A 230,686-nucleotide genomic window follows, 5' to 3' on the forward strand; every position below is an offset into this window, starting at 1 on the left:
GGTCCGGGCTTCCATTTCCTTGCAGCTGATGCACCAGTCGGCGTAAAAGTCGAGCATGATCGGCTCGCCTTTGGCCAGTTCGGTTTCCAGTTCCTGCAACGAGCCGATTTTCTTGAAAGTAAGTCCTTGTTGTTGCGACTGCGCCGTGCCGCCGCCGGAAAGACCTTTCAGAGGTTGCATCAGGTTGCTGCCACCGCTGGCCAGACCAATGAACAGAACCACACCGTAAACCAGTGAGATCACGCCAATGGACTTGAACAGTTTGTGCCAGCCGGATTTTTCGCCAATCGGTTCCAGTGCACCCAGATAGACTCCGGAACCAATCAGCAGCATGCCGGAAAGCATCAGTGTGGCCCAGTCCGGGATGATCCGTTCGGCCATCCAGATGGCCAGAGCCAGCATCAGAACCCCGAAAACGGCTTTGACATTGTCCATCCAGGCACCGGCTCGAGGCAGCAGTTTGCCTGCGGAAGTACCAAGCAACAGCAATGGCACGCCCATGCCCAGACTCATGGCAAAGAGGGCGGTGCCGCCAAGCAACGCATCGCCGGTCTGACCGATGTAAATCAGTGCGCCAGCCAGAGGCGGCGCCACGCAGGGACCGACGATCAGTGCGGACAAAAAGCCCATGATGGCAACGCCCGTCAGTGTGCCGCCTTTCTGCTTGTTGGAAACCTGTGTGATTTTGTTCTGCACCGAAGACGGTAACTGAAGTTCGTAAAAACCGAACATGGAAAACGCCAGTGCCACAAACACCAGGGCAAAGGTCCCGATGATCCAGGGGTTCTGGAACATGACCTGCAGGTTTTCACCGAAGACGCCTGCCAGTACGCCCGCCACCGTGTAGGTCACCGACATGGCCAGAACGTACACCAGAGACATCACAAAAGCCCGGCGTGTGGTGATCTGTTCGCCCTGTCCGACAATGATGCTCGACAGAATTGGAATCATCGGGAAAACACAGGGCGTCAGCGACAGCAGCAGACCAAACAGGAAGAAGGTGCCGATCACCAGCCAGACCGAACTGTCCTGAAGGGTCTGGGTGATGCGGTCGGATTCCGACAGGTCGTTGGCACCGGTTGCCTGAGACGCGGCTTGCGATTCGCTGGTCGTGCTGTCAGGCAAAGGCCCGCCAAAGTCCTGTTCGGATACCGACAGGGTTTTTCTGGTGGGCGGGTAGCAAACGCCCGAATCCACCGAGCAGCCCTGGTAGGTCAGTTCAATCTGGGCGCTGTCGAGCACATTGCCGACCGGCAGTCTGGCGCTGAAGTCGTCGTGAAACACGGCCACGCGCCCGAACACCGGGTCGTCGGTCATGGTCGCGTCAGGCAACTGCAGAGTGCCCAGAGTGGCTTCGCCGTTTTTGACCGTGACTTTGAATTTGTCCTGATACAGGTGGTAGCCCTCAGCCACCGCAAACGTCAGCATCAGATGACCGGCGTTGTCGCCGGTTCCTGCCTGATAATCAAACTGAAACGCCTCTTCTTCCGGCAGCAGGTCGGTGCCGCTGTCGGGGACAATCAGATCGTTCAGGGCCTGCAGGTTTTCAGCACTGGCGATGGCACCGGGAGAAGCAGCCTGGTCATTGTCGGGCAGAGAAACCAGCGTTTTCTTGGTCTGAGGCGGGTAGCAGACCCCCTGTTCCTCCGCGCAGCCCTGGTAGCCGATTTCCAGCTTCAGGCGTTTGGCATCGGTTTGCGGGATGGAAAGCGTGACGGTCAGGTCGTCTTCAAAGACTTTGGATTCGCCGAAAGCGGGATCGTTTTTGATCACGGCCTTGGGAAAGTTGATCGGTCCCAGTTCCGCATCGGGTGAGGAGACTTTGATGCGCTTCTGATAGAGGTAGTAGCCGTCGGCAATGGTCCAGCTGATTTTGATCTGACCGTTTTCCGCCTTGACCGGTTGCAGCACAAACGCGTCATCCACCGGCAGCAGATCGTCGGCAGACAGGGCCCAAGGGGTAAACAGCAGAGACCAGGCCGTGATCAGCGTGATCAGGCCTTTTTTGGCTGACAAGGCAGCGGAATCTAAAAAACGGCGCAACATAAAGGTGTCCTTACCGGTTGAATTCTGTTGTTATGAAGCCATGATTGATATGATGGCAAGCATTGATTCGATGATGATCGACGATTTTAACGTAAATGCATGGTTCCATGGTGTGCAAAGTTTGTGTAAGGCTGGAATGTTGTCATAAGCCTGAGCAGACGAACAAGAACTTTCACGAGGCTGTATGTTTAATTTGACCGTATTACTGTTTATTCTGGTGCCGCTGATTGAGCTGTATGTGCTGATCGAAGTCGGTGGCATCATCGGCGCGCTGCCCACCATTCTGCTGACCGTTTTCACCGCCGTCGCCGGTGTGGCGTTGATGCGCCAACAGGGCGTCAGCACCATGCAGCGGGCGCAGGCGAATATGGCGCAGGGGCAGCCACCGGCGGCAGAAATGATGGAAGAGGTTCTGTTGTTTCTGGGCGGCTTGTTCCTGCTGATACCGGGGTTGATCACCGATTTTCTCGGGTTTGTTCTGTTGGTGCCGCCTTTGCGGGCGGCGATGGCCAGAAAGATCATCGACCAACGTCGCAGCCATTACGCTCGCCAGCGAGGCGGTGTCTATGAAACCGAATGGACCCAGAAATCGGAAAACGGCTCGGAAATCCTGCACGTTCGGACCCTTCGCGGCCATCGGCCGGAACAGGATAACGATGTGATTGACGGCGAAGTCACCAGCGAAAAGCCCGACCAAAACACCGAACCCAAAGATCGCTGAAACATCGCTGAGACGATCGCCCTTTCCGGCCAGATTTCATGCTGGCAGGTTTGAAACCGGGCATTTCGAGTCCGACAGGCTGCTGGAATCCGTTCACATCAGTCAATCAGATGACCGTCCGTGTCTTCGTTGACTTCTTCCAGCAGTGCCGTATAACCTTCCCTGAAACTCGGGTATTTGAATTCGTAGCCGCTGGCACGGATTCTGGCGTTGGACAGACGCTTGTTGCCGCGCTGGGCGCGACTGTTTTCGGTGGGTTCGTTGTGTTCGACCACCGAAGCGGACAGTTGTTCCGCCAGCCATTCATACACATCACAGATCAGCGTGGGTTCGTTGTCCACACCGATGTAAACCGGCTCCAGAGGTTTGACCGTCAGCAGGTGTGCCAGCACGCCCACCGCATCGTCGGTATGGATGCGGTTGCTGTAGACGTCTTCCATGCAGTGGGCCTGGCCTTTGAGCACCATGTCAATCAAGTAGGTGCGTCCCGGACCGTAAATGCCGCCAAACCGAACCACTGTGCCCGGAAAAGGGGCGTTCAATGCCAAGTCTTCGGCTTCCAGCAAGCGACGGCTGGCGAAGTTTTTGCCTTCGGTTGGACTGTCCTCGGTGACCGTTTCCCCGTTGTTCTGGGTGAAGACCGACGAACTGGAAATGAAAAACAGACGCCGAATGCCTTCGCTGAAACCCTGTTCATCCAATGCCTTGATCACATTGCGCAGCCCCAGCACATAAGCGCGGTAGTAGCCAATGTCGTTAAAGGCGCTGGCAGAGACAATGTAATAGACGTAATCAAATGGCCCGGGCAGTTCCGGCAAAGGCGCGAACAGGTCGGCTTTGATCGGATTGATGGAAGTGGGCATTTTGTCGTCAGAGCGGCGGATGCCGAAAACCTCGTGACCCTGTTTGGTCAGTTGTTTGCCCAGACGACAGCCAATGTCGCCGCAACCGGCGATAAGAATACGTGCCATAGACCCAGTTACTCCTCAAATCGGTCAGTTTATTCGCATCCTATCACAAACAAATTGCACGGATTAAGAAAATATTGGATAGTAAGTGTACAAGGTATGAAAATGTTATGAATAGGGGAGGGTAAAGTGGTTTTTGACCAGGCCTGGTCAAAAAGGCATAAAAAAACCGCCAGCCGCATAAGCGGATGACGGTTTGTCTTTGGCGTTCTAAGTTAAAGCTTAGAAGTTCATGCGCAGAGACACGGTGTACCCGATTTGAGAGTGGGTGACTTCGTGTTCGGTTCCGGCATCGGCTGTACTAGCAAAGCTGGAACCCAATGCAGAGCTAACTACACCAGTGTCGACTGTTTTACTTCTTTCTGGGGCGTATACAATTGCACCGTCAAGTGCTAAGTTTTTAGTAAGCTGATAACCGCCACCAAAAGTGAAATGTTGTTCAACCATTGCTGGGAAAAAATGGTTGTTGAACAAGTCAACGGCTTGGGCTTGATACCCCGCCATTCCGCCGGTAGCTGGAGTATCACCGGTTGAACCTGTTCCGGCTTTGTCAATTGGGTCTTCACCGTAATTGTAGCCAACGCCTACCCAGTAGTTGCTGCGAGTGTATTTGGCACCAATGCCGAAGACGTTCTGATCATCCCAGTTAAAGTCTTTGTAGCCGTTTGCTTGCCCCCATCTTATTTGTTTAGCATCGGCAGTAAGCATCAAATTACCAATAGTATAAGCGGCACCTACTTTGATTTCTGCGGGTTGTTCCAGGTTGTCATCAAAGTTCAAGCCAAAGCCTCCTGCTGCAACACTAATTTGATCTTTATATTCCATGTCAATGGCAGATTGATAAGCCAAGGCAACCGTGAAATCTGGGGTAATGTCGAAATGGCCACCTAGGTTAAATCCGAAGCCGATGTCTGAAGACATGCCGTTACCGACATTGCTTACGTCTGTTGTGGCTGCACTATAGGATTTGTAGTTTATATCAAGGGCACCGTACTGAATTACGGGCGCAAAACCAACGCCCCAACGATCATTGTTATAAGCCAGTGAAGGTGCAAATTTCATTAATTGAAGATTACTGTACCCATTAAAAAGCGCTGAACCATTACCGTTTACGCCGGCAGAGGCATCTACGTCGTCATAACCAGCATTGTCACGGTAGTCAGTCCCCATACCAGCGGAACCGAAAATACCAAGGCCAAATGTCCAGTGATCGCTTAAGCGGGTTGATAGAGAGACTTCAGGGATGATATTGGTGTCTGCATCACTTGTCTGTGAAAAGTAAGTTCTTTGTCCGGTCATGTCTGAAACATTGGTATCTGCCTTAACATCCGGCTTGAACAAAGTGCCGCCAATAACAAATTCCGTGCCTTGACCTTTGCCGATCAGTGATGGGTTGATCAGGGCGTTTTCTGAGCCGAAGTAGGCGGCGGTGCCGGTGCCGCCCAGTGCGCGGGATTGTGCGCCCAGACCGATCAGATTGTCGCCATTGGTAGCGAGGACGGGAGTGGAAACCATGGCGGTGGCCGCCACTGCGAGTGCGATTTTGGTTAGTTTCATGCGTTCGTTCTCTCTTGTTGTTGTGATCAAAGTTTACAGTCCTGGGTTGCGGGTGTGACGCCCGAGATCAACCGTGTCAGAAACACTATGCATAAGCGTTTTCTGATTTAATAATCAAAAAAATTTTATGTTTGATTAGTGTGATTAATTCGTACCAGTTGAAAGGGCGCTTGAAAACTTGATCTGAGTCAAAATGCACACTAAGTCATTGAAAAACAATATTATAAGAATTGTCTAATATAAGTGTTTTCTTAAATAAGGGATTATGGAAGCGCATCTCAAATTTTTTTTATAACCAAACAGGCAATTTTTATTAAGACATTCTAATATTATGAAATTCTGTAGTGATGTGTGCTTGGTGTGGTGTCTGAATAGGTCAAAATTGACTAGGCCTAGCCCGGAAATTTCATAAATGATGCAGCATCTCGCTTGCCCCTTGATTCCACAAGAAATATTTCTTCAGTCGGCCGTAATCGTTGATACGACACTCCTTCAGAAATTTCCTTGTGAAAACAAGTTCCTGCGCGATATTGGCGCAAATTCATGAAATTTCCGGGCTAGTTTAAAACCTTTGTCATGAACGTTGACTTGTTCCCATAGCTCTCAGTAGGAACGAGGTCAAAACAAGCGTTTTGTCACCCTGAGCGAAGCCGAAGGGTCTTTTGAAGGTGTGCAGGGTTGAAAAGATCCCTCCGCTTCGGTCGGGATGACAGAATGGGTTCAAGGCGTTTTAAGGCAACGTTATGAGATCAAAGAAGATGATGATGTTCGGATAAGAAAAAACCCGCGCTGAGGCGGGTTCCAGTCGGAGGATAATGTGCCATCCCCGGCCAAGCCGAGGATTTTGGTACAGGTTTACCAGGCGCCGGAGGCCCCTTTCTCCATCATGGTCCAGACGGTATCACGAACGTGCATGGTTTCTTTTTTCAGTTCTTCTGGCATCTTTTTGCCCATTTTGACCATCATGTCCATGTTCATGCTGTACAGGTGCAGGCCGTCTTCTTCTTCAATGATGGTGATTCGACAGGGCAGGAAGCCGCCCATTGCAGGAGAGAAGTCGATCATTTTGCGCGCCGTTTCCGGGTTACAGAATGACATTACGTGAATGCGCTTGGATTCGATGCCACGAGCTTTCAGCTCTTCCGACAGCGGCAATTCGCCCACGTTCATCAGGCCGGTGCCCATGGCGGCATTTTCGATGGCGTCGGTTACGTCTTGAAATTCAACGCCTTCTTCGACTTTCATCTCCCACATGGTGGCGTCGGCGATGTCACCTTCGGCTTCCACCCACTTGTCCCAGACGTCCATAAAGGTGCCGCCCGCGCCTTCTTCCAGGTTGCCCATGGCGTTGATGGTGCCACACCCGGAAAGCAGGGCGATGCTGCCGGCGACAAAAGCGGTTTTGAAAAGGGTCATCAGTTTCATTCGGTCAATCTCCATTGGTTGCGTTCGTTCCTGCCTTTGGCTGTCAGGCGCACTGAGTGGCTGATGCCGTGGAAGGTTTATTGATGTATGTCAATTTTCAGAAACAAGATTACTCGGCTGCACAACCGGGTGAAAATCAATTTTTTTGTCGGCAAAATAACTTTCTTTTATGGACATTACGAGACGCTAATATTAAAAGATAACGAAACCCTGAAATAAGCATCCTCTAAACTAATTGGAATCCTAATTGAATCAACAGGTTGTTGAGTTTCTGGTCGGGCGTTTTTTGCACGCGGTGTTGCGACCATTCGCGCCGAACCGGGTAGTGTCTACGGTAATATTCATATTTTTTATGGGTGCCCTGAATATCCTTGGCTCGGATGGCAGCATCGTCCTCTTGCGGGTCATAACACGACTGCAACAGCGACCAGAGGGTGTCGGCGAGCAGGGCTTTGGCGGTGACAGCCATCGGTTGGGGCGAGGTCGGCAACTGTTGACGCCAGTCGTCTTGTGTGGGGATTTGCCATTGTTGGCAGAGTTGTTCGTACACCATCAGGCTGCCTTTGATTTTGGCATCCAGTGCGTGCCCGGCTATGTGCGGTGTGGCCAGGGTGGCTTTGCGGTAAAGGTCGGCGCGAATGTTGGGTTCGTTTTCCCAGCAGTCGATCAGGTTGAACTGAGGCGGGGCATCAACCCAGGCGCTTTCGTCGACAATGCCGCCGCGCGCGGCGTTGATCAGGACCTGTTCTGGGCGCAAACCTGCCAGTCGCTGCCGGTCAAGCAGATGTCGGGTGGGCCAGTCACCGTCGTCGGTCAAAGGCGTGTGCAGAGAAATGATGTCGGCTTGTAGCGCGGTGTCCAGGTCGCAGAAGTTCTCTGTCCCTTCGGATTTTTCGGCTTCTGCACGAGGCGGGTCATTCAACAGACAGGTGAGACCGACGGCTTCAGCCAGTGTCTGCAGCCGGCTGCCCACATGGCCGACGCCGACAATGCCCAGACTGAGATCCGACAGACGCCATTGGTTTTGCGATGCCAGCCGCACAATATTGGTGATCACGTATTCGGCAACGGAGTTGGCATTGCAGCCCTGGGCAGAATAAAAGTGGATGCCCTGTGTTTTTAACCAGGCCTGGTCAATATGGTCCAGACCCACCACGGTGGAGCCGACAAAGCTCACCTGGCTGTCGGCCAGCAGGTCGGCATTGACCTGGGTGCGTGATCGCACAATCAATGCGTCGGCTTTGGCCACGTCTTTGGGGCTGATCGCTTTGCCGGGCAGCCGTTTTATTTGGCCCAGATGGCTGAAAAGCGCATCGGCATAGGGAATGGCGTCGTCAATTACCAGCGTGCGTTGGGGCATTCGGTTCTCCTTGTTGCAAAATCTGATGAAATTATTGTAGCCGCACAAGCGCGCAGTTGCGGGTTTGATTGGGTAGAATGAGCGCACAAATGTCATAACCATGAAAAAACCATGTCCGCATCCCAGCAAAACAAGCCACGCACCCAGAGCCTGCTGATTCCCGGCGAAGTCGGTCAACTGCAGGCCCGTCTGACCCGGCCCGGCGCTTCCCGCTTGAACCGGGCGGATGATCCGGTGCATGAAACTGCCTGGGTGGTACTGAGCCATCCGCATCCGCAATACGGCGGTACCATGGACAACAAGGTGGTGACCACGCTGGAACGGACGTTTCAGCAACTGGGGTATGGCACGCTGGCCTACAATTTTCGCGGCGTGCAGGAGTCCACTGGCGATTACGATGAGGGCATGGGCGAACAATACGATCTGAAAGCGGTTGTGGACTGGTTAAGGCGCGAGCAGTCGGTTGAAGAACTGACGCTGGCCGGGTTTTCGTTCGGCAGTTATGTCAGCCTGGCCCAGGCCGATGAACTGGGCGCAAAACGGCTTTGCACGGTGGCCCCACCGGTCAGTCTGTACGATTTGAGTGGTTTGCACCCACAGGCCGACTGGCTGTTGATTCAAGGTGGTCGGGATGAGGTGGTGGAGCCCAAAGAGGTTTTGGATTGGGCCCTGACGCGCGAAACGGTGCCGGATCTACTCTGGCGGGCGCAGGCCGGTCATTTTTTTCATCGCCAGCTGGTGTGGCTCAAACAGATTCTGCTGGGGCACTATGGCCAGCCCTGATTTTATATGGCCAGTGACTGGTATATTAGAAAAAACTTATTTATAATTCCGCTCTATTAGAAAATGCTTATATGCTAATGTGTTTGTCATTTCCGGATCGGATCAACTAATGTTTCTGTTATGTGTGATTGGAAATGTGGCGAACCAGGCAAAAAGGACAGGGTCATGACAGCACCGATTGGATTACATCGATATATGCGCCGTTTGTCACCGCTGGCAATGGCGTTGGGATTGCTGGGCACACAGAGTATTGCCTCTGCCAGCGCGGTCACACTGGATTTCAAAGCTTGTGTGGAAACCGCACTGGGTCAGAATCCGGAGATGACGGTCAGTGAACAGCGAATTGTCCAGGCCGAAGCCGCTCTGTCGGAAGCCGAAGCCAGCCGCATGCCCCAGATCACCGCGTCGCTGACCGGTACCCGTTCCAATGATGCGATGAATGTGTTTGGGATGAAACTGGGGCAGCGTCAGGCGACCTTTGGTGATTTTGGTTTTGCTGACATTGGTAAAACAGGCTTTGGTGATCCCAGCGCCACATCTACTAATTTTGGTGTTGAACCTCGTGATCTCAACCATCCCGGCGCGCATAATAATTTCAACAGCCGTCTGGAAGTCAAGGTGCCGGTCTGGAACGGCGGTCGGATCGGCAGCTACGAAGATCAGGCTCAGGCGATGATTGCGGCGGCGCGTCAGGGCGATGAAGCCACTCAGCAGTACCTGACTTTTAATGTGTATCAGGCTTATGAGGGCGTTCACACAGCGCGGGCGTTTATTGAGGTGGCGCAACAGGCGGTGGAAGCGGCTCAGGCTTATGTCGAAACCACGGAAAACCTGGTGGCACAAGGCGTGGTGGTGCGTTCGGAACTGCTGAGTGCCAATGTGCATCTGTCGGAAGCGCAGACCCAATACGAGCAAGCCCTGATGGAAGAGCAGATCGCTTTGGACAACTTGAAAATGTTGATGGCCATGGACGAAGACGCCGAAATTGAAATCGGGGCGCGTCAGGACATTACCCTGCCCGAACATACGGCGGCTTCAATGAGTCAGGAAGCCATCAGCGTCAATCCGCAACTGGAAGCGTTGCGTGCGCAGACCAAAGCCAAACAGGCCGCCATTGCAGCCAGTAAGGCCGACAAGTATCCCAGTTTCAATCTGATGGCTCGCGGCGATGCCAACGATGAAAATCTGGGCTTTGACAGCACCTCCTATACCATTGCCGGAGTTTTTTCCTGGAAATTGACCGATTTTGGGGTCACCAATAATCGCATCAGTCGGGCACGGGCAGAAGCGTCCGAGGCCAAGGCATCGCTGCAGTCCAAAATGAACCAGACCCGTCTGGCGGTCAAAAAAGCCTGGCGTATGTTGCAGGTCGCAGAAAAGCGCGTGGTCTCCAATGAATTAGCCGTGGCCCAGGCCGAAGAAGCGCAACGACTGATCATGAAACGCTATAAGGGTGGCATTGCCACCATGACCGAGGTGCTGGCCAATCAGGCCCAGTTGGATAAGGCCCGTGCGGATCTGGTCAAATCCCAATACGAAAAAAACATTCAAAAGGCGACACTGCGATTGGAAACCGGGGCCATGACACTGGCCCGGATGTGACATACCCCGCAGACCCAACCCCATTAATTTAACGGAACAAATCAGGTGAGTCGGATGAAAACCCATGCTTATTCTTTGAAAACCCCTTTGCTGGTTGCATTATTGACACTGGGACTGGCAGGTTGCGGCGGTGAATCAGCCTCTGAGACCGCAAACGAAACCGTTCAGACCATTCAGGCGCCCGTGGCCACGGTGAAACTGGGTTCGATTCCTTTGCAGTCGGTGGTGCCTGGGTCGGTGGTGCCGGACCAGAAAGGTCGGATATCTTCCCGTTTGATGGGCTACATCAAGGATTTGGAAGTGAAGGTCGGAGATCGTGTTGATGCCGGGGATCTGTTGTTCTCGATTGATTCCAATGACGTGAGTGCACAGATTACTCAGGCCGAGTCCGGTTATCAGCAGGCTCAGGCCGCATTGGAAGACGCCAAACTGGATTACGACCGCTTCAAGAAACTGTATGCTCAGGATTCCGTGTCCAAGCAGCAGTTTGACAAAATCAGTCTGCAGTATCGGGTGGCACAGGAAAATCTGGCTGCGGCCCGTTCGGCCTACAATCAGGCGCAATCTCAGTTGAATTACGTTAATGTCAAAGCTCCGTTTGATGGGGTTGTGGTTGAAAAAATGGCCGTGGCGGGAGATATGGCGGCTCCGGGCAACCCGGTGTTGGTGCTGGAAAACCTTCAGTCGCTGAGTGTGCAGACTCAGGTGTCGGAGGATATTTTTGCGGTTCTGAGACAGGGGGACAAGGCGGAAATCAAGCTGGATGGTAAGGTCTCGCCTTTTTACGGTGAAGTCTACACCCTGGTGAGTGCGGCCGACCCCAGAACGCGTACCCACACGGTGAAGTTGAGCCTGCCGAAGAACATCGGCACCGTCAACAGCGGCACCTTCGCCCGGGTCGGTTTCACCCACGGTGATCGTCAGGCGATTATGGTGCCCCAGACCGCAGTGGTCAATCGCTCCGGGATCGAAGGGGTGTTTGTGGTATCTGAAGGCAAGGCCCGTTTTCACATGGTACGTCTCGGTGAAGAGATTGACGACAAGGTGGAAATCAAAGCCGGCCTGCAATTGGGCGATACCATCGTGGTGGACGACAATATGAGCATTCTCAATGGTGATCGCATTCAAACCGGTGCCGCACAAGGCGAGGGGGCGTAAATGACGTCGGAAAAGCTTAATTCAGCCGGGAAACTGGCCAAAGCCTTTATTCATTCCAAAATCACCATGATGATCATGATCGCCGTGACGCTGGCCGGTGTGCTGGCGCTGATGGTGACCCCGCGCGAATACAATCCACAGATCGTGGTGCCAGCGGCCAATATTATGGTGCCCAAGGCGGGTGCCAGTCCGGAAGAAGTCCAGAACATGGTGGTCAAGCCTCTGGAAAGCATTATGAATTCCGTGTCCGGGGTCAAGCACACCTTTGGTTATGCCAGTAACGACTTTGGCGTGGTCACGGTTCAGTTTGATGTTGGCGAAAATCAGGAAGACAGCCTGGTCAAACTCTACAACCAGCTGATGCAGAACATGGACCGGATGCCACCGGATACCCAGGATCCCATTGTCAAACCGGTGAATGTGGACGATGTGCCGATTATGACGCTGGCGCTGACTTCCACCGAACTGTCCGGGTTTGACCTGCGTGACGTGTCGCTCAAGGTGGTGGAAGAAATTCGAAAGGTACCGGGAGTCAGTTTTACCGAGGTGACCGGAGGAAAGCAGCGTGCTGTCAATGTGTGGCTGGATGCGCGCAAAATTTCTTCCGTGGGTCTGTCGCTGCAAACCATCAGCGACATGCTCAAGGGGAACAATGTCTCGTTGCCGGCTGGCAGCCTTGTGGAGCAAAACAAGCAGTATCCGGTGCGCTTGAACGGGTATCTTGGCAACGCCGAGGAAGTGGGTGAAATCATCATTGCGACCAATCAGGGGCGGCCGATTTACCTGAAAGACATCGCCCGGATTGAAGACGGGCCGATGGAAGAAGATGTGAGCACTCGCATTGGCTTCGGCGCGGCCTCAGGCCAGAGCATTCGCGGTGAACAGCCAGCGGTGACCATTTCTCTGGCCAAAAAACCCGGAACCAATGCGGTGACCGTGGCCAATGCGGTGCTGGACAAGATGGAAGGGCTCAAAAAGAGCGTGATCCCGGCCGATGTGGACGTGGTGGTCACGCGCGATGACGGCAAAAAAGCCAACGCCGCAGTCAATGTGCTGATGGAGCATCTGGGCATCGCCGTGGGCTCGGTGATTGTGATTCTGGTACTGTTTCTGGGGTGGCGTGAAGCCGGCATTGTGACCGTCACGGTGCCGTTGATTCTGTTTGTGGTGCTGTTTGTGGGGTATCTGTCCGGACAGAGCATCAACCGGATCACGCTGTTTGCCCTGATTCTGTCACTGGGGTTGTTGGTGGATGCCGCGATTGTGGTGATAGAGAACATACACAGGCACATTCATGACGGCTTTGACCCCAAAAACTTTGATGAGGTGCTGATCAAGGCCACCAATGAAATCGGCAATCCGACCAACGTGGCGACGTTTGCGGTCATTTTGGCGTTCATTCCGATGCTGTTTGTCACCGGGATGATGGGGCCGTTTATGGCTCCGATTCCGTTTAATGTGCCGGTGGCGATGATTGCCTCTCTGTTGATTGCGTACATTCTGGTGCCGTATCTGTCTTATCGTCTGCTGGGCAAAAAGGCGATCGCAGAAATGCAGGAACGCGAAAGCCTGGAAACGCATCAGGTGACCAAGCCGGACTGGATGCAGAAGCTGTATGAAAAATCGATTGTTCCGATGCTGGAAAGCCGGACCAAACGCAATGTGTTTCTGTTTGTGGTTTTGGTTGCGCTGTTTGCGGCGATGGTGCAACCGGCATTGCAGTTCATGCGCGACGATGGCATGAACAACCCGCTGCACCCGGCCGGGGTGGAAGTGAAGATGTTGCCGTATGACAACACCGGAAGCTTCCTGGTGCAGGTTGATATGCCGGAAGGCACGGCAATGGAAACCACCGACATTGTGGTGCGTCGGGTCAATGAAGTCATTGCCGACCTGCCGCATGTGACCGATTACAGTGTCTTTCTGGGCAAACCGGCACCGATCGATTTTGCGGCATTGGTGCGGGGCGATTTGATCAAGGAAGGGGTGAATTTTGCCCAGATCCGGGTCAATCTGACCGACAAGCACGACCGGGATCTGTCGTCGCACGAACTGGTGCAAATGCTGGACGAACGTCTGACGTCGGTGAAAAAGGTGTTCCCCGGGGCCAATGTCAAACTGTATGAAACCCCGCCGGGGCCGCCAGTGACCACGCAGATTCTGGCCGAACTCTATGGGCCGGATTACGACAAGTTGCGTGAGGCGGCGTTGGAAATCACCGACAAGATGCACAATGTGTACGGGCTGACCAACATTGATAACAGTGTCACCGCCGACAGTGTGAGTTATCAGATCAATATCGACCGGACCCAGGCCAACTTGCTGGGCGTGGTGCCGGCCGAAGTGGCCAAGATGTTGCGCGATTACATCAACGGCTATGAACTGGGCTACATGCACCTGGACAATGTGCGGGAACCGGTCAATATTGTGGTGCGTTTACCGCGTTCGGAACGGACAGTGCCCGAGCAGCTGATGACGCTGAATGTGCAGTCACGTTCCGGGGCCTCGGTGCCGGTGGCGTCGTTTGCCGACATCAAGGAAGTCGCCAAGGCCAAGCCGATGATTGGGCGCGATCAGCACCAGATGGTGATGGTCGGCGGTGAGCTGTTGCGCTCCAGCCCGGTGTATGCGGTGTTGACGCTGGATGGCATGCTCGACGGTGTGAAGCTGCCCGAATCCGAGGTGACCTTTCACACCGCCAACCTTGGCTTCGTCGAAGCCGAACCTCAGGACGTGATGGAATACTCACTGCTGTGGGGCGGCGAAATGCGCCTGACGCTGGACGTGTTCCGGGATATGGGCAGTGCGTTCATTGTCGCCATCATCTTTATCTATCTGGTGCTGGTGGGCTATTACCGCTCCTTTATGATGCCGTTGATAGTGATGGGGGCGATTCCGCTGACCATGATCGGGGTCTTCCCCGGTCACTGGCTGATGGGGCAGGCCTTTACTGCGACCTCCATGATCGGGGTGATTGCCTTGGCGGGGATCGTGGTGCGGAATTCCCTGTTGTTGATTGACTTTATTCTGGAGTACCGCGCTGAAGGCCGAACACTGAAAGATTCCGTGATCGAGGCAGGCAAGGTCCGTTTCCGGCCGATCCTGCTGACGGCGCTAGCGATCATGTTCGGTTCCATGATCATGATCACCGATCCGGTGTTCGGTGGCCTGGCCATTTCCCTGATCTTCGGGACTCTGTCGTCCACGGTGCTGACGTTGCTGGTGATTCCATTGCTCTACTTTATCTGGCAATGGCACAGTGGGGTCAAATACACCGAAGGCGGGCAGAGCAAGCCGACTGCCTAGGACAGTTTGGAAAGGGCTTGAAAAAAGCCTGTTCCATCCGAAATAGGAAAGCCATGCTGCGTGAACGCAGCATGGCTTTTTTTGTGTCCGAAAATACGGTTTTTCTAAAAAACACTGTCACCCTGAGCGAAGTCAGATGAAAACAGGTTGTCATGCTGAGCGCAGCCGAAGCATCTTTGTAAGGTAGTGCGAATCTTTGAAGATCCCTCCGCTTCGGTCGGGATGACATGGGGATGGTCGGGATGACAGGAACGTGGTAGGAATCACAGGGCGCAGGTTAGGATGACAAGGAGGATGGGCGTGGTGACAGCCATTTTTCACCAGGCCTGGTTAAAACAGGCGCGCGCGGCTTTATGACAGGTGTGTTACACTTTGCGCAAAAAAAGCATGAAAAGAGGAGTGCTGCATGATGCGCCAATGTCAGCCCTGTACCGCCTGCTGCGACGGTTGGGTACAAATTACGGTCAAAGGCTGTGAGGCTTATCCCGGTCATCCCTGTCCCCACAGTACGGGTCAGGGCTGTGATGATTATGAAAACCGACCGGTGAATCCCTGTCGCAATTTTGATTGCGCCTGGGTTCAGACCGGCAGTCGTCTGCCCGATGATTTTCGTCCGGATGAGTGCGGGGCGCTGGTGATTGACCACATTTTGACCTGGGAAGGTTTGGTGGTGGATCTGGCTGTGCCAGTAGGCCGGGAAATTCCTGAGGCAACCCTGCAATGGCTGATGCAAGCGGCCGAAAAGCACATGCGCCCGTTGATTTATCAGATGCAGGACCCGGAAGCCAAAGAGCTGGAGAAAAATCCGCTGACGCTGGCTTATGGCCCCCCGGCGTTTCAGCAATGGGTGATGCAGCAGCAGGCTGCTGGTCGCAAACTCTGGTAACAACCCTGCGCGGGGTAAAAACGCGGGGAAATAGGCCCTTGCGTCAAAGTTCAATAAAAAAGCCCGCTGACTCAGTTTGAGTCAGCGGGCTTTTTATTGGTCAGAAGGGCTGGGTGGTATCAGAATTCGCTCCACTCGTCCTCGTCTTTGGTGTGTGCCGGTTGCGGTGGCGGCGGCGTTTGGGTGCCGGCATCACGGGCAGGTGCGGCTCGGTGCGTCGTGGCCTTATGTGCCTGACCAGACTGTTGAGACGGGCTCTGGGATGAACGCTGTGGTGTCGAACGTTGTTGGTTCGACCCGGTCGAAGTCGCTCTGCCGCTCTGTTTTTGTTCGGCCGGCTTGGATGACAGGGCCTTGCGTTCTTCAGAGCGTTTGGCCTGTTGGCGTTCCTCGTTCTGGTGTTTGCGCGCCACGGCTTCTTCTGCCTGAGTCAGGCCGCTGATGACTTTTTCGCTGGCTTCGTCCAGCTTGTCAAACTCGCGCTTCACTGTCTCAATGTCTTCGTTTTCATGCGCTTCCAGAATGCGTTTGATGGTGGCATGAAGTTCGGTATGCCATTTTTCCACTTCCTGCATTTCCGGCATGCGCATGTATTCCTGGCCTTCTTCACCGTACATCCACTGACCCAGTGCGCACTTGGTGTGGTCGGTGGCTGTCTCGCGGTTAAACTCAGCATCAATGCCTTCAACATACGCCAGAACCAGGCCTTTCCACTGACGGTGAGCGCGACGGGCGTGGGCGAAGACAAACTTGCCGGTCTGCATCGCCGTTTCAAAGCCAATCTGTCTCAGATCGATTTTGAAGGTGCCGATGACTTTTTGCACTTCTTCGGCCAGACGGCTCATGTCCGCCGTACGGTCCGCGGTTTTTTCCACCAGTGCCGAGTTTTGCTGGGTGACCTGGTCAATGCTGCTGATGGCGGTATTGACCTGTTCCACGCCTTTGGCCTGCTCGGCCGTGGTATCGGAAATTTCCTTGACGTAATTGCCGATTTTTTCAATCGAGCCGTTGATCAGCTCCAGCGCCTTGCCGGATTCGTCGGCCAGCTTGGCCCCTTCCTGGACTTTTTCCACGGTGTTGTCAATCAGGCCGCGGATGTCCTTGGCGGCATCGCTGGATTTGCCGGCCAGAGAGCGTACTTCGCCGGCGACGACCGCAAAGCCGCGTCCGTGTTCACCCGCTCGGGCCGCTTCCACCGCCGCATTCAGAGCCAGCAGATTGGTCTGGAAGGCAATGCTGTCAATCAACGACGTGATCTCGGAAATCTTGGTGCTGGCTTCGTTGATTTCATTAATGGATTCGATGGTGCGGTGGACCACTTTGTTGGCATCCTGCGCCTCTTTCAGCGACAGGGTGGCCGCTTCATTGGCGTCACTGGCGTTGTTGGCGGTTTGTTGAATGGTGGAGGTAATCTGCTCCATGCTCGCGGCCGTTTCCTGTAGGGACGCCGCCTGCTGCTGAGTGCGGGATGACAGATCAATCACATCAGTGGATATGTCCATGGTGCCATTGGCCAGACGGTTGACGGAGTAGGTGGTTTGCGCCATCAGGCTGCTGACATTGCTGACTGAGTTGTTGATGCCTTCGCGCAGAACCGCCAGGGTCCCGTCCGTCTCCATGTTGATGCGTTGCTTCAGGTCGCCACTGCCCTGAGCCACCATTACCTTGGTGGCATTCTCAATGATGGCTTCCAGCGAATCCAACGATTCGTTGATGTTGTCTTTCAGCACCTGCATTTCGCCTTCGGCTTTGGCGGTGATGCGTTTGCCGAAGAAGCCCTGGGCCACCTGGCTCATCAGTTCGTTGACTTCGTAGAACACGCCTTTGAGCACCGACATGGAGGCCTGGGCGTCATGCAGTGCGTTCTTGAATTCGCCCAGAGCCGTGCCGGAGGTCTGGTAGCTGAAGTTACCGGCATGGATTTCCTGCAACACATGGCGGATTTCGTCAAAAGTGCCGGAAAGCTGCTCTGAGGCGGAGTTCAGGTTCCGCTTAAGCACTTCAAAATCCCCGGTCATCGGAATGACTGTCGAGGTTTTGAGGCGGCCTTCAGAAATGTCTTTCATCATTCGCCCGGCTTCACCCATCGCAACCTGGGTCATCTGCATCTGGCCGTTGTAGGCTTCGGCCAACATGCCCATTTCATTGGGGATGCGCGCATCCGCCCGTTCGCTCAGGTTGCCGGTGTCACGCGCGTGATCCATGGTTCTGGCAATGCGCTTGATTGGTTTGACCATGTTGCTGCGGATGATCAGCAAAAAGATCAGAATCAGCAGAATCATGGACACTGCGACTTTGATCACGGTGTCGACCGCGGCATCAAAGCTGTGGGCATTGAGAGTGTTGAGTTTCTGCAGGTTTTCATCCAACAGGTGATAACCGATCAGATCGTTGTTGGTGTCGGTGATCGGCAGGGCAACGATGAAACGGTCCTCTGTCACCAGATACCCTTGGTCGATCAAGCGATTGATGTCCACGTTTTGAATGCGGGACACGGTTTCCGGGTTGAACAGTTCGGTGCTCGACAGGGTGTAAGGTCCGACTTTGGGATTGCCTTGCGCTTTTTGCGCAATGTCGAGCGCGTCATCGGTCAGGATCGATGCATAATGAATGTCGCGGTCCTTGAAACGATTGCGGAGGTTGTCAATGCCGGTGACGACCTCGACCGAGCCCACAACCTCACCGTTATCAGAATGGTAAACGGGCGCCACACTGCGGATGGCAATGCCGGCGCGGCCAAGTTCCATGCCGCCGACGGTCTGCTTCTGTTCACGCACCTGATTGACGGTATAGCGGAAAGTGGAAATGTCGTCACCGGTTTTGTCGGTCCAGGAACGATAGAAAGAGTGCCCTCTGGCATCGTGGACATGCACTTTGGGCTTGATGCCATGCGCGCTTTCCACGGTCTGGATCTTCTGATCCACGGTCTGTTTGGCCAGGTAGCCGTAGTCGGATTCCAGTGCGGCCTGAATGTCAGGATGGTTGGCAAACCCAAGCGCCATGCTGATGTCTCCGGCTCTGACATTGGCCACCAGCGCGTCCATGCGCTCATTGATCTGGTCAAACCGTTCTTCACTGTTGGTTTCAACGACCTTTTGGTAATTCATTTGTGACAACAGTGCCGTGATCGCAATGCCGATGACGACCAGCGTGGTGCCAATGGCCGCCAGTTTGGGCATGATTTTGAGGCGGTAAAACGGGTTGAGCCGGTTCCGTCTCTCTCTTCCCGGGGTGTCAATGTGCCCGTGGTGAATGATTTTTTTGCCGGCACTGATGTCTTTGTAGGCCTGTGCAGCGGCGGTTTTGTCGCTTTCTGGTGGCGGGGTGCGCACGGAAATGTAGCCAGTGACCTGACCGTTTTCCACTACGGGGGCGGCATTGGCAATCACCCAGTAATAGCGCCCGTCCTTGGCGCGGTTCTTGACAAGTTGGGTCCAGCCTTGACCCGCCTGCAAAGTGTCCCAGAAATCCTTGAACACGGCTTTGGGCACATCGGGGTGACGCAGAATGTTGTGCGGCTGGCCAATGATTTCATCGTGCTCATATCCACTCACTTCGATGAATTCGGAGTTGGCTTCGAGTATGGTTCCCTTCAGATCCGTCCGGGAGATCAAACGATAATGATCGGGAACGCGGATTTCTTCATTGATTAACGGGCGGTCATTTGGGTTCATAAGTCCGTGCCTTTTGATGATTTTTTGCAAGGGTCACTTCAGTTTGATTGCTAAAAATGTAACCCTGATACGCTTTTTTTTCAACAAATCTTTGATGTCAAAGGGTTTTAATGCTTGAAATGTGACTCCTGTGTCACAAACTGGCGGCGTTTTTTGCCTGCTCGGTTCTGTCTGAGTGCTCATAAGCACAGACCGTGCCTGTTTTGTTGGTTTTAGGATTCAGGCGTGATCGGTTTTTTTCAGGTCCTTGGGGCGAACATAATGCAGCAATCGGGCCGAAGCCTGAGGCGCTTGGAGAGCCTTTTCCGGCAATAACAAGTGCGCCAGTGTGGCGGTTGGAAAAGGTTTGTTGTGCCCCAAAGCCGCTGCGTCAGACCCGATCAGGCGGGCCAGAAACTGCTCAAAACCGGGGTTGTGCCCCACCCACAACAGGCGCTGTGTCTGGGCAGGAAAGTTGGCCAGCAGGCTTTCCAGCCTTTCGGTGTCAGCCAGATACAGCGCGTCCACCGTCTCAACCGGAATGGTTTTGGGCAGTTGCAGGCGTTTTAATGTCTGTTGCGCGCGTTTGGCTGACGACACCCAGACCGCATCGGGCCATAATTGCTGCTGATCCAGCCAGGCCGCGATTTTGCAGACCGATTTTTTGCCCTTGTCGGAGATGGGTCTTTCCCGGTCCGGCAGTTCCGGGTCTTTCCAGTCCGATTTGGCATGACGCAGCAGTAGCAGTTCTTTGAACGGATCGGCCATGGCGTTGAATCCTCCGTTGGTATCAAATACCGTATTGGGCCTGATAAGTCTGCATGGCCTTGAGAATCGCGGTCTGATCCAGACCCAGTTCCGCAGGCAGCGTTTGTTCGGTCAGGTAATCGATCAGATCCTGCAGACAGATCAGCCGGATCACCGGCAGATTGAAGGTGGTTTCCACTTCTTCGATGGCCGATTGTTCGCTTTGGCCTTTTTCCATGCGATCCAGAGCAATGACCACGCCAGCCGGTTGGGCGTTCTGGGCCTGAATCAGGTCAATCGCTTCGCGAATGGCGGTGCCGGCGGTGATCACGTCATCAATGATCAGAACCCGCCCCTGCAGAGGGTGGCCCACAATGTTTCCGCCCTCACCATGATCCTTGGCTTCCTTGCGGTTGAAGGCGTAAGGCACATCCATGTCGTGGCGAGTGGCCAGCGCGGTACTGGTGGCCGCGGCCAGGGGGATGCCTTTGTAAGCGGGACCGAACAGGACATCGAAATCCAGTGCGCTTTTGGCAATCGCCTGGGCATAGATGTCAGACAGTTTCGCCAACTGGCCACCGGTGTTGAACAGACCGGCATTGAAAAAGTAAGGGCTTTGGCGACCCGATTTGAGGGTGAATTGCCCCAGCTTGAGCACGCCCGTCTGCAGAACCAGTTCGATGAAGGCGGTTTTTTGTGAGGGGGTCAGCGGGCTTTTGTTGAGCGAAGTGTTGTCAGTCATACAATCTTGGTTTGTGATCAAAGAAAACCATTTTACCATTTTCGGAATTTTATGGGGTGCGAATGGAGTTGGCACGCTTCTCGCGTTATGTTCGTCAAAGCAGGCACGACTGACAATAAATTGACAGTATCAACATTTGCGAGGCACCCGTTATGTCCATTGATTTACGCCAGGTAGAACCCTTGGGATCCAAAAGCCTTTTGCTGGAACAGGCCTTGCGCCGCCAGCGGAGTCGTCAGGAAATTGACTACGACGATTACGACATGTCCGACATGGTCGCGCCCGACTACGAATGGTTGAAAGAAGACAAAACCGCCATTCAGGGGCTGGTCAAACAAATGGATGCGTCCATCGGTCAGTTGTCGAAACAAATGCACGAATTGGAAAACCGCACTGAGCGCAGCCGGTCCAAGTTGGAAAAAGAACAGCAGTTGCTCTATAAACAGATTCGTACTTTGAACGGTTTGATGAAACGTCAGGTGGACATTTTCAGTTCGGTGGAACACCAGGCCGAAGAGATCGAAATCAAAAACAACAATCTGATCCCGCAGGTGGGTATTGGTTTGATTGCCGGTCTGATGTCGGCGGTGACCATTCTGGTGACCGCGCCCTGGCTGACGGTCCTGATTGATATGGTGCGTGCGGCCTGATCATCTGCTCAGAATGCTTTGGCAGACTCGATTTTCAGGCTTATAATTCTGGTTTGACCCGAATCAGGAGCCTGCGATGCAAGCCGAAGTGGTGTTTAACCGACTGCTGACCCCCGAGGCCGACAAGGCCATTTACCATTTGCGTTTGTCTTTGCCATCGCCGCTGAATTACCAGCCGGGCGACTGGCTGATGGTCACCCCTCATAACCCGCCCCAACTGGTGCAGGCCTGTCTGGAAGCACTGGGCTTGTCTGAACAGACCCTGATTGCCTTGCCAAAACACGATGAGATGCCGTTGGGCCAGGCGCTGCATGCGCATCTGGAACTGACCCAGTTGCAGCCGGCGGTTCTTAACAAGCTGCAGCGCCGGTTTGGCTGGTCGCTCTGGCCCGATCGTCAGGCGATGATGGCCTTTGCCGAAAACCGGGATCTGCTGGATCTGATCGAATTTCTGAAAACGGCACACCCGGAACTGACGCAACCGGAAAAGGCGCTGGCTTTCTGTCAGTTACTGGCCCCTTTATCGCCCCGGTTTTATTCCATTGCTTCCGCCCCGGATGCGCTGGGGGAGACGCAGGTGGATTTGCTTTACCGGCAGGTGGTGTATGAGCGGGCGCGTCGAATGCGTTATGGGGCCGCCAGCAATGTGCTCAGCGGCAGTCAGCCGGGGGACTTGCTGGACGTAGACCATAACCCCAATCCGCATTTCAAGTTGCCCGAAGATCAACCCGATTCCGAGGCCGATGCGCGCGCACCGCTCATTTTGATTGGTGCCGGAACCGGTTTGGCACCGTATTTCGGCTTTCTTCAGCGTCGTTTTGCCGAGCATGCAAGTCATCAGAACCACCAAAACAACCAGGCCTGGTTGTTTTTTGGGGAAGCCCATGCCGGGAAAACCGATTTGTTGCGTGCGGTCTTGCCGGAACCGATTTTAACGGCCTGGCAACAGCAGGGCTTGCAGGTCACCACCGCGTTTTCGCGCGATCAGGCAGAAAAAATTTACGTGCAGCAACGGCTGTGGCAAGCCCGCTCCGAGGTCATGGCCTGGCTTGACCAGGGCGCGTACCTGTATCTGTGCGGCGATCAGGCGCAAATGGCCACCCAGGTGGCGCAATGTCTGATCGAGATTTTGCAGCAGGAAGGCGGCCAGACGCCGGATCAGGCTCAGGCTACCTGGAAGCATTGGCGTCAGATCAAGCGGGTGCAATACGACGTTTATTGAAGGCTCACTCTCATCCTGAGCGAAGCCAAACGGGCCTTTGAAGGGAGAGTGCAGGATCGGAAAAGATCCCTCCACTTCGGTCGGGATGACAGTCACTTTTCTGCTTGGCCTGTTTAAAACAGGAAGTATGTCACCCTGAGCGAAGCCGAAGGGTCTTTTGACGGTGTGCAGGGTTGAAAAGGTTTCTCTCCGGTCGGGATGACCGCCTTTTTGAGCAGGCCTGGTCAAAAAGGGAACTGTGACATTTTAATGCGGTGGGTTTAAGGCACTGAGAAACACCTGTGCGGAATGCAAGGCGTTGCGCTGGGCGAAGTCGGCCATCTGGTGACGACAACTGGTGCCGGTGGCCACCACCCAGTCTTCGCTGTCAGCGCTTTCCAGCGCCGGAAGAATGGCCTGGTTGGCAATCTTGTGTGACACATCGTAGTGTTTGTAGCCAAACTCGCCTGACATGCCACAACAGCCGGATGCAATCACCTTCAGTTCCAGCTCGGGGATTAATGACAGCGCGGACTGAGCATCGGCGGCATCACTGATCGATTTCTGATGACAATGCACATGCAGCCAGACTTTGCGCGGCAAAGGTTGGAACGCAAACGGCCACTGCTGATGCAGATCCAGAACCAGCTCTTCAAACAATTGTACCTGTGAAAACGACCAGGCCTGGTCATTTGCCGGGGCAATCAGGTCTTTGGCTTCGTCGCGCCAGACCAACGTATCCGAAGGTTCCAGTCCCACAATTCGGTCTTCTTTTCGCACATCGGCCAGCGCCTGGCAGGTGTCTTTCAAAGCGGTTTTGGCCGCCGGAATCAGCCCCTGGCTTAACAGTGCTCTGGGCGAGTGCTTTAAAAAGACGGGTTTGACCTGATAGCCGGATTGGCTCAGAAAGCTCAGTGCGGCCTGGCCGATGGCCGGTTCCTGATAATGGCTGTAGAGGTCCACCAGTACCCAGATTACGGGGCGGTCATCGGAGGCGGTGCTCGTTTTCCGAGCCTGTTTCTGCCACCAGCGTGAGAGCGGCTGAGCCTGCAGACGGGGCAGGGGACGGCGTGTGTCCACACCCATCAGTTTTTTGACCAGAGAGCGATCCTGTACCCAGTTGTAAAGGCCCGGCAGCAACGCGCCCGCTTGCATCAACAAGCCGTAGTAACGGATCGACAGGCGGCTGAGGCTGAAAAGCCGGGTCTGATAGAGCATTTCGGATTTGAGTCGCGCCATGTCCACGCTGGCGGGGCATTCGGACTGACAGGCTTTGCAGCCCAGACACAGTTCCAGCGCATCACGCAGTTCGGGCGCTTTCAATGCCTGAATCGGGTTGGGTTCGGTCAGAGCGCGGCGCAGCAGATTGGCGCGGCCGCGGGTGGAATAATTTTCTTCGCGCGTGGCCTGATACGACGGACACATGGTGCCGCGCCCGGCGGATTTGCGACAGGCGCCCGCGCCATTGCACTTTTCCACTGCGTCCATCAGGCTCAAATCGGCCTGCCAGTCATAACCGGGCGTGAGGTCCACGATCGGCTGTCGGTCGGCGCGCAGATTCGCTGTGATCGGGGCTTCGCCAATGATGACGCCGGGATTGAACAAGAAGTTGGGGTCAAATATGGCCTTCAGGTCGACCAGGTGCTGATACACCGCGTCGCCGAGCTGTTCACGGATAAAGGGCGCACGAATGCGGCCATCGCCGTGTTCGCCCGAAATCGCCCCGCGGTATTTCTTGACCAGCTGGCTGCTGCGTTCGGCCACGGTCTGAAAGTGTTTACGGCCTTCTTCGGTCGCCAGGTCCATTTCCGGGCGCACATGAATCAGGCCCACCGACGCGTGACCGTAATAGACGCAACCCAGTCCCAGATCCGACATAATCGCCTGGGTTTCGCGGTAAAAGTCGGGCAGGGACGCCACCGGCACCGCGGCGTCTTCGATCACGGCCACGGCTTTTTTGCGGGTGGGTTTGCCCATCAGTAATCCCAGCCCGGCTTTGCGCAGATTCCAGACTTTGGCGGTATCAGCGGTTTCGATGATCGGACAGGCGTAAGCGCCCTGTTCGCGCATCCAGTCGGCCCCGTCGTGTAAACGCTGGCGCAACCGCTCGGGGTTGTCATCAAACAGTTCCACCACCAGAACGGCCTCGGGATCGCCCTGCACCCAGAAACGGTTGCGGGTCTGGTCGCGGTTGTTGCGGGTGCCGTCCAGCGTGGGTTTGTCGATCAGCTCAATCGCCGCCGGGTTGCGTGGCAAAAAGTCGGGCACCGAACGCATGGCGGTGTCCATGCAGTCGAAATGGGCGCAGAACACCTGGCTGTGCTGGGGCAGGTCCACCAGATTCAGGGTGGCCTGGGTGATGAATCCCAGTGTGCCCTCGCTGCCGCAGATCAGTGGGGTCAGGTTAAACGGTTTGCCATTGGGGTTGAAGGGCTGGTGATCACGGTAGAGCACGTCCAGCGCGTAGCCGGTGGTGCGGCGGATGATCGAGGCATCGGGAAAGGCATCGACAATGGCCGCGCCGTGTTGTGTCAGCAGCGCCAGCACCTCGCGGTAAATTTCGCCTTCAAGCGTGTCCAGCGCCTGTTTCTGCTGGAGTTCCTCGGCGGTCAGATCGCGAAAGGTGACCTCATGGCCATCGGCCAGAATCATGTTCACGCTTTTGACGTGATCGCGGGTGGTGCCGTAATAAACCGAATAGGCCCCACAGGAGTTGTTGCCGATCATGCCACCGATCATGGCGCGGTTGGACGTGGAGGTGTCGGGGGCAAAACGCAGGCCAGCGGATCGGACGTAGTCGTTCAGATCGTCCTGAATCACGCCCGGTTCCACCACCACTTCCCTGTCTTCGGGACGAAAATCGAGAATGCGGGTGAAGTGTTTGGAAATGTCCAGCAACAGGCCCGAACCAATGGCCTGACCACCCAGGGACGTACCGCCGGCGCGCGGGGTGATGGGTTGCTTTTCGCCCAGTGCCTGACGGACCCGGCTCAGCAAGTCGGCCTGGTTTTTGGGGTAGGTAAAGGCCGCTGGCTGGATTTCAAAAACGGACGCATCGGTGGTGATCATGCCGGACTTCCTCTGTGTTTTGGGGCCGAAAGGATCAATGCAGCACGCGCACGCGCAGGGTTTCTTTGATCGCCTTGAGTTCTTTCAGCGCGGTATCCCGGTCCTTGGCGTCGATGTCGATCACCACATAGCCAATGTCGTCCATGGTTTGCAGGTATTGCGCCAGAATGTTGACGCCCTGATGCGCAAACGCATTGTTGATCTGGGTCATGACCCCCGGGATGTTCTGGTGAATGTGCAACAGACGACTGCGGCCGACCTGTTCCGGCAGAGAGACTTCGGGGAAGTTCTTGGCCATGACGGTGGTGCCGGTGTCGGAGTATTTGACCAGCTTGCTGGCGACCTCTTCGCCGATGTTTTTCTGCGCTTCCAGGGTGCTGCCGCCAATGTGCGGGGTCAGAATCACGTTGCTCAAGCCCCGTAACGGGGAGTGAAAGGTTTCGTCATTGGTTTTGGGTTCCACCGGGAAGACGTCAATCGCCGCACCGGACAGATGACCGGACTCAATGGCTTCGGCCAGGGCGTCGATGTCGACCACGGTGCCGCGGGCGGCATTGATGAAAATCGCGCCCGGGCGCATCAACTGAAATTGTTCGGCCCCCATCATGTTCTGGGTGCTCTCGGTTTCGGGCACGTGCAACGACACCACGTCCGAGGTCTGAAGCAGTTCTTCCAGTGTGCCCACCTGTTCGGCATTGCTGAGTGAGAGCTTGGTTTCAATGTCATAGTATTTGACGGTCATGCCGATGTTTTCGGCCATGATGCCCAGCTGGATGCCGATGTGACCGTAGCCGACAATGCCCAGGGTTTTGCCGCGTGCTTCGACGGCACCGGTCGCAGATTTGTCCCAGATGCCCTGGTGGGCCTTGGTGTTTTTGGCCGGAATGTCGCGCAACAGCAGCAGAATCTCGCCCAGAACCAGCTCGGCCACGGAACGGGTGTTGGAAAAGGGGGCATTGAAAACCGGGATGCCACGGCGTCTGGCCGCATTCAGATCGACCTGATTGGTGCCGATGCAGAAACAGCCGACACCGACCAGTTTTTTGGCCGCTGCGAAGACGTCTTCGGTCAACTGGGTACGGGAACGAATGCCGATAAAATGCGCGTCCTGGATTTTATCCAGCAGGTCTTCTTCCGAAAGCGACCCTTTGTGGTACTCGATGTTGTGATAACCATTGGCATTCAGCACATCGACCGCGCTTTGATGCGGGCCTTCCAACAGAAGGATTTTGATTTTGTCTTTCGCCAGGGAATTTCTCATCAGGTCTCACTCGGGAACTCAATAAAAAGAAAACGACCGGCCTCTCGGTGTTAACCGATGCAGACCGGTCTGAAAGCGGGCAAGGATGTGCCCTTGGGTGTTTACGACTGCGATTGTGCGGCGTAATATTCTGCCAGTGCCTTGATTTCCTCATCCGTCAGCCCTTTGGCAAAGGGTTCCATGGTGGCGTTTTTGCGGTGGCCATCACGAAAGTCCTTCAAGGATTGTTCCAGATAGGCGGCATGCTGGCCGGCCAGTTTGGGATAAGTCGGAACCAGACTGTTGCCATTGGGGCCATGGCAGCCAACACACGTCTGCGCCTTTGCGGGTTTGTCAGCCGCCAGCGTCAGGGGGGCAAAACTGAATGCGGTCATCAGGCCGACCACAGCCGAGGCAGTTCGAAGATTCATAAACACAGATCCCTTAGGGTTACACAAGGTGGTTACAGGCTCCAGAGTCCTTTTTGCTGATCAGAAGCGGTGCATTCTGGCCATTTGTCGCCATTTTTAAAATGTTTGCACAGGACTCACGAAATTGGAGTTAATATTTAAGCGGATTCGGGTCCCCGGGTCAAGCGACAACGGGCATAAAAAAAGCCGCACTATGGCGGCTTTGATTTATTGCCTAGCTTAGCTCTAGAGCCAGCTGCAACGATTACAGCGATGCTGTGTAAGCAGCAATGTTTTCAATGTCGGCGTCAGACAGGTTAGCAGCCATTGGCGCCATCATGGACGTCATTGGACCAACTTGCTCACCGGCACGGTATTTTTTCAGCAGGTCAGCGATTTCCGCTGTGTCACGTCCGGCCAGAGCAGGACCGACTCCACCTTCACCGGCAGCACCGTGGCACCCAACACAGGTTGAATAAGCGGATTTGCCAGCTTCTGCGCTTGCTGCCTGTGCAGAACCCAGAGTCATCAAAGAAGTTGCTGTGATAGCCAATAATAGTTTTTTCATTTTTGTACTCTCCTAAGCACCATGTCACAATTCAGGTTTAAACCTGTGCTTATTACAATGCAAACGCCAGAATTAGTCAAGTTGGAACTTTGAAGGGAGTTTGACCAAAGTGTGACTCTGCCGTGTTCGCCCATGCGGGGAAGTGGAGTAGAATGGGCACAAACCGACAGGAGACGAGGCATGCTCACGATTATCAAGTTCTGGTTGTTGATTCTGTTGCTCACCGCGGGCAGCTGGTATCTGTTGAAACTGGCCGGCCGCCCATTGCACATCGGCTGGGTGTTTTTGTTCTGGGTGGCAACGTTGCTGGCCGCGGCGGCCGTTCTGTATGGCCTGTCTTTGATTGTCACCGCCTGAAAAAAGCGCTTGCCCTCGCACAAAGAACGCTATGAGAAGGACGCGAGCAGTCGCTGAAAGCTTTGGTAGCGGCTGAAAGCAATCTCGTCGTTTTCCACAGCGTCGCGAATGGCGCACTGAGGCTCGTGCTGGTGGGTGCAGTCATCAAATCGGCATTGGCCCAGAAATGGGAAGAAGTCCGGATAGGCCTGCTCCAGTTCGTGCAAAGGCATGGGTTCCGGGTCAAACTGGCGTACTCCGGGGGAGTCGATCAACTGACCGCTCTGGTCTGGCAGGTGGTAGAGCACGCTGTTGCTGGTGGTGTGTTTGCCCAGGCCAGTGGCATCGGAAAGGCTTTGAACGCGAATCGACAGGTCGGGAATCAGCGCCTTGATCAGCGAAGACTTGCCGGCGCCGGAAGGGCCGACAATGACGCTGGTGTGACCCGCCAGGTCGTCACGCAGCGCTTCGAGACCGGTGTTGTCCTCGGTGGACGTAAAGTGGATGCCCAGCAACCCTTGGATGCGGTCATGTTGAATCAGCGGCGGGTAAGGCGCCAGGCGTTCCAGAATCAGTTCCTGAAGTTCGGGGCTGTCGACCAGGTCCATTTTGTTGATCACCAGCAGGCAGGGCAGCTTCTGCTGCGAAGCGGCCACCAGATAGCGGTCAATCGCGTCCGGGTGCACGCCGGGTTCGACGCCCAGAGTGATGATCAGGCGGTCAATGTTGGCGGCAATCATGCGGGTCTGTCCGCGAAATCCGGGGCGGGTCATCAGGCTGGTGCGAGGTTGCAGCGCCGTGACCACGCCCGTCCCCGACTCGATCTCAGCTTGCCAGCAAACCCGGTCTCCGGCCACCAGTTTGCCCAGGTTCTGGCGCACGGCGCAGAGGATCAATTGCTGCCGGGCATTTTCAATCAGGACGCTCCGGCCGTGATGGGTGACCACCACGCCATTTTCTTCTTTCGCATCCGGATCGTCTTCCGGCCGGTTTTCAGACGTTTTGAGGCGTCGCTGGTCCAGACGCCGTTTCTGCTGTTTGCTGAGTTTGCGCTGGGTCATATCAGTCGAACAACGCCTCGATTTTGGCGGCCAGAACAAAGTCATTCTGACTCAGACCTTTGATCGCATGGGTGCTCAATTCGATTTTGCAGGTGTTGTAGCCAAAGCACAGGGTGGGGTGATGGTCTTCCTTTTGCGCAATCCAGGTGACCGCATTGACGAAATGCACGGTCTGCAGGTAGTTTTTGAAGCGAAAGGTTTTGTGCAGGCTTTTGTAGTTCAAAGGCGCTTCCCAGCCATCCATTTGTGACAGGTAGCTTTCGACGGTGGGAATGATCACGCCCTTGGTCTCAGGGGTGACGGGTTCGCAGTGGCTTTGGGCCAAAGTTTGAAACGTGCTCATGCGTCAGGCTCCTTGTGGGATGGGTCCGTTGTGTCGGCGGATTGAAAACGTTTGAGGTGATCAATGCGGATTTTGGCCGGTGGGTGGCTGTCGTGCCAGGCCGAATAAGCCGGGTCCGGCGTCAGGCTGCTGGCATTGTCGCGATAGAGTTTGACCAGTGCCTGGATCAAGGCGTTGGGCCCGACCTGTTCGGCGGCAAAGGCATCGGCTTCGAATTCGTGCTGGCGGCTTTTGAGCGCGCTCAGAGGGCCCAGGAAAAAGAACAGTACCGGCATTACTGTCGCAAACAACAGCAATGCCGTGGCCGGGGTCTGGCTGGTCATGCCCAGTCCGTGATAAAAATCCGGGGTTTGTGCCAGCCAGCCCAGCAATGCCAGCCCGATCAGACTCAGTCCGAACGACCAGATCATGCGCTTTTTGATGTGTCCGCGCTTGTAATGCCCCAGCTCGTGGGCCAGAACCGCTTCCACTTCCTCGGGCGTGAGTTTTTCCAGCAAGGTGTCAAAAAACACAATGCGTTTGTTTTTGCCGAAACCAGTGAAATAGGCGTTGCCGTGACCACTGCGCGAAGAGCCGTCCATGACAAAAATGCCGTTGGATTCAAAACCGGTGCGTTGCAACAGGGCTTCGATGCGTTGTTTCATTTCGCCGTCTTCCAGTGGTGAAAAGCGGTTGAAAAGCGGGGCGATCCACTTGGGATAGGCCCAGAGCAGAAACAGGTTGAATCCGATCCAGATCAGCCAGGTGTACAACCACCAGGCCTGGTCAAAATAGGCATGCATCACGCTGAGAATGGCCCAGAGTACCGGCAGGCCCAGGCCCAGGCCCAGCGCCCATTGTTTCAACAGGTCCGAAGCGAACTGGCCCAGGGTCATGCGGTTAAAGCCAAAGGCCTCTTCGATTTTGAAGGTGCGCAGATAGCTGAACGGCAGGTTGAGAAGCGACAGCAGCCAGAAGGTCGACAGCAAAAACCCGACCTCGCGCCAGATCATGGGCAGTTGCGTGCCTGCCCAGTAGTCGTAAAGTTGCTGAAATCCGCCACCCAGCGTCATGAACACCAGAATGGCCACATCGTAAAACAGCACATAGCGATTGAGTTGCAGTTTGGCGCGGGTGTAGTCCGCCGCCTTTTCATGGTCGGCCAGCGACACGGTCTGGGCAAAGTCGTCAGGTACAAGGTTGCGATGCTGACCGATGTGAAACTGGTTTTTGATGTTGAGCCAGACTTCGATCATCAGGTGCGCGGCCAGTGCCAGCAGAAACAAGGTGGTAAGCCAGTTGTGCAAATCCGGTTGAGCCATGTGTTGCTTCCCTTGAGGTGGTTGAGGGTCGTGTGAGGGTCAGAGTCCTTTGTGTCATTCAAAGGACTCATGGAACCACACGATTTTACGTGGGCGCTGGCGCAAACGCAATTGCTGGCCGTTAGTCGGCGCTGAAGTCTGTCAACGGCTGCCGGCCCCGTCCTGTTTGAGCCGTTTGCCGTATGCGGGTAAGATACCCCGAATATCATTTATGACAATCAGAGGAATGGCATGGATCAATCGTTGGCAGGGCGGGCGTTTAAGCCACTGGCGAAGTCGGACAATCATTTGATTTGGCTGGATTTGGAGATGACCGGGTTGGATCATCGGGCGGATCGGATCATTGAAATTGCGTCGGTGGTGACGGACGCTGACCTGACGGTACTGGCCGAAGGCCCGGTGCTGGCGATCCAGACGCCCAAAGCCGCGTTGGATGCGATGGGCGACTGGTGTACCCGTCATCACGGGGCTTCGGGCCTGACCCAACGCGTGCTTGACAGTGAGGTCACCCTGGCACAGGCCGAGCAGGCCACCCTGGCTTTTTTGCGCGATTGGGTGCCCAAAGGCAAGTCGCCGATGTGTGGCAACAGCATTTGTCAGGACCGGCGCTTTATGATTGAACAGATGCCGGCGCTGGAAGCGTTTTTTCATTATCGCAATCTGGATGTGTCCTCGCTCAAGGAACTGGCCAGGCGCTGGCAGCCTTCGGTGTATCAGTCGTTTGAAAAGAAGGGCGCCCATCTGGCGCTGGAAGACATTTACGAATCCATTGCCGAGCTCCGGCATTACCGTACCCATCTGTTCAAGCTTTGAACTTGCGTTTTCGACGCAAATTCCCTAGTATTTCACTCAGGAATTGCCGCAAGTCATGCGGTGGGTTCCCTGCGCGGCGTTATTTGGTTATAATTTCGCCTTTACGCTCAATATCTTGGGTTTGCCCGAAGCGGGCAGGCCTCTTTTTGTGGTCAAATCCAGCGATCAATTCATGGGTTTGATCGGTACACGATGACGGAGGACGTTGGTGTGGAATTAACCGGTGCCCAGATTCTGGTCCATTTTCTGGAAGACGAGGGCGTTGAGCTGGTCTGGGGTTATCCCGGCGGGGCGGCCCTGCCGATTTACGATGCTCTGGATACCGACGCCAAAAAACTCAAACACACCCTGGTTCGCCATGAGCAGGCGGCGGTGCATGCCGCCGACGGCTACGCCCGTGCGACCGGTCGGCCGGGTGTGTCCATGGTGACCTCCGGTCCGGGTGCAACCAATACGGTGACCGGGATTGCGACGGCCTATATGGATTCGATTCCTCTGGTGGTGATCACCGGTCAGGTGGCGTCAAACATGATCGGTCTGGACGCGTTTCAGGAAATCGATACGGTGGGCATCACCCGTCCGATCGTGAAGCACAATTTTCTGGTCAAGGACGTCAAGGATCTGACGATGACGCTGAAAAAGGCGTTTTACATTGCCACCACAGGGCGTCCCGGTCCGGTGGTGGTGGACATCCCAAAAGACATTCAGAATGCCAAAGCCGATTACCAGTACCCGGAGTCGGTCAGTTTGCGTTCCTATGAGCCGATTACCAAGGGCCACACCGGTCAGATCAAAAAAGCCATTGACATGATGGTGTCGGCCAAACGTCCGATTATTTATACCGGTGGCGGTGTGGTGCTGGGCGGTGCGTCCGAGGCCCTGACCGAGCTGGCACGCCTGCTGGGCTATCCGGTCACCAATACCCTGATGGGATTGGGTGGTTATCCGGCCGAAGACAAACAGTTTGTGGGCATGCTCGGCATGCATGGCACCTATGAAGCCAATCTGAGCATGCACAATTCGGATCTGATCATTGCCATCGGCGCGCGTTTTGATGACCGGGTGACCGGCAATCTGGAAAAGTTCTGTCCGGATGCGCAAGTGGTGCATGTGGACATCGATCCGGCCTCCATTTCCAAAAATGTGGTGGTGGACATTCCGATTGTCGGACCGGTCAAGCAGGTGCTGGAAAAAATGCTGTCGTTGCTGAAAAAGCACAAGATGACGCCGGACGCGGACGCTTTGGCCGATTGGTGGAAACAGATCGAAGACTGGCGCTCGACCAACTGCCTGCGCTATGAACAGATTGGGCACAAAATCAAGCCTCAGACGGCGATGGAAGCGGTCTGGCGCATCACCGAAGGCGATGCGTACGTGACCTCTGACGTGGGCCAGCATCAGATGTTCGCCGCTCAGTATTACAAGTTCAACAAGCCGCGGCGCTGGATCAATTCCGGTGGTCTGGGCACCATGGGCTTCGGTCTTCCGGCCGCCATGGGGGTTCAGGCGGCGTTTCCCGATGCGACGGTGGTGTGTGTGACCGGGGAAGGCTCAATCCAGATGAACATTCAGGAGCTTTCCACCTGTTTGCAGTATGGGCTGCCGATCAAGGTGCTGTGTCTGAATAACGGCTTTTTGGGCATGGTGCGTCAATGGCAGGAGTTTTTCTATGATCGCCGCTACTCCATGTCTTACATGGATTCATTGCCGGACTTTACCAAACTGGTCGAAGCTTATGGGCATGTGGGGATTCGCATTGACGACCCGGAAACCATGCAGGCACAGCTGGAAGAGGCGTTTTCAGACAAATACAAAGACCGTTTTGTGTTTATTGATGTGATCACCGATCAACAGGAAAACGTCTACCCGATGATTCCGGCGGGTGCCGGTATGGACGAAATGATTCTGGTCTGAGCGGATGGAAGCGCGCGAATCACGATCAAATGACTAAAGCAGGTAACTCATGCGACACATAATTTCCATGTTGATTGAAAATGAGTCTGGGGCTCTGTCCCGTGTCTCCGGTCTCTTTTCTGCCAGAGGCTACAACATTCATGCCCTGACCGTTGCCCCCACCGATGACGGCAGCATTTCGCGGTTGACGCTGGTGACCAGCGGCAACGAGCAGCAGGTTGAGCAGATCGTGAAACATCTGAACCGGCTGATTGATGTGATCAAGGTGGTGGACATCACCGAAGGCGACCACATTGAGCGTGAATTGATGATGGTCAAGTTGCGCGCCACCGGTGCCATGCGTGAAGAAATCAAGCGTTTGAGCGATATTTTCCGTGGCACGATTGTGGACGTCACCCAACAGGTCTATACCGTGCAGCTGGCGGGCGAAAGCCAGAAGTTGGACGCCTTTATCGAGGCCGTGGACAAGGGTCAGATTATTGAGATTGTCCGTTCCGGTGCCGTGGGCCTGATGCGTGGGGAAAAATCCCTGCATTTGTGATCCCATCGATTCACCAAACGGATGTCACTGTTTTTCAAAAATGAACCGGCAGGTTTGCCAATACAAAGGAAACGAGTATGCAAGTGTATTACGACAAGGATTGCGATCAGTCCATCATCAAAAGCAAAAAAGTGGCGATCATCGGATTTGGTTCGCAAGGCCATGCGCACGCCACCAACCTTCAGGATTCGGGTGTGGACGTGGTTGTGGGCCTTCGTCCCGGTTCGTCTTCGGTCAAGAAGGCGGAAGGCTATGGCCTGAAAACCGCCTCTGTGCCAGAAGCGGTCGCTGCCAGCGATGTGGTGATGATTCTGACCCCGGATGAGTTTCAATCCGATCTGTACAAGAACGACATCGAACCCAATATCAAGCAGGGTGCGGTGCTCGCGTTTGCACACGGCTTTGCCATCATCTACAACCAGATCGAACCACGCAAGGATCTGGATGTGATCATGATCGCGCCCAAGGCACCCGGGCACACGGTTCGCACCGAGTTTGTCCGTGGTGGCGGGATTCCGGATCTGATTGCGATTGAACAGGACGCTTCCGGCCAGGCCAAAGAGATTGCACTGTCGTATGCCTCGGCGATTGGCGGCGGTCGTACCGGCATCATTGAAACCACTTTCCGTGATGAGTGTGAAACCGATCTGTTCGGTGAGCAGGCGGTGTTGTGTGGCGGGGCGGTTGAACTGGTCAAGGCCGGGTTCGAAACGCTGACCGAAGCGGGTTATGAGCCGGAAATGGCGTACTTCGAATGTCTGCACGAATTGAAGTTGATCGTGGATCTGATGTACGAAGGCGGCATCGCCAATATGAACTACTCCATTTCCAACAATGCCGAGTATGGCGAGTATGTGACCGGCCCACGCGTGATCAATGACGAGTCCCGTCAGGCCATGCGCGAAGCGCTGAAAAACATCCAGACCGGCGAATACGCCAAGCGTTTCATTCTGGAAGGGCAGACCAACTATCCGTCCATGACCGCTCAGCGTCGCCTGAACGAAGAACACCCGATTGAGGTGGTCGGTCGCAAGTTGCGCGGCATGATGCCCTGGATCTCGGACAACAAGATCGTCGATCAGGAAAAGAACTGATCCGCGTCTGTCAGAGATGCCATCAAAAAACCTGCCTTGTGCAGGTTTTTTTTTGTCAAAAAAAAGCCTTTTTTACCAGGCCTGGTGGTTTTCCCTGTTTCAGATCAAGTTTTGAGATGAGTTTACGGAATTTTACAGGTAGAATGACAAAAATCGATTAAATCGTGATTGACACGTATATCAGGATGGGCAATGTATTTATCGCATTTTGGCTTGCACAAATGGCCTTTTAAGTTAACGCCGGATTTGAGTTTCTTTTTCCGTCAGGCCTCTCGTGAGGCGGTGGTGGAAGCGGTGCAATACGCCATTGCCCGCGGCGATGCCGTGGTCAAGGTTTCCGGTGCCGTGGGCGTGGGCAAAACCATGCTGTTGCGTCTGCTGACTCAGCGTTTGTCGGGCGATTACCAGATTGTCTATCTGTCGGCACCGAACCTGAGCCCCATCGATATTTTGCGGGTGATCTGTGCGGAACTTTCCGTGAATCTGATGGGCCAGGAAAACAAGGCCGACCTGTTGAGCCGGATTCAGAAAGCTCTGATTGAACGCTATCAGGACGGTCAGCGCGTGGTGATGTTGGTGGACGAAGCTCAGGCGCTGACTCCGGATGCCCTGGAAGAAATCCGCCTGTTGGGCAATCTGGAAACCGAATGGGACAAGTTGCTGCAAGTGGTGCTCTTCGGGCAGCCAGAGCTGGATAAAACACTGGAAGACCCTCGCATCCGGCCGCTTAAGGACCGATTGGCCTGCAACGTGACCTTGTCACCATTTACCCCCAAAGAAGTCAAAGAGTATCTGAATTACCGGATGCGCATTGCCGGGTATCTGGAGACGGATTTTTTCAGTGACCAGGCCGCAAGGAAAATTCACCGGGTTACGGGGGGGTTGCCCCGGTCGATTAATATTCTTGCAGACAAACTGTTGATGGCAGCGAGCGCCAATGGTGATAAGCGTCTGAAAAACAAACATTTCCGTCAGGCGGGAGCGCCGGTCAAACAGGGCGCAAAAGTCCTGGCGATCAGTTTGCTGGCCGGGCTGGGGGTGATGGCTTCTGCCTATTTTGTGACCACCGTTCCGGTGGCCGACTTACTGTACGGACAACAGGAGGAGGCCCCAGAGAAGGTTGCGGAAAGACCTTCTGAGATCACGGACACAGCGTCACCAGCCCACACACCGTCGTCGGTTTCAGACAAACCGGAAACGACCGGATCGCCCGTTTCTTCCCCCGCATCCACAGACAGAACCGAAACCGATGTGGCTGGCACAGGTGTGCCATCCCGTGGTGAAGAGCCGTCAGGCAATAAAGAGACGGAGGTGGCCGATGCCGGGAGTCGAGTCACTAACGCAACAGAATCCCCGGTTTCAGGGGTAGAGCCTGAACCGGAACTTCAGACTGAGGCGGAAGCCGAACTTGGGGCTGAAGCTGAAACGCCAAAACCGGCCGCCGAAAGGCAGGCGCGTGCCACAGAACGAACCGGTTCAGACACAGAAAAATCATCGGACTCCGATGCTTCAGGCGCTCCAGAGCCGTCCCTGTCGCCCAGCAATATGGGCGAAAACTACCAGGCCTGGTCAAAAACACTGGGCATCGAATCGTCAAAATTGCTGACCCTGTTGACGTTGCATGAGCGATTGCGCAATCACATTTCAATCGCGTCGGCTCAGACCCCGTTGATTTTGATTGCACCTGCGCCAGTGGCCGATTTTCCGGGGGTTTATGCGCGCATGATGGACCGCCTGAGCTGGGAGAACCGGGAGCATGTGTATGCTCTGATGAAAACGGACGACACGGATGGGACCGATGTGACCTACCAGTTGGTTTATGACCCCCGCACGAGCGGGAAGGCATCACTTCAACGCAAAGCCGCTCAGATAAAAGCGTTGAGCAATGCCCCTCAAGCGCAAACCGTTACGGTGCAAAGCTTGCGTGCTATAATCTCAGAAAAATAACATCTGCAGTCATACAAAACGGACTCGGGTAATGGCAGAGCGTGTCAAATATGGCTCTTCTGCCTGGCTTGAATGTTGCTTGAATCCATCGACATAAAGTCAGCGCCGGCTGGTTTTTGGACTGCACACAGCACTCTGTTTCAATGAGTTCTTCGTTTCGTGCAAAGGACTCTCAATCAATAAAAGACGCATTTTATGTTTCAACGCATGTTTCCGGCACTGGTGATCAGTGTTTTGTTAGGCTTTCAGGTTGGCTGTCAGAGCACAGCCGAGCGACCGAGTGACTCAGAAAAAGCCGAGCGTTTTCAGCCCAGTGGCCATTTGGAAAAAGCGCCGAAGTTGCCTGAAGCACCGTCTGCTCCGATCCCGTCCCTCTCCGATTTTGACCCCGTGAATCCGACCCCGGAAGCATTGGCCGTGAGCGATCGCTACAGTGTGTCGGCACTGAATGTGCCCGTTGACGAGCTTCTATTACAACTGGCGGAAGACGCAGGCAAAGAGTTTGACATTCACGAGGCCGTCGCGGGCAAGGTCAGTATCAATGCGATTGAGCAGCCACTGGATCGCATTTTGAAGCGGATCGTCTCACAGGTGGATGCGGTATATACCCTGCAGAACAACGCCATTGTGATTCGGCCCGACAAGCCCTACTGGCACAGTTATGATGTGGATTATGTCAATATCGTCAAAAACATTCGGGATACCACCGTCATGAATATGTCGGTGGGGAATGTGGCCGACAATGGCGGCGGTGGTGAGCAGAGCGGCAACAGCGAATTTCGTATGGAAACCTCGGCCAATCATGGCTTTTGGGAAAGCCTGGAGGCCAGTGTCCGTGCGATGGTGGCGCCGGAAGAGGCGGTGAGGCAAGCTCCTTCCCCGCCGTCGGATACCGATTCGGATGCCGGTCGGGAAAGCACTGGATCAAACGCTCAATCAGACAACTCTACTCAGGCATCCGCCCGGCAGCGGGTGGTGGTACACAAGGAAAGCGGCTTGATTAGTGCCTACGCAACGAACAAATCGCATCAGCAGGTGGCGGGGTTCCTGACCAACCTAGCGGAACGCACCAATCGTCAGGTATTGATTGAGGCCACGGTGGTTGAGGTTGAACTGAGCGATGAGTATCAGGCCGGGGTGGATTGGTCCGTGTTCAATGAGTCGTCCAATACCTCCTCTCTTGTCGGCAATTCGATTGTGGGCAATAACAATAGCGTGGATCCCAATCTGAATCTGAATTTCATGCGTTTCAACTGGGATTTTGATTTGGGAGTCCGGTTTCTGCAACGTTTTGGCGACGCCAAAGTACTCTCCAGCCCCAAAATCATGGCCATGAACAATCAAACCGCCTTGCTGAAAGTGGTGAAAAACGAGGTGTATTTCACCCTGGAAGTCAATCGCGAGGCGGCCACCACCAACAGTGCCGGGGTCACCACCTTTGAAACCAACCTGCACAGTGTGCCCGTGGGCTTTATGATGCACGTCACCCCGTTTGTGAATGAAGACCGGGTGACATTGAATGTGCGTCCAACGCTGACCAGCATCATTGACTTCAAGGATGATCCCAATCCCGAACTGGCCAATGCCGGGGTGGAAAGCAAAGTACCGATTATCCGAGAACGGGAAATGGATTCGGTTTTGCGTTTGTTGAATCAGCAGACAGCGGTGATCGGCGGTTTGATTCAGGACTCCATGAACGATGTCGATTCGGGGGTGCCGGGCCTGAAGGATTTGCCGTTTATCGGCCCGGCGTTTGATTATCAGGAAAAAGTGCAAAAGAAAACCGAGCTGATCATTTTTATCCGCCCCACCATTGTCAAAAACCCGGACATTGAAAACGGCGATTTGCAGGCTTTTCGTCCAATGATGCGCACGAATTCCGTTCGTGAAGCCAAACCCGAGGCTGCGGACAAGGAGTCAAGCCAATGAGTGTGCTGTTGGAAGCGCTCAAAAAAGCCGCCAACGAAAAAAAGCGAACCGATCCTGCCGTTTCGCAACATGAGCCTGAGGAAGCCCATACGTCCCGTCCGAGCCGTGAGGCCATGAATCAGACTCTTGCCAGGGATCGCAAACCGCCCAGAGTCCAGCCATCTTCCCGAAACCCAACTGAGAAACCATCAAACGAAGGGACCGTCAGTCAAAGCGAGGTTTCCGCCTCCGCATTGGACTCCGCTCCGGCTGAGTTGCTGGACGAAACCCCAGCGGAAGCCACGTCTGACCCTGAGCTAGCTTCTCCCCCAGAGCCTGAATCAGAATCTGGACCAGAACCGGCCGTTTCCCCGGGCGCCACTGAAGGAGCGTTGACCCTGCGTACCGAAGACGCAGCCCCGGAATCCCCATTGTCGGAGCCGTCCGGCGCAGACGAACCGGACGTGTCACAAGATTCACATCAACAGGCGGCTCTTGCCGCGACGGAAGACGAAGCGTCTGTGAAAAGCGCGCCTGCTGCGTCTGAAGAAACCGGTTTTACATTACGGGAGCAGAATGATTCGGCCTCACCGGGCGATGGGAGCTCGCAGGCGCTTGACCTGGAAACCCGGCTGGCCCTGGCCAGTGATGATGCGTCTTCCTTTGAAGCGGAGAGAGGCGCGTTTTCCGAGACAGGCGAGTCTGAATCTGAACCAGATTCCGGATCAGATCAGACACCGGAACCGGAGTCGTCTTCTGCGTTTTCCGACGAAACGGTGGAAGAAACCGGGGCCCAGAGGTCCGACAACCCACTTCCGGCGCAAGGGTCGGAAACCACGGAGGTTGACGAAGCGGACAAAGTCGACATGGCGACGGCGGATTCTTCGCAATCACGTGCGTCTGAGCCGGTTGAGAAAGCCGCGGATTCCGATGCCCAGAATGAGTGGAGCCTGTCCAAGATTCCCGGTTACGCCAATAACGAGGCGCCCAGAAAACCGGTCTCCGAGAAAAAAAGTCGGCAATGGCTGCAGGTGATGCAATCGGGGCAGCGCCAGCCGAGCCGACGTTATCGCTGGGTTTTGGGTCTGTTGATCGCCCTGCTGGTCGCCACAGGGTTGTTGGTTTTTGGCTTTCTCTATTTTTATCAATCTCAGTCGCAACTGGATCAGTCGCTGGCGCGTTACCAATTGCCACTGCCAGAAAATTCCAATCAAGCCGATCAACCGACTTCCGTCACTCTGCCGGAGGAGGTAGTGGATGCTTCACCGGACTCGGCGACCGATTCTGCAGAGCAAGCCAGGGAGGCGCGCCAGGAACCGGCGGCTGAGCCATCGACAGAACGATTGTCAGAGCGAACATCAGAGGCTTCGGAAGCAAACGGTGTCAGCGAAACAGCGGAGCAGAAGCAGACATCCGCTCCGACGGCGACAGAGGCCAAACCCTCGGCATCGCAAGAGATGGATGCCCCTTCAGAATCGACCGCTGAACCGCCTTCTCAAGCACCTGACTCGTCTTCCGAGCGCCCGTCCCGCACCGAGGAGACTCAAGATGCCGCCCGGCCGTCTCAACGCTTAAGCATTCGTTCGGACGGTGCGTCACAAACCCTGAAATCGGCCTATGCGGCCTATCAGCGAGGGCAGTGGCAAGAGGCCAAATCGCATTATCAGACGTTGTTGCGTCAAGAGCCGGAAAATCTGGCGGCGATGATGGGAATCGCTGCCGTTCATGTGAAAGAGCAGGCCTACTCCAAAGCCATGCAAAGCTATCAGAAAATTCTGCGGTTGCACCCTGGTAATGAAAACGCGCTGGCCGCACAAGCCGCTTTGGCAGGGGTGTTTGCTCAGAACCCGGACAATATCCGGCAACTGAAAAACTGGGCACAAAAATGGCCGGACCAGCCTCAGCTTCAGGCCGCTCTGGGACGATACTATGCGCAGAATCGGGACTGGCTTCAGGCCCAATCGCATTTTTTCAAGGCGTTTGAGTTGGTGCCGAAAAAAGCCGATTATGCGCATAATCTGGCGGTAAGCCTGGATCAGCTGGGGAAATACCGCCTCGCCAGAGACTATTACCGCAAGGCGTTGACGCTTTCCGAATCGGCGCTTTCAGCCCCCCAGCAGGCAAGCATTCGGGCACGGATCGACGTTCTGAATCAATTCTTGTCAGAGGAGTCCTGAGTGGCACAACCGGTTCGACTTGGCGACAAACTGGTCAATGAAGGCTACATCACGCCCGATCAACTGCGCATTGCGCTGACCGAACAGAAACTCTCCGGCAAAAAGCTGGGCGAGGTGCTGGTGCGTCTGGGTTTCCTGTCGGAAAATGCCTCGCGGGAAATGGTGGGCGATGCGGTCGGCTATACCTCCATGAGTCTGGAAGGCGTGGTCCCCGATTCGGAAGCCCTGAATCTGCTGACAGAGCCTTTTGCCCGCGCCAACATGGTCATGCCAGTCAGTTTGAGCGGCAAACGTCTGCAGGTGGCCATGGCCAATCCGGACGACATTCTGCTGCTCGACAAGATCAAACGCCACATCCGCGAAGAAGAGGTTCAACTGGAACCGGTTCTGGTTGTGGAAAACGAAATTCAGAGCGCCATTGATCACTTTTACGGTTACGAATTGTCCATCGACGGCATCATTCGTGAGCTGGAGACCGGTCAGGCTGATTTGACTTCGCTGGCCGAGGACGATGAATACTCTCAGCCCATGGTGCGCCTGATCGACAACATTCTGACCGATGCGGTCAAGAAAGAGGCTTCGGACATTCACTTTGAACCCGAAGCGTTTTTTATTCGCATCCGTTACCGCCTGGACGGGGTATTGCAACAGGTTCGCCTGTTACACAAAAGTTTCTGGTCGGCCATGGTGGTGCGACTGAAGGTCATGGCCGATCTGGATCTGACCGATCAGCGCTTGCCTCAGGATGGGCACATGGATCTGGTGGTGCACGGTCGTCAGATCGACTTTCGTGTCTCTTCCCTGCCGGGCACGCACGGCGAAAACTTTGTGTTGCGGATTCTGGATCGCCACCGTGGCATCATCCCTCTGGACGAGCTGGGGCTGGATCCGGACAGTTATCAGGAACTCAGAATCATGATGTCGCGCCCAACCGGTATTCTGCTGGTGACGGGGCCGACCGGTTCCGGGAAAACCACCACCCTGTATTCGGTGTTGCGGGAAATGGATCAGGAAGGGGTCAACATTATGACGCTGGAAGACCCGGTGGAATACCCGATGCAGCGGATTCGCCAGACCCAGGTCAATGAAGAAATCGGCATGACGTTCGCCGCCGGGATCCGTGCGCTGATGCGACAGGACCCTGACATCATTCTGGTAGGTGAGATCCGTGACGGTGAAACCGCCGAAATGGCCTTGCGTGCTTCCATGACCGGGCATCAGGTGTACGCCACCTTGCACACCAACTCGGCCATTGGCGCGATTCCGCGTCTTCTGGACATTGGCATGTCCCGTTCCATTCTTTCGGGCAATCTGATCGGGGTCGTGGCGCAACGTCTGGCCAGACGTCTGTGCTCTGAATGCAAAGAAGCCTATGAGCCGGAACCCTTTGAAAAAGAGGTGCTGGGATTCAAGCCCGAGGAGGAAATTATCCAGTATCGTGCAGTCGGTTGCGAAGCCTGCAATCATACCGGTTATCGAGGACGACTGGCGATTCTGGAAACCTTGCGATTCACCGATGAAATGGATGCGCTGCTGCTGGAGGGCGGATCGCAATATCAGATATTGCAGAAGGCGGTGGAGCAAGGGTTCTCGCCGATGCTGAACAACGCATTGAAGTGGGTGCGTCAGGGCGAAACCACGCTGGATGAAATCAGCCGGATTGTCGATCTGACGGAGCTGGTGTAGGCCTTATGCAGACTTATCGTTTTCAGGGGATTAACCGCTTTGGCAAACGCGTTCGTGGCGAAATGCTGGCCAGTAATGAAAAAGATCTGGAGCGACGTCTTCGTGATACACACATCGAGTTACTGACGGCCAAGGTCAAAACCAACGCTTGGTGGCAGTCACTGAGCCGCAGCCGTGTCACCCGCCGCGATGTGATTGTGATGACCAATCAGTTTCGTCAACTGCTCAAAGCCGGGGTGTCGCTGATGGAGATCATCGATGACCTCAGGCGAACCTATGAAAATGACCAGGTACGCGAAATGCTGACCGTGATTTACGAATCCATGGAAGGGGGCGAGACCTTCTCCAGTGCATTGCGGCCTTATGAGAGCACATTCGGACGGGTGTATCTGAGTCTGGTGGCGGTGGGTGAGCGGACCGGCCAGCTGGAGAACGTGCTTGAAAAGTTGGAATCGGCCCTGCAGTGGGAAGAATCCCTGGCCTCAAAAGCCAAAAAAGTGATGATTTACCCGAGCATTGTGGGGTTGGTGGTGTTGTCTGTGGTGATGCTGATGATGCTGTTTGTGGTGCCGGAATTGTTGACCTTTATTCAGCAGATGGGGGGAGAACTCGGGTTTGCCACCGCGTCCCTGATTGCGACCTCGGAATTCATCCAAAACAATATTTTGATTCTGATGGCGCTGCCGTTTGTGATCACCGCCTTGGTCAAGGCCTGGTTGAAGCGTTCGCAACAGTTTCGGCTCTGGTATGATCGCCATCTGTTCAAACTGCCCTTGATTGGCGGGGTGTTGTATAAGATCAAAGTCGCACGCCTCGCGGGAACCCTGGCGGTCATGTACGCCTCGGGGGTGAATTTTCGTGACAGTCTGGCGTTGTCGGGCGAAGTCACCAGCAATGCTTACATGGAACAGACGGTGCGCAATGCCATTCGCCTGATTGAAGAAGGGGAAATGATTTACCGGGCCTTTGAAGAATCGGACATTTTTCCGCCGATGGCGATTCGAATGGTTCGCATTGGCGAGCAAAGCGGTAATATGGACGATGCGTTGCATCACGTCAGCGAATATTATGACAACGCCGCCAAGGAAATGATTGAAAAAATCGAGCCGGCGGTCGAACCCATTCTGACTGTGGTGATGGCGGTGATCGTGGGCTGGGTGATGATGGCCGTGCTTGGACCGGTGTATGACACCATTTCTCAGGTGCAGTAGGAGTCGGGATGGACGCAGTAGGAGTCGGGATGGACGCAGTTTTATATCTCAGAGACAAAGCCATTACCGTGATCGAAACGACGGGCAAGCAGGGCTTTTTCGAGCAAAACATTGAGTGGGACGACACCGCTGCTCTGGATGAGGTACTGAAGCGTCTTGCCGGTGCGTCTGAAGTGGCACTGGTCATCGACTTTATTGATGAAACCCTGCATTTCGAGTGGGTGCCCAAATTACTGCCCTGGGAAAAACCGGGCTTGCAGAAACGTTTGACCGACAAGGCCAAGGGCGAAGGCGGTCTCTATGTGCATTTCAGCTGGTTGCCACTGACCCGAAAGACGGCGCAGGGACTGACCCAGCAATTGACCATGGTGGCCAGCATTCTGCAGTCGCCCATGCTGGAAACCTTTTTCAAACAGTTGCATGCGGCGCATTTGCCGCTCACGCATGTTTACTCCTTTGCGTTTCTGATTGAGACCCTGTTTTTTCAGAGGCTGGCCCGTCGGTTGCGTTTGTCGCGCAAACAGACCAAACAGCCTTTTATGCTGGTGTTTCGGGAAACCGAACACCAGTTTCGTCAGATTTTTTTTCAGCACGGTCATTTGCGGATTGCCCGGCAGGTGGATCTGGATCCGGAGCTGGAAGAGGATGCGATCAATCATGCCTTGATCGAGGAAACCCGGCGCGCGGTCAAATACGTTTACAATCAAAAACTGTTGGACCTCAACAGCGAAGTCGGGTTTGTGTATGTGAATGTGGCCCATCACGACGAAAGCGACATCGTGCAGCTTTACCAGGAAAATGTGGTCCAACGGAATTGGGATGCGTCCAAAACCTTTATGGTCGGGGGCGAGCTGGGGGAGTTGTTGAAGATTCCGACCAGACAAACCCAGGCCTCGACAGCCATTTTGGCTCTGTCACGTTTTATTGCTCAGGCCAAGCCGAAAACCTTTTATCAAAACCAGTACGTTCAGGCAGTGAAAGGGTATTGGCGGGGGCGCAAGGCCGCCTGGGCTCTGGGACTGATCCTTGCCATTGGTGGTCTGGTGCTGGGGCTGCAAGGGGCCATCGACGCTTGGCACCTAAACGCCCAAATCAAGGAAATGGCCCATCAGGAAACACGGTTGCAAGAGCAAAAGCAGACACTACAGTCGCGTCTGGACTTGCCTTATGACGCTCGTGACATTCAGACGACCGTCGAATTTGCCAAGGCGGTGGTCGGGCATCGGATGCAAGGCTCGTTTGAGCGTTTGTGGCAATCGTTGGGTCAGGTATTGAATCGGCATCGGCACATTGCGTTGCAGCGGCTGCGCTGGGATCAGGCTCTGCCGGTGAACCCCGATACACTCGAACTGACCATTGAGGGATGGGTTTACCCGTTTGCCCAGTCGTTTTCGCCGCCTACCGAATGGGTAAACGCGTTCACAGAAGATTTGGGCAAACGACCGGAGGTCAAAACGGTGACGCTGACTCAGCCGCCGTTGGCGGCTTCTCCGGAACAGGCTTTGAACTTGAATCAATCGGCTTTGCAAACTCAGGCGGCCCTGCCTTTTCAAATGCGAGTGGTGTTTGTTCTGACGCCTGAGGAGGGGACATGAAGCCATCGGTTTATCGGGGCCACTTGACCTCACAGGACCACAAAGCCTTCGCCAGACGGATGTTGTTGGTGCCGGGGCTGTTGCTGAGCGGGGTGCTGATACTGGTGCTGCTTGGCTGGCAAGCCGGTGGTGCCTGGTTGAGCGACGCTGAACAGACGGTGAAGACTCAGGAGCGGCAACTGACGGACGTGTTGAAATCGGTGCGTTTTCTGCAGGAACAGCAGCGTTTGGTTCAGCGGTATGGCCCCGCTTATCAGCAGTTGCTCAATGAGGGGCTGGTTCAGCGCCAGGACCGGGTGAATTGGACCGATGATCTGTTGCAGGTGCAAAAACGCTGGCAATTATCGCCTTTTGTGGTCCAGTATGAGCCGCGTCAGGCTCTGACAAAATCGTTGGCCGGGCCGTTTCCCTGGGAGAAGGATCTGTTTCGCTTTACCCGTGTGCACATTGAGGCTGGCGTGCACACTGAATCGGATTTGCAGGCCCTTTTTGATCAGGTGGCCAGCGCCTTGACCCCTTTGTTTCTGGTGGAAGGCTGCAACCTGTCTCAACGGGTATCGAAAGTTCTGACACCGGAACAGCCGGTTCGCTTTTCTCCCAACCGATCGGCTCTGATTGCGCAATGCACGCTGTTGCTTTTTGAAGCGGAATTGCCGCCTTTTGAAACAGGAGCGCTCAAATGATTCGACGCTGGCTGGCAGGCTGCATTGGCGGGATAGGGCTGTGTGTGATCCAACCGGTTTGGGCCGAGGCCCCGCGTCTGTTTTTGTCGCCCGAGCAGCGCGACAGCATTGAGCGGGGGCGTCAGACGGTGGATACGACGCCGGAAGCCGCCTCAACAGAGACAACCGATTCGGACGCCCCTTCGGCCCGGTCCAGGGCGGAGCCGGTGCGCATCAGCGCCATCATTATTACCCCGGATGGGCGTAAATGGGCACGTCGCAATGACACTTACCAACTGATGGATTCAAACGGTCAGTCAAAACGGCCCATGCAGGTAGAGCTGGCCCCGAATGTCCGTCTGAGAGTCGGCGAGGCTTATGACCCGGAATCGGGCCAAGTGGTCCCCTTGCACCGTCTTGCAGAGGAGGCGGCACAGATGGAAGGCACAGCCACGACGGATGAGGTGGATTTAACCCGGCAGATTCAGACCCAGCTTCCGGGGGCCAGCGATCTTTTGTTGCCAAAGGGCGCGCGAAAAACCGAGGAGACAGACTGAGCGATGATGAGTGATTGGTGGCAGACACCGCTGGCGAGCGGTTGGGCCTTTCTGGCCCTGTTGGGGGTGCTTCTGGCGCTGGTTTGGGGTTGGCGTTTGCAGCAGCGATTGACCCGGGTATTGCAAAATCCACCAGGCCTGGTGGATTTGCAGGCCGAAAACGCACGTTTGCAACAACAGCAGAGCGCCTGGCACCGACTGCAGGGGGAGCATGAGGCCCAGACTCGGCAGGTGGCACAGCTGGAAGCGGATTTGGCTCAGGCCCGTTCCGAATTGCACCGCATCACGGAGCAGTACCAGGCTGAGGCCACGCAAAAGGCCACACTTGAAACCAGAATGAAAAGCCAGGAGCAGGCCTACGAAGAAAAAATGGTTTTGCTGGAAGAAGCCAAACAGCGTATGACCGAGGCGTTTGAAGCCCTGTCGAACGACATTCTCAAGCGAAAGCAATCCGAGCTGGAAGCACAAAGTCAGAAAAGTCTGCGCCATCTTATGGAGCCGATGCATGCTTCGATGGAGCAATTCAAGGCGCGCATGGAGACGGTGCACAAGGAAAACCTGGAAGGTCGGGCCTCACTCAAAACCCAGTTGGAGCAATTGCAGTCGCTGAACCAGCAGATCAGCGAGGAAGCCCACAATCTGACCCATGCGCTCAAGGGCGATCAGAAGCTTCAGGGCAATTGGGGCGAACAGATTCTCAAGCGCTTGCTTGAACGGAGTGGATTGCGCGAAGGCCAGGAATTTGAATCGGAAAAAAGCTTTACTCAGGAGGATGGCTCACGCCTGCGACCGGATGTGATCGTCAATCTGCCGGATCGCAAGCATGTGATCATTGACGCCAAGGTGTCACTGCTGGAGTACGAAAAAGCCTTGAACGCGCCCACGCCCGCTGAAAGAGAACAGGCGATCAAGGCGCATCTGGGCAGTCTGAGAAAGCACATTCATGCCTTGTCGAAAAAACGCTATGACCACATTGAACGCTTGCACCCACCCGACTTTGTGCTGATGTTTGTGCCCATTGAAGGAGCGTACCTTCTGGCGGTTGAAAAGGATCCGGCGCTGTTTGAAGCCGCGTTTGAACAGAAAGTGGCCGTGGTCACCCCGACCACGCTCTTTACCACTTTGAAAACGATCGAACAGTTGTGGCGATACGAGCGTCAGTCCGAACACACCATGAAGCTGATCAAGCGCGCGGCGGATGTGCACGACAAGTTTGTCGGGTTTGTGACCCATTTTGAAAAAATCGGCAAGCAGCTGAATACGCTCAACAGCAGTTACGACACGGCCCGACGGCAGATGATGGCCGGACAGGGCAATCTGGTGCGTCAGGCAGAAATGCTCAAGGAACTGGCGGGCAAAACCCGCAAAGAAATGCCCGAACATTTGCTGGAGGAAGCGGAAGGCAGGGCTATATTAAATGAACCGAATCCTCGGTGATCAATTCCGGGTGTTCGGCTTTGAGGGTGGTTTGTGCGACTTTGATCAGGCTCTGTGGCTGAAAAGGTTTGTGCATCCAGCCGGTGACGTTCAGGCGTCTGGCCTGTTGCTTCAGGTCGTCTCCATTGTCCGCACTGAGCATGATGATCGGCAGGGTCGGTGAAGCCGGCGGCTGCAGTTGTTCGATCAGTTCCAGTCCGGTGGCGTCCGGCATATTGAAATCCACAATCAGCAGATCATAGTGTGCCTGCGTCCATTTTTCCTGAGCGCGGCCGGGCGATTCGGCTGTGTCCACCTGCCAGTGATCCTGCGACTCCAGTGTCATCTTGACCAGCTTCAGGATCATGGGCGAATCGTCCACGGCCAGCACGCGTATGGTTGCGTTGTCAGTCATATAAATTATTCATCAGTGCAATTGAAAGAGTCATTACAGTATAGTGGTTTTTGCGACCACCACCAAGCCCCAACTGGGCGGGGAAAGCAGGGAAAGGTCATGGCTGTGCTAAGTCACTGAAAGTGTTTGAAAAGCCCTGCGCGTTCGCGTATAATCTCATTTTTCTCAATGGTGGCCGTCGTCGCACAGTCGTGGTGCCCACCGGTTGCAGAGCAAAAACAAGTCCCAAAGGCCAGATGGCCGGACTTAGTAGAAGACATTGTTAGCAGGCTTGCCTGTTATCGCCGATCAAGACAAGGAGTATATCTAATGGTCGTAATTCGTCTTGCCCGTGGTGGCGCCAAAAAGAATCCGTTTTATCGTGTGGTTGTGGCCGATCAGCGCCAGGCACCCCGTGGACGCTTTATTGAACAGTTGGGCTTTTACAACCCGACGGCTCGTGGTCAGGAAGAAACCCTTCGTCTTGATTCGGCGCGTGTCGAACACTGGGTCAACAAGGGCGCACAAATGAGCCCTCGCGTGAAAAAATTGATGCAAACGGCTGAAGCCCCTTCAGCCTGATTGCCATGACTCAGGCCCAATCGGCGACGCAAACCGCGACCCAGGCGACGCCATTGGTGGTCGGTCGCATCCATGGTATCTATGGGGTCAAAGGCTGGGTCAAGGTGTTTTCACATACCGATCCACGGGAAAACATCCTGAGCTATACGCCCTGGCTGGTCCGGATAGAAGGACAATGGCGGGCCTGGACGGTTCAGGACCAGAAGGTGCTCGGTGGCGGTAAGTCGCTGGTGGCGCATCTGGAAGGCATCGACGATCGGGATCAGGCCCGTACCTTAATGGGCGCTGAGATTGCGGTGTACCCGCATCAACTGCCTGATCTGGAAAAAGGCTATTACTGGTGCGATCTGCTCGATTCGGTCGTGGTGGATCAGACGGGCACCGAGCTTGGACAGCTGGCGGAAATGATTGAAACCGGAGCGCATGATGTGATGCGCGTGGTGGATGCCAAAAAACAGACCGTGGCTCTGATTCCTTTTGTGGAAGGCCGGTTTGTCACCGAGGTGAATCCCGAAGCCGGGCGCATTGAGGTCAATTGGACGCAGGACGACGAAACCACCGATGCGCTTTGATGTGGTCTCGCTGTTTCCGGAGATGTTCCGGGCGTTGACCGAATCCGGCGTTTCCGGTCGGGCGTTTGATCGAGCGCTTTGCGCCTTGCATCACTGGAACCCTCGGACATATACCCAGGATCGCCACCGGACTGTCGATGATCGACCCTATGGTGGCGGACCGGGCATGGTGATGATGTATCCGCCACTCAAGGCCGCGTTTGAGGCCATTGCCGAGGCGCAACCCGAGAGCGGGGCAACGCCTTACACGGTGTATTTGTCGCCTCAGGGGCAGCCACTGACTCAGGCACGGTTGCAGGCTCTGGCCGAACGCCCTCAGTTGACATTGCTGTGCGGTCGTTACGAAGGCGTGGATGAGCGGGTATTGGAAGAATATGTGGATGAGGAAATCGCCATTGGCGATTTCGTTGTCAGCGGTGGGGAACTGCCGGCCATGATGCTGATGGATGGGTTGATACGGTTGTTGCCCGGTGCTCTGGGGCACAATCAGTCGGCCGAACAGGATTCATTCAGCGATGGGTTGCTGGACTGCCCACATTACACCCGACCTGCGGAAGTGGATGGGCAGACCGTGCCCCCGGTTTTGCAAAGCGGGGATCATGCCCGGATTGCGCAGTGGCGCCAACAACAAAAACTTGTCAGGACGCAGCAAAAGCGACCTGATTTATATGCGCGCTACCAGGCCGACCTGAAAGCGCGTGACAATTTGGATTCAACCTCTGGCAGTTAGTTTTGCGAATGTTGGGTAAAATTCATTTCAGTGACACACTGAAAACGATGGAGTGCTGAACGATGAGCGAAATCATCAAGCAGATTGAAGCAGAACAGATGACCAAGGAAATTCCGGAATTTGGTCCCGGTGACACAGTGGTGGTGCAGGTGCGCGTCAAGGAAGGATCTTCCGAGCGTCTGCAGGCCTTTGAAGGTGTGGTGATTGCCAAGCGCAATCGCGGTTTGAACAGCTCCTTTATTGTGCGCAAGGTTTCGCACGGTGTGGGCGTTGAGCGGACCTTCCAGTTGTACAGTCCGCTGGTCGATTCGATCGAAGTCAAGCGCCGCGGTGATGTACGCCGAGCCAAACTTTATTACTTGCGTGACCGTTCCGGCAAATCGGCCCGGATCAAAGAAAAGGTCAAGTAAGCTTTTTAAAAACGCCCCACCGGGGCGTTTTTTGTTTCTGGCTCTTATGATTGTTTTGTTCTCATGACCGATCCCGCCGCTCGCTTGCCTCAGGATTCGCCTGACACGGATCTGATCCGCCAGTTTCTGGACCGCCTTCGGTTTGAGGAAGGTTTGTCTGCGCACACCGTTTCGGCCTATCAACGCGATTTGATCAAGGTGGCACAAGCGCTTAGGCCAACGTCGTTGCAGCACGCCGGTGCCGATGATCTGGACGAAGTATTGCTGCGCCTTTCCTCTGTTTTGGGTGCCAGGTCGCTGGCCCGGTTGATTTCGGCGCTCAAGCGCTTTTACCGTTTCGCCTGTCTTGAAAAGAGGGTGCAGGAAAACCCCAGCCTGAGATTGGTGTCGCCAGTGTCCGCCCGCAGCTTGCCATCGATTCTGTCGGAAGCCCAGGTCACTCGGTTGCTGAATGCGCCGGACCTTCAGACCCCATTGGGCAAACGGGATGCGGCCATGCTGGAATTGATGTACGCCACCGGACTGCGTGTCAGTGAGATGGTGGCGTTGAATTTCATGCAGATCAATCTGAGTGCCGGATGGGTGCAGGTCGTGGGCAAAGGGCGCAAGGAACGACTGGTGCCGATGGGCGAGTGGGCCCAGGCCGCGCTGCAGAGGTATCTGGATCAGGCGCGCTCGGCGCTGGTGGGACAGAAACAGGTCGAGACGGTGTTTGTGTCCCGTTTGGGGCGGCCGATGACCCGGCAGACACTCTGGCACCGGATCAAGAATCTGGCCGCTCAGGCGGGGTTGCCCGGCAAATTGTCCCCCCACAGTCTGCGCCATGCCTTTGCCACTCATCTGATCAATCATGGCGCGGACCTGCGTTCGGTGCAGGCGTTTCTGGGACACTCGGATCTGTCAACCACGCAAATTTACACGCATGTGGCCCAGGCGCGTTTGCAGAATTTGCATCGCCAGCATCACCCGCGTGGCTGAAACTTTGGCTGAAAGGGCTGTCTGCGCCACCTGGCTGCAAATCCGGGTCACAATCGTGGATAATAAACCGATTTATGAACGTGAACAAAGGAATGAAAATGACGATGACTCCCTCTTTTTTTGGTCGCCGCTCACTGTCAATTTTGGGGCTGTGTCTGGGATTGGCTCTGCAGCCAGTCTCGGCTGAGACCGAGGCCGACACCAAGCAACGCATTCAACAGACTCTGGAGAAAATGGTCCCGGATGCGCCTCAGGCGGAGATTACGTCTACCCCGGTTGACGGGGTCTGGCAGGTGCTGATCGGTTCGCAGATCATTTATATGAGTGCGGACGCAGAGTATTTTTTTAATGGCAATCTGATTTCATTGGCGACCCGCGAAAATCTGACCGAAAAGGCATTGAATGCTCAACGCAAACAGGCGCTGACCCAGTTGGACGAAGCCTCCATGATTGTGTATCCGGCCGAAGGCGAATCCCAACAGACGGTCACGGTGTTTACCGATGTGGATTGCCCTTATTGCCGCAAACTGCATCGTGAAATTCCCGAGTTGAATGAGGCCGGTGTGACCGTGCGTTATCTGGCTTATGCCCGTGAAGGGGTTCAGTCCAAGGCGTTTGCCAAATCCGAAAAGATCTGGTGCGCCCAATCTTCTGCTGAGGTCATGGATCAGGCCATGAGCGGGGAAAGTCTGGAAAATGTGACCGCCAAGCCGGGTTGCCAGTCGCCTGTGCGCCAGCACATGCAGCAATCTCAGTCGTTTGGGGTGCAGGGCACACCGACGATCATTCTTGAAGACGGCCGTCGCCTTCCTGGCTATGTGCCCGCCGGGGAACTGTTGCCAATGCTGGGATTGTCCGCTTCGGAATAAACGGATTCAGCGCCTGGAAAGGTACTTTTGACCAGGCCTGGTGATTATTCTGACTGCCGATCCGGTGCGCTGTAGCGGTAAGGATCGGGTTTGGCGGCCAGTTTCTGGGTCAGGGCATCGAGTTTTTCCACTTTCTGTTCGATTTGCGACTGCTGCGTTTGCAGGGCATCCACGCTCTGACCCAGAGCGTCCAGCTGGTGGGTGATTTTGTTCAGTGCCGGTCCGGTTGTGGTATCGGGTGCCGAGGCGGACGGCGAGGCCGAAAGCTGCTGCATCAGCTCCTTCAGACTGGCTTCGATGTTTTTGAGCATTTTGCGCTCCTGGAACGCCGACCAGGCAATCGCCTTCAGGCGTTCGGCCTGCTCGTCCGTCAGGCTGGAAGCGGTGCTTGCGTCTGACTGTTCTGTGTTTTGACTGTCGTTGTTCGACGCTTGTGCGCTGGACTGTGACTGAGCTTTGTTGACCTTGGCCAGTTCGGCCAGGGTTTTGGCTTCCAGTTGTGACTGAAGGGTCAGAATTCGCCCGAGTTTTTCCTGAATCTGGGTCAGCGCTTGCTGTTGCTGATCGTTCTGACCGTCCAGCGACGCCAAGGCGTCCTGCAGAGGCGTCAGGTCCATTGCGGTGTTTGAGGCCGGTTGTGACGGAGTCATGTCAGTGGTTTCCGCCGATTCCGTTTCGGGCGCGGTCTTGGCTGGTTTGCTTGGTTCGGTGGATTCAGTGGAATTTGACGATTGGTCAAGACTCTCTTCTTCTGCCGGCGCTTCCTGTTCAGGCGCAGTCTGAGGGTTTGGGGCTTCCTGACCGTCGGCTGGTGCTGAACCCCCATTGGCGTCGGTCACAGGTTCGGCGGCATTGCTTTTTGTCAGGCGCTGGATGTCGGCGGACATGGATTCGATCAGGCTGGCCAGTTGGTCCACCTTCAGCGTCATGTCCTTTTGAAAGAGTCGGGTTTCGGTGGTCAGAATGTCGGCCACTTCGTTTTCAAAGGCTTCCTGTTGCTGGTTTTGGTGATACAGCATCCAACCGATGGCGCCGGCGGCCGATAGACTGACGGTGACTGAGACCCCCATCATAATCGAGACGGCGTTTTTGGAAGATTTCAGGTCACGCGAAGCGGTACGGAGCGCCTGGCGCCAGGCCACATTGGCATCGCCCAGCTCCATTAATTGCGCTTTCTGCTCATGCGACATCTTGACCGCCGCTTCCGCCGCTTTCTGACTTTGTTCGGCGGCCATTTGTGCGGTTTTGGAAGATTCCAGAGACAAGGCAGCGGCATCAAGCTCGCTGACGGTTTCCGCCGTCTTGAGTTCGTCTCGCTTGTCTTTGGCCTGTTGCACGTCGTCGGCCATCTTTTCAGAGGCGTGCTCCAGCTGTTCCAGTTCGTCCAATAGATCGTCTGCGTTATCGCTCATGGCGGACCCTTCGTCTTTCTCGGCTAGTCGGTGGATTGGCTCATTTGGGCTATTTTGTTTTTCAAAGCGTCGTTGGCGGCTTTGAGCTGCTGGTTCTTTTCACGAATTCGATCCAGTTCGGCACGCATTTCAGCGGGCTCCCGGGCGGCACTCAGTTCATGCGGTTCGATGTCGTAGCCGGCTTCCTTGGCCGCGGCAAATGCCCGCTCGGTGGCCTCAAAGGTGGATTCAATCGCTTTTTGTGCGGCATCGGTGGCGTCCTGCGCTTTCTGCGAAATGCTCAGTGCCAGGCGCGTGGCTTCGCGTGCGGTGTCGCCGACTTCTTCGTTCATCGCATCCGTATCCTGACTGGTGCGAATCGCGTTCTGCATTTCATCAATGGCCTCGCCTGCCAGCGCAACGACATTGTCGCCATCCGCCGTCGGTTCCGGCGCGGATTCGGCAGCCGGTTCCGCTTCGGAAGGCGCTTCCTGCTCTTCGGCTTCAGAGGCTTCTGTGTCCTCTGCAGGGGCGTCCTGTTCGGGCGCAGCTTCGGCTTCGGTTGCATCCAGCTCATCGGTGTCTTCGACCGATGGCGTTTCCTCGGCTGGCGTCTCAGCTGACTCGGAGGCCGTTTCCGCTTCCATTTCCGCTTCCTGGGGCAAGTCGTCACTGGCTTCGGTCGTAACCGTTTCCGCCGCTTCTTCCGGTTCTTCCTTGTCCACTGCCTCTTCGGAATCCTGATCGGCGTCGGCGGCAGCCTCGGTCTGTTCAGGTTCGTCTTCGACGTTTGTGGCTTCGTCGTTCTCGGCTGGGCTGTCTTCGAGTTCAACCGCCTCGTCAGCGCCGCTGCTTGTTTCGTCTTCCGACGCTGCTTCTGCGTCCTGATCCTGCGGCTCGGCGTCAGGCATGTCTGCCGGTTCGTCCGCTTGCGCTGGGTCCTCGGTCGATACGGTCTGATCGGTTTCGGCCGTGGTTTCAGGTTCGTCCGTTTCCACTTCGTCCAGCGCATCGAGCAGTTCGTCGGCCTGAGTGCTGCCGGTGCTTTCCGCGTCGGAATCGGTCGAGGTTTCGTTTTCGGCGTCTTCGCCCAGCATTTTCATCATTTCCTGGGTGGCTTGATCGTCTTTTTCGGCATCAATGGTCATCTTGGCGTCCCCTGTCGGTTTCAAGAACGGTCATGGTTATTGCGCTCACCCAAGCAGGTTTTGTGCCAGTCCGTGAGGGTCAAATCAAACTGCATGGACTGGCCGCTGTGCGGGTGGACAAATCCCAGGTAACGGGCATGCAGCATCAGTCGGGTGCTGAGGCCTTGAATCATGGCCGGGGCATAGAGGTTGTCGCCCAGTATCGGGTGTCCCAGAGAGGCCATTTGCAGGCGCAGTTGATGCGAGCGCCCGGTGATGGGGTTCAGGTCAACCTGAAACGCCTGATGGCGGGGGGAGAGGGGCGTTGGCTCTGTGGTTAGTTGCCACTGGGTCCGGGTCGGTTTGCCATGGCGCATGTCAATTTTCTGGCGGGGCCGATTGGGCCAGTCACAGATCTGGGGCAGGCACAGTGTGCCCTGTGACTGGCTGGGACGGCCAAAACACCAGGCTTGGTAGGTTTTATCCACATGACGCTGCTCAAAGGCCCGGCTGAGCTGGCGATGGGTGTCGGCATCCCTGGCCAGTACCATTAGTCCAGAGGTGTCCATGTCCAGTCGGTGAACAATGCGCGCACTTGGCCAGTGTCGCTGAACCTGTCCGATCAGGCTGTGTTCCGCCGGACGTTGACGTCCCGGTACCGACAGCAGCCCGGATGGTTTGTTGACCACCAGCAGCCAGGGATCGTCATGCACCAGCCAGTCAGGCGCGTAATGGTGCTGCGGGGGCAGCTGTGTGGACTGGATGGATGGAATGATGGCCTCGTGCCTCTTGTTTGCGCGAATTTGTTAGCCCGAATATTTCACAAATTTGCACCGACCTTGCTTGCCCCTTGATTCCACAAGAAATATTTCCTCAGTCGACCGTAATCCCTGATACGGTACTTCTTCGGAAATTTCCTTGTGAAAACAATGTGCGGCGCAATCTCAGCACAAATTCATGAAACATTCGGGTTAGAATATGCTCATTATTCTAAAGCAAACTTATTCCAAGGAAAAAAAGATGTCACACACCGTTTCCGTGATTTTTGTCTGTTTGGGCAATATTTGCCGTTCGCCCACGGCGCATGCCGTGTTTCGCAAGAAGGTCGCCGACCGCGGATGGCAAGACCGTGTCCGCATTGATTCGGCCGGCACCGGCGGCTGGCATGTGGGCAAACCGGCGGATCAGCGTGCCAGTGCCGTCGCCCATGATCGAGGCATTCCCATGGCCGATTTGCGGGCGCGTCAGGTGGATCTGGGCGATCTGATCGAGTTTGATTATGTGTTGGCCATGGATGACGCCAATTATCACGATTTGCTGGCCATGGCCTTGCCGGAACACCGGGAAAAGATTCACCGTTTTCTGGACTTTGCCCCGGAATTTGATGAAACCGAGGTGCCAGATCCCTATTACGGTGGCCCGGACGGTTTTGATCACGTGTTTGAACTGGTGGATGCGGCATCGGAAGGGCTGCTGAAGGATCTGGCGGCCCGATGGCAAAAATGACCAGGCCTGGTCATTTTATGATTGGAAACCGCGACATGATAAGCCACGCTCAATAAAAAAGGCCCGGTCTGAATATCTCAGGCCGGGCCTTTTTCATGCGTCAGCGTGTGGCTGAAGACGTGCGCGGTTTAACGATCCGCGCTTTTCTGTTCCGCCTCGGTATTGGCATGGGTCTCGGAATCCGTATTCGGCGCCTGTTCACGCTGATCCGGTTTCGGAGTGGCCTGCTCGGACGTGGTTTCAGCCTGAGGGGCGGCGTCGTTTTTCACCGGGTTGTCGGCGTTTGGACGCGTCTCTGCGTTGGCTGAAGCCGGCTTTGACGCAGGCTTGGAAGCCGTCGGCTGAGCCGTTGTTGACTCCGGGGCGTTGTCCGGGTTGACGGTGACCCCCGCCGTGTCCTGTGGAGGTACGGCATGGATCGACATGGTTTCCGCCCCAGCCGGTTTGCGTCGACGGCTGTTGTAGCTGCGACTGTTGTAGCGGCTGCGTCGACGCGGCGGTTTGTTCTGATCGTTTTTGTCTCCGCCTTTCTCCCCTCTGGGAGCCGGTTTGTCAGACGTTGAGGCTTTGGAGGCCGGCTTTTCAGACGCATTGGTCTGATTGGCGTTTTCCGCCTGAGGCGTTTGGTTGGCTTCCTTGTTCTGACGCGGGCTGCGACGGCGTTTGTTGCCGCCGTTGCTGTTTGGTCTGGACTCCGGGTTGCCTTCCTTGCCCTGGGCATCGGTCGTGGGTTTCTTGCCCGAAGCCTTTTTCTGAGGGGCCGAGTCCTTGGCCTTGCCTTCGTTTTTACCAGGTTTTTCCGACTTTTCTGAGCGTTTGCGGCCATTGTTGCCGTTTTGATTGCGCCCGCGCGGGTTTCTGTTGCCGCCATTGCGATTCTGGCGACCGGACTCAGAAGCCGTTTTGCGCGGTTTGTCTGTGGTTTCTGCCCGGTCTTCGTCGTCGGCGAACAGGGTTTGCCACAAGCGTTTGAACAGTCCCGGTTTTCTGGGTTGTTCCGGCGCTTTGGGGGTCGGAGCCGGAGTACCGGGCTGCATGTTTTTAATGGCCGGTTCTTCCTTGACCACCTTGGGCAGTGCGCGCTGCTCCGGGTTGTCTTTGTTCACCGTCTCTTTGATTTTGTAGCTGGAGTCACTGGGCACTTCTTCGCCGTGGCGGGTGCGCTCGATCAGGAAATCGGGCGTGTCCAGATGCTCATTGGGGATGATCATCAGGTGCAGTTTGTAGCGATCCTCGAGGTGCGAGATCTGGTGACGCTTTTCATTCAGCAGGAAGGTGGCCACATCCACCGGCAATTGCACCATCACCCGACGGGTGTTTTCCTTCATGGCTTCTTCTTCCAGCAGGCGCAGCGTGGACAGAGCCAGCGACTGAACCCCGCGGATCACGCCGACGCCTTTGCAGCGCGGGCAGACCATTTGCGTGGATTCTTCGATGGACGGGCGTAGGCGCTGGCGTGACATTTCCAGCAGGCCGAAACGGGAGATTCGTCCGATCTGAACTCTGGCCCGATCGGACTTGACCGCTTCGCGCATTTTGTTTTCCACGTCGCGCTGGTGGCGATTGGAGTGCATGTCGATGAAGTCGATCACGACCAGACCGCCAATGTCACGCAGTCTCAGCTGACGGGCAATTTCGTAGGCGGCTTCCAGGTTGGTGTGATAGGCCGTTTCTTCGATGTCGCCGCCTTTGGTGGAGCGGCTGGAGTTGATGTCGATGGACGTCAGTGCTTCGGTGTTGTCAATCACAATCGCGCCGCCGGAAGGCAGAATGACTTCGCGGCTGTAGGCGGTTTCGATTTGGGATTCGACTTGGAAGCGGGTAAACAGCGGCACTTTGTCCTGATAAGGTTTGACCTTGTAGACCTGGTGCGGCATGACGTGCTGAATGAAATCGCGTGCCTTGTGAAAGGTTTCCATGTCGTCAATGATGATTTCACCGATGTCCTGGCGCAGGTAGTCGCGAATGGCCAGGATGACAATGTCGGATTCCTGATGGATCAGGAAAGGTGCCTGCTTTGAGGTGGACGCTTCCTTGATCGCTTCCCAGAGCTGAACCAGGTAGTTGACGCCCCATTGCAGTTCTTCGGTGGATTTGCCCACTCCTGCGGTGCGGATGATCATGCCCATGCCTTCGGGCATGTCCAGATCCTGCAGAGCGGTGCGCGTTTCAGAACGGTCGTCGCCTTCGATGCGACGGGAAATGCCGCCCGCTTTGGGGTTGTTGGGCATCATGACCACGTAGGGACCGGCGAGGGTGATCTGAGTGGTCAGGGCCGCGCCTTTGTTGCCGCGTTCTTCTTTTTGGACCTGGACAATGATTTCCTGGCCTTCTTTGAGCACATCCTTGATCGAAAGGCGTCCGTCCTGTTTGTCCGGGTAGTATTCTTCGGCGACTTCCTTGAACGGCAAAAAGCCGTGACGCTCGGAGCCGTAGTCGACAAACGCCGCTTCCAGGCTGGGTTCGATACGGGTGACCGTGCCTTTGTAGATGTTGGCTTTTTTCTTCTGGTGATGGGGGGTTTCGACGTCAAGATCGTACAGTTTCTGCCCGTCGACCAGGGCGATGCGCACCTCTTCGGATTGGATGGCATTAATCAGCATTCGTTTCATGCGATTCTCTTTCGTTTTTCTGGGGCCGGGGATGGCTCAGTCAAAGAGAATAAGGCGAGAAGGCGTCTTTAAGACAGTCAGACGGTGTGTGCGTTCGTGTGATTCATCCGTTCGAACTGAAATCGATTCAGTTCGGCTTCCCTGTTTTGCAGGCAAAGACGTTGGGCACCGCTTCGAGTGGTTGTGACTGTAATGTTTTTGTCGAGCTTGGTGTTTTTGTGCAGTCCAAGCTCTTAGCCAATCAGATGTTCGCGTCAGTCTATAGGGCGGTAATCTAATTTATTTGTTTCACCAGGGTCGGTGAGGTCTCGTACCACGCCGCCAGCGTCTTATGTTCATCGCCTTTCGGGCCGTTGCGCTGCGGGGTGTTTATTCTCTTCCACTGGTCATTCGGCCAGGGTTAAAATTCATGCGTTCCACCCTGTCAGAATGCCTGACAAGATGAGATAAATGTTCTTTCTTAGAGCTGTATCAATATAGCACGCTGTTTGCGACCATGCAATTGAAATTCGTTGATTGGTCCACATTGGCGTTGCGATTTCAGTAAAATGCGCGCAATGAATGCAAAAACAACCACATCCGACAAAGTGCCCCAGCCTGGTTCCGGCACCCAGGTTCGCTGGATCGAAGTCAGTGCCGACGACGCCGGTCAGCGCCTGGACAATTTTCTGATGCGCTGTTACCGCAAGGTGCCCAAGACCCTGATTTACCGCGTGATTCGCAAAGGCGAGGTGCGGGTGGACAAAGGCCGGGTCAAGCCGCATCGCAAGCTGCAGGCCGGTGAGGTGGTGCGGGTGCCGCCGATCCGTCAGCCGGATTCGCCGGAGGCGGCTGTGATTGCCCAGGCTCAGCTGGACCGGATCGAACGCAGCATTGTGTATGAGGACGCCGATCTGCTGGTGCTCAACAAACCTTCCGGGGTGGCTGTGCATGGCGGCAGCGGACTGAGCTGGGGCGTGGTGGAAGTGCTGCGTCGCCTGCGACCCTATGCCAAGCGTATGGAGCTTGCGCACCGGCTGGACCGTGACACGTCCGGCTGTCTGCTGGTGGCCAAAAAAGCTTCCGTGCTGAAAGCGCTGCATGCGCAGATACGAGAAGATCAATTGCTGAAACAGTATTGGGCGTTGGTGGCGCCACACTGGCCGAAATCGGTGTCGCGCGTGGATTTGCCGTTGTTGAAAAACACGCTGCAATCGGGTGAGCGACTGGTCAAGGTGTCGGCCGAGGGCAAGCCTTCGGTCAGTGATTTCCGGTGTCTGGAAACGTTTGAAGATGCGGATTTGGTTGAAGTGACGCTCCGCACCGGTCGTACCCATCAGATCCGCGTACACGCCCAGGCAAGCGGGGCACCGGTGGTGGGCGATGAGAAGTACGGTGATCAGGCCGTGAATCAGCGTTTTCGAAAACAGGGTATGAAGCGCTTGGCGCTGCATGCACGACGATTGGGGTTTACCCATCCGGTGACCGGGCAGTGGTGCGAATTGGAAGCGCCATTGCATGACGATTTTTCCGCGTTGTTGGTGCGAATGCGAGGTGAACATTGAAACAGTATCAATGTGTGATTTTTGACTGGGACGGCACGCTGATGAATTCCGAGGCTCGGATTGTGCACGCGATTCAGGTGGCGGCCGAGCGGGCCGGCTTCCCAGTGTTGCCGGCCGAGGAAAGCAAGCAGATCATTGGCTTGAGTCTGGCCAATGCGGTCCAGACACTGTACCCGCAAGCGGATCAGGCCGGGATTGATGCGATTTCCCACGGCTATACCGAATGTTTTCTGAACGAATCGGATGTGCCGATGTTGCCGTTTGATGGGTTGGAACCGTTGCTTTCCGGGATTCGTCAGCAGGGAGCGAAAACCGTGATTGCCACCGGGAAAAGTCGTCGGGGGTTGGATCAGGTGCTGGCAGAAACCGGCCTGGGGCGGCATTTTGACTGGACCCGTACCCCGGTGGAATCGGCGTCGAAGCCCGATCCGATGATGCTGGAGCAAATTCTGGAAAAATACGCGTTGTCGCCGGATGAGGCGGTGATGGTGGGAGACACCGAGTTTGACATGCAGATGGCGCATGCACTGGGGATGGATCGGATCGCCATGAGTCATGGCGTGCATGAACTGGAAAGGTTGCTGGCCTATGAGCCGGTGGCCCATCATGATGATTTGCCATCCTTGCAGGCCTGGTTAAAAGACCGTCTCCGAGTGCACGCTTGATCGTTTTTGGTCTGTGACCAAGCTTTAGTCCGGATCAAGCGGCAGGGCGAGTCCGGCCTCTCTCAAAAAGCCGGTCAGCTGGATCAGCGGCAGGCCGATCAGGGCGTTCGGGTCGCTGGTCTGAATCGATTCAAACAGGGTAATGCCCAATCCCTCCGATTTGAAGCTGCCGGCACAGTCATAAGGTTCTTCCGATAACAGATAGGCACGCAGACTGCGATCATCCAGATGGCGAAACCGGACCTGAGTCTGGTCCAGTCCTTCCCAGCGGCCCTGAGGTGTGATCAGGGTCAGGGCGGTGAAAAACGTGACCGTTTGCCCGCTGAAGTGGCGCAACTGTTCCAGTGCCCGATCGTAGGTGTGCGGTTTGCCCAGGGGGGTACCCTGAAAGCTGGCGCTTTGATCGGAGCCGATGACCCAGGTCTGAGGGTGGCTCAGAGCGATGGCCTCAGCCTTTTGTGTGGCCAGGCGTCGGGTCATGGCTTCGACCGATTCGTCGGTCTGTGGGGTTTCATCGATGTCCGGGCTTTGGCAGGTAAAAGGCAGGCGCAGTTTTTGCAAGCACTCCCGTCGATAAGGTGAGCCGGAGGCCAGAATCAGTTGAGGCCGTTCCGGGCCTTGCGAATAGTGGGTGTGAGTCATGCTAGCCTCTTGTTTTCACTGGTTTTCGTCGGTCGGATTTGTTTTTGACATTGTCGGGGTTTGCGGTTATTATGCCCCGCTATGTCAGAAAAGCTACCCGAGTTGATTGATCCGGTTTATTGCGCGCAACATCATAAAGCGTATGCGGCCCAAGTCAAACAGACGTGTTACCCACGATTGACGGATCAATTGGTTCAGGCCGATGAATGGGTCAAAGTTTCAATCAAATTTTACCCTTATCCGGGTCTGGCGGCGTATGCGTTTGATCTGCATTTGCAAACCTGTTTGCGGTTGACGTGTCAGCGGTCATTACAGCCCTTTGGCTACCCCGTGGACGTTGAGCTGTCGGGCGCGTACGTCGAAAGTCTGGCGTTGGCCGACGATTTGCCGGAAGACATGGCGGTGTTTGAGCTGCCTGCTGAAAAAGTGTCTCTGAGTGCGCTGATCGAAGACGAATTGCTGTTGCAGGTGCCGTTGTCGCCGATGGACCCGGCGGCCTCGTTGCCGGACTACGAACCGGCCGTGCCGGAATGGGATCTGGCGCAGCAGCAAGCAGACAGCGATGGGGAAACCAACCCGTTTGCGGCCCTGAAAACACTGAAACCGAAACATTGAAACCGAAGAATCACTAAACCGCCAGACTGGTTTTTGACCAGGCCTGGTTGTCACGATGACCCGAGAGGGTCATGAATTTGCCACCACTGAATTCAGGAGATTGATTATGGCTGTTCAGAAAAGTAGAAAAACCCCTTCCCGTCGTGGTATGCGTCGTTCTCACGATGCGTTGACGCCAGCCGCCATCACTGTGGACGAAACCACTGGTGAACTGCACCGTCGTCATCATGTCACCGCCGACGGTTATTACAAAGGCAAAAAGGTGATTCAGGACAAGTAATTGTTCAGGAACCCTGCTCTCACGCCTGCACTTTTGCAGGCGTTTTTTGTGCTGAGCGCGCTTTTCTTTTTTCCGATTTAATGGAACAGGATCCTTGTTTTGAGTATGCGAATTGCAATTGATGCGATGGGTGGCGATTACGGCCTAGCGGTTACAGTGCCGGCCGCGCTCAAAGCGCTGAAAGCATTTGATGACATTTCGATCGTTCTGGTCGGTCGCCCGGATGAGATTGAGCAAGCCCTGGCAGGGACAGATTATGACCCTGAACGCTTGAGCATCGAACCGGCCGAACAGGTTGTGACCATGGACGACCTGCCTTCCAAGGCCTTGCGTCAGAAAAAACAGTCGTCCATGCGGCTGGCCCTGAATCTGGTCAAGGACGACCAGGCTCAGGCCTGTGTCAGTGCCGGCAACACCGGGGCCTTGATGGCGGTGTCCAAGTTTGTGCTCAAAACCCTGCCCGGTGTGGACCGACCGGCGATTTGCACCTCCATGCCCAGCATGACCGGGCATGTGCATGTGCTGGATCTGGGGGCCAACATCAATGCCGATGGCAACAGTCTGGCTCAGTTTGCGGTAATGGGCTCGGTGTTGGCCAGAGCTGTGGACAATAACCCCAAACCCAAAGTGGGGCTGCTCAATATTGGCGAAGAAGAAATCAAAGGGCATCAGCGGATCAAAGATGCCAATGAAATTCTGAAGCGCACCCAGATCAATTACATCGGATACGTCGAAGGCGATGAAATATACCAGGGCAACGTCGATGTGGTTTCTTGCGACGGCTTTGATGGCAATGTGGCCCTCAAATCCAGCGAAGGCGTGGCCAAAATGATTGCGTTTTACCTGCGTGAGGCATTCAATAAAAACTGGCTGACCCGTCTGGCCGGTCTGGTGGCCTGGCCGGTGTTGAAAGCGTTCAAGGCAAAAGTCGATCCGCGTCAATACAACGGTGCGTCCTTCCTCGGTTTGCGCAAAATCGTCATCAAAAGCCACGGTGGTGCGGACGTGTTTTCGTTTTATCACGCCATTGCCGAGGCCCGTCTGGAAGTGCAGAAAAACGTGCCCGATCTGATCGCGGAAGAAGTGCACCACCTGCTGGGCGCGACCAGCGACCAAGACGCCTGAATACATTCTGCCGACCTGAGTCGGCAACACAGTGACCAAAGAAGGTTTCATGACAGACGCACCTTACAGTCGAATTACCGGCACGGGCGGTTACCTGCCCGAGCGCATTATGACCAATGCCGAGCTTGAGGCCGTGGTCGACACCTCGGATGCCTGGATTCGTGAGCGCACCGGCATTGAACAGCGGCGCATTGCCGCAGACGGTGAAACCACGTGTGATCTGGCCGAGGTCGCCTCACGTCAGGCGATGGACGCGGCAGGCGTGACGCCCCAGGAGTTGGATCTGATACTGGTGGCCACCACCACGCCGGACAAAATCTTTCCCAGTACGGCCACATTGCTTCAGGCTCGCCTGGGCAACCACGGCGCACCGGCCTTTGATCTGCAAGCGGTCTGCACTGGCTTTGTCTATGCTTTGAGCGTGGCCGACCAGTTTATCAAAACCGGCATGGCCAAAACTGTGCTGGTCGTGGGAGCGGAAACACTGTCGCGGATCACCAACTGGGAAGATCGCAATACCTGTGTGCTGTTTGGTGACGGGGCCGGAGCGGTGGTGCTTCAGGCCAGTGAGTCCCCGGGCATTCTCTCAACCCGCATTCACGCCGACGGCCAGTATGAAACCCTTCTGCACGTGCCCTCCGGGCCATCCAGACTGCCTGCCACAGACGATGTGGCGGAGCGCACCATGTGTATGAAAGGCAATGAAGTGTTTAAGGTGGCCGTCAATACGCTCAGTCAGATTGCCGCCGACATTCTCAGTGACAACCGGATTTCACCCGATCAGTTGGACTGGCTGGTACCACACCAGGCCAATCTGCGCATCATCAATGCCACCGCACGCAAATTGAAACTGTCGCCCGATCAGACAGTGGTGACCGTGGATCGTCATGCCAATACCTCCAGTGCGTCGATTCCACTGGCTCTGAATGAAGCCGTGCGAGACGGGCGCATTCAGAAAGGCGAGTTGATTTTGCTGGAAGCCTTTGGTGGCGGGTTTACCTGGGGCGCGGCGCTGTTGCGTTTCTAGCTCGAGGTCAGTCGGAACAGACCCATCGATGAAAAAAGGAATTTGATCATGTCTTATGCTTTTGTCTTTCCCGGTCAGGGCTCTCAATCAGTCGGCATGCTGGCCGAACTGGCGGAAACGGCCCCCGTGATCGGCCAAACGTTCGACCAAGCCTCTGAAACGTTGGGCTACGATCTCTGGGCGCTGACCCAGGAAGGCCCGGAGGCCAGACTCAATCAAACCGAAGTGACGCAGCCCGCCATGCTGACGGCTGGCGTGGCCGTCTACCGGGCACTGGTCGAAGCCACTTCGCCCAGTCCGGCCTATATGGCCGGCCATTCTCTGGGTGAGTATACGGCGCTGGTCGCATCTGGTGCCTTGTCGCTGGCGCAGGGCGTCGAGTTGGTGGAAGCCCGCGGGCGTCTGATGCAGGACGCGGTCCCGGCCGGGACCGGCGCCATGGCCGCCGTGCTGGGGCTGGAAGACGAACAGATCACAGCGCTGTGTGCCGAGGCGGACGGCGTGCTGGAAGCGGTGAATTTCAATGCGCCGGGCCAGGTGGTCATTGCGGGCGAAAAAACCGCGGTGGATCAGGCTTTGCCAGCGTTTGAAGCGGCGGGTGCCAAGCGTGTGGTGCCGTTGCCGGTCAGTGTGCCATCCCATTGTGTGTTGATGAAACCGGCCGCCGAAGCGCTGGCGGAAAAGCTGGCGGGCATGTCTCTGCAGACGCCAACGGTACCCGTGGTCCACAATGCGTCGGTACAGACGTTTGCCGACCCGGATGCGATCAAGTCGGCACTGGTGGAACAACTCTACCGCCCGGTTCAGTGGGTCAGAACGATCGAATACCTGAAAGCCCAGGGCGTGAGCCAGTTGTATGAGCTGGGACCGGGCAAGGTATTGATGGGATTGAACCGTCGCATCGACCGGAAAATGGGGATGCAAGCCGTTTATGATTCGGCTACACTTAGCAAAGCATTGGAAACACTCTGAGGAACACTATGATGTTAGCGGGAAAAATTGCCCTGGTCACCGGTGCCAGTCGTGGAATCGGTCAGGCCATTGCTCTGGATCTGGCCAGGCAAGGTGCCATAGTCATCGGCACAGCCACCTCCGAAAAAGGGGCTCAGGCGATCACGGATTATCTGCAGGCGGCCGGCGTCAAAGGCGAAGGGATGTGTCTGAATGTGACCGACTCGGACCAGGTGTCCGAGGTGATCGCCCAGATCGGTCAGTCGCATGGCGCGCCCACCATTGTGGTGAACAATGCCGGCATTACCCGAGACAGTTTGTTGATGCGCATGAAAGACGAGCAATGGGACGACATCCTCGACACCAATCTGACGTCGGTGTATCGGGTCTCCAAAGCCTGCTTGCGCGGCATGATGAAAGCCAAATCCGGTGCCATCATCAACATTGCCTCCGTGGTGGGGGTGATGGGCAATGCCGGTCAGACCAATTATGCGGCCGCCAAAGCCGGTATGATCGGGTTTACCAAATCCCTGGCTCGTGAAGTCGGCACCAAAAACGTGACGGTGAACACGGTGGCGCCGGGCTTCATTGACACCGACATGACCCAGGCATTGCCGGATGCTCAGCGCGAAGCCTTGCTGGATCAGATTCCACTCAAACGGCTGGGTGCGCCGGAAGACATCGCCCGGGCTGTGACGTTTTTGGCCTCTGAAGGTGGGCAGTACATCACCGGTCAGACCCTGAATGTCAACGGTGGGATGGTAATGGTGTAAAAATGGCTTGAAAATTCGTCTGAATAGGGCGAAAATGGGCGAAATTTTACATTGATCTGGGTGGCCCTGTCTTTTGGCAAAAAACCTGTTTTTTATTTGTTAACGAAATTGGAGATTGTTCCATGAGCAGTATCGAAGAACGCGTCAAAAAAATTGTGGTAGAGCAATTGGGTGTGGAAGAAGATCAGGTCACACCTGATGCGTCTTTTATTGATGATTTGGGTGCCGATTCACTGGACACAGTGGAACTGGTAATGGCACTGGAAGAAGAATTCGACTGCGAAATTCCGGACGAAGAAGCCGAGAAAATCGCGACTTTGGCCCAGGCCACTGCTTACGTTGAAAACAATCTGGAATAATCGGTCCAACCGACGTTTCTGAATTGCTGAAAAAGCCGTGATCTCACGGCTTTTTTTGTTTTTGGCCGGGGCCGGAAAAGGCCGCGCAGCTTCTGATCGAGACATGTATGAAAACAAAACGAGTGGTTATTACGGGGGTGGGGTGTGTGACACCTCTGGGCAATTCGGTAGACACAACCTGGCAGGCACTGCTTGCGGGTGAGTCTGGCATTGCCCCCTTGCAGGGGTTCGATACCGACGCCTTTTCGGTGCGTTTCGGCGGCCAGATCAAAAACCTGGCGCTGAACGACTGGCTGTCGCCCAAAGAGGCCAGAAAAATGGATCCGTTTATCCATTATGGCATCATCGCCGGTTCCCAGGCGTTGTTGGATTCGGGACTTGAGGTCACCGAGGCCAACGCCGAACGGGTGGGGGTTTCCATCGGTTCCGGCATCGGCGGCATTCAAACCATTGAAACCCAGCATCAGACCCTTCAGGAAAAGGGGCCCAGACGGGTGTCTCCGTTTTTTGTGCCGGGATCGATCATCAATATGATTTCCGGTAATCTATCGATCATGCACGGCCTGAAGGGGCCGAACATGGCGATTGGCACGGCCTGTGCCAGCGGTACCCACAGCATTGGCGATGCCTATCGGATGATATTGCACGGCGATGCCGATGTGATGGTGGCCGGTGGGGCCGAGCATGCGACCACGCCATTGGGTGTGGCCGGGTTTGCGGCCGCCAAGGCTCTGTCGACCCGCAATGACGATCCACAGGCCGCTTCCCGTCCCTGGGATCAGGGTCGAGATGGCTTTGTGCTCAGTGACGGTGCCGGTGCGGTGGTCTTGGAGGATTACGATCTGGCGAAGGCGCGTGGTGCGACCATTTACTGCGAGGTGATTGGGTTCGGCATGAGCGGCGACGCTTACCACATGACCAAACCCGCCGAAGGGGGCGAGGGCGGAGCCCGCTGTCTCAAGCAGGCATTGAAAAACGCCGGTCTGAACCCGGATCAGGTGGACTACATCAATGCCCACGGCACCTCGACTCCGGCAGGCGATGTCTGCGAAGCCCAGGCGATCAAAACCGCTCTGGGGTCGGCGGCCTACGACACCCTGGTCAGTTCCACCAAGTCCATGACCGGGCATTCGCTGGGCGCGGCCGGAGCCATGGAAGCGGTCTTTACCGCCAAAATCATGCAGCAGCAAGTGGTCCCGCCGACCATCAATCTGGATCAACCGGCCGAAGGCTGTGATCTGGATTTTGTGCCGCATACGGCGCGCGATGTCAAGGTTCGTTATGCTTTGTCGAATTCACTCGGGTTTGGCGGCACCAATGCCTCCCTGGTGTTTGCCCGTGTTTGACCTTGCGTTTCTCTGATGAAGTCACGATCCGTTTATGACGCCACACTTACCTGACGCCATGCCTGCGCCCCAATGGGTGGCGCAGCCGGTGCCGGTCTGGGTCAGCGAGCTGCCTGACGTTCGCGACCTGAATCTGCTTGCTTTGTGCGAGCGTTGGCCGGAACGCTATCCGTTTCTGCTGGAAAGCGTGGCCTCGGGACAAAAACAGCCGGGTGTGGGGTTGGATGGTCAGCCTGTGGGCACGACGGCGGAATCGCTGGGCCGTTTTGATATTCTGATGGCGTTTCCTCAAACGTCCGATGCCTGCCTGACGCCCGAAGCGGGTCAGGATTTTGTGCGTGGCTTTGAGCAATCCCTGGTTGAAAACGGGTTGACGCCTTCCGACTCTGCATTGGCGGATGACACGGGGGTGGCGGAAACAAAAACCCTGTCTTTGCCTTTTACCGGCGGCTGGTTTGTGTATTTCGGTTACGAATTCGCGCAGGTGCTGGAACCCAGTTTGTCCTTGCCGGCATCCAACCTGCCCCTGGCTAAATGGGTACGGATTCCGTCCGCGATTCTGATCGACCATCAGACCGGGCACGGTTATCTGGTCGCTGAGCCGGGGTTTGAACACCGTTTGCACACCCTCTATCAGGATTTGCAGCAAGTTGGCCGCGTTGAGACGTCTGTCCCGGAAATCGCGGTGGCAGAGATTCACCAAGATCCGCCGCAGCGGTTTACCCAGGGCGTGGACCGGATCAAGGACTACATTCTGGCGGGGGATGTGTTTCAGGTGAACCTGTCGCGTCAGTGGGAAGTGGATGTGAAAAACGCCTCGGCCCCGAATGTCTATCGTGCACTCAGACAGGCCAATCCGGCGCCGTTTGCGGCCTACGCCGACTTCGGTGACTGGCAGGTGCTGAGTTCGTCCCCCGAGCGACTGGTGACTTCGGATGGGGAACATGTGGCCACCCGGCCCATCGCCGGGACCCGCCGACGCAGCTCGGACACGGAAAAGGATCTGGCGCTGATTCGGGAGCTGCAGGCGCACCCCAAGGAAGTGGCCGAACACATTATGCTGATCGATCTGGAGCGTAATGATCTGGGCCGTTTGTCCCAGCCCGGCAGCGTTGCGGTGGATGAACTGATGGCGATTGAGACCTATCAGTATGTGCATCACATTGTGTCCAATATTCAGGGACGCTTGCAGCCGGGCACGTCGCCTTTGGACATTTTTGCGGCCACCTTTCCGGGCGGGACCATCACCGGCTGCCCCAAAATCCGCTGCATGGAAATCATTGCCGAATTGGAACAAACGCCCAGAGAAGCCTATACCGGGTCTCTGGGCTACATCAATCGCGATGGCCGTCTGGACAGCAACATTCTGATTCGAACCTTTGTTCAGCAGGGTGAACGCCTGAGATTTCGTGCCGGGGCCGGGATTGTGGCGGACTCCGACCCGGAAAAGGAACTGGCCGAAACCCGGCACAAAGCCAAAGGCCTGTTGAAAGCCCTGCGTCGGGAAATGCGATGACGGCGGGGTCATTGCCTTACGTATGGTCATCGACCGAAGCGACGCAGGCATGGGAAGCCTGTTATTTCGACCGCGGCGGGTTGTATGGCGACGGGTTTTTTACCACTCTGCTGGTCTGGCAGGGCAAGGTGCTGAACTGGCCGGCGCATTGGCAGCGTCTGGCCGAGAGCGCCCGGCGTCTGGGTTTTCCGGCCCTGGATGAAGCCACGTTGCGCCGGGATCTGGTCCGCTGTTATCAGGCAGGCCCGTTGCCTCAAACGCGTGAAGTGGTGAAGATCGTGATCACGCGCGGTCAGGGCGGGCGCGGCTATGCGCCACCATCCGAGCCGACACCTTTCAGGCGGATTTACCGTTTGCCGTATCCAGAAGCGGTTTCCGGAGAATTTTCCGGGGAGGTGGACGCGCCCAGATGGGATTTGAGTTTGTCTGCCAGTCCGGTGCAATGGGGACGGCAGCCCTTGCTGGCCGGACTCAAACACCTGAATCGACTGGAGAATGTGCTGGCGCAACAGCACGTGTCCCAGCAGATGACGGCACGGCCGGGCACGCTGGCCGATGCGGTCATGACCGATGACCGGGAACAGGTGATTTCGACCACCCAGGCCAATCTGGTGCTGGTGAAGGGCGATCAGTTGCTGACCCCGAAACTGGATCACTGCGGCGTGGCCGGCACCTGTCTGAGTCAACTGCCTCAGGCGTTGGCCGCTGACCCGGTTACTGCCCATTTTGCCCTGAGCGCGACCCGACTGAGCTGGAACGATATGATCGAAGCCGAAGCGGTTTTTGCCACCAACGCCGTGCGCGGAGTGATGCCGGTACGCTTTGTGCGCACATCGGCGGCGGAGCACAAAAAAAGCCCGGCACCGGTCTTGCCGATTCACCAGGCCTGGTTAAAATGGCAGGCGGACACGGCGCTTTCGTTCGTCGAATTCGAAAACCCACATATTGAACACCCAAACATCGAGACCCCAAACGCATGAATACAAGCAAATGGAAACTGTTGACCCTGACGTTGGTTTCGAGCGGCCTGGTGATCTGGCTCTCGGTCGAAGGCTGGGCCTTTCGCCAGTTTCTGACCCAACCGATTTCATCGCTGTCCGAACCCAAAGTGGTCAGCATCCCTCAGGGCACCACCACCCGTCAGGCCGCCCAAAGACTGCATCAGGCGCAATTGCTGCGTCATCCCGAATGGTTTGTCTGGGTGATGAAATGGCAGGGGCTGGACGGACAGATCAAAGCCGGTGAAATGGAAATCCAGCCGCAATGGGACCTGACGACGCTGATGGATGCGCTGGTGCAGGGCAAAACCGTGACTTATCCCTTTACCCTGATTGCGGGCGAAACCCTGGCACAGGCGCTCGAGCGCGTCCAGAAACTGGACAAGGTCAGGCAAACGCTGACCCCGCTCAACGAGCAGACGCTGGCCGACGCGTTGGGTCAGGAACCCCCACTGGAAGGACAGTTTTTGCCTGAAACCTATTTTTATGCCGCCGAAGAGGCCGATGTGACCTTACTGAAACGGGCCTATCAAGCGCTGCAACGTCGACTTGACCAGGCCTGGTCACAGCGAGATGATAATCTGCCCTATCAGACGCCTTATGAGGCCTTGATTCTGGCTTCGATTGTGGAAAAAGAAAGCGGTTATGCGGCCGAACGCAGCAAAATCGCCGGGGTGTTTGTCAATCGGTTGCGTCTGGGCATGCGCCTGCAATCGGACCCGACCGTGATTTATGGGATGCAAGAACGGTACGATGGCAACATCCGCAAAAAAGACCTGCAGACCAAAACCCCCTGGAATACCTACCGGATCAACGGCCTGCCACCGACACCGATTGCGTTGCCCAGTGCCGATGCGATTGATGCGGTGATGCAACCGGAAGAAACCGAGGCGCTGTATTTCGTGTCCAAAGGCAATGGCGAGCATTATTTTTCCAAAACACTGGCCGAACACAACCGCGCAGTGCGAAAATACATTCTCAATATCGTACCCTGAATCCCGTGAGGCTCTCAGGCCCGAATGTTTCATGAAATATTCGGGTTAGAAAAAAGGCAACGCATGACAAACGCTACCAGGCCTGGTCAATTCATTACTTTGGAAGGCACCGAAGGGGCAGGCAAATCCACCAATCTGGCTTTCATCGAGCAGTGGCTGTCGCAGAGAGGTGTGCCTTTGCTGGTGACGCGGGAACCCGGTGGCACCGAACTCAGCGAAGCCATCCGCGGACTGCTGCTGGACAAACACTACAGCGACATGACCGATCTGACCGAACTGCTATTGATGTTTGCAGCCCGGCATCAGCACCTGCACCGCAAAATTCTGCCGGCACTGGAAGCGGGCACCTGGGTGGTGTGTGATCGCTTTACCGATGCCACCTATGCCTATCAGGGCGCCGGGCGCGGCATGAACCCGGAAGTGATCGCGCAACTCGAAACTCTGGTTCAAGATGATTTTCGTCCGGATCTGACGCTGATCATGGATCTGCCAGTCGCCACAGGTCAGGCGCGGGTGAACGCCCGCAGCGCGGCCGGAGGCCCGGAAGTCGACCGATTTGAGCAGGAACGCACAGCCTTTTTCGAAGCGGTGCGCGGTGCCTATCTGCTCCGGGCAGAAGCCGAACCCGACCGTTACGCCGTGATCGATGCCAGTCGGTCACTGGAATCGGTGCAAACCCAGACCCAGGCGGTTCTGGAAAAGGCACTGGAGGTCTGGCAAGGATGAGCACCACGGCGTTTATCAAGGTGTATCCCTGGCAGCAGACGGTCTGGGAGCAATGGCAGTCGCAACTGGGTCAGGTCGGGCAGGCGTATCTGCTGGCGGGTCAGGCCGGTACCGGGCTGGAAGGATTGGTGCACGGTCAGATGCAGAGTCTTTTGTGTCAGGCCACAGCGACACTGCCTCCTTGCGGCGAATGCCCGGCCTGCCGCTCGTTTGCCAACCAGACTCACCCGGATGCGCTGTTTTTGCGGCCGCCGGAAGACAAAACGGTGATCCCGATTGATGCGGTGCGGGCGTTCAATGAAAAGGTGTTTACCACCTCGCATCAGGGCGGACGCAAAGTCGGCCTGATTGCGCCCGCCGAAGCGCTGAGCGAATCGGCCTTCAATGCGCTGCTGAAAACCCTGGAAGAGCCGCCTGCGGGCACGGTGCTGATTCTGCTGACCCATGCCCCCAGCCGCTTGCCCGCCACCATCATCAGCCGCTGTCGGCTCTGGTCGGTGCCTTCGCCCACGCGTCAGCAGGCTCTGGAATGGTTGCAGTCGGCCTGTCCCGAGGCCGATGCACCCTTGCTGAAAAAAGCCCTGTCGGTCAATTGGGGCGCACCGCTGGAAGCCCGGCGCTGGATCGACGAGAAAGGCTTTGAGTTCGAAGCCCAATGGCAGGCCGATCTGAAAGCGCTGCAACAGAACCAGCAGACCGTGACTCAGCGGGTGGAAAACTGGCTGAAACAGGCCGAGCCACAAAGAGTGCTGGATTATTTTTACCTGTGGACGGTTCAGCGTATCCGCGCCGCGCTCTATCAACAGAAATTGCCGCTGGATCCTAACTGGCTGTCTTTTCAAAAATCGGTGCTTCAGGCCCGGACCTATTGGCACAGCAACGTCAACCAGACGTTGTTGCTGGAAGCCCTGACCCAGGAATGGCTGGCCCACCAGCAACCTGATTATGTGCCGTCGGCGGCCCTTCAAGGCCATTTGATTCGCGGTCGGGGCATTTAATTATTTTTCTGCAACGTTACGACCAACAGGAGTGTCTATGACCCTGATTGACTCGCACTGTCATTTGAATATTCTGCCCGAGGATTTCGGCGGCCCGGCCCAGGTGATTGCCAACGCGCATCAAACCGGCGTGGATCGGATGATGTGTGTGGCCATCGGCCCGGATGGCTGGTCGGAGATTCTGGAATTGTGCGACCAACATCCCGAAGTCTATGCCGCCATCGGCATTCATCCCTGTGAACCCAAAACGGTGACGGTGACCGATGCGCAACTGATCGAAGCGGCCAGTCATCCCAGGGTGCTGGCCATTGGCGAGACCGGACTGGATTACCATCATTTCGATGCCGAAGCCGAAGACATGACCTGGCAGGCCGACCGCTTTCGTCAGATGATCCGGGTGGCCAAACAATTGAAAAAGCCGATTGTGATTCACACCCGGCATTCCACGCCCGACTGTCTGCGGATTCTGAAAGAGGAAGGGGCGGACGAAGTCGGCGGGATCATGCATTGTTTTGTCGAGGATTGGGCCATCGCCAAAGCAGCGCTGGAGTTGAATTTTTACATTTCCTTTTCCGGCATCGTGACCTTCAAAAACGCCAAATCGGTCAAGGCCGTGGCGCAACAGGTGCCGCTGGATCGGATTCTGGTGGAGACGGACGCGCCTTATCTGGCGCCGGTACCCTATCGCGGCAAGCCCAATCAACCCGCTTACACCCGCTATGTGGCCGAAGAGATTGCCCAATTGCGTGGCCTGTCGCTGGACGAAGTGGCCGACGCCACCAGTGCCAATTTTGAACGGCTGATGGGCAAGCTGGATCCACGGTCCTTCTGATGACCGACCACGCCGCAGAGACCGCACAAGGCCGAGACGACAGGCCCAATGAGATCGTGACCCATCCCGGTGAATACACCTGGCGGCGTATTTTCGAGCGGGTGATCGAGCACAAACCGGCACTGATCAAGGCCCATCTGATCGCGCTGCTGGCGATGTTGGCCACCGTGCCTTTGCCGCTGCTGCTGCCGCTGATGGTGGATGAAGTGCTGCTGGCACAGCCAGGGGCGATTGTGGCGTTTCTGGACAGTTGGATGCCGCAAAACTGGCAGGGCGCGGTGGGTTACATTGTGACGATCACCGTCATCACCATGTTGCTGCGCGTCATCGGCACCGGCCTGGGCGTCTGGCAGGTGCAGCAATTCACCTACATCGCCAAGGACGTCACTTTCGGCATACGCCGTGATCTGCTGGCTCGGGTACAGGGTGTGGCCATGAGCCGGTACGAGTCCATGGGCAGCGGCAGTGTGACCGCCACCATGGTCAATGACGTGGACACGCTCGACACCTTTCTCGGTACCACCGTCGGCAAGCTGGTCCTGGCGTTGTTTTCGCTGGTGGGGGTCACCGCGGTCCTGTTGTGGCTGCACTGGCAATTGGCCCTGTTTATTCTGCTGATGAACCCGCTGGTGATTTACTTCACCCTGCGCATGGGGCGTCACGTCAAGACGTTGAAACGGGACGAGAACACGGCGGTGGACGCGTTTCAGCAATCGCTGGGTGAAACCCTGGATGCGTTGCAACAGGTGCGGGCCGCCAATCAGGACCGGGCGTTTTTTCAGCGCATCCGCACCTCGGCCCAATCGATCAAGGAACGCTCCCAGGCGTTTGGCTGGAAGTCCGAAGCCGCCAGTCGCGTGTCGTTTCTGATTTTCCTGCTGGGCTTTGACCTGTTTCGGGGCGTCAGTTTTCTGATGGTGGTGTTTTCCGACCTGAGCATCGGGCAGATGATGGCGGTGTTCGGTTACCTGTGGTTTATGATGGGCCCGGTGCAGGAAATTCTGGCGATTCAGTATGCCTACAATGCGGGCAGTGGTGCTCTGTCACGGATCAATCAGGTGCTGGATCTGGAGCAGGAACCGCAATACCCGGCCCTGCAAAACCCGTTTACCGCCGAGCGCGTCAGTGTGCAGGTCAAGGGGGTGAACTTTCACTATCCTGGTCATGAAAAGCCAGTGCTGCGCGATCTGACGTTTGAATTGCAGGCCGGGGAAAAGCTGGCCTTTGTCGGTGCCAGCGGTGGCGGCAAAACCACACTGGTGCAACTGCTGCTGGGGTTCTACCAGCCGGATGGCGGGCAGATCTGCTATCACCATGTCCCGATTGAACAGATCGGTCAGGCCCGCATTCGGGAACAGGTGGCGACGGTGTTGCAGCAGCCGGTGATGTTTCAGCAGAACGTGCGCTTCAATCTGACCCTGGGGCAGCCGATCGACGAAGATCGACTCTGGCAAGCACTGGAAATGGCGCAATTGAAGGACACCATCGTCGCCTTGCCCGATGGCCTGGAAACGGTGGTCGGGCGCAACGGAATCAAACTTTCCGGTGGTCAGCGCCAGCGATTGGCGATTGCGCGCATGATTCTGCAGGACCCCAAAGTGGTGATCATGGACGAGGCCACTTCCGCTCTGGACATGGCCACCGAACGGCATCTGTACGAAGCGCTGGCCCCGTTTCTGGCCGGGCGCACCACCTTGATTGTGGCCCATCGTTTGAGCTCGATCAAGCAGGCCGACCGGATTCTGGTGTTCGAAGACGGGCACATTATTGAGTCGGGCAGTCACGAAGACCTGGTCGAAGCCGGCGGCACCTACCAGCGTTTGTATCGTTAGCGCCTGTTGTTTTAACCCCTTTTTGACCAGGCCTGGTCAATAAACCCTTTTTAACGGTCATAAAAAACCTTGTTCATGATCCGGTTGTCTCTGGTTATAATAGCGTACTGATTTATCAATGGAATGGGGTGTGGTGTATGAAAGGTGTCTATCGTTTGGCCAGTCTGGTGTTGCTGTCGGGGTTGGCCTGGAATGCCCAGGCCAAAGAGGATTCGCCCAAAAACATTGATGGGGCCACGACCGTTCAGGCGGCGGATGTGAAAAAACTCTGGCGCCAGGGTGTGGCCATCATTGACACTCGCAAGGACGAGGATTGGGAAGCCGGGCGCATTCCCGGTGCCTACCACGTCAACATCAAGAAACCCGAATTCAACCCCGAGCGCATTGGCCGGTTTGTCGGCAAGAACGAACCGGTGGTGACCTACTGCAATGCCAAGAAATGCCATCGCGCCGCCAATGCGGCCAAAAAACTGGTGTCATTCGGCTACACCCAGGTGCATTATTTTCGCGGCGGTTTTCCGGCCTGGAAAAACGCCGGCTACCCTTATGAATGATATGAAGCAAAAACACCAATCACGGCTGGCAGGTTTTTTGCTGAACGCTTGACGCTCCCCCGATTCGATGCCCTCGGACCCTCTGAAAACAGGTTTTTGGGCCAAAAAAAACAGGAATAATGTTTATGTCTGTGGCCAAACATTCGTCACTTCGAAAAGAGCTGGAACTGTTTACCATTGCGGTGGTGGTTGTCACCATTGCCATTCTGATGACCATTTTTTATTTCAATCATGCTCAGTCCCAGAAGCATTTGCAGCAGGCGCTGTCGAGCAAAATGGCCTCGGTCTCGGACATGATGGTGACCTCGGCCCAGGAAAAGATGGAAAAGGCAATCTTCTCGTTTACCCGCGACAGCATTTTGCTCGATGGAGTGCGCGATAACGATCTGGACGCCATTGCCTCGCGCGCCAATACCACCGCCAATCTGTTGGAAGCCACGGGAATCATTTCCAATATTCGTGTGTTGTCGCCACAGGGGCAGGTGTTGTTCACCCGCAATGCCGAGGAGGTGGGCAAAAAACTGTCCTCCCGTCTGGTCGAGCAGGCCGCCACGGAACTGAATCTGGTCCGGGGGCTGGAAAAAATCGGTTCCGCGCCTCTGCAGGTGCATTTTGTGTTGCCGATTGCGCCCAAGGGTCAGTTGCTGGCGGTGGTGGACATGGCGCTGGATTATCAGTCGCTGGTCGGCCCTTCTGCTAAGGTGAGCGGGACGCCACTGGCCCTGTTTGACCATGCGGGTCAGCCGCTGACGGCTTCGGACAAATCCCTGCTGGCTCAAATTGAACAAAGTGCGTTTGAGGTGACGGGGCAGGCACTGGGTCAGGTGGAAACGGATCAGAGTGCCTTCACCCTGTCGTCTTTGCCTTTGACCACCGCGCAGGGCAAGACGGTGGCGTATCTGGTGGCGGCCGATGACACCACCGATCTGACCGCGGCACAGAATCTGGCCTTTTATGGCGGTCTGGCCGCGGTGATCCTGTGGGCTTTGGTGGCTTTTCTGGCGATCAAGTGGATTCTGGTTCGGGCGTTCAAACCGCTGGAAGCCATGCAGCAAACCGTGGCGATCATTCAGCAGAAGGGCGATTTGAGTACGCGGGTGCCAGTGGAAAATCAGAATGAGGTCGGTCAGGCCGCAGAGGCGATCAACCGTATGCTCGACACGCTGGATTCGGTGTTCTCCGACAGCAATCGGGTGATGCAGGCGGTGAGCGAAGGCGATTTCAGTCAATCGATTCGCACGGATCGGTTTGCCGGCGACTTTGCCCGACTGACCCAGAACATCAATGCCTCCACCCAGAGTCTGTCGTTTACCATGAGCGAACTGGAAAAAGTGGTAATCGGCCTGGAAAAAGGCGACCTGGGTCTGCGCATGGACGCTCAGGTGAAAGGTGAGATTCGACGCCATGTGGACACGGCCATGCAGAGCATGCAAAAAGTCATCGCCGACATTGTCATGGTGCTGGAACACATGGCGCAGGGCGACTTTACTCGTCAGGTGACGGTGGAAGCGCAGGGCGATTTCAAGCAGTTGGCCGGGCACGTGAATAACCGGGTCAAGCAGACCCACGACGCGCTGGAAGACATTGCCAAAGTAGTGGAAGCCATGTCCAATGGCGATTTGACGCAACGCGTTCAGGGCGATTACGCCGGCAAATTCGGCGAAGTGTCCGATCTGCTGGACCGTTCGGCCCAGAACCTGTCCGAACTGCTGGCGCGAACCCGCTCCACCGCGCAAACCCTGATCAGCAACGTCGGCCAGATTTATCAGGGCGCGCGCGATCTGAACGACCGGACGCAGCGACAGGCCGCGTCGCTGGAACAGACCACGTCGATGATGCAGAAGATCACCGATGCGGTCACCCAGACCACCGAACACGCCCAGTCGGCCAATCAGCAATCGACGTCGGCACGCAACCAGGCTGAAAACGGGGCCGAAGTGATGCGGGCCACGGTGCATTCCATGGGCGACATCCGTGAAGCGTCACACAAAATCGAAGAGATCATTACCCTGATTGACAGCATTGCCTTTCAGACCAACCTGCTGGCATTGAACGCCGCGGTGGAAGCGGCGCGGGCTGGTGAGCACGGGCGCGGATTTGCGGTGGTGGCGGGCGAAGTCCGGTCACTGGCCGGCAAATCGGCGGACGCGGCCAAAGACATCAAGGCCCTGATTGAAAACGCGGTTGCGGCCGTGGACGAAGGCACTCAGAAAGCCGAAGCCTCGGACAAGGCGCTTCAGGGCATTACCGATGTGATCCGCCAGGTCAGCGACAGTGTGGCCGAAATCAGTGCCGCATCCGATGAGCAGACCCGTTCGATTCAGCAGATCAGTCAGGCGGTTTCGGAGATCGACGAGGTGACTCAGCAAAACGCCGCGCTGGTGGAACAGACCTCGGCGGCCTCCGAAAGCATGAAAGAAGAAGCCGAAGCCCTGCAGGAGCAGGTCAGTCACTTCAAAACCTGATCGAAAGTCCGGTTGAACGGCACCGGCTTTTTGCTGGTTGCCGCAAAGCAAAAAACCACCAGGCCTGGTGGTTTTTGCCTTTCTGACATCCGCGTGGTGGCCGGATTAATGATTGGCCAGCGCCGTGACCCAGTCTTCCATGTTTTGTTGCGCCACCGGATTGGGGGCGTGCATAAAGTTGACCACAAAATCGTCCTGGCGTTCGGTGATGCCAATGGAACGCGGACGCACGGCCACCGGATCGGGCGAAGGCAGTTCCCAGCCAAAACAGAAAATCAGGTTTTTGACTGCGAGAATGTCTTCGGCAATGCTGCCGTCCACGCTTTCTGTGTGGGCATAATGATCAAAATGGGCGATTTCTGTGGCTTTGGGGTGGTCGGCGATGGCCTGACTCAATCTCTCCAGTATCTGATCCACGCTGTCAAAACGGGTCTGCGTTTTGGCCAGAGTCAGTTCGTAAATCGGATAGGTGTCTTTGAAGGTTTTGCGTTGCAGTGCGCTCATGAATCTCTCCTGAAAAAATCGTGATCTAGCCCGAATATTTCACACATTTGCACCGATCTCGCTTGCCCCTTGATTCCACAAGAAATATTTTCTCAGTTTATCGTAATCAAGGATACGACGCGCCTTCGAAAATTTCCTTGTGAAAACAAGTTCCTGCGCGACCTCAGCACAAATTCATGAAACATTCGGGCTAGGTTATTATCCATAAACTTCAGTAATTGGTAAATAAGTTTTATTTATCGCAAGGCATGAGGCGGTTTGGGCAACGCTACCAGCCGCCAAAAGCGTTGGGCAGCCATTGCGGCTGGGTCTGGTTGCCGACAAAGGTCAGCAGATCAAAACGCATGGGGCAGGATTGGTAGGCGGGGTGCTGCTGCAAAAACCATTGTGCGGCGTGGTAAAGCCGCTGTTGTTTTTTGGCGGTCAGGGCTTCGGCCGGGTGACCGTGAAACGTGGTCTGACGGTGCTTGACCTCAAAAAAGACCAGAAGGCCGTCGGAGGTTTGGCCGATCAGATCGATTTCACCGCCTTTGCAGCGGTAATTGCTCATCACCAGGGCGATACCCTGTTGTTTCAACCAGACAGCGGCCTGGTTTTCCTTGCGCTGACCGATTCGCTGGCTCAGCCAGCCCATCAGCGCGTTTCTTCAGAAGATTGGCCGGGTTGGTCAGGCGTGGCGGATGCTGCGGGCGTTTGAGCCGGTTGAATTAGCCCGGATGCGTCATAGCTGGCCCAGCGCAGATGCCGCTGGTAATGGTCATTGTCCCAGCCAATCCGGCCGGTAGCGGTCTGATGGAAACAGCGATCCGGTTGCAGCCAGTCACCATGATGCAGAAGCGTCAGCGCATCCCAGCCGTAGGCTTCAAAGGCGGTATGGGCGTCATGCTGGCCAAATGCTGCGGTCATGGCAGGAAAGCGCATGCCCGCCAGATCTGGAGCCGGTTCAAAAGGCTGGAACGGGCTGGGCATGGCTTCGGAGGTGCTGTAAACCGGCAGGGTCAGATCAAAAAAATCAAACTGAGGCAGAAAAACGGCCAGCTGGGTGCGATGGGTGACCAGCACGATGGCGTCCAGGTCCTGGCGTGGGCGCGGTGTGAAATCAATGGGCTGTTTCAGCAGCCAGCGCAGATTGTTTTTCCGGGCCTGACTTTCGGTTTCGTTGATGAGGGCCCCAAGGGCCTCACGCAGATTGGGATTGCGCTCCGGGAAGGTGCGCAGAACCGTTTTGGCGGGCGTTTCCGTGGCGTCCGCCGAAAGGTTCGAAAGAAGGTTCGGAGAATGGTGCGATCCGGTTTCTGCTGGCGTCCTGTCGTTGGCTGCGACCGTTTCGGTCAGATCGAGATAAGGCGAATCGAGGTTTTCGGCGGACGGCTCCGACGAGGTTCTGACTTCGGCTTCCGTGCTACCCTGAGAAGTGTGGGTTTCTGCGGAGACGCTGGCCTCTCTGCGTTCAGCCTGCAAGGCTTCCACGTTCTGGCGGGCCTGAACTTTGAAGGCACCGGCAATGGCCGAGGCTTTCTGTGCATAGCGATTTTCGGCATTGGTCAGAATGCCAATGCGCCGGTGCTGAGCGCTCAGCAAGCGCTTGGCCACCTGTTGGGCCTCGCTTTTTGTGGGAAACAAAAAGGGCTTGATGGCAAGAGGCACCTCAGAATCGTCAGAATCCGCCAGTGGTGAGTCTGTCGGCCATTCCACCGGCAATTCATTGAGTGCCAGTAACGGCCGTGCCAATTCGGGGTGCTGTTGCCAGTGGCTCAGCACGGCTTCAATCCGGTCCGATTGCACAGGTCCCAGAATCGCATCGACGTTTTGTTCGCTGGCGGCCTGTAACTGAGATGGCAGCGCCTGACGGTCACTGGTGTTGTAAAAACGCAACCGGATCGGCGGCTCGGCCTGAAACTGGTATTTGAGCAGACCGTTGCGGATTTGCTCGGCCACGCTCTGGTAGTCTCCTGACAAGGGCAGAAACACCGCATAATGCCGGGGGCGCTCAAGCTGTTCCTGCAGGTAGGGCAGCAATTGCGGGGCAAACCACTGGTCGGAATAAAACAGCGAAAAATCCTGCAGGCCCAGACGATGCAAGCTGCCGGAACCCTGACGCAAGTCCGCCAGTGCCAGCCAGGCCTGCAGGGATTCCGCTTCCGGGTGCTTGTCGGCCAGGGCGTTTCGGGTGGTTTCGGGCAGGGCTTCCAGCGTGCTGAGGGTGGCCTGCGCCGTTTCCAGACGTTTCTCTGTCTCTTCCTGATTTTGCCATACCGCCTTTTGGTAACGAAGGTATTTTAACCAGGCCTGGTTGTTTTTGGCCTGGGAAGCGGCTCTCTGATAGGTTTCCAGCGTGGAGAGTCCGCGCAGGGGTTCGTCGGCGGGGTCATCCGCCGGCGATTCGGTGTCGGACGGCGTTGGCGGGGTCGGACTGCAAGCCGTCAATAGCAGGGCCGTCAGCAGTGCTGTCAGTAACGCCGCCGCCAATCCCGGCAGGCGTCCCGGTTGAAAACGACGGCCAGTCAGGTGGAACAGAAACGATGGATGAGAAGGTGTCATAATCAATGCAGAAATTCTTTACAATACCGGCATTATAACGAATTTCAGCCAGCGCTTATCCCTGAATTCGCACTGCCACCTTGCGGTTCGTCGAGGCTCTGATCACAGTCCGTGAGTGAGGGTGTTGGGCGTGATCTCTTTTGGAGTTGTTTTATGTCATCCAACATTTTGTCCGACCCTGATCTGACGGTGTCATTGCGGGTCCAGGGGCCGGACAATCCGACCGAAAGCGGGTGTCTGTATGTGATTGCGACCCCCATCGGTCACCTGGAAGATTTGTCTGCGCGCGCGACCCGCTTGCTGGACGAGGTGGACTGGATTGCGGCCGAAGACACGCGTCACAGTCAGACCCTGTTGCAGGCTTTGGGCCTGAAAACGCCCTTGATCAGCCTGCATGAGCACAACGAAGCGGCACGCACCCAGACTCTGCTGCCGCGTTTGCAGGCGGGCGAGGTCGGCGCCCTGATTTCCGATGCCGGAACGCCTTTGATCAATGACCCGGGGTACACGCTGGTGCGCAGCCTGCGACAGGCCAATGTGCCGGTGGTACCGGTGCCGGGGCCGAGCGCGGTGATTGCGGCATTGAGCGCGGCCGGGCTGCCCACGGATCGCTTTGCTTACGAAGGCTTTTTGCCCGCCAAGGCTGGCAAGCGTCAGCAGGCACTGAAGGCTTTGCTTCGTGAGACTCGCACCTTGGTGTTTTACGAAAGCCCGCATCGGCTGCTGGCCAGCTTGCAGGCCATGGCCGAATGCTTTCCGGAGCGTGAACTGGTGGTGGCCAAAGAATTGACCAAACGCTTTGAAGCGTTTGTGTCCGGTTTGAGCCCGGAGGTTCATCAATGGTTCTGCGACCATCCGGAGACGGTACGGGGCGAATTTGTGCTGATGCTGAGCGGGGCCGACAGTAAGCGCTCGGAAGCCGAAGATGGCTGTGATCTGGAAGCCCTGATCGATGCGATGCTGGCCCAGGGATTGCCGGTCAAACAGATTGCGGAAATCCTGACGCTGGCCACGGAGCACAAGAAAAAAGCCTTGTATCAATGGGTTCAAACGCGCAAAGATCGGGCCTGAAACGGGGGCGATCCCGGCACTGGCCTGTTGGCGGAAATCGGTGCGAAAACCGACAAAAAATTTTGACAAAAAAAGTCTGATGTGACGACTTGATAGTTTCCATTATTTGCACTATATTTGGTCTATCTCATCGCCCGCTCATCAATATATTGTGTTTATGGGCGAATAAACCACGACAGCTGGTTTGTGGCTGGCGTCGGGTTTTAATGCGGTATACCCCTAGATTTTTCTAACTGTCTGATTGCGCAACAAGTTTCTTTTGCGGTTTCTTTTGCATTTGGACAGCCCCGAAAACGAATCGGAAAAGAAGCGACCTATGTCTACAGAAAACATGAACGTGACCAAACGCCATGGCAAAACCGAACCGCTGGATTTGGAAAAAATTCACCGGGTGATTTCCTGGGCGGCCGAAGGGCTGGAAAATGTGTCGGTCTCCGAAGTCGAATTGCGCTCTCACATCCAGTTTTACGATGGCATGAAGACCGCCGACATTCACGAGACGATCATCAAATCGGCGGCGGATCTGATTTCGGAAAACTCACCGGATTACCAGCATCTGGCGGCGCGTCTGGCGATTTTCCATTTGCGCAAAAAAGCGTTTGGGCGTTTTTCGCCCCCGGAACTGTTTGAACACGTCAATAAAATGGTGCGGGCCAAACTGTATGACCCGGAGTTGCTGGAAGCCTACAGCAAGATCGAATTCGAAGAACTGAACGATTACATCGACCATAATCGGGACATGAATTTCAGTTATGCGGCGGTCAAACAGCTGGAAGGCAAGTATCTGGTCCAGAACCGGGTGACCGGAAAGATCTATGAGAGTCCGCAGTTCATTTACATGCTGATTCCGATGGCGCTGTTTTCGCATTACCCCAATGAAGGTGCGCCTGGCACCACCCGGCTGGACACCATCAAGCGTTTTTACGATGCAGTGTCTCAGTTCAAATTGTCGCTGCCGACCCCGATCATGTCGGGCGTGCGCACGCCGACTCGTCAATTCAGTTCCTGTGTGCTGATCGAGTGTGGGGATTCACTGGATTCGATCAATGCCACCTCGTCTTCCATCGTCAAATACGTATCGCAACGTGCCGGGATCGGGGTCAATGTCGGGCGCATTCGGGCACAGGGGTCCGAGATTCGCGGGGGCGAGGCCTATCACACCGGGATGATTCCGTTTATCAAACATTTTCAGACCGCGGTCAAATCCTGCTCTCAGGGCGGGGTGCGCGGCGGGGCGGCTACCCTGTTTTTCCCGATCTGGCATCTGGAAGTGGAATCGCTGGTGGTGCTCAAAAACAACCGCGGCGTGGAAGAAAACCGGGCCCGTCATCTGGATTACGGCGTCCAGATCAACAAATTGATGTATCAGCGCATGATCGAAGGCGGCACCATTTCTCTGTTCAGCCCGTCCGATGTGCCGGGGCTGTATGACGCCTTTTTCGAAGATCAGGAAGAGTTTGAACGGCTGTACAAAATTTACGAAGCTGACGACAGCATTCGCAAGAAAACCCTCAAGGCCATTGATCTGTTTACCCAGATTGCGCAGGAACGTGCGCAGACGGGACGCATCTATGTACAGAATGTGGACCACTCCAACACCCACAGTTCGTTTGACCCCAAGCAGGCACCGATTCATCAGTCCAACCTGTGTCTGGAAATCACTCTGCCGACGCATTCGCTGGAAACGCTGGATGACCCGGACGGTGAAATCGCTTTGTGTACCCTCTCGGCGTTCAATCTGGGGGCGTTGGACAATCTGGACGAACTGGAAGACCTGTCCGATCTGATTGTGCGCGCACTGGACAGTCTGCTGGATTATCAGGACTATCCGGTCGAGGCCGCGCGACGGGCCAGCATGGGGCGACGCACTCTGGGCGTTGGTGTCACCAACCTGGCGTATTATCTGGCCAAAAACCACACAAAATATTCGGACGGTTCGGCCAATGGGCTGGTCCACCGAACTTTTGAAGCGATCCAGTATTACCTGCTCAAAGCGTCGGTCAATCTGGCCAAGGATCACGGAGCCTGTGAACTGTTCGATCAGACCAAATACGCTCAGGGCATTTTGCCGATCGACACCTACAAAAACGAACTGGATGACGTCTGTCAGGAGCCGTTGCACCTGGACTGGGAAACGCTGCGTTCCGAGATTCAGACGCACGGTCTGCGCAACTCGACCATGACCGCATTGATGCCATGCGAAACCTCATCGCAGATCACCAATTCGACCAACGGGATTGAGCCACCGCGTGGGTATGTGTCGGTGAAAGCCTCCAAGGATGGCATTCTCAAACAGGTGGTGCCCGGTTTCAAAGAACACAAAGACGACTATGAGTTGTTGTGGCAGATTCCGGACAACAAAGGCTATCTGCAGCTGGTGGGCATCATGCAGAAGTTTGTGGATCAGGCCATTTCAGCCAATACCAACTACGATCCCGCCAAGTTCGAAGACGGGCGTGTGCCGATCAAGCTGATTTTGCAGGATCTGCTTTATGCCTACAAAATGGGGCTCAAGACCCTTTATTACCACAATACCCGTGATGGGGCCTCGGACGGCAACGACGACGACGGCTGTGCCGGGGGTGCCTGTAAGTTGTAACCGCAGACAGGTCCTTGATTTTGTTTTAACAAAGCGCCTTTTCAGGCGCTTTTTTTGTGTCCACGCGAAAAAAAGAAGAAAATATGCAAAAAAAGATTAAAGTTCCATGAAGAAGGTCGTTAACATCTACGTAAAGCTCTATTTTTAAAGGTGGCGCAATAAAAACAATAACCGGGCGCGAACCGGGAGGTTAATGTTATGGCAATATCCAATATTCCCGCCGGGGCGGCGGCATACAGTAAGCACTCAGAAATGCCCGCTACACAGGTCTCGAATCAGACGCCTGCGGCCGACAAATCCGGGCAAGGTTCAAACCAGTCCGTAAACAGTTCTGAAGTGCGTCAACAGAACCAGGCCAGTCTGGTGTCGCACTTGTTTGGCGACGGCAAACGTGCGCTGGAAGGGGCCATGAAAATGACCTTTCAGGCGACCATGGAGCAGTTGAACCAGGCATTGGAACCGGACCTGGGGCCAGAGGCGATCAGTCAGGCACGTCTGCAGGAAACCGGGATCGAGTATTGGAACCCGGAAAACACCGCTGACCGGATTTTTCAGGGAGCGTCCGGTTTCCTGCCAGCGTTTCAGCGCGCCAACCCCGATCTGGAGGGCGAAGCGCTGATGGACAAGTACATGAATGTGGTGGGCGGAGGTCTGCAGAAAGGCTTTGACGAAGCCAAAGGCATTCTCGGCGAGATGAAATTGTTTGAAGGCAACATTGCCGATTCTTTTCAGGAAACCATGGACCGGGTGTTCAAGAGTATGGAAAACTTCCGTCGCGAGCAGTTGGGCCTGCCGCCACTGAAAGATGAAACAGCGCCGGCGCAGGATGCGTCCGCAGAAAATGCTGAAGCGGCTGCGCCAGAAGTGTCGTCCGGTGACAAGTCGTAAACCGCCTCTGGTGGATGTCAGCAGAGGCTGGAAAGGGGTTTTTGACCAGGCCTGGTCAGCGTCGAATTGAAATCTTCGATCTAGCAGCTTGTCGGCTTAAGCCAATCGGCTGCCAAGTCGGGTCAGTCACCATAAGCCGCTTTGAGCGTGTTTTGCAGCAGGGTGGCGATGGTCATGGGGCCGACGCCGCCCGGTACCGGCGTAATCCAGCTGGCGTTGGCTTTGGCGGTCTCAAACTCTACGTCACCGCAAAGCGACCCATCGTCCAGTCGGTTGATGCCGACATCGATGACAATCGCACCGGATTTGATCCAGTGCCCTGGAATCATATTCGGACGTCCGACGCCGACCACCACCAATTCCGCATCACGCACTTTCTGTTCCAGGTCCTTGGTGGCACTGTGGCAGACCGTGACTGTGGCGCGCGCGTTCAGAAGTTCCAGTGCCATGGGCACGCCGACAATGTTGGACGCGCCCACGATCACCGCATTCAACCCACGCAGCGGCAATCCGGTCTTTTCCAGCATGGTCATCACGCCGTGGGGCGTGCAGGGCGCCAGCACCGGCATACGGGTCGCCAGGCGGCCCATGTTGTAGGGGTGAAACCCATCCACGTCCTTGTGCGGGGCAATGCGCTCGATAATGGTTTCCGGGTCGATGTGATCCGGTACCGGCAGTTGCACAATGATGCCATGCACATCGTCCCGGGCATTGAGTTCATCGATGCGTGACAGCAAGGCTTCTTGGGTGGTGTCTTCCGCCAACACTTCCGAGACATCCAGAAAACCGGCTTTTTCACAGGCCAGTTTTTTGTTGCGCACATACACCGCCGAAGCCGGGTCTTCGCCCACCATGATCACCGCCAGTCCCGGCGGTCGTTGCCCTTCGGCGACTTTCTGTTCAACGGTTTGACGAATGGATTCGCGCAATGCCAGCGCAATGGCTTTGCCATCAAGAATCTGTGCGGACATGAATTGGGTTCCTTGGTGTTGAGAATCGGCGGGTCAGCGCAGACAAACCCGCATCGATGGCGTATCTGACTGGGTGACAACGCTCACAATGATACCGCATTTGGTCCATGCATCGCAAAGGATGGCGGGGGCGTGAAAATTATCAAAGGAACATATTGACAGTTTCCCCGGCGCTCTATACAATACGCCGCATCTTATTTCGGAGTATAGCGCAGTCTGGTAGCGCACCTGTTTTGGGTACAGGTGGTCGGGGGTTCAAATCCCTCTACTCCGACCAGTTTTCAGTATGAGTCCTTCGCATCGCGCAAGGGTTTGGTATGTTGAGCGCGCCTCAGCAGGCTATAAGAAGTTCGTAAGCGAGCGCCCATAGCTCAACTGGATAGAGCATCGCCCTTCTAAGGCGAGGGTTGCAGGTTCGAGTCCTGCTGGGCGCGCCATTTATTGGCACGCCCCTTTTCATCTATGGCGGATGTAGCTCAGTTGGTAGAGCCCAGGATTGTGATTCCTGTTGTCGCGGGTTCGATCCCCGTCATTCGCCCCATTTTCTTTCTGTTTCAATTCCTTTTGAGTTTGAGTCTGGCTTTTCGGCCCGCTCGTGCATTTTTTCCTTTCAAACGAATCAAACAAGCGCGGCTCTGTTTTTCTGATTTTGCCTTTCCGCCCGGTTGTGGCCGTTTGCCAAAATACCCTAAGTTTGTTATGGTTTATTCGGTCGGTTGCACTGAAATCATCCGAAACGGCGAGGGGTCACAGCATGGGAATCAACCTGAACGTTCACCATTGTTCCAGACTGACATCCAGTCACATCTGTCACCAGATCGGATCGGTCAATCTGTCACCCACACTCAACAACTGCCAATCCGCCTTCACAAACGATCAGTTGATTGCGTTTTCATGCAACGCTCACGCCCATCCCGGCGACCCGGATCAACCGGAACTCCAACAGCGCAGCGTCAATGACTGGGTTTGCCGTCTGTGCCGCGCCCCGATTCGGGTTGAAATCACCGATCAACAGGAAATCATCGCCATCGCTCTGGGTCAGGACGACGGTGTCTACTGGGATGCAGGGGAGGATGAAGAGAGTTTGCTTTTGGCTCAAAGCGAGGTCAAGCGCATTGCGGCCTTTGAATTCTACTTTCTCGACAGGGTGCCCACTGATTCGTGGGAACTCGGCGAGCAGTATGCCGGGCTTCATGCCTACACGCTGATCAAGCAACTCAGTCGTGAATACGCACGGGAACTCGGGTTCGATGACATCACAGAGGAAGCTCTGCCCATGATGGCTCTGGGGTCTGACAAACTGTCAAGTCAGGAAACCCAGGTCAAATTCAAGCGAACGGCTTGTCACTGTTGCTAGTCAGCGCCACCGAACGAACCTTTTTTGTGATGAATCGGGTTTTCAGGTCAGGAGAGGGTCAGTGCTTGTGTGCAATCAGTGCGAAATGGTGGGGACAGCTGGCGGAAATGTCGGGTTGTTCGATCTGGGCAAACCCGGCCCGATGGGCCCAGTGTTTGCATTCCTGCGGTTTGGGACGGATATCAAGCGACGGGCCTCTGGGCGTGGGTTGATCGCTGCGCCAGTGAAGCATCAGCAGTCGCCCGCCAGGGGTGAGCACCCGAAAGGCTTCGGCCAGCAATAGCACTGGATGGGGCAGGTGCAGCAGATTAAACACCACAACCAGTGATTGTGATGCACGTGGCAGCCCAAACCCCTGTTCCAGAAAATCACCGCAATGAACTCGCAAACGTGACAAATCGGACGTGCGTTTGAGCGTCCGCAGTTGCGTACACAGCGCCGATTCAATCTCCCAGGCATGAACGTTGCCAGTAACGGAGTCGTGAATGGCGGGTGTGAAGGTGCCATAGCCTGCACCCAGTTCGAGTGCATCGCCAGCAATTGGCGCGTCTGGCACCAGTGTTTCCAGCAACGTTTCCGGATCAAAAAAACTGGCCCAAAGTTCGGTTTCAGGCATGTCGCTTTCGGGTATTTTCATTCAACCGATCCCTGTTATTGCCAGTGTTTTTCCAGTTTGACGCCGACCCAGGCACCCGCAAGGATGGCGGCCAGCGCCATAAAGGATCCGAGTGCCAGTGTGGCTGTGCCGGTGAGGCCATGCCCGATGGAACAGCCCATGGCCAGTACGGCCCCAAATCCGACCATGACCGCGCCTACTGTCGAAAGCCATGCGTCTTTGATCGAGGCAAACCCTTTCCACTGGAATGTTCCCTGCATCAATGCGCTGATCAGGGAGCCGATGGCCAGCCCGAACACCGCAATCACGCCAAAGGTGACCAATGCCCATTGCGGGTCACTGAAATAATACACCACATCGCCCATGGGGGCGGCAAAGGTGAACGACTGGGTGGCCAGACCGTTTGGTGGGGTTTCCATAAACATGGCCTCTTCCTGCAGGTATTGGCCATAGTCACCACCGGTCAGGACAAAGGCCGCTGCGACCACGCCGCCGATGACCAGAGACGTGAGGACAGGACCGGGTCGGCGAAAGGCGGAAAAGCGCCACAGCAAAAACGCCAATAGAGCCAACCCGATCACGCTGCCCAGCCAGAGTCTGGCGGATTCGACGGAATCGCTGCTGGCCAGAAGTGTGCCCAGGTCCTGCTGTCCGGCAGACAGGGTGGTGGTCATGGGGGCGACCACAGGCAGGACCCAGCTGGCAAAAAATTCGGTGCGGGTCATGATGTAGGCGACCACGGACATGACGGCGACCAGCCACAGGGCTTTGAAACTGCCTTCGCCCACCCGGATCAGATTGCGCATACTGCAACCGGCAGCCAGTACCATGCCGAACCCAAAGACAAACCCGCCGATCAAATAACGGCCCCAGGCCAGGTCGCCACTGCGATAAGGCGGCGTGGTTGTGTTGAGACTGACCAGTCCGGCCGCTTCCAGCCAGGCGGTGATCGCAATGACCACACCGATGGCACCAAAATAGGTGGCCAGTCGCACCGGATTGCGCTCTTTCACCCACTCTCTGATGCCGCCGACGGGGCAGAAAGCGCTGCGCTGTGCGGCGAACCCAAAGATCAATGCCAGCGCCAGCACCATTAAAAAGTACGGCCAAAAAACCGAAAGCAATGATTCCATTTTTAAGACTCCTTTGTCTGCAAGGCCTTGCCCGCAAATCGGGCAAGGTCAATGGTCTGCTAGCTGGCCTTGGCCGGGTTGACGTTAAAGCCGATGATGTCCTGCATTTCAGGCGGTTGCGGCAGAATGGCGCCCAACACCTCTTTGACAAAATCGTCTTTGCTCATACTCAGGCTGGCATTGTGCTTTTTCTCAAAGCCGATGGTGGAAAACGGCTTGCCGCTGATGCCGGCCCCGCAGACGCTGCCAGCCTGGGCACCAGGAAGAATTTCCATGGTGTCGGGCAAAGGCAGCAGACGGTTGTGAATGGAGTCATACAGCTTGTTGGCCATTTCCTCCGCGCGGCCTTTCAGGTCGGGACGGCCGACGCTGCCGACAAACAGGGTGTGACCGGTGACCAGAAACCAGGGTTCGTCGGTACGGGAGCGGTCCGTGACCATCAGCGTGATGCTGTCTTCTGTGTGGCCCGGTGTGTAGAGCACTTCGACCGCCACATTGCCTGCGGTCAGTTCCTGATTGTCCTCCAATGGCAGGAACTCACAGGTCGCAGGCGAATCCTTGTGCAGTGCGTACTGTCCGCCTGAACGCTGAGCCAGCTCATAGCCGCCTGTGTAATGGTCGGCGTGAACGTGGGTGTCAATCACATAGGCGATTTTAATGCCCTTTTGTGCCGCAATCTTCATGTAAAGATCGACTTCGTCCTGATGCACGTCAACGACAATGCCCAGGCCCTGGCCGACGCAGCCCAGCAGGTAAGAAAGGGAGCCGGGTTCGGATTCTGGCGTGTGTTGAAACAAAAACATAACGTACTCCTGATCGTGATTGAGAAAAGTTCAACGTTTGGTCTGGAGAAGAACTCTATATTCAACCAGGTAGTTGAATGATGTCACTTTAGCGGTTTCCGCGATTATATTCAACGGATTAGTTGATTTAATTTTTTTAAAGCAGATAAAAAAATTTGGCACAGGAATGTTTGCAATTTGCGCGCGCCTCACTTAGTGTTCAACTAAATGGTTGAATAAGGGACGCAACGATGAGCGAGCAAATGCAACAGCAAACCGATCCGATCCAACATGGGATCAAAGCCAATCTGGATCAGATTATCCAGCAACTCATTCAGGTGTTTCTGGTGGGGTTGGCCATCGGGATGACCCGTACGGTGGTACCAGGCCTGGCAGAAACCGAGTTTGGGCTGGCCGAGCAGGCGTTTATGAGTCTGGCCCTGTTTGTGGTGGTGTTTGGGTTGGTGAAAGCCAGTATGAACCTGCTGGCGGGGCATCTGAGTGATCAGTTCGGGCGTCGGCGTCTGCTGGTTGCGGGCTGGTTGTTGGCGATTCCGGTGCCGTTTTTGATTTTCTATGCGCAAAACTGGTGGTGGATCATTGCGGCCATGGTGTTTTTGGGGCTGAACCAGGGGCTGTGCTGGTCAATGGCGCTCAATTCCAAGCTGGACCTGGCCAAGGCCAGTCAAAAAGGGTTGGTCAATGGCTTTAATGAGTTTTCAGGCTATGCCGCCGTGGGGCTGGCCGGCTGGATTACGGCTTGGATGGCCGAACAGATGGGCGCACGTGAGGCCTTGTTGGTGTTTGGTCTGGTGGTCATTGCGCTGGGGCTGTTTCTGGCGATTGTCAAAGTGATCGATACCCATCCCTGGTCGCAACTGCACCAGCAGAAGCATCAGGAAGCACAGGCCGAAAAGGCGGCGGAAAATGGTCAGGCGGTCGAGCCGACCCAAAAAGCCACTTTGGGTGCGATGATGGTGTACGCCACGTTCAAACAGCCGCAATTGATGGCGCTCAACCAGGCAGGCCTGGTCGAAAAGTTCATTGATGCACTGGTGTGGGTGTTTATGCCGGTGTTCCTGATTTCGCAGTCGCAAACGCTGGTGCAGGCCAGTGCGATCATTGCTATTTATGGCGTGGTCTGGGGCGGTTCCCAGTTGATCACCGGCCCTTTGTCCGACAAATGGGGACGTCGCGGGCTGATCGTCGGTGGCTTCTGGCTGTGTGCGATCACCAGTTTCGGCTTTGTGATGACCGACAGTGCCTGGGTCTGGTCTGTGCTGGCGGGCTTGATGGGCTTTGGCATGGCCATGCTTTATCCCACGCTGGGGGCGGCTGTGGCCGACGTCAGTGAACCACGGGTGCGTGCCAGTGTGCTGGGGATTTACCGTTTCTGGCGTGATTTCGGTTATGCGGCCGGGGCCTTTTTAATGGGGTTGCTGGCGTTTTATTCCGAATCTGTGGTCTGGCCGTTTTACTTTGTCGGGGGTATGATGTTCCTGTCCGGCCTTTGGGTGTGGGTGGCCTTGTCGCCCAAAGCCATGGAAGCCGGTAAAAAATAACAAGTACGATCAATAGCCCTTTGCACGGGATGCTAGGGACGCTTGAAGAGTTCTTTGACCTTGTGCAAAGGACGTTGATTCCTTAAGGAGGATTACGATGCAATCATTGAAATATACTCGACGTCTGGCCGCATTGGCGCTGGGCAGTGTTTTGTCTTTGTCGACCTGGGCGGTTCAGGCGGAAGAAAAAGAAGTGAAACAGACCCTGGACGGGCAGACGCTCAATGCCAATCTGACGCTTTCCGATGACGGCTATCAGGGCGATGTGGTGCTTTTGTTGCACGGCACCTTGACCCATAACGAACGTTCCACCTATGCGCAACTGCAGAATAATCTGAAGGCCTACGGCATGACGTCTCTGGCGATCAATCTGTCGCTGGGGGTGGACGACCGTCACGGCGAGTATGACTGTGCGACCACCCATACCCACAAACACACCGATGCTCTGAAAGAACTGGGCCTGTGGATGGGCTGGCTCGAAAACAAAGGCGCGGAGAACATTACGTTGATGGGCCATTCCCGCGGTGGCAACCAGGCCGCTTGGTATGCTTCGGAAGCGCAGCGCCCCAGTTTGAAACACCTGGTGTTGGTTGCTCCGGCCACCGGCGAGCAGCAGTCGCCTGCCGACTACAAAAAGAAATACGGTGTGGCGCTGGAATCCGTGCTGGACAAGGCCGAAGCGTTAGTGAAACAAGGCAAGGGCGACGAAGTGATGAAAGGCGAGGACTTCATTTATTGTGAAGACACCAATGTGACCGCAGAAGCCTTTGTGGATTACTACGCCCAGCGTCCACAGTTTGACACGCCGACGTTGCTGCAGAACCCGGTTGTGCCCACGCTGGTGATCATGGGTACGGAAGACAATGTCGTGGCGGATTTGCCCGAAAAAATCGCCCCCGTCGCCGAACAGCAGGATCTGGTGACCACTGTGACACTTGACGGCGCCGATCACTTCTTCCGGGATTTCTTCAACGAGGACATCGCGATTGAGACGGAGCAATTCATTGCCGACTAAATGCTGGCCGACTGAATGGTGGCAATCACTGGGACTGACAGTGCTGTGTGCGCTGGCACCGCCTGCCTTGGCACAGTCGGCATCACAGCAGGGAGTGTCGGTTGAGATCACGCCGCTGCCTTCGGAACAGGTGACGGCGTTTTATCTTAACCGCGGTTTCAGTGAATCGGAGATTGAGGCGTATCGGTCGGCCTGTGTGTTTTCTGTGATTCTGCGCAATACGCACGAAACGGCCCCGCTGACATTGGACCAGTCTGACTGGCAATGGCAGCAGGCCGATGGCCAGTCCGTCAAACCGAAACCCACCGATCAATGGCTGGCAGAGATGCGTGAAGCCGGTATTGCCAAAGGGCCAAGGGTGGCGTTTCGCTGGGCCCAGTTTCCGGCGGAACAGACCTATCATCCCAAGGACTGGAATCAGGGCATGCTGGCTCTGCCAGTGGCATCGGGCACCGAATTGTCGGTGACTCTGCGCTGGCAAAGGTCTGGACAGCCCCAGACTCTGACCCGCCATTCACTGACCTGTGCTCCCTGAACAGAGCCACAAAGGACGTTTGTATGATCGACGACAAAACCATTTTTGACCAGGCCTGGTTAAAATCCGATTTGACCAGCCGGCCATGGCTCAGTGCTTTCATCGGATTGTTTTTGCTGGCAGCGTTTGGCCATGCTCAGGCCGCCGGTAAGGACCATGACAAGCCAATGAATGCGGTGGCGAACCCCTGGCAAGCTCCGGACACGACCTTGCCGGATTTGGACGGCACCGCTCAGTCATTGAGCCAGTTGGTGGCCAAAGGCGGTGTGGTTGTGGTCAATTTCTGGGCCAGCTGGTGTCCGCCTTGTCGCGAAGAAATGGCGTCACTGGCACGGCTGGAGCAGACGTTACGCAAAGCCGGAGACCGTGATGGTCAGCCCCTGGCGCGCGTGGTGGCCATCAATGTGGGGGAGGACGAAAACACCGTGTTTTCGTTTTTGGGGGAAATCGATCCCATGCCGGATTTTGCGATTCTGCTTGATCAGAACAGTGAGGCCGTTGACGCCTGGCGGGTCAGAGGTCTGCCGACCACGTATGTGATGGATGGCGAAGGCAAGGTCCGTTATCGTGCCATTGGCGGTCGTGACTTTGACCAACCGCAAATCGCCCGCCAGATCAAGGACTTGATTCAATAAGCCTTTGGCACGAGCTCAGAAGCGACTGACGTCGCTGACATTCCGTTGTTCAGCATTGCGTCGTATGGCCATCGGTCATCGCCGTGTTGTCCGTCCGTCGGTTTGAACACCGACGGCTTTCCCCGATCCCTTTTCCAGCTATCCTCAAATTAACGCAAACGCATCGGCGACTCAAACGCACGGTGCCAGTGTGTGTTTTTCTGGAGCCGGGTGTTCTGGACGTTTGGAACAGGCACCGATTCGAGCGTTTCAGGTCAGGTTCTGAATCATGTCGTCGGCGGGTACCGGCTTGCTGTAGTAGAAGCCCTGATACGCGTGGCACCCGAGTTCGGCCAGCCGCTGTTGGTGGGCCTCGGTTTCCACGCCTTCGGCGATCACGTCCAGTTTCAGGGTTTTGGCCAGTGAAATCACCGTGGTGACAATGGCTTCGTCGTTTTCGTCGTCCAGCAGGTCGCGCACAAAGGTCTGGTCGATTTTCAGCTGGTCCAGCGGCAGGGATTTCAGGTACGACAGGGACGAATAACCCGTACCGAAATCGTCCAGCGCAAAGCGGATGCCCACGGCCTGCAACTCGGCCATTTTCTGGCCGATCAGGTCGGGCTGGGTGATGAACACGTTTTCGGTCAGTTCCAGTTCCAGCTGATGCGGATTGGCATTGGCCTGATGCAATGCCTTGAGTGTTTTGCTAACAAAACTGTCCTGCATGAACTGGTCGATGCTGACATTCACCGCAATAGTCAGATGCGCGGTTTCGGGCTGTTTTGACCAGGCCTGGAGCTGGCGGCAGGCCGATTGAATCACCCAGTCGCCGATGGCCACAATCTGCCCGGTTTCTTCGGCAAAGGGGATGAAGTCAAATGGTGGCACCATCCCGCGCTCAGGGTGGTGCCAGCGGATCAGGGCTTCGGCCCCGACCAGAGCGCTTTCCGGCCCGATTTGAGGTTGGTAGTAAAGCACAAACTGATCCTGTTCCAGCGCCAGATCGATGTCGCGTTGGAGTTGCTTTTTCTTCTGTACGGCCAGATCAATGTCGTCGGTATAGATCTGCAGTTGGTTTTTGCCCGAACGTTTGGCGTAATACATGGCCTGGTCGGCTTTCTTCATGATTTCGGTCACGTCCTCGGTCTCGGGCGTGATCACCACCATGCCAATGCTGGGACTGGAACGGTAGGTTTTGCCCTCCAGCTCCATCGGGCTGTTCAGGGCGCGGCGGATCGCCAGTCCCTGGGCCTGATAGGCTTGTTCCGGCAGGTCCTTGAGCGAGACGGCCACGAATTCGTCCCCACCCAGACGGGCCAGCAGGCGGTCTTCTTCCGGCATCACGGTACGCAACTGCTCGGCCACTTTGAACAGAAACAGATCGCCGATTTCATGCCCCCGGCTGTCGTTGAGGTCCTTGAAATCGTCCAGATCAATAAAGAAGACGGCCGCATGGCGGTTTTCGGCTTTCAGCTGCTTGAGCAGTGCGTCCAGCTGCGAAAACAACTTGCGCCGGTTGGCCAGATGGGTCAGGGGGTCGTAAAACGCCAGCTGGGTGATCTGTTCTTCGGCGGCCTTTTTGTCGGTAATGTCCTGAGCCGTTGCCAGATAATGGGTGGCCTCGCCCTGATCGTTTTTGACGGCGGTGATGGTCAGCCACTGAGGGTAAATGTCGCCGTTCTTGCGCCGGTTCCAGATTTCGCCCGACCAATGGCCATCCTGGGTCAGTTGCTGCCACATCTGCCGGTAAAAGGCCGCATCATGACGACCGGATTTGAACAGGTTGGGTTTTTGCCCAATCAGCTCCCGAACCGACCAGCCGGCCATGGCGGCATAGGCTTTGTTGGCTTGAATGATGATGTTGTGGGGGTCGGTGATCACCATGCCCACATTGGATTCAAACATTTTGGCCGAGATTTTCAGGTCTTCTTCCCGAGCCTGAATTTCATCGACCATGCTGTTGTAGGCATTGGCCAGCTGCCCCATTTCGTTTTTGCTGCGAACATCGATTTTGTGCCGGTAATCGCCTTGCTGGATTCGGCCAATGCCGCGCATGAGTTTGGACAGGGGGCGATGCAGCGTGTGGTGAAAGACCGCGTAGTTGAGCGGCAAAACCAGCAGAATCAATGCGATCAGCGACCACCACAGAGCCGAATAGGCCTGTTGCAGCTCCTGATTGAAAAGGTCGGTGGGGTACAGAAACACCGCTTCCAGCTGGCGCTGGCCGAATGCGGCTTCGAAATGCTGAATCAGGCCGTACTGGGTTTCGATCAGGCGACCGTCATGCGGCAATTTGGCCACCTCTTCCCACTGAAAGGGCAGTCTGGTGTCGGTGTGAACGATCGGCTGGCCGGTTTTCTGGTCAAAGACCGCCAGTTTCAGGTCGTCAAACAGCTTGTCATCGGTCAAAGGTGCCAGGGACGCCATCAGCACCAGTCGACCGGCGGGTTCACCCGACAGGGTTTGAATGCGGCTGACCGAAGCCATCAGCCAGTCATCCGGTTGAAAGGGCGATTCCGTCAGAAAAAAGGCCTGGCTGCTGGCGGGGGTTTGTGCGGAGATCAGGACGTCTTCCGATTGCGCCCAAATCCGTTCAGCGTCCTGGAACACCTCGGAAGTGGGGCGTTCATTCCGGCTTTTGAAGCGCAGCGTCTGCGTCTGATGGCCGCCGGGCTGATAGCCATACAGGGTTTGCGCCCTGTGGTTCTGAAAGAAACTGATCAGATCGCCATTGGGCTTGAACAGATAAGCCTGCTGGTAGCGCCCCAGTAAAAAGCCCTCATTCAGGTTTTGGGTCAGCTCTTCTTTTTCGTGGTCAAACAGATAGGCCTGTGCGTTTTGCGGGGTTTCGTATTCCTCAATCACGCGCACGCTGGGCAGAAAACTCTGGTGCTGGTAAAGCCCGGTCTTGGCCACGATCAGGTTGGCCTTGAGTTTGGACAGGGTTTCTTCAAACGCATAAAAACCGGAATTCATCTGCGCCTGTGCCTGATCATGGTGGTAGGTTTTCAGCGAGTGGTAAAACAACGCGCCGAGCCCCAGTAATGAAGCGAGGGTGATCAAAACCACGAACAGACTGAACTGTGTGCGAAGAGAGTGCAAAGGCATCAAAAGATCGGCTCCACTTGATTGGCCAGTTCGGGCGTGACCATTTGGTGTTCAATGGTCACCTGCTTGGGGACGGGCTGACCGTCGAGAATTTTTTCCACAATGGCCGCGCCCTGTTTGCCGCCGGTGGGATAAGTGTAGCTGACGCTCTGTTGCCCCGCAAGCAAGGCCTCTCTGGCGGGTTGAATGTAATCAATGCCCACGATCACCAGGTCGGCCGGATCAATGCCATGCTTTTGCAGGGCCAGACGTGCGCCAATCGCCATGCTGTCGCTGTGCGCGTAAATGGCGGCAAAGCGCTCACCGGATTCAAGCAACTGGTCAGTGGCCACCAATGCCCGGGAACGGATAAAATCGCCCCGACGCTCAATCACTTTGAAATCAGGGTTCAGCGTGTCCAGAAAAGCACGTGTGCGGGCGCGGGTGACCGAATTGCCTGCCACACCGGACAGCATGAATATTTTTGCGCCCTCTGGCAGGGTCTGGTTAAGGTAACCGGCGGCCTCTTTGGCAATGGCTTGGTTATCAGGGCTGATGAACGTGGTATAGGCGTCGTAGTCGATTTTGCGCCCCTGAAGCACCACCGGGATGCCGGCCTGATGGGCTTCTCTGATCACTTCGGAAAGGCCACGTGATTCACGGGGACTGGCAATCAGCACATCCACCTTGTCCGCAATCAATTGCTTGATCTGCTGCATTTGCACGGCGGTATTGCCGCCCGCATCGCGATGGATGAACTGGATGTCTTCACGGTGGGCCAGATGTTTGCGGACGTCCATCACCTGCTGATGGCGCCAGTCATTGGTCATGTCGTCCTGTGAGAAGGCCACGACCTTGACGGCTTCCGCCAAAACCGGCGAGGTCACGGTCAACAGCGCCAGCAAACCGATGGCGTGGACAAAACCTGAGTGGATGATTCGATGCATCATGCAATAATCGCGCCTTTTTTGGCGGTGAATGACTGGCAGTGACAGGCCGTTTGCCAGCCCTATCCAGAGGCACCAACCATACCGAAAAACGCGGCAAAAATAAAGGGATTTGCTTTGTATAAAGGTGTTTTAACCCGGATGTTTCATGAATTTGTGCTGAGGTCGCACAGGAACTTGTTTTCACAAGGAAATTTTCGAAGAAGCGTCGTATCCATGATTACGACCGACTGAGAAAATATTGCTTGTGGAATCAAGGGGCAAGCGAGGTCGGTGCAAATTCATGAAATATTCGGGTTAACCAGGCCTGGTCATTATTTGAACGGGAAAGGGATTGTATCGGAGTATGAAGGAAAAACCGGGAAAAGGAAATGGCGCGCCCAGGAGGATTTGAACCCCCGACCTTTGCCTCCGGAGGGCAACGCTCTATCCAGCTGAGCTATGGGCGCGTGACATCGACGCACATTATAAGGTTTTCCCTGCTCAATTAACAGGGCTAATTCCCGCTCAGTGCAACCGGAATGGTGACGTCGTTTCAGCCTGGCTTTGGTTATCGTATTTCCGGGATCTCAAACAGTTTCTGGAACTGGGCGATTTCCAGGGCATTCTGTACCGAGTCGGATAAGTGAACCAGTTGAATCCTGCCGCTCTGTCCGACCCGTTGCCGCAGCAACAAAAGCAGGCCCAAAGCGGCACTGTCCAGATGGTCGGTCATGGAAAAATCCAGTATGTAGAGCGCCGTGGACTCAATGTGATCCTTGTAGGCATCATTGAAATCATGATACGTCGTCATATTGAACGTTTTCGGCAGGTGGAGGGTGAGCGTATCGCCGGATTTGTCTGCTCGAACCTGTGTCATAAAGTTGTCTCTCTGAATCTGAAATAATGGTTTGACGGGGCTGACGCCAAACTCACGAAAACCAGGGCCGGGGTTCAATCCCGTTTCCGGTAGGTGAGTCCGGGCGCGGAAGTGGCATTGCCGGTCGTTTTGAAATAGGCCATGTCGTCAGACAAGATTTTAGCCTGTTCGCTCATGCTTTTGGAAGCGGCTGTGGTTTCGTCCACCAGTGCCGCGTTCTGCTGAGTAACCTGATCGATGTCGGTAATGGCATCGTGAACCTGATGAATGCCCGTGGCCTGTTCATTGGAGGCTTTGGCAATGTCTTTGATCATGGATGTGATTTCGTCCACCGAGCCGACAATGGTGTTCAGGAACTCGCCTGATCTGGACGCCAGTTTGGTGCCGTGATCAATGCGCTTGGTGCTTTCATCAATCAGCGCGGTGATGTCTTTGGCGGCCTCGGCCGATTTTTGCGACAGGGAACGGACTTCCCCCGCGACCACGGCAAAGCCGCGCCCGTGCTCACCGGCACGAGCGGCTTCGACCGCGGCGTTCAGAGCCAGCAGATTGGTCTGGAACGCGATGCTGTCAATCATGGTGACGATTTCCGAAATTTTGTGACTGGAGTCCTGAATCTGTCCCATGGCTTCAATGGTTTCGGTCATCACTTCCGAGCCTTCTCTGGCTTTGGATTGAACGTCTGTGGCCACGCTGGAAGCCTGATTGGCGTTGTCGGTGTTGTTTTTGATGGCCGCGTTCATCTCGTCCATGGTGGCCGAGGTCTGCTCAATCGCCGCCGCCTGCTGTTGCACTCGGTCGCTCAAGTCTGTGGAGCCCTGCGACACTTCGCGTGAAGCCGAATCCACCACTTTGGCCGCTTCCACGGCCACGGAGACAATGCCGTCCAGACGTGAAATGGAGCTGTTGACGGCTTCTTTCAGTTCGCCCAGTTCGCCTTCATAAGGTTTGTCGATCACCTGTGTCAGGTCGCCTTCTGCCATGCCGGTCGTCACCCGAACCACTTCGTTCATTGCATCCTGTATGGCGTCCAGCAGATCGTTGATGGAGTGGCTCAAATCGTGTGCGACCCCTTCGACATCGCTCAAGTCTATGCGTCTGCCCAGATGTCCCTTTTGAGCCTGGCCGACAACCTGATGCACACTGTCCAGCAGTTGGGCTTCCTGTGTGCGATCAATCCACTCCACCAACATGGCGGTGCGAACGCCTGAACGGTTGTGGATCGGGATCATATTCAGCTTCAAGTGAATGCCGGCAAGCGTTAAAGTAATGCTGTCCGGTTCTTTCATGGCATCCAGCATTTTTCGCTGGTGTGAGGGCGTCGAATGAAACAGATCAATGTTCGCGCCCTCTATGGTCGCCATATCGAACGCCGGGACCACTTCCTTGATTTTATCTTCACCCGCTGCAAAAAACGCTTTCATGCTATCGTTCAGGTACATGATGTTGTAATCATGGTCGACCATCATCACGTTGGTTTGCATCTTATCCATGGCCAGCTTGATCTGCTGCGCCTGATCCAGTTGATAGGCACTTTCTTCCCGGCTTTCCAGAAAGGCCAGGTTCAAAGACACTTCTGCATTGCGCAATTTTCCAAAGAAGGTGGTTGGGTCGTAGTTTTTTTCCGGCAAATTCTGCTTGCTGGCAATCCGGCGCAAATTGCCGATTGCGTTGTCGATTGTGTGGGTCACAAAACGGCCATATCCCACCATGGCCCCCAGCAGGATCAGCGACATCACCAGAGAGGCTTCGGCGGCAAAATTGACCAGGCCTGCTGTGGCCAGAGCGGTGGGGATCACCGAAAAGATCACGCCGATCACCGCCAGCAGCCAGACGGGCGACAAGCGGGTGAAAGGGTTCAGGTTTGGCATCGACGGCCCGGTGGTGATCTGACCATGGCGGATTCCGGCTTTGCCGGCGGCAATGGCCTGATACGCCTGAGCGGCGGCCTGTTTTTCCGCCTCGGTGGCGCAACTGCGAATCGACATATAGCCGGTGACCCGACCGTTTTCAAACAAAGGTGTGGCCTGGGCCTTGACCCAATAGTAGCCCCCGTCCTTGCGTCGGTTTTTCACAAACTGGGTCCAGGGACGACCGTGCTTCAGGTCCTGCCACATGTCGGCAAAAACGGCCGACGGCACATCCGGGTGGCGGATGATGTTGTGCGGTTGGCCGATTAATTCCGCCCGGGTAAAGCCACTGGCGGCCTCAAAGGCGTCGTTGCATTCCAGTATGGTGCCGGCCAGATCGGTTTTGGATACCAGTATCTGGCCTTCTTTGACCTGGTATTCGTGGTCGTTGACAGGTTGGTTGTTGCGCATAACATGATCGCCTTTGTGAAAAACTTATACAGACTGTGTTAGCCTGTATGAATTCTGTCTAGTTGGTAGTCTAGTTGAAAGCAGTGTTTATGCCAAGAAGTTAATGCATAAAATTATTTTAACTGGCATAAAAAACCTATTTAAGCAATTGATTCGTTTTGTTCGGTATTTTCTGTAAGATGGGTACTTAGTAGTCGGTTTGCGTTGTGCGTCATTTGAGCGAGCATGATTATTGGTTGACAGCTTCACAAAAGAACCCCTAGTATGCACCGGGTTGTTACAGTTGAGTTCTGTCTGTCAATGCAACGCCAAGCCCATCCAAATTTTAAGAAGCGTTTTGCCCGGTCTTGCCTATGAATTATTTTCCCAAGCTTGAGGCCATTGCCACCCGGCAAGTGGTCACCATCGACGCCAGTCGTACCATTCAGGATGCCGTGCATCAGATGTATGCGCACAATATCCGTGATGTGATTGTCATCGATGGCGATCGTCACACCATCATCACCCCGCGTGAACTGATCGACCTCAAGCTCAAGGGCATGGACTTCGCGACGCCACTGAACGAGATTTACCTGAATGATGTGCCGGTGATGTCGCCACAGGACCATGTCAACGATGCTCTGACCGTCCTGAAAAACCATCCGGATAAGCATGTGTGTCTGTTGGATGAGGCTGGGAAGCTGACGGGCATCGTCAGTTACTCGGATTTGCTGGCCAATCTGGACCCGGAAACACTGGCGCGAACCCGTACGATTGCGCAGTTTCTCCAGGCGCAATCTGCCGAATTCGTGCCTGTGGATCTGCCGATAGAAGAGGTGTTTGCGCGACTGCATCGACATCACGACTCTGCCGCGATTGTCGGCACGGCAAAGACGCCGCTGGGGATCATCACCCAAAGTGAAATTGTGGCACTGCTGGAAGAAGACACCCACTGGCGTCAGCCGGTGTCCGAGTTTATGACCCGGCCTTTGAAAACCCTGCCCGGTGACACGTCTGTCAAAGACGCGCTGAACTTTGCCCGTCAACATCGCATCAAACACCTGGTCGTGACGAATGGCGATAAGGTACAGGGCGTGCTGCATCAAAGCGACATTGTCAGTACCGTGTTTGAAAGCTGGCACGAACGCCTGCATCAGGAAGCACTGCGTCTGAGAACCGAAGTGGACATGTTTGCTGCCGGGCCGGTGGTGGTGTTTGTCTGGGCCGCCGAAGACGGTTGGCCGGTTCGCTTTGTGACGCCCAATGTGGAGGCCGTGCTGGGTTACTCTTCGAATGAACTGGTGTCTGAAAAACGGCCTTATTCCGAGCTGGTGCACCCTGACGATTATGCCGACGTGGAAACGGAGGTGATTCAGTTTCTGCAACAGCAAAAACCTCACTGGGAGCAGCATTACCGTTTGATCGACAAGACCGGACGCGCACGTTGGTTTTTTGATTACACGCGCCCTGTGTATGACCAGGCGGGTGAGGTCAAGGAAATTTATGGCTATTTGCTGGATCAGACAGATCTGATTGATGCACAATCGGATCTAAAAAACGCGGAAGCCCGTTGGCGGGCGGTTCTGGAAGGGACTCGTCAGGGCGTCTGGGATTGGGACGCTCGTACTGATCGGTTTTTTTTCTCACCCAGATGGAAACAGATGTTGGGGTATGAAGAAGACGAAATCGATTCCAGTCTGGAAGAATGGGACAAGCGCGTACACCCGGATGACAAGGCACAGGTTTACTCGGATCTGAATCGGCACTTTGCCGGTGAAACCGAATTTTACGAAAACACTCATCGCGTCCGGACCAAAAGCGGGCGCTATATCTGGGTATTGGACCGCGGTCGGGTCATGGAGCGCGATGCCGAAGGCAAGCCTCTCAGAGTCGTGGGCACGCACACAGACGTGGACCGTGAGCACGAAGCCGAAGAACGTCTGTTTCGTCTGGCCGAAAATGTCCCCGGCGTCCTGTATCAGTTTCGGCTGTATCCGGATGGTGGCAGCCACTTTCCGTTTGCAACCACTGGCATTGAGAGCATTTACGGCGTCACCGCCCAGCAGGCGAAAGAATCCGCAGATGCGGTATTTCAGGCCATTCATTCGGATGACCGAGGCAGTGTTGAACAAAGCATCCGTCATTCCGCAGAAACCCTGACCGAGTGGCAACAGGAATATCGAGTGCGCCTGCCGTCCGGTGACATCATTTGGGTAATCGGTCAGGCGGTGCCGCAAAAACTGGATGACGGTTCGATTTTGTGGCATGGCTATATTTTTGACATCACCGGGCGCAAGCGGGAGCAGTTGGCGCTGGAAGAAGCGCAGAATCGTTACCGATTGACCATGGAGGCCGCGCAGACCGGACTTTGGAGTTGGGATCTGCTGACCGACAACATTGTCTGGACCGACGAAATGTTCACCCAGCTGGGTTATGCGCCTCAGGCGTTTGCCGTGACTCTGGACCGTTTTGCCGGCATGGTGCATCCCGAAGACCGGGATCGGATGTTTGCTCAGGTACAGCAACAGATTGAGCAGCTTGGCAGTTTTACTCAGCAGTTTCGGGTACAGCATCAGTCTGGCGGTTGGGTCTGGATTGAAGGGCGCGGACGCAATACCGAGTTTGACGACAGTGGCCAGCCCATAAAAATGATGGGTACGCACACCCAGATTGATGAGCAAAAGCGGACACAGCAAGCGCTGGAAGAAAGCGAAGCCCATTTTCGGACCCTGTTTGAAATGTACCCGGATGCCACGGTGTTGTTTGACACCGAGACCCATCGCCCGGTCCGCTTCAATCGTCGTGCCTACGAGCAGTTGGGGTACAGTGCCGACGAATTTGAGCAGTTGACCATTTCGGATTTTGAGGTGATGGAAACGCCGGAAGAGGTGGCCGGGCACGTCAAAGCGATCAGAGAGAATGGCTACGATGATTTTGAGACCCAACACCGATGTAAAAATGGTGATCTATTGGACATACATGTCACCGTCAAGTTGATTGATATTCAAGGTGACGCCCACCTTTTGTCGGTGTTTCGGGACATCACTCAGATCAAAACCTATCAGGCCGAACTGGAAGCCGCCAAAAAAGCCGCTGAAAGCGCCAACCAGGCCAAGTCCGATTTTCTGGCCAATATGAGCCATGAAATCCGCACGCCCATGAACGGCATCATCGGCATGAGCGAACTGGGCGAGGCCACAGAGGATACCGGCAAGCTCAAAGGGTATCTGCACCAGGTCAATCATTCCGGGCGGCAGTTGCTGGGCATCATCAATGACATTCTGGATTTTTCCAAAATTGAGGCGGGCAAGCTGCTGATCGATCCCGCGCCTTTCTGCTTGAGAGAACTGGCAGCCAATCTGCGCAGTTTGTTTGCGCCCATGGCAATCGACAAAGGTCTGGAACTGGATGTTCGGGTCAGTGATCAGCTGGCAGGTGCCTACGATTCGGACTGCATGCGCCTGCGTCAGATTCTGACCAATCTGATTGGCAATGCGATCAAGTTTACGGCTTCGGGGCGGGTGACATTGACGATCGAACCCGAGACCCGTCAGGTGCCACAAACCGAAGAAACCCCGTTGGTCCGGTTTTGGATTGAAGACACCGGCATTGGCTTGACCGAAAGCCAGAAAGGCATCCTGTTCCAGCCATTCCAGCAGGCCGATGTCTCCACCACGCGTTCGCACGGTGGCACCGGTCTGGGGCTGGTGATCAGTCAGCGTCTGGTGCAGGCGCTGGGAGGGGAGGGCATAGAGGTGCACAGTGTGTATGGCGAGGGCTCACAGGTCGGGTTTTCGCTGCCGATGACCCCCTGTGGCGCGGATCTGCTGGAAGCCGAGCGCAGTCAGGATGCCCAGCATGTTACCACGCTGCAGGGGCATGTGCTTCTGGTGGAAGACAATGTCATCAATCAGCAGGTGGCGCAGGCCCAGTTGATGCGCTTGGGCCTGACCTGTGAGTTGGCTGAAAACGGACGCGAAGCCGTGGAAAAAGGACGATCGGGCCGCTTTGATCTGGTGCTGATGGACATTCAGATGCCGGAAATGGATGGCTATGAGGCCACACGACGTTTGCGGGAACTGGGCTTTGATGCCCAGACTCTGCCGATTGTGGCTCTGACCGCCGCGGCCATGGTAGAAGACCGCCAAAAGGCACTCAATCATGGCATGAACGATCATGTGGGCAAGCCGTTGCAGTTGAACAGCCTTTACGACAGTCTTTCGGCGTTTTTGCCCGCTACAGACGACCCGGATGCGGAAATGGCCACGGCATCAGACGAGAGCGAGAGAGACATGACGAAACCAGAGGAGGCCCCCACAATGGCACAGTCTGAATTCGACTCCATGCCGGTTGTGGACGAGGCCAGAGGTCTGGCGAATTTGAATGGCAATCGCCAGCTGTACGAGAAATTGCTGCAGGAAGTGGCTTTGCAGTTCCAGCAGAACTACCATACACTGGTGGCCGATTTGAAGGCGATGGCCCCCCAAGACCGCACGGCCATAGACGCTGCGCAGCAGTTGAACCACAGTCTCAAGGGCGTGGCGGGCAATCTGGCTTTGACAAGGTTGTTTGAAGCCAGCAAACCCGTGGACCAGAGACTGAAAAGCGCACAGGTACCAACGGCGCAGGAAATGGCATGGCTGGCCTCTGCGTTCGCAGCCACCGAGCAGGCGCTTCAGGATCGCGCGGTGTCGCATCCGGCGGAAGCAGAAACCGGAGAAGGTCAGAACGAGACATCGAAAGCCTCCGTCATATCAGAACCGTCAGAGACCTCTCCGTTTTTGAGTCAATCCGCGCGCCAGAAACTGCAAACCCTGTTGGCTCAGATTGAGCAAAATGAATTTCTGGAAGAGGCGGACATCGAAACGTTTTTTGAAGGGAGCTCCGGTCTCGAAGTCGAATCTCTGAAAGTGGATCTGGTGAGCTGGCTGGATGATTTGGATTTTGGGCGGGCTGCACGGGCACTCAAGGCTTTTCTGGAGGCCGAGAAGACCTCACAGGCGGAGACTTGACATAATGAAACGGTTTTACAATCTTTTGGCGGGCATCTGCCTGATTCTGGCGGCAAGCTCTCTTCACGCCGCTGTGCCCACGTTTGAGCGGGTGTTTGAAAACCATCCTTTGCCGATGCTGCTGATCGATCCCGGCAAAGGGCAGATTGTAGAGGTCAACGCCCAGGCGGTGGATTTTTATGGCTATTCCAATGATGTCCTGACCGAGATGACGATCCAGCAGATCAATACCTTTACGCCGGAACAGGTGGCGGTCGAGCGTCAGGCCGCAGCCGAAGAGAATCGTCATTTTTTCATCTTCCGTCATCGTCTAGCGTCAGGGGAAACGCGACGGGTGCAGGTGTATTCCTATCCTTATGAAATCGGTCAGCGGTCTCTGCTGCTGTCGATGATCATGCCTCTGAAAGAACTGGCGCTGGGCGACGACTCACTGGCCCGCTATCAGGCCAATCTGGAAGCACAGGTGGATGAGCAGATGCAGGCGTTGCAGCAAAGCAAAACTTACCAGGCCTGGTGGTTTTCGGCTTTGGCCGTCGTGCTGTTGCTTGCCTGGCTGGCGCAATCGGTGGCCTGGCGACGTGAAAAGCGGGAACGCCAGCACAATCAGGAACTGTTGCAGACGTATTTTGAACAATCCCCAGCCGCCATTATGGTGCATGACCCCAGTACGGGGGAGCTTTTGCGGGCCAATCAGCAGACTTTGCACTTTTATGGTTGTGAATCACTTCAGCATCTGAAGCAGGCCAAGTTGTTTGGTGATCCGCCGTTCTCGGAAACAGACGCACTCAACTGGATCCACCGGGCCGCGCATCGCGGTCCGCAACAATTCGAATGGAAGACGCGGACCGCCTCGGGCGAAGAACGGTGGGAGTGGGTGCAGTTGACCAAAGCCACCCTGGAAGGGCAGCCTCGCGTCGTTGCCACGGCGGTGGACATTACGGTGCTCAAACACGCTCAGACGCAATTGGACGAACTCAATAAAAAGTTTGTGGTGCTGCTGGAAAACACGTCCGACTTTATTTTCTTCAAAGACGCGCAGCATCGGTTTGAATTCAGTTCGCAGACGGTGGCCGACATCAATGGTTATGCGTCCTGGCGTGAACTGATTGGCAAAACCTCGCTGGAGGTGTTTCCGGAAGCCCTGGGATCACGTTACCACAGGGACGAACAATGGGTGTTAAGTCATGGTCGGCCATTGCTGGACAAGGAGGTCCCTTATCTGAACAAATATGGCGAAAAAGGCTGGGTTCAGGCCAGCAAGTGGCCGGTCTTTGCCGAAGACGGTCACACGGTGACGGGGTTGTTTGGCATTAACCGCGACATCACCGCCCGGATCGAAATGGAATCGGCGTTGAAACAGGCCAAGGACAAAGCCGAGGCCGCCAATAAGGCCAAATCGCAATTTCTGGCCAATATGAGCCACGAACTGCGCACGCCCATGAACGGCATCATCGGTCTGAGCGAGCTGGTGCCGCATGAAAACGATCCCGATCAGGTGGGGTCCATGGTCCGCCAGATCAATCATTCCGCCAGATTGCTGCTGCGTCAGTTGGACGATGTGCTGGATCTGGTCAGTCTGGACTCGGACGAACTGCCCATTCAGGCCAGACCGTTTTACCTGAGTCAGTTGCTGCAGAATCTGGAAAGTCTGTTTCAGCATCAGGCCAAAGCCCGGCATCTGCGTTTTCAGGTGGTCAATGACGGTTTGGGCCATGACTGTTACGTGGCCGATGCCGATCGGTTGGCACAGGTCCTGAGTCACCTGCTCAGCAATGCGCTCAAGTTTACGTTTCAGGGGCATATGGTACTGTCGGTGACGCATCAGGCCCACGCTGATTCACAAACGCTGGTGTTTGAGGTGGAAGACACTGGCACGGGCATCAGTGAGGCACAACAGGAACATTTGTTTGAAATGTTTGAAATGGGCGACGCCAGCAATACCCGCCATCAGTCGGGCATCGGCATCGGGTTGGTGATGTCGCAGAAACTGATTCGGCGTATGGGCGGTGACATTGACATCGAATCCAAAGAGGGACACGGCACCAGGGTTCGGGTTGTGTTGCCGGCCAAACCCTGTGACAAATCCGAGGAAGCGAGCCTGATTGAAACGACGAGCCAGCCGATGACCGGTGGCAGACAGCGCGTGCTGATTGTGGAGGACAATGCGGTCAACCAGAAGGTGGTGGCCGCCTTTGTGACCCGTATGGGACTGGATTATTTGACCGCCGACAATGGCGAGCAGGCGGTGGATTTGAGCCGGGTCAAGCATTTTGATCTGGTGTTGATGGACATTCAGATGCCGGGCATGGATGGGTATGAGGCCACCCGCAAAATTCGTCAGTACCAGCCGGATGTGCCCGTGATTGCGGTCACCGCCGCTGCCATGATCGAAGACCGGGAAAAGTCTCAGGCCGCAGGCATGAACGAACATTTAAGCAAACCTATTATGTGGGCGTCTTTTACCCGGGCCGTGAGCAAGTGGCTGGATTTGTCAGCCGAACAGGCTTCGGCCAATTCTCAATCCGATCTGTCTGAACAACCCGTTGACGCAGAAATCACGGTGCAGGCGCAGCAAAGTGACACCGAATCGAGACGTTCACGGATACTGGTGGTGGACGATGCAAAAACCAACCTCAAGGTACTGGCCAATGCGTTGAAACCCGATTATGCGGTGCAGGTTGCCGATTCGGGCGAAGCGGCGTTGAAGGTGGTGCATCATGGTCCTGCGCCGGATTTGATTCTGCTGGACATTATGATGCCTGAGATGGACGGTTTTGAGGTATGTCGCGTGCTGAAAAATGATCCGCAAACCCAAGATATTCCAGTGATTTTTGTGACTGCGTTGGATTCAGAAACGGACGAGTCCAAAGGGTTTGAGGCCGGTGGTGTGGACTTTATTGTGAAACCGTTCAAGGTGCCGGTGGTATTGGCTCGGGTGCGGAACCATCTGAAACTCAAGCAACGCACCGACATGCTGGAAATGATGTCGCACATCGATGGGCTGACCCAGGTGCCCAATCGTCGCCAGCTGGACGAGACACTGAAAAAGGAAATGGGCCGCCTGCATCGGGAACAGAGTCCGCTGGGCGTGATTATGATCGACATCGATCACTTCAAGCCCTACAACGACCATTACGGGCACGGTCGCGGCGATGAATGTCTGGAAAAGGTCGCCGGTCTGATGCAGAGCACGCTCAAGCGCCCTGGTGACTTTCTGGCCCGCTATGGCGGTGAGGAATTTGTGGTGCTCCTGCCCGAAACCGACGCCGAGGGCACCCGCAAAGTGGGCGAAGCCCTGCGGGCGGCGGTGGCAGCGGCCAATCTGCGTCACGATTATTCGTCCGTGGCCAATCACGTCACCATCAGTCTGGGCGGTTTCTGCGAAGTGGTGAACGGTCAACGCACCAGACAGGACTGGCTGGAGCAGGCGGATCGGGCACTCTACGAAGCCAAGCATCTCGGTCGTAACCGGATGGTCGTTTACACAGAGGAAAGTCAAAACGATGTTTAACGACAGACGCCATCATCGTCTGGGGCGAAAGCTGGGGCCAACCGCCGTGTTTTCCTCCATGCTCAGTGCCATACTGGTCAGTGTGGGGTTGCTTGCTATGCCGACGGCGTTTGCGGATGAAGACGTGTACCATATCGGCATTTTTCAGCATCAGGACAAGGCCATGCTGAAAGAAAAATACCGGCCTTTGATCGCACATCTGGAGCAGCAGCTGCCGGGCTATCGGCTGGAATACCGTCTGCTGACCGAGCCGGAAATGCTGGAAGCGATTCGCCTGAATCAGCTGGATCTGCTGTTTACCAACCCCAGTCTCTATCAGATCATTCGTCATCAGAATGCGTTGGCGTCCCCCATTGCAACGGTGGAGCGCCTTCATCAGGGCCAGAAGGTCAGCAGTCTGGGCGGGGTGATTTTTACCAGGCCTGGTGAAAATTACCAGAATCTGAGTGATCTGACCGACGCCACCATTGCGGTGCCTTCCAAACACCATGCGGGCGGCTTTCGGGTACCTGCTTATGAGTTTTTCAAAGCCGGGATCAATGTTGAACAATTGGCATTCAAAGAAGTAGGTGAGCATGAAGCAGTCGTAGAGGCGGTATTGAGTGGGCAGGCAGATGCCGGGTTTGTTCGCACCAGTATTCTGGAATATATGGTCGCTGAAAAAGGCCATCAGATGAGCGATTTTAAGGTGATTCATCTCCGTCCTTTGAGTGCTTACCCGTTTGTGGTGTCTTCAACGTTGGTGCCGGAATGGCCGTTTTTTGCGTTGGCGCATGTGGACACCGAGACAGTGAAAAAGATGACAGTGGCATTGTTTGGTTTGCAGGCATCGGACCCCGGCATGAAGGCTTTGAATTTTGCCGGGTTTGTGCCACCTCAGGACTACTTGGGGCTGGAACGCATGCTGCGAGACATGGGCTTGCCTCCGTTCGATCTCAAGCGACAGGTCAGTTGGACCGAAATCTGGCATCAATACCGCTGGACCCTGGTGTCGGTGGGCAGTTTGATCGGTTTGCTGCTGGTTGGGTATTTCATTCTGGGCTGGTTGAACCGGCGGTTGCGACAGAGTCAGGCTCAGATGCGGGCCGCGCAGGTGGAGGCCCAGAAAGCCAATCAGGCCAAGTCCGAGTTTCTGGCCAATATGAGCCATGAAATACGCACGCCGATGAACGCGATTCTGGGGATGAGCGAACTGGGACAAAATGACACCACCGTCAAAGCATTGCGAGTCCGTCTGAAAAAGATTGATCAGGCCGCCCGGCTGTTGCTGGGCATCATCAATGACATTCTGGATTTCTCCAAAATCGAAGCAGGCAAAATGGCTCTGGAGTCTCGCCTGTTTGACTTGCAGACCGACATTGACCAACTCAAGGACGTGTTTTTGCCTCTGGCTGAAGAAAAGGGGCTGGACTTCTCGGTTCAGCTTGACCCCGGAGCGGCGTCTTATTATCGCGGCGACAGCATGCGATTGCGCCAGATCCTGACCAATCTGCTGGGTAACGCCTTCAAGTTCACCCCTCAGGGGGCCGTTCGATTGACAATCACGGCCGGGCAAAGCGCTTCTGACCAGGCCTGGTTAATCTTCGAGGTTTCGGACACCGGAATTGGCATGGACGCACAACAGCAACAACGGCTGTTTCAGGCATTCAGTCAGGCCGACACCTCCATCAGCCGTGAATTCGGTGGTACCGGGTTGGGGCTGGTGATCAGTCAGCAACTGGTACAGGCGATGGGCGGGGAGTTGATCGAGCTGGAAAGCTCGCCGGGACAGGGTTCGACCTTCCGTTTCCGTCTGCCACTGGCACGTCCCCCGGCAGAAGCGATTCGGGACTGGAAGGCGCAACAGGACACGTCTTCTCAAGCGTTGGCGCATCTTTCGGGTCGGGTGCTACTGGTGGAAGACAACCCCATTAACCAGGAGGTGGTCGCCGAGCATCTTCAGCAGCTGGGGCTGGTCGTCGATGTGGCCGCACAAGGCGAACAGGGGCTGCAAATGGTGACTCAACAGGCGTATGATCTGGTTCTGATGGACATTCAAATGCCGGGTATGAACGGCTATGAGGCCACTCGTCACATTCGCGAGCAGGACAGCAATATCCCGGTCATTGCCTTGACAGCAGCGGCCATGGTTGAGGATCGTGAAAAAGCCTTGCAGGCAGGGATGAATGACCATTTGGGCAAACCGATTGACCAGTCTGCCTTGTCGCAGGCGCTGGCACGCTGGCTGCCAGTGTCAGGGACGTCGACATCGTCCGCATCGGGTCGGGAATGGGCGGTGTTTGCGTCCGCGCAACCGGAAGAGTTCAAAGATTGGATGAAACTGGCCAAGTCGGATTTTCGGGTCAAGGTGATTCGGGATGTGCCGACGCTGAAAACCTTTCTGAAGGAGGGGGGTGCCCCTCGGATGGTCGTGGTGTCGACCGATTTCTGTGACGCGCTCAAGCAGGAAACCGAGGCCATGCAGGGTGAATTCTGGGTGAAAGGCGAATGCGCCTGGCAGTCCCCAGAAACGGGGTCGATGGTGATTCGATCGATGGAGACGCAACAGGCGTTTGAGCAGGCACTAACCAGCATTAAGCGTGTTTCGTTTCGTGAAAAGGACTCATGAAGTCAAGACCATTCAGACAATGATGACGGAGTTTGCCTTTTTCGCTCTTTTAGTTCGTTTTTTAGCGAAAAGGTCGTTTTTTTGATAAACTGTTTTTTGATGGATAATAATGAGGTGAGGCATGCCCGAAATGGCGAAGGCATTGGAAGCGTCCAGCATTCTGGTGGTGGATGACAATGCGACCAATATTCAGGTGATTGAGGCGACGCTGAAGTCCGCCGGGTATGAACGTATTACCTCTGTGACCAAGCCGTTGGAACTGACGCAGCATTTTGTTCAGAGCCAATACGACTTGGTGCTGCTGGACATCAATATGCCGTTGATGGATGGGTTTGCGGTGTTGTCGCTGATGAGCCAGATGCTCGACAGGGATCGGTTTCCCCCTGTGGTCATGCTCACCGCCCAAGCCGACGAAGACAGTCGGATCAAAGCGCTGGACAACGGTGCCAGCGATTACATTACCAAACCTTTTAACCGCACCGAACTTTTGAAACGGGTGAACATTCATCTGGAAAACTGGCATTTCAAGCGTCGTTTGCGCGAAGAAAACCAGACGCTTGAAGTCAAGGTGCAGGAACGCACCCAGGCACTGGAAACCGCGCAGCTGGAAATGATTTATCGCCTGGGTCGCGCGGCGGAATACCGGGACAATGAAACCGGCAATCATGTCAAACGGGTCAGTCTGTTTGCTCAGGCCATTGCCGAAGAGTACGGCATGGACAAGCACTTCTGTGATCTGATCGGCATTGCTTCCCCCATGCACGATGTGGGCAAAATCGGCGTGTCGGACACCATTTTGCTGAAGCCGGGCAAGCTGACAGACGACGAGTATCTCGTGATGAAAGAGCATGTGACCATTGGCGGCGAAATTCTGTCAAATGGCCAATCCGAGCTTTTGCAGCTGGCCGCTGAAATTGCCTTGACCCACCATGAAAAATACAATGGCAAAGGCTATCCCCATGGCCTGAAAGGCGAGGCCATTCCCTTGTCTGGACGCATTGTCGCCATTGCGGACGTGTATGACGCGCTGACCTCCACCCGCCCCTACAAAGAAGCCTGGCCCAGTGAAAAAGCAGTGGGGTTGATTGAGCGAGAAAAAGGCGAGCACTTCGACCCACAGCTGGTGGACGCGTTTCTTCAGGTATTGCCTCGCATACGCGAGATCAGTGCCGATTATCAGGACTGATCATGCTAAAAACGTCCCTTTTGCGACATAATCGCCAGCTGATTATTTTCAGTCTGATTCTGCTGCTGCTTCTGGGGGCCTTGGCCACCTGGGGCGCTCACCAGCATTTTCTTGCCAAAACCCAATCCGATCATGTCGCCACCCAGACGGCTTTGCTCAAGGAACGCATCGACAAAAAAGAGAAAATTCTGCATGGGGTTATGCTGGCCCTGTCCCAGAATTCGGCGATTCAGAAGGCCCTGGCGTACGAAGACCGTGATGCGCTGGATCGGGAATTGGGGCACTTGCGTGATACCTTTTCGACCTGGACCGGGTTTGACAATTATGGTTTTCATGCCATTACTTTTGATGGCCGTTCGCTCTATCGTTCTTACGATCTGGATTCCTTCGGTCAGGATGTCAGCACCCATCCGATGCTTCAGCAAGCCATGACCGATCTGACAGAGGCGGTGACGCGACTGGAATTGAGCGGATTTGGTGACGCCTATCGAGTGGTTAGTATTCAGCCCGTGTTTGCCGTTGACGACCCGCAGGAACTGGTGGGGTTTATTACGGTTTCACAGGGGTTGAAACAGGTTCTGAATGAATTTTCCGATCAGGGACATGCGTACGCGGTGTTTCGAAAAGGGCGCGTGGCCGATTCTGACAGTGCATCAAGCTGGGGGGTGGATAACGCGGCTTATTTTTCCGGGCAGGCTGTGTCCGATTGGCGTTTGAATGCGCAATCCATGCGTGCCGGTGAGCTTCACGAAAAAGGTCAGTGGTTCTATTTTGTCCAGCCATTGAATTTTGATGCGTCCGGAGACGCGCCGGAGGCCTACCATCTGGTTGCCACGCCCAGGGAACGTTTGCTGGACCAGGCCTGGGAAAAAACCTTTCAGGTGATCTGGGTGCTGATTGCGGCACTGATCGCTCTGGTTCTGGGCGGGCTCATGCAGTTGGGCCTGTTGCATTTTAATGTGCTGAAACCTCTGCGCGGATTGACTCAGACCATGCGCAACATCGTCGATACCCAGCGTTATGACCAGCCGGTCTGGATCGACAAGGACGATGAAATCGGGGAGGTGTCGCAGGCGTTCAATCAGTTGTTGCAAAAAACCAATCGCGTGTTGTTCGATCTGAAATACCTGAAAATCGCGATCGACCAGACGCTGATCGTTTCCCGGGCGGCCCCCACCGGCACCATTACCGACGTGAACGACAATTTCTGTCAGATCAGTGGTTATGCGCGTGAAGAACTGATCGGACAGCCGCACAGTATTATTCGCCACCCCGACACGCCGTCGGAGACGTTTCGCGATTTGTGGGCCACCATTCAGCGTCATCGGATCTGGTCGGGTGAGATTCAGAATCGGCGCAAAGACGGCAGCAGCTACCATGTGATGTCGCACATTATCCCGATCCTGGACGCGGAAGGCCGATTGGTGGAATACCTGTCAATCCGCCAGGACATTTCATTGATTGTGTCGCTACGGGAAAGTCTGCAGGCTTCGGTCGAAGAAGCGCAGAAGGAAAAAGCCCTCGCTCAGGAAGCCAACCAAGCCAAATCCCAGTTTCTGTCGTCCATGAGCCACGAGTTGCGCACGCCTTTGAATGCGATCATCGGGTTTTCACAGTTGATGGAACTGTCGGAAATGGAGGCGCAGCAGACGCAGCAGCTTCAGACCATTCAGGCCAGCGGCAAACATCTGCTGCAGTTGATCAATGACATTCTGGAGTTTGCCAAACTGGAAGTGGGGCAGTTGCCGATGCAGTTTGCGGTGACCGACATGGTGGCACTGACCGATGAGGCCACCCAGCTGATCGCCGCCGACGCCAAAGCGCAGGGCATTCGGCTGGAAAGCGAGCATCAGTCCGGTGCAGCTTTCGCTTATGTGGATGCTTTGCGTGCGAGGCAGGTGATGATCAATCTGCTCAGCAACGCGATCAAGTACAACCGTCCAGAGGGTCGGGTATCGGTCACCTCCAGACAGGTTGACACAGTAGACGGCCAGGCCTGGCAATTGCAGGTGGCCGATACCGGCATTGGCATGTCACCGGAACAATTGTCGCAGCTGTTTGAGCCATTCAACCGTCTGGGCCAGGAATCTTCCGGGGTGGAGGGCACCGGCATTGGCCTGAGTATTACCCGCGATTTGATTGAACAGATGCATGGCCGAATCGAGGTGCGCAGCCAGCCGGATCAGGGCACAGCCTTTCTGGTTTACTTCCCATTGGTGGAAGCCGGGGAGAGCGTTGATCCTGACAGTGACAGGCCAGTGCCTGATCCGGCTGCAAGAAAAGCCAGCGGCCAGACGGTGATGGTGTTGTGTGTGGATTCCGATCCGGGGCGTATGGCGGCCCTGTCCGAGGCGGTGGAACCGTTTGACCGGGTGACCCTGACAATCGCGCCCACCTGGGACAATGCGCAGGACCAGTGGCGGCACAGTTGGCCTCATGTGGTGGTGTTGAATGCCTGTGACTCGGAGGTGCCAGAGCGGGTGGCGACCCTGAAGGCCGAATACGAGGAAGCCGGACACGCTCTGCAATTATACGGGATGGTGGAAAAAACCGATCAGGCCGTGGCGTTGTGTCATCAGACGCTGTTTGATGCCTTGCTGCCCCTGCCGATTGATCAGGCGCATCTGCACGCACGTCTGACCGCAGTGAGGTTGGGTCTGTGAATCAGTCAGTCAAACGGCCCGATCTGACTCTGGAGGGGCAGAAACTGTATTTGCTCAGCCCGGATTGTACCGGCTCGGATCTGTTGCACACAGAACGCTTGCGGTCTCTGTGTCATGCCTTGGCGGCCAGACAGATTGAACCGGTGGTGATCACGCGTTTTGATGAACTGGCGGCCATCTGGCACCAATCGGAGCCGCCGGCCATGCTGGTGTTTGATGCCTGCGAGGATACACGGTGGCGTTTGTATGACTGGTTGACTCAGGTTTCGGACACATTGTCTCAGCGTACCTCTCTGGTGTGGATGGAAACGATTGATCGACTTGATGCGCGTCTGGAACTGTACCAGCAGGGGGTGTGCGAGGTGCTCGACCCCGGTCAACCCGTGCAATGGCTGGTGGAAAAGCTGGCAGAAAGGCTGATGTTGCAACAGACGGACCCTTACCGGGCCTTGCTACTGGACGACAGTGATGTGGCGTTGCAGATTCAGACGGCGTTGTTGGAAGAGGCCGGGTTTGTGGTGGTGGGCCACAGCGATCCGCATCAGGCGTTTGCGGAACTGAGCGGGTTTGAACCGGATGTGCTGGTACTGGATTTGTACATGCCCGACGTTTCCGGTCAGGCGTTTGCCTGGGCGGTCAGGCAGGGTCGTACCGACGCCGAATTGCCCATTGTGTTTGTGTCTGGGGAAGACGCGTTTTCGCATCAGTTGTCCGCGTTACAGCAGGGTGGGGACGATTTTCTGGTCAAGCCGGTCAATCCGCACGCATTTGTGGAAACCGTGCGCCTGCGCGCGCATCGGGCCCGCCAGTATCGCTATCTGTCGGAAAACATTCGCCATCGGCTTTATGAACAGCAACGCCTCAATGATGCGCTGGACCATCATGCCATTGTCAGTGTGGCCGATCGGGCCGGACGCATCACCCAGGTCAATGACCGTTTCTGTCAGATCAGCGGTTATCGCCGTGAAGAATTGCTGGGGCATACCCATCGACTGATCAAATCCGACCGCCACCCGCCCGAATTTTTCAGGACACTCTGGCGCACCATCGCTTCGGGAAAAGTCTGGCAGGGCGAAGTCTGCAATCTGAGCAAAAGGGGGGAGGAATACTGGGTTTATTCTACCATCACCCCGTTTCTGGATGAGACGGGCAAAATTTATCAGTATGTGTCGATCCGAACCGACATGACCCATGTCAAGGCGATTGAGCAGGAGCTGCAAAACCGGGTCTGGGAATTGAACGAGCGGGTCAAAGAAAACCGTTGTCTGAACCAAGTGATGCAGACGTTGGCCGATGACACCCTGGAAGAATCGACGATGCTGCAGCAGGTTGTGGCGCAAATGCCAGCAGGATGGCGCTTTCCCGAGTTGACTCAGGTCAGGTTGACGCTTGGGGACCGCATCTGGCAGAGCCACGACTTTGTTGAAACCGACGGTTGCCGGGAGGCCACCTTGTCGGTGGGCGAACGCGAGGGCCATTTGCAGGTATGTGTGCAGGCTCAAGACGATGAAGCGTGCGATTCCAGTGCCCGTTTTTTGGCGGAAGAAGAAACGTTGTTGTCACAGATTGCGCTGCAGGTCAGTCTGGCTCTGGGACGGCGGGAGGATCAGATCCGGTTGCTGCAGACCAAATTGCAGGCGGAAGAGGCCAACCAGGCCAAGTCGGAATTTTTGTCGTCCATGAGCCATGAATTGCGCACGCCGCTGAATGCGATCATCGGGTTTGCCCAGTTGCTGGCCTCACAGAAGTTGCCTGCGCCAGTCCCGGCGCAGGTGCGGACGATTGAGCGCAGTGCCAACCATCTGCTGCAGTTGATCAATGATGTGCTAGCCTTTGCCAAACTGGAAAGCGGCAAGGCCGAATGCCAGCGGCAACCGGTTTCGGTGGCGCCAATTCTGTCGGAAATCATGGCCATTGTGGAATCGGATGCCATGCACCATGAGATTCGACTGGAGATGGCGGATATGGCCTCTGCGCCGGTCATTCTGGCCGACCCTCTCAGACTGAAACAGGTGCTGTTGAATCTGATGTCCAATGCGATCAAATACAACCGCCAGGGAGGCAGGGTGTCGTTGGACTGGCATCAAAGTCATCGCGAAGACATCCCTTGCTGGTGTCTGAACATCGCCGATACCGGCGTGGGCATGACCCAAAACCAGTTGGCACGATTGTTTGAACCCTTTGACCGGCTGGGGTATGAAACATCCGAGATTGAGGGCAGCGGCATTGGTCTGAGCATCAGCAAGGATCTGGTTGAGCTGATGGGAGGCTGGCTTGAGGTGGAAAGCGTGCCGGATGAAGGCAGTGAGTTTTGCCTGTGCCTGCCTCTGGCGGAAAACGATGCAACCCAGGCGTCAACGGGTATAAACACCGACATCGACGCTTCGGCGAAATCGAACCCGCTTGCCAGCCGCGAAATAAAACTGCTGGACATTGTGGACCGTCCCCAGGCCATGGCGCTGACCGCCTCTGTGGTGGAACCCATGCCGCAGGTGACGCTGAAAATTGCGCCGTCGCTGAAAAACGGTCTGGAGCAGATTTCCGCCTGGCTGCCCGATATGATTCTGCTGGATGTGCCCCTGGCCGAAAAGCAGGACGGCCAGGCGCTGACGGCGTTGCGGGATCAGCTGAAAGGCCGCCCCGTGCCGGTTTACGCCATGACCGAGGAGGTCACCGGACAACAGATTGAACAGCTTGAACAGGCCGGGTTTGATGGTGTTTTGACCAGGCCTGGTGACGCATCGGTTTTGCAGGCTCTGATTGAGCAACGACAACAACAATTGATTGAAAGTGAGAATGACAATGAAAGCTGATGCCATGATCCGCTGGGTAGAGCGGTTGTCGCCCTTGATTGCGGTGTTTCTGATTCTGGGGATTTCCGTGGTTTTCTGGCTGCATTATGTGCAGACGGAGCAACGTTCGCATCGCATTGCCGTGGAAGACGCGTCCAATTTTTCCCATTCGGTTGCTCAGTACCGCAATTTTTACGCCACCCAGATCATTCCGGCTCTGGATCAGTATGACGTGCCGGTCACGCACGATTATGCGATCGAAGACGGCAGCATTCCGCTGCCGGCCACCTTTGCCATTGATTTTGGTGACAAGCTGTCGGAAGAATCGCAGTACAGGGTCCGTCTCTACAGCGACCAACCTTTTGCCTGGCGGGAAAACGGGGGCATTCGGGATGCGTTTCAAAAAGACGCGATGGACTATCTGCGCGACCACCCGGCTGAAAGCTACAGCCGCTATGAAGTGATCGACGAGCAGAAGGTGCTGCGGTTTGCGGTGGCCGATGTGTTTAAAGACCAGGCCTGTGTCAGCTGTCACAACAGCTATCCGGGCACCCCCAGAACCGATTGGGTGCTGGGCGATGTGCGCGGGGTGCTGGAAGTGCAGCGTCCGGTGTCGTCTCTGCAGGCGGTGAGCAATCAGTCGGCCTGGGTCACCTTTGGGGCCATGTTGCTGATGGCGCTGACGGCCACACTGATTCTGTCTCTGGTGCTGCGACGGATGAAACAGGCCCTGGCCACATCGCGCCAGCAACAGAAAGCCTTGTCGCAAGCGCGGGATGAAGCCGAAAGGGCCAACCAGGCCAAATCCGATTTTCTTTCGGCCATGAGCCATGAGTTGCGCACCCCACTGAATTCGATCATCGGCTTTTCGCAGTTGCTGGAACTGGAAGATCTGAGCGCGGATCAGAAAAACCAGATCGGCATCATTCATGGCAGTGGCAAGCATTTGCTGCAACTGATTGACGATGTGCTGGCGTTCGCCAAACTGGAAAGCGGTCAGCTTCGAATCCAGATCGAAGAAGTCAACGTCAAGTCCGTGATTCAAGAGGTGCTGACCCTGACGCAGCAGGAGCGTGATGCGAGGGGGATCGAACTGGTATTTGAACCGGTCCGGTCCGAAGAATATCTGAATGTGGATCGCCTGCGATTGAAACAGGTGGTCCTGAACCTGATGAGCAACGCGATCAAATACAACCGCGAAGGCGGGCAGATTCGATTGAGTTGTCGAACGCTGACGCAAGAGGGTCGACCCTACTGGGCGATGACCATCGCGGATACGGGAGAAGGCATTGCGCCGGACAAACTGGAGCAGTTGTTTGAACCCTTCAACCGGCTGGGATATGAAAATTCGGACATTGAGGGCACCGGCATTGGGTTGAGCATTACCAAAGATCTGGTGGAAACCATGGAAGGCTCGATTGAGGTCGAAAGCCAAGTGGGCGTTGGGACGACATTTTCCATTGCGTTTCCACTGGCCCGGGAAACGGCCCGGACCGGGTCCTGTGATGCGTCCACTGAAGCCTCCGCTCAGGAGTCGATGGCCAGTTGTGTTTATGCCGCAACCGACCCTCAGGCTCTGCAGGCGGTGTCGCAATGGGCCGAAACCGCTGGCGCGCAGCTGGCGTTGCGCATTGCCCCGACCCGGAACAATCTTCTGGATCAGCTGGCTCAGCGTCCGCCTGATGCGGTGATGCTGGATGTGGCTTTTGTGCTGGCTCAGCCGGATGCTCAGCATTTTTTGACTCAGTTGAACGAGCGCTTGACGACGCAACCGGTGCTGTTTCTGTATCAAACCCGGGAACAGGCCGATTTTTGCCAGGCCTGGTTGTCGTATCAGCCCGCCTGGGCGTGTCGGGAGTTTGAAGCCGAGGCGGTGAGCGAATTCTGGCAGGCTCATTTGTTGAATGACATCTGATGGTGGAGTGAAAATCGTGCGTTGGATGATGGTTATAGGAATGGGGTGGCTTCTGGCCGGTCAGGTCTGGGCGCAAGACCGCCTGATACTGGGTGTGGTGCCGCAACAAAGCCCGTTAAAGCTTTATCAGAACTGGCAACCGGTCGCGGCGCATCTGTCAGGCGTGACCGGTCGGGAAGTGGTGTTTGAAACCGAAAAGTCGATTGCCGAGTTCGAAACCCAGTTGGCCAAGGGGCGCTACGATATGGCTTACATGAACCCTTATCATTATGTCGTGGCGCACCAACAACAGGGGTATCTGGCCAGGTTCCGCCGGGAAGGCGATATTCGGGGCATACTGGTGTCAACCCATTCCACGTTTGAACCGCAGAAACTTCTGGCCAGACCGGTGCTGTTTCCTTCGCCCAATGCGTTTGCCGCGACTCTGGTGATCAAATACGAAATGCTGGAAAACTTTGATCTGGCGATTGAGGCCAAAGGGCTGGTCCGTTATGTGAATTCGCATGACTCGGTTTACAAAGGCGTGGCCAGAGGCGTGGGCGACTATGGCGGGGGCGTGGAACGAACGTTTCGTGCTTTTGATGCGGACGAAGACAAAGGCAAACTGCAGGTGGTGTATCGCACGGCCCCTTATCCCAGCCATCCGATTGCGTTTCATCCCCGCCTGACGCCTGCCACGGCCAGCCAGTTGACGCAGGCCTGGCAAACCCTGCCGCAGAAGGTGATGGATCCATTGGGGTTTGCGCGTCTGATGCCAGTGGAGGATGACGATTATGCGCCGATTCGTGCCTTGCGGGCGCGTCTGTCGGTGAAACCTGTGAGCGAAGGAAAGTAATGTCGTTTCGTTACAAATTCCTGCTGACGTTCATTCTCGCCGAAGTGCTGTTTGTGTCCGCCATCGTGGCTTTGAATTTTGCGGCCCTGAAAGAGACCTCAGGCAAACTGGTTTCAGACCAGTTGACCTCTTCCGGTCAATTGATGGCCGAGTCGGCCAAGGTGCCGTTGCTGGTCAGGGATCTGGCCACATTGGACAACGCCCTTGAAACCTTCATCGGACTGAAAAACATTGTCGCCGCCGGGGTTTGGGATGAGGAAGGGCGACCGTTGTCGATAAAAGGCAACAAGGCATTGCTTGATCAGTTCTCCACCCTGATGCGTTCACACAACCTGAATCGGGAAAAAACCTGGCTGGCGCTGTCTGCGCCTGACATGCAGGCATCGCAATCGCTGCTGGGACACCAGGTGGATGTGACCATGGAAGAACACCGGTTGGGGCAGGTTCGCTTTGTGTACGATGCCTCCTCACTGGTGGCCATTACCGAACGCAACCGCAACTGGACGCTGAGTGTGTTTGCGATTGAAATGCTGTTGGCCACCATTGTGGCGTTGTGGCTTGGGTGGCGGATCACCCGTTCCCTGAGCACGTTGACCGGTACGGCGATGAAGGTGTCCCGGCATCACGATCTGAGCGAAAGCGATTTTCCCAGAAGCAATGATGAAATCGGACAGCTTTCCGAGGCCATGAAAATCATGGCCGACCAAATTGCCGAGCGCACGCAAAAGCTGCAGCAAGCGCAAAGTTCGGCGGAAGCGGCGAATCGGGCCAAATCCGAGTTTGTGGCCAATATGAGCCATGAAATCCGCACGCCATTGAACGGCATTATCGGCTTGAGCCAGTTGCCCAAACAATCGGTTTCAAGAGAGGAAATGGCCGGTCGACTGGAAAAGGTCTGTGCTTCCGGTCAGCTGCTGTTGACCATCATCAATGACATTCTGGATTTTTCCAAAATCGAAGCGGGCAAGATGACGGTGTCGCCGCAACCGACCGATTTGAAAGCGTTGGTAAAGGACTTGTCGGGTTTGTTTGAGACATTGGCGCAGAGCAAGGGGCTGGCGCTGAAAGTGGAGCTGGAAGAACCGCTTTCACCGTGTGTGACCCTGGACGCCATGCGTTTGAAGCAGGTGTTGAGCAATCTGATCAATAATGCGATTAAGTTTACCGAGCAGGGTGGCATTGCGATCACAGTGCGAGGGCACAAAGCCGATGATCACCAGGCCTGGTTGTTTTTTGAGGTCGCAGACACAGGCATCGGCATGACCGAAGCGCAACAGACACAGCTGTTTCAGGCGTTCAGTCAGGCGGATACGAGCATCACCCGTGAATATGGCGGCACGGGTCTGGGATTGGTGATCAGCCAGAAACTGGTGCGACTGATGGGGGGCGATGCGATTGCCCTGGACAGCCAGCCCGGAAAAGGCTCACGGTTTTCGTTTGCTCTGCCTTATGCGGCCTGTTCGGAATCCGAAACACTCGATACGGACTCAGACACATCGCCTTCGAAGAGCATTGAACCGGAACAACAGCGCTTTCAGGGGCAGGTGCTGCTGGTGGAGGACAATCTGATCAATCAGGAAGTGGCCAAAGCCATGCTCAAGGCGTTGGGATTGTCGCCAGTGGTGGTCAGTCGTGGGGCCGAAGCGGTTGAGGTGTGTCAGAAGCAGTCGTTTGATCTGATTTTAATGGACATTCAGATGCCGGGCATGGACGGCTATGAAACCACGCGCCGCATTCGTCAGAGACATCCGGCGGTCCCGATCATTGCGCTGACGGCAGCGGCACTGATCGAAGACCGCGACAAAGCACTGGAAGCCGGGATGAATGAGCATTTGCCCAAACCCATTGATTTTCCCAGTCTGTCGCACTGTCTGAGTCAGTACCTGCCTTGTCAGAACGAAGCGGGTCAGGTGGGTCAGAAAGGGTTGTTGCTCTGGGCCGCCGATCCGAACTGGCTCAAACCCTGGTTGCATCGGTTCAAAGCGCATTCGCGCGTGTATGTGGCCCCCGATCGCCAAAAGGTGAAAGCACTTCTCGACAAAGAAGCCAACATTCACCTGGTCGCGATCGTCGACCCGATACCGGAACAGGAGATTCTGCTGTTGCGAGAACGTCATCCCCGGATCGATTGGCTGATTCTGATGTCGGACAACGACGATGCCGAAGTGGACTGCGAACAAAACGGACTGAGCCGTCTGACCCCGAAAGCGCTTTTGGATGCCATGCGACAGTCATGACGAATAGGGTGATGGATGCGCTTTTTCTGTTACTTTTATGCGTTTGGTTTCTTTTGTTGCGTTCTTTTGTCGTAAAATAGACCAAAACGAATCATGGTAAATGGCCAAGGTGAATAAACGCATTATGACGGAAACAACCAGAATGACTTCGGACGACTTTATCACAACCACCAAAGCCTGCGAGCTACTGGGTGTGTCCAAAACCGTGATCAAACGGATGGTGGATCAGGGAGAGATTGATTCATGGCGAACCACAGGTGGCCACAGGCGTTTGAGCAAAGCGTCGGTGATGGCGCATCTGGAAGCCATCCGCGGGACTTCCAACACGGTGGTCCCGGCGGATCACACGGTTCGCGTGATGATTCTGGATGACGATCCCGTGACCCAGTCCATCATTGCCAACTATCTGGATCGGTTTTTTGCTGACGTGGATTACGAACAGGCCATGGATGGGTATGAAGGGCTGATCAAAGCCGGTCAGGGCAATTTTGATCTGATTCTGGTGGATCTGCACATGCCGAAAATGGACGGCTATGCCGCCATTGATGCACTGCAATCTCTGGACACCACTCAGCATACCACCATCGTGGTCATCACCGCCGATGAGCGCAAAGACGTGGATATGGATCGGTTGGGTGATGAAAAAGTGGTGCTGACCAAGCCGCTGGCGCTGGATGTCATCGGCCAGTTTGTGCGTTATGAAAAGGCGATTAAGTCAGTCTGACTGAGCCATCATTGCACGGGTTCCCTGGACGAAACGAAGCACTCGGAGCCGGGAAGCGAAATACTCGACGTCCGAAGAAGCACATCGAGAAAACAGGTTCCTGCGCGACCTCTGCACAAATTCATGAATCGAAGAAACGACAGTCAACATTCAGGTTAGGCGATTTGACGTCCCTTCCGTTCCAAAAAGCGACGGAACTGTCTGGTCGCGCGATCCGGCGTGGCCATATTGATGCGGCAGTGAGAACACTGCAGATAAAAGCAATCGGCTTCTGAGGGTTTCGGGATAAGCCTGCCGATTTTGCAGGCCTGGCAGAGGGGATGTTGGTTGATTTGTGACACGTGATCGGTTCCTTTTGTATTTGTCTCCGGGGCACCGATTCCCGAGAGCTATTTTTTGAGCGTTCTTCGTGTCATGAGCAAAGAACGCCTGCTTGATATGGCCCAATTGTAAGGAGTGCAACCCTGGGCTTTCGTTCGTTCTACCTTTTCGATACGAACTGAAGGGCATTATGTTCGATTGATTCAAAAAAACAAATCCGATCTTTTTTCCCTCCAATAAAAAAAATTCATTTTAGTGTTCACTGATGTTTGTGTCTTATCGAGTGAAGGGCGTACCAGACAGATGCATAACTCAGCCGGGCAGATCCGATTTTTCCATCCTTTCCTTTATCGGGATAATGAGTCAAAGAATTTGTATTTGCAGAACCTGAATGCCTGTTTTTTAAAAACAGGGTATTTAGCTTATGAGGTATCGCCTTTTTATGATTGACTTGTTGCGGTTATTGAGATTAAAATTTATTATGTATTTTCCTTGTTTTTTCAATTTTTGAATGACTGCCGATACCATGAGCATTATTACGAGAAGAGATTGTTCGTCCCAAAGTTGAACAAAATCTGTCTCAGGAAGACCTTTTCCGTTTTGATTTTTTCGTTTTGATAAAGCGCAAGGTTGTTCATACATTGCCGAATCTGAAAAATAGGTCCTGTCTGGTGAATACTTGTGTTTTTTGTTCATGGTTGTTTGGTGGATAATAGGGTATTTAAGAATATTAAAAGGATGGTTATGAAAAAAGCACTCGAAAAATGGATGCAGCAAAATCCGGAGAAATCCATGGGCCGTGGCCGAAAAAGCCGTTTTACCGAGTTTGAAGACGAATTGGTTGCGCTGTTGAAAGCCGGTTACACCACGCAAAAAGTGGCGCAGTATCTGAACGAGGTCGAAAAAGTGCCTTTCAAGAAAAAAGACGGCAAATATGTGGTCGCCGCTCTGTCAAACTATTTGCGCGATCTGTCGCAAAAACACGGCATTGTCCGCAAACGAGGTCGTGCTGCGATTTCCAGCTGATCCTTCTGCAAATAAGTCTGCAATAAAAGGGAACGAATGGACACGGCTGGCCGATGCCAGCCCATGATCCGTTTCCATTCAGCCTCTCAGAGAATTTCTTCTATGGCATTCTCTGAGAGGCTTTTTGCTTTCTATGAGTTGCACAACTCGTTTTGATTTAGGCAATTGTCCCGTTGTGTAATATGCTTATAATGGTTGCAAACCGTGATGAGCATACGAGTATGAAAGACAACGCTGTGTCCGATCCTTCCGGATTGCATCCTTGTGAAAAAGAAAAATTGCCTTGGTCAGGCCAGATTCAGCCATTCGGTGCCTTGATCGGGGTGGACAAAACCACCTTGAGCGTGACCCATGCCAGTGCCAATACGGCAGAGGTGTTGGGTCGGGCTCCCGAAACACTGTTTGGCCTGTCGGTGGAGGCCCTGTCATCCCAGCTGGCTGTGATTCTGGAGGAGATGGCATTTGAACCCACCGATCAGGTGTTTGAACGCCAGGTGGCCCTGGATGCCCATCCTTACTGGTTGCGGATCAGCCAGGATGCCCGTCATTACGTCATCGACATTCAATCCTACGACAAATCCGTTCAGGTGGCAGGCGCTTCGCCGGAACTCACACAAAAGCTGGCCTATTCTCCCGATACCGAAGAAGGCGCGCAATCCCTGTTCGATGCACTGGTAACGCTGGTTCGGCAATTGACCGGTTATGACCGGGTGATGTTGTATCAGTTTCAACCGGATTGGAGCGGTCAGGTGGTGGCGGAAATCCGACGCTCGCGGCTTGGCAGTTACCTGGATTTGCGCTTTCCAGCCTCGGACATCCCCAGAATTGCCCGGGATCTGTATGTGAAAAATGCCTCACGCACCATTTGCGATGCAAAAATGGACCCGGTTCCGATCTTGTCGGCCACGCAACAACCCATTGACCTGACCCATTCCGATACCCGCAGTGTGTCTCCTGTGCATTTGCAGTACCTTCAGAATATGGGGGTCTCGGCTTCCTTTTCCCTGCCGATTGTGATCCATCAATCCCTCTGGGGGCTGGTGGCCTGCCATCATTACACCCCCAAGCATCTGTTGCCCCAGGTCAAAAAACAGGCGGTCACCCAGGTAGACCGATTCCGCAGGGCACTGCACGGTTATCTGGCCAAACGCAAAATGCAGCATTATGATCAGCGTGAGGCGGTTCTCAATCAATTGGCCAATCGTCTGGGCCGTCTGTCCGACCGCCAGGCACTGCTTGACCAGTCGGCACCGGAAGTACTGGGGCTGTTGCATGCGCAGGGGTTTGCCTGGGTGGATGACGGTGCAATGCTGACAGCGGGCATTGTGCCCGACGCCTCGGCATTGAAAAAACTGGATGAATGGTTTCAGCAGGGCTGTGATGATTCGGATGTGTTTGTGAGCGACAGCCTGAAACGCGATGCTTTCGAAGACACAGGCCTTAAGGATGTGGCCGGGATGCTCGCAGTGCGGGTATGGAAGCAGCATCAATGGCAGCGTTGTTACTGGTTTAAGGAAGAAGTCGTGCGTGATCTGGTCTGGGCGGGAAATCCGGACAAACCGATCATGGAAAACGCAGACGTGGCCTCTTTGTCTCCCCGACGGTCATTTGACCGATGGGTGGAAACCCGCCGGGATCACAGTGCGCCTTTTGAGGATTTCGATGCGCTGACAGCCAGGCGGTTTATTCATGTGCTTTCCGAACGCGTGGGTTAAGGCGAGCTAAGGCGGGCCAAGGCGGGTAAAAAATTTGGTAGCGATTGAAAAAGACGTTACGATGGGGTTGTGTGTATGGCATTTGTACAGATGTTGTAATGATTGAAGGTTTGTCGGGATCGCCAGTGTGACTGGGATCGTTTGAAGGATTAGAAATGACAGAACAACCGTATTGGTTATTTTTGGGGGCGTCAGCCGGTGGGCTGGAAGCGCTCAAACAGTTTTTATTGCACTTTCGCGCGTATGACCGCTGTTGTGTGGTCATCGCCCAGCATCTGGACCCCAAGCACCCGACCATTCTCAAGGATCTGTTGGAGCGGGTGACCGAAACGCCGATTGAAATGGTCGACAAGCCGGTTCGTCCCCAGGCAGGGCGGGTGTATATCATTTCTCCCGGGTTCAATGCACAAGTACACGATCACACCATTGAACTGACCCCCGCCGCTGCTGTGGGCCCCAAACCTTCCATTGATGTGTTGTTGCACTCGGCCGCTGAAGCCTTGCAGGAGCAGGCCGTCGTGGGCATTCTGTCCGGCACTGGGTCGGATGGTGCACGTGGAGCCATGGCGATCAAATCCAATAACGGCCTGGTGTTTGCCCAGAATGAAAGCACGGCCAGATACGCCGGTATGCCTCTGGCGGCAGTGGAAGCCGGTGCTGTCGATAAAACCGGCTCCCCGCAGGAATTGGCGGAGGACATTGCCGCGTTTCTGGAAACGGGCCACAAGGATTATCAATCGGTACGTCCCGATCCGAAAACCGATCTGGAGAAGATTTTTCAGCGTATTTATGACGTCACCGGTCATGATTTCAGTGGCTACAAGCTCAAGACCATTCGCCGGAGGCTGGCCAGACGCATGGCGGTCAATCAATTGAGCGCGGTAAAGGAGTATGTGCACCTGATTGAAACGTCGGAAGACGAAGTGCAGCACCTGTTCAAAGACATGATGATTTCGGTGACTGCGTTTTTCCGGGACCGGGAGGCCTTCCAGGCATTGGAGACCCTGCTGGAAAACGCCATCCGTGAGCAGGAGGAAGACCGTCCCTGGCGAATCTGGGTGCCGGGGTGTGCCAATGGTGAAGAGCCGTATTCGATTGCGATTGTGATGCATCGGATCAAGACCCGCCTCAACCGCGATATCGAATACCAGATTTTTGCTTCCGACATTGACGAGTACGCCCTGTCTCAAGCCCGAAAAGGGGTGTTCTCCGAAGCACAGGTCATGGATATGGATCCGGAAGTTCTGGATAATTATTTTATTCGGCGCGACCGCACCTATCAGCTTTCCAAAAAAGTGCGGGATCGGGTGGTGTTTGCCCGGCAGAACCTGATTATGGAACCGCCTTTTTCCCGTCTCGACCTGATCAGTTGTCGCAATCTGATGATTTATTTTTCCACCGAATTGCAACGTCAGGTGCTGCAAACGTTTCATTTTGCTCTCAATCCGCAGGGATTGCTGTTTATGGGCAAATCCGAATCAGCGTCCAGCACGGCTCCGCAACTGTTTGAAACCCTGGACAAAAAAGCCCAGTTGTATCAGCGCAAAGCGACCAACCTTTCCCAGCGCAGTGACCGCATTCAGAGCGCCAATGCGATCAAGCGTCAGGAACGCCCCACGGCCGTGACCGATACCGACCCGGAGGAAAAACAGACCATTGCCCACAAACTGGAGCAGACCCTGCTCAATGACATGGTGCCGGTGGCAATTGTGGTGGACAAGTCGGGTCAGATTCTGCACATTCGGGGCGATGTGAACCGATATTTGAATTTTCCTCAGGGTCGGATCGATACCAATATGCTGACCCTGGCCCGGGATGACATCAAGGTGGATTTGCGTGCGCTGATGGAAAAAGCCAAAAAAGACGGTGAAGCCTCCTCACAAGCGTTGTTTTACAAGGATTCTGATCAGGACATGGTCTTGTTCCTGTCTATCAAGCGCATGCGTTTTTCCGAGTCGCACAACAATCTTTATGTGGTGGCGTTTATTCCTACCGAACTGAGTTTGCCCTTTGTGGAACCGGGTGGGGGGCTGACGTCGGAGCAACATGCTTCCAAAAAACAGTTGCAGAAAGAAGTGGCTGTGTTCAAGGAACGCTTGCAGGCTTCGGTGGAAGACCTGGAGACCACCAACGAAGAACTGCAGTCCACCAATGAAGAACTGCAATCCTCCAACGAAGAGCTCCAGTCTTCGAACGAGGAGTTGCAAACCGCGAACGAAGAATTGCAGTCGACCAACGAAGAGCTTTCCACGGTCAACGAAGAACTCGAAGTCAAAACCCACGAGCTTGAGCAGGTCAATACCGATCTGCAAAGCATGCTTGAGAATATGAGCGAACACATTCTGTTGCTTGACAGCCGTTTGCGTCTGTTGCGGTTCACCCGACCGGCGAGCGAACTGTTTTCGCTGGATTCGTCCCATCTGCATCAGACTGTGACCACATTGGGGCTGGAGTTGGATGTGCCCAATCTGCGTCAGGAGCTGCTGAGTGTGCTGGAAAACGACCGAACAAACCAGCTTCGAGTGCGCGTGCTGAGCGATGTGTTCTGTTTGCGTCTGGTGCCGCATCAGTCGCCGGAGCGAGGCACCAGAGGGGTACTGATGTTCTTTGACCGTCCCGGGCAGTCAATGGATCAGAATGGCGATCAGGCCGAACAGATGCTGCGGCTTTTGGGAGAACAGCTGGGGTGTGGTCTGGTGGTGATTGACCAGAATGGGGTCATGACCTATGCCAATCAACAGATCAGGACGTATCTGGGGTATGACTGGGACGACATGGCGCTTCAGAATGTGAAGATGCTGATGCCGGACCCCTATCGCAGTCACCATGACAGTTACCTGGAAGATTACCAGAAAGGCGAGAATCAGGGGCTGATTGGCCAGTGGCGGGATGTGACCGCCCAGAAAAAGGACGGTCGCCGCCGCTTGCTGAAACTGAGAACCGAAGAAATCCGCCTGCATAACGAGTGCTATTATCTCGGCTTTTTGAAACCGACGGAGGGCGCACATGAATGATTCCCGTCGTGTCAGCTGGATTCTGAATGACATCGAAGCCTTTCGTGATGAAAACACGCGTCTGGTGGATGCGCTCAATGCCTGTGAAAGCGAGCGCAGCCTGTTGGGGCAGCAGGTCAGTGAACTGGAAAACGAATTTGAATTGATCGAGCGCGAACACCGTGCTTCGCTGCACAACTCGGATCTGTATCAGAAGATGTTTGACATCAGTCCGGTGCCCAAACTCCTGCTCACGCCCAATATGGACATCATGGTGGCCAATCCCGCGGCGAGAAAGTTTCTGAACCGGGAAATCGACGAATCGGTCAAATCCTTTCGCAAATATTTGCTCAAGGACGACAGTGTGGCGTTCATCAAGGCGTTTCGCCATTGGCAGTTGTCTGAGCGCTTTCCGCCCGAGCAGGTGTTTACCCTCAAAAGCGGTCAGTCGTTTACCGTGGAAATTCAATCATTGGACAATGTGTTTGAGACCACGAAATCTCCTGTGTTCATGGTGTTGTATCCGGTGGATTTCACCCGCATTACCGACCAGACGATGCGCCTGTCGCAACTGGCATTGCAACAGTTGCGCGAAGCGGTGATGATCACCGACAGCCAAAGCCGCATCATCAGTGTCAATCAGGCCTTTTGTGAAATCACCGGTTATGAGAGTGAAGAGGTGCTGGGGCACAACCCGTCTGTTTTGAAATCCGGGCGTCAGTCAGACCATTTTTATCAGGATTTGTGGCAGCATCTGCAGGAGCACGGCTGGTGGCATGGTGAAATCTGGAACAAACGCAAAAACGGCGATGTGTTTCCCGAATGGCTGCAAATCACCAAGCTTTGGGACAGTTATTCCAACCAGACCTATTATGTGGCCACGTTTTCGGACATTTCACCCAGAGTGGAAACGCAGAAACGCCTGGACCGTCTGGCCTTTTTTGACAGCCTGACCAATCTGCCCAACCGTTATTCGCTGCACAATCATCTCGACAACCTTTTGCTGCGCAAGCGTCAGAAAGACTCCGAGCGGGCTTTTGCCGTGTTGTTTCTGGACCTGGACAAGTTCAAGGAGGTCAACGATGCCTATGGTCACAGCGAGGGCGACCGGGTTCTGATTGAGGCGACACAGCGGATCACCGTCAATTTACGGGACGACGATTACGCGGCGCGTATTGGCGGCGATGAGTTTGTGGTGGTATTGACCGATCTGGAAGGGGTCGATGTACCGGAGCTTTGTCAGCGGCTGATTACGGCTTTGAATGCGCCGTTCAACATCGGTCCACGACAGCACTTTCTGAGCGCTTCCATCGGCATTGCGTGTTACCCGGAACACGGCTTTGAAACCGAAGATCTGCTGCGCCGGGCCGATGCGGCCATGTATGGGGCCAAGTCCCTCGGGCGCAATCGCTATCATTGGTTTGATATGGCGCTGGAAGAAAAAACCGCGTCCAATCACGACATGCTTCAGTTGTTGCGTACGGCCATTGAACAGCCATTAAACGTGATCGAAATGCATTACCAGCCCATTTTCTGCAAAGGTCATCAGTGGCAGGAAGTGGAAGCATTGGTGCGTCTGAAAAACGAGCAGGGACTGGTGATGCCGGGGGCGTTCATTGAATTGGCCGAGCATCACGGTTTGATTCAGCCTCTGGGGCTGGCGCTGTTTGAACGCATCTGTGCCGATCTGGCCGAACACACTTTGCCGGATACGACCCGGGTCGCGGTCAATCTGTCGGTGATGCAGTTTGCCGACGGAGATCTGATTGACTGGCTGGAAGCCTGTTGTCAGAAGTATGGGGTCGACCTCAAGCGCTTTAATTTTGAGGTGACCGAAACCGCGACCATGGAAAATCTGTCTCTGGTGGCGTCGGGTCTGACCGAGTTGCGTCAGAAACAGTGTCAGGTGTTGTTGGACGATTTTGGAACCGGTTACGCGTCCCTGTCAATGTTGCGCAATCTGCCGGTGGACATTCTGAAAATCGACAAGAGTTTTGTTGACGACATCGGTCATTCCAAAGTCGATAACGGTCTGATTGTGGCCATGATTTCCATGGCCCGGGCACTGGGGATGAAAACCATCTGTGAGGGGGTTGAAACTCGTCAGCAGGCGGACTGGTTGATAGAACAGGGCACGGACTACATGCAAGGGTTTTATTTTCAGCGTCCGCAGCCGCTGTCGCAGTTGGTGGAGCTGAGATAACCAGGCCTGGTGAAAACCATAAAACGATGACCGCTCTGACCAGAATTTGGTATCATCGCGGTTTTGGAGAATGCTGGAGGCGCGGATGAGTCCTTTACCCGAACATTTGAAGTACGCCGAATCCCATGAATGGGTGTATCTGGATCAGGATGGTCAGGCCGTTGTGGGCATTACCGACTTTGCGCAGGGTTCGCTGGGCGATCTGATGGACGTCAGTCTGCCTGAAATCGGTGCGATCGTGGCGCAAGGCGATGACGTGATGTCGCTGGAATCGGTCAAGGTCGCTTCGGACATTTATGCGCCTCTGAGCGGTGAAATCACCGAGGTCAACGACGCGCTGGAAGACGAGCCCGAATTGATCAATGACGAACCCTATGACGGTGGTTGGCTGTTCAAGCTGACACCCAGTGACACCGAAGAATTGTCTGAACTGATGGACGCCAGTGAGTATGAGCGTATGATCGAACAGTGATTGCCCCGTCCATCGTCTGAGGTCAGAAGCGGCTGAAAACGGCTGAAACGAACGGTCTTTTTACCCCGCTTCCGTTTTGTGCCAGACCTCCCATTACCCCATTTTTATCGCCCCGATCATTGGGGCGTTTTTGATTGAAGGGTCCTTTGAAAGTGTGAAAACATGATCCCTGGGACTCAATACCGTTTAAGGAACATTATGACTGCAAACACCATGCCGCAACTGGTGCTGAAAAACCGGGAAGACAAACGTCTGAAACAGGGACATCTGTGGGTTTACAGCAATGAAATCGACATTGAAAAAAGCCCGCTGAAAAGCTTTGAACTTGGCCAGCTGGTCAAGGTGGTCACGCAGCAGGGTAAGGCGCTGGGCACGGCCTACATCAACCCCAATCAGTTGATCTGTGCGCGCATGCTGACGCGCAATGACAAGGTTCAGATCAATGAAACCTTTTTCAAAAAGCGGCTTCAAGCGGCGCAGGCCCTGCGCGATGCCATCTATGAGCAGCCGTTTTACCGTCTGGTGTTTGCCGAATCGGATTTTTTACCAGGCCTGGTGATTGACCGCTTTGATGACGCCCTGGTGGTGCAGATCACGACGGCCGGGATGGAAGCATTGAAACCCATGCTGATGCAGGTGCTGGAAAACCTGTACCACCCGCGGGTGATGCTGTTTCGCAATGATTTGGCGTCGCGCGAGCAGGAAGGCCTGGCTCTGGAAAACGATTGGGCGCCCGGTTCCGAGCGCCCGGACACGGTGCCAATGATCGAAAACGGCGCGAAATTTGAGGTGCCGATTGTGGCCGGACAGAAAACCGGCTGGTTTTACGATCACCGCAGTGCCCGCGCGCAATTGCAGCAGTGGGTCCGCGGCAAACGCGTGCTGGACGTGTTCAGCTATGCCGGTGCCTGGGGGATTGAAGCCGCGGTGGCCGGGGCCACGGAAGTGACCTGTGTGGACGCGTCAGCCAAGGCGCTGGATTGGGTCGACCAGCATGCGCAACTCAACCAGGTGGGCGAGCGCCTGACCGGGATTGAAGGCAATGCGTTTGAGGCGTTAAAATCGCTGGCCGCCGAAGGCCACAAATACGATGTGGTGGTGGTGGACCCGCCGGCCTTCATCAAGCGCAAAAAGGACATGCGTGAAGGCAGTCGTGCCTATCAGCGCCTGAATGAGCTGGCGATCCGTCTGGTGCAGCCGGGCGGTGTGCTGGTGTCGGCCAGTTGCTCTTTTCATCTTTCTGGCGATGCGTTGCTGAAGCTGACCCAGCAGGCGGCGCGTCAGCACGATCGTCAGTTGCAACTGCTGGTGCAGGGCCACCAGAGCCCGGATCACCCCGTGCATCCGGCCATTCGTGAAACCGATTACCTGAAAAGTTTCTTTTTTCGGGTGACCGCAACCACTTGATGCCCAAAATGACGCCGACCTTTACCCAGCCCACGACAACCACCGCCTGGCAGGTGACGCCACTGGAGCGTCATCTGGCCAGGCAGACCTATTGGGATGCGGCCACCCAGACCCTGTTGGTGGATGCGCGCGGCTGGCTCAAGGACCAGCCGGGGGTGGTGGACGGTGTGATCACCGTGCCCGGCTGGGATGCGATGATGCTGTCGAAAGCGCCGATCCCGCGCTACCCGGAACAGCTCAAGGTTCTGGCCTGGCCGGATCACGGCGCTCTGAAAGACTGGCGAAAACCGATTCCGGCCTGGGTGTGGCAGAGTTGCGCCATGTTTCCCAGTCATCAGCTGCGGTTGCTGCATTTTGTGGGCCGTTATCCGCAATTGCTGGAGCTGCTGGACCACAGCCCGGTTCTGGCCTGGCAACTGGTCGGCTCGGATTTGAGTGAAAGCGACGTGGTGGCACTGCTGCAGGGCAAACAGACCGACCTGATGGCCGAACTGGGCTGGCCGGGCAAACGCGAAGCGCTGGCCTTTTTGCGCAAGCTGCGTCTGCGGTTTGTCAATGACGAGCTGGCCAACAGTGTCGAAACCTGTCTGCTGGACGACAGTCGGTTGCAGGCCCTGCAGGCTCTGCCCAGGGTCAATTCCATGGCGCTGGCGCTGGCCGCGCGCTTTCCGCAGTGGATCGGTACCCGTCTGCACTTAAGCCTGGCACAACAGCCTTGTCGGCCCATGCAATGTCAGAGTTTGCTGGCCTTGCTGCAGGACATGACCGATTTGATGGCGGCGTTGGATCTGCCTGACTCGGAGCGAGAAAAAGTCACTCAGTGCCGTTATCTGGTGGAAGTCGAACAGCTGTATCGACTTTGGGCCGATTTGCCGCTTCTGGTCGACACCGAATTTGACCAAACCGTTTCGCAGTTGCAACTGACCGAGCGACCGCGTTTGCTGGAAACCAAATCCGAGTGGGAAGCGCTGGGTCGCCTGCAACAGCATGCATGGTGGGTGGATTGGGGTCAGGCCAGCGAGCAGGGCGACCAACTGTATGCGTTTGTGCAGCAGGGCGTGGTGCAGGCCGCGCGGATTGACCCGGAAAAGCGCCTGAGCGCGCCGGCCAAAGCGCTGAAAAAGCTGCGTCAGAACGACAATGCGCTGCCAGAGGCCCAGGCCTGGTCAAAATGGCATCTGTGGCTGGCGGGGCAATCACCGAAAGAAGACTGAATTTCAGTCTTCGGGCAGGCAGCGTTCGCGGCCCATCAGTTCTTCATACGTTTCTCTGGGCCGGATCACATGGGCCTGGTCGCCATCGACCATGATTTCCACCGCCCGTGGACGGGTGTTGTAATTGGAACTCATGGTAAAACCGTAAGCGCCCGCCGACATCACCGCCAGATAGTCATTGGCCTTGAGCGTCAGCGGACGTTGTTTGCCCAGAAAATCGCCGGTTTCGCATACCGGGCCTACCAGATCCCATTCGGCCTTGAGGCCGTCTTGGTGTTCCACCACCGGCAGAATCGCCTGCCAGGCGTCGTACAACGCCGGGCGAATCAGGTCGTTCATGGCCGCATCAATGATGGCGAAATGTTTGTGTTCGGTCGGCTTGAGGTAAGTGACCTGGGTCAGCAAGGCACCGGCATTGCCGGCAATGGCGCGTCCCGGCTCAATCAGCACTTCGCAGTCCGGGTCGTTGAGGGTCCGCAGCAGCGCGTCGATGTAGACACCGATTTCCGGTGGCTGTTCGTCGTGATAATGAATGCCCAGTCCGCCGCCCAGATCCAGATGCTGAATCACAATGCCCTGATCGGCCAATTGCGCTTTCAGGGCCAAGACCCGTTCCAGTGCGTCGACAAAGGGCGCGATTTCGGTCAGTTGGGAGCCGATGTGGCAATCGATGCCGGTCACTTTGATCTGTGACATCTCCGCAGCGCGTGCATAAAGCGCGGGGGCTTCGTTGATGTCGACTCCGAATTTGTTGTCTTTGAGTCCGGTGGAAATGTAAGGATGGGTTTTGGCGTCCACATCCGGGTTGACCCGAATGGAGATGGGGGCGATGCAGTCCATTTCCTGCGCCACCATCTGCAGACGTTCGAGTTCGCTGTGGGATTCAATGTTGAAACAGCGGATGCCCACTTCCAGCGCCCGGGCCATTTCGTTGGCGGTTTTGGCCACGCCCGAAAACACGATTTTTTTGGGGTCGCCCCCGGCCTTGAGCACCCGTTCCAGTTCGCCCTGAGAGACAATGTCAAAGCCGGAACCCAGTCGGGCCAGCTGGTTGAGCACCGCAATGTTGGAATTGGCCTTGACCGCATAACAGACCAGATGCGGCTGATGGCCGAAAGCGCGGTCAAAGCGTTGCCAGTTGGCGACCAGCGCCGACCTGGAATACACATACAATGGCGTGCCGTACTGATCGGCCAGTCTGGCCAGATCGACCTGTTCCACGCTCAGGCGCTGGTCGTGATAGGCAAAAGATTCAAAGGCGGTGGGTTGAACGCTCATAAGGCTCCTGTGGCGGATTATTCGGATGAGTGGCTGACGTCAGCCGGTTGCGTGTCCGCAGGCTTTGCGCTATTCTCAGGTGGCGGCTGAAGTGGGCCTTTGCGACCGCAGGCGCTCAGCCCCAGCATGACAATCAGGGCAATGGATATGGATTTCATGGCGTTTCCTGAAAAGCGTCGTGAAGCCCGTTATTTTATCGAAATTCGCTCAGAATGAAAGGAAATATGGATGCATAAAACGCAGACCCCAACCGCCGTGATTCTGGAACCGTCTTGTGAAGCCAGCGCCTGTGTGATCTGGTTGCACGGCCTGGGAGCCGACGGCCACGATTTTGAAGGGCTGGTGCCGCAGCTGGGATTGCCGGCAGCGCATTCGGTGCGTTTTGTGTTTCCGCATGCGCCGGTTCAGCCGGTGACCATCAACCTGGGCGAATCGATGCGGGCCTGGTACGACATTCGTTCCATGGATTTGCAGGCCGACGTGGACTGGCCGGGCGTGGACACCAGCGTGGCACGGGTTCAGCAACTCATGTCCGAGCAGGTTCAGGCGGGCATTCCCGCCGAACGTCTGCTGATCGCCGGGTTTTCGCAAGGCGGACTGGTGGCGTTGGAAGCGGCCATGTCGTTTGAGTCGTCGTTGGCCGGGATTCTGGCATTGTCCACCTATTGGCCGCAACGCCCGAATCCGCAGACTGGGGTGCAGCCGCTGACCACGCCCGTGATGATCGCGCATGGCCTCTATGATCCGATTTGCCCCTGCACTTTGTCCGAGCAAACCCGTCAGCGCTGCCTTGAGGCCGGGTTTGATCCGCTTTATCACACCTATCCGATGCAGCACGAAGTCTGTGCCGAAGAGGTCGGGGACATCCGCGCGTTTTTGAACAAGGCGCTGGGATAAATATCGCTGATTTTAAATCATGCCTCTTTTGCGTGCCATTCTCAAATACTCGTGCTGAACGCTTTCTACCTTCTTGAGCCAGTCATAGAAAAAAGGGTAATTCCGCTGGGTGAGACGCTTCATTTGCTGAAGATTGGTTTCGGGCTCCTCAAGCGCCCATCCAGCGATATCCAAAAGTTTTTTGATGTATTTGGGCGGCATGGACGTATCAATGACAAAGTAACTGACCTTCGTCAGAATCACCGCATCCAGAACCTGATTCCATTGACTGGGCGTGAGATCGAAATCTTCACTCATGCGCTTGTCCGGACCGAATTGGCGCATGTCCATCAATTGCCGCAAACGGTAAAACTGCAAAAGGCTGGCGGCTGCTTCACGGGTAACGGGAGGCAGTTCATCCAGAAAATTGGCTTCGAATTCATGGTTCATTCCCGGCATGGCTTCTCCCTGTTTTTATAATTGAAAATCCATGCATTCTTCGATTTCGTAGCGTTGGATCTGATTCTGTAGAAAGTCCTGCTTCTGACCGTTTGGAAAATCGAAGTTGATGGCCACGCGTTCTTCGTGATGGCTGTCAATGCTGCGGGTGTCTACCACCGTGCCTTCGAATTCCAGAACCTTGTCCTGGTCTGGAAAATACAGAAACACATCCACCTTCTCAAATTGGGTAAACCGCTTTTTGTAACGGATGGCAATGCCCGAAGCGCTGATGTTTACCTTCATCCGTGGCCACTCGTCCGGGTAATGGCGCAAGATGTTGTCATCGTTGAGTTGCCGGTAGGCATTCAGGTGTGCATTGACAAACTGAACCAGATGAACAATGGCCTGGATCAAGGGAATTTTGTCGAAATTGCTTTTGGATGTCAGCATTTCCAGCGTTTCATCGATTTTGTAGCCGAGGGGCAGATGGCGATTGGCCTCAAAGTAATCGGGTTTGGAATGCCTGGCCGAGTTGAACATCGATTTCAGGTACGCCAGAAATTTTTCTTCAAGCATTTTGAAGTAACGGTAGGTTTTGGGCGAGGAAGGCAGCAATTCCTCAATTGCGGAAAACCCTTCTATGTCGGATTGCAGGCGAAACAGATACTGTGGGTCTTTTGCCGGATTAAGGCCTTTGGCCATCATTTGTGTCGCATCACCAAAAAATTCAATGTAGTCAATGACCTCCTTGAACATCTTGGTGACCACGACCTTCTGATCCTGAACTTTGTTCACCCAGTAAAGGGTTTCGTTTTTTTCGTTTTCGATGTACCGACGCAGTGTTGGAGGGAAGTAATCCAGCCCGGAGGCGTAAATTTCACGATCACGGATCGGTGAAGCCGGTGTGACGAAGGTCTTGACCGGCATGTCGATCCGATAAAAACGTCGGGCATTGCCTTTTTGAAACCAGCGATTCACTGTGAGCTCCTAGATTTTCTCGGGCTTGCGTTGCACCTGATACAGCGCGATTTCCCCCAGCCAGTTGGGGGCAAACCGCATTGCAAAGGTCGGCTGATGCTTGCTGTTGACGACCGTGCGCGCCACCACTTCAATGTCTTTTTCCTCACACAGATTTTCAAAATCGGAAAAGGTGCACAGGTGGATATTGGGGGTGTTGTACCAGGGGTTGGGCAGGCTGGTGTTCTGCGGCATTTTGCCGCCAAAAAACAACTGCGCCCGATTGCGCCAGTGGGCAAAGTTGGGGAAGGTGATGATGCTCTGTTTGCCCACACTCAGCATTTCGTCCAGCATCCGGTCCGGTCGGCTGACCACCTGCAATGCCTGGGTCATGATCACATAGTCAAAGGAATCCTGGTCGAAGTAGTGGCAGATGTCGTGACTGTTGAGATTGCTCTGGATCACATTGATGCCGCGCTCAACCGCGCCCACCACTTTTTTGGGGTCCAGTTCCATACCGTAACCGGTGGTCTGGCGGGTGCGTTGCAGGTGCGCCAGCAACTTGCCGTCGCCACACCCCAGGTCCAGCACCCGTGCGTTCGGGGCAATCCAGTCGGCAATCAGTTCAAATTCCGGGGTGAGGTCGGACGTGAGGCGATCCATCAGGCGACCTCCTCATGTTCGGCGGCAATGCGCTGCATATAGGCCCGGAACACGCCTTCGTAGTGCGCGTTGGGCAGCAGAAAGGCATCGTGACCGTGTTTGGAGTTGATTTCGGCATAGGTGACGTCGGCGTCGTTGTCGAGCAGGGCTTTGACGATTTCCTGCGAACGTTTGGGCGAAAAGCGCCAGTCGGACGTGAACGAGATCACCAGAAATTTGGCGGTGGTCTGTGCCAGTGCCTTGGCCAGACTGTTATCAAACTCCGCGGCCGGGTCAAAATAATCCAGTGCTTTGGTCATCAGCAGATAGGTGTTGGCGTCGAAGTTCTGTTTGGTGGCGAATTTTTCACCCTGATAACGCAGATAGCTTTCCACCTGAAATTCCACATCAAAATTGTATTTCAGTTTGCCTTCGCGCAGTTCGCGCCCGAATTTGGACCCCATCATGTCATCCGACAAATAGGTCAGATGCCCCAGCATTCGAGCCAGTGCCAACCCGCGCTTGGGTGTGGTGCCCGCTTCGATGAAGCGCCCGTGGTGAAATTCGGGATCGGTCATGATCGCGCGGCGAGCGACTTCGTTGAAGGCGATGTTCTGGGCGGAAAGCTTGGGTGCGGCGGCGATGACCAACGCGTGGCGCAAGCGATCGGGGTAATCCATGGCCCATTGCATCACTTGCATCCCCCCCATGGAACCGCCAATCACCGCCGCCCAGGCATCGATGCCGAGGTAGTCGCGCAGCACATTCTGGCTGTTGACCCAGTCTTTGCAGGTCACAATCGGGAAATCGGGGCCGAAGACGTCGCCGGTTTCGGGGTTGATGCTGGCCGGGCCACTTGATCCGTGGCAGCCGCCCAAGTTGTTGGAACAGACCACAAAAAAGCGGTTGGTATCAATGGGTTTGCCCGGACCGATGTACTGGTCCCACCAGCCCTGGGATTTTTCCTCGTCGTAATGCCCGGCCACGTGGTGATTGCCGCTCAGTGCATGGCAGATCAGAACCGCATTGCTGGCATCGGCGTTCAACTGGCCATAGGTTTCGTATGTGAGGTCGTATTGGGGCAGGCGCGCCCCGCACACCATATCGAGCGGCGTGGTGACATGCAGTGTTTCTGGGGCGACGAGACCTATGGATTCAGACATGCAGACATTCTAACGGATAAGGGCGCACAATTCATGCCGACAGTGCCAGCTGGGTGCCGATCTGAGCAATGCTGCCCACCACCACGATCTGTGTCAGTTTGATCGCCAGAATGGCCACAATCGGTGACAGGTCCAGGCCACCCATGGGCGGGATCAGGCGTTGGAACGGTGCCAGAATCGGTTGGGTCAATTGGTCAAAAATCGCTGTATTGGGGTTGGTGCCCTGAGAAACCCAGCTCAGAATGACCTGAATGATGATCAGCCAGAACATCATGTCCAACAGTTGGTTCAGCACCTCTGTGATCGATGAAATGGCTATCACGCCCACGCCGAAATTTTTGCCAGCCAGATAGCCGATCAGCACCACCGTCAGCGCCTGAATGATCAGGGCGGTGACAATGGCCGGCCAGTCCCAACGGTTTGGGTGGGGCAGAAGCTTGTTGGCCGGAGCGCACAGCGGGTTGGTGACCTTGGCAATGAAATGCACAATCGGATTGTGCCAGTCCACACGGGTGGCCCGCATTAAAAACCGCAGCATCAGGGCAAAAATGACCAGGCCTGCGATAAACTGGATCAGAAACAGACCCCCTTGTCCGATTGGCGAATGCATGTGTTGTCCTTGTTCTTGTGAATGTTGGTGTTGTGGTTACTGGGAACCTCTATTGTTTACCCAGTTCGTCGGCCAGGGTTTTGGCCCGGTCGCGGGAGGCTTCCATGGCCTCGGTCACGATGGCTTCCAGATCGTGGCGGGCAAACACGTCCAGCGCTTTTTCCGTGGTGCCGTTGGGCGAGGTCACTTTTTCGCGCAGCGTCTGACAGTCATCATGGCTTTCCAGCGCCATTTTGGACGCGCCGAAAGCGGTTTGAATCGTGAGCAAACGGGCGGTTTTGGCATCCATTCCCATTTTTCGGGCCACGTTTTCCATGGTTTCCATCAACAGAAAATAATAGGCCGGACCACTGCCGGAAACCGCCGTGATCACGTCCAAATCGTCTTCATGATCGACCCAGACGGCCATGCCAGCGGCGCGCATCAGGTGTTCGGCTTCGTCTTTCTGGCCCTGGCTGACCCGGGCATTGGCAAAGAGCCCGGCGGCACCGCTTTGAATCAGCGACGGCGTGTTGGGCATGGTGCGCACGATCGCCGTGTGTCCGCCCAGCCAGCGGTCAATGTCGGTGGTGCGCACACCCGCCGCAATCGAGACCATCAGAGGGGCCGAGGCCTGGACCGATGACTGCAGTGACTGGCACACATCCGCCAGTTGCTGCGGTTTGACCGCCAGCACCACCACATCGGCCCGTTTGACCGCTTCGGCATTGTCGGTCAGGCATTCGATGCCGTAACGTTGCGACAGATCGCGGCAACGTGCCTCATCCCGGTCGGTGGCAATCAGTTTGGCTTTGTCATAGCCGCTGGCAATCAAACCGCCAATCAGGCTGATGCTCATATTGCCCGCGCCGATAAACGCCAGTGTCGCACTCATGGCCACTCCTTATATCTGGTTCAAAACAGTTGCTCACATTATAACCGATCCTGCCGGTTTCCCAACAGCCTGAGCCCGAATGCAAAGCAACACAGGGCGTAAAAAGGGCAGGAGACCCGGGCGATCGGATTCGGCGTTATTTTTTGAATAACTTGTGATTGCCGCGTTGGCCAATGGCACCGGCCAATCGCTCCACCCCGTGAATGTAAGCGCTGGTGCGCAGGCTGCAATCGAATTTTTCCGCCAGATCGTACACCAGATTGGCTTCGCGGCGCATGATCTTGGACAGGCGTTGCTGGACTTCGGCTTCTTCCCAGTAAAACCCGGCCCGGTTTTGCACCCATTCAAAATAACTCACGGTGACCCCGCCGGCATTGGCCAACACATCCGGGATCACGGCAATGCCATTGTGCTGCAGAATTTCATCGGCCTGGGGAGAAATCGGCCCGTTGGCGATTTCGAGTACCGTGTTCGCGTGAACGTCTTCGGCGTTTTCCTGAGTGATCTGGTTTTCCATGGCTGCAAGCACCAGCACATCCACGTCCAGAGACAGCAATTCCTGATTGCTGATGACCTCATGGACGACCTCGTTGCAGACGGTGCCATCGCAGTAAACCGAATGCAGGGTATTGGTCTCTTCCTTGTAGTATTTGACATGATCCACCTGCAGGCCGTTGGGGTCGTGTATGGCCCCCACCGAATCGGACACGGCGACCACTTTGTAGCCTTCGGCCTGCGCCAGCCGGGCAAAGTGGTAACCGGCGTTGCCGAACCCCTGGACCGCCAGAGTGGTCTTGTTCCGGTCCCAGCCGTTGCGACGTGCGTATTCGTCCAGACAGAACAAAGCGCCCTGACCCGTGGCCTGAGTACGGCCCTGGGAACCATTCAGATAGATGGGTTTGCCGGTGATGATGCCCGGCACCTGACGCCGTGACAACACCGAATATTCATCGGCCATCCAGCCCATAATGGTGGCGTTGGTGTACATGTCCGGTGCCGGAATGTCGCGGGTTTCACCGATGACGTCGGCAAACGCGCGAATATAGCCACGTGAGAGCCGTTCCAGTTCCAGCTGAGACAGATCTTTGGGGTGCACCGTGATCCCGCCTTTGGCCCCGCCGAAAGGCAGACCGGCGATGGCGCACTTGACCGTCATCCAGAAGCTCAGCGAGGTCACCTCATCCATGTTGACTCGCGGGTGATAGCGTATCCCGCCTTTGGTCGGTCCGCGTGTGTCGTCGTATTGCACCCGATAGCCGGTGAACATCTGCAAGGTGCCGTCGTCCATGCGCACGGGAATGCTGGCTTTGATCGAACGTTTGGGCACCGAAAGTCGGGTGATCACTTCCTCGTCGACGTCGATGTGTTTGAAGACTTCGCTGAGTCGCTGCTTTGCGATTTCGAACATACACGCTCCTGATCGTCTGGTGGTGGGGCTTACGCGATAAGGCCCATTATGCCGCCTTAAAAACCGATTGACCAGTTTAAGTTTCCCCGAATTTGGCCGTTAATTCTTACGAGAACAAAAATAATGTGTCGCAAAGACGATTCAAGCGCACTCTGACCAGAAAAAGGAACGATTATGGCCTCACCGATTCAATCCAATCATTCACCCTTGCAAAGCCTGCTCTCAAATCATCGGCGAGCGGATCAGGACGAGAAACTGACCGGGCAGGACCGTGCCAATCAGGTCCGCCCTCCTGCTGCTGAGGCACAGAATCCGGCGCGTTCACAGTCGCCGGGGTTTTCGCCCAGTGCTCAGGGTTTGCAGGCCATGGCCAAAAGCAGTTCCTTTGAGCAATCGCTGTCTTACAGCCATACCATGACCCTGAACCTGCAGACGCGTGAAGGCGACAGCGTTCAGGTCGATTTTCGTCAGCTTTATGCCCAGTATCAATCCTATCAGGCGAATCAGTCTGCCGAATCCGGCCCGCAAGGCGCGCGTCTGTTTGAAAGCCGCGAGGCCATGGAAGCCACCGCGTTCGAAGAACGGTTTGGCTTTTCGGTGCAGGGCGACCTCAATGACGACGAATTGGACGCCATTTTTGACGTGTTCGAACGGGTGGGCAAGTTGGCGGATGAGTTTTTCAACGGTGACGTCGAAAAAGCTTTCGAACAGGCCCAGAGCCTGGAGATCGATTTTGGTCAGCTCAAAAGCATGGATTTGAATCTGGAAAAAACCCAGACCATGGCCCAGCGTTACCAGCAAACCCAGGCCTATCAACAGGGCGAAGCCCCCAAAGCGAATGAAAAAGGCGAAGCCAGTGATGTGGGCAAACTGCCGGAATATCTGCAGGAGTGGCAGGGCGTGATTGAGCGCATGGACGAACACTTTGCCCAGGCCCGTGAAAGCGTGGACAAAATGATGGCGTCGATCATGGGCCAACGTGAAGAGGTCGCGACCGAAGAAGGCGAAGACGGCGCATCGAAGGCATCACCAGCCAACTGGCTGGAGCGGGTTCAGGGTTTTCACGACCGTCTGGCCGAAGCCTTTGGCTTGCGTGATCTGATGCGTCCACAGGCCGATGCACAGACAGACGCTGACACCAGTGCCAATGCAGAGGGTGAGACGGGTGAAAATGCGGAAACTTCGGCTCAAGAAACGACCGGATCCGCCGATAAACCATGATAACAGAGGCCAAAAAAGGCCCAACCTGACAGAGTGCATCCAGACACTCTGCAGGGCAAAAAGGAGAGAACCAAAACCGGAAGTGGTCACAGACCGCCTCCGGTTTTTCTATGCCTGACAGAAACCTGATAATGGTATTTTTGACCAGGCCTGGTAAATGATGATTGTGGTCAATCCATTATGGTCAGGTGTCACTGAGCAAAAACAACGGGCAAACGCATCACAAACTGGACCTTGTCCTGTTCCACCAGATTGGCCGCCAGAGACCCTTTGTGGGTTTCGGCGATCAATTTCACCAGTGACAGTCCCAGACCAGTGCTCTCCTGTTGTTTGGATGAAAGGGTGCAGTAGGTCTCCAGGCTGTCTTTCAGTCTTTCTTCTGTCATGGGTGTGTCAGGTTGATTGACCACGCCGAGGGCGAGGGTTTGATCCGAGACAATGGCCACCAAGGTGATTCGTGAAGCTTCCGGTGAATAACGACAGGCGTTGTCCACCAAGTTGAATAGACCAATTTGCACAAGCGTGGCATCCATTTTGACTCGGGTGGTGGGATTGACTTCAACATGAAATTCAAAATGACGATCCGAATGAATACTTTCGACCAGTTCGATGGCCTCCTGCAACCAGGGCTGTAATAAAACCGTTTTCACATCGGTCGAAAGCTGGCCACTGATCAGCTGATCGGTGGAAAGCCAGTGCTCAAACAGGGTTTTCAGGCGCTTGGCCTGGCCTTCAATCGAGGCCAGGCGTTTCTCTGAGTGGTCAATGCCATGCTGGCGTTCCATATTGAGCGTTTCAATCTGGTTGAGCATCGCGTTCAAAGGGTTCTTGAATTCATGCGAAATCATGGCACCAAAGCGCATATAGGTCTTGAACGCACTTTGCACTTTATACAGAGAGGCCTGAATATTCTGAGTCCGTTTGAACACCTTGCGCTCCAGTCTGGACTGGTTGCTGGTCAATATTTTTTGATTTTCCAGGCTGTCTTCAAGCGAGGCCTGTTGCAGGCGATCATGCTCAATGCGCTCAATGCGCATGGAATCGGCCAGAGCAATGGCAAGTAACAGCATTTCCAGTGCCGACCCAATCTGGATACTGTGCGCCGTCAACGGGCTTGTTTCGACCCACCCAAAATTACGAAGCGTTGCAATAATGGTAGCCACCAATAGGGTCGACCAGGCGATCAGAAAAAAACGGGCCTGTTTGTAACCGCGTATCAGGCAAATAAACGCAACGATCATGGCAATGATGGCCCCAATCGGTGCGCCCAGGCTCAACAGCCAGGAAGGTGTGGTGGATGCAGGCCAGATCAGTACGGTGACGATCGACCCGAAAAAAGTCAGAGAAGTCAGCAACAACAGATTGTCCCCGACCGGGCTGTACAGCGGGGTATTCAAAAACCTTCGCGCAAAAACAATGGCGAGCAGGGACGCCAGATTGAACAGCACCGTGCCGATGATGGTCGTGGTCTGGTCATAAGGCATGCCCAGCCATTGCTGAGGAAACCCATAGTAAAAAGCAAGCGCTGAAGCCAACGCCGTGGCAAACAACACATAGTAACCAAATCGCCCGTCTCGAAGAGAGAGGAACAAAAACAGATTGTACAGAATCAGACTGGCGACCCAGCCAAAATACAAAGCCTGGGTAAAGTAGAACCCCTGTTTTTCTTCAGCAAAGGTTTTATGGGAACTGATGGTCAAAGGCACGGTCAGAGAGGCGCTGGTTTCCATTTTGATCAGCACCTGGTTCAGGCCATTTGCCAAAGGCAGATCATAGGCCAGATAACGGCTGGGCCACTGGTTTTTGTCGGTGTCAATCCTGTGAAATGCCCCCTGGTGGTTTTTCAAGTACAGATCAAACGCCAGGGGCGGGTAATATCCAAACTCCAGAATCCACTGATCCAGCGCACTCTGGTTGTCAATGTCAAACTTCAGCCAAAGGGTCTGGTTGCTGTAGCCAAGATTGAGGACCGAAGACTTTTGATGAGGGTAAAATGCCTGTTCAGACGCCAACACTTCCTTCAATGACATCTCATTCGGCGTCAGTAAATAAGTCAGTTGTGCATTGAGCGTGTACACCTGATCGGTGTTTTTGATTTGCAAGGGTTGCGCCAGGCCAGGCGTCATCCACAAAATGAGCAAGCCGATCCAGCCAAAACGAATCAAAAAACGCCCCCCGCTATGCATCGGAAGAGACCTGTAAATCAGATTTGAATGCATAGCCCACGCCCCGCACAGTAATCAGAGGCAGGGACAATGCCCCCGTTTCGGTGCGCACTTTCTGTCGCAATCGACGCACCAGCGTTTCCAGCCGCCGTTCGTCATAACTGGCCGGATCAGCCTGCAACCCCAGAATAATCGTCTGCCTGGAAACCGGTTGGCCACACCAACGCGCCATCGTCTGCAACAACCGTATTTCCGACAGCGTCAAAGGAATTTGATCACCGACAGGGCTGATCAGTTGCCATTGAGGCAGATCCAAATGCCATCCACGACTGCGCGCTGAGTCACGTTCTGGATAAGGCCTGGCCTCTGGCAAACGAGCGGCCAGATTTTCCAGTTGCAGATACAGCTCTCTGGCCGCCAGCGGTTTGCGCAAAAACACATCTGCCCCCAGCGCCAGTCCTTTCAGACGGGTGGCTTCCTGATGATGCGCCGACACAATGATCAGCCCTAGGCGCTGGCAGGCACTGGCGTTGTGTTGCAGCCACTCCAGCCCACAGCCATCGGGCAACTCAATATCGAGCACCATAATCTCAACCGGGTTTGACTGCAAAAGACGGCTGGCCTCTTTCAGTGTGGTCGCCTCATACACCACCAGATTGTGCAAACGCAAATAACTGGCCAGTGCCTCCAGTGTCTCGGTTTCGTCTTCAATCAACAATACATGCATGGCAATACGGATTTTTTCAAAAAAACAAATGTATCAGAACTCGGCGAAAAACCCCAGCAATGTCAGGTTTTGTCAGAAAGTGTCGGTTTGTGTCAGCTATGACAGGGCGTTTTTTAATAAGATGCGAAAAAACCAGAACATAGCAATGAAACCTGAGGAGCAATCACATGAGCCGCCACGCAAGCCTGAACCGAGTGTACCGCGTCGTCTTTAACCGAAGCAAAGGCGTCTGGCAAGCCGTCGCCGAAATCGGCAAAAGCGCCTGCAAAACGGCCTCTCCCCGCCAAAAAGCACCAGGCCTGGTCAAAACCCTGGTCGCACTGGCACAACAACTGACCCCCAAAGCCCTGATCGGCTCCTTGTTTTTTGTCTCCGCCTCCGCACTCGCCGCCGAACTGCCGCAAAACGGCCAAGTCGTCGGCGGTCAAGCCCAGATTGACAGCAACGGCCAAGACATGACCGTTAAGCAATCCACCGACAAAGCCGCCATCGACTGGGACAGCTTCGACATCGGCAAACACAATTCCGTCACCTTTCAACAACCCGACGCCAGCGCCGTGGCGCTTAACCGCGTCACCGGCTCCGACCCCTCCAAAATCCAAGGCGCACTCAACGCCAACGGCCAAGTCTTTCTGGTCAACCCCAACGGCATCACCTTTACCCAGGACGCCCAAGTCAATGTCGGCGGCATCGTCGCCTCCACCCTCGACATCGACACCGACGACTTCCTAAATGGTAACTACACCTTCCAGGGCGACAGCAGCAGCGCCATCGTCAACCAAGGCAACATCCAAAGCCAGGATGGCTATGTCGCCATGATCGCCGCCCAAATTGAAAACAGCGGAAACATCCAGGCCAACAACGGCTCCGTCGTCATGGGTGCCGGACAAAAAGTCACCCTCGACATGGGCGGCCCCGTCAAAATCGAAATCCAAGAAAAAGCCCTCAACGCCCACATTCAAAACGGCGGCGCCATCAAAGCCGACGGCGGCCTGGTCTACCTCACCGCCCAGGCCGCAGGCGATCTCGCCAGCAGCGTCATCAACAACGACGGCATTATTGAAGCACAAACCTTAGAGAGTGGTGAAAGCGGCGAAATCTACCTAATGGGCGACATGGACAACGACCAGATCCAGGTCGGCGGCACCCTGGATGCCAGCGCACCCAATGGCGGCGATGGCGGTTTCATTGAAACCAGTGCGGCCAAAGTGGACATTCAACCCGATATTCAGGTCACCACTCAGGCCGATAATGGCCAGACTGGGGAGTGGCTGATTGATCCCATTGATGTGCAGATTATTGACGGCGCGGATGAATCCAACCTCACAGGATCAGACCCGGCAACGAATGCTGATGACGTCACCAAAATCCACAACGCCACCATTCAACAAGCCCTGACCAGTACTGATGTCACCATTCAAACACCAGATGAGGGAACTGGAAATGGCGATATCACCGTGGATGCCCCGATTACCTGGGCTGCCAACACCCTAACGCTGGATGCCGATCGAAATATCATCATCAATGACCATCTGGATGCCTCTGGCGGGGGTGAGGTTTTTTTGAAATACGCTCAAACCGTTTATAATCCTGAAAACGAAAATTGGGATGGTAACTATATCATTAATGCCCAAAACGGCTATAAGGACACCATTGATTCAAGTCGGGATTACAACGGCAAAATTTCACTTGGTGCCAACTCGAGCTTTTCTACTCAATCGAGAAATGTTTCATACAACAAGGTTGTTGAATGGACAATCATTACTTCCCTAGGCAGTGCAGGAGACGAAGTTAATGATGCTCTTACTCTTCAAGGCCTAGCCAATACAAGCAGAGATATCCCCCACCCAGAGCATGATGGCTTAACAGTCAAACTGGCGAAAGGAAACTTTGTTCTCGCCAATGATATAGATGCCAGCGATACGGCCAGCTGGAATAATGGTGAAGGATTTATTCCTATTGGAGATAAGAGTCGCACCATGTTCCAAGGGAAATTTGACGGATTGGGCCACACAATTTCCGGTTTAACGGTTAACTCCTCTCGCCGCGACAGTGGTATCGGGCTCTTTGGCGCTGTTGACGCAGAGTATACTCATACTCCCCCAGAGATTCGCCATACCATGCTGACCAACCTGTCCATTACTCCCACAATCAGCAGCAATAATCTTGTATCCAATGTAGGCGGTCTTGTGGGCTTTGCAAGAGATGCAAAGCTAGATGGCAACTACGTACAGGGGCAGATTGTTTTACCGGAAGACATAGAAAACTCTGAAAATATCGGTGGTCTGGTGGGAGATATTCGGGATTCAACAATTGAAGGGTTTTTTGATGGGGTTTTTGGCCAACAACCTAGCGGCGTTTCATTGGTAAGTCGCTCTAATGCCCAAGTCAACATCGAGGGTGGCACAAGAAATATTGGTGGCTTGGTCGGTGTCTCGCGTTCATCAGTGACGCACAGTATTGCCTCCGGTCAGGTGAATACGGTTGGAACAGATGTTGGTGGCTTGATCGGTAATATGCAGATGGGTGCAAAGGTCAGCCATGTTGCTGCTTTGGGAAATGTGACGGGTGTAAGTAACAGTATTGGTGGGCTTGTCGGAGCTGCTTACAACGAAGGACTGGCTATAGATCATGCTGTTGCTACGGGTAATGTGACCGCCAATGCAGGCGCTGATCCCGAAGTCGATATCTGGCTGGGTGGTTTGGTTGGCAATCTGTCCGGTGGGCGCGTCGCCAACTCGTATTCAACGGGGAGTGTTACGGTCAATGGTTCTACGGTATCACCTGATATTAATGTGGGTGGGCTGATCGGTTACTACAATGACGAAAGTTTGCCGGAAGACGGCAATGTCTTAACCAATGTTTACAGTAAAAGCGCCGTCAACATTAATACCACCAATGCCGTTGACCCAAACATCGGGGCTTTGGTTGGAACCATGTTTGAAAACAATGCAACCGCTGAAAACAGCTACTGGGATACTGACCTGACCGGACTGGATACAGCCGGGAATGTTGATGGCGCTGTCGGTAAAACCACCGAAGAGCTTCAGAATTCAGACCTCTACACCGCCTGGAGCGATGAATGGCAGCAGGATGAAAACATCAATGACGGTGCCCCCTACCTGCCGTTAGCGTTGGCTGAAGTGAGTGAGCCGGAACCAGCGACGCCACCCTGCACTGTCACTGCAGGCATGCCCTCATGTGGCACGGTAGTGAACGGCAATGGTTCCATTGGGGAGATTGTTGACAATAATCTGACCATCAACCAAACCGATGCCAAACTGACCATTGACTGGGAACACTTTGATATTGACGCAGGCAACACCGTTCATTTCGACCAACAAGGCAATGCGGATTGGAGCGCTCTGAACCGCGTCACCAGCTCTGACCCCAGCAATATCATGGGCAACCTCACAGCCGATGGCCATGTCTATTTGATTAACCCCAACGGCATTCTGTTTAGCCAGGGTGCTCAGGTTGATGTCGGTGGTTTGGTCGCTTCCAATCTAGATATCGCCAACACAGACTTTGAAGCAGGCAACATCAATTTTACAGCCCCTACTCAAGCCGCGCAGGTGTCGATTGAAGACACGGCAAACTGGACCCTGGGGGACGGGGGCGTCACCCTCGCCGCCGCATCTGACCTCTCCGTTTCAGACGCCGCACCAGCAGAAAACACGTCCGGCCTGTCTTCCAATGCACTGTCAAATATTTTGTCAGAAACCGATGCCTATCTGAAAGCCTCTGCCGCCGGGGATGACCAGGGTGACATCACTGTCAGCAAGGATGTCCAATGGTCTCCTGACACCACACTCACTTTGGAAGCGGAGAACAATATCAATGTCAATGCGCTCATCAGAAAAACAGTCGTTGACGGTAATGTTTACGGAGGCGGTGTTAAATTTGATGCAAAAAACAACCATGATGCGGTTGTTTTCGGTGAAGACGGATTGGTCGTTGCCATTAACTCTGACCAGCTTCAATGGATCAATACCGCTGTAAACGGGAATTACGCAATTTACAGACCCATAGACCTTGAAGGTGTTACCTGGACACCGATTGCAAACTTCAACGGTACGTTAGATGGAGGAACACAACCTGTAGAAAACCTTACCGTTGATGACGTAACCGCGAATGGTAATGCCGCTTTTTTTGAGAGCATTGGCCAAAACGGGGTGGTTAAGTATTTGCAATTTAAAAATGCCAGCATCCTTGCCCAGGATACCAGTGGCCTAAGTGAAGTGACTAATGTTGCGATACTGGCTGCTGAAAATGCAGGGAAGATTGAAAATGTCATTGTTGGCTCAGATTCCATCGTCGGCAATGGTTCGCTCGATGTCTATCGCATAGGTGGGCTGGTAGCACTGGATAATCACGGGGACATAGATAACAGTTCGTTAAACTCTTCAAAAGTTATTGCGAAAGAAGTGTTTGCTGCCGGAGCCCTTGTGGGTCAGCAAAGAGGAGGCACCCTAACGGGTGGCACCTCTCAACTGACCGATGTGACAGTTGAAACGTCTATTGCCCAAAGTGTTGATCAACCAACCCCTGGCGCCGTCGGCGGCCTGGTTGGGCATGTAGATAGCAATGCAGAGATATCAGGCAGTTGGGTTTGGGGTAACAAAGTAACCGTGACGAATGGGTCTAATGCTGGTGGCATGGTTGGACATATGGATGGTTCAACACTTAAAACCTCTTATGCCCAAGGTGGTCCAGGTTTTGTTGACGGAGAAAACTTTGTTGGTGGTCTGGTAGGCACAAGTGCCTTCTCCACCATTGAGCAAACGTATTCGACATATGAAGTTGAAGGGGATTGGTTTGTGGGCGGCCTGGTTGGGCTCGCTGAAAACTCACAGGGTCAGGCAGCGACTATACTTAACAGCTATGCAACAGGAAGTGTCAGCGGTACCAATCACGTAGGCGGATTAGTTGGTAAGACTTCGAATGATAGAATTATTCGGTCTTATTCGATAGGCCAAGTGATTGGGCTGGATGATGAAGAATTGGATAAAGTAGGCGGACTCATAGGAACTGTTTATAACTCTGACACAAATATCGTGCTGGTAGAAAATAGCTTGTGGGATACAGACACCAGTGGCAACAGCAGTGACCTGGGTCAAGGGAAAGGGTTTGGCCATCCTACCAGTGGCTCTGTTGGAATGGATACGCTTAAAACCTACGAAAACTATGGATGGGATATAGTCGAAGATCCAGACGTTCCTTCCGACTACAAATACCCTGTTTTGAGTTTTACAACACAAAACCCAGGAGATAGCGTTTGGAAAATCTACGGGGAAGCTGAACCGGCACCAACCCCGGCACCAACGCCGGAACCAACGCCAGAACCAACGCCAGAACCAACGCCAGAACCAACGCCAGAACCAACGCCAGAACCGACGCCAGAACCAACGCCAGAACCAACGCCGGAACCAGCACCGGAGCCAACGCCGGAACCAACGCCGGAACCGGAACCACAGGAAACGGCGACCGGTGATGCACAAAGGTCTGCAGCGCAAGCGGGGCAACTGGCGCAAACCGAGCCAGCAGTTGAAGTGGCCGCACCACAAATGCCACAGCCCCCTCAGGGCGGTGTGCCTGACGCCGCGCCCACACAGATTGGCGGTTTGCAGGTGGTCAGCGTCTCCAGTGGGGGCAATCAGGGCGGCGGAGATACCGGCAATGCGAATGCCGATGATTCCGCGCCTGAGACCTCTGGTTTGACACAAGCCCCTGCTGGCGGTGGTCAGGCCGGGACACAAACTGTGTTTGTGGTCGATGGCGGCATTCGCCTGCCTGGTGAAGCAGCAGCCGGGGCAGGAACATCAGCTGGCGCAGGTGCATCAGGTGGAACAGGAGTATCTGGTGGAACTGGCGCGCCCGCTGGGGCAGGTGGTCTACCGGGGCCAGGCGCAGAAGCAACCGCACCTGATGAAGCGGAAGGTGAAGCCGATCAAGCACCAGCGGAGGCGGCAGCACCAGCTGACCAGCCGTAGTGAACCGAGAGTGACTGTGACCTAAAGCGCCCCGATATCACATCGGGGCCTTTCCTCTTTAAATACATAGCACGCCTTTGAGCGTCATCACCCAAATTCAAATTTGAAGGATTTTTTATGCACGTTTGCACTCTGAAACCCATTCCTTTTGCCTGTGCGCTGCTGCTACTGACCAGTGTTACCGTTCAGGCTCAAACTGCTCCGGATGCAGGGCAAGTCATCCAGGACACCCAGCCCAGAGACATCGAACCGCAAAAGCCCTCGGCCGAGATCGAAGTGCCAGAGCAACCTTTATTGGAAACCCAGCCAGGCGGCGAAGCCATAGAACTCACACGCATCCAGTTTCAAGGCAACAGCGTTTTTGATCACGAGCAACTGCTCGCCCAACTCGACACCCCGTTCGACCAGCCCAAAGACCTCGCCGGATTGCGCTCTCTGGCCAACCAGATCAGCCAATACTACCGCAACAACGGCTACCCCTTTGCCCGGGCCTATCTGCCTCAACAAAAACTGAGCGACGGTCAACTGACCATCGGCATCCTCGAAGGGCGCTACGGCCAAGTCAAAGCCGACGGCCAACTGGCCCAAGGCATCCAACCCTTTCTTGATCACAGCCTGAGCCAAGGCGACCTGATCGAATCCGACCAACTGGAACGCACCACCCTGATCATCGGCGATCTGCCCGGGGTGCGCGTCAGCCCTGTCATGCGACCTGGGGACAACACTGGCGAAGGCAACCTCGACATGCAATCGGAGACCGATCAGCGTTATCAGGCCAACGTCAGTCTGGACAACCACGGCAACCGTTACACCGGCGCTTACCGTGCGATGGTCAATGTCAGCGCCAATCGACTGATCACCCTCGGTGACCAGGCCAGCCTGACGGCCATGCGCACCAATGAAGGCATGTGGTTCGGGTCTGCCCGCTATGACATGCCGTTGGGCTACAGTGGCCTGCGTGGGTTTGCCAGCTATGTGCGAACAGACTATGAACTGGGCACCAGCGAATTCGAAGACGCCGAGATCACAGGGCTGGTGGACATTGTTTCGGCGGGCGTGTCCTACCCGATCATTCGGTCACAGACCAGCAACCTGAAACTCAGTGCTCAACTGGATCATAAAAACATCACCGATGAAAACGGCCAGACAGACATCAAGAACACCAAAAACATCAAAGCCCTGCCGGTCAGTCTGCAGTTTGACCACCGCGATGGCCTGGGTGGCGGCGGTGTGACTTACGGTGCGCTGACCGCCACCGTCGGTGACCTGACGCTGGAAGACGACGACCAGAAAACACAGGACGCTGCCACCGCCGACACCCACGGCCGCTATGGCAAACTGCATTTGGATGCCGCCCGCATTCAAAACATCGGCCAGGGCTTCACGGCTTATATTCGTGGTGTGGGTCAGTGGGCCAACAGCAATCTGGACAGCTCCGAAGGCCTGTCACTGGGCGGCCCCCGAGGCGTACGCGCCTATCCGCAGGGCGAAGCCTCTGGCGACATGGGCTGGCTGGCGCAAATTGAGGTTCGTTATCGCTGGCAAAGTCTGACCCCTTACGTCTTTGCCGACAAAGGGCATGTGATCACCAATGTGGATCGCTGGGACGACAGTGACAACACCCGGGATCTGGCCGGAGCCGGTCTGGGCGTCAGAGTCAACCATAAGGCCTGGTCGGCGGACCTCTCAGCGGCCTGGCGCGGACAGGGTGGAGAGCCCCAGTCAGACACCGAAGACGACGCACCACGTATCTGGGGTCGGATCGGTTATCGGTTTTAACCAGGCCTGCTTCGGCCAACGGTCGTCTGCAGCGAATGGCTTTCAATCCATACGCTTTGTCTTTCATGGCTGACACACAAACCGGTTTGTGTGTCAGCTTTTGTGTTTTTGCTGATACACAAATGGTGTTTTTGACCAGACCTGGTCAGTTTCGGGCGCCGAACAGGTCGGTGCCGATTCGGACTTCGGTGCTGCCTTCAAGGACCGCAGCTTCCAGGTCGCCACTCATGCCCATGGACAGGGTGTCCAGTGGTGCCTCGGGCAGTTGTTGTTGCAGTTGTGTCAACAGTTCGCGCATTTTGGCCAGCGGCTGTCTTTGGGCGTCCAAGGTGTCGCTGGGGGCGGGAATGGTCATCAGGCCGCGCAGGCTCAGGTTGCGCAGTGTCTGCACTTCTTTGGCCGCTTCCAGTACTTCTTTTGGCGAGAAGCCGGCTTTGCTTTCCTGGTCGCTGATGTTCACTTCCAGCAGGATGTTCAAGGGGTCTTTTTCCGGCGGGCGTTGGCTGGACAGGCGGCGGGCGATTTTGAGGCGGTCCACGCTTTCGACCCAGTCAAACTGTTCGGCAATGGGCTTGGTTTTGTTGGACTGAATCGGGCCGATAAAGTGCCAGGTCAGATCCGGGCGCTGTTCGATTTTTTCCAGTGCTTCCTGCAGGTAGTTTTCGCCAAAACAGGTCTGGCCCTGTTCGGCGATGGCGTTGACGTATTCAATGGGTTTGGTCTTGCTCACGGCCAGCAGTTGAATGGCGTCCACAGAGCGTCCAGCCTGTTCGGCGGCGGCGTGTAAGCGCTGTCTGACAGTGTCAAAGTTTTGTTTCAGTGTGGCTTGTGTGTCTGCATCGGGCATGGCGTGGGTGGTCATGTTCAGCCTCTTGTTTACTTTTTGTTTGTTTATTTTGTCTGGTTCGGGGCGTAGAATGAATGCAATCATTATAAGAAGTTTTCATAACCGGGAGAACGCATGAAGAAAATCAAATCCAGTAACATCGCTTATCCGTATGATACGAAATTGAAGCGCAAGGAGTATGAAAAAACCAAAGAGAAATTGCAAATTGAGTTGCTGAAACTGCAGCGTTGGATCAAGGACAATGGCGAACGACTGGTGATCTTGTTTGAAGGGCGGGATGCGGCCGGAAAAGGCGGTACCATCAAACGCATGATGGAACACATGAACCCGCGTGGTGCGCGGGTGGTGGCGCTGGACAAGCCCACGGAAACCGAAAAAGGGCAGTGGTATTTTCAGCGTTATGTGCAGCACCTTCCCACGGAGGGAGAAATTACTTTGTTTGACCGTTCCTGGTACAACCGCGCTGGCGTGGAGCGGGTGATGGGATTCTGTACCCCTCAAGAGTACAATCAGTTCGTGCATCAGGCCCCGGAATTCGAGCGCATGTTGAGCGCCAGCGGGATTCATTTGATGAAATTCTGGTTTTCGGTGAGTCGCAATGAGCAGCTGCGCCGTTTCGATGCCCGCAAAAACGATCCCCTGAAACAATGGAAACTCAGCCCGATGGACATGGCCTCATTGGATTTGTGGGACGAATACACCAAAGCCAAAGAGGACATGTTTTTTTACACCAATACCTCGGAATGCCCCTGGACGGTGATCAAGTCCAATGACAAAAAACGGGCGCGACTGGAAGCGATGCGCTATGTGCTCAACAGCTTTCCGTATGACGACAAGGACCCGGACCTGCTGGAAAACGATCCGCTGATCATCAGCACCGGCGACGAAGTGTTCAAGGAAGATTAAACAACCCGAATGACGATGAGGAACCGATTATGATTATTCAGTTTGATAAGCACGCCAAGGAAGTGGTCAAGGAATTCAAAAGTCTGCTTTCTGACAAGGCTTTACGCGAGATCACAGATGAGCAGTTTTCAGAGCTGGAAACGCTGGTGCTGGCGTCGGTGGAAGTGGTGCATTCCAATATGGCGCACAAAGCCGCCAAGTCACTGGAATCCCTGGCGCACGACTTACGCAAGGAGGCGGGTCACGTCGAATAGCCGCGAGTGCGAAGGCGGGGTCCACTGGGTCATCAGTTCGTTCAGATTGCCTTCAAAGCAGCCAGGTTGGCCTTGTCGGGCGCAGAGACGGTTGGGGATGCCCCAGTCTTCGAGCAGGGTGGCGGCGCCCATGGCCTCGGGCGGAAAGCCCGGCAACAGAAAGCGCGCCGGTTTGACCGGAAACGGAAATCCCTGATCGCTGTGGGCAATCACGGTTAAGGCATAACGCGTTTTAAGCTGTTCGCACAGATGCAGGGCGGTGGCCAGACTCAAGCCGTCTGCCAGCAGGCAAAGCGGGTGGTCCCTACCATTCGGTCCCTCCCCCGATTCGCTCTCCGAGTCACCGCGTTGCCCCGCAGCGGGCACAATGTCCTGCAAAAACCACCAGGCCTGGTGGTTTTGATGGTTTGGATTCTTGTGAACACTCTGTCCGGCATCCGGTGCGTTTTCCTGACGGCTGAGAAACTGAATCCGTTGGCCCTGATCCTTGATGCTGAGCAGAAGGGTTTGATCATTCAGTTGCAGATTGACCGGCCAGCGGTCGGCTGGCATCGGTGGGTCACAGCGGTATTCGTGTACCCAATACTCCCCGATTTGCGGCAGGCTCTGCTGCCAGATCAGCGCGGGCCACATCGGCTCGGCGTTGTCAGACCGCATTGTTGCGATACACCGGCCGTCCCTGAAAGTAGGTGGCTTCCACCTGTCCCTGAAATTCCCAGCCGTGAAAAGGACTGTTGTCGCCCTGACTGATCAGTGCAAACCGATCCAGTTCCCAGTGTGCTTCGGGGTTGAACAGACAGAAATCGGCGGAAAGCCCTTGGCTGAGGCTGCCGTTCTGAATGCCGATGATTTCCGCCGGACGCTGACTGAGTGCGGCAATGGCCTGGTTGAGCGTCAGGGTGTTGTCCTCGACCAGACGCAGGGTCAGTGGCAGCAGGGTTTCCAGACCACTGATGCCGGGTGCGCTTTCGCCGTAAGGCAGGAGTTTGACGTCGCGGTCCAGCGGGGTATGGTCGCTGACAATGGCATCGATCACGCCGGTTTTGACGCCCATGCGCAGTGCGGCCTGATCGTTGTGGGTGCGCAATGGCGGAGTGACGTGAAACAGGCTGTTGAACTCCAGCAGATCGTAGTCGGTCAGATGCAGTTGGTGAATGGCCACATCGCAGGTTACCGGCAAACCGGCTTTTTTGGCCTGAGCGATCATTTCCACCGATTTGGCGCAGGATACCTGCGAAATATGCACCCGTACCCCGGCTTCTTCGGCCAGAATCAGGGTTTGCGCCAGCGCGGCGGTTTCGGCGCTGTAGGGAATCCCATTCAGGCCCAGTCGACTGCTGACCGCGCCACTGTGGGCCACGCCGCCGTTTTTCATGGTCTGATCTTCGCAACGCAGCATCAGCAGAATGTCGTTGCTGGCGGCGTAGCTCATGGCGTTGCGCAGCGTCAGCGGGTTTTGAATCGGTTGGTCGGCCTGGCTCAACGCAATGCAACCGGCGTTTTTGAGCGCGGCCATGTTGCTGAGCATTTTGCCGTCCAGATTCTGGGTCATGGCGCCAATGGGCAGCACAAACGCGGTGGCGGCCTGACGGGCGCGGCGTTGAATCAGTTCGGTCACCGCCTGGGTGTCGTTGACCGGCTGGGTGTCGGGTGGGCAGCAGATGGTGGTGATGCCGCTGGCCACGGCGGCTTTGGTTTCGGAGGCAATGCTGCCTTCGTAGTGGCTGCCGGGTTCGCCCAGACGCGCCTGCAAATCCACCAGGCCTGGTATCAGCCACTTGCCAGAACCGTCAATGGTCTGGTCGGGACTGAAGCCTTCCGGTGCGGTGTCGCTGATGGCCTGAATGCGGCCGCGGGCGATGTACAGATTGCTGACCCGGTCGAGATTCTGACTGGGGTCAATGATGCGGGCGTTTTCAATCAGCAATCTCATGCGCGGTCCTCCTGCATCGATTGGGTGGTCTCTTTCAGGGCCTGGGCGTTTTCGGTGATGATCGACATCACCGCCATCCGCACCGCAATGCCGTTGGTGACCTGATCCAGAATCACCGACTGTTCGCCATCGACCACTTCTGAATCGATTTCGACCCCGCGGTTGACCGGCCCCGGATGCATGACAATGGCATCGGGTTTGGCGAAGGCCAGGCGCGATTTGGTCAGGCCGTAGAGGTTGAAAAATTCTTTTTCACTGGGCAGGAGGGCGCTTTTCATGCGTTCGCTCTGCAGCCGCACATTGATGATCACATCCACGTCGTCCAGCCCGTCTTCGATGTTGTCAAACACATGCACGCCCAGCGCAGATGGGTCGGGCGGCATCAGGGTTTTGGGGCCAATCACCCGGATTTCGCGGGCTTCGAGCAGGCTCAGCGCCTGAATCTGTGAGCGCACCACCCGCGAATGCTGAATGTCGCCGATGATTGCGACCTTGAGGTCGTAAATGTCGCCTTTGTGGCGGCGGATGGTGAGCATGTCGAGCATGGCCTGCGTGGGGTGGGCATGCTGACCGTCGCCGGCATTGATCACATGAATGTGCGGGGCCACATGGCGGGCGATAAAATGCGCCGCGCCGCTTTCGCTGTGGCGCACCACAAAAATGTCGGCCAGCATCGCCTGCAGATTCCACAGGGTGTCGAGCAGGGTTTCGCCTTTTTTGGTGGAGGAGGTGGCGATGTTGAGGTTGACCACATCGGCCGAGAGCCGTTTTTCCGCAATTTCAAAGGTGGTCAGCGTCCGGGTGCTGGGCTCGAAAAACAGATTCATGATGGTCTTGCCATGCAGATTGGGCACCTTGCCGATCTCGCCATGCTCGTCAATAAAGCCGTCGGCAACATCCAGAATCTGGTTCAGATGGCGGGGCTTGAGGCCTTCCAGTGTCAGGAAATGACGCAGTTCACCCTGTTGGTTGAGCTGCAGATTGGGCGTGGTCAGTCGCATGCGGTTTCTTTTCCCATCAATCCGTCGTTTGAGTGACTATTCTATTGTTTGGCTGACACGGTGTCTAACCAATTCGTTAATATGATTTCCGCGGCCAGATGATCCGAGGGGGCGCCGCTGGTGGTCCGTTTTTCGGCTTCGATCGAGCTGAGTTGTTCTTCGATGAAATACACGGGGCGTTTGTAGCGCCCACTGAGACGCTGGCCGAATTTCCGGGCCGGTTGGGTCAGGGCCTGGGCATCGCCGTTGAGGCGCATTGGCAACCCCACCACGATGGCCACCGGCTGCCAGCTTTCGAACAGGGCGCTGATCGCGTCCCAGTCGGGGCGGCCATCGCGGCTGTCGACAATGGTTTCCGCGCTGGCGGTCGCGGTCAGGGTGTTGCCGATGGCGACGCCAATCCGGCGCAGGCCGAAATCAAAACCGATGACGCGGCCCTGAGGCACGGTCGGCGTTTCGCCTGAAGGCACGGCGGCGTCAGTCATGCCCGGCGTCCATGCTCAGAAATTCCGGGGAAATGCCCAGGGTGCGAATCGCGGTGTCCCATTTTTTTTCGGCGGGCACGTCGAACAGCAGGCTGGCGTTGTAGGGAATGGTCAGCCAGTGGTTGCCTTGAATTTCTTCATTGAGCTGGCCTTTTTCCCAACCGGCAAACCCCAGACACACCAGAAAATCCTGTGGGCCCTGCTGTTCGGAAAGGGCTTTGAGAAAGTCTTCGGAGACGGTCATGCCCAGATCGTCAGGCAGGGGCAGCGATTTCTGCCAGTCGCCGGTGGGCTGGTGCAGAATGAAACCGTGTTCCATGTCCACCGGGCCGCCCATCATCACGGTGTTGTCAAGGTAATCGGCGTCGGCCGGAATCGGCATGTCAAAGTGTTCCAGCAGTTGCGACACATCCAGTTGGTGCGGGTAATTGACCACCAGTCCCATGGAGCCATAGTCGTTGTCTTCGACAACATAGATCAGCGCCTTGTCAAACCAGCTGTTGGCCAGATTGGGCATGGCGATCAGAAAGTGGTGCTCTAGCGACTGGAGTGTTTGCATGCCACTCATTATACCGATTCGGGCGTTGATTTGGGTGGGCTTGGTTTTGAGTCAGGGTTACATGTTCAGGCTGGCATTGGACTCTGAATTGGGAGGCTGCAAATCGCATTGCACTCTGTGCAGGCGTTCGGCCATGGCCGGGGTGGCAAAACAGCGCCCATCCGGGGCCACAACGAACGCCTGTTTGATGCCCATTCTGTCGGCAATGCGCTGCCATTGGCTGGGCCCGGCCACCATCAACGCGGTGGCGGCACTGTCGGCGGTGGTGGCATCCGGGTGGGCGACGGTCACTGAGGCAAAATAGTCGGTGGGGGCGGCGGTATTGGGGTTGAGGATGTGGCTGAAGGTCTGGCCCTGCCATTGATAGGCGCGCTGATAGGTGCCGGACGTGACCAGACTTTCATCGCCCTCTACGGTAATGGACGCCAGTGCCTGAGCGGGATCGGCCGGGTCTTGAACCCCAATGGACCAGGCCTGGTAAGTTTTGGGGTCGCGCTGGCCCAGAATGCGCAAATCGCCGCCGATGTTGATCACCGCATTGTCAATCCCGGCGGCCTTAAAGCGTTCGGCAGCCAGGTCCAGTGCCAGGCCTTTGGCGTTGCCGCCGAAATCGAGTTGAACGGCCGGGTTACGGCTGTGGAGTGTCAGACCTTCAAACCAGAGGTCGGTGATTCTGGGACGGGTTTTTAACCAGGCCTGGCGCTCGGCTTTGGAAGGCGGCGGTCCTTCCCAGTGTTCACTGTGAAAGCCCCACAGCGCAATCAAACTGCCGATTGCCGGGTCAAACAGGGCATCGCTGGCTTTGGACAGCGCCTGGGTTTTCAGGATGAAACGCTTGAACAAAGGCGGCACCTCAATCGGTTCGCCCCGGGCAATGGCCTGATTGATGCGATGGAGCTGACCGCTCTGGTTCCAGGCATGCCAGTCTTTGTGCAGGGCGTGAAACCGTTGTTCGATTTGGGAAAACACCGACTGGGCTGTCTGCCGGTCTGTTTCGTTTGCGGTCAGGCTGACGACGGTCCCGAACACGGGAAAACGTGTCTGATGGGTTTGGGTCGGCGCCTGACAGGCAAAAAGCAGGCTGCCGGTCAGCGCGATCAGGAAAAATAGAAGTTTGGGGCGCATAAAAAGAATCTGTTCGACTGTAAACGCATAAATTTTATGGAAATAAGTTAATGTGCTAGTGTAGAACACTACACTAATACCAAAATGGTCATGGAACGTTTTCATCAAGCAAGTGTGGGAAAGCGGCTGCGACCGCTTGCCTTCGCTTCGAATCTTGCGTTAATAACGGTCCAATCATTGTATTCCAACAGGTCATGCATTGTATGAATTTATCGTCTGAGCAGGTGGTTCGGGTTCTGTCCCATTTTCCAGAAGGGGTGTTCACCCTGAACCATGAGTGGGTCATTACCTACGCCAATCAGGCGTTTTCCCAATTGCTGGGTTATGACCCGGAAGAATTGATTGGCTCGGCTGTCGGACAATATCTGAACGACATGTCGATCATGGAAGCCTGTCAGGCCCAAGTAGCAAAAACAGGCCATTGCGTTGAGCAACAATCCGATTTTGTCCACCGCCACGGCCATGCGGTGCGCATCACCAAGAGTGTCCAGCGCATTGAGGATGAGCAGGGTCTGTCGATGCTGATGGTTTGCGCGCGCGATGACGCATCGACGCAGCAGCTCGGCCAGGCATTGAAGGTGAACGCCACCGAATTGGAAGCCAGTAACGAAGCACTGGCCCAGCAAGTGAGCGAGGGGACGGAACGCCTGCAAAAACAAATGGCGTATCTGCGGGCATTCAAAAAAGCGGTGGATACCAGTGCTCTGACATGGATGCTGGATGGGGACATGAATGTGCTGGACGCCAACGGCCAGCTGTTGCGGCGAACCGGCTACGAGCTGAGAGAATTGCTGGACCGCGATTTTTTTGATTTGTGGGACGGCGAGTCAGACAACTTGAAATCCAGTCTGTTTGATACCCTGGCCAGGCACAGCGCCTGGAAAGGGGTGGTCAGTTATCACACCAAATCCGGTCAAACATTCTATCTGGATACCACGCTGGCCAAGATTTTTGATCAGGGGGCCTCTGAGGCAAAATACGTCTGCATCGGTTACGACGTGACCGCGTTGATTGAATCGACGCAGGCCATGGTCAGGCGGCTGCATTTTGATGGTTTGACCCATCTGCCCAATCGCCTGAGTCTGATGGAAGCTTTGCACGATGAGGGGCAATCCGACCGGATCGGGCTTGTGCTGTTCAATGTGGACTGCTTCAGCGAGCTCAATGCCTGTTTTGGCCACAATGCGGGAGATTCCTTGCTCAAAGCGCTGGGCCAGACGCTTCAGGAAGCGTTTTCATCCACCGAAGGCGTGGTCAGTCTCTACAAGCTGCCGGTGGACGAATTTGCGTTGTTGCTGGAGCTGGACGCCGTGGAGGCGGGGTTTGAAAGGCAAGTGGCGGGGTTTCTGCAACATTTGCCGCATCAGCGTTTTCAGCTGGACGGTCAGCAGGTCAATGTTTCGGTGACCGCAGGCTGGGCCACCACCGATACGGCTGGCCCCGAAGGCCGGGAAGTGCTTTCGGGAGCCGACATGGCCCTCAAGCGGGCCAAGGCCCGGCGTCAGACCTTTCTGGCGTTTGATCCGACGCTGAAAATCAAAAAAACCTACCAGCAGAATCTGAATTGGATTGAGCGCTTGAATCGAGGGCTGGAAGAAGGGCGATTTGTGCCGTTTTATCAGCCGATTGTCGATGCCAAAACCCATCAGGTGGTCAAATACGAATGCCTTTTGCGTTTGCGCGAAGGCGACGATTATGTGTCTCCGGGCGCTTTTCTGGACATTGCCAAGCGCTTACGACTGTACCACCGTCTGACCCAAACCATGATCGATCAGGTGTTTGCCAAAATCGCCACCACGCCGCATCATTATTCTGTCAACCTGTCGATTGAAGACATCGCCGATGAAACCATGCGTCAATGGCTGATCGACCGGATCAAAACCTGTGCCGACCCCGGGCGGTTGGTATTGGAGATTGTGGAGTCCGAAGGCATTCAGAATTACGGCACGGCGAGGGAATTCATTCGCGCTGTCAGAGCCCAGGGAGTGCAGGTGGCGCTGGACGATTTCGGTGCTGGCTATTCCAATTTTGCTTACATGGTGCAATTGGATGTGGATTACCTGAAAATCGACGGTTCGATCATTCGCGACATTTGCGACAATCCGGCCTCAGAGGTGATGACCGAAACCATTCTGGCGTTTGCGCACAAGCTGGAGGTCAAAACCATTGCCGAATTTGTTTCCGATGAAGCCGTTCTCGAATGTTTGACACCCTTTGCGATCGATGAGTTTCAGGGGTTTTACTTCGGCAAACCCTCACCCGAAGTGGCCTGAGCCGGCGGCAGATCGGCCAGTGCGTCCAGCAATTGCCCGGCAATATTCAGGTCAAACGCCGCATCCAGTTCGCGTACGCAGGTCGGACTGGTGACATTGATTTCGGTAATCACCTCCCCGATCACATCCAGCCCCACAAAATACAGGCCTTTGGCCTTGAGCGTCGGCCCGACCTGTTGGCACAGCCAGCGGTCGCGTTCCGTCAGCGGCTGACCCACGCCACGGCCACCGGCGGCCAGATTGCCCCGGGTTTCCCCTTTGGCCGGAATCCGCGCCAGCGCATAATCAATCGGCTCGCCGTTGATCATCAGGATCCGTTTGTCGCCGTCCTTTATTTCGGGCAAATACACCTGCGCCATAATGTGGTGCTGGCCGAAGTCGGTCAGGGTTTCCAGAATCACCGAGATATTGGGGTCGTCCTGGCGCACCCGAAAAATCGAGCTGCCGCCCATGGCGTCCAGCGGTTTCAGGATCACGTCTTTGTGCGTTTGAATGAAATCCCGAATCTGGTCGGGGTGCGCCGCCACGCGAGAGGGGGCCAACGCCTGAGGAAACCAGCTGGCAAAGAGTTTTTCGTTGGCATCGCGCAGTGCCTGAGGCCGGTTGATCACGCGTGCGCCTTCGGCTTCGGCCAGTTCCAGCATCTGAGTGCTGTAGAGGTAATCGTTGTTGAACGGCGGGTCCTGACGGATGAAAATCTGGTCCATCTCACCCAGCGGTCGCACCTGGGTGGGGCCAAAACCGTAATATTGCGAGGTGGTGTCGGCCTGGGCCCGATCCCAGACTTTCAGTTGGGTCATGCGCCCATAGGGGCGGCCGTTGTCCAGAAAAATGTCCTGCGGCGTCAGGTACCAGAGCGCGTGGCCGCGCCGCTGCGCTTCGAGCAGAATGGCAAAAGACGTGTCCTTCCAGGGTTTGATTCCCTCAATCGGGTCCATCACCATCGCCAGATTGAGCCTTGTGCCTGACTGGCTCATGAGTGCGGCTCCGTCAGTTTGCCCTGTTTGGCCTGGTCGATTTCACGTGCCGCCGCCAGCAGGGCTAGGCGCGCGATCACGCCATAGGCGTAGAAACGGTTGGGGCTGGCGTCCGGCGCCTGGTTCTGGTCCGGGGTGACGCAGGCGGTCTGGAAGGACAGCGACTGAAAGTGCATGCCGGGCGAGTTCAGGTTGTCGGTGGCGCTTTTGCCGGTATGGACCCGATAAAATCCGCCGACCACCTGATTGTGAATCATATAGACCACGGGTTCGGCCACGGCCTCTTCGATGCTTTCAAAGGTGTAGACGCCTTCCTGCACCAGCATCTGCTCGGCGACCCGACCTTCCTTGGCCGAGCTCATTTTGTTGCGCTGTTTGCGATTGAGACTGAGCACGTCTTCGGGGTTGTTGACCGACATGATCGCCATGCCGTAGGTGCCGCTGTCGGATTTGATGATCGCAAACGGCTGACAGTCAATGTCGTGGTTGTCGTAATAGGTCTGGGTTTGCTTGAGAACCTGATTGACCGAGTCGGCCAGGGTTTCCAGGCCGGTACGTTCCTTGAAGTTGACCGGTCCGCAGGGCAGAGACAAGGGGGTGATCAGCCAGGGATCGATGTCGATCAGCTGGGCGAATTCCTGGGTGATGTCCTGATAATGGCCGAAATGCTCGGTCTTGTAACGGTCGGCCCAGCCCAGATCCAGCGGCGGGAGCAAGGTCTGGTCAATGTTTTCCAGAATTTCGGGGCGTCCGCCGGACAGGTCGTTGTTCAACAACACCGCGCAGGGGAAAAAATCGTCCACGCCCACACGATCCTCCTGACGGGTCAAAGGCTCCAGCGTCAAGGTTTTTCCGGACGGCAGGGGCAGGTCCGTGGGTTCGGTGATGTCCGGATTGATACTGCCGATGCGGACTTCGTAACCGGCGGCCAGCAGAATTTCCTGCAGGACGGCGAGGTTCTCCAGATAAAACTGGTTGCGGGTGTGGTTTTCCGGGATGATCAGCACGCCATCGGCAATGGGGCAGGCGGCGGTCACCGCGTTTTGCGCCGCCTGAATCGCCAGCGGGCGCAGGTCGGTGTGCAGGTTGTTGAAACCGGCCGGAAACAGGTTGGTGTCCACCGGGGCCAGTTTGTAACCGGCATTGCGCAGGTCCACCGAGGCGTAGAACGGTGCCGGGGTCTGCTTGAATTGTTTGCGGAACCAGGCTTCGATCTGGGATTGCTGGTTGAGCAGGTGTTGTTCCAGTTCCAGCAACGGGCCGGTCAAAGCGGTTTGTAAATGCGGCACCTGATTGGTTGAAGGCATAATGGTCGTGTTCCGTTATTTGAATGGTCAGCGAGCAAAGTCGCCCCAAAGCGTTTGCATGGCGGCCAACAGGGCGACGCCAGCGGTTTCGGTTCTTAATACTCTAGGGCCAAGGGCAATGGCTTTCAAGCCTTTTTCCACGGCCTGGTCGATTTCGGCGGTGCTGAGCCCGCCTTCGGGACCGATCAGAAAGCACAGCGGCTGCTGCGGTGCCGGTGGGGTCAGGTCTGAGAGGGTGTGCGTGGCCCGCGGGTCCAGAACCAGGCCTGGCAGATTTGTGGTCTCGGCGTCTGCTGGCAGGGCGTTTAACCAGGCCTGGTAAGTTTTCAGGGGCCGCACTTCCGGCACATGGGCTCGGCCGCATTGTTCGCAGGCATGAATCACAATCGCCTGCCATTGGCGCCGACGCTTTTCGGCTTTGTCATCGCTCAACCGTACCATGGAATGCTCGGTCAGCACTGGCTGGATGGCCGTGACCCCAAGTTCCACCGCCTTTTGCAGGCTGTAATCCATGCGGTCGCCTTTGGAAACCGACTGCACCAGTGTGGTGGTAAGCGGCGATTCGCGGTCCACCGCCGACAGGGCTTCGATCCGGGCCGATGCCTGTTTTTTGGAAACGGGGATCAGGCGGGCACTGGCCTGCTGACCCTGGCCGTCGAAAATTTCCAGCGGATGCTCGGCCCGGAGGCGCAGCACGCGCATCAGGTAATGCGCCTGCTCCTCGCTCAGCTCAACCGACTGCTCAGGCTGGTAGTGGCCGGGCACGTATAGACGGGGGATGCGCATGGCCTAGTCCTGGCGGAAGGTCAGATTTTGCACAATGTCGATGGTCGGCTGTGGCTGGTTCATGCTGTAAAAATGCAATCCCGGCGCGCCGATGTCGAGCAGGCGTTGTGACAATTCCTGCACCACCTCTTTGCCAAACGCCTTGAGGCTTTCGGGGTCGTCTTCGTAGCTTTCCAGCCGGCACTTGAGCCACCGGGGGATTTCGGCCCCGCAGCCCTGGGAAAAGCGCACCAGATTTTCGTAATTGGTGATCGGCATCACGCCGGGCACAATCGGCAGATCAATCCCGGACTTTTCGCAGTTGTCGATGAAGTAGCGGTAGCTGTCGACGTTGTAGAAATACTGGGTGATGGCCGCGTCCGCGCCTTGATCGACCTTGTGCTTGAACCATTTGATTCCCACGTCGCAGTTGCGTGCCTGTGGGTGGGTTTCCGGATAAGCGGCGACTTCGATGGTGAAGGTGTCGCCAGTGGTTTCGCGGATAAACGCGACCAGGTCGCTGGCGTATTTGAATTCGCCCGGGTCCATCATGCCCGAGGGCAGATCGCCACGCAGGGCGACCAGTCGTCGGATGCCCATGGCGTGATATTGGGCCAGCAGCTCGCTGACGCTCTCACGCGTTGCCCCGACGCAGGTGATGTGCGGAGCGGCGGCGTGATCGGTCCGGGTCTGAATGTATTCAACCGTTTCCATGGTGCGGGCCTGGGTGGTGCCGCCGGCACCGTAGGTCACCGACATGTATTCCGGGTGAATGACATTGAGTTGTTCGATGGTGTGCTGCAGCTTTTCCACGCCGCGGTCGGTGCGCGGCGGGAAAAATTCCAGGCTGATTTTTTGGGGGTACTGGCGTTGTGATTGCATGAAATGGGTTTCCTTGTGTGGGCTTACAGACCGGCTTCCTGACGCAAGGCATCGGCCTTGTCGGTGCGCTCCCAGGTGAATTCCGGCCGTTCCCGTCCGAAATGGCCGTAGCTGGCGGTCTTCTGATAGATGGGGCGATACAGGTCCAGCATCGCAATCAGCCCTTTGGGGCGCAGGTCAAAGTGCTCGCGCACCAGTTGCACAATGCGCTCGGGCGCAATTTTGTGGGTGCCGAAGGTGTCGATGTTGATCGAGGTCGGCTCGGCCACCCCAATCGCATAGGAGATTTGGATTTCGCACTTGTCGGCCAGTCCGGCGGCGACAATGTTTTTGGCCACATAGCGTCCGGCATAGGCCGCCGAGCGATCCACTTTGGATGGGTCCTTGCCCGAAAACGCGCCACCGCCATGACGGGCCATGCCGCCATAGGTGTCGACAATGATTTTGCGGCCGGTCAAACCGGCGTCACCGACCGGGCCACCGATCACAAAGCGGCCAGTGGGGTTGATGTGATACCGGGTCTGGTCGTGCAGCCACTCGGCTGGCAGCACCGGGCGGATGATTTCTTCCATCACCGCTTCTTGCAGGGTCTGGTTGCTGACATCCGGGTCGTGCTGGGTGGAGAGTACCACCGCGTCCACGCCCACCGGCTGGCCGTTTTCATAGCGCAGCGTGATCTGGCTTTTGGCGTCCGGACGCAGCCAGTCAAGTGTCCCGTTTTTGCGGCATTCGGCCTGACGCTCCATCAAACGGTGCGCATAAAAAATCGGGGCGGGCATCAGCACTTCGGTTTCGTTGGACGCATAGCCAAACATCAGGCCCTGATCGCCAGCGCCCTGTTCGTGATCGTCGTACTCGTCCACGCCCTGAGCGATTTCGGGCGATTGCTTGCCAATGGAGCTCAGCACCGCACAGGTGTCGCCGTCAAAGCCCAGGTCGGCGTGTTGATAGCCAATCTCGTTGACCACCTTGCGCACCAGTTCTTCCTGGTCCACCCAGGCCGTGGTGGTGATTTCGCCGCCGAGCATTACCATGCCGGTTTTGATAAACGTCTCACAAGCCACACGGGCTTTCGGATCCTGCTTCAGGATCGCATCGAGCATGGCATCGGAAATCTGATCGGCGATTTTGTCCGGATGGCCTTCGGAGACCGACTCGGAAGTAAATACCTGGTTCATCATACTGTGTCCTCAATGTGGTGTTTGGTGCATTCAGCGCATGCACGAAATAATGGATTCTTTGCGCGGGTCCAACCAATGAACGCGTGCAAAAAGCTCTGATTGAGAATACGGTGCTGGCAGCCTATTGAGTTCCATCGGCTGCTAAGGCGGGGCTGTGACAGTCCTCGCTTTAGCCGTATTTATTCAACCCGAATGGCGAACCATTCGGGGTAAGCGCCCGCAAGCTGATGTTCAAATCGGCGCGGCATTATTGTGAAAAAAAACTGACTGAAATGCAAGGTCTTTTGTAAACCCGAAGCCAAACATTCGGGTTGGCAGAAATCGGGAAAAATGTCATCCCAGTGCAATCTTGAGCGGATAGGCTGGCCTGTCTGATTGCTATGGAGGGTGTGTGATGCGCCAGCAAGCCGCTTTCACGAACGAATTGCCCGCGTTTGACGGGTCTCTGCCGGACGATCTGAGCAGCTCGCAACTGGGGCGAGAGCTTCAGGACATTTTTGAGCACTCGCGACTGGCCACGTTTTTTCAGCCGATTGTGTCCCTGAAAAAAAGCGGGATCATCGGGTTTGAGGCGCTTTCGCGCGGCCCGGAGAATTCGCCGTTGTTTTCACCGGCCAATCTGTTCAGTGCGGCGATCAAGCACGATCTGCTGCTGGAAATGGATCTGATGGCGCGGCGTATCGCGATTGAGACCTTTCATCGTCAGGCCCACTTGCATCAGAACCTGCCGTTTCTGTTTCTGAATGTCTCGGTTAGCACCTTGTTGAACCAAAATCATCAGACCGGGTTGACCCTGCAGTATCTGCAGGCGTTTGATCTGGATGTCAGTCATGTGGTGATCGAAATCACCGAACTGCAACCAGTCGAAGACATGTCGCTGTTTCAGGAAGCGATCAGCCATTACCGGCGCATGGGGTTCAAGGTGGCGATCGATGACCTCGGGTCCGGTTACAACGGCCTCAAGCTCTGGTCGGAAGTAAAGCCGGACTTTGTCAAAGTGGACAAGCATTTTATTGCCGGCATTGACCGTCAGGCCGACAAATACCGTTTTATGGAAACCATACTGACCCTGGCCAAGGGGCTGGGCACCAAGGTGATTGCCGAAGGGGTCGAAACCGAATCCGAACTGCGGATGCTGGAAAAACTGGGCGTGGATCTGGTGCAGGGCTATCTGCTGAAGCGGCCAGCGGCCAGTGCGTCCATGGTGCTGGATTATGATCTGAAGCCTCAGGTTCAGAGCAGCGCGGGGCCAACCGAGGCGGTGAAAATTGTGATCAGCCCGGCCAAGGCCATGTCGCCCAATACCTCGGTTCAGGACATGACCGAATTGATGCTGAAGGATCAGCAACTGGAATTTGTGCCGATTGTGGAGCAGGGCATTGTGCGGGGCATGGTCTGGCGGCGGGAGCTGATGGACGTAATGGCCCGGCCTTTTGGTTACGACTTGCATACCCGCAAAAAGATCACCCGCTTTATGGACCCGGACCCGCTGGTGTTTGACGCCAACACGCCGCTGGTGGATGTGAGTCGCACCATCACCGAACAGGGCAATTATGAGCGGGGGCACTTTGTGATCACCGAAGACGGCTTTTATCAGGGCTGCGGTTCGTTTATGGAAGTGCTTCGGGTGATGACCGATCTTCAGGTGTCCAGTGCACGTTACGCCAATCCTTTGTCGGGATTGCCGGGCAATGTGCCGATCCAGAACTGCATTCAGGACCATCTGGATCAGGCCGTGTCGTTTACGGTGATGTATGTGGACGTGGACAATTTCAAGCCCTATAACGATTACTACAGTTTTGAACAGGGCGATCAGGTGATCAGCGAAGTGGCCAAGGTGCTGCATTCGGCTGTGGGGTTGAAGCAGGCCTTTATCGGGCATGTGGGCGGCGACGACTTTGTGGTGGTGACGCGTGATTCGGGCTATCAGGCCATATGTGACAACATACTGGAAGGCTTTTCTCAGGCGGTGGCGCAGTTTTACACCGAAACCGACCGGCAGCGTGGCGGCATTGTCGCCAAAAATCGGGAAGGCGAGGAACGCTTTTTTCCGATGATGAGTCTGTCGATCGGGGTTTTGCTGGTCGCGCCGGGGCAGTTTGATCACACTCAGAAGCTGTCGTCTTGCGCCACCCGCGCCAAAAAAGGCGCCAAGTCCGAAGGCGGTAATACCTATTTTGTGGCCGATGCCGGTCTGCTGGATCAGGCCGCTTCCTGAGCGGTGAGGGCGTGGCGTGCGGGTTTTTGCTTGCATTTGTGTGGTTGCGCGTTAAAATATACGGTTTTTCAACGAAAAGGTCCGTGTTATGACAGCGACAACGTCCACGTCGTCGGCGCTAAAAGTCGGCGTGATCATGGGGTCCAAATCGGACTGGCCCACCATGACACAGGCGGCAGAAATGCTGGAAACACTGGGGGTGGCCTATGAGGTCAAGGTGGTGTCTGCGCACCGCACTCCGGATTTGATGTTTGAGTACGCCGAGCAGGCCGAAGACCGCGGGCTGGAAGTGATCATTGCCGGTGCGGGCGGCGCGGCGCATCTGCCCGGCATGGTGGCGGCCAAAACCCTGATTCCTGTGCTGGGCGTGCCGGTGCAGTCCAAAGCCCTGAGCGGGCAGGACTCGCTGCTGTCGATTGCGCAAATGCCCGGCGGGATTCCGGTGGGCACCTTGGCCATTGGCGAAGCCGGGGCCAAAAACGCGGGCATACTGGCGGCGCAAATTGTGGCCAACCACGATCCGGTTGTGCGCGAGGCGTTGCGCGCGTTTCGTCAGGCCCAGACCCAAACGGTGCTGGATTGCCCGGACCCGCGCGAAGCGGGCTAACGCTTCCATATCAGGCTCCCATATCAAGGTGATTTTATGACCGCATCCGATCCTTCCAAACCATTTGATACCAAGACCGTCGGCGTGCTGGGCGCGGGTCAGTTGGGCCGCATGCTGGCGCTGGCCGGGTATCCGCTGGGTCAGCGTTTTGCGTTTCTGGGACAGTCGCAGCAGGAACCGGCGGCGCTGCTGGGCGATTTTTACAGCAGCGAACAGCAGCCGGAGGCCTGGCAGGTCATGGCGACCGAATGCGATGTGATCACCTATGAAAGCGAAAACACCTCGGTGGAATGGGTGCGCGAAATCGCCCGCACCACGCCGGTGTATCCGGGCGAACGCTCGCTGTATGTGACCCAGGATCGGGGGCGGGAAAAAGCCTTGTTTGAACAGCTTGAAATCCCCTGCGCGCCTTACCGTCTGGTCAACAGCGCAGACGATCTGCAACAGGCAGTGGCCGAGCTGGGATTGCCGGCGATTTTGAAAACCACCCAGGAAGGTTATGACGGCAAAGGCCAGAAACTGATCAAAACCGAAGACCAGATTGACCAGGCCTGGTCAGAATTGGGTCACAAGCCGCTGGTTCTGGAAGGGTTTGTCGATTTTCAGCGTGAACTGTCGCTGGTGGCGGTGCGCAATGCCGACAACGAACACGAATATTATCCGTTGGTGCAGAATGTGCATCACGACGGAATTTTGCGCTACACCATTGCCCCGGCACGACAGGTGTCGCCCGAGATTCAAAAACAGGCCGAGCAGTATCTGCAGGCCTTGCTGGACGAGCTGGATCACGTTGGGGTGCTGGCTCTGGAGCTGTTTGAAACCGCCGATGGCCTGGTGGCCAATGAAATGGCGCCGCGGGTGCACAATTCCGGGCACTGGACCCAGGATGGGGCCATCACCAGTCAGTTTGAAAACCATGTTCGGGCCATCACCGGTCTGCCGCTGGGACCCACCGCGCCGCGCGAACCCATCTGTGCCATGGTCAATCTCATTGGTGAGATCGGGCCGGTCGAGCGTGTGTTGACGCTGGATAATGCCAAACTGCATTTGTACGACAAAACCGAAAGACCTGGACGCAAGCTGGGGCACATCAACCTCTGGGCGAACACCGAGACCGAACTGTTCGCCACGCTGGAACAGCTCAAACCTTTCCTGCCATAGTTTCTGCCATAAGCCGCCGGATGCAGTCGGACAGCTCGGAGGGCAGAACGCCGCGCACGCCATAGCGTTGATACAACGCATCGCCGCCTTCGGCATGCAGCCATACCCCCAGACAGGCCGCGTCAAACGCGGCCATGCCTTGGGCCAGCCAGGCCGTAATCAGCCCGGTCAGCACGTCGCCCATGCCGCCGGTCGCCATGCCCGGATTGCCCGCCAGACACACTTCGCAGTGCTCGCCATCGTAAATCAAAGTGCCCCGACCTTTCAGTACCACCACGCCGCCGTACTGCTGTTGCAGCGCTTTGACCGCCGCCAGTCGGTCCTGTTGGATCTGCGCGCTGTCGGTGTTCAACAGCCGTGCCGCTTCGCCCGGGTGCGGGGTCAGCACCCAGTCGTCGCGGTGACGGGGAAACTGCGCCAGCCAGTTGAGGGCGTCGGCATCCAGCACTTTGGGTCTGTCCATCAGGCAGGCCTGGTCAAAAAGCCCTTTGGCCCAGTCGTCCTGACCCAGTCCCGGCCCGATGCCCAGCGCCGACGCGCTTTCGGCCAGTTGTGACAAGGCCCGTTCGTCGTAGAGCATCCATTCGGGTTGTTGTGCGGTCAAGGTCGGACTGTGTTCGCTGCGCGTGACCAGTTTGACCAGCCCGGTGCCGCTTTTCAGGCAGGCTGAGGCAGCCATTTGCAAGGCCCCACTCATGCTGTGATTGCCGCCGATCAGCAGGGCGGTTCCGGCTGTGCCTTTGTGGCTGGCAAGCGGTCGGGGCGGGCGTTGCTGCCACCAGTAATGCCCGTCGTGGGCCTGCGCCAGAGGAGGCGCTTCGCCCACGTTGGGCCAGGCGGTTTCCGGCAGGTTCAGGTCGGCATAATGGACCCGCCCGGCGGTATCGGGGCCCTGGTGCTGAGTGAGTCCGAGTTTGCGGGTAATGAAGGTCACGGTGGCGTCCGCGCGAATGGCATGCCCCATGATCGCGCCGGTATCGGCGTTGAGGCCGCTGGGCAGGTCCAGCGCCAGCACCGGCTTGCCTGATTGATTGATGGGGTCGAACAGGCTTGCCAGCGCCGGTTTGACTGCTTGGGTCAGACCGGTGCCGAGAATGGCGTCCACCAGCAGGTCGGCCTCACTCAGCAGATCCGGGTGAAACGGCACAGGCTGGATGCCCAGATCGGTCACTTCCTGCAGCACGGTGGCGGCATCGCCCTGATAGCGTTCCGGTTGAGCAAACAGCGCCACCGTGACCTCATAGCCCTGCAAAGCCGCAAACTGGGCCACCACAAAACCGTCGCCGCCATTGTTGCCACCGCCGCAGAGAATCAGTAGGCGACAGGGAGCTGGCCACTGTTGTTTCAGGTATTCGGTGGCGGCCATGCCCGCCCGTTTCATCAGCGTGATCCCGGGAAAAACGCCATTCTGGATCAGCTTCTGGTCCAGAGCGCGGCTTTGTTGGGCCGAATAAAACGCTTGCGCCATTGAGTTCTCCCTGTCTTACCGAGTCTTACAGAAAAATCCATAGTAGCACGCCGCCCAGCACAAAACGATACCAGGCAAACGGGGCCATGCCCAGGCGCTGAATCCATTTCAGAAACAGGGCGATCACCACCCAGGCGGTGATCGCGGAAATGACCAGGCCGCCCAGCAGCGCGTTCCATTGAATCGGGCCCTGATAGGCCAGCAGATCCGCCAGTTTGAGTGTCCCGGCTCCGGCAATGATCGGGATCGACAGCAGAAACGAAAACCGTGCCGCCGCCTCGCGCGTCAGCCCGACCAGCAGACCGGCGGTCATGGTGATGCCCGAGCGGGAGGTGCCGGGAATCAGCGCCAGCGCCTGGGCAAACCCCAGAATGGCGATGTCGCGGTAAGACAGGCTGTGTTCGTCGCGCGTCTGTTTGCCGCGACTGTCGGCCCACCAGAGCAGAGCGCCGAAACCGATGGTGGTCGCCGCAATCAGAATCGGATTGCGCAAAGAGGCTTCCAGCCCTTGATTGATGATCAGACCCAGTACCACGGCGGGGAGGGTCGCCCAGATTACCGCCCAGGCCAGACGGCTGTTGCTGGTGACCTCGCGGGTGATCAGCGAACGGGTCCAGTCATGGGTCATGGCGCGGACATCGCGCTGAAAATAGGTGATCACCGCCAGCAGGGTGCCCAGATGCACCGCCACATCAAACGCCAGTCCCTGATCCGGCCAGCCCAGCAACTGCGGCACCAGAATCAGATGGCCGGAGCTGGAAATGGGCAGGAATTCGGTCAGCCCCTGAATGAAGGCCAGAAAAGCGATTTGCAGCCAGTCGAGAATCGGGTCCATGAATGGGTGTGTCCTTTTTTAACCAGGCCTGGTCAATCGGCCCGGATCAGAGTTGATGGCGCAGATCGCGGAATTCGAACCCGATCAGTGACTGGTCCAGGTGCTTGCTCAGAGCCATCACTTTGAAGGTTTCGCCCATTTCGTCGGGCAGGGTCAGGGTTTTGATCTGTTGGGCCAGTTTGAGCTGTTCGGTGACGTCGTCATCGGGGCGATGGGCCATGTCCATCAGACCGCTGCTCATCAGAAAATGCGCCTGAGTGGTAAAGCCCGCAATCTTGAATCCGGCACTGAAGGCGTTTTCGGCCACCGCGGTGAAATCCACGTGGGCGGTGATGTCCTGCAGTCCCGGGTAAAAAAACGGATCGCTGTGCGCCAGATGTTGATAATGGCAGCGCAAGGTGCCCATGTGGCGGGCGCGCTGGTAGTATTCCTGACGGTTGTAGCCATAGTCGATCAGCAGCACCAGCCCCCGCTTCAGGCTGTCGTGCAGGCTTTGTAGCCAGGGATATAGATTCAGGTTGACCTCGGTGTCGTAACCGCGGTCACTGACCGATCCCAGTTGCTTGAGCAGCTGATTGCTGATGCGCTGCAGTTCCGGTTCGACAATGGGTTGATAGGCCCATTCCAGCGCATCTTGTTCGTCGTTGTACTGCACATAGGCGCGCAGGGCTTGTTCCGGTTCCAGTCGCAGGCGCTCAAACGGCATGGCATCGAGCACCTCGTTGGCCAGCACCACCGCTTCCATCGGGGTTTGTGGCAGTTCCGACAGCCACACCACCTTGTCGGCCAGGTGAGACGGCAGGTCTTTCAGCATCGCCTGCTGGCGCTGCTTGAGGTCGGCGCTGAGTTCCAGAATGCAATACTGTTGCAATCGCTCGGCCTGATCGGTTCGATCCAGCGCCAGCAACAGGTCTCTGGCCATGGTACCGCGTCCGGCTCCGAATTCGATGATGTTGGGCGCGTCCAGTTCGCTCAATCCCTGTGAGACCTGTTGCGCCAGACAGCGGGAGAACAAGGGGCTGATTTCGGGCGCGGTGATAAAATCGCCACCGCGCCCGATTTTGGCCAGACCACTGGTGTAATAGCCCAGACCGGGGGTGTAGAGAGCCATTTGCATGTAATCGCTGAATGGCAGTTGGCCATGGCGCTGCAATCGCTGGCGGATCTTTTTGACCAGTTCGGCGCTTTTCTGCTTGAGTTCGTCCGGCGGCTCCGGCAAACGGGCGCGCTGGCGGCTGGAATGTTTTAGCTGAAGTGTCATGCGGCCTCTTGCGTTTTTTTCTGGAAAGCGAAAAGATAAGATATTATAAAATGTTAGCCCGAATGTTACACAAACTTGTACTGATCTTGCTTGCTCCTTGGTCCCACAAGAAATATTTCTTCAGTCGGCCGTAATCGTGGATACGACGCTTCTTCAGAAATTTCCTTGTGAAACCAATGCCCTGCGCAATCTCAGCACAATTTTATGAAACATTCGGGTCAGTCGATTCTTTTGACGCGAATTGCGGAAGGAATTGGCAGGGAGCGAGAGCAAAGTGGGTTTTTGACCAGGCCTGGTGAGGTTTTTGCTAGGCGATGGCTGGAAAACGTCAAACAAGCGGTGAAACATGAAAGTCGGCATTAAAAAAATTCATGAAAACGAATGGCTGGTCCACATCGGATTTGCCAGCATGCATCTGGATCGTTTTTCGCTGGAATTGCTGGCGATTACTCTGGCGCATGTGCGGGCTCTGGAGCATGGTGAGGCGCATTCGATTCTGGACAGCTACGTTCAGCTGGCGATGCGAATCAAGGAGTTGGACGACAAAGGCCTGCAGCAGTTGACCCGGGCGGTGGAAAACCGGGATCTGTTGCACTTGATGGTGCTGGCCCAGGACGACGCCTTGAATGACTGCATTTTGAAAAATGTCGGTGGCATGGTCGCCAAGCAACTGAAATCGGATATGCAAAAGGCCGAAGCAGTGGATGAAACGACCGGCAAGGAAGCGGTCACGCGCGTGGTAAAGACCCTGTTCGAGCTGGAAACACAGGGCCAGGTCGAGTTTTACAACGAAGCCACGCAGTACATTTGATAACCGGGACGAATAAAGACGTGTTATGGAAGTGAATGCCAAACGATTGGAAAGCGGGGAATACACTCTGGACATGGGGCCGGTGTCGTTGACACTGGAGGAGCCCGTGCTGGAACAGTTGTATGAGGTCATTCATCAGCGCCTGCAACGCAGCGGTCAGCAGGAAGCCGTGGGGCTGAACAAGAAACTTCAGGCCTATCGGACCCTGGCGCAGAAACTGGTGACGGTGAATGACCGGATTCTGCAGGCGCTGTTGCCGCAACTGACGCCGGAGCAGATGGTGACCATGGTGCGTCTGTCGGGGCCGGAAATGTTTGACAAGATCAAGCGCAATCTGTCGCGGCAAAACGGCCAGCAGTTTGAAGAAGACCATCACGACCTCAACAAGATCACAGTGCATCAGGCCATTTTGTACATGGAGCAGATCATGCCTTTGATCAAGCGCGCCGCTCAGGAGCAGAAGCAGCGTCAATCAACCTGAATCAGTTTTTGTGATCTGATTGCGCCCGCTGGCGCTCAATGGTCAGGCCGACGTTGTCCACATAGGGCACGGCATGGGGCTTCATCAGGGTCAGGCGCACCGATTGGGCCAGCGGGTAGGTCTGCAACAGTTTGTCACACAGGCTTTCGGCCAGCGCTTCAATCAATTCAAACCGGCTGGCTTGCGCCCACGCCGTCACATCGTCCGCCATCGCTTTGTAATCCAGTGTCTGCTTCAGATCGTCTGTCTGTCCGGCAGGGCGAAGGTCGCACCCAATCGCCAGGTCCATGTCAATGGGCTGCGGGGCCTGTTTTTCCCAGTCAAACACGCCGATCAGGCAGTGCGCGCGAATGCCGCGGATGTGAATCGTGTCCATAGTCTCTCCTATCCGAATGTCCCGGTTTTATGCGCTGATTTTACAGGTTTTGCGTGCGAAAAGCGCGTTTCCGGGCGGCGGCGTTTTGGTTCCCCGCCACAAAGGGGTAAAATACCCATTTTACTTTGGATAGGAAGGCGTCAATGGATTTGACAATATGGCTGGTTGCCTGGGTGGTCGTTTGGGTGCTGGGCGCGTATTTGCTGGGCTCGATTTCCTCGGCGATTGTGGTCTGCCGGTTGATGGGGCTGGGCGACCCGCGTGAGGACGGTTCGGGCAATCCCGGTGCCACCAATGTCAAACGCCTGTACGGCAATCGCCCGGCGGCTCTGACGCTGGCGGGCGACCTGTTGAAAGGCTTTGTGCCGGTGAGCCTGGCCGTGTGGGCCGGTTTGTCGGGTGAGCTCATTGCGGCCGTTGCTCTGGCCGCATTTTTCGGTCATCTGTATCCCGTGTTTTTTCAGTTTCGTGGCGGCAAGGGCGTGGCGACCTTTCTGGGCGCAATGTTTGGGTTGCATGTTCTGTTGGGTGCGGGCGTGACGCTGGTGTGGCTGTTTGTGGCCAAAGTGCTGAAAGTGTCGTCGGTGTCGGCATTGGCCGCGGCGGCGCTGGCCCCTTTCATCGTTTATGCGGGTCTGAACTGGCTGGGCCGGGGCGATCAGGCATGGGTTCTGACGGCGATGACGGTGGTGATGGCGGTGGTGCTGTTCTGGCGGCATCGCAGCAATATCCAGCGTCTGCTTTCCGGCGAAGAGGGGCGCATTTGAGCGTTGATCTCCCTGCGTTGCCGTGACGAGCGATGCCCTCGCGACCTTCAGCGATGCCCTCGCGACCTTCTTTTTGACCAGGCCTGGTCAAAAAGAAGGTTAAATCTGGGTGAGGCTTTCCAGCTCCCAGCGCGGGCGGCAGGCGAAGTTGAGGTCGGAATGCTGACCGGCCAGAAGACGCTGGGCACCGGCGTAGGCGATCATGGCCCCGTTGTCGGTGCAGAAATCCAGCCTCGGGTAGTGGGCCTGACCGCCGCGCTTGGTCATTAACTGGGTCAGTTGCTCGCGGATGGCCTGATTGGCGCTGACGCCGCCCGAAACCACCAGCCGGTCCAGCCCTTCCTGATCCAGTGCGCGGCGGCATTTGATCCGCAGGGTATCGGCCACCGCCAGTTCAAAGGCGCGGCAGATGTCGGCGCGGGTCTGGTCATTGTCGTCACCGGCGTTTTTGGCCTTGTGCCAGGTATTGAGGCTGAAGGTTTTCAGGCCGCTGAAACTCATGTCCAATCCGGGGCGATCGATCATCGGGCGCGGAAAACGGTAGCGTTCGCTGTCGCCTTTCAGCGCCAGACGAGACACTTCCGGGCCGCCCGGATAGCCCATGCCCATCATTTTCGCGGTCTTGTCAAAGGCTTCGCCCACCGCGTCGTCCAGCGTGTCGCCCAGCAAACGATAGCGCCCGATGCCGTCCACGCGGATGATTTGTGTGTGCCCGCCGGAGATCAACAGACAGATAAACGGAAACGCCGGCGGGTCGGCTTCGAGCATGGGGGCGAGCAGATGGCCTTCCATGTGGTGAATGCCCAGAGCGGGAATCTGCCAGGCCAGTGCCAGGCTGCGTGCGACCGAGGCCCCGGTCAGCAACGCGCCCATCAGGCCGGGTCCGGCGGTGTAGGCAATGCCGTTGACGTCTTCGGCGCGGCATTCGGCCGCGGCCAGAGTTTCGTCGATCAGCGGGATCAGACGTCGGATGTGATCGCGCGAGGCCAGTTCCGGCACCACACCACCAAACTCGGCATGTTGCGCCACCTGGCTGTACAGCCGGTTGGCCAGCAAACCTTGCTGATTGTGGTACAGTGCCACTCCGGTTTCGTCGCAGGAGCTTTCAATCCCCAGCGTCAGAAAAGGGCGTTCGCGGTTGGACGGTGTGGACGATGTTTGGGGCGCGGCTGTCGCGGAATGGGTCATAGGCTGGCACTCTGGGCTAGAGTCGGTTTCTCGATTCAATGGATGACGGATTTTATCAGACTTTGCCCGGTTTTGCGCCACGCCGACCCCGGCCCGCGGCGGGGATTGTGGCCTGAGCCGCTGTCTGCCTGATCGGCAAAGTTTTGATTGCAAACTGTTTAGCCTGTCTTTATAATACTCGCTTTACGATTTTTGTATCGTTTTGCGTCCTGCTTTGCATGCCCGAGCGCATGAGTAGAAAACGGTCTGTTTTAATCATTAGTCAATCAACAAGATACTGAAATCTTTAAGAATTCAAGAAGGTGAATGATATATGCCAAGTGTAAAAGTAAGAGATACCGAACCGTTTGACGTGGCTTTGCGTCGTTTCAAGCGTGCCTGCGAAAAAGCCGGTGTGCTGACCGAATCCCGCAAGCGTGAGTTCTACGAAAAGCCAACCTGGGCGCGTAAGCGTCAGAAAGCGGCTGCGGTCAAGCGTCTGGCCAAGCGCCTGTCACGCGAAAACCGTCGCGTTAACCGTAAGTACTGAGGCGGTTACCCCAAATGGCAAGCGAACTGAAAGCCACGCTGACGGCAGAAATGAAAACGGCGATGAAAGCGAAAGACAAGCCTCGCTTGTCTGTGATTCGCTCGATCCAGGCGGCGATCAAGCAGGTCGAAATCGACAAGCAGATCACGCTGGACTCGGACGCCGATGTTCTGCCGGTGTTGGACAAAATGCTCAAGCAGCGCCGCGATTCGTATCAGCAGTATATGGATGCGGAGCGTCCGGAACTGGCGGAAACCGAAGCCTTTGAAATGGACGTGATCCAATCCTTTTTGCCACAGCCTTTGACCGACGACGAAGTGACGCAGTTGATTGACGAAGCCGTGGCCGAAACCGGAGCGGCTTCGATGCAGGACATGGGCAAGGTCATGGGACTGTTAAAACCCAAGATGCAGGGACGCGCCGATATGGGCGAAGTCAGCAAAAAGATCAAAGCCAAGTTAAACGGTTGATCTTTATTGGCCGGTTCGCAGCCAGAAACACGCCGCAAAACCCGTCGATGGCATAACGCCATGGCGGGTTTTTTGCATTTGGGGCCTTGTGCATAAACCTGTGAACAAGCTGTGAGTGAATCAGGCGGTCAAATTTCTGAGCGCCCAATCAACAAGGCAGACAGGATGGTCGGATCTACCGGAAAACCCAGCAGCGGAAGCATTCCGCGCACGTTCATAGACGATCTGCTCAACCGCACCGACATTGTGCAGTTGATCAATGCCCGTGTGCCCCTGAAAAAAGCCGGCAGCAGTTACAAGGCCTGTTGCCCGTTTCACGATGAAAAAACCCCGTCGTTCAATGTGAATGGGGTCAAGCAGTTTTATCACTGTTTTGGCTGTGGCGCCAGCGGCGATGCCATCCGTTTTCTGCAGGAATATGACGGCCTCAGTTTTGTGGAAGCGGTGGAAGCACTGGCCGCCTTCAACGGCGTGGAAGTGCCGCGCGAAAAACTCAGTCCGCAAGCACAGGCGCAACAGCAGAAAGCGCGAGACCTGTATGACCTGATGTTTCAGGTGGCACGGTTTTATCGCCAGCAGCTGAAATTGCACGCCCGCTCGGAAGAAGCCAAAAACTATCTGCGCCAGCGCGGCCTGACCTCGGACATCGCCAAAACCTTTGCCATTGGCTATGCGCCGCCGGGCTGGGAAACGCTGCTAACCGATTTTGCGCCTCAGTGGGGCGAGTCGTCCGACCTGGCCAAACATCTGGTTGATACCGGGATGCTGATCGAAAAAGAGGGCGGGCGTCGTTATGACCGCTTTCGCCATCGCATCATGTTCCCGATTCGGGACGGTCGTGGCCGGGTGGTCGCTTTTGGCGGTCGGGTGGTGTCGGACGAAGATCAGCCCAAGTACCTGAACTCCCCGGAAACGGCGCTGTTTCACAAAACCCAGACCCTGTACGGCATCTATGAAATGCGCCAGTCGCGCCAGCGCTTTGATCGGGTGCTGGTGGTGGAAGGCTATATGGACGTGGTGGCGCTGGCCCAGTTTGGGATTCGCAATGCGGTGGCCACGCTGGGCACAGCGGTCACGGCCGAGCATTTGCAAACCCTGTTTCGGGAACTGAACGAAGTGGTGTTTTGCTTCGACGGCGATCAGGCGGGCCAGAAAGCGGCCTGGAAAGCACTGGAACTGGCCTTGCCGCAAATGCAGGCCACCCGCTCGGTCAAGTTCCTGTTCTTGCCGGAAAAAGCCGATCCGGACTCCTGTGTGCGCGAAGAAGGGGTCGAAGGTTTTACCCGACGGGTGGATCAGGCGCTGACGCTGTCGGCGTTTCTGTTCAAAGGGCTGGAAGCCCGGTTGTCGCAGCCCTTGTCCACGCCGGAAGGACAGCAGCAGCTGATCTCTCTGGCCAAGCCTTACATTGCTCAGGCCCCCGAGGCCTTACCGGATGCGCTGACCCAGATGCTGTCGGACAAGGTTCAGGTGCCGGTGTGGCGATTGGGCAAAATCATGGGCATTCGGGTGGCCGGGCGTTATCGCCCCAAAAACGAGGTTGCCGAGCCTTTGCCGCGACTGAAAGTGCAATCCAAAGTGCTGCGGCTATTGAAAATCCTGACTTGTTACCCCATGTTAAGCAAAGGGGTAGAACCGGGCTTGTTTGAAAACCTGCAGCACAGTGCGCATCCGGAACACCGATTTCTGGTGGAGGCGATTCAGACTCTGCTGGAAAACAACTGTCTGGCCGAGGCGTTGCAGAACTGGTTGCAGGCGCCCAGACGCCAGCGCGCCGTGGCCCTGATGGATCAGATCACGCTGCCCGCCTCCAAAGAAGGGGTGGTGGACGACTTTCAGTTTCTGATTCAGCAGTTACAGAAAGACCTGTTGCAACCAGGCCTGGTCAAAAAGACCGACGACTGGTCCATGGAAGACATCGCCACCTGGCAGGCGCAACAGAAAGCACAGAAACTGAAAGAACCCTGACAAGCACACCCAGGCAAGTGCAAGAGATGGCCAATTTAATCATTCAAATTAATGGCCGATAAGCGTATAATATACGGTTCGTTTTTGAAGGACCGTCTTCTTCCCCAAATCATATTCGAGGCGAGCATGACAAGAGTAGAAAGAAAGCAGCAATTAATCGACTTGATTGAACGTGCCAAGGACCTGGGTTATCTGACCTTTTCCGATGTCAATGACGTTCTGCCCGATGATATTGAGGAAGACCAGCTGGGGCAAGTGCTGACCATTCTGCGCGATTTCGGGATTCAGTTGTTCGAATCGGCCCCGGATGCCGAAGAACTGCTGACCCAGGAAGGCGAAACCTTTGACGACGCGGCCGCCGAAGCCGCGATTCTGGCGCTGGCCGAAGTCGATGCCGAATTCGGGCGCACCACCGACCCCGTGCGCATGTACATGCGCGAAATGGGCTCGGTGGAACTGCTGACCCGTCAGGGCGAAGTCGAAATTGCCAAACGCATTGAATACGGCATCCGCGACATGCTGGGGCAAATGGCCCGTTACCCCAAAGTGGCCATTGACCTGCTCGAATCCTTCCGCAAAATCGAACACGGCGAAGGCAAAACCGCCGACCTGATTCAGGGCTTTGTGCGTCCGTCCGATCTGGTGGACATTCCGGTTGAAAAACTGTCGCCTGACAGTGACAACACCGAACCCAAAGAAGACGGCATCAACCCGGAAGAACTGAGTCAGTTCCTCAAGAATCTGCAGAAAGCCAGTGACGCCGCGCTCGCCGCCGAAGAAAAGCATGGCTACGATGACCCCAAAGCGGTGAAAAAACGCGACAAGGTGGTCGAACTGCTGGCTTCGGTCAAACTGGCCCCGGTGTTTGTCAATCGTTCGATCAAGTCGATCAAATTGCGTGTGGCCCACATCCGTGAGCAGGAACGCAACATCGTCGACGTGGTGATGCGCAACATCAAAGTGCCGCGTCCCAGCTTTCTGAAAACCTTTGTCGGCTCCGAAACCGACTACAGCATGATCGACCGCCTGAAAGAAGCGCATCCCGACAAGGCCGACAAACTGGAAGCCCGTCGCGCCGACGTCAAGCGCGCGCAAAAGCGTCTGGCCATGATCGAAAAAGCCGAGCGCATGCCGATCTCGATCTACAAAGAAACCTACAAGCAACTGAGCAAATCCGAAACCACCGCGCGTCTGGCCAAGCGTGAAATGATCGAAGCCAACCTGCGACTGGTGATTTCCATTGCCAAAAAATACACCAACCGTGGCCTGCAGTTCCTCGACCTGATTCAGGAAGGCAATATCGGCCTGATGAAAGCGGTGGAAAAATTCGAATACCGTCGCGGTTACAAGTTCTCGACCTATGCCACCTGGTGGATTCGTCAGGCCATTACCCGCTCGATTGCCGACCAGGCCCGCACCATCCGGATTCCGGTGCACATGATCGAAACCATCAACAAGCTCAACCGCATCCAGCGTCAGCTACTGCAGAAAATGGGACGTGAACCCACGCCGGAAGAGCTGGCCGAAGAAATGGAAATGCCGGAAGACAAGGTTCGCAAGGTGATGAAAATCGCCAAGGAGCCGATTTCCATGGAAACCCCGGTGGGCGACGACGAAGATTCGTCACTGGGCGATTTCATCGAAGACGGCAACATCCTGTCACCACAGGATTCGGCCGATCTGGAAGGCATGGGCGAAACCGTGCGCGAAATGCTGAGCACCCTGACCCCGCGCGAAGCCAAAGTGCTGCGCATGCGTTTTGGTCTGGACATGAACACCGACCACACGCTGGAAGAAGTGGGCAAGCAGTTTGACGTCACCCGCGAGCGGATACGTCAGATCGAAGCCAAGGCTTTGCGCAAGTTGCGTCACCCAAGCCGTGCCGAGCGTCTGAAGAGCTTTCTCGACCAGTAACGCGCCTTAAGCAGACGACCACAACCGTACGGTCGCGGAAAAACCCCCGCAAGCACCGTACGGTTCTTTATAATACTCAGCCGAAGCCAAACCAAAACCCGTCTTTTCACCAAGCCTGGTGAAACATTGCCTCCTTAGCTCAGTTGGTTAGAGCACCCGACTCATAATCGGTAGGTCCACAGTTCAAGTCTGTGAGGAGGCACCATTAATTTTCTGTTAAAACAAAAACCTACAGTCGCCAGCGTTTACTTTTTTCCGTCAAATTAAAAATGTACTACAGTGTAGGAAACATTCTACCCAGTAAATGGGTTAATTGTTTCTTGGGTGTTTGACGGTCCAGTTCAGTACATCCGGCGGGTCCTGTATACCACCAATCCGGAAACGGTCAAGCATCTTTAAACGCATCGCGATGAAACTCTTCGGCGTGCATCACCTCGCGTAATCCGCAGGCCATTAATTTTTCTGGCACTTCGCCGCCGGCGAGTACGCTCAGAATGCTATGAACGCCCCGGGTGAGGGAGGTGAGGTTATAGCCGCCTTCCAGTACAAAGGCCAGGCGGCCGTCGCAATGTTTGTCGGCAATTTCCTGCACGATGCTGGTCAGCACGGCAAAACCGTCGTAGGTCAGGTTCAGTGCCATGTCATTGTGGTGGGGGTCGCAACCGGCAGAGACCAAGACCAGGTCTGGATTAAAGTGCTCGGCGGCGGGGACCAGTATATCGCGAAAGGCTTTTTCAAGCGCGATATCGCCAGCGGTTTCGGGGAGGGGGACGTTAATGGTATAGCCTTCGCCCATGCCGGCGCCGATTTCTTCCAAATGGCCCGACCCCGGGTAAAACGGCGCGGCACAGTGGGTGTCAAAAAACAGCACGTCCGGATCGGCCCAAAATATGTCTTGTGTGCCATTACCGTGGTGGGCATCCCAGTCAATAATCAGGATGCGCTCGCAACCGAGTTTGGTCTGGGCGTGGGCGGCGGCGACCGCCACATTGTTAAAAAGGCAAAAGCCGCGAGCTCGAACCGCATCGGCATGGTGGCCAGGTGGCCGGACCAATGCAAAAGCACTTTGGGTGTCGCCCTTAACCACGCATTCGACCGCGGCGATCGCATTGCCGGCGGCAGCGGTCGCGGCCTGAATGCTATTGGGCGAGACGGCGGTGGTGTCTCTGTCCAGCCAGGCACGTTGGCCTTCGAGGGAGAGGATGTGATCCAGATGGGCGGTGGTGTGAACCCGGCTCAGTTGCTCGTAGGTGGCGTGTGCCCCCGCTTTGATTTGTACGCCGGGGATCGGGTATTCCTTGAGCCATTCCATGATGGCTGTCAGCCGGCCAGGGTGTTCTGGGTAACTCCATTTGAAGTTCAGCTCCCCCAGAATGTTGCTGACCCGTTTTTCTACCCGGCTGGGAAGAAATGGCAAATCAACTTTCGGATCATGGCCAAGCATGACCTCGTCATAAAACACGGTGACACTGCGAGACTCTGTCATCTTGAGCTCCTCATATTTCTGCCGGCTGTGGTTCAATCAGGGGCATTTTGCCAATTTCTTTTTGACGGTGGCGGTGCTTGCCGCCGCACGCACACCGGTGGTTTCAAAACCCAGTCGGGTCCAAGTTGCTTTCGCTTCTTTATTGCTGGCGGCGTATTCGAGTATCAGGTCCTGCAGGCCCCGGTCTTCAGCAAAACTGATCAACTTGCAAAGTATGGCGCCGAAAATCCCCTGTTGCCTGAAAGCAGGCTCCACCCATGTGTCGTCAATGACAGCGGTTTGCAGTTCCTGGTCACCGTCTTGTTCCCACAGCCCCTGGCTGCGCAAAATGTGAATATACCCCATGCCGACCACGCCCGATTTTGACAGTTCGGCCACGATCAGCAGCTTGTCGTCATTTACCAGCGCGTCGGCAAGATTGTCCTGCAGATGCTTTCGCTCTTCTTCCCGCAGGGTCAGCGGAGGGCTGTCGGCAACGTGAAGCGCCAGTTTCGCGAGGAAGTCGACCAAAATGGGAAAGTCGGCTTTGCGGGCTGGGCGTATGGTCAGTTTTTCGATCTGGGTATCCTTGGTCGTCATGGCAAAACTCTTTTGTTGAGCCCAACCCTATCAGGCTGTTTGTGCCGGTTTGTTTATGACACCAGACCACCGACGGGGAACGCAAGCTGGCTGCTCCGTTTATTTATGTTAGATGTTTAAATTAACACAGATTCGTGTCTTATGTGTGCTGAACAGACAATAGGGTCTGAGTTGGTGACGATGCCCGTTTGGCCTTTTATTTCACGGCTTTATCCACTGGCGACGCATCTGGATGGGTTTGTCACAGTTTGAAATCCGGGCACTTTTTAAACGCATTGGACTCAATTGTCAGTAGGGTATTTTCGTGTTAGGGCTGAAGGAAATGCTGACGTTGTTTTGAGACGGTTTATACGTTATTCCAGCCGTGTCATATCTGTGTTGGTTTGCGGTGAAATTGCGCCACAGCTCTTGTTCAACGATCTCTCATATCTACCCCTTAGGAGGCAATAAACAGGTGTCGCCGTTAGTGCGTTAAAAGGGCTTTTTTGCTCTCAGGTCGAAGGCGCGTTAAGCTTAATCTGAATGCCATAAGAAAATAAACATTCAGGAGGAGCCATGCCTTACAAAACGATTCAACAACTGCCGGATTCCGTCAAAGACAACCTGCCCAAAGAAGCGCAAACCATCTATAAAGAGGCGTTTAACAATGCCTGGGATGAGTACGCCGACCCCAAAGATCGACGAGATGATGCGTCGCAGGAAGAGGTGGCGCACAAGGTTGCCTGGAGTGCGGTGAAAAACGTGTACCACAAGCAAAACGGGGAATGGGTCAAGAAGTAGCGGCCTGACAAGAGGTAGCGTGGTGGGTCGTAAATGGCGCGCACTGCCTGCAGGACTTCGTTTATGGCTGCGCCCCCACCTCTTTTCTGACCAGGGTTTGAATCAGCGGTGTGAATTCGGTTCCGGTTTCCTGTGGGGTCAGCACCAGTTCAAATTGACAGTGTTCGCCAGTGGGGGTGATCACGCTCAGATCCTCGTTGTCGGCACGAGAAGCCATTTTATGGCGTTGGAAGAGTGAGCCGTATTTTCGCGGTGGTAAACGTTGTTCGATCAGGGCGGCGATCTCTGCGCGGCCTGTTACTTCGCCCAAAGGCGAGGCAGTATCCCAGCTGCCGTTTGGATGAAACAGTTCTGCCGCGGCCTGGCCGTCGCGACGATCCACACAATCGAGAAAACGCATCAGCATCAAGCGCTTGGAATGACGGGACGCATAGTGGGTGTGCAGCAACGCGTGTGCCTGCTCCGATCCGGGCTGAGTCAACTCGGTTTGATAGAGTGTTTGAATGTCCGGGTTTTCATATGAGCGGCGGCGAGGCGCATTTTGATCAATACTGTAAATGGCCTGCATGCGTTTTTCCAATACCTGTGGGTCCATGGATTTGGGTTCACCACCACCGCCCAGACAGCCGCCGACACAGGCCATGACTTCGATGGCGACAAATTCTTCGCGCCAAAGGTCGGTGGCCAGTAAGTCCTGTGCCGCCGCGATGCCATTGCAGATCGCCACTTTGCCCACCCCCGGAATCTCGGCGGTTTTGATGCCTTTCGCCACGCCGCGCAACTGATGCCATTCCAGCGGCATTTGATCTTCCTGACCGATCAAATGCGCGGCGGTGCGCACCACGGCTTCCATCACCCCGCCCGAGGCACCGAAGATTTGCGCCGCCCCGGTGCTTTCTCCCAGCGGATTGTCAAAAGTGCCGTCTTCGGGCAGGGCGTTAAAAGCAATGCCGCGGGCTTTGATCATGCGTGCCAGTTCGCGCGTGGTCAGGACCTGATCCACATCGCCCGAGACGCCGGGGCGCTGTGACTCGTCTTTTTTGGCGGTGCAGGGCATGATGCTGACCACATAGGGTTCGGCCTGACCTTGGGCGAAGTCATCGCCCAGCGAGCGGGCAAAGGCCCCGCGCTTGCTGAGCGCACCGTGCATTTGCTGGGGAGATTTGGTGGTGCTCAAATGCGGCAAAAGGTCGGGGCGATTGATTTCCACCCAATTGATCCAGCCCGGACAGCATGACGTGAACAAGGGCAGGTTTTTTTGCGCTTTCAGCCGGTTTAACAGCTCGGTGCCTTCTTCCATGATGGTCAGATCGGCGGCAAAGTTGGTGTCGAATACGTGATCGAACCCAAGTTGGCGCAAGGCATTGATCATTCGCCCGGTGCTGATGGTGCCGGGCTTCATGCCAAATTCTTCGCTGATCGCCACCCGCGTGGCGGGAGCAACCTGCACCGCCGAAACGCGACGGTGATGGTCCAGCGTGTGGATCACATCATGCCAGTTGGGCGTTTCAATCAATGCGCCAACCGGGCACACCAGGGTGCATTGGCCGCAGGAAATGCATTTGGTTTCGGCCAGAGATTGGTCGAATACCGTGACCGGAATGCGCCCGGAACCCGGTTCGGCAAAGCCGATGATGTGCTGTTGCTGACCGGGATCGCCGCAGGCTTCGGCACAAAGGCCGCATTCAATGCATTTGGACAAATCGCGCCAGATACTGGGCGAGGTGTGGTCGGTCAGCCGATGTTCCGGATGTGCTTGCGATCCGCGCGCAAGTTTGGGCCAGACATCTTCCAACTGGTATTCGCTGACCAGATTCTGAAACTGGCAATCCCCATTGGCTTCGCAACGGATGCAGTCGTTCGGATGGCGCGCCAACAGCCATTCAAGATTGGCTTTGCGAAATTCGGTCAGTTCAGGCGTGTCGGTGGTGACCTGATCGCCATCCTTGGCTGGCGCAATGCAGGCAGGCTGAGAGCGGTTTTCACTGCTGACGTCCACCAGGCACATCCGGCATACGCCATGACAGGGCAAACGCGGATAATAACAAAGCGTCGGAACGTGCACACCGGCGGCTTTGGTCGCATCCAGCAGCGTTGCGCCGCTTTCAACCTCCACCGACTTTCCATTGACCGTGACCTTAAGCATACTGACTCTCCCCTTGTCTATAATACTTAAGTTCCGACCTGAGTACGAAACGTTTTTGAGAAGGGGATGCGGGCTGAAATGAGGCGGTTAATCCATTTGAGGCTCGTACCAAGAGGGCACTTAGACTAGAATGGACTCAGTAAAATCAAGACTTAAATGGATATGAATTATGGCCGGATCATTATTTGATCAGTTAAAAAGCTCGGGTTTGGTAGACGAAAAAAAAGCCAAACAAGTGCAACGGGAAAAACACCAGCAAAACAAAAAAAGCAAAGCCAACAAGGCCAAAAAAGGCCAGAAGCAAACCAGCCAGTCCGCGCAACTGGCTCAGGAAGCGGCACAAAAACAAGCCGAACAGGCTCAGCTTCTTAACCAGCAAAGAGCGCAAGAGCAGGCACAAAAAGCCCTGCAGGCCGAGTTGAAACAAATCATTGAAAACAGCCAGATCAAAGGCTATGCGGGCGACATTCAGTACCACTTTGTGGACGATGGCCAGATGCAAACCCTGCAGGTCAATGCCAAAACACAACAACAGCTCAGCAAAGAATCATTAAGGATTGTGCGTTTCAAACAGGGCTATGCCCTGATTCCAAAAGAGACGGCCAACAAAATTGCCCAGCGCGATGCATCGTGTTTGGTGGCTGTGCCAAGCGATAAGGATGAGAACCTTTCGGCGGAAGACGAAGCCTATTACGCCAAGTTTAAAATTCCGGACGACTTAATCTGGTAAACGTATCAGTGTAAACAGAGACTTGGCGTAATAAGGGCCATAGAGTAGCCGGGCAGAATGTCAAAAATTTAGTAAACTAACTGTCGCCCGATAGTGAATTATGTGGCGAAGTTACACGGCTCTGCTCCAAATTTCCCCACACGGGTAAATTTCGGGCAATAAAAAAGCCAGACTTCAAAACCTAGTAAGGTGTTGAAAAATCTGGCTTTTGAATGTGGTAGCGGGGGCTGGATTTGAACCAACGACCTTCGGGTTATGAGCCCGACGAGCTACCAGACTGCTCCACCCCGCATCAATGTAAATGTTATCAAGTCCGCCGTGCGTCTTGATGTGGCGTATTATAGTGCGTTACAGATTTATTGCAAGGGGGGCTGGCGATTAAAGTTGGCTTTTCAGAGAAAAAGTTATTTATTTGGTTTTTTTAAGTTTTCTATTTGCCTTCATTCCGAAAACTGGTTTAAATGGGAATCGTGTTTTGAATCAAAGGAGTGTCAGGATGATGCGTTTTCAATTGAAACCTGTGTTGGCGGGTATTGGTCTGTCTTTGGCGTCGGTGATGCTGGTTGGGTGCGGCGATCAGGGAGAGGAATCCCAGCAGTCGTCACAGACTGATCCAGCCATGACGGCGCCCAACGGCGGTGAAAGCAGTACGGCGGATGTGAAGCAGAAAGTCGGCGAGACAGTGGAAGCGGTGAAAGAGAAAACGGCTGAGACCACGGACAAAGTGGTTGAGGAAACGAAGGAAATGGCTGATAAAGCGTCTGATGAAATCAAACAGGCGTCTGACACGGTATCCGAGAAAACGGCCAAGGTCACTCAGGATGTGAAGGAAGAAGCGTCTGAGCAAGTGCAGGAAGCGGAACAGGCCGTGGTGGAAGATGTGGCTTCTGGCGGTCAGTTGTATTCCACCTGTGTTGGTTGTCACGGTGCCAACGGTGAAGGCGGCGTTGGTCCGAAATTGGCCGGTCAGGCGAAAGACGACCTGGTAAGCAAAATGCTGAAGTACAAGGCCGGAGAAGAAATCGGTCCGATGAGTGCGATGATGATTCCGCAGGCGCAGCAGTTGTCTGAACCGGAAATCGAAGCGGTGGCGCAGTACATTACCACGTTTTAAACCAACCGCTCGCAGACATAAGCCCCATTGATTTGGGGCTTTTTTTTGCCCTGAATTTGGCCTTTTCAGTTAAAGGATGCCGCGTCACAGCTTGCAGTCCGGCTCGCAGCCCTGTAACCCGCCGGAGTGGTAAAGGATCACCCGAGCGCCGACCGGCAGGCGCTGGTTTTCCAGGTCTAGCAGAAACGCGGTGACCGTGCGGCTGGTGTAGATGGGGTCTAGCGGGATGTCGAAGTGCTGTTTTAACCAGGCCTGGTGCTTTTTGAGTTCCGGGTGGGCGCGTCCGTAGCCGCGAAATTCGGCTCCGTGATGCAAACGCCAGGAAATGGGTGCCAGCGGACTTGCCGCATAGGGATAAGGGCAGAGCGCTTGAATGACCGGGCGCAGGGAGTCGCCGCCTTTGAGGGTGTTGACCCCGATCAGGCGTTTGGGCTGGTGTGGACTGGCGTGACGGGCGGCATGCTGGGTCAATCCGGCGAGGGTGCCGCCTGTGCCCACCGCTGTGTAAAGGTGGGTCCAGTTCGGGCATTGGGTTTGCAGTTGATCGATCGGAACGTCAAACCCTTTCAGGGCCAGGCGCGTGGTGCCGCCTTCCGGCAGTACCGTCAGGTTGGGGTAGCGCTGCCGATAGGGTGCGAGCAGCGCCTGCAGGAACGCCGGGTCCGATTTTTGCCGGTATTCGCTTCGGGAAAGAAATTGCAGTTGCATGCCCTGTTGTTGGGCGGTGGTCAGTGTGTGGCTCCATGTTTCCGGTGTTTGCGCCAGCTCGTCGCCGCGCACCAGACCGATGGTGGGAAAGCCGAAAAAATGACCGGCGGCTGCGGTGGCGGCCAGGTGATTGGAATAGGCGCCGCCAAAGGTGAGCAGCGCCGGGTGAGATTGGTGGCTCAGTTGGGCCAGAACGCCGCGCAGCTTGTGCCATTTGTTGCCTTGAATGGCGGGGTGATTGAGATCGTCCCGCTTGACCCAGACTCGAACACCTTTTTGGGAAAAAAGCCTGTGTTGAAGGGGCTGAAGCGGCGTCATCGGCGGGTTGAAAAGAGTTTGAGCAGGGCGTGTCATACCCCGGTATAATACGGACCTTTAACGATGTGCGCAAACGCAATACAGAGATAAATCAGGGGAAAAAGGGGATGGCCATGGAGCAGCTAACGCAAAGTCTTGATGTGATGTTTGTTTTGATGGGGGCGATTCTGGTGCTGTTTATGCACGCCGGATTTGCGTTCCTGGAAGTCGGGACGGTTCAGCACAAAAATCAGGTCAACGCGCTGGTCAAAATCATGACAGACCTGGGCGTCTCCACGGTGGCCTATTTCTTTGTCGGCTATGGTGTGGCTTACGGGGTCTTTCTGGGCTTTAACCTGAATGGTGAACTGACGGCGGCGATGCTGGACAAGTCCGGTTATGAGCTGGTCAAATTCTTTTTCCTGATGACGTTTGCGGCAGCGATTCCGGCCATTGTTTCCGGCGGCATTGCGGAGAGGGCGCGTTTTTATCCGGTTCTGCTGGCCACGTTTTTAACGGTGGCGCTGGTTTATCCGTTGTTTGAAGGCATTGTCTGGAACGGCAATTTTGCGATTCAGCAAGCGTTTGAAACCTATCTGGGCGCGCCGTTCCACGATTTTGCCGGGTCGATTGTGGTGCACGGTGTCGGCGGCTGGATTGCTTTGGCCGCGATTTTGGTACTGGGTGCCCGCCATAACCGCTACAGCAAAGACGGCAAGATGCGTCACGTTTACCCGCCTTCCAGCATTCCGTTTCTGGCGCTGGGTGCGTGGATTTTGACCGTGGGCTGGTTTGGTTTCAATGTGATGTCGGCGCAAACCGTCGAAGGCATTCAGGGGTTGGTGGCAATGAATTCGCTGATGGCCATGGTCGGGGGCATTCTGGCCGCCACCGTGATCGGTGACAAAGATCCCGGCTTTATTCACAACGGGCCTTTGGCCGGTCTGGTGGCGATCTGTGCCGGTTCGGATGTGGTCAGCCCGCTGGGCGCGCTGGTGATCGGGCTGGTGGCTGGCGGCCTGTTCGTCAAGGCGTTTACCTGGACTCAGAAAACCTTGAAAATCGATGACGTCTTGGGCGTCTGGCCTTTGCATGGCCTTTGCGGTGTCTGGGGCGCGCTTGCGGTCGGCATTTTTGGGACCACCGCTTTGGGTGGTCTGGGCGGTGTGTCCATGGCGGCCCAAGTGGCCGGTGTGATTTTGGGCGTGTTGATCGCCTTTGTGGGCGGTTATCTGGTTTACTGGGTGATCAATCAATTCGCGCCGATTCGGATGACCGATGAAGACCAGTATGCCGGTGCGGATCTGTCGATTCACAAAATACACGCCAACCCGCCAAGAGATGAGTTTTAAGTTTGGCGGGACACCTAATAATGCGTTCTTTTTAAAGCGAACAAACAAGAGTGGTTATGGAAAAATTAGCACACGAGGATTTATACCGTTTTACCCGTCTGGACGAGCAGGCGTTTGCCGCCGAATCGTCGGATTCGCGCAGTTTTATGCAGCGTTTTCATCCCCGTGCGTATCAATCGCTGAATTTCGGGTTGCATTTAAAGCGTAACCAGAACCATATTTTCATTATGGGCGAGCCGGGCGTCGGGCGGATTGGCATGACCAAGGCCATGCTGCGTGAAGCGGCCCAGCGCAAACCCATTCCGGACGATGTGGTGCTGGTGTCGGATTTCAGCGAATCCAAAAAAACCCAATACCTGACTTTCAAAGCGGGCAATGGCCTGGGATTCAAACAGGCGGTGGAAGAGCTGGTCACTCAGTTGAAAAGCCAGTTGCCGGTGGTGTTTGATGGCCATGCCTATCAGTTGCGCAATCAACAGCTGGAAAACGAGTTGGCGCAGAAACAGGAAGAAGCGCTGACCCCGGCGCTGGATCTGGCCGATTCGCTCGACATCGAAGTGCAGCAGAACGAAAACAATTTTGTGCTGTATGCGTTGGTCGGAGACGAGCGTTTGCGCATGGCCGATCTGAAAAAGCTGGACAAGCCGCTGCGCGAACACTTTATGCAGGCGCTGGATCAGGTGGAAGAAGCGCTGAATCAGGGCTTGACCCATTTTCCGTATCTGCAGCACGAGTACATGGAAGCCGGGCGCAAGCTCAATACCGAGGTCGCCAACGACCACCTGACCCCGTTGATCGATACGATCAAGCTGGAGTTCGGCGAAAATCAGGCCATTCGCGATTATCTGGATGCGTTGCAGAAAACCGTGGTCTCCAAGCTGCATCTGTTCTGGGATCAGTCGTCCGATCAGGTCACCAACAACGCCCAGTCATCGATGGAAGAACTTCTGGCCGAGCAGTCGACCATGTCGGTGTTTGAGGTCAATCTGCTGGTGGATCACGACGGACTGACCCATGCGCCGGTGATCTATGAGCAGAACGCAACCCTGCCGAAGCTGTTTGGTTACACCATCAATTCGGCCACGGCCAATGCCATCGATACGCTGACGCTGGCAATGAACCATCAGGCCGGGTTGTTGCAGAAAGCCCACGGCGGCTTTCTGATGCTGAACATTACCTCGGTGCTGAAAGACCCGGAAATCTGGTCGCATCTGAAAGCGGCGTTGATGAGCAAGCGCCTGACCTTTGAAATCCCGTCTTCCAGCAGTGTGGTGCCATACCATCTGCCGGATTTTCCGTTGGATGTGACCTTGGTGCTGGTCGGTGAAGCCAAGCATTTTTATGCGCTGCAGGAAATCGATTCGCAGTTTGATCTGCTGTTCAAGGTGCAGGTGGAGTTCGAGACTGAGCTGGATCGCACCGAGCAACACGAGTTGGCGCTGGCCAAGCAGCTCAACGAAGAAGTGGCGGACTGGGAAGATTTGCCGGTGAGCCCCTGTGCGATGGCGCGGCTGGTGGAATATGCGGCGCGACTGGCCGAATCCCAGTATCGCATGGTCACCAACAAGGCGATCCTGCGCGATCTTCTGGCCGAAGCCAATGCCTATGCCCGGGCGCACGACAAGACCGAGGTCACACGCGAGATCATTGATCAGACGATTGAGCAGCGCGACTTTCATACCGGCATGGTGGAGGAATATTATCACCGTGCGATCAGCGAAGAGCAGGTGTTGATTCATGTCACCGGGCGTCATACCGGGATGGTCAATGGCCTGACCGTGCTGACGGTGGGACGTCAGTCGTTCGGGCAGCCGGTTCGGATCACCGCTCAGGCGTCCGCCGGGGACGAAGGCGTGGTGGACATAGAACGCGAAATTGAAATGGCGGGACCGATTCATTCCAAAGGCATGCTGATTCTGTCCGGGTATGTGCGTGGGCGTTACATGCGTCACAAATCCTGGGGCTTCAGCGCGTCGATTGTGATGGAGCAAACCTACGACGGCATCGAAGGCGACAGTGCGTCATCGCCCGAACTGTTGGCGCTGCTGTCGTCTCTGGCCCAGGTGCCATTGCGTCAGGATATTGCCGTGACCGGATCGGTCAACCAGTTTGGCGACATTCAGCCGGTGGGTGGCATCAATGAGAAAATCGAAGGGTTTTTCAAAATCTGTCAGGCACGCGGCCTGACCGGCCAGCAAGGGGTGTTGTTGCCTCGCGCCAACGCCAAGCACCTGATGCTGTCGGCTCCGGTGCGGGACGCGGTCAAAGCCGGTCGTTTTCATCTGTACACCATGGCGCACATTGATGAAGCGCTGGATGTGCTGACCGATCTGCCGGTGGGGCAGGAAAACACGCCCGGCCGTTTCTGCGAAGGCAGCGTCAATGACCGGGTGGTTAAGGCGCTGATGGAGATGAACCGAAAAGACGAGGACTAACCCGAATATTTCACAAATTTGCACGGATCTCGCTTGCCCCTTGATTCCACAAACAATATTTTCTCAGTCGGTCGTAATCATAGATACGACCCTTCTTCGAAAATTTGCTTGTGAAACAGAGAACTCGACGCCCGAAGGGGTAAGTCGAGAAAACAAGTTCCTGCGCAACCTCAGCACAAATTCATGAAACATTCGGGCTAATTTTTTTTGCTGCGGTCCTGTCGGCGCAGTTGAATCCGCTTTTCCCAGCTGCGGGTCACATGCCAGCGCCAGAACAGGTGAATGCTGACATAGCTGACCGCGGCCAGAAAGCTGCCGACGATCAGACTGCCCAGATACAGCGGCAGCCACAGATCGCCCAGCGTGGTGGTGATCCAGTGCCAGCTCAGCTCGAATTTGAGCTCGTCACGGGGTGGGTGGCTGACCAGTAAGCTGCCGATGCGGTAGTTGAAATAAAAAATCGGTGCCATGGTAAAGGGATTGCTGACCCAGACCAGCACAATGCTCAGTGGCAGATTGGCGCGCGTAAAAATCGAGACCACGGCCGCCGCCAGCATCTGTGACGGGATCGGAATCGCCATCCAGAACAACCCATTGGCAAAGGCTCTGGCCACACTGTGACGATGCAAGTGCCAGAGGCTGGGGTTGGCCAGCAGATGGGTCACCATGCCCAAGCCTTTGATCCGACGAATCCGCTCTGGATGGGGGGTGTATTTTTTGAAAAACTTTCTGGGCATATGTTTCGATTAGTCGTTATCGCTTTTCTGGCAACGGTTTATGGATTCTATCAGTTGTCGTGGCTGCCGCAACCATCGCAGGGGTGGGGCGTGTTGGCAGGGGCGGTCGGGTTGCTGCTGGCACGGTCGTTTGTCTGTCGTCGGCCCATCTGCGGGCGGTGGGCCAACCATCTGAGCGCCCTTATTATAGGCATTGTTCTGGGGTTTTTCTGGCCTTTTTTTCTGACCGACGTGCGCACTCTGCTGGCCCCGGAAATGCTGTTTGAGCCGATCGAGGTGCGTGGCGAAGTGGTGGGCCTGACCGAAGTGACGGTGCTGGATGCCGACAGCGGGTTTCAACGCGCCACCTTTCGTCTGTCGCTGCAGCAGGCCCGGCGTCCGAATACGGAATCGGATGCCGGTTCCCCCGGTTTTGACCAGGCCTGGTCGTTTTTCCCTCCCGAAATCGAAGTCCACTGGTATGGCCCCGATGCAATGCCCCGACCCGGAGAAATCTGGTCAATGTGGGTCAAGCTCAAACCGGCGTGGGGCAGCCGCAATCCGGGCGCGTTTGATTACGAAGCCTGGTTGCTGCAACAGGGCATTGTCGCGCGCGGTTATGTGCGCAAAGAGGGTCGGCCCGAGCGCCTGACGACCGACACGACCTGGCGCAGTCAGGTGGCCGAATCCCTGGCTCCGCTGCTGGATCGGGCCGAATTCGGGCACATTTATCGGGGCCTGATTTACGGCGACCGCAGCGGTCTTTCCGGCGAAGACTGGACGCTGCTGCGCGAGACCGGCACCATTCATCTGATGGCCATTTCCGGCCTGCACATCGGTCTGATGGCGGCCATCGGCTATGGGGTGTTTGCCTGGCTCTGGTCGCTGGCGGTGCGGGTGCGTCCTTATGCGCGGCTGGCGTTTGTGCCGCGGCCTTTGTTTGCGGCGCTGGGGGCGTTGATGCTGGCGGGCGTTTATGCGATGCTGGCCGGTTGGGCGATCCCCACGCAGCGGGCCTGGTTGATGCTGGCGGCGGGGCTGGCGTTTCTGTTTCTGCGGCGGCGTTTTCAGCCTGTGTCCGTTCTGGCGCTGGCGGCGTTTCTGGTGGTGTGGGTGGCACCGAGTTCGATTCTGTCACAGGGGTTCTGGCTGTCGTTTGCGGCGGTGGGGCTGATTTTTGCCTTGATGCGTCAGCCCTGGGCAAGGAACGCGCCCAAATGGCAGCAGTTGTTGTTGATTCAGGCGGTGCTGACTGTGGGGTTGATGCCGCTGCTGGCGGTGTTTTATCAGCAATGGGTGCCGGGCAGCTTTGTCGCCAATCTGGTGGCGGTGCCGTTTGTGACCCTGATCGGGTTGCCGCTGTTGGCGCTGGCCACGCTGTTGGGCACGGCTTGGGAGAGTGGCGCGGTTTGGGTGCTGAGCGTCAGCGATGCGCTCTGGCAGTGGTTGTGGACGTTTTTGCAGTGGCAGCAGCATTTGTGGCAAAGCTCGGTGACCAGTCCCTGGGCGCTTTGGCAGGCGCTGGGCGTTTACGCACTGGGGTTGGCGCTTTGGCATCTGTACCGGCGTTGGCAGACTTCGCAAACGCTTGGCGCGGGGTTGGTGGTTTCTCTGGTTTTGGCGGTGGTGGTGTTTTGGCCGCAGTCACCCGGGCGACCGGCACCGGGCGAGGTGACGATGACGGTGCTGGATGTGGGGCAGGCGCAGGCGCTGGTGTTTGAAACGGCGAACGAAGTGGTGGTGTATGACACAGGCGCAAAGTGGGGCGCCAGACTGGATGGGACCAAACTGGCGATTTCCCCTTATTTGCAGCGCCAGCAACGTAAAAAGGTGGGCCTGCTGCTGGTCAGTCATGCCGATCAGGATCACATGGGCGGGACGGCCAGTCTGTTGGCGCAATGGCCGGTGGCGGAGGCGTTTTCCGGTCAGCCGGACCGGTTGAATCAACGTTTGAACCACCCCGGCGCGTTTACGGCCTGTGATAATGACCAGGCCTGGTGGTTTTCCGGGGTGCGTTTTGAGGTGCTGGCACCGGGACCGGACCTGCCCGAACCCGGAAACGATAACGATGCGTCCTGTGTGTTGCGGGTTCAGGCGGGCGCGCATTCGGTGCTGGTGACCGGCGATGTGGGCAAAACCATGGAAACCGCTCTGGTCGATCATGGGGCTGCGCTCGACAGCGATGTGCTGGTGGCGGGGCATCATGGCAGTGATACGTCCAGTGGTCGGGCATTTTTGCAGGCGGTGTCGCCGCAGACGGTGGTGTTCAGCAGCGGTTTTGCCAATCGTTATGACTTTCCCAAGGCCGAAGTGGTCGAACGGGTGGAGGCGAGCGGTGCCCGCTGGCGCAACACCGCCTGCGAAGGCGCACTGCGTTTTCACCTGACCATTGATGGCGTGGTGGCCGAACCCGGATGGCGTCAGCAGTCAAAGCGGTGGTATCATAATGCCTGTGAAGATTATCCCTCGATTTCCTCTTTTGTTTCCCGTTGACCGCTTGCCGCGCAGAGGGTCGTGTCGTCTGCGCCGCCGATCTGGTTGCTCGAGCGCAAGGAACCGCGCATGAGCTGGCCGTCTTTCTGGCAGACCTCGTCGTTTTCCCTGTCTGGCTGGGCACTGCGTCCGCTGGGCGCTCTGGTGTGCCGGGTCGCGCGTCAGCGCCTGAAACGTTTCCGTCAGACGCCGCCAGTGTCACCGGCCCCTTGTCCGGTGTTGGTGGTGGGCAATCTGACGGTGGGTGGCAGTGGCAAAACCCCGTTTATTCAGTGGCTGGGACAGTCGCTGCAACAAAAAGGCTGGCGCATTGGTGTGATCAGTCGCGGCTATGGCGGCCAGGCTGAAATCTGGCCGCAATGGGTGACGCCGGAGTCCGACCCGGAACAGGTGGGGGACGAACCCGTTTTGCTGGCACAGACTCTGCGCTGCCCGGTGGCCGTGGCGCCGGATCGGCCGCAGGCGCTGCAGTGCCTGATCGACAGGGCCGGTGTGTTGGATCTGATCATCAGTGACGATGGTTTGCAGCATTTTGCGCTGGCGCGGGATCTGGAAGTGGTGGTGCTGGATGGCGCGCGCGGGCTGGGCAATGGCCGTTGCCTGCCGGCCGGGCCCTTGCGTGAACCGGCCAGCCGTCTGCAATCGGTGGATTGGGTGGTGAGCAACGGGACGCCGCAACCGGCGTTGCAGGCGGCCGTGAGATCGCATCGGTTCCATGATGACCGTGGGGCGGGTGGCGAAGTCGATGCGCAGTTGTCGTTGCAGCCCGCTTTTTTTTACCGGGTGCGCCGACCTCAGGAGCAGGTGTCGCTGGCGACCTTTGCCGAAGCGTCGGTGCAGGCGGTGGCGGGCATTGGCCATCCCGAGCGCTTTTTCCAGACCCTGCGTCCACTGGTCAAGGCGCTGGACGCGAGTGCGTTTGCCGATCACCATGCGTATCGCGCCGACGATTTCAAAGCGTTTGATCCACAAAAACCATTGATTATGACCGCCAAAGATGCGGTAAAATGTCAGACGTTTGCTGAAGACCATTGGTGGGCGCTGGCGGTGACGCCAAACTGCCCGCAGACCTTGCTCGATCAAATCGAACACCGCCTGAGCGATATCAAAAAGCAGAAGCGGTCGTCGTCAAAAAGAGAGACCTCATGAACCCCGAATTGCTGGACATCCTTGTCTGCCCCGTGACCAAGTCCGGGTTGCAGTACGACAAAGCCAATCAGGAACTGATTTCCACGGCCGCCACTTTGGCCTATCCGATCCGTGACGGCATCCCCGTGATGCTGGAAGACGAAGCCCGAACGCTGAGCGCCGAGGAAAAAGAACACTGGCTGAAGCAGAAGCGTCAGCAGGGTTGAGTGGGATGCATTTTGTTGTGGTCATTCCCGCCCGTTTTGAGTCCAGCCGTTTGCCGGGCAAGCCGCTGATGGACATCAACGGGCAGCCCATGATTCAGTGGACCTGGCAAAGAGCGGTGGCCGCCGGGGCCGATCAAGTGGTGATTGCCACCGAATCCGAAGCGGTACAGAACGCCTGCGAAGCGTTTGGCGCCAGAGTGTGTCTGACGTCCGACCGCCACCAGTCCGGCACCGAACGCATTGCCGAAGTGATCGATCAGTTGGCCTTGCCCGAAGACACCATTGTGGTCAATGTGCAGGGCGATGAGCCGATGCTGCCGCCGACCTTGATCCATCAGGTGGCGCAGGGGCTGGCCGAGCATCCGCAGATCCCGATGGCCACGCTCTGTGAGCCGATTGACGATGTGGAAACCGTGTTTGATCCGCATGCGGTCAAGGTGGTGCGTAATGGCGAAAACCTGGCCATGAGTTTTTCCCGTGCTCCGATTCCGTGGTCGCGTGAGACCTTTGTGGTGCATCGCTGGTTGCCGGATCATTGGCCCTACCGGCGTCACATCGGGTTGTATGCCTATCGCGCCGGGTTTGTGCAGCGTTATGTGGCCTGGCCACAGTGCGCGCTGGAGCAGGTGGAGTGCCTGGAGCAGTTGCGGGTGCTTTGGCACAATGAGCCGATTCTGGTGCTGGATGCGCTGGAAGAAGCCGGGATCGGGGTCGACACCGAAGCCGATCTGCAGAAGGTGCGCGAAAAACTGTTTGACGAATCTCTGCAAACTCCCTCGCACTCACTATGAGTAAGTTGCTGAATCTGCTTACCATTCTGGCGGTGTTGTATTTCATTTTCTGGGCGGTGCGTCGTCATTTCCGTCATCGGAAAATGGCCGCTCAGGGCTACGAAGTGCCCAGGCAACAGGGCATTCGGCCGATCACATTGCTGAGCATTGTGATGGTGGCCATGTACGGCGCCTACATGCTGTATTTTTTCTGGCCGTTCTGAATCGTTTCGCACAACTGAGGCAGGTGTTCGATAAAGCGCGCAGTGGGGCGTTGAAACACATCGGCTGACACACTGTGCAGACGGTCGTTACGCACCGCTTTCAATGTTCCATATTCCTGCCAGTCCTGTTTCCATTCGGCCGAAATGGTCGGCCCCCCGCCCAATAGAATCACGTCGGGATCGGCCTTGAGGACGGCTTCGTGGCTGATTTCCGGCACCAGTGGGGCAAGTCCGGCAAACACATTGCGCCCGCCACACAAACGAATCCCCTGACTGATAAAGTGCTTGCCATTGAGGGTCATCATCGGCGCGTGCCACAACTGGTAAAACACGGTGGTCAGCTGGTCGGTCCGGTATTGTCGGAACAGCCGCACCAATGTTTGCCGCAATTGGTCGGCGCTGCGTTCGGCTATTGCTTGCGTCCCGGCCAGACGACCGATGTGTTCGATCTGTTTGGGGATGTCGGTGAGGGTTTCGGGTTCGGTGGTGACGACTTTCAGCCCCAGTTGTTTCAGGCGTTGCACCAGCTGAGGCTGGTTGCCGCTGCGCCAGGCCAGAATCAGGTCCGGCCGCTGTGCCAGAATGGCTTCCACCTGAATGCCTTGATAATTGCCGACACGGGGCAGGGTTCTGGCTTCCATGGGATGGTCGCTGTGGGCCACGGTGGCGACCAGCGCTTCCCCCGCGCCGGCACTGTAGACCAGCTCGGTCAGATGCGGGGCCAGGGTGATGATGCGATCCGCGCCGGCCCAGACGGGCGTGATCAGAGCGATCCCAAGTGTCAGTAAGGCACTTTTGACCAGGCCTGGTAAAAAACCGGTTTTGGGGCTTTGATCCGGCTGAACAAAGCGGGCCGGATTAATAGTCCAGCCCCGGTTGTGCTTGAATCCCGGCATGAAAGGCGTGTTTTTCCTCTTTGATTTCCGACACGGTGTCGGCCAGTTCCCGCAAGGGCGCAATGGCCGAGCGGCCGGTGACAATCGCGTGTTGTTCCCTGGGGCGTTCGCTCAACGCATCCAGCACCCGGTCGGCCCGCAGATACCCCAGGCTCAGCAGGTAAGTCAGTTCGTCCAGTACCACCAGATCGTATTTTGCATCCGCAAGCATGGCTTCGGCAATGGCCCAGCCACGTTCGGCACTTTGAATGTCCGCGGTCCGGTCCTGGGTGTCCCAGGTGAACCCGTCGCCCAGAACGTGCCAGTCGCAGTTGGGGTGCTGGCGGAAAAACGCCTCTTCCCCCGTGTCGGTGCGCGCCTTGATAAACTGACACACGCCCACGTTCAAGTCATGCCCCAAAGCCCGGGCCACGGAGCCGAAGGCTGAGGTGGATTTGCCTTTGCCGTGGCCGGTCAGGACCAGCAACACGCCTTTTTTCTGATCGGCCCGCGCAATGGCGGCGTCCACCTGTGCCTTTTTGCGCTGCATGCGCACACGGTGGCGGGCCGCGGTGTCTGAATTGTGATCCGACATGGCAAGTCCTTTATAGGTCGGCACGCAGCCCGACAAAAAACTGTCGGCCGCCCTGGCTGTAAACATATTGGGGCGGAGTGCCGGTGGCGGGATAGTCCGCCACAGCGGTAATGTAATCGGCATTGGTGAGGTTTTCAATGCGCGCGTACATTTTCAGTGTCTGGCCGATCTGATATTGGGCGCGCAAATCGGTGACAACGTATTCGCCGATCTGTTTGCCCTGCCGATCCTGTGCCGGGTATTGGGTGCCGGTGTAATGGCTGTCCAATCCCAGCGACAGAGCGGTGGCAGCTTGGTAATCCAGCGACAGTTGCGCGGTCTGGTCGGGCACATAGGCCGGTGTTTCCCCTTGCTCGTTGGTCACGTCCTGCCAAGTGGCCGACGCATTCACGCGCAGGTTCCAGTCAGAGAAATGGGTGCCATAGTGCAGTTCGATGCCCCGGGAACGGGTTTCCTGATCGGCGTTCACATAAACGTTGTTCGGGTAGCTGCCCTGGGATTCGATTTTGTCGCGAATGTCGGCTTTGAACCAGGTCAGAGTCCAGTCTCCCAGACCGGCGGTGATGTCGATGGAGCGTGATTGTTCCGGTTTGAGTTCTTCCGGGTTATCGGCGCTCAGCTGTGACAGCAGGGGCGCTTTGTAACCGGAGCCGACATTCATGCTGAGGTAGGTGGTTGGGGCGAATGATTTTTTGACCCCGATTTTGCCGGTCAAGGCGTTTTCAAAACGGTCAAACGCATCAAAACGCAGGGATTCGGTCACGGCCCAGCCCCGATCAAACTGGTTGTGGTTGGTCAGGCTGACCCCATTTTGAGTGAAGTCCTCGCGCTCCGAAAAGCTGCTGACGCTGTCATAGGTTTTGCGGTTGGCGCTGACTTGCACAAAATCGACCTGACGATAGGCGCGGGTCAGTGAGAGTTTCTGCTCGGACAAGGTGCCTTCGTATTCGGTGGTGCCAAACCCGGTGTGAAAGGCCCGCTCAATCCGGTTGTGATGGAGTTGTGCCCGGCCTTGCCAGGGGCCTCGTTGGTATTGGTAGCGAATCGAACGGGTCAGTTGGTCGTATTCGTTCCAGTTGTCGGCTTCGGCGTCGCTGCCATCGTCATAGTCGGTGGTCGCGCTGGCGGTTCGAATCCGGGTTTCGATGCGATGATGCTCGTTGAGGTTCAGGCCCAACCGGAATCCAATGTCGGTTTGCTGGTGCCCGTCGTCCTCAAAGTCTTCGGCCTCCTGATTGTATGGCCGCACGGCGGAAAAGCCGTTTGTGTCCAGCGTGAAAAAATCCACGCCGAAATCGACCCGCTCATTGCTACGCCCCAGCCCGGCGTGCAATTGCTTGTGGCCATGACTGCCCACTTCCATGCTTGCCTGAGTGGTGTCACTTTTAGAGGTGATGATGTTGATTACGCCTGCGGCGGCATTGGCGCCCCAGACACCGGACTGGGCGCCTTTCAGGATTTCAATGCGCTCGACGTCGGCCAGCCGCAATCGATGCAGGTTGGCGCCGCTCAGGCCAGACGGGTCGGTCTGTTCCACACCATTGATCAGCACCAGCAGGTTGTCCTGAGAAAAACCGCGCACATAGGTGCTGCTTTGCTGGCCAGTGCCACCGGCGGGTTTGACGCTGAAGCCCGGCTGGGCTTTGAGGGCGTCGTTCAGGGTCTGATATTGCTTTTGTTCGATCTCGCTTCGGGTGATGACCGTGACATTGGCGGTGACGTCATCGGCTTTTTGTGGCTGGTCGGTGGCGGTGATCACCAGGCTGCCCAGTTCGGTGGGCGCGTTTTCTGCCAACGCGGGCTGGGTGGTGGTCAGTGCAAAAATGGCGGGTGCCAGTTGTGACAGTCGGTTCATGCTATGTTCCTTCATTTGAATTCAAATGAAGGCAAAACGGGGAGACTTAACCTGCGCCTGAATCCGTGACTTCATCCACGCTGAAATCACGGATTCAGGCTGCGCTTTTTTGGCAGGAATGTTTTACAAGTGTGCCGCATTGCCCTCCGCAATCGGTCAAACCCGGTTTTTGACCAGGCCTGGTTGTTTTCAGGCCGGTATCCGGGCTTAAGAGCGGTTTGCCGACGCCTTCTCAAGTGCCATGTTCGGGCACTCAATGGCTGGGTGTCATACCCTTGTCGACGCTTCTCTATCACCGTTGCGGGGGCAGCATGGGGGTTTCACCCATTTCCCGTTTAACCGAATGGCCTCTGAACACAGAAGGCCTCCGGCACCTGAAAAAACGCCATTATAGTGGTTTCAAAATAAATCAGGTTGATTTTGCTTCAAGCAAAGATGAATTTCATTCATGAAGCATCTGGGTTAAATAAACAGGCTTTGCTGGGAAGGGGAGCGGGCAAAGTAGGTGGCGGCACCGGCATAGTCGAGCCCTTCGATCAGATCGTCGCGGGTGTAGCCGAGCAGTTCCATGCTCATCTGACAGACGGTGAATTTGACGCCCATGTCCAGGCAGATGGCACGCAGTTCGTCAAAAGGCAACTGGTTGTGCCGGGCCAGGGTTTTGTGAAACAGCCGGGTGGACAGGCCGGTCATGCCGGGCAAGGACCAGACGATGTCGGGCAGGACGCGCCAGTTGACGTTTTGCAGCCATTTTGGCCCAAAGGGCAGTTTGAGAGGCATGGCCGGATTGCCCACAGGGGAGACGCGCAATCTGGACGTGTCTTTACGCAGGCATTCGATGCCGTAGAAGGTGAAAAAGATTTCCACTTCCTTGTCCATGGCGGCGGCGGTGCTGGCGAGAATCATGGGCGGATAGGCCCAATCCAATGTGCCTTTGGATTGAATCAGGCTGAGTTTGGCGGTTTCAGAGTTGTCAGGGGTCTCAAGCATCACGGTCACGACTCTGGTCAGTGGGTGTTGGCTCTGGGGCGGGTTGAACCAGTTTTTGGGTGAAGCGGTAGGACAGCCACAGCGCCGGGGCAATCACCACAAACGTAAACAGGCTGTTGATCAGGGTGGTCAGTGGGGTTTCGCCCTGAAACTGGGTGACCACGGCGACCACCAGCGCAATGATCAGGGCATTGCGCAGTGCGCGTTTGTGGGGAGCGGGACGGTCGGTCATGCATCGGTCCTTTTGTGATTTGGGTTCAGAATAAGCACCCGCTGTTGCAGGCATTGCAGATAGGCAATTTCGTCCGGCTGCCCCTGGGTTTGCTGGGCTTGCCACAGGGCTTCGCCCAGACATTCGAGCATTTCGTGTTCGGTGGCGTGAAAGTCGCGGGTTTTTTGGGTCATTTGTTCATACACCGCCTGAATGCCAGCGGGGCGGTCCAGTGACACCTGTTCTTCCAGCGCCAAATGCATCCCCATGTGCAGAAACGGGTTGGTTTCACCGTCTTCGGGGGCGTAGTCATTGCCCAGGTGTGCCTGGTTTTCCAGCATGCGATGGTATTCCGGGTGCTTTTCAATCACGCGGGCAACGCGCGTTTCCATGGCGTCCAGCGTTTGATTGCTGCGGGCTTTGCGCCAGGTGTCGGCGTAGAATTGACGCATTTTGTCGCGTTCGGTGGTATAAAACATGGCGGACCTGAATTTGGCAGGTTAAAAGGCTATTTTATCGGCTTTGCAGGACGAATGCGAGACGTCTGCGTGCATAGTCCTTTCACAAAGGTCGCTGATAAATACAATAGAATACGAGTACTGTCTTAAAAAGTGGGTAAGGTGTGATTTCTAAAATGCTGGGTGGGATGACGCTGCGGGTAAAATTTATCCTGCTGTTGGTGGCGTTTGGGACATTGATGCTGGGGGTGATGACGTGGAACCACCAGTATCTGTTGCATTCGACCATGATCAAGTATGTGGACAAGCGCGATCAATTGCGTCTGGAGCGGCTGAAAAACAACCTGGAAGTCTATATGGACGAAAAGGCGATTTTTGACAGCGCCAACATTTCTCAGGATGTGTGGCAGCGCCTGCTCACGGCCTCGCACCGGGTGGATCTGACGCATACCTACATTCCGCTGGACATTTTGCTGGAACGCCAATACCCCAAGCTGCTGAAAATTCACCCGGACGTGTTTGAGCGTCGGGTCAGTCTGGTCAGTCGCGATGGCGATGTGATTTATGGCCCCGAACCCACCGAAGGCGGCCTGATGGAGTGCATCTGGGTGGATCGGGATGAGGCCGGGCACCTGGCCTACAGCCATCGTCAGGTGCTGACCGATAAAAACGACATTGAGTTTGCGGCCAACCAATCGTTTGTGTTTACCGCCTGGGCGCTGGTGATTTCGTTGATGGCGGTGATTCTTCTGTGGCCGTTTGCGGAGCATTTCCTCAGGCCCATTACCACCATTGCACAGGGGATGCGGCGCTTGTCTCAGGGCAAGTTCGGAACCCGGTTGCCCAAAAACCGCAATGATGAGCTGGGTCAGTTGCAGCAGGATTTCAACCATCTGGCCGCCAGTCTGGAAAAAAGCCAGCAGAGCCGCAATCAGTGGATCGCCGACATTTCGCATGAACTGCGCACGCCGCTGACGGTGCTCAGAGGTCGGCTGGAAGCCATTAAGGATGGCATTTACCAGGCCGATGGCGACAAAATCCACGAGCTTTACGAAGAGGTGATGATCCTCAATCGCCTGGTGGAGGACCTGTATCAGGTTACCTTGAATGACATCGGTGGATTGAATTACAAGATGAACCAGGTAGAGTTGACGGCCTTGGTTGATCGTGCCATTGGACTGGTGGCCGAACCGATCCGACAGAAAGGTCTGGTTCTGAGCAGAGAGTTGGGCGATGAAAAACTGGTGTTGCAGGGCGACGAAGACCGTTTGCAGCAACTGTTTGTCAATCTGCTGGTCAACAGCCTGACCTATACCGACGCCGATCCCGAGGGTCAGATACGGGTTCGGTTGCAGCGTCAGGGAGCCCTGGCCCGCGTGACCATCGAAGATTCGGCGCCGGGGGTCAGTGATCAGGAATTGACGCACCTGTTCGAACGTCTGTATCGCACCGAAGTCTCGCGCAGTCGTCGTCATGGCGGTGCCGGGTTGGGGCTGTCGATCGTTCAACAGATCGTCAGCGCTCACGGGGGCGACATTCAGGCCGGGCATTCTGAGCTCGGAGGCATTAAAATGACGGTAACGCTCCCTTTGTAAAGGAAATAAGATGACAGACACCCATGGCTCGCCCCGGATTCTGATTGTGGAAGATGAGGCCAAAATTGCCGACATTGTTCAGGCGTATCTTGAGAAGGAAGGCTTTGCCACCCATCAGTTGAACCGGGGGGACGAAGTGGAACCCTGGCTGGAAGCCCATTCGGCGGATTTGATGATACTGGACCGGATGCTGCCGGGCAAAGATGGCATTGCGGTGTGTCAGGCGGTGCGCACCTTTTCCCGAATTCCGATTATGATGCTGACGGCCAAGGTCGAAGAGGTGGACCGGGTGCTGGGGCTGGAAACCGGTGCCGACGATTATTTGTGCAAACCGTTCAGCCCCAAGGAAGTGGTGGCACGGGTCAAGGCCTTGTTGCGTCGTCGTTATGAGTACGACCTGAAAACGCACGTGACCGACTGGGAAATGGACGAGGAACGGTATCAGGTTCATTATCAGGGCCAGCACGTGAGTTTGTCGGTGGTGGAATTTGCGATCTTAAAACTTTTGAGCCAGAGCCCCGGCCGGATTTTTTCCCGTGGACAGTTGATCAGTTCCATCTACCCGGACAACCGGGTGGTCTCCGACCGGACGGTGGACAGCCACATCAAGAAGCTGCGCCACAAGCTGTTCGATGCTCTGACCGAAGACGACATCATTCATTCGGTGTATGGGGTAGGGTACAAGTTTGAATTGCCGGACGCAGCAGCGGCGTCCACCGACTCTCAAAAAACCGACGATCAGAAAATCACAGAAAAGTCGTAAAAGGGCTTGCAAAGCCCGATTGGGATCAATACAATAAACCTGAATTAGAAAGAAAAAGCTAAATTCGTCGCGAGGCGGAGGCGGAAAACCACGGATCTCACTGAGATGGCCGGGTTACCTTTCTGGAAAGCATCGTTTACGATTCTCTCCGGTATGTCACTGTTTCCAGTGACACCTCTCTCCTCGCTACCAGTCGCTTTTTCCGGTTTTACAAGAACACTTTTTTCGATCGTTTAAAACGTCGATTTATGCGCATTTTGCATGGGCATTCAACGGCATTTCAATGGGTCGCTGTCCGACACCCGATCGGGTGTCGCATGGAATAAAAAGTTTTGTTGTAAAACCGAGGGCGGTTTCCGTCCTGTGTTTTACCGTGTTTCAGAGTGCAACTGAAAGCCCCCCTTCCCTGTCTGACAGGGTTACCACACTTGGGGGAATTTGGAGGGCCGTCCGGCCCTCACTTTTTTTTCTGCGTTTTTTTCTGCTTTTGTCTTTTTGCCGACGGCTTCTTTTTTCGTCCGCCCAATCGTTTATAATGCCCAATATTCTAGGACAGGTCAAGTTGTGTCCTTTGCATCAGACCCAAAGCGGATAAAAACAATCCTGTTTTGATTTCGATCTGACTGTTCGCTTTTCTTTTCGGCGGCGAACTCGGTGTCTGATGCCAAAGGCTCCGTTCGTGATCTGATTTCGTCTGAACGTTCATTTTATTAAAAGCGCCATCTCATTTATGTCTCACCATTTGGAAACGACCAAGCGTCGGACTTTTGCCATCATTTCCCACCCGGACGCCGGGAAAACCACGGTCACAGAAAAATTGCTGCTGTATGGGGGCGCGATACAGCTCGCCGGTTCGGTCAAGAGCCGCAAAACCGACCGGGCCGCCACCTCGGACTGGATGAAAATGGAGCAGGAACGCGGGATTTCCGTGGCCTCCTCGGTGATGCAGTTTCCTTATCGCGATGTGATGATCAACCTGCTGGACACGCCGGGGCATGAGGATTTCTCCGAGGACACCTATCGGACCCTGACCGCGGTCGATTCGGCCTTGATGGTGATCGATGTGGCCAAAGGGGTGGAAGATCGCACCATCAAGCTGATGGACGTGTGTCGTCTGCGCGATACCCCGATTCTGACCTTCATCAATAAGCTGGATCGGGAAGGCAAGGAGCCGATTGAACTGCTGGACGAAGTCGAGGAGGTGCTGAAAATCGATTGCGCGCCGGTAACCTGGCCAATTGGGATGGGCAAGCGCTTTAAAGGCATCTACCATTTGTATGATGACACCATCCGCCTGTTTGCGGTCGCGGACGGCTTGCACGCGTCGGAAGGCGAGGTGATCGAAGGGCTGGATAACCCACGTCTGGACGACTGCCTGGGCGACCAGGCCCAGGAGTTGCGTGACGAAGTCGAGCTGGTGCGGGGCGCCAGCCACGAATTTGATCTGGACGCGTTTTTGTCGGGCAAGCTGACGCCAGTGTATTTTGGCTCGGCGGTCAATAACTTCGGTCTGCAGGAGTTGCTGGATGGGTTTCACGACCATGCGCCCGCGCCGAAAGGACGCGAAACCGCCACCCGTTATGTTGAGTCAAGCGAAGACAAGCTCACTGGCTTCATTTTTAAAATTCAGGCCAATATGGACCCCAAGCACCGGGATCGGGTCGCCTTTATGCGGGTCGTGTCCGGCACCTATGAAAAAGGCATGAGTCTCAAGCACGTCCGTCTGGGGAAGAACGTCAAAATCGCCAAAGCCATCACCTTTCTGGCCAATCGGCGGGATCAGGCCGAGGTCGCCTATCCGGGCGACATCATTGGTCTGCACAATCACGGTACCATCAAAATCGGCGACACCTTTACCCAGGGCGAAGATCTGAAATTCACCGGCATTCCCAACTTTGCGCCCGAGCTGTTCCGTCGGGCCCAGCTCAAGGACCCGATGAAAATGAAAGCGCTGCAGAAAGGTCTGATCCAGCTTTCCGAAGAAGGGGCGACCCAGTTGTTCCGGCCAATTGCCAACAACGATCTGATTCTGGGGGCCGTTGGGATTTTGCAGTTTGAGGTGGTGGCGCAGCGACTGGTGGACGAATACAACGTCAACTGCTTTTTTGAACCGGTCAATGTGCAGACGGCGCGTTGGATCGAGGGCGACAAAGCCGAAATCGATAAATTTCTGGCCAAGGTCAAAGAGAATGTGGCTTACGACGCCGCCGATCAATTGGTGTACATTGCCCCGACCCGGGTCAACCTGAACCTCACCGAGGAGCGCTGGCCCAAGCTTCGCTTTGTCGCTACCCGGGAGCACTGAGCGTCGGTGTCCTTTGATTCCGGTGAAAGGACACCATAAGTCTCTCATTTGCAATGTTTTTTTTATGTGTTAAGGTTGGCCTATTGATTTTATGGTTTGGTTTTTACCAGGCCTGGTAAAAAACGGGTAACCACAGATGAAGCTGAAGCGTCGAGACAATATCTTTCGAACCCAAAAGAAATCGCACGGGAAGTCCTTCTTTTTGCTGTTGATCATAGTGTCTGCCGCCGGATTTTATTTTTTCGGGCAGATCAAATCGGTGTTGGCCGGTTTTTTATAACAGAAAACGCATCCCTTGCTGGCAGTGCAGAGCCTCCGCATCCCCTCGGGTGTTCGGGTTAAATCAGAATGACGGTGGCCAGTCCCAGAAACACAAAGAAGCCGAGTGAATCGGTCACTGTGGTCAGCATCAGCCCGGAAGCCAGGGCCGGATCAATTTTCATCTTCTGCAGCACCAATGGGATCATGGCACCGGCCAGAGACGCGGCGGTCAGATTGATCAGCATGGCGGCGGCAAAAATCATGCCCAGTGTCGGGTCCTGAAACCACAGGCCGGCGGCAATGCCGGTCAGGCTGGCCCAGAACAAACCGTTAAATCCTCCTACCGACGTTTCCTTCCACACCAGACTTCGACGATTTTTGCGCCCCAGTTTGCCGGTGGCCAAGGCCCGGATCACAATGGTCGCGGTCTGGGTGCCGGCAATGCCGCCCATGCTGGCGACAATCGGCATCAGAATTGCCAGGGCAACAATTTCTTCGATGGTGGCTTCAAACACGCCGATCACGATGGACGCAAAAATCGCGGTCAACAGGTTGATGCCCAGCCAGAAGGACCGTCGCCGTGCCGAAATCAGCGGCGGCGCAAACAGATCCTCTTCTTCGTCCAGACCGGCGCTGGCCATGGTCGCGCGATCGGCTTCTTCCCGGATGATGTCGACCACGTCATCAATGGTGATGCGTCCCAGAACATAGTCCCGCTGGTCGATGACCGCAATCGAAATCAGGTCGTTTTTCTCAAAAATGTTGGCCACGTCTGTGTCCGGCGTGAGTGCGTTGATGGCAAAACGGCTTTTGTCCACCAGATCGGCCACCAGTGTGTCTTCGTCATGGGTCAGCAGGTCGTTCAGTCTCAGGGTGCCTTCGTATTTGCCATGGCGGTCGCGTACGATCAGATCGACCATGTCGTTGGGCAGTTCGCCGATTTTGCGTAACAGTCGCAGCACCACTTCCAGGGTGACGTCCGAGCGGACCGATATGTAATCGGTCGACATCAGTCCGCCGGCTGTGTTTTCCGGGTAGGACAGGGCGGTGATGACCGCGTCTCTGGCCGGTCCGGGCAACGCATCAATCAGATCATGCTTATCCGATTCGGGCAGGGTTTGCAGAATGTCGGCGATGTCATCGGTTTCCAGCGACTTGGTCAGGGCAATGATTTCGTCACTGGATAGCAATTTGAGCAAACTGGCACGGACTTCGTCGTTGGTGTGGCCAAGCACCGGGCCGCGGACGTCGGCAGGCAGATATTGCCACAGACCGAGGCGGTCTTTGGGTGGCGTGGCCTCGAGCGTTTCGGCGATTTCTTCCGGAACCAGGCTGAGCAGCAGTTGTTCAATGTAGTCGTGGTTCTGCTCGCTGACGGCCTGTTGCAGCTGTTCGGCAATGGCCAGTTTGTCGTGGTGGTAGTGCACTTTGCTCATGATCGCCACAGAGTATCGATGGAATGAAGGTTTATTTTACCTGAAAGGCGTGACGAGGCCATGACAAGCGGGTAATTGGCCATAAAAAAAGCGCCGGAAGGCGCTTTTTTTATCATGCGATCACCATGATCACGCTTCTTCGGCTTGATCCGCTGACATTTGACGGGCACCACCGCTTTTTTTGTGGTGGCTGCTGATTTTTTCCTTGTGCTTGATGATCTGACGGTCGAGTTTGTCGACCAATGCATCAATGGAGGCATACATGTCGTCGGTGGTGTGCTCGGCGAACAAGTCTTTACCAGACACGTGCACTGTGGCTTCGGCCTTCTGGTTCTGCTTTTCCACCGTGAGAATCACGTGCGTATTGGTCACATGGTCAAAATGGCGGGTTAATTTCTGCATTTTTTCCGTGACATAGTCGCGCAGGGCATCGGTGATTTCAACGTGGTGGCCGGTCAGATTGATTTGCATACATGACTCCTTTTGGTCGGGGTGATACGCGTGGTTCCGCGTTTTTGATTTCATTATAGCATAGCCCCCGGCCGCCGATTCAAACACTCAAATCGCCTGAAAATCGTCGCCCAGATAGACGGCGCGGACCTGCGGGTCGGCCAGAATGGCTTCGGCTTCACCATGGGCGAGGATTTTGCCATCGTGCAAGATGTAGGCACGGTCACAGACGCCGAGTGTTTCGCGCACATTGTGGTCGGTGATCAACACGCCGATGCCGCGCTGTTTGAGCTGGCGGATGATGCCTTGAATGTCTTTGACCGAGATTGGGTCAACCCCGGCGAAGGGCTCGTCCAGCAGGATGAAAGCCGGCTCCATGGCCAGTGCCCGCGCGATTTCAACCCGGCGACGCTCTCCGCCGGAAAGGGATTGGCCCAGTTGTTCGGTAATGTGGGTGATGTGCAGGTCCTGGATCAGGGTTTGATACAGCGTTTGTCGCGCTTTCTTGTCCAGCTCGGGGCGCATTTCCAGAATGGCCATGATGTTGTCGTGCACCGTCAGGCGGCGAAAGATGGAGGCTTCCTGAGGCAGGTAACCAATGCCCAGCCGGGCGCGCTGATCGATACTCAGTTGGGTCAGTTCCCGGTCATCCAGCCAGATTTGACCAGCGTCATTGCGCACCAGTCCGGTCATCATGTAAAAGGTGGTGGTTTTTCCGGCGCCATTGGGTCCGAGCAGGCCGACGACTTCGGCGCTGTGCACGTCCATGTCCACGGAGGTGACCACCGGGCGTTTTCTGTAGCTTTTGGCCAGTTTTCGCGCGTAAAAATGTGCCATTACGGAGTCGGTTCGGATTGTGGTTGGTCGGGTTGATCAGAGTCAGGTGTTTGGGGCTGGTCGTTGGTTTTGGGATCAAAGATCACCTGCACCGGCTGTTTGTCAGAGCGATAGGCTTTCACTGTCTGGGCGTTGAGGTCGTAGAAAATTTCCTGGCCTTCGATGCTGTTTTTGTCGGCCTGTTTGACGTAGGCATTGCCCTGTAACAGCACGGTACGGTGCTCGGCGCTGTAGGTGATTTGATCGGCGTGGCCTTCCACCCATTGATCCTGCTCTGGCAGAAAACGGCGGAATTTGGCCGGCTGTCCCAAAACGATGGTTTTTTGCAGTTGGCGCTCGGGGTGGAACACGGTGGCCTTGTCGCCGGTGACCCAGGTTGAGCCCTGCTCCATGGTGACATGGCCGGTGTAGACGCTTTGCCCGGTTTGTTCTTCGCTGACCAGTTCGTCGGCCTGAATCGTGATTGGCTGGCGCTCATCCGGGATGGGTTCGGCCTGAAGAGTGGGGGCGCTGAGCCACAATGCACTGGTGACAATGATCAAAACGAGACGGTTCATAAGTGAGGCGCTCCGGATGAAGGGGACGGAAATCGGTCCCGGTGGGCGTCAGGTACCTGGTCGGGCTGCGGCCAGTGATGGGTGAACACCTGATCGTGCAGGTGCAGTAGCTCGGTTTGCAGATCGGCTTCAAACCATTCGGCGCGGGCCAGTGACTGAGGCGTGTATAAATGGGTGGTGACCGGGCTGTGCAGGCGCTGCTGGGAAGGCAGGTAATGCAGGGTTTCGGTTTCCAGTTGCCGCCATTTTGACCAGGCCTGGTCAGAACCGGGTCGGAACTGGGCCAGACGGACATCGCCGGTCAGTGTCAGGCGGTTGTCGTCAAAGGTTTGTCCCTGCAGGCTCTGAATCAGTCTCAGGCTCTGGTCGGACTGTTGCAATGAGATGGGTTTGCGCATTCGGCTTTGTTGATCCGTATCGCGATAGGTGATGCGTTCGGCATACAGGACGGTTTGGGTTGTCTCGGTCGGGTCAGCCTGGTTGTGCCAGAGTTGGCTGCCAAAGGCCTGCCACTGATAGCTTTGATCCAGGGTGATTTCCGCCTGAGAGCGCGGCTCGGAACCGGGTTTCTGCCAGAGTACCCAGGCCAGAAACGGTAACGCAAGCAGTAGTGTCAGAGTCAAACGACGCAGCATTCAATGGTCCCGGTTGGTGATTGGCCGGGACACCTGGAACGCGGCCACCGGCACTGTAAGGGTTATGGTAACAGAGTTTTCAGCGCAGGTAGAAGTCCAACTGGACTTGCCAGCGTCCCTGGGCTTTCATCAGCAGTTCGCACACCTCGCGGACACAACCTTGCCCGCCTGGATAGCGGGAAATGTAGTCAACCCTTTGCAGCACTTCCGTATCGGCGTCGGCCGGAGCAATGGCCAGGCCCACCCGGGTCAGGAGTGGCAGGTCGAGAATGTCATCGCCCACATAGGCGATCTGACTCATGTCCAGATTCAGCTCGTCGACCAGTTGCAAAAACGTGGGCAGTTTGTCGGGTACGCCCTGGAACAGGTGTTTGACTTTCAGGTCCTGCATGCGCTTTTCGGTCAAGGGAGAGCGTCGGCCGGTAATGATGGCAATGTCGATGCCGCTGTTTTGCAGCATGACCATACCGTGACCATCCCGGGTGTAAAAGGCTTTGCGTTCCAGTCCGTCATCGCCGTAGATCAGTTTGTTGTCGGACAGAACGCCATCGACGTCCAGAATCAGCAGGCGGATGGACTGGGCTTTGGCGGTGAGATCATTGGCCATGAGGGAACCTTTGTTAACCGGAAACGGTGCGGAAATAAAGCAATATCATATAGCCAATAAAACTGGCCAGCAAGAGTCCGCCTTCCACTTTGGTGATTTCGGCCTTGCCTTTGCGGGGCAGAGCCACCAGCAGCATGGCCAGCGTCAGGGCCAGCATGATCGGGTAATCCTGGATCAGCGTGCTGTTTTCGATCAGCGAAGGCGCGAGCAACGCAGGCATGGACATGACCGCCAGCAGGTTGAACAGGTTGGAGCCGAGGATGTTGCCGATCATCAGGTCGGATTCGCCTTTGCGAGCGGCCGAAATGGCGGCGGCCAACTCCGGCAGGCTGGTGCCGACCGCCACAATGGTCAGCCCGATGACCACGTCCGGGATATTGAATATCTGGGCAATGTCGACCGCGCCCCAGACCATCATTTTGGCGCTGGCAACCAGCAGGACCAGGCCGACCAGCAAAATGACAAGCGACTTTTTAAGCGACATTTTGGGCAGGTCTTCCAGTTCGTGCAGAGTTTCTTCGGCCAGAGGGTCATCGGGCTGGATTTTTTTGTTGGCCCGGATCATCCAGAAAATGACGATGAACAACAGCCCCAGAAGGATCAGGCCATCGGTCATGTCCAGATCCTTGTCTAGCATCAGAACAATGCCCAGTATCGAGATCGCCAGCAAAATCGGAAATTCGCGTTTCAACAGAGAAGACTTGATCGCGATGGGTGCCACCAGTGCGGCCACACCCAAGACCAGGCCGATGTTGGCAATGTTGGAGCCGACCACATTGCCAATCGCCAGGCCGGGGCTGTCATCGAGCGAAGCCAGTACCGCCACGAAAATCTCCGGGGCGGATGTGCCAAACCCAAGTACCACTATGCCGATCACCAGAGGGGAGATGTTCAGATGGATGGCGGTGCTGGCGGCGCCTTCGATGAACTGATCGGAACTCCAGACCAACAAAACGAGGCCGATGAGCAGAAGGAAAGCCGGTAAAATTAGCGCTGTGGTCATAAAGCAACTCGGTTAAAATCTGGGTTTGTGCTTGCTGGCGATTGCGGGCAGCCTGCCGAACTTAACCCAATCGGCTGCAAAAACGGTCTCAAGTCAGACTTTTTTTCGCTTCGATCGTTTAAGTCCGACAGGCTGCCAGGTGTCAAACAAGGCTCGGACTGTTACAATAGTGTAAAGTTTTCACTGCCTTCGCCTGGGTGACACAGCACCTTTGAGCGGAGACGGCAGAAGGGCTGTTATTGCCCCGACGAAGACATCGATTATATAATTTTTCGTCATTGAAATAAACGTTGTTTATGAGGTAAGGGTGTGACGTGTTGATTTTCGGTTCCCAGGGTTGGCATCAGGTGGGCGGTCAGACGCTCAAAACCGGTTGGGCAGACTTTTACCCGGTCGATATGCCGCAGGATTGGCGGCTGGATTTTTATACCTCTTTTTTTGACTGTTTGTTGTTGGATCAGTCGGATTGGCAGGACGCGTCATCGGAATGGTTGTCCATGGTGGCCGAAAGCCTCGAGGACGAGGCCTTTGACTGGGTTTTGAGCGTGGACGATTATTCGGACCAGGCACTGGATCGTTTGCAGATTCTGCTGGAACAGCCCGGTTTTGAACGGGTGCAATTGCTGTGCTGGTCGCCCGAACCAACCTGGCTGGAGCGGCTGCCCGCCTTGGTGAAGGTGACCATCGGTTTGAAAAAACCTTTGGATCTGGATCAGGTCAAGGCACAATGGCAGCCGTTTTTGGCTGGTTCGGATTGGGACTGGTGCACGCAGGAATCCTGTCTGATTGGCTGGCCACTGGGTTACTGGCCCACCTTGCCCGATGACCCCAAGCAACAGGCCGGTTGGCTACAGACCTTTGCCGCAACCCTGCCGGAAACCCTGTCGCAGGAGCGAGTGGCCTGTGTGGCCGGTGAAGGCGTCAGCGCCAACACCCTGAGAGAGCTGAAAGTGATGGCCGATGTGTTGGGGCTGACCTGAAGTGAGACCGGTTTGAAGTGATGAAGAGCGTTGAAAGGATGCGGCATGTCGACATTGATTGAAATACGGGATTTGACCTTTTCTCGCGCCGGGCGCAAGATTTTTGACGGGTTGAATCTGGATGTGCCGGAAGGACAGATTACGGCGATCATGGGCCCCAGCGGCACCGGAAAAACCACGCTGCTCAAGTTGATTGCCGGTCAACTGACGCCCGATTCCGGGTCGATCACCGTCAAAGGCCAGCCGGTCCACCGTCTCAGCCGGCGCAAGCTTTACCAGTTGCGTGCGGAAATGGGCATGCTGTTTCAAAGTGGGGCCCTGCTGACCGATTTGAATGTGTTCGATAATGTGGCTTTCCCCTTGCGTGAACACACCCGTCTGCCCGAAGCGTTGATCCGTCCGCTGGTTCTGATGAAACTTCAGGCCGTCGGTCTGCGCGGGGCCAGAGAGCTTAAAGCCTCCGAGCTTTCTGGCGGGATGGCGCGACGCGTGGCCCTGGCGCGGGCGATTGCCATGGATCCGAGTATGATTTTCTATGACGAGCCGTTTGTCGGACAGGACCCGATCACCATGGGCGTGTTGATTGAGTTGATCAAGAAGCTCAACGACAGTCTGAAGCTTTCCAGTGTGCTGGTGTCGCACGATGTGGCCGAAGTGCTGTCCATCGCCGACTTTGCCTGTGTGATTGCCAATGGCAAGGTTGTGGCCGAAGGCGATGCCGAGTCCCTTTATCAAAGCGATTCGGCGCAGGTGCAGCAGTTTCTCAAAGGCTTTCCGGACGGACCGGTGCCTTATCATTATCCGGCCAACCGCTTCGGCGACGATCTGAAAGAGAGACCGGCATGAAACAGCGCATATTGAATTTTCTGGAGCAGATCGGGCAAAGTGCGATGGTGTTGCTTGCGCAATGGGGGCGGGGGGCCATTTTTGTGGCCAACCTTCTGCCGGCCTTGCCTTATTCGTTTTATCGGCTGGAGCTGCTGATCAAGCAGGTCTATTTTACCGGGGTGCTGTCGTTGCCCATTATTCTGACGGCAGGGCTGTTTGTGGGCATGGTACTGAGTCTGCAAGGTTACAACGTGCTGGTGGATTTCAATTCCGAGGAAGCGGTTGGTACCATGACCGCATTATCACTGCTGCGAGAACTGGGGCCGGTGGTGGCGGCCTTGTTGTTTGCCGGGCGCGCCGGCTCGGCCATGACCGCCGAAATCGGTCTGATGAAGTCGACCGAACAGTTGTCCGCGCTGGAGATGATGGCGGTGGATCCGCGCAAATTTGTGTTTGCGCCACGCTTCAGTGCCACTTTGATTGTGATGCCGCTGCTGTCATTGATGTTCATTGCCATGGGCATTTTGGGCGGCTATATGGTGGCTGTGGGCTGGCTGGGCGTGGACGAAGGCGCCTTCTGGTCGCAGATGCATGCGTCGGTAGACTGGCGTGAGGACGCGGTCAACGGCATCATCAAGTCGGTGGCGTTCGGGGTGCTGATCGCCGTGATTGCGCTGTTCCAAGGGGAGGACGCGGTGCCGACCTCGGAAGGGGTCAGTGGCGCGACCACCCGCACGGTGGTGCAGGCCTCCCTGGGCATTCTGGCGCTGGACTTTGTGCTGACGGCGGTGATGTTTTGATCCGGGGTCGCCATGTTTGCAGAGATAACAGACCGCAATGGTCGGTGAAGGTAATCGTAAGCTCGAATCGAGGGGAAAGCAGGTCATGACGCGGAAACAACTGATCGAAATCTGGGTGGGAGTGTTTGTTCTGATGGGGGTCATTGCTCTGGCAGTGGTGGCGTTCAAGGTGAGCAACTTTCAGGGGTTGCAGGAGCGCAGCAGTTATCAGGTGCATGCGTTGTTTGACAACATAGGTGGGCTCAAGGAGCGGGCTCCGGTCAAGCTCAGCGGCGTGGTGGTTGGCCGGGTCAATGCGATTGAGGTGGACCCGGACACCTATCAGGCAAAAGTGACGATGTCCATTTTTGATGACTACGACAAATTGTCGATTGATACCTCCGCGTCGATTCTGACTTCGGGGCTTTTGGGGGATCAGTACATCGGCTTGAATGTCGGGGCGGACGACTTGTATTTGCAGCAAGGGGACCGGATTGAACTGGTGCAGTCGGCGATTGTGCTGGAAGATCTGATCGGCCAGTTTATGACCAAATTTGCAGAAAGCGGAGATTAAAGAATGAATTCAATGCAGAAGGTGTTTGCGATGCTGGTGCTTTTGGGGCTCAGTGTGTCGGGACAGGCGGCCGAGGCGGCCAGCGCCGATGACGCGGGTCAGCTGGTGCAATCGGTGTCGGAAAAAGTGGTGGCCGAGTTGAACCAGAACCGCGAGCAATATGTGAACGACCCCCAGGCGGTCAAGGCGTTTGCCGAGGAATATGTTTTGCCTTATGTCGATACCTTCCGCATGGCGCGTTATGTGATGGCGAATCACTGGAAACAGGCCAGCGAATCGCAGCAGAAAGCGTTTGCCGAGGCATTCAAAACCATGTTGCTGCGCTCTTATTCCAAAAGCCTGCTCAAGCTGGAAATCGATTCGGTCAAAGTGACTCGGGCAAAGCAGGAACGTCCGGGGCGTGCGTCGATTCAGAGCGAAGTGCTGCAAGCAGACGGCAACCGTTCCCGCGTGGATTACCGGGCCTACTACAGCGATGAAAAGCAGCGTTGGATGCTGTATGACATGACGGTGGAAGGGGTGAGTTTGCTGCTGAATTATCGCAAGACCTATGGCTCCGAATTCGGTCGCAAAGGCGTGGACAAGGTGATTGAAGAGCTGGAATCCAAAAACGCCGAAGCCTTGTCGGAAGCGGAGACCGCTGCGTGAAGGCGGTGAACCTGTCTCAGGAAACCGCGGCGGTGATTGACCAGTCGCAATTGCGGCTGTCCGGGCAGATGCAGACCGAGGCGGTCACCCAGGTGTTTGAGCAGATCCTCAAAGGCCTGGATACGACCATTACCCAGGTGGATCTGTCTCAGGTCAGCGCCATGGATTCGAGCTGTCTGGCGATGTTGCTGTATTTGCAGTCACGACAGTCAGCGCCTCTGACGCTGGTCGGTCTGCCAGAGCAGGGCCGTGATCTGGTCGCCCTGTATGATCTGGAAGACATACTGGTTTAGAACACGACACTGGGTTTGGCGGAGCAGAATTGACCAGGCCTGGTTGTTGTAGGAATGGTATCAACGTTTTTTAATGCGTCCGGCAGACAGCCGGTTGGATTGCCCGGCCATGCGCCGGGTTTTTTCGGCTGAGCCGGAGACGCGCAATGATTGAAAAGGAAGTATGAGCATAAAACCTCCAGCCGTGTCGTTTCAGCAGGTGCAGAAACATTATGGCGACTTGCCAGCCCTCAACGGGGTGACCTTTGATGTCCGCCCCGGGTGCTTTTTCGGGCTTCTGGGTCCGAACGGTGCCGGTAAATCGACCTTGATCAATTGCATGTCGGGACTGGTCCGGCCCACAGGTGGCCAGGTTTCGGTGCAGGGGCATGATGTGATCAAAGATTACCGTCAGGCCCGACGCCTGGTCGGGGTGGTGCCCCAGGAACTGATTGCGGACCCGTTTTTTTCGATTCGGGAATTGCTGAAAATTCAAAGCGGTTACTTTTCCCTTCGTGGCGCGGCCCAGACCCGGTGGATCGATTATTTGCTGGACCGGCTGGCGCTCAAGGACAAGGCGGATGCGCTCACCCACGAACTTTCGGGCGGCATGAAACGCCGGGTCCTGATTGCGATGGCGCTGGTACACAAACCTCAGGTGGTGGTGCTGGACGAACCCACCGCCGGGGTGGATGTGGATCTGCGCAAAACGCTCTGGGAGTTTACCAAGTCACTGCACCGCCAGGGCCACACCATTATTTTGACCACGCACTATCTGGAAGAAGCCGAAGCCCTGTGCGAAGACGTGGCGATTATGAAAGGCGGTGAACTCAAAACACTGGAGTCCACTGAAACCCTGTTGAGTCGGCACAATTACCGCTATTTGAGAGTGAAAACCGGCCAGGGCCACGGCACTGAATCCCTGGTCGATCCACTTCAGTCGAGGTTGGCCGATCAGGATGGCAACGGCTTTCTGTTGCGGCTGGAAAAAGACCTGGCCCTCAATGATGTGTTGGCCTGGGTGGCGCAAAGCGGGGTGTCGGTACAGGGCATCACCAGCCGTGATGCCACGCTGGAAGAAGTGTTTCTGGATTTGACGGGGGAGACGAAATGATTCCCATTGCATGGTTGGGCGGCTGGTCTCTGTTTGTCAAAGAGGTTCGCCGTTTTTATTCCGTGGCCATTCAGACGGTGTTCGCGCCGGTGGTGGCGTCGTTGCTGTATCTGTTGATTTTCGGTCAGGTGATCGACACTCGCATGGAAGTGTTTTCCGATCTGGATTACAGTCAGTTTCTGATACCAGGCCTGGTGATGATGACCATTCTGCAGAACGCGTTTGCCAACACCTCCTCCAGCCTGATTCAATCAAAAATGCACGGCAATCTGACCTTTGTGCTGCTGAGTCCGGTTTCGCCTCTGGCCTTTTATCTGGCGTTTGTGGGCGCCTCGATTGTGCGCGGTCTGGCCGTGGGGGTCGGGGTGTTGCTGGTCGGCTGGATCGGGTTCGATCTGGCCTGGCAATCGCCGGGCTGGGTGCTGCTGTTTGCGGTGCTCAGTGCGGCGGTGATGGGCGCCGTGGGCATGATCGCCGGCATTGTGTCCGACAAGTTTGACCACCTGGCGGCGTTCCAGAATTTCATTATCATTCCGCTGACGTTTTTAAGCGGGGTGTTTTATTCGATCCAGGCGCTGCCGCCCTTTTGGGAAGCGGCCTCGCACTTTAATCCGTTTTTCTATATGGTCGACGGATTTCGTTATGGGTTTTTCCAGGCCTCGGATGTGTCGCCCGGATTGAGCCTGGTCGTGACGGTGGCGTTCTTTTTGGCGGTCACGGCGATTAATCTGATTTTATTGTACAAAGGCGTTAAAATACGCGACTGATTTGCCAAGCAAGGGGCCCCTTATGTCACCAGAAAAAATTCGTGAACGCATTCAGGCTGTCCTGACGGACGCTCAGGTGGTCACCAGTGGCGAAGATTGCAATTTTGCGATTGAAGTGACCAGCGAGCAGTTTGTCGGCAAAAAGCCGCTGCAGTGCCATCGCATGGTCAACGACATTTTCAAAGACGAACTGGCCGATGGGCGTTTGCATGCGCTGTCGATCAAAACCAAAAGCCCTGAATAGTTTTGTACATGGATAAATTATTGATTGATGGGCCCTGTAATCTGGCCGGATCAGTGCGGATTTCCGGCGCCAAGAATGCGGCCTTGCCCATACTGATGGGGTGCCTGCTGGCCGAGTCGCCCGTCACCCTGTCCAATGTGCCACACCTGAAAGACGTGACCACCACCATTCAGTTGTTGGCCACCATGGGGGTCGGGGTGACGTTTGACGAAACCCTGGACATTGAAATCGATGCGTCAAGCATTGAGACCAAAGAAGCCCCGTATGAACTGGTCAAAACCATGCGTGCCTCGATTCTGGCCATGGGGCCTCTGCTGGCGCGTTATGGCGAAGCACGTGTGTCCTTGCCGGGGGGTTGTGCCATTGGTTCGCGTCCGGTGAACATTCACCTGGACGGGATGCGCAAGATGGGCGCTGAGATCGATGTGACCCAGGGCTACATTGTCGCCAGAGCCGGGCGCTTGCAGGGAGCCGATATCAGCATGGATCCGGTCACGGTAACCGGCACCGAAAACCTGATGATGGCCGCGGTACTGGCCGAAGGCACCACGGTGTTACGCAATGCCGCCAAAGAACCCGAAGTGTCCGATCTGGCGCATTTTCTCAATAAAATGGGGGCCCGGATTGAGGGCATCGGCTCGGATACGCTGACCATCGAAGGGGTTGAGCGGCTGCAAGGGGTGGCGTACAGCGTCATCCCCGACCGGATTGAGGCCGGCACCTATCTGGCCGCCGCTGCGGTGACTCAGAGTTGTGTGACCGTGACCCATGTGGTGCCGGACCATCTGGAAGCGGTGTTGGAGAAGTTTCGCGAAGCCGGGGCCGGTCTGGAACAGGGCGATGACTGGATTCGACTGGACATGCGCGGCCGTCGCCTGAGACCGGTGGACATTGTGACCAACCCCTATCCGGATTTCCCTACCGACATGCAGGCCCAGTTTGTGGTGATGAATGCGTTGGCAGAGGGCAAGTCCCGGGTGGAAGAAACCATTTTCGAAAACCGTTTCATGCATGTGTCCGAACTGATTCGAATGGGCGCGGACATCGTGGTCGAGGGCAATCAGGCGCAGATTCAGGGGGTGGACACCTTGTGGGGCGCGCCGGTGATGGCCACCGATCTCCGGGCTTCGGCCAGTCTGATCCTGGCTGGGCTGGTGGCCAAAGGGCGCACCGAAGTCAGCCGGATCTATCACATTGATCGGGGCTATGAGCTGATCGAAGAAAAATTTCACAAGCTGGGCGCGCACATCTACCGCGCCAGTTGAACTTACTCTAATAAAGGGCGATGTATGGCAGACCCGTTAACAATTGCCTTGTCCAAAGGCCGCATCTACAAAGACACCTTGCCGTTGCTGGAAGCCGCTGGCATCCGCCCGGCCGAGGACCCGGCCAAATCCCGAAAGCTGATCATTCCGACCAACCATGACCACATCCGACTGCTGATCGTGCGGGCCACGGATGCGCCGACCTATGTCGCGCATGGTGCTGCCGACCTGGGGGTGGCCGGCAAGGATGTGTTGATGGAAGCGCCCAGCGACAACATCAACGAATTGTTGGACCTGAAGATTGCGACCTGCCGATTGATGGTGGCCGGGCCCAAAACGCCCAAGCCCACCGGGCATCGCCTGAAAATCGCCACCAAATACATTCAGTCGGCCACCGCCTACTACGCCCAGAAAGGCGAACAGGTGGATTTGATTAAGTTGTACGGGTCCATGGAAATCGCTCCGCTGATCGATCTGGCCGACAAGATTGTGGATCTGGTGGACACAGGCAATACGCTTAAGGCCAATAATCTGATGCCGGAGGAGCACATCGCCGACATCAGTTCGCGGCTGATTGTGAACGAGCATGCCTACAAAACCAAATTTGCTCAGATTGATGCCATTGTCAAACAGTTCAAAGCGGCTGTGGACGCAACGGCCTCCCAATCAACCTAACAGTGAGTCGACTTATTATGTTGAAGATTGAAACCTTATTTGCCAATGCCTCGGATTTTTATACCAAACTTGACCGGCTTCTGGCTTGGGAAGGCGTCTCAGATACCTCTGTCAATGAGGTGGTGCGCGGTGTGCTCAAGGCCGTGCGCGAACAGGGCGACCAGGCTTTGTTGCACTACACCGAGAAATTTGATCGTCTGACGCTGAAAGACGCGGCCGAGTTGGAAATTCCGGCCTCGGAAATGCATGCGGCCCTGGCACGTATTCCTGCCAAGCAGCGTGAAGCGCTGGAGTTTTCCGCCCAGCGGGTGCGTCAATACCATGAGCGGCAGGTCAGTGAATCCTGGTCTTACACCGAAGCGGACGGCACTTTGCTGGGCCAGCAGGTCACGCCTTTGGACAAGGTTGGGTTGTATGTGCCGGGCGGCAAGGCAGCTTACCCGTCTTCCGTGGTGATGAACGCGGTGCCGGCCAAAGTGGCGGGCGTGGAGCAGTTGATTATGGTGGTGCCGACCCCGGATGGGGAAGTCAATGACATGGTACTGGCCGCCGCTGCCATCTGCGACGTGGATCGGGTGTTTACCCTAGGCGGTGCCCAGGCCGTGGCCGCGCTGGCGTATGGCACCGAAACCGTACCACCGGTCGACAAAATCGTGGGGCCGGGCAATATTTTCGTGGCCACAGCCAAGCGCGAAGTCTTTGGCACGGTGGGCATTGACATGATTGCCGGGCCGTCCGAGATTCTGGTGTATTGCGATGGTCAGACCGATCCGGACTGGATCGCCATGGATCTGTTCTCACAGGCCGAGCACGACGAAGACGCGCAATCGATTCTGGTCACGCCGGACGCCGAGTTTGCCAAACAGGTCGAACAGAGCCTCAATAAGCTGATTGATCAGATGCCGCGTGAAGCGATCATTCGCAAGGCGCTGGAAACCCGGGGCGCCATCATTGTG

The 230,686-nt window shown here is 55.7% G+C and carries 193 protein-coding genes, 6 tRNA genes and 2 riboswitches (2 of these 201 running past the window's edge); of the genes, 119 read left to right on the forward strand and 80 right to left on the reverse strand.

Going from position 1 to position 230,686, the window contains the following annotated elements; genetic code table 11:
- On the reverse strand, positions 1–2,046 hold the 5' portion of the coding sequence (gene dsbD / locus A377_RS0107510; RefSeq protein ID WP_019895643.1) for a protein-disulfide reductase DsbD. Its footprint begins 228 nt before the window's first position; only the first 2,046 of its 2,274 coding nucleotides appear in the window; the start codon lies at positions 2,044–2,046; its stop codon lies off the left edge, out of view.
- 184 nt (positions 2,047–2,230) lie between these two features.
- On the opposite strand from dsbD, the gene A377_RS0107515 reads away from it, so the two are divergent.
- A complete protein-coding gene (locus A377_RS0107515) occupies positions 2,231–2,767 on the forward strand; it encodes an FxsA family protein (protein ID WP_019895645.1) in 537 nt (178 codons plus the stop codon).
- Between the two features lie 98 nt (positions 2,768–2,865).
- Here the strand turns inward: A377_RS0107515 and A377_RS0107520 are convergent, their stop codons facing one another.
- The 4 genes from A377_RS0107520 to A377_RS0107535 form a co-directional block, all read right to left on the reverse strand.
- Positions 2,866–3,738: an SDR family oxidoreductase gene (locus tag A377_RS0107520; RefSeq protein ID WP_019895646.1), complete on the reverse strand. Its 873-nt coding sequence runs from the start codon at positions 3,736–3,738 to the stop codon at positions 2,866–2,868.
- 219 nt (positions 3,739–3,957) lie between these two features.
- Entirely contained in the window at positions 3,958–5,292 is a 1,335-nt protein-coding gene (locus A377_RS0107525) for an OmpP1/FadL family transporter (RefSeq protein WP_019895647.1), read from the reverse strand.
- A gap of 855 nt (positions 5,293–6,147) precedes the next feature.
- On the reverse strand, positions 6,148–6,717 hold the full coding sequence (locus A377_RS0107530) for a DUF302 domain-containing protein (protein WP_028485362.1): 570 nt from the start codon (positions 6,715–6,717) through the stop codon (positions 6,148–6,150).
- A 226-nt stretch (positions 6,718–6,943) separates the two neighbouring features.
- A complete protein-coding gene (locus A377_RS0107535; protein ID WP_019895649.1) occupies positions 6,944–8,077 on the reverse strand; it encodes a 4-phosphoerythronate dehydrogenase in 1,134 nt (377 codons plus the stop codon).
- 111 nt (positions 8,078–8,188) lie between these two features.
- On the opposite strand from A377_RS0107535, the gene A377_RS0107540 reads away from it, so the two are divergent.
- From A377_RS0107540 to A377_RS0107565, 5 genes are all read left to right on the forward strand, one after another.
- Positions 8,189–8,860, forward strand: coding sequence for an alpha/beta hydrolase (locus tag A377_RS0107540; protein ID WP_019895651.1), 672 nt, complete (start codon positions 8,189–8,191; stop codon positions 8,858–8,860).
- 165 nt (positions 8,861–9,025) lie between these two features.
- Entirely contained in the window at positions 9,026–10,462 is a 1,437-nt protein-coding gene (locus tag A377_RS0107545; RefSeq protein WP_245546804.1) for a TolC family protein, read from the forward strand.
- 54 nt (positions 10,463–10,516) lie between these two features.
- The gene (locus A377_RS0107550; RefSeq protein ID WP_019895653.1) at positions 10,517–11,620 is read left to right on the forward strand and encodes an efflux RND transporter periplasmic adaptor subunit; all 1,104 of its coding nucleotides are present in this window, start codon (positions 10,517–10,519) and stop codon (positions 11,618–11,620) included.
- Entirely contained in the window at positions 11,621–14,926 is a 3,306-nt protein-coding gene (locus tag A377_RS0107555) for an efflux RND transporter permease subunit (RefSeq protein WP_019895654.1), read from the forward strand.
- 406 nt (positions 14,927–15,332) lie between these two features.
- Entirely contained in the window at positions 15,333–15,812 is a 480-nt protein-coding gene (locus A377_RS0107565) for a hypothetical protein (protein WP_019895655.1), read from the forward strand.
- Between the two features lie 119 nt (positions 15,813–15,931).
- Here A377_RS0107565 and A377_RS0107570 read toward each other — a convergent pair whose 3' ends face one another.
- The 3 genes from A377_RS0107570 to pyrE form a co-directional block, all read right to left on the reverse strand.
- Entirely contained in the window at positions 15,932–19,486 is a 3,555-nt protein-coding gene (locus A377_RS0107570; protein WP_019895656.1) for a methyl-accepting chemotaxis protein, read from the reverse strand.
- A 219-nt stretch (positions 19,487–19,705) separates the two neighbouring features.
- Positions 19,706–20,233, reverse strand: a complete 528-nt coding sequence (locus A377_RS0107580) for a SixA phosphatase family protein (protein ID WP_019895658.1) — start codon at positions 20,231–20,233, stop codon at positions 19,706–19,708.
- Positions 20,234–20,255: 22 nt separating this feature from the next.
- A complete protein-coding gene (pyrE, locus tag A377_RS0107585) occupies positions 20,256–20,954 on the reverse strand; it encodes an orotate phosphoribosyltransferase (protein WP_019895660.1) in 699 nt (232 codons plus the stop codon).
- A 152-nt stretch (positions 20,955–21,106) separates the two neighbouring features.
- Between pyrE and A377_RS0107590 the strand changes: the two genes are divergently transcribed.
- Both A377_RS0107590 and A377_RS12195 read left to right on the forward strand, forming a co-directional pair.
- Complete coding sequence (locus A377_RS0107590) at positions 21,107–21,604, forward strand: hypothetical protein (RefSeq protein ID WP_019895661.1); 498 nt, start codon at positions 21,107–21,109, stop codon at positions 21,602–21,604.
- A gap of 76 nt (positions 21,605–21,680) precedes the next feature.
- On the forward strand, positions 21,681–22,826 hold the full coding sequence (locus A377_RS12195) for a ferredoxin reductase domain-containing protein (RefSeq protein ID WP_019895662.1): 1,146 nt from the start codon (positions 21,681–21,683) through the stop codon (positions 22,824–22,826).
- A 246-nt stretch (positions 22,827–23,072) separates the two neighbouring features.
- Here A377_RS12195 and A377_RS0107600 read toward each other — a convergent pair whose 3' ends face one another.
- From A377_RS0107600 to A377_RS0107615, 4 genes are all read right to left on the reverse strand, one after another.
- On the reverse strand, positions 23,073–25,874 hold the full coding sequence (locus tag A377_RS0107600; RefSeq protein WP_019895663.1) for an FAD-binding and (Fe-S)-binding domain-containing protein: 2,802 nt from the start codon (positions 25,872–25,874) through the stop codon (positions 23,073–23,075).
- A gap of 34 nt (positions 25,875–25,908) precedes the next feature.
- Positions 25,909–27,135: a phosphoglycerate dehydrogenase gene (gene serA / locus A377_RS0107605; RefSeq protein ID WP_019895664.1), complete on the reverse strand. Its 1,227-nt coding sequence runs from the start codon at positions 27,133–27,135 to the stop codon at positions 25,909–25,911.
- 101 nt (positions 27,136–27,236) lie between these two features.
- Positions 27,237–27,545, reverse strand: a complete 309-nt coding sequence (locus A377_RS0107610; RefSeq protein ID WP_019895666.1) for a c-type cytochrome — start codon at positions 27,543–27,545, stop codon at positions 27,237–27,239.
- A gap of 244 nt (positions 27,546–27,789) precedes the next feature.
- The gene (locus A377_RS0107615; protein ID WP_028485365.1) at positions 27,790–28,092 is read right to left on the reverse strand and encodes a c-type cytochrome; all 303 of its coding nucleotides are present in this window, start codon (positions 28,090–28,092) and stop codon (positions 27,790–27,792) included.
- Positions 28,093–28,272: 180 nt separating this feature from the next.
- On the opposite strand from A377_RS0107615, the gene A377_RS13130 reads away from it, so the two are divergent.
- Positions 28,273–28,449 (forward strand): hypothetical protein, encoded by a 177-nt coding sequence (locus A377_RS13130; RefSeq protein ID WP_019895668.1) that lies wholly within the window; start codon positions 28,273–28,275, stop codon positions 28,447–28,449.
- Between the two features lie 29 nt (positions 28,450–28,478).
- On the opposite strand, the gene rsgA is transcribed toward A377_RS13130, so the two are convergent.
- Genes rsgA through A377_RS0107635 form a run of 3 tightly spaced genes read right to left on the reverse strand, consistent with a single transcriptional unit; the run spans position 28,479 to position 31,133 of the window.
- Complete coding sequence (gene rsgA, locus A377_RS0107625) at positions 28,479–29,489, reverse strand: ribosome small subunit-dependent GTPase A (RefSeq protein WP_019895669.1); 1,011 nt, start codon at positions 29,487–29,489, stop codon at positions 28,479–28,481.
- A 1-nt stretch (position 29,490) separates the two neighbouring features.
- Positions 29,491–29,832 carry a 4a-hydroxytetrahydrobiopterin dehydratase gene (locus A377_RS0107630; protein ID WP_019895670.1) on the reverse strand — a complete coding sequence of 114 codons (342 nt, stop codon included), beginning with the start codon at positions 29,830–29,832 and terminating at the stop codon, positions 29,491–29,493.
- Complete coding sequence (locus tag A377_RS0107635; protein WP_019895671.1) at positions 29,829–31,133, reverse strand: M48 family metallopeptidase; 1,305 nt, start codon at positions 31,131–31,133, stop codon at positions 29,829–29,831. The genes A377_RS0107630 and A377_RS0107635 overlap by 4 nt, the downstream gene beginning before the upstream one ends.
- Before the next feature lie 231 nt (positions 31,134–31,364).
- Here A377_RS0107635 and orn point away from each other — a divergent pair, with 231 nt between their 5' ends.
- From orn to rmuC, 13 genes are all read left to right on the forward strand, one after another.
- Positions 31,365–31,946: an oligoribonuclease gene (gene orn / locus A377_RS0107640; RefSeq protein WP_019895672.1), complete on the forward strand. Its 582-nt coding sequence runs from the start codon at positions 31,365–31,367 to the stop codon at positions 31,944–31,946.
- A 210-nt stretch (positions 31,947–32,156) separates the two neighbouring features.
- The gene (locus tag A377_RS0107645) at positions 32,157–33,860 is read left to right on the forward strand and encodes an acetolactate synthase 3 large subunit (RefSeq protein WP_028485367.1); all 1,704 of its coding nucleotides are present in this window, start codon (positions 32,157–32,159) and stop codon (positions 33,858–33,860) included.
- A gap of 49 nt (positions 33,861–33,909) precedes the next feature.
- Complete coding sequence (gene ilvN / locus A377_RS0107650) at positions 33,910–34,401, forward strand: acetolactate synthase small subunit (RefSeq protein WP_028485368.1); 492 nt, start codon at positions 33,910–33,912, stop codon at positions 34,399–34,401.
- Positions 34,402–34,478: 77 nt separating this feature from the next.
- Positions 34,479–35,495: a ketol-acid reductoisomerase gene (gene ilvC, locus A377_RS0107655; protein ID WP_019895676.1), complete on the forward strand. Its 1,017-nt coding sequence runs from the start codon at positions 34,479–34,481 to the stop codon at positions 35,493–35,495.
- Positions 35,496–35,687: 192 nt separating this feature from the next.
- Complete coding sequence (locus A377_RS12770; RefSeq protein ID WP_019895678.1) at positions 35,688–37,442, forward strand: ExeA family protein; 1,755 nt, start codon at positions 35,688–35,690, stop codon at positions 37,440–37,442.
- Between the two features lie 195 nt (positions 37,443–37,637).
- Positions 37,638–39,371: a type II secretion system protein GspD gene (locus tag A377_RS0107670; RefSeq protein ID WP_019895680.1), complete on the forward strand. Its 1,734-nt coding sequence runs from the start codon at positions 37,638–37,640 to the stop codon at positions 39,369–39,371.
- Positions 39,368–41,527, forward strand: a complete 2,160-nt coding sequence (locus tag A377_RS0107675; RefSeq protein WP_019895681.1) for a tetratricopeptide repeat protein — start codon at positions 39,368–39,370, stop codon at positions 41,525–41,527. The genes A377_RS0107670 and A377_RS0107675 overlap by 4 nt, the downstream gene beginning before the upstream one ends.
- Entirely contained in the window at positions 41,528–43,213 is a 1,686-nt protein-coding gene (locus tag A377_RS0107680; RefSeq protein WP_019895682.1) for a GspE/PulE family protein, read from the forward strand.
- 5 nt (positions 43,214–43,218) lie between these two features.
- Complete coding sequence (locus tag A377_RS0107685) at positions 43,219–44,424, forward strand: type II secretion system F family protein (RefSeq protein WP_019895683.1); 1,206 nt, start codon at positions 43,219–43,221, stop codon at positions 44,422–44,424.
- A 29-nt stretch (positions 44,425–44,453) separates the two neighbouring features.
- Positions 44,454–46,019 carry a hypothetical protein gene (locus A377_RS0107690; RefSeq protein ID WP_033422853.1) on the forward strand — a complete coding sequence of 522 codons (1,566 nt, stop codon included), beginning with the start codon at positions 44,454–44,456 and terminating at the stop codon, positions 46,017–46,019.
- Complete coding sequence (locus tag A377_RS0107695) at positions 46,016–46,702, forward strand: hypothetical protein (protein ID WP_019895686.1); 687 nt, start codon at positions 46,016–46,018, stop codon at positions 46,700–46,702. Before A377_RS0107690 ends, A377_RS0107695 begins: the two co-directional genes overlap by 4 nt.
- Complete coding sequence (locus tag A377_RS0107700; RefSeq protein ID WP_019895687.1) at positions 46,699–47,238, forward strand: hypothetical protein; 540 nt, start codon at positions 46,699–46,701, stop codon at positions 47,236–47,238. The genes A377_RS0107695 and A377_RS0107700 overlap by 4 nt, the downstream gene beginning before the upstream one ends.
- A gap of 3 nt (positions 47,239–47,241) precedes the next feature.
- Complete coding sequence (rmuC, locus tag A377_RS0107705) at positions 47,242–48,675, forward strand: DNA recombination protein RmuC (RefSeq protein ID WP_019895688.1); 1,434 nt, start codon at positions 47,242–47,244, stop codon at positions 48,673–48,675.
- Here rmuC and A377_RS12205 read toward each other — a convergent pair.
- The gene (locus tag A377_RS12205; RefSeq protein ID WP_019895689.1) at positions 48,647–49,069 is read right to left on the reverse strand and encodes a response regulator; all 423 of its coding nucleotides are present in this window, start codon (positions 49,067–49,069) and stop codon (positions 48,647–48,649) included. The two genes, rmuC and A377_RS12205, sit on opposite strands and share 29 nt — an antisense overlap.
- A gap of 309 nt (positions 49,070–49,378) precedes the next feature.
- Here A377_RS12205 and rpsP point away from each other — a divergent pair, with 309 nt between their 5' ends.
- The 6 genes from rpsP to A377_RS0107740 all read left to right on the forward strand — a co-directional run bounded on the left by rpsP (position 49,379) and on the right by A377_RS0107740 (position 53,189).
- A complete protein-coding gene (gene rpsP / locus A377_RS0107715; RefSeq protein ID WP_019895690.1) occupies positions 49,379–49,630 on the forward strand; it encodes a 30S ribosomal protein S16 in 252 nt (83 codons plus the stop codon).
- A 5-nt stretch (positions 49,631–49,635) separates the two neighbouring features.
- Positions 49,636–50,202 (forward strand): ribosome maturation factor RimM, encoded by a 567-nt coding sequence (rimM, locus tag A377_RS0107720; protein WP_019895692.1) that lies wholly within the window; start codon positions 49,636–49,638, stop codon positions 50,200–50,202.
- On the forward strand, positions 50,192–50,932 hold the full coding sequence (gene trmD / locus A377_RS0107725) for a tRNA (guanosine(37)-N1)-methyltransferase TrmD (protein WP_019895693.1): 741 nt from the start codon (positions 50,192–50,194) through the stop codon (positions 50,930–50,932). The genes rimM and trmD overlap by 11 nt, the downstream gene beginning before the upstream one ends.
- Before the next feature lie 62 nt (positions 50,933–50,994).
- Positions 50,995–51,342, forward strand: a complete 348-nt coding sequence (rplS, locus tag A377_RS0107730) for a 50S ribosomal protein L19 (RefSeq protein ID WP_019895695.1) — start codon at positions 50,995–50,997, stop codon at positions 51,340–51,342.
- A gap of 63 nt (positions 51,343–51,405) precedes the next feature.
- Positions 51,406–52,320 carry a site-specific tyrosine recombinase XerD gene (gene xerD, locus A377_RS0107735; RefSeq protein WP_019895696.1) on the forward strand — a complete coding sequence of 305 codons (915 nt, stop codon included), beginning with the start codon at positions 51,406–51,408 and terminating at the stop codon, positions 52,318–52,320.
- 98 nt (positions 52,321–52,418) lie between these two features.
- Positions 52,419–53,189, forward strand: a complete 771-nt coding sequence (locus tag A377_RS0107740) for a DsbC family protein (RefSeq protein ID WP_169338014.1) — start codon at positions 52,419–52,421, stop codon at positions 53,187–53,189.
- A gap of 44 nt (positions 53,190–53,233) precedes the next feature.
- On the opposite strand, the gene A377_RS0107745 is transcribed toward A377_RS0107740, so the two are convergent.
- Genes A377_RS0107745 through A377_RS0107755 form a run of 3 tightly spaced genes read right to left on the reverse strand, consistent with a single transcriptional unit; the run spans position 53,234 to position 56,420 of the window.
- On the reverse strand, positions 53,234–54,601 hold the full coding sequence (locus A377_RS0107745; protein ID WP_019895698.1) for a hypothetical protein: 1,368 nt from the start codon (positions 54,599–54,601) through the stop codon (positions 53,234–53,236).
- 23 nt (positions 54,602–54,624) lie between these two features.
- Positions 54,625–55,728, reverse strand: a complete 1,104-nt coding sequence (locus A377_RS0107750; protein WP_033422854.1) for a hypothetical protein — start codon at positions 55,726–55,728, stop codon at positions 54,625–54,627.
- Between the two features lie 20 nt (positions 55,729–55,748).
- Complete coding sequence (locus A377_RS0107755; RefSeq protein ID WP_019895700.1) at positions 55,749–56,420, reverse strand: RluA family pseudouridine synthase; 672 nt, start codon at positions 56,418–56,420, stop codon at positions 55,749–55,751.
- Positions 56,421–56,727: 307 nt separating this feature from the next.
- Here A377_RS0107755 and A377_RS0107760 point away from each other — a divergent pair, with 307 nt between their 5' ends.
- The gene (locus tag A377_RS0107760) at positions 56,728–57,213 is read left to right on the forward strand and encodes a low molecular weight protein-tyrosine-phosphatase (RefSeq protein WP_028485371.1); all 486 of its coding nucleotides are present in this window, start codon (positions 56,728–56,730) and stop codon (positions 57,211–57,213) included.
- A 128-nt stretch (positions 57,214–57,341) separates the two neighbouring features.
- On the opposite strand, the gene A377_RS12210 is transcribed toward A377_RS0107760, so the two are convergent.
- Positions 57,342–59,825 carry an Rne/Rng family ribonuclease gene (locus tag A377_RS12210; RefSeq protein WP_019895703.1) on the reverse strand — a complete coding sequence of 828 codons (2,484 nt, stop codon included), beginning with the start codon at positions 59,823–59,825 and terminating at the stop codon, positions 57,342–57,344.
- A 557-nt stretch (positions 59,826–60,382) separates the two neighbouring features.
- Here A377_RS12210 and rluC point away from each other — a divergent pair.
- Together rluC and A377_RS0107775 are read left to right on the forward strand one after the other, a co-directional pair.
- Positions 60,383–61,369, forward strand: coding sequence for a 23S rRNA pseudouridine(955/2504/2580) synthase RluC (gene rluC / locus A377_RS0107770; protein ID WP_019895704.1), 987 nt, complete (start codon positions 60,383–60,385; stop codon positions 61,367–61,369).
- Positions 61,366–62,034, forward strand: a complete 669-nt coding sequence (locus tag A377_RS0107775; RefSeq protein ID WP_019895705.1) for an HAD family hydrolase — start codon at positions 61,366–61,368, stop codon at positions 62,032–62,034. The genes rluC and A377_RS0107775 overlap by 4 nt, the downstream gene beginning before the upstream one ends.
- Before the next feature lie 24 nt (positions 62,035–62,058).
- On the opposite strand, the gene A377_RS0107780 is transcribed toward A377_RS0107775, so the two are convergent.
- Positions 62,059–62,676: a Maf family protein gene (locus A377_RS0107780; RefSeq protein ID WP_019895706.1), complete on the reverse strand. Its 618-nt coding sequence runs from the start codon at positions 62,674–62,676 to the stop codon at positions 62,059–62,061.
- 81 nt (positions 62,677–62,757) lie between these two features.
- Between A377_RS0107780 and A377_RS12775 the strand changes: the two genes are divergently transcribed.
- The 17 genes from A377_RS12775 to A377_RS12780 all read left to right on the forward strand — a co-directional run bounded on the left by A377_RS12775 (position 62,758) and on the right by A377_RS12780 (position 80,068).
- Positions 62,758–63,291 carry a YceD family protein gene (locus A377_RS12775; RefSeq protein ID WP_083919128.1) on the forward strand — a complete coding sequence of 178 codons (534 nt, stop codon included), beginning with the start codon at positions 62,758–62,760 and terminating at the stop codon, positions 63,289–63,291.
- Positions 63,292–63,397: 106 nt separating this feature from the next.
- Positions 63,398–63,571: a 50S ribosomal protein L32 gene (gene rpmF / locus A377_RS0107790; protein WP_028485373.1), complete on the forward strand. Its 174-nt coding sequence runs from the start codon at positions 63,398–63,400 to the stop codon at positions 63,569–63,571.
- A gap of 99 nt (positions 63,572–63,670) precedes the next feature.
- Positions 63,671–64,696 (forward strand): phosphate acyltransferase PlsX, encoded by a 1,026-nt coding sequence (gene plsX / locus A377_RS0107795; RefSeq protein ID WP_028485374.1) that lies wholly within the window; start codon positions 63,671–63,673, stop codon positions 64,694–64,696.
- Positions 64,697–64,745: 49 nt separating this feature from the next.
- A complete protein-coding gene (locus A377_RS0107800; protein WP_019895711.1) occupies positions 64,746–65,723 on the forward strand; it encodes a beta-ketoacyl-ACP synthase III in 978 nt (325 codons plus the stop codon).
- 48 nt (positions 65,724–65,771) lie between these two features.
- Complete coding sequence (gene fabD, locus A377_RS0107805) at positions 65,772–66,695, forward strand: ACP S-malonyltransferase (protein ID WP_019895712.1); 924 nt, start codon at positions 65,772–65,774, stop codon at positions 66,693–66,695.
- Between the two features lie 8 nt (positions 66,696–66,703).
- On the forward strand, positions 66,704–67,447 hold the full coding sequence (gene fabG / locus A377_RS0107810) for a 3-oxoacyl-ACP reductase FabG (protein ID WP_019895714.1): 744 nt from the start codon (positions 66,704–66,706) through the stop codon (positions 67,445–67,447).
- A 122-nt stretch (positions 67,448–67,569) separates the two neighbouring features.
- Positions 67,570–67,806: an acyl carrier protein gene (gene acpP / locus A377_RS0107815; protein WP_019895715.1), complete on the forward strand. Its 237-nt coding sequence runs from the start codon at positions 67,570–67,572 to the stop codon at positions 67,804–67,806.
- A 107-nt stretch (positions 67,807–67,913) separates the two neighbouring features.
- Positions 67,914–69,152, forward strand: coding sequence for a beta-ketoacyl-ACP synthase II (gene fabF, locus A377_RS0107820; protein WP_019895716.1), 1,239 nt, complete (start codon positions 67,914–67,916; stop codon positions 69,150–69,152).
- A 34-nt stretch (positions 69,153–69,186) separates the two neighbouring features.
- Complete coding sequence (locus A377_RS0107825) at positions 69,187–70,668, forward strand: aminodeoxychorismate synthase component I (RefSeq protein ID WP_245546805.1); 1,482 nt, start codon at positions 69,187–69,189, stop codon at positions 70,666–70,668.
- Entirely contained in the window at positions 70,665–71,648 is a 984-nt protein-coding gene (gene pabC / locus A377_RS0107830) for an aminodeoxychorismate lyase (protein ID WP_019895718.1), read from the forward strand. Before A377_RS0107825 ends, pabC begins: the two co-directional genes overlap by 4 nt.
- Complete coding sequence (gene mltG, locus A377_RS0107835) at positions 71,645–72,661, forward strand: endolytic transglycosylase MltG (protein WP_019895719.1); 1,017 nt, start codon at positions 71,645–71,647, stop codon at positions 72,659–72,661. The genes pabC and mltG overlap by 4 nt, the downstream gene beginning before the upstream one ends.
- 63 nt (positions 72,662–72,724) lie before the next feature.
- On the forward strand, positions 72,725–73,387 hold the full coding sequence (tmk, locus tag A377_RS0107840) for a dTMP kinase (RefSeq protein WP_028485376.1): 663 nt from the start codon (positions 72,725–72,727) through the stop codon (positions 73,385–73,387).
- On the forward strand, positions 73,384–74,385 hold the full coding sequence (locus A377_RS13350; protein WP_019895721.1) for a hypothetical protein: 1,002 nt from the start codon (positions 73,384–73,386) through the stop codon (positions 74,383–74,385). The genes tmk and A377_RS13350 overlap by 4 nt, the downstream gene beginning before the upstream one ends.
- Positions 74,386–74,422: 37 nt before the next feature.
- Positions 74,423–75,217 (forward strand): TatD family hydrolase, encoded by a 795-nt coding sequence (locus A377_RS0107850; RefSeq protein WP_019895722.1) that lies wholly within the window; start codon positions 74,423–74,425, stop codon positions 75,215–75,217.
- On the forward strand, positions 75,217–77,049 hold the full coding sequence (locus A377_RS0107855) for an ABC transporter ATP-binding protein (RefSeq protein ID WP_019895723.1): 1,833 nt from the start codon (positions 75,217–75,219) through the stop codon (positions 77,047–77,049). Before A377_RS0107850 ends, A377_RS0107855 begins: the two co-directional genes overlap by 1 nt.
- 137 nt (positions 77,050–77,186) lie before the next feature.
- Positions 77,187–77,603 carry a rhodanese-like domain-containing protein gene (locus tag A377_RS0107860; RefSeq protein WP_019895724.1) on the forward strand — a complete coding sequence of 139 codons (417 nt, stop codon included), beginning with the start codon at positions 77,187–77,189 and terminating at the stop codon, positions 77,601–77,603.
- 125 nt (positions 77,604–77,728) lie between these two features.
- Positions 77,729–80,068, forward strand: a complete 2,340-nt coding sequence (locus A377_RS12780) for a methyl-accepting chemotaxis protein (RefSeq protein WP_169338015.1) — start codon at positions 77,729–77,731, stop codon at positions 80,066–80,068.
- A 105-nt stretch (positions 80,069–80,173) separates the two neighbouring features.
- Here A377_RS12780 and A377_RS0107875 read toward each other — a convergent pair whose 3' ends face one another.
- The 3 genes from A377_RS0107875 to A377_RS0107885 form a co-directional block, all read right to left on the reverse strand.
- Complete coding sequence (locus A377_RS0107875) at positions 80,174–80,572, reverse strand: DUF6858 family protein (protein ID WP_019895728.1); 399 nt, start codon at positions 80,570–80,572, stop codon at positions 80,174–80,176.
- 268 nt (positions 80,573–80,840) lie between these two features.
- Complete coding sequence (locus tag A377_RS0107880) at positions 80,841–81,206, reverse strand: YraN family protein (protein WP_019895729.1); 366 nt, start codon at positions 81,204–81,206, stop codon at positions 80,841–80,843.
- Positions 81,206–83,113: a type 1 periplasmic-binding domain-containing protein gene (locus tag A377_RS0107885; RefSeq protein ID WP_019895731.1), complete on the reverse strand. Its 1,908-nt coding sequence runs from the start codon at positions 83,111–83,113 to the stop codon at positions 81,206–81,208. Before A377_RS0107885 ends, A377_RS0107880 begins: the two co-directional genes overlap by 1 nt.
- A gap of 153 nt (positions 83,114–83,266) precedes the next feature.
- On the opposite strand from A377_RS0107885, the gene rsmI reads away from it, so the two are divergent.
- From rsmI to A377_RS12230, 3 genes are all read left to right on the forward strand, one after another.
- Positions 83,267–84,184 carry a 16S rRNA (cytidine(1402)-2'-O)-methyltransferase gene (gene rsmI / locus A377_RS0107890; RefSeq protein WP_019895732.1) on the forward strand — a complete coding sequence of 306 codons (918 nt, stop codon included), beginning with the start codon at positions 83,267–83,269 and terminating at the stop codon, positions 84,182–84,184.
- Between the two features lie 316 nt (positions 84,185–84,500).
- Complete coding sequence (gene nrdA, locus A377_RS0107895; protein ID WP_028485379.1) at positions 84,501–86,783, forward strand: class 1a ribonucleoside-diphosphate reductase subunit alpha; 2,283 nt, start codon at positions 84,501–84,503, stop codon at positions 86,781–86,783.
- A gap of 198 nt (positions 86,784–86,981) precedes the next feature.
- Entirely contained in the window at positions 86,982–87,671 is a 690-nt protein-coding gene (locus A377_RS12230; protein ID WP_157760796.1) for a DUF5610 domain-containing protein, read from the forward strand.
- A 122-nt stretch (positions 87,672–87,793) separates the two neighbouring features.
- Here A377_RS12230 and folD read toward each other — a convergent pair whose 3' ends face one another.
- Positions 87,794–88,642 (reverse strand): bifunctional methylenetetrahydrofolate dehydrogenase/methenyltetrahydrofolate cyclohydrolase FolD, encoded by an 849-nt coding sequence (gene folD, locus A377_RS0107905; protein ID WP_019895735.1) that lies wholly within the window; start codon positions 88,640–88,642, stop codon positions 87,794–87,796.
- 200 nt (positions 88,643–88,842) lie between these two features.
- On the opposite strand from folD, the gene A377_RS0107910 reads away from it, so the two are divergent.
- From A377_RS0107910 to A377_RS0107925, 4 genes are all read left to right on the forward strand, one after another.
- Positions 88,843–88,919 (forward strand) — tRNA-Pro (locus A377_RS0107910).
- 83 nt (positions 88,920–89,002) lie between these two features.
- Positions 89,003–89,079, forward strand: a tRNA-Arg gene (locus A377_RS0107915).
- A gap of 28 nt (positions 89,080–89,107) precedes the next feature.
- Positions 89,108–89,183: transfer RNA gene (locus tag A377_RS0107920), tRNA-His, on the forward strand.
- 213 nt (positions 89,184–89,396) lie between these two features.
- The gene (locus A377_RS0107925) at positions 89,397–89,999 is read left to right on the forward strand and encodes a hypothetical protein (RefSeq protein ID WP_019895736.1); all 603 of its coding nucleotides are present in this window, start codon (positions 89,397–89,399) and stop codon (positions 89,997–89,999) included.
- Positions 90,000–90,057: 58 nt separating this feature from the next.
- Here the strand turns inward: A377_RS0107925 and A377_RS0107930 are convergent, their stop codons facing one another.
- From A377_RS0107930 to A377_RS0107940, 3 genes are read right to left on the reverse strand one after another with little or no spacing between them, the layout of a single operon-like run.
- A complete protein-coding gene (locus A377_RS0107930) occupies positions 90,058–90,636 on the reverse strand; it encodes a class I SAM-dependent methyltransferase (RefSeq protein ID WP_019895737.1) in 579 nt (192 codons plus the stop codon).
- A 14-nt stretch (positions 90,637–90,650) separates the two neighbouring features.
- Positions 90,651–91,748, reverse strand: coding sequence for a YeeE/YedE family protein (locus A377_RS0107935; RefSeq protein WP_019895739.1), 1,098 nt, complete (start codon positions 91,746–91,748; stop codon positions 90,651–90,653).
- 59 nt (positions 91,749–91,807) lie between these two features.
- Positions 91,808–92,551, reverse strand: coding sequence for an MBL fold metallo-hydrolase (locus A377_RS0107940; RefSeq protein WP_019895740.1), 744 nt, complete (start codon positions 92,549–92,551; stop codon positions 91,808–91,810).
- A 230-nt stretch (positions 92,552–92,781) separates the two neighbouring features.
- Between A377_RS0107940 and A377_RS0107945 the strand changes: the two genes are divergently transcribed.
- The 4 genes from A377_RS0107945 to A377_RS0107960 all read left to right on the forward strand — a co-directional run bounded on the left by A377_RS0107945 (position 92,782) and on the right by A377_RS0107960 (position 96,277).
- On the forward strand, positions 92,782–94,092 hold the full coding sequence (locus tag A377_RS0107945) for an MFS transporter (RefSeq protein WP_019895741.1): 1,311 nt from the start codon (positions 92,782–92,784) through the stop codon (positions 94,090–94,092).
- Between the two features lie 97 nt (positions 94,093–94,189).
- Positions 94,190–95,107, forward strand: a complete 918-nt coding sequence (locus A377_RS0107950; protein ID WP_019895742.1) for an alpha/beta hydrolase — start codon at positions 94,190–94,192, stop codon at positions 95,105–95,107.
- Positions 95,097–95,642 carry a hypothetical protein gene (locus A377_RS0107955; protein ID WP_157760798.1) on the forward strand — a complete coding sequence of 182 codons (546 nt, stop codon included), beginning with the start codon at positions 95,097–95,099 and terminating at the stop codon, positions 95,640–95,642. Before A377_RS0107950 ends, A377_RS0107955 begins: the two co-directional genes overlap by 11 nt.
- 23 nt (positions 95,643–95,665) lie before the next feature.
- Positions 95,666–96,277: a TlpA family protein disulfide reductase gene (locus A377_RS0107960; protein ID WP_019895744.1), complete on the forward strand. Its 612-nt coding sequence runs from the start codon at positions 95,666–95,668 to the stop codon at positions 96,275–96,277.
- A 249-nt stretch (positions 96,278–96,526) separates the two neighbouring features.
- On the opposite strand, the gene A377_RS12785 is transcribed toward A377_RS0107960, so the two are convergent.
- The 5 genes from A377_RS12785 to A377_RS0107985 form a co-directional block, all read right to left on the reverse strand.
- On the reverse strand, positions 96,527–99,364 hold the full coding sequence (locus A377_RS12785; RefSeq protein ID WP_019895746.1) for a putative bifunctional diguanylate cyclase/phosphodiesterase: 2,838 nt from the start codon (positions 99,362–99,364) through the stop codon (positions 96,527–96,529).
- On the reverse strand, positions 99,364–100,293 hold the full coding sequence (locus A377_RS0107970) for a substrate-binding domain-containing protein (RefSeq protein WP_019895747.1): 930 nt from the start codon (positions 100,291–100,293) through the stop codon (positions 99,364–99,366). The genes A377_RS12785 and A377_RS0107970 overlap by 1 nt, the downstream gene beginning before the upstream one ends.
- 369 nt (positions 100,294–100,662) lie before the next feature.
- A tRNA-Arg gene (locus tag A377_RS0107975) sits at positions 100,663–100,739 on the reverse strand.
- Between the two features lie 101 nt (positions 100,740–100,840).
- Positions 100,841–101,149, reverse strand: a complete 309-nt coding sequence (locus tag A377_RS0107980; protein ID WP_028485381.1) for an STAS domain-containing protein — start codon at positions 101,147–101,149, stop codon at positions 100,841–100,843.
- Positions 101,150–101,223: 74 nt separating this feature from the next.
- Positions 101,224–103,470: a methyl-accepting chemotaxis protein gene (locus tag A377_RS0107985; protein ID WP_019895749.1), complete on the reverse strand. Its 2,247-nt coding sequence runs from the start codon at positions 103,468–103,470 to the stop codon at positions 101,224–101,226.
- Positions 103,471–103,823: 353 nt separating this feature from the next.
- On the opposite strand from A377_RS0107985, the gene A377_RS12790 reads away from it, so the two are divergent.
- The 17 genes from A377_RS12790 to A377_RS0108085 all read left to right on the forward strand — a co-directional run bounded on the left by A377_RS12790 (position 103,824) and on the right by A377_RS0108085 (position 138,283).
- Positions 103,824–108,461, forward strand: coding sequence for a PAS domain-containing protein (locus A377_RS12790; protein WP_019895750.1), 4,638 nt, complete (start codon positions 103,824–103,826; stop codon positions 108,459–108,461).
- A gap of 4 nt (positions 108,462–108,465) precedes the next feature.
- On the forward strand, positions 108,466–111,972 hold the full coding sequence (locus tag A377_RS13005) for a response regulator (RefSeq protein ID WP_019895751.1): 3,507 nt from the start codon (positions 108,466–108,468) through the stop codon (positions 111,970–111,972).
- Positions 111,965–114,580: a PhnD/SsuA/transferrin family substrate-binding protein gene (locus A377_RS12795; protein ID WP_019895752.1), complete on the forward strand. Its 2,616-nt coding sequence runs from the start codon at positions 111,965–111,967 to the stop codon at positions 114,578–114,580. Before A377_RS13005 ends, A377_RS12795 begins: the two co-directional genes overlap by 8 nt.
- Before the next feature lie 121 nt (positions 114,581–114,701).
- On the forward strand, positions 114,702–115,766 hold the full coding sequence (locus A377_RS0108010) for an HD domain-containing phosphohydrolase (RefSeq protein ID WP_019895754.1): 1,065 nt from the start codon (positions 114,702–114,704) through the stop codon (positions 115,764–115,766).
- 2 nt (positions 115,767–115,768) lie between these two features.
- Positions 115,769–118,429: an ATP-binding protein gene (locus A377_RS12800; RefSeq protein ID WP_083919130.1), complete on the forward strand. Its 2,661-nt coding sequence runs from the start codon at positions 115,769–115,771 to the stop codon at positions 118,427–118,429.
- Positions 118,426–121,242 (forward strand): response regulator, encoded by a 2,817-nt coding sequence (locus A377_RS12805; RefSeq protein ID WP_019895757.1) that lies wholly within the window; start codon positions 118,426–118,428, stop codon positions 121,240–121,242. Before A377_RS12800 ends, A377_RS12805 begins: the two co-directional genes overlap by 4 nt.
- Entirely contained in the window at positions 121,226–123,136 is a 1,911-nt protein-coding gene (locus A377_RS12810) for an ATP-binding protein (protein WP_083919131.1), read from the forward strand. The genes A377_RS12805 and A377_RS12810 overlap by 17 nt, the downstream gene beginning before the upstream one ends.
- A gap of 40 nt (positions 123,137–123,176) precedes the next feature.
- Complete coding sequence (locus A377_RS12265) at positions 123,177–123,971, forward strand: phosphate/phosphite/phosphonate ABC transporter substrate-binding protein (protein WP_019895759.1); 795 nt, start codon at positions 123,177–123,179, stop codon at positions 123,969–123,971.
- Positions 123,971–126,208, forward strand: coding sequence for a hybrid sensor histidine kinase/response regulator (locus tag A377_RS12815; protein WP_019895760.1), 2,238 nt, complete (start codon positions 123,971–123,973; stop codon positions 126,206–126,208). Before A377_RS12265 ends, A377_RS12815 begins: the two co-directional genes overlap by 1 nt.
- 124 nt (positions 126,209–126,332) lie before the next feature.
- The gene (locus A377_RS0108040; RefSeq protein WP_169338016.1) at positions 126,333–126,932 is read left to right on the forward strand and encodes a response regulator; all 600 of its coding nucleotides are present in this window, start codon (positions 126,333–126,335) and stop codon (positions 126,930–126,932) included.
- 1,065 nt (positions 126,933–127,997) lie between these two features.
- A complete protein-coding gene (locus A377_RS0108050) occupies positions 127,998–128,279 on the forward strand; it encodes a hypothetical protein (protein ID WP_019895763.1) in 282 nt (93 codons plus the stop codon).
- A gap of 221 nt (positions 128,280–128,500) precedes the next feature.
- Entirely contained in the window at positions 128,501–129,994 is a 1,494-nt protein-coding gene (locus tag A377_RS0108055; protein WP_019895764.1) for a GAF domain-containing protein, read from the forward strand.
- A gap of 155 nt (positions 129,995–130,149) precedes the next feature.
- Positions 130,150–133,008: a CheR family methyltransferase gene (locus A377_RS0108060; protein WP_019895765.1), complete on the forward strand. Its 2,859-nt coding sequence runs from the start codon at positions 130,150–130,152 to the stop codon at positions 133,006–133,008.
- Positions 133,001–135,190: a sensor domain-containing protein gene (locus A377_RS0108065; RefSeq protein WP_019895766.1), complete on the forward strand. Its 2,190-nt coding sequence runs from the start codon at positions 133,001–133,003 to the stop codon at positions 135,188–135,190. Before A377_RS0108060 ends, A377_RS0108065 begins: the two co-directional genes overlap by 8 nt.
- Before the next feature lie 85 nt (positions 135,191–135,275).
- Positions 135,276–135,662, forward strand: a complete 387-nt coding sequence (gene gcvH / locus A377_RS0108070; RefSeq protein WP_019895767.1) for a glycine cleavage system protein GcvH — start codon at positions 135,276–135,278, stop codon at positions 135,660–135,662.
- Positions 135,663–135,860: 198 nt separating this feature from the next.
- On the forward strand, positions 135,861–137,069 hold the full coding sequence (locus A377_RS0108080; RefSeq protein ID WP_051083152.1) for a class I SAM-dependent rRNA methyltransferase: 1,209 nt from the start codon (positions 135,861–135,863) through the stop codon (positions 137,067–137,069).
- Positions 137,069–138,283: a hypothetical protein gene (locus A377_RS0108085; protein WP_019895773.1), complete on the forward strand. Its 1,215-nt coding sequence runs from the start codon at positions 137,069–137,071 to the stop codon at positions 138,281–138,283. Before A377_RS0108080 ends, A377_RS0108085 begins: the two co-directional genes overlap by 1 nt.
- 3 nt (positions 138,284–138,286) lie before the next feature.
- Here the strand turns inward: A377_RS0108085 and lysA are convergent, their stop codons facing one another.
- Positions 138,287–139,561 (reverse strand): diaminopimelate decarboxylase, encoded by a 1,275-nt coding sequence (lysA, locus tag A377_RS0108090; protein ID WP_019895775.1) that lies wholly within the window; start codon positions 139,559–139,561, stop codon positions 138,287–138,289.
- Between the two features lie 17 nt (positions 139,562–139,578).
- On the reverse strand, positions 139,579–139,719 hold the full coding sequence (gene lptM, locus A377_RS13010) for an LPS translocon maturation chaperone LptM (RefSeq protein WP_083919134.1): 141 nt from the start codon (positions 139,717–139,719) through the stop codon (positions 139,579–139,581).
- A gap of 70 nt (positions 139,720–139,789) precedes the next feature.
- Here lptM and A377_RS0108095 point away from each other — a divergent pair, with 70 nt between their 5' ends.
- Positions 139,790–140,458 (forward strand): alpha/beta hydrolase, encoded by a 669-nt coding sequence (locus tag A377_RS0108095; protein WP_019895776.1) that lies wholly within the window; start codon positions 139,790–139,792, stop codon positions 140,456–140,458.
- A 12-nt stretch (positions 140,459–140,470) separates the two neighbouring features.
- On the opposite strand, the gene A377_RS0108100 is transcribed toward A377_RS0108095, so the two are convergent.
- The 7 genes from A377_RS0108100 to A377_RS0108130 all read right to left on the reverse strand — a co-directional run bounded on the left by A377_RS0108100 (position 140,471) and on the right by A377_RS0108130 (position 146,532).
- Positions 140,471–140,896, reverse strand: coding sequence for a hypothetical protein (locus tag A377_RS0108100; protein WP_157760800.1), 426 nt, complete (start codon positions 140,894–140,896; stop codon positions 140,471–140,473).
- 15 nt (positions 140,897–140,911) lie between these two features.
- Positions 140,912–141,856: a PilZ domain-containing protein gene (locus A377_RS0108105; protein WP_019895779.1), complete on the reverse strand. Its 945-nt coding sequence runs from the start codon at positions 141,854–141,856 to the stop codon at positions 140,912–140,914.
- A 9-nt stretch (positions 141,857–141,865) separates the two neighbouring features.
- The gene (gene metW / locus A377_RS0108110) at positions 141,866–142,498 is read right to left on the reverse strand and encodes a methionine biosynthesis protein MetW (RefSeq protein WP_019895780.1); all 633 of its coding nucleotides are present in this window, start codon (positions 142,496–142,498) and stop codon (positions 141,866–141,868) included.
- On the reverse strand, positions 142,498–143,640 hold the full coding sequence (gene metX, locus A377_RS0108115) for a homoserine O-succinyltransferase MetX (RefSeq protein ID WP_028485384.1): 1,143 nt from the start codon (positions 143,638–143,640) through the stop codon (positions 142,498–142,500). Before metX ends, metW begins: the two co-directional genes overlap by 1 nt.
- A 31-nt stretch (positions 143,641–143,671) precedes the next feature.
- Positions 143,672–144,250, reverse strand: a complete 579-nt coding sequence (locus tag A377_RS0108120) for a YggT family protein (protein WP_019895782.1) — start codon at positions 144,248–144,250, stop codon at positions 143,672–143,674.
- Between the two features lie 49 nt (positions 144,251–144,299).
- Complete coding sequence (proC, locus tag A377_RS0108125; RefSeq protein ID WP_019895783.1) at positions 144,300–145,124, reverse strand: pyrroline-5-carboxylate reductase; 825 nt, start codon at positions 145,122–145,124, stop codon at positions 144,300–144,302.
- Between the two features lie 136 nt (positions 145,125–145,260).
- A complete protein-coding gene (locus A377_RS0108130) occupies positions 145,261–146,532 on the reverse strand; it encodes a Glu/Leu/Phe/Val family dehydrogenase (RefSeq protein ID WP_019895784.1) in 1,272 nt (423 codons plus the stop codon).
- A 174-nt stretch (positions 146,533–146,706) separates the two neighbouring features.
- Between A377_RS0108130 and A377_RS0108135 the strand changes: the two genes are divergently transcribed.
- Positions 146,707–147,753, forward strand: coding sequence for a hypothetical protein (locus A377_RS0108135; RefSeq protein WP_019895785.1), 1,047 nt, complete (start codon positions 146,707–146,709; stop codon positions 147,751–147,753).
- 191 nt (positions 147,754–147,944) lie between these two features.
- Here the strand turns inward: A377_RS0108135 and A377_RS0108140 are convergent, their stop codons facing one another.
- Positions 147,945–149,939, reverse strand: coding sequence for a sensor histidine kinase (locus A377_RS0108140; RefSeq protein WP_019895786.1), 1,995 nt, complete (start codon positions 149,937–149,939; stop codon positions 147,945–147,947).
- Entirely contained in the window at positions 149,932–150,645 is a 714-nt protein-coding gene (locus tag A377_RS12820) for a response regulator transcription factor (RefSeq protein WP_019895788.1), read from the reverse strand. The genes A377_RS0108140 and A377_RS12820 overlap by 8 nt, the downstream gene beginning before the upstream one ends.
- Before the next feature lie 167 nt (positions 150,646–150,812).
- Here A377_RS12820 and A377_RS0108155 point away from each other — a divergent pair, with 167 nt between their 5' ends.
- Positions 150,813–156,638 (forward strand): two-partner secretion domain-containing protein, encoded by a 5,826-nt coding sequence (locus A377_RS0108155; protein ID WP_019895792.1) that lies wholly within the window; start codon positions 150,813–150,815, stop codon positions 156,636–156,638.
- A 117-nt stretch (positions 156,639–156,755) separates the two neighbouring features.
- Entirely contained in the window at positions 156,756–158,417 is a 1,662-nt protein-coding gene (locus tag A377_RS0108160) for a ShlB/FhaC/HecB family hemolysin secretion/activation protein (RefSeq protein ID WP_019895793.1), read from the forward strand.
- Positions 158,418–158,562: 145 nt separating this feature from the next.
- Here the strand turns inward: A377_RS0108160 and A377_RS0108165 are convergent, their stop codons facing one another.
- Complete coding sequence (locus A377_RS0108165) at positions 158,563–159,279, reverse strand: YggS family pyridoxal phosphate-dependent enzyme (protein WP_019895794.1); 717 nt, start codon at positions 159,277–159,279, stop codon at positions 158,563–158,565.
- Between the two features lie 99 nt (positions 159,280–159,378).
- On the opposite strand from A377_RS0108165, the gene ppk2 reads away from it, so the two are divergent.
- Together ppk2 and A377_RS0108175 are read left to right on the forward strand one after the other, a co-directional pair.
- Positions 159,379–160,170, forward strand: coding sequence for a polyphosphate kinase 2 (ppk2, locus tag A377_RS0108170; protein WP_019895795.1), 792 nt, complete (start codon positions 159,379–159,381; stop codon positions 160,168–160,170).
- 29 nt (positions 160,171–160,199) lie between these two features.
- Positions 160,200–160,424 (forward strand): hypothetical protein, encoded by a 225-nt coding sequence (locus A377_RS0108175; protein WP_019895796.1) that lies wholly within the window; start codon positions 160,200–160,202, stop codon positions 160,422–160,424.
- On the opposite strand, the gene A377_RS12825 is transcribed toward A377_RS0108175, so the two are convergent.
- The 6 genes from A377_RS12825 to A377_RS0108205 are packed head-to-tail and all read right to left on the reverse strand — an operon-like array spanning position 160,395 to position 165,527.
- Positions 160,395–161,081 carry a hypothetical protein gene (locus A377_RS12825; RefSeq protein WP_019895797.1) on the reverse strand — a complete coding sequence of 229 codons (687 nt, stop codon included), beginning with the start codon at positions 161,079–161,081 and terminating at the stop codon, positions 160,395–160,397. The two genes, A377_RS0108175 and A377_RS12825, sit on opposite strands and share 30 nt — an antisense overlap.
- Positions 161,071–162,357, reverse strand: coding sequence for a dihydroorotase (locus A377_RS0108185; protein ID WP_019895798.1), 1,287 nt, complete (start codon positions 162,355–162,357; stop codon positions 161,071–161,073). Before A377_RS0108185 ends, A377_RS12825 begins: the two co-directional genes overlap by 11 nt.
- On the reverse strand, positions 162,354–163,358 hold the full coding sequence (locus A377_RS0108190; protein ID WP_019895799.1) for an aspartate carbamoyltransferase catalytic subunit: 1,005 nt from the start codon (positions 163,356–163,358) through the stop codon (positions 162,354–162,356). Before A377_RS0108190 ends, A377_RS0108185 begins: the two co-directional genes overlap by 4 nt.
- A 41-nt stretch (positions 163,359–163,399) precedes the next feature.
- Positions 163,400–163,843 carry a Holliday junction resolvase RuvX gene (gene ruvX / locus A377_RS0108195; RefSeq protein ID WP_019895801.1) on the reverse strand — a complete coding sequence of 148 codons (444 nt, stop codon included), beginning with the start codon at positions 163,841–163,843 and terminating at the stop codon, positions 163,400–163,402.
- Entirely contained in the window at positions 163,836–164,402 is a 567-nt protein-coding gene (locus A377_RS0108200) for a YqgE/AlgH family protein (protein ID WP_028485388.1), read from the reverse strand. Before A377_RS0108200 ends, ruvX begins: the two co-directional genes overlap by 8 nt.
- Before the next feature lie 57 nt (positions 164,403–164,459).
- Positions 164,460–165,527, reverse strand: a complete 1,068-nt coding sequence (locus A377_RS0108205) for an FAD:protein FMN transferase (RefSeq protein WP_019895803.1) — start codon at positions 165,525–165,527, stop codon at positions 164,460–164,462.
- 203 nt (positions 165,528–165,730) lie between these two features.
- Here A377_RS0108205 and A377_RS0108210 point away from each other — a divergent pair, with 203 nt between their 5' ends.
- Positions 165,731–167,800, forward strand: a complete 2,070-nt coding sequence (locus A377_RS0108210; protein ID WP_019895804.1) for an EAL domain-containing protein — start codon at positions 165,731–165,733, stop codon at positions 167,798–167,800.
- Here A377_RS0108210 and gshB read toward each other — a convergent pair.
- Genes gshB through metK form a run of 5 tightly spaced genes read right to left on the reverse strand, consistent with a single transcriptional unit; the run spans position 167,767 to position 172,912 of the window.
- The gene (gene gshB / locus A377_RS0108215; RefSeq protein WP_019895805.1) at positions 167,767–168,777 is read right to left on the reverse strand and encodes a glutathione synthase; all 1,011 of its coding nucleotides are present in this window, start codon (positions 168,775–168,777) and stop codon (positions 167,767–167,769) included. The two genes, A377_RS0108210 and gshB, sit on opposite strands and share 34 nt — an antisense overlap.
- Positions 168,774–170,084 (reverse strand): glutamate--cysteine ligase, encoded by a 1,311-nt coding sequence (gene gshA, locus A377_RS0108220; protein ID WP_019895806.1) that lies wholly within the window; start codon positions 170,082–170,084, stop codon positions 168,774–168,776. The genes gshB and gshA overlap by 4 nt, the downstream gene beginning before the upstream one ends.
- Positions 170,085–170,111: 27 nt before the next feature.
- Complete coding sequence (locus tag A377_RS0108225; protein ID WP_019895807.1) at positions 170,112–170,870, reverse strand: 16S rRNA (uracil(1498)-N(3))-methyltransferase; 759 nt, start codon at positions 170,868–170,870, stop codon at positions 170,112–170,114.
- 3 nt (positions 170,871–170,873) lie between these two features.
- Positions 170,874–171,731, reverse strand: a complete 858-nt coding sequence (metF, locus tag A377_RS0108230; protein ID WP_019895808.1) for a methylenetetrahydrofolate reductase [NAD(P)H] — start codon at positions 171,729–171,731, stop codon at positions 170,874–170,876.
- A gap of 23 nt (positions 171,732–171,754) precedes the next feature.
- Positions 171,755–172,912 (reverse strand): methionine adenosyltransferase, encoded by a 1,158-nt coding sequence (gene metK / locus A377_RS0108235; protein ID WP_019895809.1) that lies wholly within the window; start codon positions 172,910–172,912, stop codon positions 171,755–171,757.
- A 394-nt stretch (positions 172,913–173,306) separates the two neighbouring features.
- Here metK and A377_RS0108245 point away from each other — a divergent pair, with 394 nt between their 5' ends.
- From A377_RS0108245 to A377_RS0108255, 3 genes are all read left to right on the forward strand, one after another.
- The gene (locus A377_RS0108245; RefSeq protein WP_019895811.1) at positions 173,307–175,130 is read left to right on the forward strand and encodes a GGDEF domain-containing protein; all 1,824 of its coding nucleotides are present in this window, start codon (positions 173,307–173,309) and stop codon (positions 175,128–175,130) included.
- An 88-nt stretch (positions 175,131–175,218) separates the two neighbouring features.
- Positions 175,219–175,737, forward strand: a complete 519-nt coding sequence (purE, locus tag A377_RS0108250) for a 5-(carboxyamino)imidazole ribonucleotide mutase (RefSeq protein WP_019895812.1) — start codon at positions 175,219–175,221, stop codon at positions 175,735–175,737.
- A gap of 36 nt (positions 175,738–175,773) precedes the next feature.
- A complete protein-coding gene (locus A377_RS0108255; protein ID WP_019895813.1) occupies positions 175,774–176,898 on the forward strand; it encodes a 5-(carboxyamino)imidazole ribonucleotide synthase in 1,125 nt (374 codons plus the stop codon).
- On the opposite strand, the gene A377_RS0108260 is transcribed toward A377_RS0108255, so the two are convergent.
- The 3 genes from A377_RS0108260 to A377_RS0108270 are packed head-to-tail and all read right to left on the reverse strand — an operon-like array spanning position 176,879 to position 180,462.
- Entirely contained in the window at positions 176,879–178,366 is a 1,488-nt protein-coding gene (locus A377_RS0108260; protein WP_019895815.1) for a bifunctional ADP-dependent NAD(P)H-hydrate dehydratase/NAD(P)H-hydrate epimerase, read from the reverse strand. The two genes, A377_RS0108255 and A377_RS0108260, sit on opposite strands and share 20 nt — an antisense overlap.
- Before the next feature lie 25 nt (positions 178,367–178,391).
- Positions 178,392–179,201 (reverse strand): undecaprenyl-diphosphate phosphatase, encoded by an 810-nt coding sequence (locus A377_RS0108265; RefSeq protein WP_019895816.1) that lies wholly within the window; start codon positions 179,199–179,201, stop codon positions 178,392–178,394.
- A gap of 46 nt (positions 179,202–179,247) precedes the next feature.
- Positions 179,248–180,462: a class I SAM-dependent methyltransferase gene (locus A377_RS0108270; protein WP_019895818.1), complete on the reverse strand. Its 1,215-nt coding sequence runs from the start codon at positions 180,460–180,462 to the stop codon at positions 179,248–179,250.
- 346 nt (positions 180,463–180,808) lie between these two features.
- Here A377_RS0108270 and A377_RS0108275 point away from each other — a divergent pair, with 346 nt between their 5' ends.
- Together A377_RS0108275 and A377_RS0108280 are read left to right on the forward strand one after the other, a co-directional pair.
- A complete protein-coding gene (locus A377_RS0108275) occupies positions 180,809–181,273 on the forward strand; it encodes a FliG C-terminal domain-containing protein (protein ID WP_019895819.1) in 465 nt (154 codons plus the stop codon).
- A 25-nt stretch (positions 181,274–181,298) separates the two neighbouring features.
- On the forward strand, positions 181,299–181,754 hold the full coding sequence (locus A377_RS0108280; RefSeq protein WP_019895820.1) for a FliG C-terminal domain-containing protein: 456 nt from the start codon (positions 181,299–181,301) through the stop codon (positions 181,752–181,754).
- A gap of 1 nt (position 181,755) precedes the next feature.
- On the opposite strand, the gene folB is transcribed toward A377_RS0108280, so the two are convergent.
- Positions 181,756–182,130 (reverse strand): dihydroneopterin aldolase, encoded by a 375-nt coding sequence (gene folB / locus A377_RS0108285; RefSeq protein WP_019895823.1) that lies wholly within the window; start codon positions 182,128–182,130, stop codon positions 181,756–181,758.
- 143 nt (positions 182,131–182,273) lie between these two features.
- Here folB and plsY point away from each other — a divergent pair, with 143 nt between their 5' ends.
- The gene (gene plsY / locus A377_RS0108290; protein ID WP_019895824.1) at positions 182,274–182,897 is read left to right on the forward strand and encodes a glycerol-3-phosphate 1-O-acyltransferase PlsY; all 624 of its coding nucleotides are present in this window, start codon (positions 182,274–182,276) and stop codon (positions 182,895–182,897) included.
- Positions 182,898–182,996: 99 nt separating this feature from the next.
- On the opposite strand, the gene tsaD is transcribed toward plsY, so the two are convergent.
- Positions 182,997–184,085, reverse strand: coding sequence for a tRNA (adenosine(37)-N6)-threonylcarbamoyltransferase complex transferase subunit TsaD (tsaD, locus tag A377_RS0108295; RefSeq protein WP_019895825.1), 1,089 nt, complete (start codon positions 184,083–184,085; stop codon positions 182,997–182,999).
- Positions 184,086–184,398: 313 nt separating this feature from the next.
- On the opposite strand from tsaD, the gene rpsU reads away from it, so the two are divergent.
- The 5 genes from rpsU (at position 184,399) to A377_RS0108320 (ending at position 189,171) form a co-directional block, all read left to right on the forward strand.
- Positions 184,399–184,614 (forward strand): 30S ribosomal protein S21, encoded by a 216-nt coding sequence (gene rpsU, locus A377_RS0108300; protein ID WP_019895826.1) that lies wholly within the window; start codon positions 184,399–184,401, stop codon positions 184,612–184,614.
- Between the two features lie 14 nt (positions 184,615–184,628).
- Positions 184,629–185,084, forward strand: coding sequence for a GatB/YqeY domain-containing protein (locus tag A377_RS0108305; protein ID WP_019895827.1), 456 nt, complete (start codon positions 184,629–184,631; stop codon positions 185,082–185,084).
- 165 nt (positions 185,085–185,249) lie between these two features.
- Complete coding sequence (gene dnaG, locus A377_RS0108310; protein ID WP_019895829.1) at positions 185,250–187,052, forward strand: DNA primase; 1,803 nt, start codon at positions 185,250–185,252, stop codon at positions 187,050–187,052.
- Between the two features lie 126 nt (positions 187,053–187,178).
- Positions 187,179–188,966 (forward strand): RNA polymerase sigma factor RpoD, encoded by a 1,788-nt coding sequence (rpoD, locus tag A377_RS0108315; protein WP_028485395.1) that lies wholly within the window; start codon positions 187,179–187,181, stop codon positions 188,964–188,966.
- Between the two features lie 128 nt (positions 188,967–189,094).
- Positions 189,095–189,171, forward strand: a tRNA-Ile gene (locus tag A377_RS0108320).
- A 180-nt stretch (positions 189,172–189,351) separates the two neighbouring features.
- Here the strand turns inward: A377_RS0108320 and A377_RS0108325 are convergent.
- Together A377_RS0108325 and A377_RS0108330 are read right to left on the reverse strand one after the other, a co-directional pair.
- Positions 189,352–190,452 (reverse strand): histone deacetylase family protein, encoded by a 1,101-nt coding sequence (locus A377_RS0108325; protein WP_028485396.1) that lies wholly within the window; start codon positions 190,450–190,452, stop codon positions 189,352–189,354.
- Between the two features lie 36 nt (positions 190,453–190,488).
- Positions 190,489–191,031, reverse strand: a complete 543-nt coding sequence (locus tag A377_RS0108330; RefSeq protein ID WP_019895835.1) for a GNAT family N-acetyltransferase — start codon at positions 191,029–191,031, stop codon at positions 190,489–190,491.
- 555 nt (positions 191,032–191,586) lie between these two features.
- Here A377_RS0108330 and A377_RS0108335 point away from each other — a divergent pair.
- Positions 191,587–191,811, forward strand: a complete 225-nt coding sequence (locus A377_RS0108335) for a ChaB family protein (RefSeq protein ID WP_019895836.1) — start codon at positions 191,587–191,589, stop codon at positions 191,809–191,811.
- Between the two features lie 61 nt (positions 191,812–191,872).
- Here A377_RS0108335 and A377_RS0108340 read toward each other — a convergent pair whose 3' ends face one another.
- On the reverse strand, positions 191,873–193,957 hold the full coding sequence (locus A377_RS0108340; RefSeq protein WP_019895837.1) for a [FeFe] hydrogenase, group A: 2,085 nt from the start codon (positions 193,955–193,957) through the stop codon (positions 191,873–191,875).
- Positions 193,958–194,126: 169 nt separating this feature from the next.
- Between A377_RS0108340 and A377_RS0108345 the strand changes: the two genes are divergently transcribed.
- Positions 194,127–194,687: a DUF2058 domain-containing protein gene (locus A377_RS0108345; protein ID WP_019895838.1), complete on the forward strand. Its 561-nt coding sequence runs from the start codon at positions 194,127–194,129 to the stop codon at positions 194,685–194,687.
- Between the two features lie 215 nt (positions 194,688–194,902).
- Here A377_RS0108345 and A377_RS0108350 read toward each other — a convergent pair.
- Positions 194,903–194,979: transfer RNA gene (locus tag A377_RS0108350), tRNA-Met, on the reverse strand.
- A gap of 204 nt (positions 194,980–195,183) precedes the next feature.
- Between A377_RS0108350 and A377_RS13285 the strand changes: the two genes are divergently transcribed.
- Positions 195,184–195,801: a c-type cytochrome gene (locus A377_RS13285; protein ID WP_019895839.1), complete on the forward strand. Its 618-nt coding sequence runs from the start codon at positions 195,184–195,186 to the stop codon at positions 195,799–195,801.
- Positions 195,802–195,885: 84 nt separating this feature from the next.
- Here A377_RS13285 and A377_RS0108360 read toward each other — a convergent pair whose 3' ends face one another.
- Positions 195,886–196,863, reverse strand: coding sequence for a 1-aminocyclopropane-1-carboxylate deaminase/D-cysteine desulfhydrase (locus A377_RS0108360; protein ID WP_028485397.1), 978 nt, complete (start codon positions 196,861–196,863; stop codon positions 195,886–195,888).
- 77 nt (positions 196,864–196,940) lie between these two features.
- Here A377_RS0108360 and A377_RS0108365 point away from each other — a divergent pair, with 77 nt between their 5' ends.
- Together A377_RS0108365 and A377_RS0108370 are read left to right on the forward strand one after the other, a co-directional pair.
- Positions 196,941–198,158: an ammonium transporter gene (locus A377_RS0108365; RefSeq protein WP_028485398.1), complete on the forward strand. Its 1,218-nt coding sequence runs from the start codon at positions 196,941–196,943 to the stop codon at positions 198,156–198,158.
- A 56-nt stretch (positions 198,159–198,214) separates the two neighbouring features.
- Entirely contained in the window at positions 198,215–200,593 is a 2,379-nt protein-coding gene (locus tag A377_RS0108370; protein WP_019895843.1) for a Lon protease family protein, read from the forward strand.
- Between the two features lie 197 nt (positions 200,594–200,790).
- Here the strand turns inward: A377_RS0108370 and A377_RS0108375 are convergent, their stop codons facing one another.
- Positions 200,791–201,330: a DUF2062 domain-containing protein gene (locus A377_RS0108375; RefSeq protein ID WP_019895844.1), complete on the reverse strand. Its 540-nt coding sequence runs from the start codon at positions 201,328–201,330 to the stop codon at positions 200,791–200,793.
- A 54-nt stretch (positions 201,331–201,384) separates the two neighbouring features.
- Between A377_RS0108375 and A377_RS12290 the strand changes: the two genes are divergently transcribed.
- The 5 genes from A377_RS12290 (at position 201,385) to A377_RS0108400 (ending at position 206,151) form a co-directional block, all read left to right on the forward strand.
- Positions 201,385–203,802 (forward strand): DNA internalization-related competence protein ComEC/Rec2, encoded by a 2,418-nt coding sequence (locus A377_RS12290; RefSeq protein ID WP_157760802.1) that lies wholly within the window; start codon positions 201,385–201,387, stop codon positions 203,800–203,802.
- A 69-nt stretch (positions 203,803–203,871) separates the two neighbouring features.
- Positions 203,872–204,951, forward strand: coding sequence for a tetraacyldisaccharide 4'-kinase (gene lpxK / locus A377_RS12295; RefSeq protein WP_019895846.1), 1,080 nt, complete (start codon positions 203,872–203,874; stop codon positions 204,949–204,951).
- Positions 204,948–205,157, forward strand: coding sequence for a Trm112 family protein (locus tag A377_RS0108390; protein WP_019895847.1), 210 nt, complete (start codon positions 204,948–204,950; stop codon positions 205,155–205,157). Before lpxK ends, A377_RS0108390 begins: the two co-directional genes overlap by 4 nt.
- Before the next feature lie 5 nt (positions 205,158–205,162).
- Entirely contained in the window at positions 205,163–205,948 is a 786-nt protein-coding gene (gene kdsB / locus A377_RS0108395) for a 3-deoxy-manno-octulosonate cytidylyltransferase (protein WP_019895848.1), read from the forward strand.
- Complete coding sequence (locus A377_RS0108400; protein ID WP_019895849.1) at positions 205,945–206,151, forward strand: hypothetical protein; 207 nt, start codon at positions 205,945–205,947, stop codon at positions 206,149–206,151. The genes kdsB and A377_RS0108400 overlap by 4 nt, the downstream gene beginning before the upstream one ends.
- On the opposite strand, the gene A377_RS0108405 is transcribed toward A377_RS0108400, so the two are convergent.
- The 6 genes from A377_RS0108405 to A377_RS0108430 all read right to left on the reverse strand — a co-directional run bounded on the left by A377_RS0108405 (position 206,121) and on the right by A377_RS0108430 (position 211,156).
- On the reverse strand, positions 206,121–207,047 hold the full coding sequence (locus A377_RS0108405) for a cobalamin-binding protein (protein ID WP_019895850.1): 927 nt from the start codon (positions 207,045–207,047) through the stop codon (positions 206,121–206,123). The genes A377_RS0108400 and A377_RS0108405 overlap by 31 nt on opposite strands.
- On the reverse strand, positions 207,010–207,621 hold the full coding sequence (gene cobO / locus A377_RS0108410) for a cob(I)yrinic acid a,c-diamide adenosyltransferase (protein WP_019895851.1): 612 nt from the start codon (positions 207,619–207,621) through the stop codon (positions 207,010–207,012). The genes A377_RS0108405 and cobO overlap by 38 nt, the downstream gene beginning before the upstream one ends.
- Before the next feature lie 10 nt (positions 207,622–207,631).
- On the reverse strand, positions 207,632–209,476 hold the full coding sequence (locus A377_RS0108415) for a TonB-dependent receptor plug domain-containing protein (RefSeq protein WP_019895853.1): 1,845 nt from the start codon (positions 209,474–209,476) through the stop codon (positions 207,632–207,634).
- A gap of 175 nt (positions 209,477–209,651) precedes the next feature.
- A riboswitch (cobalamin riboswitch) is annotated at positions 209,652–209,869 on the reverse strand.
- Between the two features lie 69 nt (positions 209,870–209,938).
- Positions 209,939–210,466: a DsrE/DsrF/DrsH-like family protein gene (locus A377_RS0108420; protein ID WP_019895854.1), complete on the reverse strand. Its 528-nt coding sequence runs from the start codon at positions 210,464–210,466 to the stop codon at positions 209,939–209,941.
- Entirely contained in the window at positions 210,459–210,698 is a 240-nt protein-coding gene (locus A377_RS0108425; protein WP_019895855.1) for a hypothetical protein, read from the reverse strand. Before A377_RS0108425 ends, A377_RS0108420 begins: the two co-directional genes overlap by 8 nt.
- Complete coding sequence (locus tag A377_RS0108430; protein ID WP_019895857.1) at positions 210,695–211,156, reverse strand: DUF1841 family protein; 462 nt, start codon at positions 211,154–211,156, stop codon at positions 210,695–210,697. The genes A377_RS0108425 and A377_RS0108430 overlap by 4 nt, the downstream gene beginning before the upstream one ends.
- 167 nt (positions 211,157–211,323) lie before the next feature.
- Here A377_RS0108430 and A377_RS0108435 point away from each other — a divergent pair, with 167 nt between their 5' ends.
- The 3 genes from A377_RS0108435 (at position 211,324) to A377_RS0108445 (ending at position 215,798) form a co-directional block, all read left to right on the forward strand.
- The gene (locus A377_RS0108435) at positions 211,324–212,730 is read left to right on the forward strand and encodes an ATP-binding protein (protein WP_019895858.1); all 1,407 of its coding nucleotides are present in this window, start codon (positions 211,324–211,326) and stop codon (positions 212,728–212,730) included.
- Between the two features lie 10 nt (positions 212,731–212,740).
- The gene (locus A377_RS0108440; RefSeq protein ID WP_019895860.1) at positions 212,741–213,493 is read left to right on the forward strand and encodes a response regulator; all 753 of its coding nucleotides are present in this window, start codon (positions 212,741–212,743) and stop codon (positions 213,491–213,493) included.
- Positions 213,494–213,540: 47 nt separating this feature from the next.
- Positions 213,541–213,615, forward strand: a riboswitch (cyclic di-GMP riboswitch).
- Positions 213,616–214,223: 608 nt separating this feature from the next.
- Positions 214,224–215,798: a peptide chain release factor 3 gene (locus tag A377_RS0108445; RefSeq protein ID WP_019895862.1), complete on the forward strand. Its 1,575-nt coding sequence runs from the start codon at positions 214,224–214,226 to the stop codon at positions 215,796–215,798.
- A 338-nt stretch (positions 215,799–216,136) separates the two neighbouring features.
- On the opposite strand, the gene mgtE is transcribed toward A377_RS0108445, so the two are convergent.
- From mgtE to A377_RS0108485, 7 genes are all read right to left on the reverse strand, one after another.
- Entirely contained in the window at positions 216,137–217,495 is a 1,359-nt protein-coding gene (gene mgtE, locus A377_RS0108455; RefSeq protein ID WP_019895865.1) for a magnesium transporter, read from the reverse strand.
- Positions 217,496–217,624: 129 nt separating this feature from the next.
- On the reverse strand, positions 217,625–217,966 hold the full coding sequence (hpf, locus tag A377_RS0108460) for a ribosome hibernation-promoting factor, HPF/YfiA family (protein ID WP_019895866.1): 342 nt from the start codon (positions 217,964–217,966) through the stop codon (positions 217,625–217,627).
- Between the two features lie 87 nt (positions 217,967–218,053).
- On the reverse strand, positions 218,054–218,782 hold the full coding sequence (gene lptB, locus A377_RS0108465; protein WP_019895867.1) for an LPS export ABC transporter ATP-binding protein: 729 nt from the start codon (positions 218,780–218,782) through the stop codon (positions 218,054–218,056).
- Entirely contained in the window at positions 218,782–219,339 is a 558-nt protein-coding gene (gene lptA / locus A377_RS0108470; protein ID WP_019895869.1) for a lipopolysaccharide transport periplasmic protein LptA, read from the reverse strand. The genes lptB and lptA overlap by 1 nt, the downstream gene beginning before the upstream one ends.
- Complete coding sequence (lptC, locus tag A377_RS0108475; RefSeq protein ID WP_019895871.1) at positions 219,336–219,974, reverse strand: LPS export ABC transporter periplasmic protein LptC; 639 nt, start codon at positions 219,972–219,974, stop codon at positions 219,336–219,338. The genes lptA and lptC overlap by 4 nt, the downstream gene beginning before the upstream one ends.
- Positions 219,975–220,053: 79 nt before the next feature.
- Positions 220,054–220,581, reverse strand: a complete 528-nt coding sequence (locus A377_RS0108480; RefSeq protein ID WP_019895872.1) for a KdsC family phosphatase — start codon at positions 220,579–220,581, stop codon at positions 220,054–220,056.
- 13 nt (positions 220,582–220,594) lie between these two features.
- On the reverse strand, positions 220,595–221,584 hold the full coding sequence (locus tag A377_RS0108485) for a calcium/sodium antiporter (protein ID WP_019895873.1): 990 nt from the start codon (positions 221,582–221,584) through the stop codon (positions 220,595–220,597).
- A 314-nt stretch (positions 221,585–221,898) separates the two neighbouring features.
- Here A377_RS0108485 and A377_RS0108490 point away from each other — a divergent pair, with 314 nt between their 5' ends.
- The 12 genes from A377_RS0108490 to hisD all read left to right on the forward strand — a co-directional run.
- Positions 221,899–222,564 carry a hypothetical protein gene (locus A377_RS0108490; RefSeq protein WP_019895874.1) on the forward strand — a complete coding sequence of 222 codons (666 nt, stop codon included), beginning with the start codon at positions 221,899–221,901 and terminating at the stop codon, positions 222,562–222,564.
- Between the two features lie 45 nt (positions 222,565–222,609).
- The gene (locus A377_RS0108495; RefSeq protein WP_019895875.1) at positions 222,610–223,410 is read left to right on the forward strand and encodes an ABC transporter ATP-binding protein; all 801 of its coding nucleotides are present in this window, start codon (positions 222,610–222,612) and stop codon (positions 223,408–223,410) included.
- Complete coding sequence (gene mlaE / locus A377_RS0108500; protein ID WP_019895876.1) at positions 223,407–224,192, forward strand: lipid asymmetry maintenance ABC transporter permease subunit MlaE; 786 nt, start codon at positions 223,407–223,409, stop codon at positions 224,190–224,192. The genes A377_RS0108495 and mlaE overlap by 4 nt, the downstream gene beginning before the upstream one ends.
- An 85-nt stretch (positions 224,193–224,277) precedes the next feature.
- Complete coding sequence (mlaD, locus tag A377_RS0108505; protein WP_019895877.1) at positions 224,278–224,745, forward strand: outer membrane lipid asymmetry maintenance protein MlaD; 468 nt, start codon at positions 224,278–224,280, stop codon at positions 224,743–224,745.
- 3 nt (positions 224,746–224,748) lie between these two features.
- On the forward strand, positions 224,749–225,393 hold the full coding sequence (locus A377_RS0108510) for an MlaC/ttg2D family ABC transporter substrate-binding protein (RefSeq protein WP_028485402.1): 645 nt from the start codon (positions 224,749–224,751) through the stop codon (positions 225,391–225,393).
- Complete coding sequence (locus A377_RS12300) at positions 225,390–225,686, forward strand: STAS domain-containing protein (RefSeq protein WP_019895879.1); 297 nt, start codon at positions 225,390–225,392, stop codon at positions 225,684–225,686. The genes A377_RS0108510 and A377_RS12300 overlap by 4 nt, the downstream gene beginning before the upstream one ends.
- A gap of 163 nt (positions 225,687–225,849) precedes the next feature.
- Positions 225,850–226,779, forward strand: a complete 930-nt coding sequence (locus A377_RS0108525) for an ABC transporter ATP-binding protein (RefSeq protein ID WP_033422856.1) — start codon at positions 225,850–225,852, stop codon at positions 226,777–226,779.
- Positions 226,776–227,546 (forward strand): ABC transporter permease, encoded by a 771-nt coding sequence (locus A377_RS0108530; RefSeq protein ID WP_019895884.1) that lies wholly within the window; start codon positions 226,776–226,778, stop codon positions 227,544–227,546. Before A377_RS0108525 ends, A377_RS0108530 begins: the two co-directional genes overlap by 4 nt.
- Positions 227,547–227,568: 22 nt before the next feature.
- Positions 227,569–227,790, forward strand: a complete 222-nt coding sequence (locus A377_RS0108535) for a BolA family protein (RefSeq protein WP_019895885.1) — start codon at positions 227,569–227,571, stop codon at positions 227,788–227,790.
- An 8-nt stretch (positions 227,791–227,798) separates the two neighbouring features.
- The gene (murA, locus tag A377_RS0108540) at positions 227,799–229,055 is read left to right on the forward strand and encodes a UDP-N-acetylglucosamine 1-carboxyvinyltransferase (RefSeq protein ID WP_019895887.1); all 1,257 of its coding nucleotides are present in this window, start codon (positions 227,799–227,801) and stop codon (positions 229,053–229,055) included.
- 24 nt (positions 229,056–229,079) lie between these two features.
- Positions 229,080–229,730, forward strand: a complete 651-nt coding sequence (gene hisG / locus A377_RS0108545; RefSeq protein WP_019895888.1) for an ATP phosphoribosyltransferase — start codon at positions 229,080–229,082, stop codon at positions 229,728–229,730.
- Between the two features lie 17 nt (positions 229,731–229,747).
- Positions 229,748–230,686: the 5' portion of a histidinol dehydrogenase gene (gene hisD / locus A377_RS0108550; RefSeq protein WP_019895889.1), read on the forward strand. 360 nt of this gene lie beyond the right edge of the window; only the first 939 of its 1,299 coding nucleotides appear in the window; it begins with the start codon at positions 229,748–229,750; the stop codon falls past the right edge of the window.

It is taken from the genome of Hydrogenovibrio halophilus DSM 15072 (assembly GCF_000384235.1).
Classification (GTDB): Bacteria; Pseudomonadota; Gammaproteobacteria; order Thiomicrospirales; family Thiomicrospiraceae; genus Hydrogenovibrio; species Hydrogenovibrio halophilus.

Excerpts from the sequence above, each read along its gene's own strand:
- A377_RS0108130 (WP_019895784.1), bottom strand. The coding sequence starts at position 146,532 with ATGTTCGAAATCGCAAAGCAGCGACTCAGCGAAGTCTTCAAACACATC.
- lptC (WP_019895871.1), bottom strand. The coding sequence starts at position 219,974 with ATGCTGCGTCGTTTGACTCTGACACTACTGCTTGCGTTACCGTTTCTG.
- A377_RS0107565 (WP_019895655.1), top strand. The coding sequence starts at position 15,333 with ATGATGCGCCAATGTCAGCCCTGTACCGCCTGCTGCGACGGTTGGGTA.
- A377_RS0108225 (WP_019895807.1), bottom strand. The coding sequence starts at position 170,870 with ATGCGCATCCCCCGTCTATACGTGCCCGGCCACTACCAGCCTGAGCAG.
- dnaG (WP_019895829.1), top strand. The coding sequence starts at position 185,250 with ATGGTCGGATCTACCGGAAAACCCAGCAGCGGAAGCATTCCGCGCACG.
- A377_RS0108440 (WP_019895860.1), top strand. The coding sequence starts at position 212,741 with ATGACAGACACCCATGGCTCGCCCCGGATTCTGATTGTGGAAGATGAG.
- A377_RS0108370 (WP_019895843.1), top strand. The coding sequence starts at position 198,215 with ATGGAAAAATTAGCACACGAGGATTTATACCGTTTTACCCGTCTGGAC.
- A377_RS0108085 (WP_019895773.1), top strand. The coding sequence starts at position 137,069 with ATGCCCAAAATGACGCCGACCTTTACCCAGCCCACGACAACCACCGCC.
- A377_RS0107580 (WP_019895658.1), bottom strand. The coding sequence starts at position 20,233 with ATGGCCGATCCGTTCAAAGAACTGCTACTGCTGCGTCATGCCAAATCG.
- fabG (WP_019895714.1), top strand. The coding sequence starts at position 66,704 with ATGATGTTAGCGGGAAAAATTGCCCTGGTCACCGGTGCCAGTCGTGGA.
- proC (WP_019895783.1), bottom strand. The coding sequence starts at position 145,124 with ATGAGTGCGACACTGGCGTTTATCGGCGCGGGCAATATGAGCATCAGC.
- rsmI (WP_019895732.1), top strand. The coding sequence starts at position 83,267 with ATGTCATCCAACATTTTGTCCGACCCTGATCTGACGGTGTCATTGCGG.
- A377_RS0108510 (WP_028485402.1), top strand. The coding sequence starts at position 224,749 with ATGAATTCAATGCAGAAGGTGTTTGCGATGCTGGTGCTTTTGGGGCTC.
- A377_RS0108065 (WP_019895766.1), top strand. The coding sequence starts at position 133,001 with ATGAATGATTCCCGTCGTGTCAGCTGGATTCTGAATGACATCGAAGCC.
- A377_RS0108055 (WP_019895764.1), top strand. The coding sequence starts at position 128,501 with ATGAAAGACAACGCTGTGTCCGATCCTTCCGGATTGCATCCTTGTGAA.
- rpsU (WP_019895826.1), top strand. The coding sequence starts at position 184,399 with ATGCCAAGTGTAAAAGTAAGAGATACCGAACCGTTTGACGTGGCTTTG.
- A377_RS0108445 (WP_019895862.1), top strand. The coding sequence starts at position 214,224 with ATGTCTCACCATTTGGAAACGACCAAGCGTCGGACTTTTGCCATCATT.
- A377_RS0108495 (WP_019895875.1), top strand. The coding sequence starts at position 222,610 with ATGTCGACATTGATTGAAATACGGGATTTGACCTTTTCTCGCGCCGGG.
- mlaD (WP_019895877.1), top strand. The coding sequence starts at position 224,278 with ATGACGCGGAAACAACTGATCGAAATCTGGGTGGGAGTGTTTGTTCTG.
- A377_RS12790 (WP_019895750.1), top strand. The coding sequence starts at position 103,824 with ATGAATTATTTTCCCAAGCTTGAGGCCATTGCCACCCGGCAAGTGGTC.
- A377_RS0107520 (WP_019895646.1), bottom strand. The coding sequence starts at position 3,738 with ATGGCACGTATTCTTATCGCCGGTTGCGGCGACATTGGCTGTCGTCTG.
- tmk (WP_028485376.1), top strand. The coding sequence starts at position 72,725 with ATGACAAACGCTACCAGGCCTGGTCAATTCATTACTTTGGAAGGCACC.
- A377_RS12810 (WP_083919131.1), top strand. The coding sequence starts at position 121,226 with ATGACAATGAAAGCTGATGCCATGATCCGCTGGGTAGAGCGGTTGTCG.
- A377_RS0108530 (WP_019895884.1), top strand. The coding sequence starts at position 226,776 with ATGATTCCCATTGCATGGTTGGGCGGCTGGTCTCTGTTTGTCAAAGAG.
- A377_RS0108535 (WP_019895885.1), top strand. The coding sequence starts at position 227,569 with ATGTCACCAGAAAAAATTCGTGAACGCATTCAGGCTGTCCTGACGGAC.
- A377_RS0108485 (WP_019895873.1), bottom strand. The coding sequence starts at position 221,584 with ATGACCACAGCGCTAATTTTACCGGCTTTCCTTCTGCTCATCGGCCTC.
- trmD (WP_019895693.1), top strand. The coding sequence starts at position 50,192 with ATGCGCTTTGATGTGGTCTCGCTGTTTCCGGAGATGTTCCGGGCGTTG.
- A377_RS0108210 (WP_019895804.1), top strand. The coding sequence starts at position 165,731 with ATGAATTTATCGTCTGAGCAGGTGGTTCGGGTTCTGTCCCATTTTCCA.
- murA (WP_019895887.1), top strand. The coding sequence starts at position 227,799 with ATGGATAAATTATTGATTGATGGGCCCTGTAATCTGGCCGGATCAGTG.
- mlaE (WP_019895876.1), top strand. The coding sequence starts at position 223,407 with ATGAAACAGCGCATATTGAATTTTCTGGAGCAGATCGGGCAAAGTGCG.
- A377_RS0107945 (WP_019895741.1), top strand. The coding sequence starts at position 92,782 with ATGAGCGAGCAAATGCAACAGCAAACCGATCCGATCCAACATGGGATC.
- ppk2 (WP_019895795.1), top strand. The coding sequence starts at position 159,379 with ATGAAGAAAATCAAATCCAGTAACATCGCTTATCCGTATGATACGAAA.
- A377_RS0108100 (WP_157760800.1), bottom strand. The coding sequence starts at position 140,896 with ATGCCGGGAATGAACCATGAATTCGAAGCCAATTTTCTGGATGAACTG.
- kdsB (WP_019895848.1), top strand. The coding sequence starts at position 205,163 with ATGCATTTTGTTGTGGTCATTCCCGCCCGTTTTGAGTCCAGCCGTTTG.
- A377_RS0108335 (WP_019895836.1), top strand. The coding sequence starts at position 191,587 with ATGCCTTACAAAACGATTCAACAACTGCCGGATTCCGTCAAAGACAAC.
- A377_RS0108200 (WP_028485388.1), bottom strand. The coding sequence starts at position 164,402 with ATGCAAACACTCCAGTCGCTAGAGCACCACTTTCTGATCGCCATGCCC.
- A377_RS13005 (WP_019895751.1), top strand. The coding sequence starts at position 108,466 with ATGAAACGGTTTTACAATCTTTTGGCGGGCATCTGCCTGATTCTGGCG.
- A377_RS12265 (WP_019895759.1), top strand. The coding sequence starts at position 123,177 with ATGGGGTGGCTTCTGGCCGGTCAGGTCTGGGCGCAAGACCGCCTGATA.
- A377_RS0108205 (WP_019895803.1), bottom strand. The coding sequence starts at position 165,527 with ATGCGCCCCAAACTTCTATTTTTCCTGATCGCGCTGACCGGCAGCCTG.
- A377_RS0108330 (WP_019895835.1), bottom strand. The coding sequence starts at position 191,031 with ATGACGACCAAGGATACCCAGATCGAAAAACTGACCATACGCCCAGCC.
- A377_RS12775 (WP_083919128.1), top strand. The coding sequence starts at position 62,758 with ATGTCAGAAAAGCTACCCGAGTTGATTGATCCGGTTTATTGCGCGCAA.
- lpxK (WP_019895846.1), top strand. The coding sequence starts at position 203,872 with ATGAGCTGGCCGTCTTTCTGGCAGACCTCGTCGTTTTCCCTGTCTGGC.
- A377_RS0107745 (WP_019895698.1), bottom strand. The coding sequence starts at position 54,601 with ATGAGCGATAACGCAGACGATCTATTGGACGAACTGGAACAGCTGGAG.
- A377_RS0107800 (WP_019895711.1), top strand. The coding sequence starts at position 64,746 with ATGACAGACGCACCTTACAGTCGAATTACCGGCACGGGCGGTTACCTG.
- A377_RS12795 (WP_019895752.1), top strand. The coding sequence starts at position 111,965 with ATGTTTAACGACAGACGCCATCATCGTCTGGGGCGAAAGCTGGGGCCA.
- A377_RS12195 (WP_019895662.1), top strand. The coding sequence starts at position 21,681 with ATGCAAGCCGAAGTGGTGTTTAACCGACTGCTGACCCCCGAGGCCGAC.
- rimM (WP_019895692.1), top strand. The coding sequence starts at position 49,636 with ATGACTCAGGCCCAATCGGCGACGCAAACCGCGACCCAGGCGACGCCA.
- lptA (WP_019895869.1), bottom strand. The coding sequence starts at position 219,339 with ATGAACCGTCTCGTTTTGATCATTGTCACCAGTGCATTGTGGCTCAGC.
- fabF (WP_019895716.1), top strand. The coding sequence starts at position 67,914 with ATGAAAACAAAACGAGTGGTTATTACGGGGGTGGGGTGTGTGACACCT.
- A377_RS0107600 (WP_019895663.1), bottom strand. The coding sequence starts at position 25,874 with ATGATCACCACCGATGCGTCCGTTTTTGAAATCCAGCCAGCGGCCTTT.
- A377_RS0108265 (WP_019895816.1), bottom strand. The coding sequence starts at position 179,201 with ATGGACCCGATTCTCGACTGGCTGCAAATCGCTTTTCTGGCCTTCATT.
- A377_RS0108050 (WP_019895763.1), top strand. The coding sequence starts at position 127,998 with ATGAAAAAAGCACTCGAAAAATGGATGCAGCAAAATCCGGAGAAATCC.
- A377_RS0108260 (WP_019895815.1), bottom strand. The coding sequence starts at position 178,366 with ATGGCGCAAGCGTTTTATTCGGCCCAACAAAGCCGCGCTCTGGACCAG.
- A377_RS0107925 (WP_019895736.1), top strand. The coding sequence starts at position 89,397 with ATGGGAATCAACCTGAACGTTCACCATTGTTCCAGACTGACATCCAGT.
- A377_RS0108340 (WP_019895837.1), bottom strand. The coding sequence starts at position 193,957 with ATGCTTAAGGTCACGGTCAATGGAAAGTCGGTGGAGGTTGAAAGCGGC.
- A377_RS0108160 (WP_019895793.1), top strand. The coding sequence starts at position 156,756 with ATGCACGTTTGCACTCTGAAACCCATTCCTTTTGCCTGTGCGCTGCTG.
- A377_RS0107750 (WP_033422854.1), bottom strand. The coding sequence starts at position 55,728 with ATGACCATTGATGCCGAAAAAGACGATCAAGCCACCCAGGAAATGATG.
- A377_RS0108360 (WP_028485397.1), bottom strand. The coding sequence starts at position 196,863 with ATGACACGCCCTGCTCAAACTCTTTTCAACCCGCCGATGACGCCGCTT.
- A377_RS0108345 (WP_019895838.1), top strand. The coding sequence starts at position 194,127 with ATGGCCGGATCATTATTTGATCAGTTAAAAAGCTCGGGTTTGGTAGAC.
- rluC (WP_019895704.1), top strand. The coding sequence starts at position 60,383 with ATGAATGCAAAAACAACCACATCCGACAAAGTGCCCCAGCCTGGTTCC.
- mgtE (WP_019895865.1), bottom strand. The coding sequence starts at position 217,495 with ATGAGCAAAGTGCACTACCACCACGACAAACTGGCCATTGCCGAACAG.
- A377_RS0108255 (WP_019895813.1), top strand. The coding sequence starts at position 175,774 with ATGACCGCATCCGATCCTTCCAAACCATTTGATACCAAGACCGTCGGC.
- A377_RS0107545 (WP_245546804.1), top strand. The coding sequence starts at position 9,026 with ATGACAGCACCGATTGGATTACATCGATATATGCGCCGTTTGTCACCG.
- A377_RS0108405 (WP_019895850.1), bottom strand. The coding sequence starts at position 207,047 with ATGCCGGGATTCAAGCACAACCGGGGCTGGACTATTAATCCGGCCCGC.
- A377_RS0107780 (WP_019895706.1), bottom strand. The coding sequence starts at position 62,676 with ATGACTCACACCCACTATTCGCAAGGCCCGGAACGGCCTCAACTGATT.
- A377_RS0107525 (WP_019895647.1), bottom strand. The coding sequence starts at position 5,292 with ATGAAACTAACCAAAATCGCACTCGCAGTGGCGGCCACCGCCATGGTT.
- A377_RS0107860 (WP_019895724.1), top strand. The coding sequence starts at position 77,187 with ATGAAAGGTGTCTATCGTTTGGCCAGTCTGGTGTTGCTGTCGGGGTTG.
- metF (WP_019895808.1), bottom strand. The coding sequence starts at position 171,731 with ATGCAATCACAACGCCAGTACCCCCAAAAAATCAGCCTGGAATTTTTC.
- A377_RS13350 (WP_019895721.1), top strand. The coding sequence starts at position 73,384 with ATGAGCACCACGGCGTTTATCAAGGTGTATCCCTGGCAGCAGACGGTC.
- A377_RS0107535 (WP_019895649.1), bottom strand. The coding sequence starts at position 8,077 with ATGCCCCAACGCACGCTGGTAATTGACGACGCCATTCCCTATGCCGAT.
- rmuC (WP_019895688.1), top strand. The coding sequence starts at position 47,242 with ATGATGAGTGATTGGTGGCAGACACCGCTGGCGAGCGGTTGGGCCTTT.
- A377_RS0107555 (WP_019895654.1), top strand. The coding sequence starts at position 11,621 with ATGACGTCGGAAAAGCTTAATTCAGCCGGGAAACTGGCCAAAGCCTTT.
- A377_RS13130 (WP_019895668.1), top strand. The coding sequence starts at position 28,273 with ATGCTCACGATTATCAAGTTCTGGTTGTTGATTCTGTTGCTCACCGCG.
- A377_RS0107550 (WP_019895653.1), top strand. The coding sequence starts at position 10,517 with ATGAAAACCCATGCTTATTCTTTGAAAACCCCTTTGCTGGTTGCATTA.
- A377_RS0107760 (WP_028485371.1), top strand. The coding sequence starts at position 56,728 with ATGTCACACACCGTTTCCGTGATTTTTGTCTGTTTGGGCAATATTTGC.
- A377_RS0108400 (WP_019895849.1), top strand. The coding sequence starts at position 205,945 with ATGAGTAAGTTGCTGAATCTGCTTACCATTCTGGCGGTGTTGTATTTC.
- orn (WP_019895672.1), top strand. The coding sequence starts at position 31,365 with ATGGATCAATCGTTGGCAGGGCGGGCGTTTAAGCCACTGGCGAAGTCG.
- A377_RS0107935 (WP_019895739.1), bottom strand. The coding sequence starts at position 91,748 with ATGGAATCATTGCTTTCGGTTTTTTGGCCGTACTTTTTAATGGTGCTG.
- folB (WP_019895823.1), bottom strand. The coding sequence starts at position 182,130 with ATGGACACGATTCACATCCGCGGCATTCGCGCGCACTGCCTGATCGGC.
- lysA (WP_019895775.1), bottom strand. The coding sequence starts at position 139,561 with ATGAGCGTTCAACCCACCGCCTTTGAATCTTTTGCCTATCACGACCAG.
- A377_RS0108365 (WP_028485398.1), top strand. The coding sequence starts at position 196,941 with ATGGAGCAGCTAACGCAAAGTCTTGATGTGATGTTTGTTTTGATGGGG.
- A377_RS0108275 (WP_019895819.1), top strand. The coding sequence starts at position 180,809 with ATGAAAGTCGGCATTAAAAAAATTCATGAAAACGAATGGCTGGTCCAC.
- A377_RS0108305 (WP_019895827.1), top strand. The coding sequence starts at position 184,629 with ATGGCAAGCGAACTGAAAGCCACGCTGACGGCAGAAATGAAAACGGCG.
- A377_RS0107875 (WP_019895728.1), bottom strand. The coding sequence starts at position 80,572 with ATGAGCGCACTGCAACGCAAAACCTTCAAAGACACCTATCCGATTTAC.
- A377_RS0108155 (WP_019895792.1), top strand. The coding sequence starts at position 150,813 with ATGAGCCGCCACGCAAGCCTGAACCGAGTGTACCGCGTCGTCTTTAAC.
- A377_RS0107885 (WP_019895731.1), bottom strand. The coding sequence starts at position 83,113 with ATGACACCTTCTCATCCATCGTTTCTGTTCCACCTGACTGGCCGTCGT.
- A377_RS12770 (WP_019895678.1), top strand. The coding sequence starts at position 35,688 with ATGTATTTATCGCATTTTGGCTTGCACAAATGGCCTTTTAAGTTAACG.
- A377_RS0107630 (WP_019895670.1), bottom strand. The coding sequence starts at position 29,832 with ATGAGCACGTTTCAAACTTTGGCCCAAAGCCACTGCGAACCCGTCACC.
- rsgA (WP_019895669.1), bottom strand. The coding sequence starts at position 29,489 with ATGACCCAGCGCAAACTCAGCAAACAGCAGAAACGGCGTCTGGACCAG.
- A377_RS12785 (WP_019895746.1), bottom strand. The coding sequence starts at position 99,364 with ATGCCTTTGCACTCTCTTCGCACACAGTTCAGTCTGTTCGTGGTTTTG.
- A377_RS0107930 (WP_019895737.1), bottom strand. The coding sequence starts at position 90,636 with ATGAAAATACCCGAAAGCGACATGCCTGAAACCGAACTTTGGGCCAGT.
- A377_RS0108080 (WP_051083152.1), top strand. The coding sequence starts at position 135,861 with ATGACTGCAAACACCATGCCGCAACTGGTGCTGAAAAACCGGGAAGAC.
- A377_RS0108095 (WP_019895776.1), top strand. The coding sequence starts at position 139,790 with ATGCATAAAACGCAGACCCCAACCGCCGTGATTCTGGAACCGTCTTGT.
- A377_RS0107675 (WP_019895681.1), top strand. The coding sequence starts at position 39,368 with ATGAGTGTGCTGTTGGAAGCGCTCAAAAAAGCCGCCAACGAAAAAAAG.
- pabC (WP_019895718.1), top strand. The coding sequence starts at position 70,665 with ATGACGGCGGGGTCATTGCCTTACGTATGGTCATCGACCGAAGCGACG.
- A377_RS0108010 (WP_019895754.1), top strand. The coding sequence starts at position 114,702 with ATGCCCGAAATGGCGAAGGCATTGGAAGCGTCCAGCATTCTGGTGGTG.
- A377_RS0107670 (WP_019895680.1), top strand. The coding sequence starts at position 37,638 with ATGTTTCAACGCATGTTTCCGGCACTGGTGATCAGTGTTTTGTTAGGC.
- A377_RS0107530 (WP_028485362.1), bottom strand. The coding sequence starts at position 6,717 with ATGAAACTGATGACCCTTTTCAAAACCGCTTTTGTCGCCGGCAGCATC.
- A377_RS0107615 (WP_028485365.1), bottom strand. The coding sequence starts at position 28,092 with ATGAAAAAACTATTATTGGCTATCACAGCAACTTCTTTGATGACTCTG.
- A377_RS0108040 (WP_169338016.1), top strand. The coding sequence starts at position 126,333 with ATGACGGAAACAACCAGAATGACTTCGGACGACTTTATCACAACCACC.
- A377_RS0107690 (WP_033422853.1), top strand. The coding sequence starts at position 44,454 with ATGGACGCAGTTTTATATCTCAGAGACAAAGCCATTACCGTGATCGAA.
- purE (WP_019895812.1), top strand. The coding sequence starts at position 175,219 with ATGACAGCGACAACGTCCACGTCGTCGGCGCTAAAAGTCGGCGTGATC.
- A377_RS0108140 (WP_019895786.1), bottom strand. The coding sequence starts at position 149,939 with ATGCATAGCGGGGGGCGTTTTTTGATTCGTTTTGGCTGGATCGGCTTG.
- ruvX (WP_019895801.1), bottom strand. The coding sequence starts at position 163,843 with ATGACTGACGCCGCCGTGCCTTCAGGCGAAACGCCGACCGTGCCTCAG.
- lptB (WP_019895867.1), bottom strand. The coding sequence starts at position 218,782 with ATGGCACATTTTTACGCGCGAAAACTGGCCAAAAGCTACAGAAAACGC.
- fabD (WP_019895712.1), top strand. The coding sequence starts at position 65,772 with ATGTCTTATGCTTTTGTCTTTCCCGGTCAGGGCTCTCAATCAGTCGGC.
- A377_RS0107700 (WP_019895687.1), top strand. The coding sequence starts at position 46,699 with ATGATTCGACGCTGGCTGGCAGGCTGCATTGGCGGGATAGGGCTGTGT.
- A377_RS0107635 (WP_019895671.1), bottom strand. The coding sequence starts at position 31,133 with ATGGCTCAACCGGATTTGCACAACTGGCTTACCACCTTGTTTCTGCTG.
- rpsP (WP_019895690.1), top strand. The coding sequence starts at position 49,379 with ATGGTCGTAATTCGTCTTGCCCGTGGTGGCGCCAAAAAGAATCCGTTT.
- A377_RS0108280 (WP_019895820.1), top strand. The coding sequence starts at position 181,299 with ATGGAAGTGAATGCCAAACGATTGGAAAGCGGGGAATACACTCTGGAC.
- folD (WP_019895735.1), bottom strand. The coding sequence starts at position 88,642 with ATGTCCGCACAGATTCTTGATGGCAAAGCCATTGCGCTGGCATTGCGC.
- A377_RS0107880 (WP_019895729.1), bottom strand. The coding sequence starts at position 81,206 with ATGGGCTGGCTGAGCCAGCGAATCGGTCAGCGCAAGGAAAACCAGGCC.
- A377_RS12825 (WP_019895797.1), bottom strand. The coding sequence starts at position 161,081 with ATGCGGTCTGACAACGCCGAGCCGATGTGGCCCGCGCTGATCTGGCAG.
- nrdA (WP_028485379.1), top strand. The coding sequence starts at position 84,501 with ATGTCTACAGAAAACATGAACGTGACCAAACGCCATGGCAAAACCGAA.
- gshA (WP_019895806.1), bottom strand. The coding sequence starts at position 170,084 with ATGCCTTCAACCAATCAGGTGCCGCATTTACAAACCGCTTTGACCGGC.
- A377_RS0108420 (WP_019895854.1), bottom strand. The coding sequence starts at position 210,466 with ATGCTTGAGACCCCTGACAACTCTGAAACCGCCAAACTCAGCCTGATT.
- A377_RS0107850 (WP_019895722.1), top strand. The coding sequence starts at position 74,423 with ATGACCCTGATTGACTCGCACTGTCATTTGAATATTCTGCCCGAGGAT.
- metX (WP_028485384.1), bottom strand. The coding sequence starts at position 143,640 with ATGTCTGAATCCATAGGTCTCGTCGCCCCAGAAACACTGCATGTCACC.
- ilvN (WP_028485368.1), top strand. The coding sequence starts at position 33,910 with ATGCGACACATAATTTCCATGTTGATTGAAAATGAGTCTGGGGCTCTG.
- A377_RS0108390 (WP_019895847.1), top strand. The coding sequence starts at position 204,948 with ATGAACCCCGAATTGCTGGACATCCTTGTCTGCCCCGTGACCAAGTCC.
- A377_RS0108060 (WP_019895765.1), top strand. The coding sequence starts at position 130,150 with ATGACAGAACAACCGTATTGGTTATTTTTGGGGGCGTCAGCCGGTGGG.
- A377_RS0108120 (WP_019895782.1), bottom strand. The coding sequence starts at position 144,250 with ATGCATTCGCCAATCGGACAAGGGGGTCTGTTTCTGATCCAGTTTATC.
- A377_RS0108245 (WP_019895811.1), top strand. The coding sequence starts at position 173,307 with ATGCGCCAGCAAGCCGCTTTCACGAACGAATTGCCCGCGTTTGACGGG.
- cobO (WP_019895851.1), bottom strand. The coding sequence starts at position 207,621 with ATGTCGGATCACAATTCAGACACCGCGGCCCGCCACCGTGTGCGCATG.
- ilvC (WP_019895676.1), top strand. The coding sequence starts at position 34,479 with ATGCAAGTGTATTACGACAAGGATTGCGATCAGTCCATCATCAAAAGC.
- A377_RS0108165 (WP_019895794.1), bottom strand. The coding sequence starts at position 159,279 with ATGACCACCCACGCCATGCCCGATGCAGACACACAAGCCACACTGAAA.
- A377_RS0108270 (WP_019895818.1), bottom strand. The coding sequence starts at position 180,462 with ATGACACTTCAGCTAAAACATTCCAGCCGCCAGCGCGCCCGTTTGCCG.
- A377_RS0107685 (WP_019895683.1), top strand. The coding sequence starts at position 43,219 with ATGCAGACTTATCGTTTTCAGGGGATTAACCGCTTTGGCAAACGCGTT.
- mltG (WP_019895719.1), top strand. The coding sequence starts at position 71,645 with ATGAATACAAGCAAATGGAAACTGTTGACCCTGACGTTGGTTTCGAGC.
- A377_RS13285 (WP_019895839.1), top strand. The coding sequence starts at position 195,184 with ATGATGCGTTTTCAATTGAAACCTGTGTTGGCGGGTATTGGTCTGTCT.
- lptM (WP_083919134.1), bottom strand. The coding sequence starts at position 139,719 with ATGAAATCCATATCCATTGCCCTGATTGTCATGCTGGGGCTGAGCGCC.
- A377_RS0108525 (WP_033422856.1), top strand. The coding sequence starts at position 225,850 with ATGAGCATAAAACCTCCAGCCGTGTCGTTTCAGCAGGTGCAGAAACAT.
- A377_RS0108415 (WP_019895853.1), bottom strand. The coding sequence starts at position 209,476 with ATGAACCGACTGTCACAACTGGCACCCGCCATTTTTGCACTGACCACC.
- rplS (WP_019895695.1), top strand. The coding sequence starts at position 50,995 with ATGAGCGAAATCATCAAGCAGATTGAAGCAGAACAGATGACCAAGGAA.
- metK (WP_019895809.1), bottom strand. The coding sequence starts at position 172,912 with ATGATGAACCAGGTATTTACTTCCGAGTCGGTCTCCGAAGGCCATCCG.
- hisG (WP_019895888.1), top strand. The coding sequence starts at position 229,080 with ATGGCAGACCCGTTAACAATTGCCTTGTCCAAAGGCCGCATCTACAAA.
- A377_RS0108190 (WP_019895799.1), bottom strand. The coding sequence starts at position 163,358 with ATGCGACTGACCACGCCCAATCTGCAGCTCAACCAACAGGGTGAACTG.
- A377_RS0107515 (WP_019895645.1), top strand. The coding sequence starts at position 2,231 with ATGTTTAATTTGACCGTATTACTGTTTATTCTGGTGCCGCTGATTGAG.
- A377_RS0108480 (WP_019895872.1), bottom strand. The coding sequence starts at position 220,581 with ATGGCCAATGATCTCACCGCCAAAGCCCAGTCCATCCGCCTGCTGATT.
- A377_RS0107855 (WP_019895723.1), top strand. The coding sequence starts at position 75,217 with ATGACCGACCACGCCGCAGAGACCGCACAAGGCCGAGACGACAGGCCC.
- A377_RS12780 (WP_169338015.1), top strand. The coding sequence starts at position 77,729 with ATGTCTGTGGCCAAACATTCGTCACTTCGAAAAGAGCTGGAACTGTTT.
- A377_RS12815 (WP_019895760.1), top strand. The coding sequence starts at position 123,971 with ATGTCGTTTCGTTACAAATTCCTGCTGACGTTCATTCTCGCCGAAGTG.
- rpoD (WP_028485395.1), top strand. The coding sequence starts at position 187,179 with ATGACAAGAGTAGAAAGAAAGCAGCAATTAATCGACTTGATTGAACGT.
- A377_RS0108135 (WP_019895785.1), top strand. The coding sequence starts at position 146,707 with ATGGCCTCACCGATTCAATCCAATCATTCACCCTTGCAAAGCCTGCTC.
- A377_RS0107985 (WP_019895749.1), bottom strand. The coding sequence starts at position 103,470 with ATGCGCAACAACCAACCTGTCAACGACCACGAATACCAGGTCAAAGAA.
- pyrE (WP_019895660.1), bottom strand. The coding sequence starts at position 20,954 with ATGACTGACAACACTTCGCTCAACAAAAGCCCGCTGACCCCCTCACAA.
- A377_RS0107980 (WP_028485381.1), bottom strand. The coding sequence starts at position 101,149 with ATGACACAGGTTCGAGCAGACAAATCCGGCGATACGCTCACCCTCCAC.
- A377_RS0107825 (WP_245546805.1), top strand. The coding sequence starts at position 69,187 with ATGACGCCACACTTACCTGACGCCATGCCTGCGCCCCAATGGGTGGCG.
- rpmF (WP_028485373.1), top strand. The coding sequence starts at position 63,398 with ATGGCTGTTCAGAAAAGTAGAAAAACCCCTTCCCGTCGTGGTATGCGT.
- A377_RS12210 (WP_019895703.1), bottom strand. The coding sequence starts at position 59,825 with ATGAAACGAATGCTGATTAATGCCATCCAATCCGAAGAGGTGCGCATC.
- A377_RS0107970 (WP_019895747.1), bottom strand. The coding sequence starts at position 100,293 with ATGATGCATCGAATCATCCACTCAGGTTTTGTCCACGCCATCGGTTTG.
- A377_RS0108435 (WP_019895858.1), top strand. The coding sequence starts at position 211,324 with ATGACGCTGCGGGTAAAATTTATCCTGCTGTTGGTGGCGTTTGGGACA.
- plsY (WP_019895824.1), top strand. The coding sequence starts at position 182,274 with ATGGATTTGACAATATGGCTGGTTGCCTGGGTGGTCGTTTGGGTGCTG.
- acpP (WP_019895715.1), top strand. The coding sequence starts at position 67,570 with ATGAGCAGTATCGAAGAACGCGTCAAAAAAATTGTGGTAGAGCAATTG.
- A377_RS0107740 (WP_169338014.1), top strand. The coding sequence starts at position 52,419 with ATGACGATGACTCCCTCTTTTTTTGGTCGCCGCTCACTGTCAATTTTG.
- A377_RS0107940 (WP_019895740.1), bottom strand. The coding sequence starts at position 92,551 with ATGTTTTTGTTTCAACACACGCCAGAATCCGAACCCGGCTCCCTTTCT.
- gshB (WP_019895805.1), bottom strand. The coding sequence starts at position 168,777 with ATGAGCCAGTCAGGCACAAGGCTCAATCTGGCGATGGTGATGGACCCG.
- A377_RS0108175 (WP_019895796.1), top strand. The coding sequence starts at position 160,200 with ATGATTATTCAGTTTGATAAGCACGCCAAGGAAGTGGTCAAGGAATTC.
- A377_RS0108425 (WP_019895855.1), bottom strand. The coding sequence starts at position 210,698 with ATGACCGACCGTCCCGCTCCCCACAAACGCGCACTGCGCAATGCCCTG.
- A377_RS12800 (WP_083919130.1), top strand. The coding sequence starts at position 115,769 with ATGCTAAAAACGTCCCTTTTGCGACATAATCGCCAGCTGATTATTTTC.
- A377_RS0108430 (WP_019895857.1), bottom strand. The coding sequence starts at position 211,156 with ATGTTTTATACCACCGAACGCGACAAAATGCGTCAATTCTACGCCGAC.
- A377_RS0107590 (WP_019895661.1), top strand. The coding sequence starts at position 21,107 with ATGTCCATTGATTTACGCCAGGTAGAACCCTTGGGATCCAAAAGCCTT.
- xerD (WP_019895696.1), top strand. The coding sequence starts at position 51,406 with ATGACCGATCCCGCCGCTCGCTTGCCTCAGGATTCGCCTGACACGGAT.
- serA (WP_019895664.1), bottom strand. The coding sequence starts at position 27,135 with ATGAGAAATTCCCTGGCGAAAGACAAAATCAAAATCCTTCTGTTGGAA.
- A377_RS0108185 (WP_019895798.1), bottom strand. The coding sequence starts at position 162,357 with ATGAGATTGCTGATTGAAAACGCCCGCATCATTGACCCCAGTCAGAAT.
- A377_RS0107570 (WP_019895656.1), bottom strand. The coding sequence starts at position 19,486 with ATGAACCCAAATGACCGCCCGTTAATCAATGAAGAAATCCGCGTTCCC.
- A377_RS0107695 (WP_019895686.1), top strand. The coding sequence starts at position 46,016 with ATGAAGCCATCGGTTTATCGGGGCCACTTGACCTCACAGGACCACAAA.
- metW (WP_019895780.1), bottom strand. The coding sequence starts at position 142,498 with ATGGATCGCCTCACGTCCGACCTCACCCCGGAATTTGAACTGATTGCC.
- tsaD (WP_019895825.1), bottom strand. The coding sequence starts at position 184,085 with ATGACCCATTCCGCGACAGCCGCGCCCCAAACATCGTCCACACCGTCC.
- A377_RS12230 (WP_157760796.1), top strand. The coding sequence starts at position 86,982 with ATGGCAATATCCAATATTCCCGCCGGGGCGGCGGCATACAGTAAGCAC.
- A377_RS0107540 (WP_019895651.1), top strand. The coding sequence starts at position 8,189 with ATGTCCGCATCCCAGCAAAACAAGCCACGCACCCAGAGCCTGCTGATT.
- A377_RS0108325 (WP_028485396.1), bottom strand. The coding sequence starts at position 190,452 with ATGACAGAGTCTCGCAGTGTCACCGTGTTTTATGACGAGGTCATGCTT.
- A377_RS0107960 (WP_019895744.1), top strand. The coding sequence starts at position 95,666 with ATGATCGACGACAAAACCATTTTTGACCAGGCCTGGTTAAAATCCGAT.
- A377_RS0107610 (WP_019895666.1), bottom strand. The coding sequence starts at position 27,545 with ATGAATCTTCGAACTGCCTCGGCTGTGGTCGGCCTGATGACCGCATTC.
- A377_RS0107950 (WP_019895742.1), top strand. The coding sequence starts at position 94,190 with ATGCAATCATTGAAATATACTCGACGTCTGGCCGCATTGGCGCTGGGC.
- hpf (WP_019895866.1), bottom strand. The coding sequence starts at position 217,966 with ATGCAAATCAATCTGACCGGCCACCACGTTGAAATCACCGATGCCCTG.
- gcvH (WP_019895767.1), top strand. The coding sequence starts at position 135,276 with ATGAGTCCTTTACCCGAACATTTGAAGTACGCCGAATCCCATGAATGG.
- A377_RS0108375 (WP_019895844.1), bottom strand. The coding sequence starts at position 201,330 with ATGCCCAGAAAGTTTTTCAAAAAATACACCCCCCATCCAGAGCGGATT.
- A377_RS12820 (WP_019895788.1), bottom strand. The coding sequence starts at position 150,645 with ATGCATGTATTGTTGATTGAAGACGAAACCGAGACACTGGAGGCACTG.
- A377_RS12205 (WP_019895689.1), bottom strand. The coding sequence starts at position 49,069 with ATGACTGACAACGCAACCATACGCGTGCTGGCCGTGGACGATTCGCCC.